Source organism: Streptomyces sp. NPDC002669 (genome assembly GCF_042889165.1).
Taxonomy (GTDB): Bacteria; Actinomycetota; Actinomycetes; order Streptomycetales; family Streptomycetaceae; genus Streptomyces.
Genome location: NZ_JBIAQQ010000007.1, coordinates 170395 through 373954, shown reverse-complemented (window position 1 = coordinate 373954; position 203560 = coordinate 170395). Strand labels below are relative to the sequence as shown.

Genomic DNA, 203560 nt, shown 5'->3' with positions numbered 1-203560 from the left:
TCCGGTCCGACAACCGCTCACCCGACAACTTCACCTGCCCAGGCCTTGGCACAACACATCCAACGACCAACACAGCTCAAAGTCACCGGTATTGGATCTAGACCGTGTCCCGCGCGCGGGCCCCGTCGCGTTCTCCCGGTGGGGCGGTCCAGGCCATCGCCAGGGCGAAGCCGAGGTCGTCGAACCGGGCGCCGGGGAAGACGCTTCCGTACAGTTCGCGAAACTGCTCGCGCGACAGGTAGCGGTCGCTGAGGAGGTGTGCCAGCCATGGACGGCTGTGCCAGAAGCGGAGTTGGAACCACGCGTCGCGAAGCCCCACCCGGCGGATCTCGGCGGGGAAGTTCCACAGCGCGGGCCAGGTGTACGCCTTGCGCGGTGGTGTCGGGTACTGGTCGCACACGTTGTCGATCAGGGCGACGGTGCCCCCGGGCCGCACGAGTCCCTTCACGTGTTCCAGGCCCGCTCGGTAGTCGTCCAGGTGGTGGAACACGGTGTGGCTGTAGACCAGGTCGAAGCCCTCCTCGTCCTCCAGGTCCAGCAGGTCCTTCACCACGTAGCGCACATTGGGCCGGGCCCTTCCGGCCCGGGCGATCTCGATCAGGGGGCGGCTCAGGTCCAGGCCGACGACCTCCTCGAAGCTGTCCGCCAGGGCCTCGACCGCGTGCCCCGAACCGCAGCCCGCGTCCAGGGCGCGCCCGCCTGCCGGGTCGAGCCCGCGCAGCCAGGCGGTGTTCTGTCCCGGGAGCAGGCTCACGAAGCGGTCGTAGTCGAGGGCGAACCGGTCGAAGGACTGTGGATCCGCTGTCTGCGTCATGCCTCTCCTCCTGCACGGCACGGCCTCGGCGGGATTCTCCCCGGGCGAGCCGTCGTCGTACCCGTCCTCACCAGGTGTCGCAGTACTGGAGGTGCAGGCGGGCGGGCACGTTTCCGCGGGTCCGTGCCGTCGTCCACGGGCCGGAGCCGAGCTCGACGCAGTAGTGTCCGGAGCCCGGGTGGCGATGCGTGTGCGCCGGGGCCTGGTCGGTGAGGTCGCGCAGGGCCGCGCCGTGCTCGCGGAAGGCGGTGGGGCTCCCGACGACGAAAAGGGTGTGCGCGGCGATGTCGAACCCGAGGTGGTCGCGGTACGTCCGGTGGTACCACCGCTGGTGATCGATGGCGGCCCCGTCGGGGAAGTCCTGGTCCGGCGTGGCTGTCGTGTGCGCCCTGCCGGTGCCGAGCCGGGCCCGTACCCGCTTCCACGAGGCAATCGGGAACTGCAGGCTGTGGTGGGCCAGGACCAGGCCCAGCGAGACCGGCACCCCGTCGCCGATGGCGTCCCGGGGGGCCGGGTTGGCCCGGATCGGGAGGTACACCAGCGACCGGGCCGAGCGGGCGGCCAGCGACCACATGGCGGTGAGCCGGGTGGCGCCCTCCCGGTCGGCGTACATCGACAGCCAGTGGTGGTCGTCGCGCAGGACCGGCCGTGCCGGGGCCGGGGAGAGCCGGACCACCCGGACCTCGCTGCTGCCCGTCCGGACCCTGTGTATGCGCACCCGTTGTTCCACACGTCTCCCCGGGCCCGTCGCCCCTCGCACTCGGGCCGGTCCCACGGCCCCGCCGGGCTCTCGAAGCGGGCCCGGCGGAACTCGACCCTAGTCCAGTCCGTTGTGCCGTCGGATGGTTTCCGCCTCCGTCCGGTACCCGGCGGCCTCCCCGGTGCGGCCTTCCCCATCGGCCAGTTCGGCGAGCGCGTCGAGAACGCGGACCTGCTCGGAGCCGGACCTCCGGCGGCGTGCGCCGTCGAGTGCCTGCTCGTACAGCGGGCGGGCTTCCTCGGCACGGCCGAGGCGGAGCAGGACGCCACCGAGCGCGAATCCGGTGCGGGCGATCAGCCTGGCGCGGCTCTGTTCGGTGGCCCCGGTGTACGCCTCGGACAGCAGGCGGGCCGCCGCATCCAGGTCGCCGAGTGCCGCATGGGCCTCGCCCATCCGGTAGGTCTGGAGCATGGCTCCGTAGTGGTTGCGGATCGACAGGTGCACCTCGCGGGAGCGGGCGAAGTCGGCCACCGCGGCCGTCCAGTCGCCCCGCACGGAGCTGAGCGTGCCGCGGAACTCCATCGTCGAGGCACGGAGCTTGGAGTCCGTTTCGCCGTGCCCCAGCAGGTCGAGGGTGGCGAACGCGCTGTCGAGTTCGCGCCCGGCGTCGTCCGTCCGCCCCGACTCCCAGAGAGAGCGGGCGAGTTGGCACCGCATGCGAACCAGCCAGGCCGCGTTCCCGGACCGGGCGGCGGAGTTCGCCCCGAGCCGGAAGACCTCGGACACGTCGGCCTGGTGGGGGTGGTCCATCGCGTACGTCCACACGGGCTCGCACAGGGCCACGGCCTCCGCGTCCAGTCCCCGTGCGTGGGCCAGCCGCACACACGCGAACAGCGTGTGCCGTTCCGTGCGCAGCCAGCGCACCGCGTCCTCGGACCGCTCGGTGCGGACCGCTCGGTCCTCGGTCCTCGCCGGGTCCTCCAGGGGGACGTCCGGGGCGCCGGGAACGGGGCCGTAGACGTCCGCGACGGTCAGGCGCGGGCCGGCCGCGAACCTGTCGGCCAGCTGGGCCTGTCGTACGAACCAGCGCAGCACCCGTACCTGCGCCTCGGCCGCCTCGCCCCCGGCCTCGTGCTCGCGGGCCCGGCGCCGGGCGTGCGCGTGCAGCGGTCCCGGCAGCCGCATCCGGCCCTCTTCCTCCGGGCGCACCACCCGCAGTTCCAGTAACCCGGCCGCGGCCAGCTCCTCCAGCGCGTCCTGGCACGTCTCCGGCCCCAGCCCCGACAGCGCGGTGGCGGACTCCCGGGTGAACGTCGTTCCGGGGTGGAGGGGCAGCAGCCGGTAGAGCAGGGCCGCCGACGGGGAAAGATTCCGGTAGGTCGTGTCCCAGATGTCCTCCACCCCGGAAATCCCCTTGCTGTCCAGTTCGGCCCGCAGCTCCTCCAGGAGGCGGGGAAGCGGTCGCAACGGGTGCGCGCGCAGCCAGCGGCCCGCGACGTGCAGGGCGGCGGGCAGACCGTCGCACAGCCGCACCACCGTCCGCGCCGCCTCCGGGTCGGTGGCCAGTCGGCGGTCCCGGACGATCAGTTCGAGCAGTTCCATCGCCGCGGGGTCCTCCAGCGGCGGCAGCACCAGGTCGACGGCGGCACCGTCCGCCAGGTCGTACAGCGGGCCGTGACTCGCCACGATCACCACGCTGTCGCCCGACGACGGAAGCAGGGGGACGACCTCCGAGGCGTACCGCACGTTGTCCACGACGATCAGCAGCCGGCGGTCGAAGGTCTTGTTCCAGTACTGCCTGCACCGCGCCTTGAACTGGCGCGCCAACGCGTCCGGTTCCACGTCGAGGGAATCCAGCAGCTGTGCGAGCGCCTCAGCGGGGTCCAGTTCGCCGCCCATCCGGAAGTCGTCCAGGTCGACCGAGAGCACACCGTCCGGGAAGCGGTCGCTCAGTTTCCGGGCGATCAGATAGGCCAGCTCCGTCTTGCCCAGACCTCCCGGTCCGCTCAGCGACAGCACCAACGGCCTGGACCTGCCCTGCCACTCCTCCACCGCGCGGAAGGCCCGTTCCTTCTCCTCCTCGCGGTTGACGAAGTGCATCGGCTCCGGCGGCAGTTCCACCCTCATTCAGGCTCCGCTCCCCTGTCCGTACCCGGCTCGTGTCCGGAGACTCGCCGCTCCCCGGACCTCGCACTCTAAAGGGTTCCACGCACCCGGCCGACGCTTTCGCCGGGGCGGCGTGCCACCCCTCCCTATCACGCGGGGCGCCCGGTGTGCTCGGGGCGGTCCTGCTCCGGGCCGCCCCGGCAACGAGCGGCAGGACGGTGCACCGCGAGCACGGCACGACGTACTCCTCCGGCGCGGACCACCGTGACGCCGGGGATCCGCGCGGCGGCCCGGTTACCGTGCCGGGGGCGGACGCCTGAGGGGTATTCATCCGGCCATCGGACCGCACAGTTCAGGTCACGGACACCTGTGGTACGTCGAGGGGCAATCCCCGTCGGCGACACTGCCCGCGTCCCATCCAACGGGGGTGCGCAGACGAAGGAAGTACCGATGGATCGCAGATCGTTCATGGCCACGACGGGCAGCGCGTCGCTGGTGGGCGGGGCTCTCGCCGCCGGTGCCGGGCTCGCGGCCCCCGCGGCCGAGGCCGCGCCGCACCGGCCCGACCGGGGCCGGACCGTCCGGTTCAACATCATCAGTGACATCCAGGGCGACCTGGCCGACTTCGGCAGGGCCCTGGACGATCTGCACCGCATCAATCCCGGCAGTGCCGGTCTCGGTATCGCCGGTGACATCACCCCGCGCGGCTACGACTTCGAGTACGCGGCGGTCCGTCAGACCCTGGAGCGCCATCCGCACCCCCGGAACGTGGCGTGGGCCATCGGCAACCACGAGTTCTACGTGCCGAAGTACAGCGACCCCAACACACTGGCGGAGGCCACCTGGCCCAACGGCACGACGGAGGACTCCCTCTTCCGCAGCTTCTACAACTTCGCGGGCCGCAACAAGGTCTACTCGGAGACGTCGTTCGGCGGTGTGCCCGTGCTCAGCCTGGGCACCGAGCGCTACTCCCACTACCACGACGCGAAGCTGTGGGACGAGGTGTGGATCAGCGATGCGCAGTTCGCCTGGCTGGAGGACCGTCTCGCGTACTGGGCCCGTCGGCGCAGGCCCGTCATGGTGCTGACCCACCACCCGCTGCCCAACACGGTGTCGGGCACCCACAACAAGCTCTACCTCAACGACTACCTCCAGCCCGACCGGCTGCTGTCGATCCTCGGCCGGCACAAGGACGTGTTCCTCTTCTCGGGGCACACCCACTGGGACCTCAACCTGTCCGACTGGGTGGTGCGCCGCGTCGTCCCCGGCACCGGCAACCTGGAGGGTTTCACCGTCGTGAACACCTCGGCCGTGCAGGTCGGCTGGATGGACGACGGCAAGGGCGGCGAGGTCTCCCTCGGCGGTGCCTTCAACCAGGGTCTCCAGGTCGAGGTCGGTGCGCACTCCGTCGTCATCAAGGCCCGTGACTTCACCACGGGCACCTGGCTCAAGCAGCTGACGGTACCGCTGCACACCGGTTCCTGACCCGGCGCCGGACAGCCGCCGTCACCGGCGGTCAGCGTTCCTCCCCTCCCCGGTCGGGGCCGGGGAGCAGGACGCACACCACCGGGGCGGCGGTGGCTGTCGGTGTGTCGTTCCACGCGACCCGTGCCGATTCCGTGGCGGCGAGGGCGAGCAGCTCCTCCGGGAGGTAGTGACCGGTCGCGATGCCGACGGCGCCTCCCGGGAGTTCGACACGGACGGTGGTGTGCCAGCGTGCGCCGATGCGGTCGGTGCCGATCCGGACCTCCCGTATCCGTGCCGTCGTACGGGTTCCGTGTTCGACGATCCGCGCGGCGTGTTCCGGGAGCAGACCGGCCGCGGTGCGTGCCCGTGCGTCGCGGACGGCGAGGGTACGGGCGTCGGCGCCGCTGTCGAGCCACACGAGGTGTCCGCGGCCGGGGAAGCGGCGGACGCCGATGAGCGTGCCGTCCCGGGGCCGTCCGTCCCGGACGGAGGGGACGCGGCAGTAGCCGTGCACGAGGGTGTCGGGGGCACCGTCGACGGCGGTTATCTCCGCGATCACCCGTAGGTCGTGCGCGTCCGCGGTGGACACACCGCCCCAGGTGAGGATTTCCGTTCCGACGACGCGGGCGGCCTCCAACGGTGTGTCGGGGCGCGGCCGTTCGGGATCGGGGCGGTTGACGAGCGCGACCGCCCCGAGCGCCAGGACCGCGCAGGCCCCGCCGAACAGGGTGAACGCCCACGAGCCGGGGAACCGGAACAGCAGCACGACCGTCGCGGCGACGGCGAGTACGGCTGCGGGAGCGGTCCACCGCAGCCGCCGGATCAGTACCCGCCGGGCGGCCGTGTGCGCCCGCAGCACGAACGCGTCGGGCCCCTCCGGTGTTTCCGGTGCTTCCGGTGTTTGCCGAGGTCCGGCGGCATGGGGCATATCAGTACCAGGTGGGGCCGAGCACCCACGTTCCCTTCGCGCTGCGGGTGGCCGGCAGGGTGCCGGTGCGGCGGGCCGCGACCAGTTCCCAGGACCGGAGGAAGCCCCGCACCGTCGTGCCGGACCCGACTCCGTCACCGGCTTCCAGGGTGGCCTCGATCTCCGCGTGTCCGGCGCGGAAGCGCCCCGTCGGGCGGATGCCGAAGACGGCGGCCGTGCCCGGCCGCCCGGTTTCCAGCACGGCGCGCGTGGTCGGGTCGATCAGTCCGAGTGTCTGCTTGTGGTCGAGCAGCAGCCGTCGGGTGTCCGCCTCGTCCAGACCGTCCGCGAGCGCGACCTCGCCGTTGACGGGCCGCAGTCCGTCGACGACGCCGACGTGCACGGGGAGGAACGAACCGCGCACCGCCCGGTTCGGCTCCGACAGCTGGACGCCGGTGATCTCGGCGGTCGTGCCGTCGGGCATCCGTACCGTGAGCGAGCAGACGGGGTGGGTGTCCGAGGCCCCGCCGCCCCGGCACTCCAGCAGCACCGCGATCCGGGCGTCCGGGTTCCGGCCGCCCCGTCCGGTGCCCAGCCGGCCCGCGAGGTCGGACAACGGCCCGCTCCACTGCTCGGCGAACCGGCGGATGTGTTCCCGGGGGTCGTACGGGCCCGGCGGGGTGCGGTCGCGCAGCTCCATGACCACCAGCGTCCAGAGGAGAGCCGCTGCTCCGCCCGCGATCACGGCGAGCATGCCGAGGACGATCGTCAGGGCGAGCTCCACCGGGTGTTCCTCCCATCGGGGCGGGCGCGACGACCCTAGCACCGGGTGTCATCCGCCCGGCAGCCCCGAAGGCACGGGGAGCGCCCCGCACCGCGGCGCTCCCCGTACCGGGCCAGCGTCAGGGGGTCGGCGGGGCCGCGTCGACCTCGGCGAACCAGGCGTCGGCGATCAGCCGGTGGCCGAGGGGGGTCGGGTGGACCCCGTCCGGGGCCAGTTCCGCAGCGCCCTCGTCCTCGGCGGCGCGGGGCAGCACGAGATCCGCGCGGACCACCAGGGCGTTGTGGGCGAGCGCGGTGCGCAGGACGGCGTCGGTGCGGGGGGCCAGGTCCTCGAACCAGTCCTCCTGGCCCGGGGCGACGGGGAGCAGGAAGGGGGTGATGACCACCAGCCGTGCGGACAGCCTGCGTTCCGTCTCCGTGAGCAGCCGGTCCAGGCACGCCTCGAACTCGTCGACCGGGCTGAGGAGTTCCTGGTCGTAACGCCGCCAGGTGTCGTTGATGCCGATCTTGACCGTGACCACGGTGGGCCGGTGGTCGATGACGTCGGTGGTCCAGCGGGGTTCGAGGTCATACACCCGGTGACCGCTGATGCCCCGGTTGATGACGGTGGGGCCCGGTCCGGTGCCCGCCCGGTCGCGCAGGGTCCTGGCGATCCCGTGGACGTATCCGTCGCCGAGCGACGCCGGGTCCGTGCGGTCGCGGCCCGAGTCGGTGATGGAGTCACCGATGAACAGGAGTGTGTCCTTCTCCGTGATGCGCATGTCTGTCGTCTACCGTCCTGGCGTCGGGGTGTTGGGGTGGGAAGCGTTCGTCCGTGCCGCGGCCCGGGTCCGGTGGGCCGCCACGCGGCGCAGTGTCGTGGTCTCGCGCGCCAGTACGGCGGGGTCGGCGCCGGGCACGAACTCCAGGAGTGCCTGGGGCCGGGTGCCCCGTCGGTGCAGCAGGTCGAAGACCCCGGTCCACAGGTCCTCGCGCTCGGCCAGCTCCAGGCGGTGGTTGCCCGGCCACCAGGAGAAGACGTGCACCGCGCAGACCCGGTCGACGAGTGCGGCGAGCCCGGCCAGCGCCTCGCCGTCGGGGGCGTCCAGCGGTGGCTGCCAGTAGGTGCGGAGGTTGTCCGCGCCCACCTCGTCCAGCAGCCGGATCGTCGAGGCGACGGTGTCGGTGAGGGTCTTCGAGTGGAACTCCAGGCCGAGTTCCAGTCCGTGGTCCGCGGCGATCCGGGCGGCCTCCCGCAGACCGGACGTGGTCTCCCGCCGTTCCTGGGGGGTGGTCGCGTCCGATCCGGTGCCGCCCGCCCAGACCCGTATCCGGGGTGCGCCGAGGAGGACGGCGGCACGGACGGTCGCCGGGAAGTCGTCCCTCTCGCCGGGGGTGGCGCGGTAGTACGAGCCGTACGAGCAGCAGGTGAGCCCGTACCGTTCGGAGGCGTCGCGGACGGCGCGGACCGTGTCGGGCTCCGTCCAGGGGGCGTGCACGTCCGCTCCCCACTCGACCAGGTCGAGCCCGGCGTCCGCGGCGCGGCGCGCGACCTCGTCGGCGGACAGCTGCCGGAAGGTGACCGAGCACAGTCCCAGCCCGCTCATCGGGCCGCCCGGCCGGGTCGGGACGCGACGCGTCGCACCGGGCTGCTTCTTCTCATGGTCACTGCTTCCCTCTCCGTGCCCGCCCTGCGGCGGTTCTTCCATGGTCGCGCACGGCTCGCCCGCCGGGCCGTGCGACGTCGGGTTCCGGGTGGTCCGGGAAGGGAGATGGCCCGCCCCCGAGCGGGCCGCCTCGCCGGTGTTCCGGTCATCCGTTCCGGGTCGTCCCGGGTCCGCTCACGCCGCGTTCGGTCCCACGTCCGCGGTGGTGAGGGGGTGGCGCAGGGCGGGCTGGGTCGCGTACTCGTCGGCGCCGATGTCCCGGGTGCTGCCGCGCTGGTCGCCGTCGATGTCGTCGGCCACGGTCGTGCCGGTCAGGGTGGCCGCACCGATCGCCGGGCTGCCCGCCGACAGCCGGAACACCCCGTCCGGGCCCGCCACCAGCTTCGGATCGGCCCGGGTGAAGCCGCCGGACGGGATGTTGCCGTTGGCGGCCGCGCCCCACAGCATGTTGGTCTGCCAGGTGAAGTTGGTGGTCGCCCCCATCTCGACGAGGCTGCCGGTGTCGCCGACGAGCAGGTTGTCGGCGATGACGACGTCCCGGGGCTCGTACGTCCGGTTGGTCTCGCCCGAGAGCATCTTGGCGTTGTCGACCAGGGTGTTGTGCACGATGACCGCGCGGTCGCAGGCGTCGTTGCCGCGCCGCTCCTCCTGGGTCTCGCCCGAGTTGTGGTCGCGGGTGGTGCCGCTGCCGACGACCAGGGCCCGCTCGGACAGTCCGGCGAGGTAGTTGTTGACGACCACGTGGTCGTTGCCGTAGAGCCGCACGCCCTCCTCGCCGCCGATCAGGTAATTTCCCTCCACCCGGGAGCGGTTGCCGTGGCGCAGCACGATCCCGCCGCGGCTGTCGCGGATGGTGTTGTACCGGATGGTGTTGTCGGAGGACTTCACCGAGATGGCCTCGGGGTCGCCGTTGGCGCGCTCGAACAGGTTGTACTCCACGACCGCGTTCGCTGCGGACAGTGCCCGTCCGCTGACGCCGAGGCGGACGCACTCGCCGCCGTTGTCCCCGGAGAAGCTGTGGTCGGAGAAGTAGTTCCGGAAGATGTGGGTCCGCTGGGCCATGTCGGTCGAGCCGGGGCCGTCGACGATCAGGAAGATGCCCGTGGTGGTCTTGTTGTGGAAGTGGTTGCGGTCGACCTTCGTGTCGTTCGCCCGCACGACGACCCAGTACGGGTCACCGGTGTCCGCGTGCTGGAAGTCGTTGCGGGTCAGCCGGATCGAGGAGCAGCTCTCCGGGATCTCCAGCGTGGTGCTCTGCCGGAAGGCGAAGCCGCTGATGACGATGTTGCTCGAGTTGGCGAGGACGAAGCCGCGTTCGCCGCGCAGGACCGCGCCGCCGCGGCTCTTGGACACGATGGTGATGGGCGCCGCACTGGTGCCGTTCTTGCCGGAGATGTTGATCGCGCCGCCGGCCGGAACGGTGTAGGTGCCGTCGGCCACGATGATCCGGTCGCCGGGGGCGGCGTCGTTGATCGCTTTCTGGAGATCGGCCAGAGTACTGACGGACCTGTCGGTCGCCGAAGCGTCGACCGACATCGAGGTGCCGAGGGGTACGGCGGCGAGGGCCGCCACCGCGGTTCCCCTGAGGAACGTGCGTCGTTGCATGGTGCCTCCTGATAGCGACAAGGAACATGACCGGGCCGATCCGTACAGCCCCCGCGGCTGGACGTGCCGGACGACCGGGAGCGGGGCGGGCGGCCCGGTCCGGGCCGCCCGCCCTCCGGCGGTTCTCAGCGGGCGTGGGGGCCGACGTCGGCCGGGGTCAGCGGCTTGTTCCTGGGGGCCTTGTCCGAGTACTCGTCGGCGCCCACGTCCCGGAGCCGGCCGCGCGGGTGCCCGTCGATGTCGTGGGTGACCGGCGGCTTCCTGAGGGTGCCGGCGCCGATCGCCGGGCTGCCCGCCGACAGCCGGGCGACGCCGTCCGGGCCCGTCACCAGCTTCGGGTCGACGCGGGTGAAGCCGTCGGCCGGAATGTTGCCGTCGGTGGCCGCGCCCCACAGGATGTTGCCGGACCAGGCGAACCGTACGGTGTTCGCCATCGCGACCAGTTCGCCCGTGTCCGCGACGAACAGGTTGTCGGCGACGGTGACGTCCCTCGGTTCGTGCGGGCGGTGGCTCTCCCCGGAGAGCGTTCCGTTGTTGTTCACAAGGGTGTTGTACGCGATGAGGACCCGGTCCGGCGCGTCATTGCCCCGGCGCGCTTCGGGTGTCTCGCCGGGCAGGTGGTCGCGCTCCGAACCGCTGCCGATCACCAGGGCGCGGCCCGACAGCCCGTTGAGGTGGTTGTTGACGATCACGTGGTCGTTGCCGTAGACCCGCATCCCTTCCGTGCCGCCGAGCAGGTGGTTGCCCTCCACCCGGGTGCGGTTGCCGTGGCGCAGGACGATGCCGCCGAAGCTGTCGCGGATGGTGTTGTACCGGATGGTGTTGTCGGAGGACTTCACCGAGATGGCCTCGGGGTCGCCGTTGGCGCGCTCGAACAGGTTGTACTCCACGACCGCGTGGGCGCTGGACAGGGCGCGGGGGCTGACGCCGAGCCGGATCGGCTCGCCGCCGTTGGACCCGGTGAAGCTGTGGTCGGAGAAGTGATTCCGGTACACGTGGACGCGCTGGGCCATCTCCTCGGTGCCCGCGCCCTCGATGCCGAGGTAGATGCCGAGGGTGCTCTTGTGGTGGAAGTGGTTGTGGTCGACCGTGCTGTCGTCCGCGCGCACCATCACCCAGTGCAGGCCCTCGATGTCGGCGAGCTGGAAGTCGTTGCGGGTGAGCCTGATGTGGGAGCAGGTCTCGGGGATCTCCAGGGTGGTGCTCTGGCGGAAGGAGAAGCCGCTGAGAGTGATGTGGCTGGACCGGTCGAGGACGAAGCTGTGGGGTCCGTCGAGGATGACGCCGCCCGGGGTCCGGGCGGCGACGGTGATGGGCGCGCGCCCGCTGCCCTGCTTGTCCCGGATGGTGAGGGGCCGGTCCGGCGGGACGGTGTACCGGCCGTCGGCCACGACGATCCGGTCACCGGGCCGTGCCCGGTCGATCGCGGCCTGGAGCTCGTCCAGCGAACCGACCGCGGCCGGGGCGGCGCTCGCGCTCGCGGTGAGGAGCCCGCCGGTGGGGACGGCGACCAGCGCTGCCCCTGCCGCGGTACCCATGAGGAACGTGCGGCGTTGCATGATGCCTCCGTGAGTGTGGTGATGGACCGACCGGGACGGGAGCCGGCTCAGTCGTCGGCCCGGTCGTCCGGGGTGTCGAGGAACAGCTCGATGACGGGTACGGGGGTGTCGGGGCGCTGGACGGGGATCTTCAGGGTGAGCGTGCCGGCGGGCTGCCCGCCCATCTCCGTGTTGAGCGCGGGCCGGTCGGGGTCGATCCGGACCCGGATGATCTCCGACGCGTCGTTCAGCAGCTGGGCGTAGCGCACCCGGCCGGCGAGTCCGGGCAGGTGCAGATGGCCCAGCGGCCAGGCGAACAGGTGGACGTAGAGCCGGTTGCCGCGCTGGGTGTACCGGCAGTCGGCGGGTGCGGTGTACGGGGACGGGCCGCAGCCGCGGACGGACCGCTCGTGCAGGTCCATCCACCGGCCGATCCCGTCGAGGACGGCGACGGCGCGCGGGTCGAGGTCGCCGCGGCCGTCGGGTCCCACGTTGAGCAGCAGGTTGCCGCCCTTGGAGACGCCGTCGACGAGCATCCGGATCAGCAGGTCGGCGCTCTTGTGGTCGAGGTTGTCACGGTCGTAGCCCCAGCTCCCGTTGAGGGTCTGGCACGCCTCCCACAGCACGGGCCGGCCGTTCTCGGTCATGGGCCCCGAGGGCTGGTACTGCTCGGGGGTGACGAAGTCGCCGGGCAGGCCGGTCCGGTCGTTGACCAGGATGTGCGGCTGGAGTTCGCGGACCGTCTCCAGGAGCTTTCGGGAGTCCCAGTCGTCGGGGCCCTTGCCTCCCCACCAGATCCGGCCCTCGTAGGAGAAGTCGAAGAACAGGTAGTCGATGCGTCCGAAGGACGTCAGCAGTTCCCGGACCTGACCGTGCAGGTAGCGCTGGTAGTCGCGGATGTCGCGGTCGGCGTGGGCGGCCTTGAACTCCTCGTCGTTGCGCTGCGGGTGGGTGCCGTCCACGGGGAAGGAGGGGTGGTGCCAGTCGATCAGCGAGTAGTAGAAGCCGACCTTGAGTCCTTCGGCGCGGCACGCCTCGACGAACGGGCCGAGGAGGTCGCGGCCGTGGGGTGTGTTGGTGACCTTGTACTCGGTGAGGGCGCTGTCCCACAGGCAGAAGCCGTCGTGGTGCTTGGTGGTCAGGACGACGTAGCGCATGCCCGCCGCCCTGGCGGCCCTGGCCCACCGGACCGGGTCGTAGCGGTCGGGGTCGAAGTGGTCGAAGTAGAGCTGGTACTGCTCGTCGGTCAGTTCCTCCCGGTTCTTGACCCACTCGTGCCGGGCGGCCAGGGAGTACAGGCCCCAGTGGACGAACATGCCGAACCGGTCGGTGGTGAACCAGGTCGTCTCCGGGCTCCCGGCGGGGGCCGGGGCGGCGGTCGCGGGCGGGGCCACCGAGGGGGTGTCGGCGCTCGGGGTCATGGGGGCATCGCTCCTTGTCGTCGATGTCCGCCGGCACTGCCGGCGCGTCGGCCGGTGTGGCCGGGAGGGGGTGTCGTACGGGTGGTTCGGGGCGGGCCGGCCGTCGGTCCTCGATGGCCGGCCCGCTCGGCGAGGGGCGCCGGGCGCTGTCCGGTCAGCCCTTCAGGGCGCCGGAGGACAGGCCGTGGACGAAGGAACGCTGGAAGAACAGGAAGACGATCACGGAGGGGAGCAGGGCCAGCAGGGACGCGGCCATCACCACCCCGGGCGTGACGGCGGGGTCGACCCGCAGGGTTCGCAGCGCCAGCGGGAGCGTGTAGGAGGAGGAGTCGGTGGAGACCAGGAGGGGCAGCAGGTACTGGTCCCAGATCATGGTGAAGCCGAAGACTCCGATGACCCCGAGCGCCGGCTTGCACATCGGCATGATGATCTGCGCGAAGATGCGCAGGTCCCCGGCGCCGTCGATCCGTGCGGCCTCCTCCAGTTCCTTGGGCACGTCCTTCATGAACTCGGTCATCACGAGGATGGAGAATCCCCATGCGCCCAGCGGGACGATCATTCCGGCCAGGGTGCCGATGAGGTTGAAGTGGACCACCGGCAGGTCCGCGAGGATCACGGACAGCGGGAGGGCCAGGATCTCCTCGGGCAGCATGAGCGTGGCCAGGATGGCGACGAGCACCAGTGTCATCCCGGGGAAGATCTTCCTGGCCAGCGCGTAGCCGGCGAGGACGGAGACGGCCACCTGGAGCAGCAGTCCGAAGCCGACCACGAAGAACGAGTTCAGCAGGTACGCGAGCACGCCCTGGTCGAAGGCGATCCTGAAGTTGTCCAGGGTCGCGCCCGAGGGGATGACGCTCAGCTGGGTGGGGTCCTTGACGTGGCCGAAGGCGCTGACCAGCAGGGCCAGCAGGGGGCCCGCGAAGACGATCAGTACCAGCAGGTAGGTGACGGCCTTCAGGATCCGTCCGCCCGGGCTCCTGCTCTCGGTCAGGCCGAGGGCCGTCTCGGTCGGCGCGTTCATTTGCTCTCCCTCCGTCGCAACAGGTGGACGGCGATGGTCAGGATCAGCGTGGCGACGAAGAGCAGGACGGCTCCCGCCGCGCCCACGCCGAGCCGGTTCTGCTCCAGCCCCAGCTTGTAGATCAGGGTCATCACGACTTCGGTGGAGCCGTCGGGTCCGCCGTTGGTGAGGAGGAACACCTCGGTGAAGACGCGCAGTCCGCGGATCGCGGCGAGGATGAACAGGATCGAGAACACCGATCGCAGTCCGGGCACCGTCACGTGCCACACCCGCTGGAACCTGGACGCGCCGTCGACCTTCGCGGCCTCGTACAGGCCGCGGTCCACGCTCGTGAGTCCGGCGAGGAAGATCATCATGTCGTAGGGGGCGCCGCGCCAGATGCCGGTGACCATGATGGAGGCCATCGACGAGTCGGGGTCGTTGATGAACCCCGAGGGGCCGAATCCCACCAGGCCGAGGAGGGAGTTGAGCATGCCGTCCCCGGTCGGGTGGTACATGATCCGCCACAGCTCGGCGACGACCGCGATCGGTACCACCACCGGCAGGAACGCCGCGGAGCGCACGAACCCGAGGCGGCGGCCCTGCCCTTCCATCAGCAGGGCGAGCACGAGGCCGAGGAGCATCGAGCCGGCGGTCTGTCCGGCGGCGAGGACGACGGTGTGCCACGCCGCCTCGCGGAAGCCGTCGGACTGGAGCACCGTGGAGTAGTTCTCGGTGCCGACCCACTTGTTGCCGAGGTAGGGCTGTACTTCCTGGAAGGACATGGTCAGCGCGCTGGCCATGGGGATGAACTTGAAGTACAGGAAGAGCAGCAGTGCGGGGGCCAGGAACAGCCAGGGCGTCCACCACCGGCCGCCCCGGCCGCTGCGCCCGCGGCGGCCGGTGGCGGTCTTGCCGGCCGGGCCGCCCGTGGTCCGGGCGGCGGGGCCGGCCGCCGGGAGGGCGGCCGGATCCGCCTGGTCAAGACTCATGACGCGGCGATTCCCTGTTCCTTGAGGATGTCGGCGAGCTGCTTGTCGAGCTCGCCGAGCTTGGTGTCGACGTCCAGGCCGCAGTCGGCCATCAGGGCGTTGACGGTCTCGGCCGTGGTCTGCCGCACGGGGGTCCAGTTCGGGATGGACGGGGCGTACCGGCCGGAGTTCTGGTACACCTCGGCGTAGGTCGTCCAGCGGGGGTCGGGGCGGACCTCGGAGATTTTCACCGTCTTGTTGACGGGCAGCTGGACGGTGAAGCCGGTCTCGCCCTGCATGCCGGTCTTCTGGCCCTCGGCGGAGATGGCGAAGTCGGCGAAGGCGTCCTGGCCCGCCATGTTCTCGGAGCCGGCCATGAGGTAGACGGAGCCGCCCTCGGCGAGGACGGTGGCGTCCTTCGGGCCCTTGGGCATCGGCACGACCTCGTACTTGTCCTTGCCGAGCGTCTCGTCGAAGCGGGGCAGCAGGTACGGGCCGACGACGAACATCCCGGTCCGGCCCGCCTCGAACGTCTCGTTCGTGGGCGGGGTCTCCATGGTCACGGCGCCGGGCTGGACGACCTTGTCCTTGCAGCCGAGGTCGCGGAACCACTTCACCGCCTCGACCGACTCCTTCGTGGCCATCGCGGGCTTGTACTTGCCGTCCCCGGCACCGGCGATGAAGTCACCGCCCGCGGCCCAGAGGAAGTTGGAGAAGTACCAGGAGGCGTATCCGCGCTTGGTGGACAGGGGCGCGGCGAGGCCGTAGGTGTTCTTCTTGCCGTCGCCGTCGGGGTCCTTCTCGGTGAATGCCTTGGCCATCGCGGCGAAGTCGTCCCAGCTGCCGGGGACCTGGAGCTTCAGCTTCTCCCGCCAGTCCTTGCGGATGAGCAGTGCGGACGCCTGCGCCGAGTACGGCAGACCGTACTGCTTGCCGTCCACGCTCTTGCCGGAGTCCAGCCCCTGGCCGACGACCTGTCCGCTGTTCTTGAGCTTGCCCAGGTCGATCTCCCGCAGCAGGCCCTGGCTATGCATGGCGCCGAGCTGCGTCACGTCGTTCATGACGATGTCGGGGAGCTTCTTCTGAGCGGCCCGCTGCTGCAGCTTGGTCTCGAAGTCGTCGAAGATCGCCGTGACTTGCACCTTGTAGCCGGTGGCCTTCTCGAAGGCGGCGGCGAGCCGGAGCGCCCCCTTCTCCCCCGGTCCGCCCGGGGTCGTCCTGGTCCACAGTTCGAGGGGGGCCTTGGGATCCTGCTTGGCGTCCACTCCCGCAGGCCCTGATGTACAGCTGGTGAGGACCAGTGCCGAAGCGAGAACACCCGCACCGATCCACCGCGATCTCTGCATGACAACTCCTGTTTCGACGCATCACAGCTGGCCTGGAAAGCGCTTGCTCGGGACGCTAACGGGGTCCGAATCCACGGTCAATAGTCCGATGAATACAAAAATTTAGCCGAAGTCCGCAAGACCCCCGGCATGATCCTCCCCCCGCCCCCCACCTCCGGCCCGGCACCCTCATGAAGCGGCCACGCATCCCGAGGTATTGCCTGATGGGGCGGCAGTACGGGGCCTTGAGGAACCAGCCACTCCGTTTTGCGGCGATCATGCACACCCACGACGATCCATGGGGCCCCGAACCGAAGGCGACTAAGCTTCACCTGAGGGGCTTTGCAGTCATCCGATGTATCGTGCTGCAAGCGCGTCGGCCGAGGTACTGAACAAGCCACGCCAATCCTCGACATCCAGTCAGACATTTCCCCACACGCCCGACCGGGGTCGTGGGTCGATTCGCTGACGTTCCGTCAGCGGAAGAGCTGAGGAGCGTACGACATGAACGAGCCGACCACCGGACCGACGGCACTGCTGGTCATGGAGGAGGAGCGCAGGGCCGACGTCTACCCCGACGAGGTGCTGACCGGGATCGGCCGGCTCGCGCGCTGGCAGGGGCCGCCCCTCACCCGGGAGCGGCTCGACGAGGACCCCGGGGTGCTGCGGGAGGTCGAGGTCCTGTTCACCGGCTGGGGCGCGCCCGTCCTCGACGCCGCGTTCCTGTCGCACGCCCCCCGGCTCGAGGCGGTGCTCGTCGCGGCGGGTTCCGTGCGGCACCTGACCACACCGGAGTTCTGGGCCCGCGACATCCCGATCGTCTCGGCGGCGGCCGCCAACGCCATCCCGGTGGCGGAGTTCTCCCTCGCCCAGATCCTCCTGGGGCTGAAGCAGGTCCACCGCATCAGCCGGGAGGTGTCGAACAGCCGGAGCTTCCCCCACAACCCGAAGGTCCCCGGCGGCTACCGGTCGCGCGTGGGGCTGCTGGGGCTCGGGCACATCGGCCGCCTCGTCGCGTCCCACCTCGCCCGCTTCGACGTGGAGGTCCTCGCCACGGACCCCGTCGCCCCGGCGGACACCGCCCGGCGGGCGGGCGTACGGCTCGTCGGCATCGAGGAGCTCTTCGCCACCTGCCAGGTGGTGAGCCTGCACGCCCCGCTCCTGCCCGAGACCCGCGGCATGATCGGGGCGCGGCTGCTGAACTCCATGGCGCACGGCGCGACGCTGATCAACACCGCGCGCGGCGCGCTCGTGGACGAGCCGGCCGCGGCAGAGGTGCTGCGGGCCAGGCCCGACCTCACCGCCGTCCTCGACGTCACGCACCCGGAACCCCCTTCCCCCGACTCACCGCTGTTCGCCCTGCCCAATGTCATCCTGACGCCCCACCTGGGCGGTGCCGTCGGGGCCGAACGCAACCGCCTCGGGCAGCTCGTCCTCGACGAACTGGGCCGTTTCGTACGGGAGGAGCCCCTCCAGCACGCCATCGATCCCGCCCGTGCCGCGTCCCTGGCCTGAGCCGGACGGGAGACCCCGAGGGCGCCGCACCGGAACGATCCGGTGCGGCGCCCTCGGCGTTCCCGGCGCGGGACCGGTCGGTGCGCGTGTCGGGAAAAGGTAGCCGACCACCGTCGGCCGGGGCGGCCTCCGGCCGGTCTCAGTCCGCCGCGGGGTCGAGCTTCCGCAACTCCGCGAGGGCCTCGGTCGCCCTCATGTGCCAGAGGGCCGCGGGGAGCTGCAGTTCGTCGGCGCGCTCGTCCTCCGGCACGCAGACGAGCCGGTTGCCCTCGGCGAACGAGGTCAGCAGCCCACGCAGGCTCTCCTCGCCGTACGGATCGGGATACGGGGGCAGTTCCAGGCTGTCCGCCAGGGTCTTCCGCATCGCCTCGCAGTGACGCAGGAGTTCCTCCTCGGCGCCGCCGAACATCTCCTTCGCCGGGTTCCGGGAGAGCTGGACCTCGTAGCGCCGCAGGATCTCCCGGCCGTCGTCGTACCAGGCCGCCACCCGGGCGCGGGTGGCCGGGTCCGATCGCGGCGACTGGAACGGCGGAGGAAACCGGGGCGAGCCGAAGACCTCGTCCATGGTGTTGGGGGCTCCGCGAGGCCGCCCAGGGGGTCGTAGACGTAGAACGCGGGAAGTATGCAGAGCCCCAGCCAGAAGGCGCGGACGGTCCGCGACCCCCGGCGTATCCCGGGCCGAGGTGCGGGCACCGCCGGGGCCGGGTCGGTCAGGGTCGCCCGGACGCCACCGGGTGCGAGGGGCCCGGCGGGTCCGCCCGGCGGCCGGCCGGTGGGGCGTTTCACCTTCCGCGGCCTCACCGCGCTGCCCGTGGCCACGATCAGGGGAACGGTCGGATAGGTCAGGGAGAGGACCGTCCTCGACGGCACCGCGTCGAGCCGCAGCCAGGAGACCACGCAGTGGATGAGCGTGACGTGCGCCCCGAGGAACAGCATGAACTGCGTCTTCGTGCCGCCGCGGTCCACGGCCGGGGGCCGGACGAGCGACTCGTACCGTTGCGTCCAGGAGGGGTGGGTACGCAATGGCCGTGCCGCCCGGCGCGCAGCGGCCACCATCCACCCGCCCCTGCGGGCCGGCGGGCGCCGGGCCGACCAGACCTCGGGATCGGCACCGCACGCCACGGCGTCGTGGTCGGCGACGAGTTCCCGGTGCCGGAGGATGTCGGCCCGCGCCAGTTGGGTCTGCGCCACCAGTGCGACGCCGAGCACCAGCTCGCCGGGGCCGGGCGCGGCCCCCTCCCAGTAGAGGCGTCCCGGCCCGAGCACCCGGTCCTGGACGATGAGCAGGCCGTGGACGCCGAGGCAGGGGATCAGCACCATGGCCAGGAAGGTCCGCCAGAGCGCCACGGTGAGGTAGGCCAGGTCCACGTCGCGATTGCGGATGTGGGCCAGTTCGTGCAGCACCACGGCCTCGAACCTGCGCGGGTCCGTCGTCCGGCACACCAGCAGTCCCGCGTGCAGGCAGACGGTGTACCGCTGGGCACGGCCGAAGACCACGGCACCGGCGGAGAGCGCCCCGGGGCGGACGACGAAGTCCGGGGCGCGGAAGAGACCGGCCCGGCGCACCAGCAGGGCCAGGTGCGCCGGGAGGGAGTCCGGGACACCGCCGTCGGTCCCCGTCCCGGCCCGGTCCGCCGTGCCCTCCCGGCCGGGCCCGGCCGGGGCGGCCTCCCGGCCCGGCCGGCCCTCCTGCCGGTGGACCCCGTCCGGCATCCGGCGGCGCACCGCCGTCCCGTCGGCGCCGGGCACCTCGGGGAGCCGGCCGCCCCGCCGCTTCCAGCGGGGCAGCCACCAGTACAGCGTCAGGGCGGTCGCGACGACGGCCGCGGTGTACAGCAGCGCGATGTACACCGCGGTCTCGGCCGCGTCGGACCGGCAGCCGACGACGTCCCGGTGGAAGCGGACGGCGAGCCCGACCCACCAGGCCGGTGCGTCCGGGTCGACGCCGCTGCTCCGCACGCATCGCGGGAGGGCGACGGCGGCGTCGACGGTCAGCACCGTCCGGCTGATCAGGGCCGTGCAGGAGGCCAGCAGGACCAGGACCAGCAGCAGGAAGCGCCGCGTCGCCGCGCGTCCGGCCAGATCGCGGGTCTCGACGGAAGCCATCCCGGTACCTCCCCCGTCACTCCGGGTCCGGCCGCTCCCCGGTGCCGTCCCCCTGCGGTCCGGCGGGTTCCTTCCCGGCCGGCCGGGAGACCACCGCGTCGGCCGGCCCCTCGGCCGCGGCGCCGTCGAGCCCGCCGGCCATCGCCCGCTCCTGTACCCGCCCGTGAACGGCCCGGAACCGGCCGGGGTTCAGGGCGGCCGGCTCGTGTTCCGAAGCGGTCTCCGGGCGGCACAGGACCCTGAACGGTCCCGTCCGCGTCCGGGCCGGCGGACCGTCCGCCACGGCACCGGCCCCTTTGGCGGCGAACTCGTCCGGCACCAGCCGCACCACCGGTGTGATCAGGGCGGCGACCCCGGTGGGTCCGAAGCCGAGCGGATCCTCCCGGACCGTCCGGCCGGCGAACACGGCGCCGACCCGCTCGCCGTCGGCGGACTCCAGGGAGTCGAGCAGCACCAGTGGCTGCGGGGCCTTCTCCGTCACCACATCGCGCACGACCGCACGTAGCCTCTCCCCCATGCGGCCAGGCTATCGAGCCACCCTTGTCGTGTACACGCGGTTCACGGGCACTGCTTCGCGACCGGGACCCATCCCCTTCGACCGCGTTCCCGGTCGCCACGGCGGATCCGGGGGTGCTCCGCCGCCGACCGGGCCGGAAGGCCGAATCGATTCGGGCACCGTACCGGCCAAAAGGCAGCAACTCCGACAATTCTTCCCCCTGTCACCGTGACAGCTCGGTCACAGGGATGTCCCGGCTGCGTCCTGACCTGCTGCTGGCCGAAATTCGATGGTTAACCTGATCCGGCTCCGAGGGCATGCCCGCGAAGTCCCATACGCAAAGCGGACGGGACTCCTCGGACGCACCCGGGCGCCCACCGCGCCCGGTGCGCCGGGCATCGACATCGCAGGAAGACGGGGACGAAACCATGATCCGGGACAACGCGTCACGCCGACAGGTGATGAAGCTGGCAGGCAAGGGCCTGGGACTGGCACTGCTCGGCGCGGGTGTGTGGGGCTGCACGCCGGAGGAGGAACCCGGCGGCACCACGCGCGAGCCGGGCGGCGGCAAGGGCGAGGGCTCCTTCACCACCCCGCCGCCGAACACCGCGCCCGAGGCCCTGTGGCAGGGCACGACGACGAACAACTCCCTGTCCGGCAACCACGCCCTGACCGTGGTCGGCGGCATCGTCCTCGTCTCCGGCGACCCCCTGGTGGGCCGCGACCTCGCCACCGGCAAGGAGGTGTGGTCCCGCAAGGGCGTCACCACTCCCGGCGCCAACATGCTCATCGGCGGCGGCACCCTCTACCTGGCCAGCGCCGAGTACGACGGGAACGTCGTCGGCCTGGACCCGGCCACCGGCAAGGAGACCTGGCGCAGCCACCTGGGCACCGAGTACTCCCAGCCCCGTCCGATCGCCGCGGACGACAACCACGTGTACGTCCTCGCGGGCATCCTCGACAAGGACTTCCGGACGCCGGACAACGTGATCGCCGCGATCGACACCACCAGCGGCAAGGTCGTCTGGCGCGAGCAGCGCGACCACGGCACGGAGGAGACCGGCGTCACCGCGAAGGCCGTCGGCCGCCGTCTCGTCTACACCGACTTCCGCGAGAACCTCACCGTCCGCGACACCGCGACCGGACAGCAGACGTGGACGAAGAAGATCGGCCGGTCCAACAACCTCGACTTCGTCGTCCACGACGATCTGGTCGTCATCGCCAACGGCCGCCATCTGCGCGCCTTCGGCCTGGCCGACGGAAAGGAGCGCTGGTCGCTGGCCTCCGAGGAGTTCAGCCGGTTCAACGACCCGGCGCTGCTGGACGGGGTCCTCTACGCCTCCGACACCGTGCACGGCCTGTGGGCGATCGAGCCCGCGACCGGGAAGAAGGTCTGGCACAACAAGGGTTCGCTGGACGTCGCCTACCCGTGGCAGTTCGCCAAGGTGGGCAACACCCTCTACGGGGCGACGGAGTTCGACGACAACGGCGGCATCCACGCCTTCGACGCCGCCGACGGGAAACTGCGCTGGACCTACAACGACGGCTCCAAGGACATCCAGAAGTGGTACCTGGCGTCCGAGGGCAACCGGCTGGCGGCCCTGCACGCGAAGCGGCTGACCGGCCTGCCGGCCGTGTGACCCCCGGCCCGCCCGGGGTTTTTCGTTCGGATCCGGCCCGATCCGAACGAAAGACCCTACGTCCCGAGGAAATCGCGCACCTGCTGGGAGACGCCGTCGTCCCCCAGCAGGTCGTTGTGCCCGACGCAGCCCGCGTCGTGGTTGACCGCGCCGTTCAGCAGGACGCTGCTGTCCGGGTCGATGATCTCGTCGCATCCGGACCACCAGGTGGCGTACCGGACGGCGCCCGGTGTCTCGTCGCCCTCGGCCAGCCGGTCCTGGACGTACGAGCCCGGGGTCATGTCACGGCACGCCTGGTCCAGCAGGGCGCACACCCAGGCCAGGGACGTGCCGTGGTTGGGACCGCCCAGGGAGATCCAGTGGGCGACGGTCCCGGTGCCGCCGCCGTACTTGACGTACCAGCGGGTGACGAGGCTGCCGAAGGAGTGCGCGACGACGTCGACCCGGGCCGCGCCGGTCTGCCGGCGGACCTCCTCGACGTACGCGGCGAAGCGGCCGGCGAGCGTCTCGTTGACGGACCGGTGGGTGTCGTAGCCCCAGGAGAAGAGTTCGGCGTCGGTGTATCCCCCGGCCCTGAGGTCGGCCCGGAACGCGCCCCAGACGCCGGGGTCGGCGTTGTAGCCGTGGACGAGGATCACGGGGGCCCGGGCCTCGGCACGGGGCCCGGCGTGCGCCGAAGCGGCCGGGACCAACAGGGCCACCAGGGCGGCCAGCAGCGGGAGCAGTCTTCTGCGCACAGCGGGCACGGCTTCTCCGTCCGACGGGTCATGCGCGGGCGTCGGGAAGCATGATGGGGCCCTCGCGCCCCGATGAACAGGCCCACGCACGGGGCGGATCCCCGGGGCTCCTCGCCAACGTGCCCTACCTCACGGTAACTTGGGGGCGGAAAAGACGGCGGAGGGGGACGGGCCCGTGACCGACCACGATCTCGGTGGCTTCACCCGGGACACGTTCACCCATGACGGCGCCACCCGCCGGACACTGCGCCGGGGCACGGGACCTGCCGTGATCATCATGGCGGAGATCCCCGGCATCACCCCCAAGGTCCTGGAGTTCGCCGAGCGCGTGGCGGCGTCGGGCTGCACGGCCGTGCTCCCGGTGCTCTTCGGCACCCCCGGTCGCGATGCGGACCCCGCCGCCCACGGCTGGACGGGCACCGCCCGCTACACGGCGTCGTCGATGTGGCGGGTGTGCGTGAGCCGGGAGTTCACGGTCCTGGCCACGGGGCGCAGTTCCCGGGTCGTGCGGTGGCTGCGCGCCCTGGCGGCGGCCGAGCACGAACGCTGCGGCGGCCCCGGTGTCGGTGCCGTCGGCATGTGCGTGACCGGTGGCTTCGCCCTGGCCATGGCCACGGACGAGCGGCTCGTCGCCCCGGTGCTCTCCCAGCCGTCGCTGCCGCTCGCCGTCCTCCCGGGCCGTGCGGGCGCCATCGACATCGGCGCCGGGGAACTCGCCGTCGTCCGGCGGCGGTGCGAACGCGAGGGGCTCCAGGTCCTGGGGCTGCGCTTCCGGGGCGACCGGCTGGTGCCCGGGGACCGGTTCGCGTACCTCCGGCGCGAACTGGGCGACGCCTTCGTCGCCGTCGAACTGGACGACGACACCGCGAACCCGGAGGCCGTCCTGCCGCCGCACTCGGTGCTGACGGAGCATCTCGTCGACGAGCCCGGCCAGCCCACCCGGCAGGCGCTGGACACGGTCCTGGACCTGTTCCGCACCCGGCTGCTCGGGGAGCGGCCCGGCACCACCGGCTGACGAAGCCCGCCCCCGGGCGGTGTTCCGAAGACCCCGCCCGGCCGGGCCCACCCGGCCCACGACTTCCGGCAACGGCCCCGGCGAACGCTCCCGCGGGTTCGGTGTCGCCGTTGTGACATGTCACAACGGCGACACCGGGAAGCCGTGACAGCCCTTCCGGCTCTGACTGATTCTTTCGGACAGCGTGTATCCAGTCGTGTCGAAGAAGGGTTGGAAAAATGAGACGTGCCCGCCTCCTGGCGGCAGCACCGACGGCCTTGTTGCTGACCGCGGGCGCAGTGGCACCGGTCTCCGCCGATTCCCCGGCGCAGGGCCGCCCCGTCCGCTCGGCCCCGGCGGACCCGGGAGCCACGGTGCGGCTGATCACGGGTGACCGGGTGACCGTCAGTGCCGGTCCCGACGGCAAGAAGGTCGCCTCCGTCCAGCCCGGTCCCGGCCGCAGGAACATCGTCTTCCGGACCACGGAGGAGAACGGCGCCCTGTCCGTCCTGCCCTCCGACGCCATCACCCCGATCTTCTCGGGGAAGGTCGACCGGCGGCTCTTCGACGTGACCGGGCTGCTCGCGCAGGGTTACGACGAGGCGCACACCGATGCCCTTCCGCTGATCGTCTCCCGGCCGGGCGGTGCGTCGGTCTCCGCCCTCGACTCCCTGTCCGCGCTGAACGACGACGCGACTCCCGTACGCCGGCTGGACAGCATCAACGCCCGTTCGCTGCACATCGGCAACAAGGACCTCGGCCGTTTCTGGCAGCGACTCGCCCACGACTCGGGCAAGTCGCCCTCCGCCCTGGAGGCCACCGACGCCACCGTGTGGCTGGACGGGCGGGTGAGCCCGACGCTCGACCGCAGCACGGCGCAGATCAACGCCCCCGCCGTGTGGGACGCCGGCTACCAGGGCCAGGGCGTCAAGGTCGCCGTCCTGGACACCGGCGCGGACCTCGGCCACCCGGACCTGGCCGGCCGGGCCACGGCCACGAAGGACTTCTCCGGCAGCGCCGGAACCAACGACGCCTTCGGGCACGGCACCCATGTCGCGGCCACGGTCGGCGGCACCGGAGCGGCCTCCGGCGGCAAGCGCAAGGGCGTGGCGCCCCGGTCCGAGCTGATGATCGGCAAGGTCCTCGGGGACGACGGCTACGGCAGCGAGTCCGGCGTGATCGACGGCATGGAGTGGGCGGCGGCCGGCGGCGCCCGGGTCGTCAACATGAGCCTGGGCTCGGACGATCCCACCGACGGCACCGACCCGATGAGCCTCGCGGTGAACAGGCTGACGGAGAGCAGCGGCGCCCTGTTCGTGGTGGCCGCGGGGAACAACGGCGAGCAGGGCAGACAGACCATCGGCTCGCCCGGAGCGGCCGAGGCGGCGCTCACCGTGGGCGCCGTCGACCGCGACGACTCGCTGGCCCCCTTCTCCAGCCGCGGACCGCGCCTGACCGACCGGGTCGCCAAGCCCGACGTCACCGCGCCCGGCGTCGGCATCGTCGCCGCCCGCGCCGCGGGAACCACCATGGGCGACCCGGTGGACGCCGACTACATCGCGGCCTCCGGAACGTCCATGGCCACTCCCCACGTCGCCGGCGCCGCGGCGCTGCTCGCCCAGCAGCACCCGGACTGGGACGCCACGCGCCTCAAGGACGCGCTGGTGAGCACCGCCCGCACGATGTCCGGCCAGCAGGTGACCGAACAGGGCGGCGGACGCGTCGACCTGGCGGCCGCGGCCTTCGGACCGGTCACCGCGACCGGGACCGTGTCGCTCGGCTCCTTCGTGACGGGTGAGGCCGGCAAGCGGGACCAGAAGACCACTGTCCGGTACACCAACACCTCCGACGCCGAGATCACCCTCGGCCTGACGCTCCGGCTCGCCACCAGCGGCGGGCGCGAGGTCGCCGAGGGCGCGGTGCGGCTCGGCGCCGACTCGGTCCGCGTCGCCCCCGGCGCCACGGCCGAGGTGCCCCTGCACGTCGACCCGTCGGACCTCCAGCGGGGCGACTACTACGGATACGTGAACGCCTCCACCGCCGACGGCAGGACGACCGTCCACACCACGGTGAGCCTCTCGGTCCGCAGCCCCAAGCACCGGATCACCGTGAACGTCATCGACCACAAGGGGAAGCCCGTGGCCGAACTGCCGACGATCTGGGGCGCCGACGGCTTCGAGAGCTACATCAGCACCAGCCCGGCCGTCGCCGAGGTCGAGGAGGGTACCTACCAGTTCAACTACTCCTCGCTGGACAACGCCGAGGACGGCCAGGAACTGCGCGAGATCGTCCTGCCCGAGGTGAAGGTCACCAAGGACATGACCGTCACCCTGGACGCCCGCAAGACCACCCGGGTGGAGATCCGCACGCCCCGCCCCGCCGAACAGCGCGACATCGTCAGCTACCAGACCTACCGTCAGCTGGACGGCCAGGGCCTGATCCAGGGCACGATGTACTTCGACCTGGCCAAGCGGCTCTACGTCAGCCCCACGGCGAAGGTCACCGAGGGCCGTTTCGAGTTCGCCTCCCGCTGGCAGCTCGTCGCCCCGCTGCTGCGGGCGGAAGTCCCCGGGTCACGGATCGCCCTCGCCCCGTACTACATGCACGACTCCCCCTTGTTCGACCCGAAGGGCACCCGGCTGACCGCCGTCGACGCGGGAACCTTCGAGGCCCCCGATCTGCGCCGGGTCCGCGGCAGGCTCGCGGTCGTCAGGAGCGACGTCACCCATGCCGCGGAACTCGCCCGGGCGGCGTCCGAGGCCGGCGCCGCCGGACTCGCGCTCGTCTTCCCCCGGGGCGACTACTCCTGGAGCCGGTGGACCCCGGACGGCAAGCGCCTTCCCCTGCCCACCATCAACCTGCGCGCGGCCGAGGGCGACGCCCTGCTGGAACGCGTCGAGCACCGCAGGACCTCGGTGGCGTTCTCCGGCACCGCCAGGAGTCCGTACCTGTACGACGTGATGCAGGTGTCCGAGGGCCGCGTCCCCGACCGCGTCGTGCACACCGTCTCGGACCGCAACAGCGCCGTCGTCGATTCCACGTACACCGATGTCAGCGGCGTCTCCTGGGCGAGCGAGCAGCGCTTCGGCAGCCGCCCCTACCAGGACTTCTTCTGGAACCAGTACAGCCGGTACGTGCCCACCGGGGCGAAGCGCACCGAGTACGTCAGCGCCGGTGACACCCAGTGGCTGCACGTGGCGAGCAACGGGCTCGCCCGCAACGTCGACGCGCCCCTGCTCCAGGGGATGCGCGACTCCCTGCGGACCTACCGGCCCGGCAGGCAGCCCGCCGACACCTGGTTCGGGGCCGTGGTGCGGCCGTCCGTCCCGATCGGCACCACGACACCGTCCGTGCGCTCCCACGACGTCCTCTCGTTCCGCGTCCCCGAGTTCAACGACTCCGGCACGGGCCACTGGTCGCAGGCCGTGACCGGCGGTTTCGGCACGAGCAGCGGGGAGGACGAGGGCGACACCGTCTCCGTCGGCCTGTTCCGTGACGGCAAGAAGATCGCCGACGCCAAGGACTCCTGGGAGAACTTCGAGGTGGCGCCCGGTAAGGCCGACTACCGGCTGGACGTGTCGGCCTCCCGGGTCTCCCCCGACTGGCGGTTCGGCACGCGTACGCGGACCTCCTGGTCCTTCCGCTCGGACACCACCGCCGAGAAGACGGTGCTCCCGCTGCTCCAGGTCGACTACGACGTACCGGTCGACAGTCACAACACCGTGACCGCGCGGCGCGGTCACACCGTCGGCCTGACCGTCCGCAACCAGGAGGGGCTGCCCGCACCGCGCGGCGTCTCCGTCCGGGTCGCGGTCTCCTACGACGACGGCAGGACCTGGTCGAAGGAGCTCCGGGTCGAGAACCGCGGGCAGAACCGCTTCACGGCCGCCGTCGGCCGGCCGGCCCGGATCCATGGCGACACGTTCGTGACGCTGCGGGTCACGGCGACCGACAGCGCCGGCAACAAGGTCCAGCAGACCGTGGAACGCGCCTACGGGCTCGGCAGGTAGGCGGAAAGGGTCCCGGGGATCCGAGGGGCGGCGGGCACGGAGGTGGTCACATCCTCCGTGCCCGCCGTTTCCCTCTTCCGGTCCGGCCATGTCCGGGGCGTATAGTGCGGTTGCCCACCGGCGGTTGTCCCGGCGAGTCCCTGTCGCCTGCCGTTCCCACCGGGCCGTTCCGTCGCTCGCCGCACGTTCGGCGGGGGCGGAAAGGATCACGATGCTGGAAGCAGTGGGGCTCGCCCCGGCCGAGGAAACCGTGTACCGGCTTCTCGTCACCCTGCTCACCGCCTCGGCGGACGAGATCGCGGAGCAGTCCGGTCTGACGACGGCGGAGGTCGAACGGGTACTGACGGTGCTCACCGCGAAGGGGCTGGTCAGCGCAACGGACCGGGCGCCCCGCAGTTTCGCGGCCACTCCCCCGGACGTCGCCCTGCTGCCGCACCTCCAGAAGCAGTCCGACGCCCTGGACCACGCGCGTCTGGCGGTCACCGATCTGCTGGAGACCTATCGGCGCACCCGGAGGCGCCGGGATCCCGACCAGCTCATCGAAGTGATCACCGGTGCCGAGGCGTTGCGCCAGCACCTGCGCCGGATCCAGGACGACACGCGCCACGAGATGTTGTGGTTCTGCAAGGCCCAGTACGTGGCCATGCCCTCGGGGAGCAACGAGGCCGAGTACGACGCCCTGGCGCGCGGGGTGCGCTACCGCGTCCTGTACGAGCGGGCGTTCTTCGACGACTCGGGCGCCGTCGCCAACGTGGTGCGGGGCATGCGGGCGGGAGAGACGGCCCGTGCGGTCCCGCACCTCCCGCTGCGGCTGGCCATCGCCGACCGGTCCATCGCCATCTGTCCCCTGGTCCCCGGCGGGCCGAGCGGCAGCACCGAGGAGCCCACCACGGCGCTGGTCCGCGGCAGCAGTCTGCTGGAGGCGCTGGTCGCCCTGTTCGAGCGCTACTGGGAGGACGCGGTGCCGCTCCATGTGAGCGAGTCCGGCACGGTCAGCAGCACGGAGGGTTCGTCCGGCAACCACGAACTGTCGGCGACGGACCGCCAGTTGCTCTCGCTCCTCGTGGCGGGCGTCGCGGACAAGGCCATAGCCAGCCAGATGGGGCTCAGCCGGCGCACCGTGCAGCGACGGGTCCAGGCGATGATGGCCCTCGCGGGCGCGACCACCCGGATGCAGCTGGCGTGGCAGGCCGCCCAGCGGAACTGGATGTGCTGAAGGCCGTGCGCACCGGGACGCCCGCCGAGCGGTGTCCCGGTGCGCGCCGGCCGCCGGCTACTCGTCCCCGGTCAGGATCGGCAGCAAGAGGGCCGCGGACCAGCTGAAACCGGGGGCGTTGAGCGGTGCCCCGGTGGTCGGGTCGTAGTTCTCCATGATCGGCCCGTCGCCCGCGAGGCCCGCCGCGTGGGTGACGAGCCGGTCCCGCAGGGCGTCCGCGTCCTTGCCGTAGCCGTAGCGGCGCAGGCCGCCGAGGGCGAAGTACGCCTGGTCGAGCCAGACGGGGCCGCGCCAGTACGCGGTCGGCGAGAAGTAGGGGGAGCTCTTCGCCACGGTCGGGAACGGGACGGTGGTGGCGAACTCCGCCGGGTCGGTCAGTCTGTCGCGCACGGCGCGGGCCTGCGCGCCGGACGCCGTGCCGGTCCACAGCGGGACGGCGCCCTCGATGCCGCGCCCGCGGGCCGTGAGCGGTGCGCCGGTGTCGAGCGCGGTGTCGTGGAACCAGCCGTCCGCGGGGTCGTACATCGTCGTGCGGACGGCGGCGGAGGTGGCGGCGGACCGCCGCTTCCACCGTTCGGCGTCGGCGGTGCGCCCCAACGTGCCCGCGATGCGCGCCAAGTAGCCCTGGTCGGCGGCGAGATAGGCGTTCAGGTCGACGGATTCCTGGGTGAGGGAGTGGCCGAGGAGCGTTCCGTCGGCCGCCCGGTTGGCGACGACTCCGGTGCCGAGGGCGGCGTCGAAACGGGGCGCGTTGTCCATGCCGCTCTCCCAGGCCGCGGCCAGGCGCTGCTGCTCGGGCGAGTCGTTGGCGGCGTCGACGGTGGCACCGTACTCGGCGAGGCCGTCGCGATCGTGGTCCCGGTTGCGGTACCACCAGGACTGGTAGGCGGCGAGCTTCGGGTACATCTCGCGCAGGAACGCCCTGTTTCCCGACTTCTCGTACACCTTCCAGACCGCCCAGGCGGCCAGCGGGGGCTTGGAGTTGCGTTCGTTCCAGTTGCCGCCGCCGCGTGAGGGGTCGTTGTAGAAGATGACGTCGGGGATCATCCCGGCGTCCTGCGGGCGGGTCGTGGAGTCCGGGCGGACCTGCCAGTCGAACATGGCGCGGATCTGCGACTCGGCCAGTGCGGGGGCGAAGCGTGCCGTGCCCACGGCCTGCTTCCAGGTGTCCCAGGCCCAGATGCCACCGGTGAACCACTTGTAGGAGATCGACGGTGTGATGCCGTCGTGCTTGATCTGTCCCGCCGCGCTGCGCCAGTTGGTGACGAGGGTCTCCAGCGACTTGACGGCCGTGCGCCGCCGGTCGGCCGGGACGCCCCGGGTCACCCCGGCGACGTAGCCCCGCCAGCGGGAGTCGGCCGCGGAGACGACGGCGCCGGGGCGGGCCAGCACGGCGCGGACCCTCGCCCGTTCCTTGGTGTGTTCGGCGGCGGTGAAGGTGTAGGACTCGGTCCAGTCGAAGCTGTGCGAGCGGCCCGGTGCGAGGGTCACCGGCCGCACCGCCTCGGTGCGGTACGTGTCGCCGTCCACCGTCGTGCGGACGGCTTCCTTGTGCGTGACGTCGAAGCGTTCCGTGCCGTCGGTGAGGTAGTCCCAGGTCTCGCGGACCTTCGCGAAGCCGACGCCGACGCCCGAGCGGGTGGCGGTCAGCGAGGGTGCGTCGCGCATCGGCCGGTCGGCGGGCCGCAGCAGGCTGCCGGTCCATTCGGCGCCCAGGGTGCGGGGCGCCGGGCCGGTGTTGCGGACCTCGGCCCGCACCAGGGCGCTGCGGTCGGTGGCGAAGCGGAGTTCGAGGGTGAGGCGCAGTCCGCGGCCGAGGTCGTAGGACTGACGGAGCCGGCCCGGGAGCGAGGTGAAGTGCGGTTCGCCCCCTCCGGCCAGGTCCAGGGTGTTGCCGTGTTCGGTGAGGCGGATGCGGCTGAAGGACTTGCTGAGCCACCAGGGGTATTCCTGGGCGATGTAGAGGGGTCCGGAGAAGCCGCCGTAGGCGTCGGTGTCGCCGTTCTCCGGCAGGGCGTAGGCGTGCCAGGCCCCCCGGTCGGCGAAGACGGTGACGGGGTTGTTGTCGTCGCCGTCGCCGGGCTGGGCGGTGGTGGGGGTGCCGTGCAGGTCGAGGACGTCGGCGTACGAGGGGGGCGGCGCCGGGCGGGTGCGGGCGGCGGCCGTCTGCGGCACGGCGAGGGTGCCCGTGGCCAGGAGGAGCGCGGTCAGGGCGCCCAGGTATCTGTGTGCGGTCACTTGTCGTTCTCTCCAGGGGAGTCGGTGGTCAGGCGCAGGACCGCGGCGCCGAGCGGGCCGAGGTCGATGCGGTCGCGGACGGCGGCGCCGGTGAGCAGGTCGGTGCCGCCGGTCGTCCAGGGGCCGGTCAGTGGGGTCCGGGTGTCGTGGTCGTTGTGGTTGAGGACGAAGAGATACGTGCCCTGCGGGCCGGTGCGCACGGTCGCCTCGACGCCCCGGGGGGCGTCGAGCACGGGGCGTGCGCCGGCCGCCCGCAGCGCCTCGTCGAGCACGACCGCGATGCCGGCGTCGAGGTGGGCGCTCACGTACCAGGCGGTGCCGGTGCCGTAGGAGTGGCGGGTGACGGCGGGGCGGCCGGTCAGTTCTCCGGAGGTGTAGGTGTCGACGGCCTCGGTGTCCGGGCCCTCGGGTTCGATCCACTCGCTCCATGCGGTGGCCCCGGCACCGGACGCGAGGCGTACCTCCTCGCCGTCGGGGATCGGCCAGAACTCGTCGACGGACACGCCGAGCACGTCCCGCAGCGGGCCCGGGGCGCCGCCTTCGTGGATGTGGTCGTGGCCGTCGACGACGCCGCTGAAGGGGCCGCACACGAAGTGGCCGCCGCCGCGCACGTAGGCGGCGATGCGGGCGGCGTTCCGGGGCCGCAGCAGGTGGAGGTTGGGGGCGAGGACCGCCCGGTAGCCGTCGAGGTCCGCGTGCGGGGGCACGAAGTCGACGGCGACGGCGCGGGCGTGCAGCGCCTCGTACCAGGGGCGCAGCAGGTCGGGCCAGCGCATGCGGGCGGAGGGGTGGTCGTCGGCCTCCAGGGCCCACCAGGAGTCCCAGTCCAGGACGATCGCCACGTCGGCGCGGGAGGTGGTGCCGGCGATCTCGCCGAGCCGGGCGAGATCGGCGCCGAAGCGCACGGTCTCGCGCCAGCCGCGGGAGGCGGTGCCGCGGTGCGGGAGCAGTGCGCTGTGGTACTTCTCGGCGCCGGCGCGGGAGGCGCGCCACTGGAAGTACATGATGCCGTCGGCGCCGCGGGCCAGGGCCTGGAGGGACCAGAGGCGTTGCAGGCCGGGTTTCTTGGGGACGTTGACCGGTCGCCAGCTGACGGCGGACGGTGCCTGTTCCAGGAGCAGCCAGGGCCGGCCGCCCTTGAGGGAGCGCATCAGGTCGTAGTTGAGGGCGGCGCGGACGTGGGCGCGCGGGTCGGCGGGGTCGGGGTAGGCGTCGTCGGAGACGAGGTCCTCGTGCTCGGCCCACTTCCAGTAGTCGAGTGCCTTGAACATCGACATGAAGTTGGTGGTGGCCGGGGTGTCCGGGCCGGTCTCCCGCAGGACCTCGCGCTCGGCGCGGTGGCATTCGAGCAGGGCGTCGGAGCAGAAGCGCCGCCAGTCCAGGAGCTGGGTCGGGTTGACGGGGCCCGGGGCGGTGCGGGGTGGTTCGATCTCGTCGTACGTGCTGTAGCGCTGTGACCAGAAGGCTGTGCCCCAGGCGTGGTTGAGGCCGTCGATCGTGCCGTACCGGTCGGTGAGCCAGCTGCGGAAGTGGTCGGCGGAGCGGGCACAGAAGCATTCGGTGACGTGGTCGCCGTACTCGTTGTGGATGTGCCACAGGGCGAGGGCCGGGTGGTGTGCGTAGCGTTCGGCGACGGCCCGGGTGAGGCGGAGCGCGGCGGCGCGGTATTCGGGCGAGGAGGGGCAGTAGTGCTGGCGGGAGCCGAATTCGAGGCGTACGCCGTCGGCGGTGACCGGCAGGATGTCGGGGTGGGCGCGGATCAGCCAGGCGGGCGGTGAGGCGGTGGCGGTGGCCAGGTCGACCGCGACGCCGTGTGCGTGCAGCAGGTCCATGAGCCGGTCGAGCCAGCCGAAGTCCCAGGTGTCGGGCCCCGGTTGGATCCTGGCCCAGGAGAAGACGCCGACGGTCACCATGGTGACGCCGGCCTCGCGCATCAGCGCGGCGTCCTCGGCCCAGACCTCCTCGGGCCACTGCTCGGGGTTGTAGTCGCCGCCGTAGAGGATGCCGGGGACGCGGGTCAGCGGGGTCATCCCTTCACCGCCCCGCCGAGGAGTCCGGCGACGAACTGCCGCTGGAAGAGCAGGAAGAGGAGCATCAGCGGGAGGGTGGCCAGGAGCGAGCCGAGCATCAGGCCGGAGTAGTCGACGTGGGTGAGCCCGGTGAGGGTGTTGAGTGCGACGGGCACGGTGTATTTGTCCTCGGAGTTGAGCATGAGCAGCGGCCAGATGAAGCTGTTCCACTGCGCCATGAACGTGAAGATGACCAGGGCGCCGAGCTGGGGACGTACGCACGGCAGCACCACCTGGTAGAAGGTGCGCAGTTCGCCGGAGCCGTCGATGCGGGCCGATTCGAGGAGTTCGTCGGGGAAGTCGACGAAGCCCTGCCGCATCAGCAGGATGCCGAAGGAGTTCACCAGGAAGGGCAGCACCACGGCCTGGTAGGAGTCGATCCAGCCGACGCTCGCCATCATCTGGAAGAGCGGCACGAGCAGGACCTGGAAGGGGATCATCATCGTGGCGAGCACCGCGCCGAGCAGCAGTCCCCGGCCGCGGAAGCGGAACTTGGCCAGGCCGTAGCCGCACATGGCGGCGATCAGCGAGCTGAGCACGGTGTGGACGACGGCGATGCCGGCGCTGTTGAGCAGGACCCGTCCGAAGCCGATGGTTTCCTGGAGCCGGGCGAGGTTTTCGAGCAGTTGTCCGCCGGGCAGGAAGGGCGGCGGCGAGCGGAACAGGTCCGAGGTGGAGTGGGTCGAGGCGATCGCCATCCAGAGGAACGGCACCAGGCTGACGACGGCACCGGCCGCGAGGAACAGCCGGACCAGGACGCGGCCCGCGCGCCGGGCCGGGTGGACGCGCACGGGGGCCTTCGGGAGGGTGGTCACCGGCGGCGCTCCCTTCCGAAGGCGAGGTACTGGAGGGCGGAGACCGCGGCGATGACGAGCACGACGACCCAGGCGATGGCGGCGGCGTAACCGAAGTCGAACTGCTGGAAGCCGACCCGGTAGAGGTAGAGGACCGGGGTGAGGGTGGCGTCGTCGGGGCCGCCCCGGGTGAGGACGTAGTTCTCGTCGAAGAGCTGGAGCGTGCCGATGGTGGAGGTGATCACGCAGAACAGGACGACGGGGCGCAGCTGCGGCAGGATGACGCGGACGTACGTGGACAGGGTGCCGGAGCCGTCGATCGCCGCGGCCTCGTACTGCTCCTTGCCGATGGACTGGAGCCCGGCGAGCAGGATGACGGCGTTGTAGCCGGTCCAGCGCCAGGTCAGGGAGACGATCAGGGAGATCCGGGCCCAGGTGGGGCTGTTGAGCCAGTCGATCTGTCCGATGCCGACGGAGCCGAGGATCTGGTTGACCAGGCCGCCGTCGGTCTTGAGGAGCACCTGGAAGACGACGGCGTACGCGACGAGGGTGGTGACGGCGGGCAGGAAGTGGACGGCGCGCCAGGTGCCGCGGAAGCGCAGCCAGGACTGGTTGAGCAGGACGGCGAGGACGAGCGCGAGGCCGATCATGACGGGGACCTGGATGGCGAGGATGGCCCCGGTGTTGAGCAGGGACTTCAGGAACACGGGGTCGTCGATCATCCGCCGGTACTGGTCGAGTCCGGCCCAGCGGGTGGTTCCGGCCTCCTCGGCGGTGAAGCTCTGCACCAGGCTCGCGCCCAGCGGGTAGGCGAAGAAGAGCGCGAAGAGGACGGCGGCGGGCCCGGCGAAGATCCAGGCGGTGGGTCGTCGCCGTCGGACGCGGCGGGCCGGGGCCCGGGCGGGGGCGACCGGCCGCTCGGGGGCGGTGGTGACGGCCATCGGGCTACTTCGTCCTCTCGCGGCCGGTGGCCGCGGCGATCTGCCGTGCCGCCGATTCCAGGGAGGCGCGCGGGTCCTTGCCGCGGAGCGTCACCCCGGTGACGGCGGAGACCATGATGTCGACGGCCTTGGCGTCGTCCTTGGTGTACTCGACCGGCGGGATGTTGCGGGCGAGCCGGGCGAACACGTCGAGGACCGGCTGCCCGCCGAAGTATTCCTGTCCGGCGCTCAGGTACGGGTCCTCCAGCGCGGGCAGGTAGGCGGGGAAGAGGCCCTCGCGCTTGAGCATGGAGACCTGGTTGGCCCGGTCGGTGAGCACGAACTCGATGAAGGCCCAGGCAAGTTCGGGGTTCTTGCTCTGGGCGGGGACGCAGAGGGTGGAGCCGCCCTCGTTCGAGGTGCGGGGGCCGTCGGCGGTGAAGCCGGGCAGCGGCACCACGCCGAACCTGCCCTTCAGCTCCGGCATCTCCTCGGTGAGGGTGCCGGTCCACCAGGCGGCGGTGGGCGTGGTGGCGGCCTTGCCCTCCTTGGTGCCGGTGACCAGCCCGCTCCAGCCCTTCTCGTAGTCGACCAGGCCCCGGTCGTGCAGGGTCTTCATCAGGGTGAGGGCCTTCACGGCCTCGGGGCTGTCGACCGCGACCCGGCCGCTCTTGAAGTAGGACTGGCCCTGCTGCTGGAGGAGCAGGGGCAGGATCCCGGTGTTGGTGGTGTCCATGATGAGCAGCTTGTGGCCGGTGGCCTTCTTGATGCGGACCCCCGCCTCCACGTAGTCGTCCCAGGTGAGGAGCTTTTGCGGGTCGACCCCGGCGGCGCGGAAGTGGTCCTTGCGGTAGTAGAGCGCGCAGGGGCCGATGTCCCAGGGCAGGGCGAAGACCTCGCGGTCCGGGCCGGTGACGGTGCGCCAGGAGGCACGGTCGAAGTCGCCCCCGTAGCGGCCGCCGAGGCTGCTCAGGTCGTAGAAGCCCTGGGGAAAGTTGCCGGTGTAGCGGGGCAGTTGGGTGCCCCCGATCGTGAGGACGTCGGCGAGTCCGGAGCCGCCGCGCAGGCCCACGGTGATCTTGTCGGCGGCGTTGTCGTAGCCGATGTCGGTGACGGTGACGGTGGCACCGGGGTGGCGTTCCTCGAAGGCGCGGGCGAGGCGTTTCAGGGCGTTGGCCGCCACGTCCCACGACCAGACGGTGATCTTCCCGCTGACCTCGCCCCCTCCCTCCTTCTTCCCTCCACCGATGTCACGGGCGTCCCCGCCGCCCGTGCCCCCCATGGCGCATCCGCTGACCAGTGACGATGCGGCGGTCGCGAGACCCGCTGCCAGAACAACCCGTCGGGTGGGCCGTGTTGACACTCTTGCCTCCTGGAGCCTGAATGCTTAATGCTGTATTCAGAACACTGAATGGCTGAGCTTCCCGTCAAGAGGTGTACACCCAAAGACTTTCGTTGCTGTGGTTCATGACCGGCCCGGCCGGGCCGGCTCACGCGAAAGGCGCGGCATGACGTCACCCCAGGACTTCGTCCACCCCTACATCCCCAACGCGGTTCCTGCCGTGCGGCAGGCGATGCTCGCGGAGATCGGCGCGGCGAGCGTCGAGGACTTCTACGCCGACATCCCGGACGGCATCCGGCTGCACCGCCCCCTCGACCTCCCGGACCCGCTGCGTTCGGAAGCCGAACTCACCCGCCACATGGAGGGGTTGCTCGGCCACAACACCTCCACCCGGCAGGTGCTCAGCTTCCTCGGCTCCGGCTGCTACCAGCACCACGTGCCGGCGGTCGTGGACGAGGTGGTCAACCGCAGCGAGTTCCTCACCGCGTACGCGGGCGAGCCCTACGAGGACCACGGCCGCTTCCAGGCGTTGTGGGAGTACCAGTCGATGATGGCCGAGCTGCTCGACGTCGAGGTCGTCAACGTCCCGGTGTACGACGGCTTCCAGGCCGCGGGAACCGCCCTGCGCATGGCCGGCCGGATCACCGGCCGCCGCCGGGTGCTCGTCGCCACCGCGATCGACGCCGACAAGCTCTCCCGGGTGTGCGACTACGTGCGCCCCGACCACGACGTGGTGGTGGTCCCGGTCGATCCGGACACCGGTTGCGCCGATCTCGCCGCGGTGCGCGGGGAGCTGGCCGCCGGTGACACGGCGGCGGTGTACGCGGACATGCCGTCCGCGCTCGGCATCGTCGACGAGGCGCTGCCCCTCCTCGCCGGACTCGCGCACGACGCGGGGGCGTTGTTCGTGGTGGGCTGCAACCCGATCGCGCTCGGCGCGCTCGCGCCGCCCTCCGCGCACGGCGCCGACATCACCTGCGGCGACATCCAGCCGCTCGGCATCCACCAGAGCTTCGGCGGCGGCAACGCGGGCTTCATCGCCACCCGGGACGAGGAGCGGCTGGTCGCCGAGTACCCCTCGCGGCTGTTCGGCCTGGTGCCGACCGCCGTCGAGGGCGAGTACGGCTTCGGTGACGTCGCCTACGAACGGACCTCGTTCGCGCTGCGCGAGGAGGGCAAGGAGTGGGTCGGCACGGCCGCCGCGCTGCACGGCATCGGCGCCGGGGTCTACCTCGCGCTGATGGGACCGCAGGGCATGCGGGAGATCGGTGACACGATCCTCGCACTCACCGCGTACGCCCGCGGGCGGCTCGCCGAGGTGCCCGGCATCGAGGTCCCGTACGGCGACGCCCTGCACTTCGCCGATTTCACCGTCCGCTACACGGGTGGCAGGACCGCCGCCGAGATCCGTGCCGCACTGGGGGAACGGGGCATCTTCGGCGGGGTGCCGACCGGCGAGCACGAGGCCGCGTACTGCGTCACCGAAGTCCACACCAAGGCCGACATCGACCGGCTCGCCGCGACCCTGGAGGAGATCGTCAAGTGACCGCCCCGCACACGCCCGTGTCCGTCTCCCCCGATCAGGCGCGCATCGCCGGCAAGCCCGGTCTGCGCCGCTTCCGGCAGGCGTCCTGGGACGAGGAACTGATCTTCGAGCTCGGTTCGCCGGGTGAACGCGGCGTCCTCGTACCGGCCCCGGACCCGTCCGTCCCGGCGGCCGAGGTGCCCGCGGCCCTGCGCCGGGCCGAGCCGCCCGCCCTGCCGGAGATGTCCCAGCAGCAGGTCCTGCGGCACTACCTGCGCCTGTCGCAGGAGAACCTGGGCGCCGACCTCAACATCGACGTCGGCCAGGGCACCTGCACCATGAAGTACAGCCCCAAGGTCAACGACCAGTTCGTCCGCGACCCCCGGATCGCGGCGCTGCACCCGCTCCAGGACGAGGACACGGTCCAGGGCGTCCTCGGCATCATCCACGGCCTGGAGCAGCTCCTGAAGGAGATCTCCGGCATGGACCGGGTCTCGCTCCAGCCGGGCGCCGGTTCCGCCGCGATCTACACCAACGTGGCGATGATCCGCGCGTACTTCGCCGCCCGCGGCGAGCTGGAGCAGCGCGACGAGATCATCACGACGATCTTCTCCCACCCGTCGAACGCGGCCTGCGCGAAGACGGCGGGCTTCAAGGTCATCACGCTCCACCCGGACGCGGACGGCTACCCGGACATCGAGGCGCTCAGGGCGGCGGTCGGCCCGCGCACGGCGGCGCTCCTCATCACCAACCCCGAGGACACGGGCATCTACAACCCGCGCATCGAGGAGTTCGTGCGGATCGTGCACGAGGCGGGCGGCCTGTGCTCGTACGACCAGGCCAACGCGAACGGCATCCTCGGCATCACCCGGGCCCGGGACGCGGGTTTCGACCTGTGCCACTTCAACCTGCACAAGACGTTCTCGACGCCGCACGCGTGCGGCGGCCCGGCGGCGGGCGCGTGCGCGGTCACCGCGGAACTCGCCCCGTACCTGCCGCGCCCGACGGTCGAGCTGGACCCGGGGACGGGCAGGTACCGGCTGGACGACGACCGGCCCGAGTCGGTCGGCAAGATGCGGCCGTTCTACGGGGTCGTGCCGAACCTGGTCCGCGCGTACGCCTGGATCATGTCGCTCGGCGCACCGGGGCTGCGGGCCGCCGCGGAGACGGCCGTCCTCAACAACAACTACCTGCTCCACAAGGTGCGGCAGATCCCCGGCGTCTCGGTCCCCTACGCGGCGGGGCGCCCGCGCGTGGAGCAGGTCCGCTACAGCTGGGAGAAGCTCCACCAGGACACCGGCCTGCACTCCGAGGACCTCGGTCTGCGCGCCGCGGACTTCGGTACGCACTACTGGACCAGCCACCACCCGTACGTCGTGCCGGAGCCCATGACGCTGGAGCCGACCGAGTCCTACACCCGTGCCGACCTCGACGAGTACGCGGCGATCCTCGCGGAGGTCGCCCGGGAGGCGTACGAGGACCCCGAGACCGTCCGTACGGCGCCGCACCGTTCGACCATCCACCGGGTCCGCCCGGAGGCCCTGGACGACCCGGCGGTCTGGGCGGTCTCCTGGCGTGCCTACCGCCGCAAGGTGCTCGGCGAGGCCGAGCGGTGAGAAAGGTCGGTCTGGTGGTCAACCCGGTCGCCGGCCTCGGCGGCCGGGTGGGCCTGGGCGGCACCGACGGCCCGGACCGGCTCCGCCTGGCGCGCTCGCTGGGCGCGCTGCCCTCGGCGGGGTTCCGGGCCACCGCCGCCCTGGGCGAACTGGCGGCGCGTTCGGGGCGGGCGGCGGGGGACGGGACCCTCGCACCGGCCGGTTCCGACGGTGCGCGGTCCGGGGCGCCGGACTCCGGACTCCTCGTCGTCACCGCCGCCGGTCCCCTGGGCGCCGATTCCGTGGCCGCCGCGGGGCTCGCGGGGCAGGTCGTGTACGCCGCCGGGGCCGGACGGGACACCTCGGCCGCGGACACGGACGCCGCGGTGCGGGCCGTCGTCGCCGAGGGCGTGGACCTCCTGCTCTTCGCGGGCGGCGACGGCACCGCGCGGGACGTGCTCGGCGCCCTCGGCGGGGCGCCCTGCCCGGTCCTCGGCGTACCGACCGGGGTGAAGATGCACTCGGCCGTCTTCGCCGTCGGCCCGCGCGCCGCCGGCGAGGTCGCGGCGGCGTGGCTCGCCCGCGGGGGCGGCGTCCGGCTGCGGGACGCGGAGGTGATGGACCGGGACGAGGACGCCCTGGGCGAAGGCCGTGTCGCCTCACGGCTGTTCGGCTGGCTGCCGGTCCCCGACGTACCGGTCCGGGTGCAGCAGCGCAAGACGGGCAGCACCGTCACCGCGCCCGACGCGGTCGGCGGCATCGCGGCCGAGGTAGCCGACCGCGTCGGGGACGGGATGCTCGTGCTCGGCCCCGGCACCACCACCCGGGCGGTCGCGGCGGCGCTCGGCGCGGACGTCTCCCTGACCGGGGTCGACGTGCTCCGCCTGCGGCCGGGCCGGCCGCCGTGCGTCGTGGCCCGCGACGCGGGCGAGGCCGCCCTCCTCTCGGCCGGCCCCGCCTGGATCGTCCTCTCCCCCATCGGCGGCCAGGGTTTCCTCCTCGGCCGCGGCAACCAGCAGATCTCGCCGCGCGTCCTGCGCGCGGCGGGCGGTCGTGAGCGCCTGCTCGTGCTGTGCACGGAACGGAAACTGGCCGCGCTCGGCGGCCGTCCGCTCCTCCTCGACACCGGCGACGACGCGCTCGACGCGGAGCTGTCCGGCTACCTCCCCGTCATCACCGGCAGGCGGCGCACCTCGCTGTACCGCCTGACCGGCTGACCCCCGCCTCCCTCCCCCTCTTCCAGAAGGAGCCCAGGATGATCTCCCTTGACGGCAAGCGCGCCATCGTGACCGGTGGCGGAGCCGGGATCGGCCGTGCCACCGCCCAGGTCCTCGCGGAGCTCGGCGCCCGTGTGGTGGTCGCCGACATCGACGCGGACGGCGGCGAACACACCGCGAAGGACACCGGCGGGGTCTTCGTCCGCTGTGACGTGTCACAACGCGAGGACTGCGAGGCCGTGGTGCGCACGGCCGAGGAGCGGTTCGGCGGGGTGGACGTCCTCTTCAACAACGCCGGCATCATCCGCCGCTCCACGGTCTGCGAGATCACCGAGGACGACTGGGACCTGGTGATGGCCGTGAACATCCGCTCGGTGATGCTGATGAGCCGGCTCGTGATCCCCGGGATGGTGGCCCGGGGCGGCGGCTCCATCATCAACACCGGTTCCGGTTGGGGCATCCGCGGCGGCGGCCGGGCCGTCTCGTACTGCGCGTCGAAGGGCGCCGTCGTCAACATGACCCGTGCCATGGCCATCGACCACGGCCCCGACAACATCCGCGTCAACTGCGTCTGCCCCGGTGACACGGCGACCGGGATGCTCGCCGAGGAGGCCCGCCAACTCGGCGAGAGCTCCGAGGCGTTCTACGCCGACGCCGCCGACCGGCCGCTCGGCCGGATCGGGCAGCCCCGCGACATCGCCCGGACCGTGGCGTTCCTCGCCTCCGACGCCTCGGCGTTCCTGAGCGGGGCGATCATCCCGGTCGACGGCGCCGGTACCGCGTGATCTGCCGGTAGCGGATAATCGACCGGACCGAAGGGAGGGCAGCCTCACATGCCAATCGAAAACCGCCCGCTGCGCGAACAGGTCAAGGAGGAACTGATCAAGCGCCTCGGGCGCGGCACGATCGCGACCAACTCACCGATCAACGAGGGGCAGCTCGCCACCGAACTCGGCGTCAGTCGCACACCGCTGCGCGAGGCGCTGATCACGTTGGAGCGCGAGGGCGTCATCACCAGCGAGCGCGGCAAGGGCTTCCGCTTCACGCCGCTCAGCGCGCAGGAGTTCCGCGACCTGTCCGCGATCGTCGCGACGCTGGAGGCACTCGCCCTGGAGTCCAGTGATCCCGGGCACCTGGCGGAGATCGCTCCTCGTCTCCTGGAGGAGGCCCGCGCCTTCTCCGCCCCGCAGGCGCCGCACGACGTCATAGAGCGTTATGACGACGCGTGGCACGACCTGCTCCTGTCCGGCTGCACGAACGACCGCCTGATGAAGCTGATCACCTCCCTGAAGGTGACGATGCACCGCTACGAGCGGGTGGCGCTGGGCGACCAGGACATCCTGGAACGTTCGGCGGTGGAGCACGAGCAGATCGCCGAGTGCCTTCAGCGCGGCGACCTCGACGCGGCCGTCGCGGCGCTCAAGGAGAACTGGAACAGCGGGATGCACCGCATCCTGGAGCATCTGAAGGACTGATCGCCGACGGCGGGCCCGCCTCCGGCGGCACGAACACGGCGACGCGGGCCGGGAGCGCCGGCACCCGGCCCGCCGGGCCCGCGGCTCCGGCGGGCCACGCCGCCGCCCGTCCCGTCCGTGCGGTCCGCTCCGGGCGGCCACGAGCGGGAACGGGACGGGCGTCGGGCGGTTCAGTCGTGGAGGGTGACGCCGGGCAGCGGGTGGCCGGCGGCGTCGAACAACGCGGCTCCGCAGTCGCAGTGTTCACCGGCCAGGGTCTGGCCCGCCGGCAGTTCCCACACCAGCATCTGCGAGCAGCCCGGGCAGTCCAGGGTGACCAGGGTCTCTTCGGGTTCCGAGCCCCAGGCCCGTACCGGAACGTCCTGGTGCGTCAACCCGGTCGGCTCGCGCCCCCCGGTCAGCGCGACCATCACCTCGTAGGTGTCGGTGCCGCTGTCCAATACCACGAGCGTGCAGCCGAGACCCGCCAGCACACCGGCCAGGTGATCGAGCTGACGGACCGGGAGGTCGCCACGGCGCAGGGCCGGATCGGCCTCGGCCGCCCGGTGGACGGCACTCGTGTCCACGTCCGCCGGGTCCGCCCCGAAGGCCCGTACCCGGCCGGCCACGAACGCCGCCAGTTGCCCCGGATGGTCCTCACCGGTCCAGTCCATCACGAACAACACACTGTCGACCCGGACCCCCCGAGCCCGCTCGTCGGGGGTCAGGACCAGTTCTTCCAGCTCCGTCACGGCGCTCACGCTACCAACCACCGGAAACCGTCGCGCCGTCGCCACTGCCGTGCGCCGGGACGGGTCCGGTGGGTGGTGGCAGCCGTCCGACTTGATAGGCAAGTCTCCACTTGCCTATGATTCGGTCATGGCGGAAGATGTCTTCAAGGCCCTGGCCGATCCCACCCGTCGGCTCATCCTCGACGAGCTGACGGAGCGGAACGGCCAGACCCTGTTCGAGATTTGCTCACGACTGGTCACCAAGCACGGCCTGGGGCTGTCCCGTCAGGCGATCAGTCAGCACCTGGCCGTACTCGAATCCGCGGGCCTGGTCCTCTCCCGTCGCCAGGGCCGCTACAAGTTCCACGACCTGAACACCGAACCCCTCAAGCACATCGTGGCCCGGTGGCTCGGGCCCGACACACCGGAGAGCACCCCATGAGGATCCACATTTCCAGCGTCTTCGTCGACGACCAGGACAAGGCCCTGCGCTTCTACACCGACGTGCTGGGCTTCGTGAAGAAGCACGAGGTCCCCCTGGGCGAGGACCGCTGGCTGACCGTGGTCTCGCCGGAGGACCCCGACGGGACCGAACTGCTGCTGGAGCCCGACGGGCACCCCGCCGTGAAGCCGTACAAGACGGCGCTGGCGACGGACGGCATCCCGGCCGCCTCCTTCGCCGTGGACGACGTGCGGGCGGAGTTCGACCGGCTGCGCGGGCTCGGGGTGCGCTTCACCCAGGAACCGCTGAAAATGGGACCGGTCACCACTGCGGTTCTGGACGACACCTGCGGCAACCTGATCCAGATCGTGCACAGCGAATAGGGCTCCCCCGCGTGGAGGTGGCGGGCCCCGTCCATATCCGGCCAGTCTCGCCGCGGGACCGCTCTCGAACTGGCGTCGGGAGCAAGCGCGGGAAGCCGGGGCGCGCCGCCCCGCGGCGGTGCACCCCGGAGCCGGGATCGAACACACGGACCGGCCCGTCTTCACCGCTCCCGCCCGGCAGGCGGCGCGCGGGGCAGAACCGCTGGCCGAACTTCGTCCCGGCGTTCTCGACAGAGAACCTTCGCATCCTTACAGTCGCAAAATGTCACACATAGTGATCATTTGAGTGGGGGAAGGTGCCATGAAAACCCGGATCATGTCCGTCCTGGGTGCCGCTGTACTCGCCGCCGGATTCCTGGGAGTCGGCGCGCCATCGGCCGGCGCCGCGCCCGGAGGCTGTGCCCACGCCTCGTCGACCCACCGCCCGACCATTCAGTACGGCAGCACCGGAGTGGCGGTGAAACAGGCCCAGTGCCTGTCGAACATCTGGGGCGGCGTCCCCAAACTGGGCGTCGACGGAGCCTTCGGCAGCAAGACCCGTGCCAAGATCAAGTGGATCCAGGGGTGTCACGGCCTGACCAAGGACGGCATCGTCGGCGCCAAGACCTGGAACGTCCTCTACAACCCCGCTCTCGACTGCTACGACCCCTACCCGGGATAGGGCCGCGCCGGACGGCCGGGCCCCGCCCGACAGCGGTCCGGGCGGGCCCGGCTTCGCCCCGTCTCCCGCACCCGCATCTGCCGGAGGGCCCTGGGGAAGGGTGCGTCCGGAACACCCGTGCCGAGCACGGCGATCCGGGCGTCGGGCCCTACCCCCGGGGCACGTCCTTGACGAACACGATGCCGTCACTGCCCGCCAGATGGGCGGGGTCGAACGGGGCGTAGCCGAACCAGGGGGAGACGCGGGGCGCGGGCAGCGCGTCGCCGAGGACGGCGGCCAGCCGCGCGGCGTCGACGACACAACGGTCCTCCGGGAGTGCGTACAGGAGCCCTTCGAGGGTGTCCGGCGGCGGCGCGTCCACGCCCCGGTGGCGGATCGTGCCGAGGGCCGTGGCCACGAAGGCGTACTCCTCGCCGAGCCGGGCGCCCGCCAGCGCTCCGGCGCTCCACCACTCCACCGGCCCCTCCCACATCCGCATCGAGCTCTTCTCCCGCTGGAGGTGGGAGTTATGGGCGTGGACGAGCACCGGGCCCCGCTCGGCGAGGGCGAGGAGGTTGTGGGCCATCATCTGATCCCGCAGGCCCACCAGCCGGGTCATGCGGGCCGGTGAGGCGTCGGCCATCCAGTGGTGGTAGCGCAGCAGACCGGTCGCGGTGCGCCCGTACAGCCGCAACCGGTCCCGTTCGTCCCCCGAGGCCGTCCCGCTCAGGTGCGGTGTCTGCGCGTCGAGCAGTGCCACCAGGTCGTCGGCGATCAGCCGCAGCCGGTCGGCGTCGGCCGACCGCCCCACGGACCGGGACGGGTCCATCATCGCGGCGGGATCGGTCCACCGGTCGTCGGGGCCGAGCAGCCGGTCGAGCGTTTGCGCGGTGCAGGGGAGCAGGTTCGCGTCCACCCGGGCCGAGAGGTGGTCGTGCAGTGCGGTGAGGGTCCGCCGGGGGCTCTCGGCGGCGGTGATCTCCAGCGGGCCGTCGAAACCGGCGAAGCGGACCCGGTCGGAGGCGGGCCGGCCGTCGTTGTGGTCGCGCATCCAGCGCACGAGTTCGCGGTTGCCCGCGTGGGCGCCCCAACCGTGACTGAATCCGTGCTCCATGACCTCGTCGAGCGCGCCCGTGCCCGAGGTGACGTAGTCGTCCACGACCAGGCCCCTCACACAGTCGCTCTCGACCGCGATCGTCCGGTAGCCCTCCTGCTCGACGAGTTGCCGGAAGAGCTCGTTGCGCAGGCCGAGCAGGGTGTCCTCGCCGTGGGTGGGCTCTCCCAGGGCGAGCATCCGGGGCCGGTTCGGGAGCAGCCCCATGACGGCGGCGGCCTCGACGGCATGAAGGGTTTCCTCGATGTCGGTTGCCATGCCTTGAACGGTATCGTTGAACCTTCGATTGAAACTTTTGCGCGATGTGGGCGGTTCGATGGGACGAAAGCTTCAAAGTCGTGAACGTCTCCGGCCGATCGACCTGGCCCGCGGGCACGGCCTGTCCACGCAGGCCGTCAGGAACTACGAGGAGGCCGGGATCCTCCCGGCCGCCGACCGCACACCGCACGGTTACCGCACCTACGCCCCGCTGCACGCGCGGGCCCTGCGCACGTTCCTCGCCCTGGTGCCCGGCCACGGCCACCGGACGGCGACGTCGATCATGCGGGCCGTGAACCTGGGCGAGGCCGACGAGGCGTTCCGTCTCATCGACGAGAGCCATGCCCAACTGCTCGACGACCGGCGCACGCTCCGGGCCGTGGAGAACGCCCTGCGCGACCTGACGTCCGCCCCCGGGCCCGGGCCCGGCACGGTGGCGCCCGGGTCCGGCGGCGTGTTCGTCGGGGCGCTGGCGGGGCGGCTCGGGATCCGGCCCGCGACGCTGCGCACATGGGAGCGCGCCGGGCTGCTGCACCCGCGCCGCGATCCGCTGACCGGGTACCGCGTCTACGACGAGGCCGATGTGCGGGATGCCCTGATGGCACATCAACTCAGGCGGGGCGGTTACTTGTTGGAGCAGATCGCCCCACTGATCGCCCGGGTGCGGTCGGCGGGCGGACCGGGGCCCTTGGAGGCCACCCTGCGCGATTGGCACGACCGGGTGGCCGCGCGCGGACGGGCGATGCTGGCCGGGGCCGCCGAGTTGGAGGCGTACCTCCACGAGCGCGACCGGGACCACGGCCGCCCCTCATGAACGGTGAGCCCCGGCTGGAGGTCCTCGCCGCAGTCGTGTCCCGGAACCGCTACGGCGGTACGCCCGGCCGGATCTTCTACCGCGAGGGCGACGGCGTGGTGATCGTCGCCGGGGCCGACGCCCGCACCGGCCGCAACCACGGACCGGCCCTCACGCGGGTGCGGACCGAGGACGGCCGCGAGACGCCCGCCACGGAGTACTTCACCTCCATGGGCGGCTACCTGACCGGCCGCCCCTGACCCGCTCCTCCCGCCGGACCGGCGCGAGGAAGGCACAGCCATGAACCCGAACGTCAGGTCAGGTCCGGCCTGTCCCGGTGGCGATGGGCGGCGACCGCCGAGGCGAACGCCTCGCCGAAGGCGTCGTCACCGGCGGCGGCCGTCACCACGCCCAGGAGTTCGACGGGCTCGCCTCCCGTCGCGGCGGACCGGTCCGTGACGGCGGTGGGCAGGAGGTCGCCCAGAGCTGCCACGCCTCCGCCGTAACCACCGATGGGTTTGCCGTGCCGGTACGCGTTGCGCACGAACCGGCGGACCGGGTCATCGGTGAACCGCGCACCGTCGGGCAGCAGCACGGCGTCGTAGAGCACGGCGGCGACGGTCGGCAGCGCCCGGTCGGCCTCGACCGTGCCGCCCCGGCTGGTGGCGATCCCGCCGTCCTTCGGGGCGATCAGTTCGACAACGGCGCCCCGGGCGGTGAGCGGTTCCCGGACCGCGGCGATCTGCTCCTCCTCGATCCCGTCCGTCGCGAGGACGGCGATCCGTCGCGAGAGGATCGAACCGTCCCCCCGGTTGCTCTCCAGGCTCAGCGCGGGGGACGGGGGCGGGGCCGGCGTGTCCGTGGGGTCGGGCAGGGGCACCCCGATGCCTTCCGCGACGGCCCGGGCGAGATCGGTGGAGACCTGGGCCAACTGCGCGACGGTACGCGCCCGGACGTCCTTCGCCGCCACCTTGCCCAGCTCGAAGCGGAACGCGTCGACGATGTGCTGCCGCTCCCATTCGACCATGCTGCGCCAGAACAGGGCCGCCTGCAGGTAGTGGTTCTCGAAACTGGGGCTGCGGCGGCGGATCTTGCTGCCCTCCACCCGTTCGGTGAGATGACGGTAGGCCCCGGACTCCACGTCGGCGAGTACCGGGCAGCCCGCGCCGAGGGTGTTCGGCGTGTAGCTCGTACCGGAGTGGATCTGCTCCTGGTGGAAGCCGTCGCGCTGGTTGTTGCGCACGTCGACGACCGGGCGGTTGACCGGGATGTGGGCGAAGTTGGGGCCGCCCAGCCGCAGCAGCTGGGTGTCGAGGTAGGAGAAGTTCCTCGCCTGGAGCAGCGGGTCGTTGGTGAAGTCGATGCCGGGGACCACGTTGGCGGTGTGGAAGGCGACCTGTTCCGTCTCGGCGAAGAAGTTGTCGGGGTTGCGGTCCAGGACCATCCGGCCGATGGGCCGGACCCGGACCAGTTCCTCGGGAACGATCTTCGTCGCGTCGAGGAGGTCGAAGTCGAAGGAGTGCTCGTCCTCCTCCGGGATGAGCTGGACGCCCAGTTCCCACTCCGGGTACTGGCCCGCCTCGATGGCGTCCCACAGGTCGCGCCGGTTGAAGTCGGGATCGCGGCCCTGCACTTCCTGGGCCTCGTCCCAGACCAGGGAGTGCACGCCCAGTTTGGGCTTCCAGTGGAACTTCACGAAGGTTCCGCGCCCGTCCGCGGTCACGAAACGGAAGGTGTGGACGCCGAATCCCTGCATCATCCGGTAGCTGCGCGGAATCGCCCGGTCCGACATCAGCCACATGATCGTGTGCAGCGTCTCGGGCTGGAGGGACACGAAGTCCCACAGGGTGTCGTGGGCGGACGCCCCGGTGGGGATCTCGTTGTGCGGCTCGGGCTTCACGGCGTGCACGAAGTCGGGAAACTTGATGCCGTCCTGGATGAAGAAGACGGGGAAGTTGTTCCCCACGAGGTCGTAGTTCCCCTCGGACGTGTAGAACTTCGTCGCGAAGCCCCGCACGTCGCGCACCGTGTCCGCCGAGCCGCGCGGACCCTGCACGGTGGAGAACCGCACGAACACCGGAGTGCGGACGGCCGGGTCCTGGAGGAAGGCCGCCCTGGTGAACTCGGCACAGGACTCGTACGGCTCGAAGAATCCGTACGCCCCGGCCCCCCGGGCGTGGACGACCCGCTCGGGGATGCGCTCGTGGTCGAAGCGCGTGATCTTCTCCCGGAAGTGGAAATCCTCCAGCAGCGTGGGGCCGCGGTCACCGACCGTCAACGAATCGTCCGTATGCTCGATCGCCACGCCCTGATCCGTGGTCAGCGGCCCCTCGGCCGGATCGGCGGCCCGTGCGCGGTCACGCTGGGCCTGTTTCCTGTCCTTCATGGGCTTCTCCTCCTGGGGCGCGCCTGCGGCACCGGCCGAGGGGCCGGTGCGGGCACTGCTCGTCCCCAAGCGGGTAACCGCCTCCGGCCACCGGTAACGCGGTATTTCCCCCCGCTCCCTCCAACAGCCTCGGAATCCGGCCCGGCGCCTGGGCCGAGCGGACGCAGCCCGCCGGGCTCCGGGCCCCGGAGGCAGCCCACGGCGTCCGCCGCCCCGTGGAGGTTTCCGCCACGGGAGGCGGGACGGCCGCGACACTGGTTCGCTGGAGGAGTCGGCCCGTACCGACCGAAGCGGCAGAGCGGCGCCGGACGAGGACCCCCACGTCGGAAAGCCCGGCCGCCGGGGACGCCGGTGGCGGTGTCCGGGACCGTCCGCGGGAGGACGGACGGACTTCCGGCGGGCGCGTTCCCGGGGAGCACCGGTGAGCCGGGCCGACCGTTCCCGGGCGCCGCAGTGAGGAGAGACACCATGCGTGCACTCACCTGGCAGGGACGTCGTGACGTGCGGGTGGAGACCGTCCCGGACCCGCGCATCGAGGAGTCCACCGATGTCGTCGTGCGGATCACCTCGACCGGGATCTGCGGGTCCGATCTGCACCTGTACGAAGTGCTCGGCCCGTACCTGGACCCGGGGGACGTCCTCGGCCACGAACCCATGGGGGTGGTCGAGGAGGTCGGCCGCGACGTCACGGCGTTGCGGGCGGGGGACCGCGTCGTGGTCCCCTTCAACGTCTCCTGCGGGACCTGCTTCATGTGCGACAGCGGTCTGCACTCCCAGTGCGAGACCACCCAGGTCCACGAACAGGGCACGGGAGCCGCGCTGTTCGGCTACACCAAGCTGTACGGGCAGGTGCCCGGCGGACAGGCGGAACTGCTGCGCGTGCCCTTCGGGAACACACTGCCGATCAAGGTGCCCGAAGGACCGCCCGACGACCGGTACGTCTACCTGTCCGACGTGCTGCCGACGGCCTGGCAGGCCGTGCGGTACGCGTCCGTCCCTCCCGGTGGGAGCATCACGGTGCTGGGGCTCGGCCCGATCGGCGACATGGCCACCAGGGTCGCCCGGCATCTGGGCGCAGGTCTGGTGATCGGGGCCGATCTGGTGCCCGAACGGCTCGCCAGGGCCGCCGCGCACGGGGTCCAGGTGTTCGATGTGAACCGGTACGGCAAGGAGCTGCCCGACGCGATCCGGCAGCTCACCCACGGCCGGGGCACCGACGCCGTCATCGACGCGGTCGGCATGGAGGCCCACGGCGCGCCCCTCGCGAGGACCGCGCAGTGGGCCACCGGTCTCCTGCCCGACCTGGTCGCCCGCAGGCTCATGGAGCACATGGGTGTGGACCGTCTCGCCGCCCTGTACACCGCGATCGACGTGGTGCGGCGCGGCGGCACCGTCTCGCTGTCCGGTGTCTACGGCGGCGCGGCGGACCCGTTGCCGATGCTGACCCTGTTCGACAAGCAGATCCAGCTGCGGATGGGACAGGCCAACGTCAGGCGCTGGGTGCCCGAGATCCTGCCGCTGCTCGACGACGCGGACGTGCTGGGCGTGGACGACTTCGCCACCCACCGTCTCCCGCTGTCGGACGGTCCGAAGGCGTACGCGATGTTCCAGGCCAAGGAGAACGGCATGGTCAAGACCCTGCTGCGGCCGTAGCGGCGGCGGTGCGGCCCGCGCCTCCTTCCGGCGGGGGCGTCGCGCGGAGGGCGCCGAGCGCTGCCGCGTACGGCGGTGATCCGCTTCACCACGCGAAGCGACCGGAAGGAGGGAGCCACGGGTGAACCGATTCCACCCGCCCCGGGGCGGCATGCCCCGGCCCCACGCGCTGCGCGACTACGCGCTGATCGCGGACGGTGAGCGCGGCGCCCTCGTCGGTCCCCCGCGGGGACATCCCGTGGCTGTGCGCGCCGCGCTGGGACTCCGAAGCGGTGCTCGCCGCCCTCGTCGGGGGTGGCGGGCACTACACGGTCACCCCGCGCGGGCGCTTCGTGCGGGGCGGCCACTACCGGGACGGCAGCCTCGTCTGGTGCAACCGGTGGACCACCGAACGGGGCGTCGTCGAATGCCACGACGCCCTCGCGCTTCCCGGCGATCCGCACCGGGTCGTCCTGCTGCGCCGGATCATGGCCGTGGACGCGTCGGCCGAGGTCCTGGTGCGCCTGGAGCCGTGCGCGGGTTACGGCACCGAGCCGGCCCGGGGCATCCACCGGGACGGCGAGGGCGTCTGGACCGGGCGGAGCGGCGCCCTGCGGTGGCGGTGGAGCGGGGCAGGAGAGGCGGGGCCCGTGCGCCGGGGGCTGCGGACCACGGGCCTGAGCGCGGAAATCGCCCTGGCTCCCGGAACCTCCCGCGATCTGGTGCTGGAGATCTGCGACCGTCCGCTCGGTGATCCGGTGGTGCCGTCGCGGGCGTGGGAGGCGACGGAGAACGCTTGGGACGAGGCGGTGCCCGACCTGGCGTCGACGCTCGCGCCCGGGGACGCCCGCCACTCCCGCGCCGTGCTGCGCGGTCTGACCGGCGCCACGGGTGGAACGGTCGCCGCCGCCACGACGAGCCTGCCCGAACGTGCCGAGGAGGGCCGCAACTACGACTACCGCTACGTATGGATCCGCGACCAGTGCTACGTGGGACAGGCCGCGACGGCCTGCGGTGAGCACGCGTTGCTGGACGACGCGGTGCGGTTCGTGACCGCCCGCCTGCACGAGGACGGCCCGCGGCTGGCCCCCGCCTACACCATGACGGGCGGCCCCGTCCCGGACCAGCGCACCCTGGGGCTGCCGGGGTATCCGGGCGGGTACGACCGGATCGGCAACCGGGTGAGCCGGCAGTTCCAGCTCGATGCCTTCGGCGAAGCACTGCTTCTCCTGTCCGCCGCCCACCGGCTCGGCCGGCTCGACACCGACGGTCGGCTGGCCGCCCGCCTCGCAGCCGACGCGATCGCCCACCGCCGGAACGAACCCGACGCCGGTATCTGGGAGTTGGGGAACCGTCGGTGAACCCACAGCCGACTGATCTGCGCGGCCGGGCTGCGTTCGTGGGCCGGTCTCGCTCCTGACGGACGGGCCGCTTCCCTGGCCGCGCTCGCCGACCGGATCGTCGCCGACGCCTCGGTGACCTGCCTCCACCCCGCCGGCCGCTGGCAGCGCTCCCCCGGCGACCCGCGGGTCGACGCGGCGCTGCTGCTGCCCCCGCTGCGCGGCGCGCTGCCGGCCGGGGGCCCGAGGACCCGGGCGACGCTGCGCGCGTACGCACGGGAACTGACCGCCGGTCATTACGCCTATCGGTTCCGGCATGACGAACGGCCGCTGGAGGAGGCCGAGGGCGCCTTCCTGCTCTGCGGGTACGTCATGGCACTCGCCGAGCACCAGCAGGGGCACCGGGAGGAGGCCCTGCGGTGGTTCGAGCGCAATCGTGCCGCCTGCGGAGCGGCGGGGCTCTTCTCCGAGGAGTACGACATCCGTCAACGGCAGCTTCGCGGGAACCTCCCCAGGCATTCGTCCACGCCCTGTTCCTGGAGAGCGCCGCCCGGCTCGCGACGCCCCCGTCCTGAACGGCCCGGTGCGGGGAGGGACGGGTGGTGGGGCCGGGCGTTCCTCCCCTGGGGGCTCTCACCCGTTCGGCAGCGAATCCCTCGCGGCCCGGTTTCGTTCATACCGGTGGAGAGCCGGTGGCCCGGGCCCGTCACCCGCCGTCACACCGTCCGGCCGGGTCGGCGCAAGCCCCTCCCCCGTCGGGTCACCGGCGTTTCCGCACCGCCGGCGCCATCACGACGCGTGGTGACGTCCGATCAGCTCACAGACAGGTTTCCGGCCGGTCGCAAGGGGCTACCCAGCAGGCGCGGCGGCGGGCCCGGCCACTGCCGCCACCCGGAACCGCGGAGGCACCATGACACGGCTGGAAGACCCGAGGTGGGCCCTCCCGGAGGAGGACGGATCCGACAACCCCCGGGTGCGCGTGGGCCACCGGATCCGGGAGATCGTGACGACGACCGATCACAAGACGATCGGCAACATGTATCTCGTCACCTCGTTCGCCTTCTTCCTGTTCGCCGGCGCGCTGGCGATGATCATGCGGGCCGAGCTGGCGCGGCCGGGCACGCAGATCCTGAGCCCGGCCCAGTACAACCAGTTGTTCACCGTGCACGGCACGGTCATGATGCTGCTGTTCGCAACGCCCACCTTCGCCGGTTTCGCGAACGCCGTCATGCCGCTGCAGATCGGCTCGCCCGACGTGGCGTTCCCCCGGCTCAACGCGCTGACCTACTGGCTGTTCCTCTTCGGGGGCCTGATCGTGGTCGGCGGGCTCGTCGTCCCCGGCGGCGCCGCCTCCTTCGGCTGGTTCGCCTACGCCCCGCTGAACAGCGCCGTCCGCTCGCCCGGCGCCGGTGGTGACCTGTGGGCGATGGGGCTGGTCCTGAGCGGCGTCAGCACCACTCTGGGCGCCGTGAACTTCACCGCCACGATCGTCTGCCTGCGCGCCCCGGGCATGACGATGTTCCGCATGCCGATCTTCACCTGGAACGTCCTGTTCACCTCGCTTCTGGTGCTGCTGGCGTTCCCGGTACTGACGGCGGCCCTGCTGGCACTCCTGGCGGACCGCAAGTTCGGCGCGCACGTCTACGATCCCGCCAACGGCGGGGCACTGCTCTGGCAGCACCTGTTCTGGTTCTTCGGGCACCCCGAGGTGTACATCGTCGCGTTGCCCTTCTTCGGCGTGGTGACCGAGATCCTCCCGGTGTTCAGCCGGAAGCCCGTCTTCGGCTATGTCGGGATGGTGGGTGCCACCATCGCCATCACCATGCTCTCGGCCACCGTCTGGGCTCATCACATGTTCGCCACGGGGGCCGTCCTGCTGCCCTTCTTCTCGCTCATGTCGTTCCTGATCGCGGTGCCGACCGGTGTGAAGTTCTTCAACTGGATCGGCACGATGTGGAACGGAAGCCTCTCGTTCGAGACCCCGATGCTCTGGGCCCTGGGTTTTCTCGTCACCTTCCTGCTCGGCGGGCTCAGTGGCGTCCTCGTCGCCTCGCCGCCCCTGGACTTCCACCTCACCGACAGCTACTTCGTCGTCGCCCATCTGCACTACGTGCTGTTCGGCACGATCGTCTTCGCCATGTTCGGCGGCTTCTACTTCTGGTGGCCCAAGCTGACCGGGAAGATGCTCGACGAACGGCTCGGCAGGATCCACTTCTGGACCCTGTTCGCCGGTTTCCAGATCACCTTCCTCGTCCAGCACTGGCTCGGCGAGGCGGGAATGCCCCGCAGGTACGCGGACTACCTGGCAGCCGACGGCTTCACCGTGCTCAACACCGTCTCCTCGGTGGGCGCCTTCCTGCTCGGGATCTCCACCCTGCCCTTCCTCCACAACGTCTGGAGGACCGCCAGGTACGCCCCCCGGGTGAAGGTGAACGATCCCTGGGGGTTCGGCCGTTCGCTCGAATGGGCCACTTCCTGTCCCCCGCCCCGGCACAACTTCGAGGCGCTGCCACGGATTCGTTCCGACTCCCCCGCCTTCGATCTGAACCACCCGGAGGCGTCCGGCCCCGAGGGGGCGGGGAGCGGCGCCCCGACCCCGGACACGCTCGGGGGGCGGGACTCATGAAACCGGAGGCCCAGATCTTCGCCGGGGTGGCCCTGTTCTTCCTGGTCACCGATGTCGTCTACGCCTGCTTCGCGAGCGAACCCGCCGGGGTCGCTGCCCTGACCGTCTCCTTCCTCATGTCGGCGCTCATCGCCTTCTTCTGCGGGGCGAACCACCGGAGGAAGGGCGCGAGGCCCGAGGACCGTTCGGATTCGGAGGTCCGGGAACGTTCCGGCCCCGTGGACTTCTTCCCCCCGTACAGCGTCTGCCCGGTGATCGTCGCCGTGGGTGCGGCGCTGATCGGCCTGGGCGTGGTCTACGCGCTCTTCCTGTTCCTCATCGGCCTCGGGATCACTCTCGCCGGGGTGCTCGGCATGACGTTCCAGTTCGCGGGACGGGAGGACGACTGAGTCGGGTCCGGGGTGCTTCGCGGGCCGCCCCCCGGGGCACGCTCCTACCGTTCCTCCGGTCCGCCCACCGGGTCCCTCAGCCGCTCCGAGATCCGGGCGCGCTGTTCCGCGGTCGTCGGCATGTCGACCCGATCGTGGTAGTACCAACGGCTCAGCAGGGAGCGGAGCCGGGCCCGGCGCGGCGCCCCGGCGTCCGGCGCGGCGAGCGGCCGGGGAACGTCCCGCACCAGTGCCCGGTAGCGCCGGGCGGCGTCGAGCGGCCGACGGCGTTCGCCGAGCGCACCGTAGACGTTCTGCTCGACCGCCCCCGTCTCCCGCCCCTCCTCCATGAGTTGGCGCTCGCGCGCCTGCAGGGCGAGGCAGACGCGCTTGGTGACGAGGTGGGCGAGCACCGGCCCGACGACCAGCGCGATCCGGAGGATCCACGTCAGCGCTTCCACCGAGACGCCGAAGACGAGGGCCGTGACGTCGTTGCCGCCCGCCAGCAGCAGCACCGCGTAGAAGACGACGGCCCCCACGCCCAGGCCGGTGCGCGTGGGGCGGTCCCGCGGCCGGTCGCACAGGTGGTGTTCCATGTCGTCGCCCGTGACCCACTTCTCGAAGGCCGGGTAGAGGTAGAGCGCCAGGAAGAACAGGCCGGGCAGCAGCACCGCGGGAACGAGCACGTTCCACATGAGCGTGTGCCCCGCCACCTCGTTCTGCCACGGGGGCATGAGGCGCAGCGCGCCTTCCAGGAACCCGACGTACCAGTCGGGCTGCGAGTCGAGGGATACCTGGTCCGCCCGGTAGGGGCCGTAGCTCCAGACCGGGTTGATCTGGGCGGTGGCGCCGAGCAGGGCCGTGACGCCGGCGACCATCAGGCTCAGCCCCGCCGACTTCGCGGCGAAGTGCGGAACCATCGGCTGCCCCACCACGTTGCGGTTGGTCCTGCCGGGGGCCGACCACTGGGTGTGCTTCAGGTAGACGACCATCACCAGATGGAACAGCACCAGGCCGATGAGGAGGGCGGGGACGAAGAGGACGTGGACGACGTAGAGGCGCGGGAGAATGGCATGACCGGGGAAAGAGCCGCCCCACAGGAAATGGCTCAGGTACGTGCCCACCACGGGAAGGGAGGTCACGATGGTGTTCGCGGTGCGCATGCCCGTTCCGGACAGCAGGTCGTCGGGCAGGGAATAGCCGCAGAAACCCTCCAGGAGGGCGAGGAGGAACAGCGTCACGCCCACCGTCCAGTTGACCTCCCGGGGCCGGCGGAACGCGCCGGTGAAGAACACCCGGAGCATGTGCACGCCCAGGGCCGCGACGAAGAGCAGGGCCGCCCAGTGGTGCATCTGCCGGATCAGCAGTCCGCTCCGCACGTCGAAGCTGATGTGCAGGGTCGAGGCGTACGCCTGGGAGACCGTCAGGCCGCGCAGGGGTCCGTAGGAACCGAGGTAGGGCCCCGATTTCATGCTGGGATCGAAGAACAACGTCAGGAAGCTGCCGGTAAGGACCAGGACGACCAAGCTGTACAGCGCCAGTTCGCCCAGGAGGAACGACCAGTGGTCCGGGAACGCCTTGCGCATCATCCCCCCGGCCGCCTCCGACAGGGGTGTCCGGCGGTCGACCGCGACGTACCCCTCCCGGACGATCCGGCGTGCCCTCTCCTTGAGCACGCGTCTGCGGCGGGGGAACAGAAGCACCGGTCAACTCCTCTTCGGCTCGCGGGTGGCACACCGAGAAGCGCGCCCAAGACACACCGCGCCACTGCGCACTATGGAGGGCCGCCCGGCACGTACCACCGCATTACGCGGATCAGGGGCACGGCGCAGGTGCGAGGAGCGGTGTTCCCGCGGCCGGAGGGCGGGGGCACGGGAACACCGGTGGCACCGTGCGCGCAGGGTGATCCCTCCGGCGGGATGCGGCGGCCGGCTCGTGGCGGGAGCGGAAGTGGGAGTATGGAGAACGTGGGCGTCCCCGGTCGGGGCCGCCCGAGCGAGAGGAGGGCTCGTCCATGTCCGACTCCGATTTCTACCGCCGTGACCGGCCCGAGAACCCCGAGCTTCCCGAGGACCGGCCCCGTGGGGGCGGGCCGGAAGATCCGTCCCGCAGGCACCGGTCCCCATGGATATGGATCATCGTGGTGGTGATCATCGTGCTGGTGGTCGCCATCGTGGTGCCGCTGATCTGAGCCGGGGCGGGGGTCCGCGCCGCGGTTCCCCCGTGGTCGTGCGAGATCGCCCCCGGTGCCGGTCGCCGCTCCCACCGGCGGCCTTCACGGCCCGACGGAGGAGTTCGGGGCGGGGTGCCCCCCCGGTCCTCGATTCAGTCAGCGGCCGAGGGCTTCGCGCAGTTGTTGCTTGTTCATGGACGAACGGCCTTCGATGTGCTTCTTCTTCGCCTCCTCGTACAACTGATCGCGGGTGGGGCCCTGGGAACCGCTGTGGGAGCGTTCCCCGCCGCGTTGGGAGGCGGATTTCGGGTCCCGGGTGGAGGTCCTGCTCGACGTGCGGGACTCGCCCGACCTGGCGCGTTCCTTGTTCACCACACGGGCGGCGAGTTCTTTCGCCCGCTCCTTCGAAGCTCCGCGCTTTTCGGCGCTCTCCTTGACGTGCTCGTACTGACGCTCACGCTTCTTGCTCGATCCGGCCGGCATGGCAGCTCCTGGAATTGATCGCGGCACGGAATCCGGCCGCATCGACGGGAAGGGAAACTCCTTCCCATTGCACGCGGGATGCATGGCTCCCGCCACAGGAAATCGGGCCCGGCACAGGGAAATCGTTGGGCCGATCACGTGGTGGCGGAAGCCCGGTACCGAATCGCGGACACGCCCGGTCCACCCTGCGATCCCCGGCACCGATGCCCCCGTCCACACCGCGCCAATTCCCCAGGAAAGAACTAGTTTTGATAGAGAGAGCGAAATCCCCCATCGGAGGAGTCGTAATGACTCACGGAAGCAGTGAGGACAGGATCAGGAGCAAGGCGAAAGAAGCCGTGGGCAAGTTGACGGGCGACCGGCGCGGGGAGGCCGAGGGCCGGGTCGAGCAGGCCGGGGGCGAGGCGGGGAAGCAGACGAGCGGCGGCCACGACCGCACTCCGCCGCAGGTACCGCCCGCCGGATGACCACGACCGTCTTTCCGTCACACGACCGGAGGCGGTCGGCGGACGGGAGAACCGCCTGACGAGGCCCGTACGGTCCCTGGGGGCGCGGGCCGTTCGCCGCTTCGGGGAACGAGCCCGCTTCGTGCTGTACGGGGGCCGGCAGAAGCTCCGCAAAATGCGCGGCGGACCGCTCGGCGATGTCCACGGCGAGAAAACGGTCCCGTCGCGGTGCGATTCCTGCTCGACACCCACGAGAGGGTGAATCACCCATGACCGAAGGAAACAAACTGTTGCTCGCCGCAGCGGTGGCGGGCGGTTACGTCCTGGGGCGTACCAAGAAAGGTCGCCTCGCCCTCACCGCGGCGTCCTACCTGGCCGGCCGTCGGCTCGGGATCGACCCACGGAGTCTGGTGACCCAGGGCGCGAAAAAGCTCGGGGAAATTCCGCAGGTCGCGGATCTGGGCGACCAGCTGCGTGGGGAGCTGATGACGGCCGGTCGCAACGCCGTCTCCGCCGCTGCCGACCGCCGGCTCTCCGCACTCGCCGATTCCGTACGCGAACGGACCCTCCGGCTGGAGAGCGCCGACGACGAAGAGGGGGACGAAGAGGAAGAAGGGGAGGAATACGCGTCGGAGGAGGACGAGGAATCGGAGGACGAAGGGAAGAAGTCGCGCAGCCGCAGTTCGCGCGGTACCGCGGGGCAGCCCAGGAGCCGCGCTCCGAAGAAGTCCTCCGGTCGCGCCGGAGAAGGGGACGCCAAGAAGACGGGCGAGCGCAAGCGGGGAACGGCAAAGAAAACAGCGCCTTCCGGGAAGCCCCCGGCGAAGGGGAGAGCCGCCGGGAAGTCCGCCCCGCGGAAGAAGGCCGCTTCCACCGGGAAGAAGGCACCGTCCCGCGCCGAGCACCAAAGGTGACCAGTCATGACACAACAGCAGCAGGAGACCTCGGAATCGGGGCTCGACCGGCTCCGCGACGAGCTGACGGAGTACCTGGCGGCTCGGGTCGGAGATCTGGCGGAGCGGGCGAGCGACAAGCTGTTCGACGTGACGGACCAGTTGACCGACGTCGCGAACAACGGTGGACCGCTCTCCCAGGTGGGAGCGGGCCTTCTCAGCGGCGACTCGCCCGTCAAGGCGGCGTTGTCCGGCACGGTGAAGGGCGTCAAGAACAAGCTTCTGGACAAGGTGAAGGGCTCCTCCGGCGGCAGTGGGAGCGGGTCGGGTGACCGGAAGGTCACCAACATGATCGAAGTGATCGACGTGGGTGTTCCCCTGCGCACGGCCTACGACCACTGGACTCAGTACGAAGAGTTCAGCAAATTCACCAAGGGCGTGCGCAGCGTCTCGGCGTCCGACGAGACGACGAGTGACTGGAAGGTCAAGGTGGGTCCCTCGGCCCGGGGCTGGAAGGCGACCGTCCGGGAACAGGTGCCCGATGAACGCATCGTCTGGAATTCCGAGGGGGCCAAGGGCTCGACGCGAGGTGTCGTGAGTTTCCACGAGCTCTCCCCCAGTCTGACCCGCATCGTGCTGGTCGTGGAGTACTACGCGTCCGGGCTGTTCGAGAAGACGGGAAATCTCTGGCGCGCGCAGGGCCGACGGCTGCGGCTGGACCTCAAGCACTTCCAGCGCTACGTCAGCCTCACCGACAAGGAGCCCGAGGGCTGGCGGGGCGAGATCCGGGACGGCGAGGTCGTACGGACCCACGAAGAGGCCGTCGAGGACGAGGAATCCCAGGAAGACGAGGAGGAATCCGGGGAGCCGGACGAGGAGGGCGAAGAGGACGAGGAGGACGAGGAGGACGAGGAGGACGAAGAAGGGCCGGAGGCGGATGAGGAATGGGAGGACGACTCCGAGGAAGAGGAGGAAGAGGAGGAATGAGTCGCCGGTCCGCGCGGTGAGGGGCGGCGGCTGCCGGTTCCGGTCGGCCGCCCCGGGGGGCTCATTCGGGGGGAGGCAGCAGGGGTCCGAGCGGGCCGAGGTCCAGGTTGAGATCGCCCAGCGAGAGGTCGTACCGGGCGCAGAGTTCGTTCATGCGGTCGTGCAGGATCATCAGTGTCATCCCCAGCCGTTCCTCCTGCTCCTCCGTGAGGCCCCCTGCCTCGACCCTGCGCAGGGCCTGTCGTTCCATGAGCTGTCGCAGCAACTCGACGATGGTGAGAACGAGTTTGATGAGGTCGCGTTCCACCGTGTCGGGGTCCGCGATCACCCTGCGGGCCGGTGGCCGGGAGCGGTTCGGGGCGCCCTCCCCCGTGACGGGCAGGGACGTGACGGGCAGGGACCGGAGTGCGCGGTCGGCGGCTTCGGTGATCTCGTCGAGGCGGCTGCGGGGCCGGTGCTCCTCACCGGTCATCGTCGTCTCCTACGGGTGCGGTCGGGTGTTCCACGGTGCGGGGTTCTGCTCGCTGATGGAAACCATCAGGGTGCGCAGGGATATGCGTACGAGGTCGATGTCGGCGATCGACAGCACGATGTCCCCGGTGAGGACGGCGCCTCCGCCGAGCAGCCGGTCCAGCAGGTCGATGAGTGCCACCTGTCGGTCGGGAAGCGGTTCCTCGGGAAGCGGCTGCCGACCGGCAGGGTCCGACGGGCCGTCCACGGACCTCACGGCGCCTTCCCCCCGTCCTCCGGGGTGTCGGGGACCCGGTCCACCGGGGTCTCGGGGTCCCGGTCCTCCGGGGTGTCGGGGGCGACGAACGAGTAGGGGGCCCACGGGCCCGTGATCTCGATGCGCACGCCCGCGAGTCCGTCCGCCGCGCGTGCGACGCCGGCCCGGAATTCCTCGGTGTGCCGCAGCGGGACCAGGTAGGCGTCGTTGGTGACGTTCTCCCCCGTCCGGGGCGCGATGCCGCCCTGCTGCGGGCGGTGTCTGACGCGGCCGACCGCGTAGGGCCGGGCGGCGGACTCGATGCGTTCGGCCGCTTGTCCGGCGTGGCGGTAGGTGGTCTCGCGGGCGGCTCGCTGGGTCCTGCGACGGTTCAGATAGGCCCGCCCGGGGCTCGGTTCCCCGGCAGGCGGCGGGCCGGCGGGGGCCTGGGCGGCGGGTTCGTCGACGAAGACCTTAACGCCCCATTCGGCGCGGGAGGCCAGTTCGTCGAGCCGGGAGCCGAACGCGTCGCGCCGGCCCTCCAGCATGGAGCGCACGCGCTCGTCGTCCAGGTACACCGTCACCAGGCGGAGCGGCAGGACGGTCGTGCGTTCCGCGAGCGCCTCGACCACGCGGTGGTGGGCGCGGGCGGTGGCTTCCAGCCAGTCCAGGTCCTCCAGGTGCGAGCGCAGGGCGTCCTCCCCGAACTCGCTTGCGGGGACCGGGCTCACGGCGGCCGCCGGGCCGTCGCGGCCTTCCGAACGCACCAGGTGGACCGGTGCCCCGGACACGCCGGACAGGCCCGTCAGCACTTCTTCCAGCTCCGGGGCGTCCCGCACGACCGCGTACGCGTAGCTGACGACGGCGGTCATGGCTCGTCCCGTTCGTCGGCCGGGGCGTCCCGTTCGACGTGGGAGGGCGCCTCAGCGGGCTCCGCACGCCCGTCCGTCAGTGCCCCCGTGTCCCGGCGCAGTGCCTCGACCTCGGCGCGCAGGCGCCGGTTCTCCTCGGTGAGCGAGCGGTACCCGTCGTGGGCGCGCGAGGACAACGACGGGTCGTGCTCCCACCAGTCGATGCCCATCTCCTTGGCCTTGTCCACCGAGGCGACCAGCAGGCGCAGTTTGATGGTGAGCAGTTCGATGTCCAGGAGGTTGATGCGGATGTCGCCCGCGATGACGATGCCCTTGTCCAGGACCCGTTCCAGTATGTCGGCGAGGTTGGCCGAGGACTGCTGACTGTAGGGGCCGGCCCGGGACGGCAGGTCTCCCAGCCTCCTGGCAACGGGTTCGCTCACGGTCGCCGCACCTCGATTCCCTGGTTCTCCGGCGCGTCGGCGAACGTGCCGGGCCGTGTTCCCGCCGGACGGTGGGGGCCGCGGTCAGCCGGTGCTCCCTTGGGTACGGGCCCTGATCTCGTCCAGCCGGTCCAGCAGTTCGTCCTCACGCCGGTCGAAGGTCTCCTCATCTATCTCTCCCGACAGGAGCTGTCGTTCGAGCCCGGCGAGTTCGCGCTCGACCGGGCCGGGGTCGTAGTACTCGTTCTCCGCCGCCTCGACGACGCGCTCCATCACCCATACCGCTCCGCGCACGGGCGCCAGCGGAAGGAGGGCGAGTTCGGTGAACAGTCCCATCGCGTCTCCTGGACGAAGCGGGGGGCGGCTAGACGAAGCTGTAGGGGGCCAGTGGGCCGCGCAGCCGCAGCTCGTGGTCGGGGCCGAGTTCCTCCACGAGACCCTGCTCGGCGGCGCGGAAGGGTTTCTCGTCGTCCCGGGCCACCAGGAAGGACACATTGAGGAAGTCGTCGCCCGTCGGCTGCGCCACGTGGTGCTCCCGTGCGAAGCCGCTCAGTGCCTCCACGATCGCGTCGGCCGTCCGGCTCTGTCTGGCCTGCACCTCCTTGGCCACCAACTCCCCCAGCGCGAGAGGAAGTTGAGGGCTTGCGTGGCCGCTCCTGATCTCTTCGTTGAGTCTGCGCGCCTGCTCGGACTCCTGGAGGATCCGGCGCAGCAGTGCGTCCTCGTCCTGGGCGGCCTTCAGGTTGTACTCGACGCATCCCTCCAGGGCCCGGAGGCGTTCGAGGAGCTGCTCGGCACGTTCCTCCAGCACCGCTCGCACCGCGTCGTCGTCCGTCGTGGTGAAGCCGAACTGCAGCGGGAGAACCGTGCCCTCGGCCATCAGGTGCTCCTGGACCGTCTGGTGGGCGGCGAGGTCGCGGCGTTTGGGCCGCAGCCCCTCCGGGGCGTCGCTGACGACGGCGGACAGCTCCGCTCCGTGCACGGTGCGGAGCGTGGTGGGCGGATCCCCCACCCCCACCAGGTCGTTCAGGCGTTGTGGATGCGTCCTGGCGACGATGGCGTAGACGTACACGGCCATGGCTCACTCCTTCCGGCGCCGGGCGGCGGGCCTACGTCGCGGCCGTTCCTGTCGCTCCTCGACTTCCTCGGCCTCCTCCTCGTCCTCCTCGCCCCCGCTTCCCTTGAGGGCGTCGCTCAGGACTTCGGCCGCTCCGCTCAGGGCGCCCTTCGCCTTGCCGTGGGAGCCGCCCTCGGTCACTTCTCCGACCAGGTCGGTCAGCTGGGAGGGTGCCTTGCGCCCCGATTCCAGATCCAGGCGGTTGCACGCCTCCGCGAAGCGCAGGTAGGTGTCCACACTGGCCACGACGACACGGGCGTCGATCTTGAGGATCTCGATGCCCACCAGGGAGACCCGTACGAAGACGTCGATGACGAGGCCGCGGTCGAGGATCAGATCGAGGATGTCGTAGAGATTGCCAGAGCCTCCTCCTCCCGTGGCGACCGGTCCTCCGCCTTGCGGCACCACAGTCATGGGGTGCCTCCCTTCAGTGGCTCGCCCCGGTCCGGGTACGGCCGTCTCGTCCTTCCTTCGCGTGCCGGCGGCGTCCGGTCTTCAGCCGTTGCGGTCCACCTGTGCCCGCGTGTAACGGCGGGTGCGTTCGTACGACACCAGCTCGCCTTCCTCGTCCAGCAGCACCCGGTAGCTCGCCATGATGCTCGTGGTGCTGGGGACGCGTTCCAGTTCCAGGACTTCTATGTCCGCCTGCCAGCCGTCGTCGGTCGGTCTGACCGCCGACACCGATTCCGGGGCCCTGCCCAGCAGGCCCCGCAGCTGTTCGGCCGCTCGTCGCATGGCCTGTGGTGCGGAGACCCCGTGGGCGGTGTGTCCGGCTTCGCCACTTCGGCCTTCGGCGGACCCGCCGCCGCTCCTCCTGCCCGTCTTCCTGCCGGAGGGGCGCCGGGTGCGTCCGGTCTCGTCTTCTTCGGCTGCGGCCATGTTTACTCTCCGAAAGCGGAGACGACATGTTTGCCTTGGAGTGTCCGCGCTGCGACGCGAGGCACTATTTCATGGTATCGGCCTTTTGCCGGAGTCTCGCTCGCAGACGGCCCCGGACTCGGGACCTACCGCACCGGGCGGCGGCCCGCTCACCCGCGGGTGATGTCGATGCACTCGTGGACGGTGGCGCGCAGATCGCCCGTGCGGCACAGCAGCTCGCGCTGGGTCCGGGCGCCCGTCCCCCGGGCCAGGAGGGACCTCAGCGCTCCTTCGACCCGGTCCAGGTCCCCGTGGTCGTCCAGGGCCTCGCGGACGTGCTCCAGCAGGGCGTCCACCACTTCCGGGGCGGGCCGGGGCCGCATGGTGCGGGGGTGGAGCAGAGTGTTCTCCAGCCCCCACCGGCCGGCCTGCCAGGCGGCCATCCGCAACACCCCCGCACCGAACCGGGCCGGGGGTTCACCGGCCCGCCACTGCCGGGCCGCCGTCTCCACCAGGCCGCGGACCAGGGAGGCGAGCAGGGCCGTGTCCGCCGGATCGAGGCAGACGTCGGCCACCCTGATCTCGACCGTGGGGTAGCGGTGCGACAGCCGGGCGTCGAAGTAGACCATCCCCTTGTCCCGCAGCACCCCGGTGTCGAGCAGTTCCCGCACGTGCGCGTGGTAGCGCTCGGCGGTCCCGAACGGCTCCACCGGACCGGCCGACGGCCAGCGGTCCCAGACCCTGCTCCGGTAGCTGCTGTACAAGCTGTCGCGGCCCTGCCAGAAGGGCGAGTTGGCGCTCAGCGCCAGCAGGACGGACAGCCACGGCCGTGCCCGGTCCAGTACGCCGATTCCTTCGTCGTCCGAGGCCACGGACACATGAACATGACATCCACAGGTCAGCTGCTCCTGCGCGGTCAGGCCGAATCTCCGTTCCAGCCACTGGTACCGCTCGTCCCGGCCGATCGACGGACTGACGGGCAGCGGCGAGGTGGCCAGCGCGACCACGGCCGCACCCGAGTCCGCGGCGTGTTCGGCGGCCTCCGCACGGCAGCGGAGGATCTCCTCCGCCAAGTCGTGCATCGAGGTCTGCGGCGTCGTGGCGAATTCCAGCTGCTGGCGGTGGAGCTCGGACTCGAAGACGGAATTTCCCCGGGCCCGGCAGTCCGCCCTGGCCAGCACCGCCGTCGACAGGGCTTGGGGCTCGCCCTTCTCCGCGTCCACGAGAAGGAGTTCTTCCTCGACACCCACGGTCCGCACGACGCCGTACCTCCGCTCGCAGACGCCTTCTCCCAGCATCCACCGGTATCACCCCCGTCGCCTCCCCGGCCGGTGCCCGTCGCGGGCGCCGCCCTCAGGCGGCCACCGGCTCGAAGGGAAGGAATTCGTCGGTGCCGGGCTGCACCACCCCGTAGCTGCTCTCCGGCACCTCGTTCCAGAGTCCGGGCAGGTCCCCCAGGGGCTCCGAAACCACCAGGCGGGTCTCGTCGGACACACCCCCGAGAACCTCCAGGTCGGGGTGGAGCGCTCGCACACTGTCCACCCGGCTGCTGTAGAAGAGCGACCTGGAGGCGTGGCTGCTGGAATAACGGAAGGTCCACAACCGCTCCCCGTCGGCCACCGCCACCGTCATCTGGAGCGGATGCTCCACCCCCGCCCGCCGGCCGACCCGCTCGACGAAGCCCGCCATGCGGGCCACGGCCCCGGGCGCGTCCTGGTCCAGGCCGAACGTGACGGCCAGGTAGAACATCACTTCCGAGTCGGTGGAGCCTTCCAGCTCGGAGAAGAGCGAGGGGTCGACGGCGAGGGCGAGTTCCCTGCGCAGCCTGGGAAAGTCGGTGATCGCGCCGTTGTGCATCCACATCCAGCGGCCGTGCCGGAAGGGATGGCAGTTGGTCTGCTGGACGGCCGTTCCCGTCGAGGCCCGCACATGGGCGAAGAACAGCGGCGAGCGCACATGCGCGGCGATCTCGCGGAGGTTGCGGTTGTTCCAGGCCGGACCGGTGTCGCGGATCACCGCGGGCGTCTCGACGTGGGGCCCGTACCAGCCGATGCCGAATCCGTCGCCGTTGGTCGTCTCGACGCCCATGCGTGCGTGCAGGCTCTGGTCGATGAGGGAGTGCTCCGGCTTGTACAGCAGGTCACCGAGCAGCACGGACTGTCCCGAGTAGGCGAGCCATCGGCACATGAGCGGCCCCTTCCCCCGCGCGGACGAATGGTTCCGGCGCATTGCCGCCCCCCTGTTCACGGTACCGAGAGCTGCCGGGGCCCGCTCGCGCGTCCCCGGGCAGCGGTCGGGAGGGCGGCCGCCCGGGGTGCGGGGGAGGTCTCCGCCCCGGACGCGGCCGCCCGGGGGCTCGTCGAGGGGGAGGGCGCCGGGGGAACGGGACCGCCCACCCCCACCGGCCGCCCCGGCCCCGGGGCGGCCGGGTGTCAGTCGGCCGGAGGTTCGTACAGCGGCAGGAAGTTGATGACCGGTTCCTCGTAGGGGTGGACCCGGCGGACCGCCCGCTGGACGGCGCGGGCCCGGTCCTCGTGGCAGACCGACTCGATCCGGCACTCCGCGCCCCGCTGCACGACGCCGGCCTCGCCGTCGTAGGGCCGCGAGCCGGGCAGCGGCAGCCAGGTGCCGGTGACCTGCCAGGCACTGGCGCACCGGGCGTACTCCCCGACCTGTCCCGCACCGGCCTCGTGGAGGGCGTCGATCACCTGCTCCACATGACTCTCCGGGACTGATATCTCGATCTTCAGACGCACCATGCCGGGACCTTAACAACACCGCCCGGTGGCCCGGTCAGTCGGCGATCCGGTCCGATTCGAGCAGGGTCCCCTCGTAGGCGAGCCACTGGGCGAAGGCGTGCAGTCCACGCGCCGGGTCCGTCGCGGGTGCCCAGCCGGGCGGCCGTGCGATGTCGGCCGGGACGTGCCGGCCGGGGTCGCCGTCCGGTGCCGTGCGCACCGGCACGGGCCGCACGGCCTCGTGCACGGCGCGGGCCAACTCGGCCGTCGTGCACGGCTTCTCGGCCGCGACCACGAGGTCGTGGTTCTCCGGCCGGTCGCGCAGGACCGTCCCGATCGCGTCGGCGAGGTCGTTGACGTACACGGGATGCACCGGGGCGTCCGGGTCGCCCACGACCGTCACGGGCCGGCTGCGCAGCGCGTCCCACACCATGCGGCCGATGAGGGTGTGGCGCGAGCAGCCCGGACCGTAGACCTCTCCCACGCCCAGCGTGTACGGGACGGGGTCGCCGTGCGGACGGATCGTCACCTCGGGCTCGGAGCCGTGGAGCCGGGTCAGGTCGATCACGGCGGCGGAGAGCTCCGGCCGGTCGGCCAGTCGGCGCACGAGGTGTTCGCCGAGGGGGGTCGCCGCCCCGCGCCAGACGGGGCCGTCCGGCCGCCGTGGGCGGTGCGGGCGTGGTGTGCGCTGTTCGGCGGCGGCTTCGCGTCCGGCCCGCAGCGCCCGGTGCGCCACTTCGGCCAGGGGCTCGCGACGGCGCGCGATCAACTCCTCCGTACCGGCGTTGCTGATGCCGCCGGGGCCGATCGTCGCGACGGCCTCCGCGTACGCCTCCGATGCCGCGGGCGGTACGGCGAGTCCGGTGCGGCCCGCCTCGAACCCCATGGCCAGGGCCGTCAGCCAGGTTCCCCGTACGTCCGCCCCGGTCGCGCCGGTGCCGGGCGGGCGCAGCAGCGCGGCGGGGAGCCCGGCGCCCCGGAGGTACTGCTCCGCGTCGAGGTGCAGCCAGCGTTGCGGGCCGGGGCCCGGGACCCGTACCGCGCACTGTGCGACGCCGTGCTTGAAGAACGGCAGCACCGTCAGTCCGGTGAGGGTCCGGCCCTCCTCCCCCGGCCGGTCCCCCGGCAGGAAGCAGACCGAACGGCGCGGGCCGCGGAAGGCGTTGCCGGAGATGGAGCCGCGGTCGTCGTGCTCGACGAGGTTGGGCACGGCGACATGGCGCGGAACACTGTTGTCACTTAAGTAACGGTGCATCAGAATGTCGTCGGGCCAGCCACCGAGGCGTTGCCTGCCGTACGTGACGAAGCCCTCGGCGACCCGGCGCGGCAGGACGATCGCCACGCACGGGAAGTACTCGTTGACGGCGCCGACCCAGCGGGCGCCGGCCATCGCCCCGAACCTCACGGCCGCCCCGTTGCGGGAGTCCCACAGGGCGAACAGGGCCAGTGCCGCGTCGGGAAACTCCTCGATCGCGTGCCGGACCCGTTCGAAGAAGGATTCGGACAACAACATGTCGTCCTGGACCACCAGTTGATGTGTGGCCCCGTCCTCGATCTCCGACCACGCGGCGAGTGCGGTGCGCAGCACCGAGGGGGTGCCCGTGGGGTCGGGGTCCATGACCACCCGCAGCAGCCCGGACGGCGCGTTCAGAGCCATTTCCTCGGCTGCCGCGCGGCGTCTGGGGTGGGTCATGACCACCGCGCTGAGCCGTTGACGCGTCATACGTCCTCCCTCTCTCCACATCCGCCCGGCGGGCCGGACGCAAGCCGGATCCGGACAGTACGGGCCCCTCCGACGGCTCGCAAGAGTGCCGAAATCGCCCTCTGGCAGGCCGGGTACGGCCCATGGATGCTTGCCTGGCACGCCGGTCCCGTGAAGCGCGTGCACCTCTCCCGACACGCCGAAAAGAGGCTTTCATGCCCGGGTTACCCCACTCGACCACTGCCGTCGTGGGCACCGAGGAGACCGTTCGTTCCCGGCTCGACAAGCTCCGCGACGCCCGGGTCGTCGTGACCGGCGGCGGCGGTCTCGTCGGCAGCCGGCTGGTCGCGCTGCTGCGGAGTGCCGGAGCCGTCGTCACCGTCCTGGACCGCATGGACGCCTATCCCGAATCCGGCCACGAGACCTTCGGGGTGGCCCGCAGCGGCGCCCGGCTGGTCGTCGGCGACGTCCGCGACGCCGAGACCGTCGGCGGGCTGCTGCGCGACGCCGACTTCGTGGTCCACGCGGCCGCCTACGCGGACGTCGCCGCCTGCACCCGGCGCCCCGACATCGCCTTCCGCGCCAACGTGGAGGGCACTCAGGTCGTCCTGGAGCAGGCCGCCCGGTTCCCGGTGCGCCGGCTCGTGCTCGTCTCCTCCGCCTCCGTGTACGGCGACGGCGCGTCCGACACCGCGGGGCCGCAGGTCTTCCACGAGGACCAGCCGCTCTTCCCGGTGTCCGTGTACGCCAACTCCAAGCTGTGGGCGGAGCACCAGACGCGGCTGATGCTCGGCGCCTCCAGTGGCACCGAGTACGCGGTGGTGCGCTACTTCTCCGTGTACGGCGAGCCCCAGATCCCCAAACCTGGCAGTCACTCCTGGATGGTGCCGTGGCTCTCGCTCCAGGCGCGCCTCGGGCGGCCCATGCGGCTCAACGGCGGCGGTGACCAGGTCCGCGACCTCGTCCACGTGGACGACGTCGCCGAGGCCACGGCGCTCGCCCTGATCGAGGAGCAGATGGCCGGGCGGACGGTGAACGTCGGCACGGGCCGGCCCACCTCGGTCCGCGAGGTGGCCGACCTGATCGCCCCGTACTTCCCCGGCTCGCGGCGGATCGTCACCCCGCGCCCCGAGGGGGACCCGCTCGGCGGCTACGCCTGTGTCGAGCGCTCCCGCGAACTCCTGCGCTGGCAGGCCGGAATCGAGGTCCGGGAGGGCGTGGAGCGGTACGTGCGGTGGCTGCTGGCGACGCCGGACGCCACGCCACGCTGGCTGACGGAGGAGTACGGGAAACCGGAAGGGGCGTGACACGCTGCGCACCGACGGGCCCCCGGGGCGCACGGACGGCGACGAAGGCGATGAGCGCACGATGAGTCACACCGGTTCCTACATCTGGTCGTTGCGCCGGCAGGTCGGCTCCCGGAAGCTGCTGGTGCCCGGCGCGCAGGTGCTCCTGATCGACGCCGGGGGCCGCGGGCTGTTCCAGCAGCGCGCGGACAACGGGGTCTGGGAGCTGCCGGCCGGTGCCTGCGAGGAGGACGGCGACTTCGCCGACGCCGCCGTCCGCGAGGTCGCCGAGGAGACCGGCCTGCGGGTGGAGCGGGACGACCTGGTGGCGTTCGGGACGCTCTCCGATCCCCGGGTGCACACCCTGACGTACCCGAACGGGGACGTGACGCACTGTTTCGCGCTCTGCTTCGTCGCCCGGCGCTGGTCCGGGGTGCTGTCGCCCGGCGCCGACGAGGTGCGCCGGGCCCTGTTCCGGCCGCTCGACGACCCGCCCCGGCCGCTGCACCCGCCGACGGCCGTGGTGCTGTCCATGTACGAGAGGTTCCTCGCGGAAGGAAGGTTCCAGGCCAGGTGAACGCCATGTACCCGATACGCGCGGTGGTGCCCTGCCGGGCCTGTCTGTCCGGTGAGGACCTGGACTGGCTCGGCGGTGGCCGCTCGGTGAGCCTCGCGCTCGGTCTGATGACGACCGTGGAGGTCCGTCCCGGGGCCGCGTCCGACGACGGGGCCGAGGACGGCTGGCAGCGGGAGGTGTGGGAGTTCCTGCGCGCGCGGCTGGCCGGGCTCGCCCCGCGCCCGCCCGCCGTCACGGTGCGCAGCCGGGCGCCCTCGGCAAGCGGTCTGTCCTCTTCCACGGCCCGGATCGTGGCGCTGTTCCGGGCGTTCGCGGACGCCGCCCTCCCCGACCCCGGCCGAAGGCTCTCCGACGCCACGATCACGCAGTGGGCGTACGAGTTCGAGTTCGCCGTCTTCAACGGCGGCGGCATGGACCACCTCGCGGTCGTCGAGGGCGGTGCGCTGCTCCTCGACGGCCGCGAGCAGGGGCTGCCGGACGTGCGGGACCGGCTGGAGTTCCCCGAGCGGTGGCGGGTGGTCGTCGTGGATTCCGGCACCCGCAAGGACACCGGGCACCACATCCGGGACGTGCGGGCGCAGCTCGCGTCCGGCGATCCCGCGCTGGCCGCCTACCGGTCCGCGGCCGACGAGGCGTCGGGCCGGGTGTGGGAGGCGTTGCGCCGCCGGGACCTGGCGGCGCTCGGGGCCGCGATGTCCGATGCCCATGCCGCCATGCGGGACCACCAGGGGATGTCGACGCCGCTGCTGGAGGAGTTGCGGGCGGTCGCACTGCGCTCCGCCGGCCTGCCGCTGAAGCTCAGCGGGGCCGGCGGGGGCGGGGCGCTGGTCGGCGTCTGCCCGGTGGACGAGGTGGCGGGGACGGTGGAGCGCCTCGCGCGGGCGCTGGAGGTCTCCCATCCGGGTGCCCGGGTCGTGCCCACCGCTGCGGCCCCGGGCGCCCGGCGGGGGCCGGTGCCGGTGGCGGGCGGTCAGATGAAGGGGTCGTAGTCCTGGGTGAGCGGGGGCTCGCCGGTTCCGCGGGCGATGCGTTCCAGCTCCAGGTTGGAGCGGTGGCGGGCGCAGTGGAACCGGCAGTCCCGGCTCGGGTCGACGATGCCCCGGCGGTCCGCGTCCCGCCAGATGTCGGCGAGGTCGTCGGTGACGGCGTCGCCGATCCTCGCGAGCGGGTTGCCCCGGTGGTAGGAGCACACGTACACCCCGGAGGGGGTGATGAGGGTGCGGAGTTCGGCGACCCGGCAGCGGTCGTACTCCTTGGGCTGGACGGGGCCGACGTGGCCGCGCAGCGAGGTGAGGGTGGAGGAGTTGACGAGCTGGAAGTTCTCGCTCTCCAGCCGGGCGGCCTCGGCGAGCTGGCGGTCGACGGATTCCAGCATCTCGCCGGGGACCTGCACGATGTGGTGGTCGTCGTCGAACATGGCCTTGGTCTCGAAGTAGTCGCAGCCGATGTCGTGGGCGAGTTCGGCGGCGCGCAGCACCTCGTGGTGGTTGGTGACGGTCTCCCCGCCGGGTTCCCGGCGTGACATCACGAGGAAGGAGTAGCCGAGCGCCCCGGTCTTCTCGGCGGCGAGCAGCCGCATGTTCTCGATGACCTTGTCGAAGACGCTGCGGCCCTTGCGGTCGGGCCGGAACAGGCCGTACGTGTCGGCGGTGCCGGCGTCGACGGAGACCCGGACCCAGGTGGCGTACCGGGCGAGCTCGGCGAGGTTCTGCCGGATCATCGTGCCGTTGGTGACGACTCCGACGGCCAGGCCCGCCTCGCCGAGGATGCGTAAGACCTTGCGGGTGCCGCGATGGGCGAGGGGTTCCCCGCCGCCTATGAGGACCACCGCCCGTACGGACATGGCGACGAGTTCCTCGGCGAGGGCGGCGAGCCGCTCGGGGGTGAAGCGGCCCTGGTTGAGGAGCTTTCCGCTGATGCATTCGGGGCAGGCCAGGTCGCAGAAGGTGGTCGGGTCGAGGTCCACGACGAGCGGGGCGCTGGAGGGTTCTCCGGCGGCGGCCCGGAGGATCCGGGGCCAGCCGGTGGGCTGGTACAGCTTGGAGACGAGGTCGAGGCGGTCGTGCGTCACGGGGCTCTCCTCTGCGGGATGTACGGGGTGTCGTCGGCGGGTCGTACCGGTCTCGGCCGGGCGTCGCTCAGCCCTTGACCGCTCCGGTGGCCAGGCCCGCGGCGATCTTGCGCTGGACGGCCAGGAAGAAGACGATCACGGGCAGGGCGGTGAGTGTGGCGCCCGCCATCAGTCCGCCGTAGTCGGTGCCGAAACTGGTCTGGAAGGAGACCAGCCAGATGCTGAGGGTCTGTTTCTGAGGGGTGGACAGCAGGACGTAGACGAGGACGTACTCGTTCCACGCCTGCACCATCGCGAAGACGGAGGTGGCGACGAGGCCGGGGGCGAGCAGCGGCAGGACGACGCGGACGAAGGCGCCGAACCGGCCGCAGCCGTCGACCATCGCCGCCTCCTCCAGTTCCACCGGGATCGCGGAGATGAAGCCGCGCAGCATCCACACGGTGAACGGGAGGGTGAAGACGAGGTAGACGAGGATCACGCCGCCGAGGCTGTCGGTGAGGCCGGCATCGTTGAGCAGCAGGTAGACGGGGATGACGAGGGCGGCGAGCGGGATCATCTGGACGGTGAGGACGACGACGACGAACGCCTTGCGGCCGGCGAAGCGGAAGCGGGCCAGGGCGAACGCGGCGAGGGTGCCGACCAGGAGGGAGACCAGGACGGTGCCCAGGCCGATAACGGCGCTGGAGCGGACGTTGGGCCAGAAGGTCTCCGTGCTCATCGCGCGGGCGAAGTTGTCGAGGGTGGGGCTGCTCGGCCAGAACTCGGGCGGCAGGCTGAGGATCTCGGTCGCGGGGCGGAACGCGGTGAGGACCATCCAGTAGACGGGGAAGCCGATGACGGCGGCCACGAGGAGGCCGAGGAGGTCGTACCGGCGCCGGGAGCGCCGCCCGGTCCTCGTCCCGCGCCTCTTTCGTACCGGGCTCATTCGGCCTCCCCCAGTCTCAGCATCTGCCGCAGGTACACGACGGCACCGGCGAGCAGCAGGATGACGGTGACCAGGGCGATCGCGGCTCCGGTGCTGTAGCGGTTGACGGCGAACGACTCGATGAAGGAGTAGACGCCGAGCAGGTAGTACTCGCGTTCCGGCTGGCCGCCGCGCATCAGCCAGATCTGGTTGAAGACGCCGAAGTCCCAGATCGCCATCAGGGTGGTGACCATCACGAAGAGGGGTTTGATCGAGGGGAAGGTGACGTACCGGAAGACCTGGAACGGGCGGGCGCCGTCGATGAGGGCGGACTCCTCCAGTTCCGGCGGGATCTGGGCGAGTGCCGCGTGCAGGCTGACGGCGGCGAACGGCAGCGCGCCCCAGACGACGACCGCGGTGATCACGGCGAAGCCCTGCCAGGGGTCGGTGAACCAGTTGTGGCGGGTGAGGTCGATGCCGGGCAGTGTCGTGAGGAGCCAGTTGACCAGGCCGTAGTCCGCGTCGAAGAGCCAGCGGAAGATGGCCGCCGCGACCATCACCGGCATCGCCCACACGGCGACGAGCACACCGCAGAGGACGGCCCGCACCCAGGGCGAGGTCCGTCGCATCAGCAGGGCGATCAGCAGGCCGAGCAGCATGGTGAGGGTGACGCAGACGGCGGTGAACAGGGCCGTGCGGGCCACCACCGTCCAGAAGAACCCGTCGCCGAGGATCGTCCGGAACTGTGCGAGGCCGACCCAGGGCGGTGAATCGCCGCTGAACAGTTCCTTGCGGGTCATGTCCTGGAAGGCCAGGGTCACCATGTCGACCAGCGGGTAGGCCAGGACCACGACGAGGGCGAGGAGGGCCGGGGCGATCAGCAGGTAGGGCAGATGGGGGCGCGGCCTTCGGCCGGCCGGATCAGCGCTCATTGATCACTGCGTCGATCCTGCGGTCCGCCTCGCGTGCGGCATCCCGCACGGACGCCTTTCCGGTGGCGATGCGTTCCAGCATCTCGGGCAGGACGTTGGACTTCTCCACCGAGGTCCAGCCGGGGGCGAGCGGGGTGACCCAGCCGCGCGTGGCGGCCTGGGCGGCGGGGCCGTTCACGCCTCCGGCGGCGACGTCGGCGAGTTGCACGGTGTTGTTCGGGAGGGTGTTGGCGTCGATCAGCTTCTGCTGCGACTTGCCGTCGGTGAAGATGCGGATCCAGTCGGCGGCCAGTTTCTGGTTCCGCGACTTGGCGGGCACGGCCAGGGTGGAGCCGCCGAGGAACGGCGGGAGCAGCTGTCCGGAGGGGCCGGGGAAGGCGAAGGTGGCGAACTTGCCCTTGAGCGCCGGGTCGCCCCCGGAGCGGGGGTCGGCGGCGGCCTGGGCCTCCCAGGTGTTGCCGTAGAAGACGCCGACCTTGCCCTGTCCGACGACGCCCGGCTGGTCGCCGTTGTCCTTCGCCCGGTCGCCGACGTAGTAGTCGTCCAGGAGCTTCTTCCAGGTGGTGAGTCCGGCGACGGACTTCGGCGAGGAGAGGGCGCCCTGCCATCGGCCGTTCTTCTCCACCGCCATCTCGCCGCCCGCGTCCTTGACGAAGCCCATGGCCGCGGACCAGTAGCGGCCGGGCATGTAGAAGGCCGAGAAGCCGGGGTCCTCTGCGCCGTACTTCTTCTTGAGCCGGTCGAGGGCGGAGATCAGCTCGGGGTAGGTGCGCGGGGCGCGGGCGATGCCGGTTTCCTCGAAGTAGTCGGTGCGGTAGACGCCGACGCGCGCTCCGGCGTAGTACGGCACGCAGTACGTCTCGCCGTCGAGGCGACAGGCGTCGGCGAGGGCGGGCAGCCACTGACCGGAGCGGTCGAAGGTCTTCGGGTCCAGTGGCGCGAAGGCACCGTTGACCAGGTAGTTGGTGGTTTCGCTGTTGCCCATCTCGACCACGTCGGGCACGTTCCGGCCCGCGAGGACGGCGTCGAGCTTCTGGTTCTTCGTCGTCCACTGCTGGTACTGGACCTCGACCTTCACGCCCGGGTGCTGCTTCGCGAACCTGGCGTTGGCGGCGGCGACCATCTCGGGCCAGCTCTCGCGGGCGTCCACGGTCAGCCACACCGTCAGGTCGCCGTCCGCCCGTCCGTCCCCGCCTCCCGAACCGCACCCCGCCACCGCGAGCAGCATCAGGGCTCCCAGAATCCCGGATCGGCGGGGCAGACGCAGTGTCATGGGTTCCTCCGTGCGGGATTCGTCAAGACGTACGGGCTTCGCTGACGGTCTTCTCACTACCCCGCGGATCACAGCTCTCCGCCACGACACGGAGTTTCGGCCGGAAGACGGCGGTGCGCTTCCCACGAAGGGCCCAGCGTTCACCCGTTGCGCTGCGCCGATGCCGCCCGGTGACGGAAGGGACGGGGTCGCACTCGGGCCACATTGACGTGAATGGCACGTTGGGTAGCCGGGTCGCTCTTGACGGTGATGGTGCGGTGCCCGCAGGTTGGGCCCCTGCGGCACTCCACGACCCCGATCGAAGGGCTTGTACGTGACCGAGCAGAGCACCCCCGCGTCCGACACCTCCGCCCCCGCCGGCTCCGAACGCCCCGTGCGGGTCAACGCCTGGAACGGATGGGACCCGCTGAGGCATGTGATCGTCGGCCGCGCGGAGGGCACCGTGGTGCAGGCCCCCGAGCACGCGGTGCGCCGCGACTATCCCGACGACGGCTTCCCGTTGGGGACGTACGGCCCCATGCCCGCGGACATGGTGGCCGAGGCCGAGCAGCAGCTCGACGACTTCTCGGAGATGCTGCGGCGGCGCGGCATCCGCGTGGACCGTCCCACCCCGATCGACTTCACCCGCGAGGTGTCCACCCCGGAGTGGGCGCACGACTCGATGTTCGGCTGCATGCCGCCCCGGGACCTGCTGCTCACGGTCGGCAACGAGGTCCTCGAAGCGACCATGTCGTACCGCAGCCGCTGGTTCGAGTACCTGTGCTACCGGCCGGTGCTGCAGAACCTGTTCGACTCCGACGACCGTATGCGCTGGGAGGCCGCGCCCAAGCCGCGGCTCACGGACGCCTCGTACAAGACCGGTTTCTGGGACACGTACAACGACCTGTCGACCGAGGAGCAGCTGGCCCGGGTCCGTGACTACGACCTGGTGCTCACCGAGGCGGAGCCGCTCTTCGACGCCGCGGACGTGGCGCGGTTCGGCAAGGACCTCTTCGTGCAGCTGTCGTTCGTCACCAACAGGAGCGGCTACGAGTGGCTGCGCCGCCACTTCCCCGACCACCGGGTGCACGCGGTGACCTCGACCAACACGCATCCGCTGCACATCGACGCGACCTGGGTGCCGCTGCGGCCCGGTCTGGTGCTGCACTGCGGGGAGCGGCTCGCGGACGCCGAGCTGATGGAGTTCTTCAAGCTCAACGACTGGGAGATCGTGGAGGCCGTGCAGCCGGCCAGCTGGGACCACCCGCCGAAGCTGTCCTTCTGCAGTCCGTGGCTCGCCGGGAACATGCTGAACCTCGACGAGAACACCCTGTGCGTGGAGGAGAAGGAGGTGCGGCTCGCCGAGCAGTTGTCCTCGTACGGGTTCGAGATCGTGCCGGTGCCGTTCCGGGCGGTCGGGCCGTTCGGCGGCGGGCTGCACTGCGCGACCGTCGACATCGAACGGGACGGCACCCTGGAGGACTACTTCCCGCACCGGTACGGCCGGTTCTAGGGGATCGCGTGGTGGTGACGGACGGGACCCGTGCGGTCGTCCTCGACTTCTACGGGACGCTCGTGCGGATGGTGGAGCCGTTGCCGCCGGACCACCGCGGCATCTTCGCCCGCCGGGGCCTGGCGGCACAGGGCGAGCTCTGGGGCGACCAGTGGTCGGTGGGCCCCGGCGAGGGCGAGGAGCACGCGGCGCATTCGGCCGACGAGACGGCGTACGTGACGTGGGAACGCGACCGGCTGCGGCGCCGGGCGCGGGCCTGCGGTGTGCCGGAGGCCGAGCTCGACGGTCTGGTCGCCGAGCTCGACCGGGCGATGAAGGCGGTCCGGCTGGAGCTCTATCCGGATGTGCTCGGGGTGCTCGCGCAGTTGCGGGAGCGGGGCCTGCTGATCGGGGTGTGCTCCAACTGGTTCTGGAACCTGGAGGATTGCGTCGATGCGGTGGGGATCGGCGGGGCCGTGGACGTGGTGGTGGGCTCGGCCCGGGCCGGGGCCCGCAAGCCTCATCCGCTGATCTACCGCACGCTGGTCGAACGTTGCGCGCTGCCGGCGGACCGGGTGCTGTTCGTCGGGGACATGTGGGTGCCCGACGTGCTCGGTCCGCTGGCGGCGGGGATGCGGGCGGCGCACCTGTGGCGGCCCGACCGGGCGGTGGAGGGGCTCGCGCCGCCCCTGCCGGAGGGGGTGGTGCGGATCACCGGTCTGGGCGAGCTGGTGCGGGCCGCGGGCTGCGGTGGCGGAGCCGGTCGAGGAGGTTGCGGGTGACGCGGACGACGGCCGGGTCCTGTTCGTGTCCGCAGACCACGGGCCAGTCGGTGGTGCCCGCGGTGAAGACGGTGCCGCCGCCGGCGGTGTGGAGGCCCATGGTCGCGGCCCGGGGGCTGCTGATCGTCGATTCGCGCACGGGGCCGTTCCAGTGGCCCCATTTGAAGTGATGGAAATCCTCGTGCACCGGTTCGAGGACGTGAATTCCGAGAATGAGGAATGATTTCGGCGTTCCGTCCTCCCCGGTGGCACGGGCGATTCCGTCCGGGTCGTAGGAGAACGCGGCACCGTCGCATTCGTATCCGATGAGGGGGGTGCCTGCGCCCAGCCGATCCGCCGTTCCCCCGTCCGATCCGTCGCGCAATCCGGTGCCCTCGTAGACCCAGTGGTCGGCGTGCTGCACGGTGTATCCGACGCGGGGGCGGTCACCGGGCCATTCGGTGGCGGGCCACATTCCACCGTTCCGGAAACTCACTCCGGTGAGCGTGTTCTCGGGATTTCCGACTCCGTCGGGCGCGGGTGCCCACCACTGGTCGGTGGCGGGCAGGTGGGGGTATTCGTCGCCGACGTGGTGATCGGTGTCGGAGACGAAAGCGGTGTTCCCGTCCGTCGGGTGCACCCGCCACCAGCAGGTGTTGGCACTGAGAAAGGCGATGTTCCCGCCGTCGGCCACGAACCGCTCCGCGTGGGTGCGCATCGCGGCGCTCCAGTACTCGTCGTGGCCGACGCTGAGGAGCAGGTCGTAGGGGGCGAGCAGGCCGGGGTCCTCGTGCAGGTCGAGGTCGGTGCAGTACTCGACGGGGTAACCGTGGCGTTCCAGCCAGGCGATGAAGGGCGCGTCCCAGTAGGCGAGGTCGATCACACCCCCGGGGCGGTGGAGGCTGACCTTGTGACCTCGGGGTTCGTCGCCGTTCCCGGCCCGGTGGACGGGGTGGTCGTAGAGGCTGACGGCGCGTTCCAAACCGGGCCGGTCGGAGCGGTTGTAGGCGTGCCGGGTGAAGGTGGACTTCTTGTAGAGGATGCGGGAGCGGCTGCCGGGGACGCGGGGGCGCACCACGAAGAACTCCCGGGCGTGCCCCTCGATGTGCTCCGCGTCGAGGAGCGGGGGGTCGGCGGGGCGGTCCGGGCCGCATTCGACGAATTCGACCAGGTGGATTCCCGGCTCCCAGTCCCCCGGTACGGGCAGGGTGAGCGGCGGCCAGTTCCAGTCGTCGGCGGGTGACGCGCGTCCGGGTAATTCGTCGGGATGGCCGGGCGGGGTGTGCAGGCCGCCCGGATACTCCACGGATTCCCCGACGGGTATGAGTTCTTCGCCGAGCCGGTAGAAACGGAGCCGGAACCGGGGGGCGTCGGTGGAGAGATGGAACGTCACTTCCCCGCCGACGGTGACACTTTCACGTCCGAGATATCCCTCAATCATGCCGCTCATGCTAGGCAGCCGCCGCACCGACGACAACGGCACCATCAACCGGCCATTCGATACCCTGTTTTCGGACACGGCGGGTGGGCCGGGACTTTCCGTCACGACTGTTGGGTAGGGCGGAGTCCGGAAAAGGGCACGGCCGTCCGTCGATCGGTGAGGGGCTCGCATGAGCGATGAATTCCGCGGTGAATTCCGTGTACGGGAACTGGTGCTGGGGATCGAGGGGCTCGCGCTGCTGCGCCACGCCGTGGACGGTGACGAGGCGTTCGTCCGGGAGCGGATGGCCGACATCCGCCGCTTCGTCCTCGACGAGGAGAAGCTGCCGGACGGCGGGGCCCTGGTCAGCGAGCTCGACCCGGCGGCGGGCTACGCGTCCTGGTCGACGGTGTACGACTCGCTGCCCAGTTCGTACATCGAGGTGGAGGAGCCGGTCGTCCACGCGATCCTCGACGGTCTCGAACCGGGGGTGGCGCTCGACGCCGCCTGCGGCACCGGTCGGCAGACCCGGGCGCTGGCCGCCCGCGGGCACCGGGTCATCGGCGTCGACCAGTCGCCGCAGATGATCGCGAAGGCCCGCGAGCACACCCCGGGGGCCGAGTTCCGCACGGGGCACCTTGACCGGCTGCCGCTCGACGACGACTCCGTCGACCTCGCCGTCTGTTCGCTGGCCATGACGCATCTTCCGGATCTCGTTCCCGGCGTGGCGGAGCTGGCCCGGGTGGTGCGGCCGGGCGGGCGGATCGTGGTCACGGACCTGCACCCGTTCGTGATCGCGCTCCAGGGCCAGTGCCTCTTCGTGCACGGCGCCGAGGAACTCGCCTTCGTCCGCAACCACGTCCATCTGCCGAGCCGTTATCTGGAGGCGTTCGGCCGGGCGGGGCTGCGGGTGCGCGGCTGCCACGAGCCGTTGTTCAACGGGCGTCTGGCGCCCGGTGGTTACGAGGAGTTCGTCGCGGACGCGGCCCGTGCCGCCTGGGACGGCCTCCCGATCGTCGTCGTCTGGGACGTCGAGGTCCCGTCCGGCGGTGAGACTCCGTGAGCCTGGTCCTGGTACGTCACTCGGAGCGGCCCGAGCTGTGGGACCGCATTCCGGAGCGGTTCGCCGGTGTGGTGCCCGAGTACAACCTGCACGGGGACATCAACGGCGACTACTGGAACCGGCTGTTCGCCGACTTCCCGGAGTTCCAGTTCCTCCTGTACGACGACGAGCACGACGTGATCGCCGGGGCCGGCCGCTCGCTGCCCCGTACCTGGGACGGCACCGCGGCGGACCTCGGTCCGGGGCTGGACGACTCGATCGCGCGGGCCTTCGCGGACCGCGACGCCGGACGCGCCCCGGACGCCCTGTGCGCGCTGGGCATCGAGGTCGCCGAGGACCATCAGGGCCGGGGGCTGTCCAAGGTGCTGCTCGACGGGATGGCGGACACGGCGCGGCGCGCCGGGCTCGCGACGGTTCTGGTGCCGGTGCGTCCCACCTGGAAGGAGCGGTATCCGCTGGTGCCGATCGAGCGGTACGCGGCGTGGACCCGGGACGACGGGGCCCCGTTCGATCCGTGGATCCGGACCCAGGTGGGCGCGGGCGGCACCCTCGCGGCGGCGTCCGCGCGTTCCTCGCGGATCACGGGGACGGTCGCCGAGTGGGAGGACTGGACCGGGCTCGCCCTCCCGGAGGACGGAGAGTACGTCTTCCCCGGCGGTCTCGCGACGCTCCGGGTCGACCGGGCGCGGGACCTGGCCGCGTACTGGGAGCCGGGGGTGTGGATCACGCACCGGGCCCGTTGAGGCCGCCCGGTACGCGCCCCGGGCCCGTCCGGGGCACCCCTCGGTCGAGCCCCTCCCCCGCGTGCACGGCGGTCCACGCGAGCGCGGTCATCGCACGGACCTCGTCCGCACCCGCCTCGGGGCGGCGTTCGGGCGGGAGTCCGGCGGGGCCCGCGGTGGCGACGGCGGAGTTCCGCAGCCGGTCGAGCGCGTCCGCGGGCACGCCGTCCGGCAGCGGGCCCAGCCCGCGGGACGCCCGGGCCGCCTGCCGGCCGAGCAGCAGGCAGTGGGTCCACAGCTCCTGCGCGAACTCGTCGCCGAAGGTGCGGGCCACCTCCGCCGCCAAGTCCTTCGGCAGATGCGCGGCCCGCGCGGCATCGATCGTGTCCCGGGTGAGGCCGGTCGCGGGCAGGGCGTCGCGCCAGCGGTGGTGCCCGCGACCGCCGTCGGCGCCGTGCTCCTGCCCGACGAGCCGGATGTAGCCCTCGCCGTACCGCATGTACGGGATCCAGCCCGGCTCCTCCAGGACGCGGCCCCGGGCCAGCAGGGGGGCGGCGTCGGCGGCGGGGGTGGGGCAGGCGGCGAGGCGGATGCCCTGGGCCGCGTGGCCGTTGATGCTGCTCGTGCCGATGTGCTCGACGATGTTCGGCACGGCGAGCAGGCTCATCCGGCCGCGGCCGCGGAAGAAGACGGAGAGCAGTTCGTCGTCGTGGCGTTCGGTGCTGTCGCGGGCGTACGCGCGGAAGGCGGCGGCGGTGTCGACCGGCAGGCAGACGCCCAGGGACGGCGTGAACTCGTCGGGCACGGCCCGTACCCAGCCGGCGCCGGCGAGGGCGGCGAGCCGGGCGGCGGCGCCGTTGCGGGCGTGCCAGTTGGTGTAGAAGACCAGCGCCTCGTCGGGGAACCGGGTGGCGGCGCGGGCGACGATCTCCAGGAGTTCGGCGGGGGCGTCGACGTCGTCCTGGACGACGAGGTGGTGGCTGGCCCCGGGTGCCGCGGCCGACCAGGCGACCAGGGCGGTGCGCAGCGCGGAGGGCGGCCCCTGCGGGTCGGGGTCGAGCGCGAGGCCGTCGAGCCGCAACCGGGCGGCGAGGTCCTGGGCCTGGGCGAGGCGCACGGGGTGCGTCATGACGGCCGAACTGATGTGAAACGTGGTCACCTTGGTCACACGGGGCTCCTCGGCAGGGGTCGTCGCCGGTCATGGTCGCAGAGCGCCGGAGGCCGGGGTCGGTTGTGCCGGGAGTTTGGCCGGATCAGTGGCGGTGCCGGGTGCCCCGGTGGGGGCGGGCGAGGGGTTCGCCGTCGGTGGGGCAGCGCACGGCCGGGTGGTGGCGGGGCCCGGAGGCGTCGCCGCCGGGCGCGTCCGCGGTGTCGCGGCGGCGGAGGAGCAGGACCGCGACGACGAGCCAGCACAGACCGACGGAGACGTCGGCGTACACGACGGCGGCGAACGGCAGGACGGCGGCAGCGTGCACGGCCGTCATGACGAGGACCGCCAGTCCGGCCCCCGCCACGAGCAGCAGGTATCGCAGGAGTCGCCGCACTGTGGGTACCTCTCGTCCGTCGCACCGCTTCCGAGCAGTGAACGACAGTGCGTCGCACCTTGTGACGACCCATTCCGGTCACGCTGTTTCCGCCACACGAACTTCCGGACGCGTTCCGGGGGTGCCCGGGCCGTGGCCCGGTCCTTCGACCTGAAGTCCGAACTGCCTTTGCGGGCAGCGCTGTTGGCCCTCGGGCCGGACCGACACATGCTGCTGCCTCCACCGGCGCGTGGGCGAACCGGCCCGGTCGAGCGGCACCAGTGTGTTCATGATGGTGCGGGCCGCACTCGCGGCGCTGCTGACCCGGCCGGGCGCCGGCACCGGCATCGCCGCGGGCGTTCCCGTGAGGACCCGTGGTGACGAGGCGCTGGAGGGGCTGGTCGGCTTCTCCACCCACACCCTCGTACGGCGCACGGACGCCGGCGGCAACCCCGCCTCCCGGGAACTCCCGGCAGCGGTGGGGAAGTCAGCCACGTGTTCTGGTCACGCATTCGGTGACCATGGCGCCGAGACTTCCGGTACGGGCCAGCAGCTCGCGCTGGGTCCTCGCACCGGTTCCGCGTTCCAGGACCTTTTCGAGCGCCGTCTCGGCGGACGTGCTGTCGCCCGTGTCCTCCAGAGCCTCCCGGACATGGGTGAGCAGGGCTCCGGCGACATCGGCGGCGGGCTGCGGGCGCATCGTGAGGGGGTGGAGGAGGTCTCCGTCCAGTCCCGATCGGCCGGCCTGCCAGGCCGCCATGCGCAGGAGGCTCACGCCGACGGCACCCGGGGCTTCGCCCGCGCGCCACTCCCGTGCCGCGGTCTCGACCAGACCCCGCGTCAACGTGGCGAGGAGCACGGTGTCGGCCGGATCCAGGCAGACGTCCGCGACCCTGACCTCGACCGTCGGGTACCTGTGCGAAAGCCTGGCGTCGAAGTAGACCATCCCCGGGTCACGCAGGACACGCGTCTCCATCAGAGCGCCGACCTGCTCGTGGTAGTGCTTCGCCGTGCCGAACACCTCGACCGGTCCGGCCGACGGCCAGCGCCCCCACACTCTGCTGCGGTAGCTGTCGTACGTGGTGTCACGGCCCTGCCAGAAAGGGGAGTTGGCGCTCAGCGCGAGAAGGACCGGCAGCCAAGCCCGCACGCGGTCCAGTACGCCGACGCCTTCCTCGTCCGATTCCACGGAGACATGCACGTGGCAGCCGCACGTCAGTTGCTCCTGTGCGGTCTCACCGAACCTGTCGGCCAGCCAACTGTGCCGCTCCCCGTCGCCGAGCGAAGGCTTGACCAGCGTCGGCGCGGTCGCGAGGGCCACGACGGCGGCATCGGCGCGGGCCGCGCTCTCGGCGGCCTCGGAGCGTCTGCGGCGGATCTCCTCCCCGAGGTCCCCCATGTCGCCGTGCGGCTTCGTGGCGAACTCCACCTGCTGGTGCTGGAGCTCCGCCTCGAAGGCCGACTCCCCCTCGGCCCGGCGATCCGCCACGGCCAGCACGGCCGCGGACAGTGCCCGTGGTTCACCACTGCGCGGGTCGACGAGCAGCAGTTCCTCCTCCACACCGACGGTCCGCGCCACCGCTTCCTCCCCGCGACAAGCCTTCATGGGGACTGGTCATGCCCGCGGTCCGCTGCGGCGTCCTGCCGCCGCCACCGCTTCTCGCTCGAAGAACTCGCGGCCCGTCGCGCGGCCGGACGCAGGCGGGCGAGACGGACCAGCCGTCCGAGCTCCGCGAGCTTCTCGGGCGGAAGCGCCGCGGCAAGCTTGGGGAACAGGTCGTGTTCCTCCTCGCGCACGTGGAAGGCGACCGCGAACTTCAGCCTCGCGAGGGTGTCGTTGAAGTCGGGATCGCCCACGCTCAGACCTTCCAGACGCCTGAGCAATTGCTCGCCCTTGGCGTGATCGGCAAGCTCCTTGTCGGCCATGGCCTGACCGTGCGGCAGGCACTCGCGCATCGCCGGATGCAGGTACGTCTCCTCCACGACGGTGTGCCGGACCAGTTCCGCGATCAGCCGGTCCACGAGTTCCCCACGCGTCGGGTGGTCCACCGGTTGCAGCTCGATCTCCCAGAACACCGCCTCCAGTTCACGGTGATCGGCCGCGAGCTCGTGGAGCACGTCGCCTTCGGGCTGCTTCACGGCATCCTCTTTCTCTTCGCCTCCCGGAAGGAGGGGCCAGGACAGACAAGCAGGTCCGGAACACGGAACCCGTACCCCTCGCGCGGGTAAACCCATACGGTCACCTCTCCGGCGCAGTACTCCTGCGGCTCCCCCGGGAAGTCGGAAGCCCGAAGGAGCGCGCCCGCTCCGGCGAGGCCAAGTCGTCCGGCAAGACGACCACCCGCGACCCCGAGTCCTCGTGCGAACGAGGCGGCCGGCGCTCCCGCAGCGGTGCTCATGGCCCCACCGAGGACCAGCTGTACGAGGCAAGAACGTCGAAGGCCGCTCATCCATGAACAAACAGGAACCGTGCCGGGCCCCGGCCCCTGAGACGCCACACCGCACACCTCGCCGTTCGGCCACGGCGGTGCGGGGGCCCTTCGGTGGTGACGTTTCTCCCCGCCGCAGGCGTTACCAGTAGTGTCTGCGCCCTGCCACGGCGTGCCCCGTCCCGTCCAGGAATTCAAGCCGAACCGTCGCACGCGACCGTGAGGGTCTGGGGCGACAGGTTCTTGAGCATGGTGGTGGTCCAGCGCATCTGCCGCAGGGTGCGGGGGTGGCACGCTGCTGCCAGGCGCCCCAGTTCGTCGTCGTGTCCGGCGCGAGCCGCTTGGGTGAGCATCTCCCAGTACAGGGAGTTGCCGGCCGCTACGAGATGCAGTTCCCACAGGTCGTGCAGGAGCAGCAGCCCGGCATACGGATGGTCGGCGGCATCGGCGGCCCCCGTACCGCCCGCGTCGGCGCCGTCCGGGGCCGGCCCGTCGAGGCCGAGACCGTGGCGGACGTCCTCCCCGGCGATGCGCAGGCAGTGTTCGTCGGACCATCGGGCGAGGTCCGTGGCCACGTGGTGGATCTCGTGCTCGGCCCGATGGCGAGCGGCCACCGCCTCGAGTTGTTCCGCGAGCCGCCGTTCACCTCGGTGCAGTGCTCGCATGATCAGGGCGACTCCGTTCACCGCGCTCCTCCGCGTCCCGTATTCGCGCATGGTTCGATGGCCTCGTCGACGAGTGCCGCGGGGCCGCCTTCGGTGGCCGGGACCCGGTGGGGGCGGGCCGGGGCGGAGGCGGTGTTGGTGGGCGCCGCCGCGTGCGTACCCGTGCTCTTCCCGACGAGGGTGAGCGTGGCGGCTGCCACCTTGTACAGGGGTTGCTTGGAGACCGGGTCCCAGTCGGTGACCGTCGTCTCGTTCGCCGCGCGGCCGCGGGCGGGGTCCGTCGGCCGGTGGCCTCCTGGCTCGTCCCAGTAACCGAAGTGGAAGGGCAGGAAGAGCAGCCCGGGGCGGATGTCGGTGACCCGTACCCGTGCCCTCACCGTCCCGCGCGGGCTCGCGACCTCGGCGAGGTCTCCCTCCTCAAGTCCTCGGGCGGCGGCGTCCTGGTGTGAGACCTCCACCCATACGTCGGCGGCGGCGGCGTTCAGTTGGGGGCTGCGCGCGGACTTGGTGCGTGTGTGGAAGTGGTAGAGGGTACGTCCGGTCGTCAGTTGGAGGGGATAACGGTCGGTGGTCGGTTCGTGGGACGGCAGGTATTCGGCGCCCTTGAGCATCGCCCTGCCGTGCGGGTTGGCGGCCCGGTACGCCGGTTCGTCCATGGACCCGCCGGTGACGAGGTCCTTGCCGTAGCTCTGGCAGGTGTCCGGGTGGGCCCCGGGGAAGCCGTCGGAGTAGAGACGGTCCGTTCCGTCCGGAGCGTCCTGCGTGCAGGGCCATTGGACTCCGCTCCGGTCACGCAGCTCGGCATGGGTCAGGCCCGTGTAGTCGCACGGCCGCCCCGCGCTGCAGCGCTTCCACGCCTCGAAGGCCGATTCGGCGTCGGTCCAGCCGATCAGCGGGGCGCCGTCCTTGTCCCGGAAGTCCATGCGCACGGCATAGTCGAGGAAGATGTCGAGGTCCGGTCTCGCTCCGCCGGGTGGTTCGACCGCCTTCTCGGACAGGTGGACGGTGCGGTCGGCGTTGGTGAAGGTGCCGGTCTTCTCGCCCCAGGTGGCGGCGGGCAGGACGACGTCGGCCAGTTGAGCGGTCTCGGTGAGGAAGAGGTCCTGCACGACGACGAAGAGCTCTTCGCCGGAAAGGATTTCGCGGATGCGCGACAGTTCCGGCAGGGACACCGCCGGGTTGGTGCCGCTGATCCACAGCATCCGGATCGAGCCCTGTTCCGCGTACCGGAACATCTGCATGGCGTGGGTCGGCGGCGCGTAGTGCGGGATCGAGTCGGGTGTGACGTTCCACAGCCGGGCCAGTTCGTGCACGTGCTGGTCGTTCTGCCAGTTGCGGAAGCCGGGGAGGTCGCCGTCGGCGCCGCACTCCCGGGTGTTCTGCGCGGTGGGCTGGCCGTTCATCTGGAGGACACCGGCGCCCGGCCGCCCGAGCATGCCGCGGAGCAGGTGCAGGTTGTTCACCTGTACCGCGGCGGCGGTGGCCTGGTGTGACTGGTAGAAGCCCTGCAACACGGTCGACAGGAGACATTCGGCGGAACCGAGCACCTCGGCCGCCTCGCCGATCCGGGCGGCGGGCACGTCGCAGATGTCCGCCGCCCACTTCGGGGTGCACGGCGCGACCGTCGCCGCCAGGTCGTCGAAGCCCACGGTGCGGTGGGCGACGAAGGCTTCGTCGACGCGGCCGGTCCGGATGGTCTCGTGCAGCAGGGCGTTGAGCAGCGCCACGTTCGTCCCGACACGGGGTGCGAGGTGGACCGTGGCCCGGCGGGCGGGCACCGTGGGCCGCGGGTCCACGCATACGAGGCGGGGCGGGCCGTCGCCCTCCAACCGGTCGAGCATCCGCATCCACAGCACCGGCTGGGTCTCCGCGGGATTGTGCCCGAAGAGCGCGATGACGTCCGCGTGGTCGATGTCGTCGTAGCTGCCCGGCTGACCGTCGCAGCCGAACGACTCCTTGAGCGCCTCGGCGGCGGTGGAGGTGCACAGCCGGGTGTTCCCGTCCAGATGGTTCGTCCCGACGCCGGCCCGGGCGAGGACCGCCAGGGTGTAGTACTCCTCCAGGAAGAGCTGGCCCGAGGTGTAGAAGCCGAGTGCCCCCGGGCCCCGCTCGTCGAGAAGTGTGTGCGAGCGCGAGACGACCTCGTTCATCGCCGTGTCCCAGTCGCACTCCGTCAGACGTGCCCCGTGACGGATCAGCGGGGTGGTCAGGCGGTCCGGGGATGCGTTGGCCTGCCAGCCGAACAGGTCCTTGGGGTCCAGCCGTCCGCGGTTGACCCGGTCGTCGGGCCTGCCGCGCACGCCGACCATGCGCCCGTCGCGGACGGCGATGTCCATCGCGTCGCCGTTCGACTGCAGGATGGAGGCCGTCTGCACCCACCGCTCGACCGACGCCGCGTCCGTCCCCCCGCTCAGGCAGGTGTCCACCCGTCGCGGCCAGGCCGCATGACGGGCGTACGGGGTACGGGTACCCCAGGGGTCCGCGATCCGGTCCACCGCGCTCATCGACTTCCTCCTGTACGCGGGTGGCACGCTCCGGCGCGTGCTGGAGCCGGTGCGGGAGCCTCGTCGCATGTCGTCGTACCTGGCTCGGCGTCACGAACCGTCCGGTTCCGGCGCCGTGTACGGCCTCACCTACCGCGTGTGAGCGATTCCCTTCCTCGGATCCCGCCGTCTCACCACGACAGCGCATCGAAATCACCGCACCGCGGCGCGCAATCGGGTGTGCCGGGGAGCCACGGCGAGGGGCGCGAACGCCACGAAGCGGCCGCACCGCCCGCGGAGGAGGGCGGGCACAGGGCCGGGCGGGTCTCCCTGCCCCCGCAAGTCGCTCCTGGGCGGGCGGTTCTCCTGCCGCTTCCGCGGGAACCGTCGTGTTCCGGCCCGAGTGCCGCACTCTTCGTGTCCCTCCATCTCCCCTGCCGTGAACGTTCGCGCCACGGGAGGCGGGATGGACCGGTCCCTGATTGGCTGGATGGAAGGGCTCGCACCGACGCGTCCGACCGCGACCCACAGGCCCCGCTCCTGGGAGGGACACCATGCGTGCACTCCCCTGGCAGGTACGGCGGGACGTGGGGGTGGGCCGCCTCGCCGCCCTGTCCACCGCGATCGGCGGAGGGCGTCTCCGAAGGCGTACGCGATGTTCCGGGAGAAGGAGGACGGGGTGGTGAAGACGCTGCTGCGTCCGTAGGCCGTCCCACGGTCGACACGGCGGGCACAAGCACGTTCCTCGCGACCCTTCGGAAGGGCGGAGACACCATGGGCGCACAGGCGGGTCCGCGTGTGGTGGTGACGGGGGCCACCGGCAATGTGGGGACCAGCGTCGTCGCGGCCCTGGCCGGCGATCCGGGTGTGGCGGAGGTGGTGGGCCTGGACACCCCACCCCTGGCCGGCAGCAGATGGGGGTGAACACGCCCGAGGGAGGACCCCCTCGCGCCCGGAGCGGACCACTGGAGAAAGGAACCGTCATGGAACCCCATCCCTTCTCGCGGTCGCCGGCCCCGGACCGCGGATCCTCCGACGAGGCTGCGGCAGACGTCGCCGGCCTGGAGCGGGCGCTGCGCGCGGATGTGCGGGGCGAGGTCCGTTTCGATCCGGGCAGCCTCGGCGCGTACTCCACGGACGGATCGAACTACCGCCAGGTCCCCATCGGCGTGGTCGTGCCGCGCGACGTCGATGCCGGGGCGGACGCGGTGCGGGTCTGCGCGCGGTTCGGCGCGCCGGTGCTGTCCAGGGGCGGCGGCACGAGCCTGGCCGGCCTGTGCACCAACGCCGCGGTGGTCATCGACTGGACGAAGTACTGCCACAAGTTGGTGTCCGTGGAGCCGGACCGGGCGACGTGCGTGGTCGAGCCCGGCATCGTCCTGGACGAGCTGAACCGCCAACTGTCTTCGTACCGGCTGAAGTTCGGGCCCAAGCCCTCCACGCACAGCCACTGCGCGCTGGGCGGGATGATCGGGAACAACTCCTGCGGGGCATCGGCGCAGGCGTACGGCAAGACGGTGGACAACGTGCGCCGCCTGGAGATCCTCACGTACGACGGAACGCGCTGCTGGGTCGGGCCCACCTCCCGCGAGGAGTACGAGGCCGTGCTGCGCGCCGGGGGCCGGCGCGCCGAGCTCTACGCCGGGCTGCGCCACGTGGTGGACGAGCACCTGGCCGACATCCGCCACGGCTTTCCCCGCATCCCGCGACGGGTGTCCGGCTACAACCTCGACTCGCTGCTGCCGGAGAACGGCTTCGACGTGGCACGCGCACTCGTCGGGAGCGAGGGCACGCTGGCCGTCGTCCTGCGCGCCGAGCTGAACCTGGTGCCCGTTCCCCGGCGCGAGGCGATGGTCGTGCTCGGCTACGACGACATCTGCGCGGCAGCCGACGATGTGCCCCGGGTACTGGCCCACGGCGAACCGGAGCTGCTGGAGGCGCTGGACGGACGCATGGCCCAGCTCATGCGGGAGGAGGGCTCCCACCTGGAGTCGTTGGACACGTTCCCCGAGGGGGACGGCTGGCTTCTCGTCCAGTTCAGCGGCGAGAGCCAGGACGACGTGGACGGCCGGGCCCGGGGGCTCCTCGACGCGCTGGGCCGCGACACCCGGGACTCCCGGGTCTCCTTCTCGGACGACCCCGGACGCGAGCACAGGATGCTCCGGGCCCGGGAGGCGGGCCTGGGGGTGACCGCGCGCCCGCCCGACGACCGGGAGACCTGGGAGGGCTGGGAGGACTCCGCCGTTCCGCCGGAACGGCTCGGTGACTACCTGCGCGACCTGAAGGAACTGTTCGCGGAGTTCGACTACGATCACCCCTCGCTCTACGGGCACTTCGGGCAGGGCTGTGTGCACACGCGCATCCCGTTCGATCTCACGCACGCCGAGGGGATCGCCACGTTCCGCGCGTTCCTGTTCCGCGCTGCCGATCTCGTCGTCTCCTACGGCGGTTCGCTCTCGGGGGAGCACGGCGACGGGCAGGCGCGGGGCGAACTGCTGGAGCGGATGTTCGGCCGCCGGCTGGTCGACGCGTTCGGCGAGGTGAAGCGGCTCTTCGACCCGGCCAACAGAATGAACCCGGGAAAGGTCGTCGCTCCGCACCGCACCGACGAAAACCTGAGACTGGGCTCGGAGTGGCACCCGGCGGACCCCGCCGCCCACTTCGGATTCCCGCAGGACGGAGGGTCCTTCACCACGGCGGTGAAGCGCTGCGTCGGCATCGGGAACTGCCGGACCCACTCCGGCGGGGTGATGTGCCCGTCGTTCCGGGCGACGGGCGAGGAGGAACACTCCACGCGCGGCCGGGCCCGTCTGCTGTTCGAGATGCTGGGCGGGCACGACGACTCCCCCGTGACCGGCGGCTGGCGCTCGCCCGAAGTCCGCGACGCGCTCGATCTCTGTCTCTCCTGCAAGGGGTGCCGGTCCGATTGTCCGGTGGGCGTCGACATGGCCACCTACAAGGCCGAGTTCCTCTCCCACCACTACGCGCACCGGCTGCGCCCGGTCGCCCACTACTCCCTGGGCTGGCTGCCGATGTGGGCACGGCTGACGCGCCTGACACCGCGCGCGGTGAACGCCCTCCTCCACGCCCCGGGCATCGCACGCGCCGGGAAGCGGCTCGCTGGGGTGGCCGGCGAACGGAGCGCGCCGGTGTTCGCCCGGGAGTCCTTCCGGCAGTGGTGGGGCTCCCGGAACGTGCCCGGGCCCGAGCCGGGGGACGAACACGCGGTCGTACTGTGGCCGGACACGTTCAGCGACTCCTTCCACCCGGCCGTCGCGAAGGCCGCGGTGCGGGTCCTGGAGGACGCGGGATTCCGGGTTGCGGTCCCGAACCGGCAGGCGTGCTGCGGCCTCACCTGGCTTTCGACCGGTCAGCTCGGTGTGGCGGAAACGGCGTTGCGCAGGACGGTGGAAGTGCTCCGGCCGTGGGTGGAGGCAGGCTCCCCCGTCGTCGTGCTGGAGCCGTCGTGCGCCGCCGCCCTCCGCGTCGACGCCCCGGAGCTGATGCCGGAGGACCGGGGCGTCCAGCGGCTTTCCCAGCAGGTGCGCACCTTCGCGGAACTCCTCGTCGGCGAGGTGCCCGACAAGGACTGGCGACCGCTGCGGCTCGCCCGGTCCGCCGTCGTACAGACCCACTGCCATCAGCATGCCGTGCTGAAGGACGACGCGGACCGCGAACTCATGCGCCGCGCGGGCATCGAGGCCACCGTCCTGGACGAGGGATGCTGCGGGCTCGCCGGGAACTTCGGCTTCGAGCGGGGGCACCACGGGCTCTCGGTCACCATCGGTGAACTGGGTGTCCTTCCCGCCGTACGCGCCGCGCCTCCCGGTGCACTCGTCCTGGCGGACGGCTTCAGCTGCCGTACGCAGATCGAGGAGGGCGGCACCGGCCGCCGGGCGGTCCATCTGGCGGAGGCCCTGGCCCTCGGACTGGACGGCGGCCTTCCGTCCGACCGGCCGGAGCGGCTCGTCGCGCGCCCCGAGGTGCCCGAGGGGGACGCCGGCCGGGCGACGGCCGTCGTCCTCGCCGGCGTCGCGGCAGTGGGAGCGGGCGCGTACGGCCTGCTCCGGCACTGCCGTTCACGCGCCTGAAAGGCCCCGACGCCACTCACGCGGCACGGCACACCACACGAGAGGAGACCAGGCCCATGAAGGTGTCCGACTACGTTCTTCAGCGTCTGCGCGAGTGGGAGGTGGACCACGTCTTCGCCTACCCGGGCGACGGCATCAACGGCCTCCTCGCCGCCTGGGGGCGCGCGGACAACGACCCGGAATTCGTCCAGGCCCGACACGAGGAGATGGCCGCGTTCGAGGCGGTGGGCTACGCGAAGTTCTCCGGCAGGGTGGGGGTGTGCGCGGCCACGTCCGGTCCCGGCGCGATCCATCTGCTCAACGGGCTGTACGACGCGAAGCTCGACCATGTCCCCGTGGTGGCGCTCGTGGGCCAGACGAACCGCAGCGCGATGGGAGGCTCCTACCAGCAGGAGGTGGACCTGCTCAGCCTGTACAAGGACGTCGCGTCGGAGTTCTGCGAGATGGTGACCGTGCCCGAGCAGCTCCCCAACGTCATCGACCGGGCGTTTCGCACCGCGTACTCCGGACGCACGGTGACGGCGGTGATCCTCCCCGCGGACGTCCAGGAGCTGGACTACACCCCGCCCACCCATGCCTTCAAGATGGTGCCGTCCAGCCTGGGCCTGGCGTCCTCGGTCGCACTGCCCTCCACCGAGGACATCGCACACGCCGCCGACATCCTGAACGCGGGCGAGAAGGTGGCCGTGCTCATCGGACAGGGCGCCCGGCACGCGCGGGCGGAGGTCGAGGAACTCGCCGATGTGCTGGGGGCGGGGGTCGCCAAGGCGCTGCTGGGCAAGGACGTTCTCTCGGACGAACTCCCCTGGGTGACCGGCGCGATCGGGCTTCTGGGCACCCGGCCCTCGTACGAGCTGATGCGGGACTGCGACACGTTGCTGGTGGTGGGGTCGAGCTTCCCGTACACGCAGTTCCTCCCCGAACTGGACCAGGCGCGCGCGGTGCAGATCGACATCGACCCGCGCATGATCGGGCTCAGGTATCCCTTCGAGGTGAATCTGGCCGGTGACTCGAGGGAGACCCTCAGGGCGCTGCTCCCGCTGCTGAAGAGGAAGAAGCACGGCGCCTGGCGCAAGAAGATCGAGAAGGACACCGCCCGCTGGTGGGAGGTGATGGGCCGACGCGCCGCCGTGGCGGCCGACCCGCTCAATCCGGAGTACGTCGTGCACACGCTCGACGCCCTGCTGCCCGACGACGTCATGATCGCCGCCGACTCCGGTTCCGGAGCCAACTGGTACGCGCGCCATCTGCGGATGCGCGGGCGGATGCGCGGCTCGCTCTCGGGGACGCTCGCCACCATGGGCCCCGGGGTTCCCTACGCGATCGGGGCCAAGTTCGCGCATCCCGACCGGCCCGCGCTGGCGCTGGTGGGGGACGGCGCCATGCAGATGAACGGTATGGCGGAGCTGATCACCGTCGCGAAGTACTGGTCTCGCTGGCGCGATCCGCGGCTGATCGTCGCGGTGCTCAACAACCAGGATCTGAACCAGGTGACCTGGGAGATGCGCGCCATGTCGGGAGCCCCGCAGTTCCTTCCCTCCCAGTCCCTGCCCGATGTCCGGTACGGCGACTTCGCGCACCTGATCGGACTGGTCGGCGCGCGGGTGGAGAAACCCGAGGACGTCGAGGACGTCTGGCGCCGGGCGCTCTCCGCCGACCGCCCCTTCGTCATCGACTTCGTCACCGACCCGGCCGTCCCCCCGATTCCGCCGCACACAACTCGGGAGCAGGCCGAGGCCCTCGTCGCCGCCACCGTCAAGGGCGACAGCGACCGCGGCGGCATGATCAAGCAGGGGCTCAAGGCCAAGGTGCAGGAGATGCTGCCCGGCCACCACCGGCGCGGCGAACCCCCGGAGACCGGGTGACCGGGACGAACGCCGCTCCGGCGGACTCCGGGCCACGGGTGTCCGCCGTGGAGACCGCGGCGTACACCGTGCCGACCGACGCCCCGGAGGGGGACGGCACGCTCGCGTGGACGGAGACCACGCTGGTGGTGGTCCGCGCGCGTTCCGACGGTACGACGGGCCTCGGCTACACCTACGGCGCCGCCGCGGCCACGGCCGTCGTCCGGGATCTGCTGGCCGGGGTGGTGACGGGGCTGCGCGCCTGGGATCCGCCCGGGGCCAACGAGGCGATGCGCCGCGCGGTGCGCAACGCGGGGTACCCCGGCCTGGTCGCGGGTGCCGTGTCCGCCGTCGACATCGCCCTGTGGGATCTGAAGGCGCGGCTGCTGGGGCTCCCGCTCGTCGATCTGCTCGGCGCCGTCACGCCCGACGTGCCGGTGTACGGAAGCGGCGGGTTCACCACGTACTCGGCTCGGCAGCAGGACCGTCAACTCTGCGCATGGGTCGAGACCCTGGGAATCCCCCGGGTCAAGATGAAGATCGGGGAGTCGTGGGGGAAGGAGGAACGACGCGATCGGACGCGGATCGCCGCCGCACGCTCCAGCATCGGCGAAGCCGCGGAACTCTACGTGGACGCCAACGGCGCCTACACCCGCAAGCAGGCGATCCGGCTGGCCCCCTTCCTCGGCGACGAGGCGGTGACCTGGTTCGAGGAGCCCGTCTCCTCCGACGACCTGGCGGGCCTGGCCCGGGTCCGGGCAGCCGCCGGGGAGTACGGCTGCACGCCGGCCTACTTCCGCGCGATGGTGGACGCGGGCGCGGTCGACTGTCTCCAGGCGGACGCGACCCGGTGCGGGGGCGTCACCGGATGGCTGCGCGCGGCGGCCCTGGCGGACGCCGCCGGCCTTCAGCTCTCCGCCCACTGCGCCCCGCACGTGCACGCCCACACGGCCGCCGCCATCCCCAACCTGCGCCACGCGGAGTGGTTCCACGACCACGTGCTCGTCGAACAGCGGCTCCTGGACGGCGTACTGTTCCCCGGCGGCGGCACGGTGCGTCCGGGCGACACGGGGCGACCGGGGCTCGGCCTGGATCTGCGCGAGGAGAACGCCGAACGCTACCGCGTCGGTCCGTGATCACGGATCCTCCGCGCACCGGGTGGCCCGCGGCTGCTTCCTGCCTCAGGGTGCTCCATGGCCGGACCGTCATCGCACTCACCCGGCGCCCGGGGCCGGCCACGCGAGCACACCGAGCGCAGTCGTACCGATCAGCAGCCAGGCCACGTAGTCGCCGACGTGTCCCGAGTGCAGGCCCCGCAGCGGCGCGATCCACGGATGCCCCTCGGCCGTCGCCGGACGGCACAGGGCCACGGCGGCGGTCGCGACGGCCAGCAGGGTCGAGATCCCGCCCAGCACCAGTCCCGCCGCGGTCCAGCGCACGGGCTCCGCCGGCCCGCCGGGAACCATGTCGCCCACGGCCCGCGCGACGGCCCCGGCGAACCCGGGTACCAGCCCGGCGGCCAGTGCCCCGAGAAGCAACGCGACCGGGACGGCCTGCATGGTGACCGGCACCCGGCCCAGTGGTCCCCGGGTCTCCGGTTCCTCGTCCGTGCCCGTCGTCTCGTCCGCCCGCACCCCGTGCGGTCTGCGGCCGATTCCCCGGAAGACCCGGGCGGTCACGCGCAGCACGGCGGCCCCCGTGGCGGCGGAGACCGCCACGCAGAGCGCGGTCAGCAAGACGCCGCTCTCCTCCACGGCCGCCTTGCCGAGCCCGGTGCCGAACGGCGGCATTCCGGCGAGAGCCAGGCCACCGACGGCGAACAGGGCCGAAACCAGAGGGAGTTCACGCGCCTTTCCGTACAGGTCGTGCTCGTCGATGCTGCCGTAACGGTCCAGCAGGATTCCGGCGCAGGCGAACAGGGCGGCCTTCGCCCCGGCGTGTCCCACGATGTACAGGGCCACGCCCTCCGCGGCCTTCGGCGAGGTCAGCCCGAGGCCGACGAGGAAGAGTCCGGTGTGGGCGACCGTCGCGTACGCCAGCAACCGCTTCACGTGCCGCTGCTGCCAGCTCATGACGGCACCGACGAGACCGGTGAGGGCACCCAGCACGATGAGGGCCCGGCCCGCGTCGTCCGGAGGGATCCCGCCGGGCCCGCTGAAGACGGTGCCGTACACGCGGGCCACACCGTACACACCGAGTTCGACCATCACCCCGGACAGCAGCATGCAGACGGGGGTGGGGGCGACGGCGTGTGCGTCGGGAAGCCAGAAGTGGAACGGGAACGCCGCGGCCTTGACCAGCAGCCCGGTCAGGACGAGCGCGAACGCGGCGAGGACCAGGGCGTCGGGCCCCTCCCGCACGTCGAGCCGCTGCCCGATGGCACGCATCGAGAGCTCCCCCGTGCGGGCGTACAACAGGGCGATGCCGATGAGGGTCGCGTACGCCCCCAGCGAGTTCAGCACACCGAAGGTGAGCGCGCCCTGCACGGCCTTGGGCTCCTCGACCCGGTGACCCGTCAGCGCGTAGGCCACCACCCCCATCAGCTCGAAGAAGACGAAGGCGTTGAACAGGTCGCCCGCCAGCACGAAACCGCACATGCCCGCCTGGAACAGCAGGATCAACGCCGGGAAGGCACCGGTGTGACGCAGTGTCCGCTCGTCGAAGTACCGCCACGAGTAGATCAGGACCGCCGTTGCGAGCAGCGAGACCAGCGCCACGAGGCCGAGCGCCACGCCGTCGCCGACCAGGACGATGCCCACGGCGGGCCCTCGGTCCGGATCCCAGCCGCCGACCCATTCGTCGTGGACCGGCGACGGGCGGGCCGACATCGTCAACGCGAGCGCCGCGGTCGCGCCGGCGAGCACGCCCGCGAACGCCTCGGCGGGAAGCCGGGGCAGTCGGCGGCCCGCCGCGACCAGCAGGGCGGCGCCGAACAGGGGGACGGCGACGAGCAGGGGCAGCAGCCGGCTCATCCGCGCAGCTCGGACAGTTCGTCCGGGTCGAGTGTCCGGTGGCGTTTGGAGACCTGGACGACCAGGGCGAGCAGGAGAGCGGTGACGGTGGCTCCGACGACCACGTCGGTGAGCGCCAGCGCCTGGACGACGGGATCGACCACCGGGCGGGTTCCGGGCTTCACGTCGGAGAAGACGGGAGCCGTTCCGCCGTCGCGGTAGCCGACCGCCAGGAGCAGGACGTAGGTCGCGGACTGACAGACCGCCAGACAGCCGACGGAGCGTACGAGGTTGCGGCTGGTGGCCAGTCCGTAGCAGCCGACGAGGAAGATCCAGGCGGCGGCGAGATACGGCAGCACACGCGTCACGGGCGGTCCTTCTCGATCTCCAGGGCCTGGTCCAGGAACTGGGCGAGCAGCACGACGACCGCGCAGGCCACCTCCACGCCGATCGCCGCGTTGAGCAGCGGGACGATGCCGCCGGAGGCCAGGGTGTTGAACGTTCCGTAGGGCAGCAGTGTGTTCGCGAGGTAGGCGGCGCCGACGACCGTCCCGGCGGCTCCGATGAGCAGGTAGGCGGCCTCGCCGGCGGCGTCGCCGAATTCGTACAGCGGGACCGGGCGGATCGCTTCCAGCGCGCGGTAGTCGACGGCGATGTAGAGGAGGTGGAGCCCGGTGGCGACGACCACGCCTCCCTGGAATCCGCCGCCGGGGCTGAGCTGCCCGTGCGCGACGACGTAGAGGCCGACGAGCACGGTGACCGGGAGGGCGATCAGCGCGTAGCGCCGCGGGCGGGACGCGACGCGGAGCGGTTCGGGTGCGACGGCCCGTTCGTCACGGGTCTGTCGCAGCAGGACGACGGTCCCGAGAACGGCGGCGAACAGGATGCTCTCCTCGCCGAGCGTGTCGAAGGCCCGCTGATCGAAGTTGACCGAGGACACGACGTTCGCCGTGTGGTGGGACAGCGCGGCTGCGACCGCCCGTTCGCCGTACGGATGGACGTCGCCCCCGAAGCCGGGGAGCCGGAAGCAGGCCGCTCCCAGCAGTGCGGCGATGCCCGCCGCCCCGACCACGACCGTCCGGCGGCGGCCCGTGGTGTTCACCCCGGCTTCCCGTCGTCCGGCCCCGCGGATCCGGCCCCGTCCCCTCCGGTCCGCCGGGCGCGCCGCCGCGACGTGCGCACGGTGAGGAGCAGCAGCAGAGGGGTCAGGGCCGAACCGACGGCGAACTGCGAGAACGCCACGTCGGGCGCCTGGAGCACGAGGAACAGCGCCGCCAGGCACAGCCCGAGCAGGGACAGGACCAGTGCCTGCCGCACGGGGTCGCTCACCAGTGCCGCGGCGGTCGCCGCCACGACTACGAGGCCGAGGGCGACAAGGATCAGCACGTCAGCCATCCTCGACCGCCCCGCTCCCCGCTCTGCGCAGCGCGTCCGTCCCCACCAGGTTCCCCACGACCAGCAGGATCCCGGTGGCAAGGAGCTTGCCGGCCGCGCGCGCCCCGGTCCGGCCGCCGCGCAGAGCGGAAGGACGACCGCGGCGACGAGAGCCGGTGTCCACAGCCGTGCGAACCGGTGCCGCGCCGCTCCGCGCAGCTCGGCCCCGAGCAGACGGGCGTAGACGAGCGTCCCGGCCGGTCCCAGGAGGGCGAGCACCAGGGCCGCATCGCCGTAGGAAGGGCGGGCGAATCCCTGGGCGAGAAGGAGGAGGACCAGGCAGATCAGGAGGGTGGCGAGGTTCTGGGCACCGGCCCCGCGCGCCGGGGAGCCCGTGGTGGCGGCGACCACCGTGAACCCCGTGACGACCAGCAGGACCGATGCGCAGAGCAGCCAGGGGTTCATCGTCGTGCCACGGCCCGTCCGGCCGCCGCTCCGGCGATCGCGGCGAGGAGCGCGGCCGCCGCGCCGACCCACACCTCCAGCGGTTCCACCGAGCTGATCAGGATCAGCCAGAGGCCGAACAGGGCGGCCCACCACAGGACGGTCCGGGCCACGGCCCTTCCGTGCCGCCGCGAGCGGTCCTCACCGGTCCGGCCGTCCGTCCGGTGCGGTCTCACCCGGACCACCCGATTCGCCGCCCGGTGCCGTCACCCGCCGTGGTCCGTCCGGTACGCCTGAGGGCGCCCGCGGCCGCGGCGCCGAGGGCGAGCGCGAGCACCGGTCCGGCCGCGCGGGTGTGCCGGGAGCACCATGCCTGTACGGAGCCCTCGCGGGCCTTGTCGTCGAAGACGCCGTGGGCGCGGTGGTCGCGCGCGTCCTCGCCGTCGCCGTCGAGCGGCTGCCAGAGGTTGTGCGGCCGGTCGGCGGGGACGGGCCGGGCGGTCTGCTGCGCGTCGTACCCGGTGCGCGCGAGATAGCGGTCCAGCAGCCCGGCGGCCGTCTTCTCGCCCAGGATGGTCAGCAGGGTCGAGGCTCCCACGTAGTACTGCTTGCGCCTCGGATGGTCCGCGGCGTGCACGACGGCGCGGGCCGCCACCTCGGGCTGGTAGATGGGCGGGACGGGCTGCGGATGCCGGGGCAGGCGGGACAGGGTCCACGAGAACTGCGGTGTGTTCACCGCGGGCAGCTGGACCACGGTGATGCGCACCCGGCTCTTCTCGTGGAGCAGTTCGGTGCGGATCGACGAGGTGAACCCGTTCACGGCGTGCTTGGCACCGCAGTACGCGGACTGGAGCGGGATGGAGCGGGTCCCCAGCGCGGAGCCCACCTGCACGATGGTCCCCGTCCCGCGGGGCTTCATGCGCGTCAGTGCCTCGCGGGTGCCGTTGACGTATCCGAGGTAGCTGACTTCGGTGACGCGGCGGAACTCCTCCGGAGCGATCTCGGTGAACGGGGCGAAGACCGAGGCGAAAGCGACATTGACCCATACGTCAATCGGGCCGAGGAGGCTTTCGACGTGGTCGGCTGCGGCTCGTAGGGCCGCTTCGTCCGCCACGTCGGCGGGGGCCACGACCGCCTCGGCCCCCATCTCGCGCAGTTCGGCCGCGGCGGCACCCAGCCCGGTGCGGCCGCGCGCGACGAGTCCCACTCCGTCCCCCCTGCGGCCGAACTCGCGGGCGACGGCCCTTCCCACGCCGGCGCTCGCACCGGTGACCAGAACCGTTCGGGGCATTGCGCGGCCTCTCCTGACAACGGGGCGACGGGGACACCGGAGCACGGGGTCCGCACGCGACCGCGCCGCTCCGGCGTGCCGCACCGCTCATGGCACGACACGGGTGGACTACACGCTTCCACGGCGCTGCCCGCGCGGGCAGCGGCGGAACGTACCGCAATGGCCGATCGCGGCACGTCCCGGGTCTCAGGTGGCCCGCTCCAGCCGGGCGAAGACGCTGGTGTCCAGACGCGCGAGGAGATCGGACGGGCTCCGGTACGTCTCGCCCGCACCGGCCTCCGTGAGCGCGGAGCGGCAAATGCCGCCGCTGAGCAGGCCGACGGCGGCCACATCGGCTTTCACCGCGGCGCGCATGTCCCACACCGAGTCCCCGGTGAAGACGGTCTCCTCGGCTGTTCCACCGGCGATGTCCATCGCCCGGCGCACCGGTTCCGGCGCGGGTTTCCCCTCCTTCATGTCGTCGGCGCTCGTGGCCCCGGCGATGGCCTCGTCCGCGTCGAGCGCCCGGCGCAGCGCTTCCAGTTCGTGCGCCGAGGCCGACGTGGCGAGGACCACCGTCCACCCCCGGTCCGCCAGTGCCCGCAGCAGGTCACCCGCTCCGCTCAGCGCGGGCAGTCGCTCGAAACAGGTGGCGTAGAGGGTGCTGTGGGCGTCGGAGAGGTGCGCGTCCTGTTCGCGGTCCCGGTCCTCGCCGAGGAGCCTGGCGAGGAGGTCGTCGGAGCCGAGTCCGATCGCATCGTGCACCTCCGTCATCGCGACGGTGTGCCCGCCCTGCCTCAGTGCTTCCCACCACGCCGTCACGTGGAGGTAGTTGGTGTCGGTGAGTGTGCCGTCGACGTCGAACAGTGCGGATCGTGTCATGGCTGTGCCCCTCGTTGTGGCCTCGGTGCGGTGGCTCGGGCCCCTCCCGGGCGGAGCAGTCAGATCTCGCGCAGTGCGGGCAGCAGTTCCCGCTCGGCCCATCGGAGGAAGGGCAGTTGGTGCGCGCCGCCGATCTGCACGAGAGCGATCTCGGTGAACCCCGCCTCGGTGAAGCGGCCCACGGCCCGGACGAACTCGCCGACGTCGTTCCCGCACGGCACGGCCTTCGCCATGTCCTCGGGACGTACGTACGTGGTGGCCTGCTCGAAGGCCGTGGGGTCCGGGAGTTCGGAGTTGACCTTCCACCCCCCGACCGACCAGCGGAACTGCCGATGCGCCCGCTCGACCGCCGCGTCCCGGTCCTCGTCGTAGCAGACGGGCAGCTGTCCCACGCGCGGCTTTCCCGCGCCGCCCGACCGGCCGAAGGAGTCGAGCAGTTCGCGCTCGGGCTCGGTGGCGATGACGAGGTCGGCCAGCCGGCCGGCGATGTCGCAGGAACGCGGACCCGAGACCGCGACCCCGATCGGCACCCGGGTGGCGGGCAGGTCCCAGAGTCGGGCGCGGTCGACGGAGAAGTGCCGCCCGTGGTGGTCGACGTAGCCGCCGTCGAAAAGTGCCGCGATGATCTCCACCGCTTCTTCGAACATGTCCAGTCGTACGGAGGCCGCGGGCCATCCGCCGCCCACCACGTGCTCGTTGAGGTTCTCCCCGGATCCCAGCCCGAGCCGGAAACGCCCCTCGGAGAGTTGCTGGAGCGTCACGGCCATCTGGGCCACCACCGCCGGGTGGTAACGGCGTATCGGACAGGTCACGTATGTCATCAGCGGGATCGACTCCGTGGCCTGGGCCGCCGCACCCAGCACACTCCACGCCTGAGGCGCATGGCCCTGGGACTCCAGCCAGGGAAAGTAGTGGTCGGAGGTGACGGAGAAGTCGAAGCCGGCCCGCTCGGCCGCCACCACGTGCTCGACGAGGGAACACGGCCCGGCTTGTTCGGTCATCATCGTATATCCGAATTGAGCCATATAAGAACTTTTGCCCGGTTTGTTGGCTTGAAACATCTCCTGCGGCCCCTACGGCTCCGGCCCTCCGGCCGTTCTCTCCACCGCGCCCGCGTAGCTGCGAGGACCTCCGTCGAAAGGGGCGGAGCACCACGCCCAGGAGGGTCCGGCATGGCCCTGGGAAGCGGCAGGGACGAGATCCGGGGCAAGTTCGACCGGCGACCGCCGCCAGGAGGCCGAGGGGCCGGCCGTGGCCCCCGCTGACGGAGTGGGAGCCGGACGGTCGGCGTTTGACCACGGCACGCGCATGGCAAACGCCTGCCATGTGCCTTTCGCGGTCCATCCGGAAACACACCTCCCCCCGCCCTCGGAACGGTTCGGCGGGAAACCCCGGCGCCGGGAGCGGGAACCCTCTTCTGCGGTTCCTCGACGCGCTGGGCCGGCAGGAACGGCTCGACGTGGTGTCGAGACCGGTGCGGCAGGCGGTGCGCGGCCTCCCGCTGGGCCGCGCGCGGGACGTCCTGCACGGGCTGCCGATCGGCCACCCCCTGCACCCCGCCCTGGTCCAGGCTCCGCTCGGCGCCTGGTTGTCGGCCGCGGTGCTGGACTGCGTGCCCGGCAGCCGTCGCGGGGCCCGGGTACTGATCGGCATGGGGCTGCTGACCGCCGCGCCGGCCGCCCTGGCCGGGTGGGTGGACTGGGCGGAGCAGCACCCGCAGCAGAGGCGCACCGGGCTGGTCCACGCCGCGTCCGTCTCCACGGCCGTCGCGCTGTACGCCCGCTCCTGGGCCCACCGGGGGCCCCACGGCCGTCCGCTCAGAGCGAGGGCCCTCGGGTTCGCGGGGCTGGGCGCCGTCGGGTTCGGGGCCCTGCTGGGCGGCCACCTCGCCTATCGGCAGGCGGCCGGCTCCGACAAGGCCGGCGTGCTCGCCTTCGAACTGGACGACGGATGGCACGCGGTGGGCAGGACCGAGTCGTTCCCGGCAGGTGTGGCGGTACGGCGGGAGCTGGGTGAGGCCGCCGTGCTGGTCTTCCGCGACGAGGACGGCCGGATCCACGTCCTGGCGGACCGGTGCAGCCATCTGGCGGGCCCCCTGTCCGAGGGCAGGATCACCGACGGCTGCGTCGAGTGCCCCTGGCACGGCAGCGTCTTCCGCCTGTCGGACGGTGCCAACGTCCGGGGTCCCGCCACCGCCCCGCAGCCGGTCTTCGACACCCGGGTGACCGACGACGGAATGGTGCAGGTGCGGCTGCCGGGGGCGGCCCGGAGCGGTGACTGACCACCCGGTCCGCCGGCCTCGGCCGGCATACGGCGCCGCGGATGCAGGAAGCCCCGGGCGCGAGGAGCATCGTAGGTGGGTGTGAACGTCCCGGGGCGGGAGTGGGATACCGCTCTTCTCTCGGTGCGGGCTTCGCCGGAGGAGCGCTTCCTGGCCGCGCTGCGGCGCGACGTGCCCGTACCCGCATCCCCTTCGGCCCCGTCCTGCTCTCCCGCCTCCCCTGGCTGCGCGAACACCAACTGCTGCACACCGACGACACGAACGAGGAACTGGTGGTCATCCGTGCCCAACACCCCTGACCCACCCCACCGCATCACCCTGACCGAACACGGCCCCCTCCTCGTGGAAGGACCGGTGGAAATCACCACACCGGACGGTTCCGTGCACACCTCCGACCGCTTCACCGTCGCCCTCTGCACCTGCCGCCGCAGCGCCATCTTCCCCTGGTGCGACACCAGCCACCGCACCCACACCCGCACCTGACCACCAGGGCCCTCATGACCGGCTCCGCGCAGGGCGACCTCTCGCCCTGCCCCTGCCGGCCACTGCGCTCCCGAGAGCGCGTGCGCGGATCAGCGCACTCGCCCCCGCGGCTTCAGGGGGGTCGCGGGCAGCTCGGGGGCGGGCAGCGGCGGACCGTCGTACCCGTGAACGGTGCCGAACCGGTCCCCCGTCGCCCAGTCCGCACGAGCCTGCGCGATGTCCTCCTGGGACCGGCCGATGAAGTTCCACCACATGACGATCTCCTCCTCGAAGGGCTCGCCGCCCAGGAGCATGAGACCCGCGTCGGTGTCCGCGCGCAGGGGAAGTTCGGTGCGGCCGCAGCCGAGGTAGAGCATGGAGCCGGGCAGTACCGGCACGCCGTCGACCTCCACCCGGCCGGACATCGAGAGCACCGCGTACTCGAAGTCCGGGTCGATCGGCAGCCGCGCCCCGGCCCCGGCGGTCAGGGCCAGGTCGGCGCCGACGATCGGGGTGTAGACGGTGCCCGGCGAGGCGGCCCCGTCGAGTTCGCCCAGGATCAGTGTGGCGGTGAGGCCGGGGGCGGTGACGGTCGGCAGGTCGGTGTGGTGCTGGAAGTGGGGCTCGACGTGGCGGTGGGCGTCGGGAAGCGCCACCCAGAGCTGGGCCCCGTGCAGAAACCTGGCGTGGGGCCTCGGGCTCTCCTCGGAGTGGCTGATGGCCCGGCCCGAGGTCATCAGACCGAGTTCGCGCGGGCGGATCGTCCGGAGGCTGCCGAGGCTGTCCCGGTGCAGGACCTCGCCCTCGTGCAGCCAGCTGACCGTCTGCAGGCCCATGTGGGGGTGGGGCGGGACCTGCATCCCGGGTTCGTCGGCGATGTCGTCGGGGCCGTAGTGGTCGACGAAGGCCCAGGCCCCGACCATCCGGCGGCCCAGGTTGGGGAGCAGCCTGCGGACCTCGGTGGACTCCCCCAGCCGGACGTGGCGGGGGCTGAGGAGTTCACGTACGGGCTCGGCGACGACGAAGCCCCGTCCTCCGCAGACGGAGAGTGCGGCCTGGCGATCGAGATTGCTCATGGCGCTCAACCTATTCCCGTGCGGGCCCGGGGCCCCGGCTCCCCACGCCGACCACTTGGTGGAATATTCAACAACCAGGGGGTGTTCCGACGACTGCGGGATGACCGAGCGGGCATCCGGACCGGGAACCGGGCAGTCCGGGGCAGGGTGCGGAGCGCCCGCGGTGATCCGGCGACCGTGCGCGAACACGGGCACCAGGGCTGCGGACAGACCGTCGAGCCCATGAGGGAGGAGACCCGATGAACGACACCTACTACGAGTTCGGTACGGCCGCCGAGCGCTGGGACCGTGCCCAGATGTTCTTCGGGGCGAAGGAGTACATGACCGCCGCCCGGATCCTGGAGGGGCTCGTCGCGGAGGTGCCGGAGCAGGTCGCGCCGCGTCTGCTGCTGGCCCGGACGTACTACCACTCGGCGCGGCTCGGCAAGGCCGAGACGGAGCTGCGGGCGGTCCTGGAGCGGGACCCGGTGGAGCACTACGCGCGGCTGATGCTCGGCCGCACGCTCGAACGTCAGGGACGGAGCGCCGAGGCGGCCGGTCACCTGCGGATGGCCGCCGCGTTCACCGGGGACTTCGGCCCGGAGAACTGACCGGGCGACAGGCGGTCACGGGGTCCGATCGGGCAGGAGGCCCCGGCAGGAGCCGCTGCTGGTCGCGCAGGACCCGGAGGTGGTGAAGGAGGGCCGGCCGAGGAGCTGTTCGGACACGAAACCGCTGCTCGCGGCCGTCCTCACCGCCCGGCGCGAAGACCGCGCCGGGCGGACGGCGACTCAGTCGTGCGCCGCAGGACGGACGGTGAGGATCTGTTCGGCGTGACCGACGGGCCCGTCGACGTCGTGGAGGACGCTGCTGGTGCGCCCCTGTCCCGTCGGGCCGAAGGTGACGGTGGTGTCCAGTCCGGTCCAGGGGCCCCGCGGCCTGCGGTGCAGATGGATCGTCAGGTCGAGGTTCGGGAACATCCACTTCTCGGGGTCCTGCTGCACGGCGATGCCGTTCGCGGTGTCCACGAGCGCGACGTACGAGGCCAGGGCGCTGCTCGGTTCGTCCGCCACCAGGGCGAGGGGCGAGGAGATCCAGGCCGCCGTGCGACCCCTGCGGGACGGGGGCAGCCGGCGGACGTCGACGGAGGAGACGTAGCCGCCGTCCCACTTCTCGCCCATCGCCCAGGGGGTGAGCTCCTCCGGCGCGGGGAGCCGCTCGTGGGGGCTGTCGGCCACGGACGAGGTGTCCTGGGAGGCCAGCAGCCAGGCGCGGGCGCGGACGACCGGGCGGTCGCCGATGACCACGGTCGCCTCCAGGAGTTCGATGGTCCGGCCGGGGCGGACGGTCTCCACGGTGATCTCGCACTCGTCGAGGGCGATGCGGCCGAGGATGTCGTAACTGATCCTGGAGAGCGCCAGGTTCCCGGGGCTCTTCGTGAGGTGCTGCTCGATCTCGTGCGCGACGAGCCCCGCGAGCGGGCTGAAGTGCTGTTCGTCGGTGCTCCACGCACCGCTCGCGTGGGCCGTGGGCCGGTAACGGCCCTCGCCCGTCCGCTCGTAGTAGCTCTCGGGTCCGGCGTCACTGGTGCTCACGGAATCCGTCTCCTCGGGCCGAGCGGGGTTCGCGGGGATAGCTGCATCAGTCACGCATCGTAGGAAGCGGCATGGCCATCAGTCATCGTGATCTGCCGCACACCAGGTCGGGCGGGGTGCCGCCCGACCTGGTGTGCGGCCCGCGCCGGACGGCACCGCGGCCGCCGGGCCCCGCGGTGTTCCGACCGCCTCCCGTCGTGTCCCGCCCGGGCGCGTTCAGCCCCGGTACGCCTCCAGCAGGCGCAGCCACACCTCACTGATCGTCGGGTAGGCCGGGACCGCGTGCCACAGCCGGGCGATGGGGACCTCGCCCGCGACCGCGACCGTCGCCGAGTGCAGCAGTTCGCCGATGCCCGGCCCGACGAAGGTGACGCCGAGCAGGACCTCCCGGTCGAGGTCCACGACCATGCGGGCGCGGCCCCGGTAGCCCTCCGCGTACAGGCCCGCCCCCGCCACCGCGGCGAGGTCCTGGTCGACGGCGCGGACCCGGTGGCCGGCCCGTTCGGCCTCGGCGAGGGTGAGGCCGACCGAGGCGGCCTCCGGGTCGGTGAAGACGACCTGGGGGACGGCCGCGTGGTCGGCGGTGGCGGCGTGGGCGCCCCAGGGACCGGTCTCCAGCGGCGGGGCCCCGGTGGCGCGGGCGGCGATCGCGGCGCCCGCGACGCGTGCCTGGTACTTGCCCTGGTGGGTGAGGAGCGCCCGGTGGTTGACGTCGCCGACGGCGTAGAGCCAGGTGGTGCCGTCGACGCGGCAGCTGTCGTCGACGGTGAGCCAGGAGCCGGGCTCCAGGCCCACCGTCTCCAGGCCGAGGTCGTCGGTGCGCGGGGCCCGGCCGGTGGCGAAGAGGATCTCGTCGGCCTCGACGCTCGTGCCGTCGTCGAGTTCCACGAGGACCGGGCCGTCCGGCACCGCGCGCCGCACGGAGGTCGCCGAGACCCCGGTGCGGATGTCGGCGCCCGCCTCCGTCAGGGCGCGGGCGACCAGTTCGCCCGCGAAGGGCTCCATCCTCGGCAGGATTCCGGTGCCGCGGACCAGCATCGTCACCCGGGCGCCGAGGGCCTGCCAGACGGTGGCCATCTCCACCCCGACCACGCCGCCGCCGACGATCACGAGCCGGCCGGGCACCTCCTTGGCGCTCGTCGCCTCCCTGCTGGTCCAGGGGCGGGCCCCGTCGATGCCGGGCAGGTCGGGGACGACGGCCCGGCTGCCGGTGCAGACGGCGACGGCGTGCCGGGCGGTGAGCCGGCGTTCCGTGCCGTCGGGGGCGGTGACGCGGACCGTCCGCTCGCCGGTGAGCCGGCCCAGTCCCCGGTGGAGGTCCGCGCCGATGCCGTCCAGCCAGGCGACCTGTCCGTCGTCCTTCCAGTGCGAGGCGTACGCGTCGCGGTGGGCGAGCACCGCCGCCGTGTCGAGCGGCCCTTGCACGAAGTCGGCGAGGCCCGGGACGCGGCGGGCGTCGGCGCGGGCGACGACGGGGCGCAGCAGCGCCTTGCTGGGCATGCAGGCCCAGTAGGAGCATTCGCCGCCGACGAGTTCCGACTCGACGACCGCCGTGCTCAGGCCGGCGGCACGGGCCCGGTCGGCGACGTTCTCGCCGACCGGACCGGCGCCGATCACCACGACGTCGTACTCGGCGTTCAGGGAGGGATCAGTCATGGGGACAGTCTGCTGGTGGGTGTGGGCGGTGGCCACACGGGCAGGTGGAATAGCGCATGCACGGGCACCGTTGTGCCGGACAGGTCCGAACGGGCACAGGAAGAGGTAGCGGAGTATGAGCACCATCGAGCTCACCAAGGAAAACTTCGACCAGGTCGTCAGTGGGAACGACTTCGTCCTGATCGACTTCTGGGCTTCCTGGTGCGGGCCGTGCCGGCAGTTCGCGCCGGTCTACGACGCGGCCTCGGAGCGCCATGACGACCTGGTCTTCGCCAAGGTCGACACGGAGGCCCAGCCGGAGCTGGCGGCGGCCTTCGAGATCAGCTCCATTCCCACGCTGATGATCGTCCGGGAGAACGTGGCGGTGTTCGCACAGCCCGGAGCGCTGCCCCCGGCGGCGCTGGAGGACGTGATCGGGCAGGCCCGGAAGCTGGACATGGACGAGGTCCGCAAGTCCATCGAGGAGCAGCAGAAGGGGCAGTAGCGGGTTTCGCGCACCCCCTGGGGGGGGGCCGGCCGGTCGGCGGTTCGCGACGGGCCGGACCCCTGCCGTGTCCGCGTCCGAGCTCCCGGCCGTCGGTGCCGGGGCCGGCCGCGTGCCGTGGGCGCCGGGCGTGTCCGGGGCCGACGGTCCGGGCTCCGGGCGGTTCAGGCGTCGGCGCCCGTCTCGGCGTTCTTCTCCCCGACCCGCGCCGAGAGCCCGTAGGCCAGTTCGGCGCCGTCGACGAGCAGGGCCTCGACCGCGTGCGTGGCGGGGTCGATGTCCGCCACGATGCCTTCGCCCGCGTACCGCGGGTAGCCCGACGCGCCCGTCTCGCCGGTGGCCGAGACGGTCGCCGAGCGGATCGGACCGCCCGGCTCGGCCTCGTCGTCGCCCTCCTTGGTGAACCGGGGGACGAGCAGGATCTCGTAGCTCTGCGGATGACTCATGGTCATGACGCTAGGCATGTGGTGCGCGGACCGCATGTCGCGGCACGACCGCGGCCCGCGGACCGGGCGTTCCGGCGGTTCAGCTGGATTCGCGGCGGATCGCCCCGGCGCGCAGCAGGTCGTGGTGCTCGGGGGTCCCGCCGGGCTGTCGCACCAACCGGTCGACGAGGTCCGCCAGCGGCTGTGCCGTGGCCAGTTCCAGACGTACGGTGCTGAGGCGGGGCCGCAGCAGTCTGCCCAGCATCAGGTCGTCGGCGCCGACCACGGCGGCCTCGCCCGGCACGTCGATGCCCGCGTCCTGGAGGGCGCGCATCAGGAGCATCGCGTACTCGTCGTTGTAGGCGAACACGGCATCCAGGCCCAGGGTGTGCCAGCGGGCCGCGAGCAGGGCGGCCGCTTCCTCGTCGTAGCGCAGCGGCAGCGGTTCGATCCGGGCGTCGCCGCCCCGTGCGGCCTGCCGGGCTCCGGCCAGCCGGGGTTCGGAGAACGGGACGAGGCCCGCCTCCTCCGGCATGACCACGCCGATGTTCCGCCGGCCGCGCTCCAGCAGGTGTCCGACCGCGCAGTTGCCGACCCTTCGCTGGTCCATGACCAGTGCGTGGGCGCCGGGCACCGGCTGCGGGCCGAGGGTGATCACGGCTCGGGCCCCGGAGCGGCCGAGCACGGATATGCCCTGCGGGGTGAGGGAGATCGTGCTGGGGGCGATGACGGCGACGGGGCGGAGTTCGGCCCAGGCGCGGGGCACGTCCTCGGGGGCGAGTCCGGTACTGCCGTACTGGACCACGGTGTAGTCGAGGCGGCGCAGCCCGGATTCCAGTTCGTGGAAGAACCGGTGCTGGAGGGGGCCGGCCGGGAAGTTCGCGGTGGGCAGCAGCACCATGCGGGTGTGTCCGGCGCGCAGACTGCGGGCGGCGGCGTGCGGCACGTAACCCAGGTCGGTGGCCGCCTCCCTGACCCGGCGGCGGGTGGATTCGCTGATCCGTACGGTCGCGTTGTTGTTCAGTACGTACGACACGGTGGCCCGGGAGACACCTGCGAGCCGTGCGACGTCGGCGCTGGTGGGAACGGGGCGTGGGGCGGGTTGGTTCGGTAACTGGCTCATGGCGTCGGGCAGTCTTCCAGACCCGGGCCCCGGGCGTACGATCGGCCCGTCGGCGCCGGGCGGGGGCGCCGCGTGCCGGGGGCCGCCGTGCGGCGCGCGACCCGGCCCACCGGCCCCTTTCCCCGTGACGGGCCGCGCAGGTCCTACGGTGTGGGGATGACCATCCAGCACCGTGACGACCGCGTCACCCACCCGGACGACTTCCCCGGCCGCACCGGCCCGGCCGCCACCCGTGAGGCCGACCCGCACGACGTGGGCCCGGTCCGCACCTCGTACGCCCCCGACCGGGACGGCGACCCCGACCCCGGCGAGATCGTCTGGACCTGGGTTCCGTTCGAGGAGGGGGACGGGCGCGGCAAGGACCGTCCGGTCCTGGTGGTGGCCCGTGAGGAGGCGGGCACCCTGCTCGCCGTGCAGCTGTCCAGCAAGCAGCACGACCGGGACCACGAGTGGGTGGCGCTGGGGGCCGGGCCGTGGGACGGTTCGGGCCGTCCGTCGTGGGTCGATCTGGACCGGGTCCTGCGGGTGCACGAGGACGGGATGCGGCGGGAGGCGTGCGCGCTGGACCGGAACAGGTTCGATCTGGTCGCCGGGCGGCTGCGGGAGCGCTACGGCTGGAGCTGATCCGCCGTCGGGACCGGGCCGCCGCCCGGGCCGGTGCGCCGTCGGGGCAGGACTACTGCCCGGTCCGGTCGCCGAACGTCCGGTCGAAGGCGGCCCGGATGGCGGATCCGGGGTTCCGGTCGAGGATGCCGAAGACGATCTGCTCGAAGTGCCCGGCGAACCTGCCGCCGTCCAGGAGCAGCGCCCGGAACGCACCGGCCACCTCCGCCGGGTCGTTGCGGAACACACCGCAGCCCCAGGCGCCCAGCACCAGTCTGCGGTACCCCCGCACCGCCGCCACCTCCAGCACCCGCTCGGCGCGGGAGGCGAGCGCGGCGGGGATGCGGTGGGCCTGCTCGGGGGCGCCGCTGCGGATGACTCCGGCGTTGGGCGCCGGCGAGGTGAGGAACCCGACGGTGTACGGGGTGTCGAGCAGCGTGCCCCGGTCGTCGCGGAACACCGGTACGCCGGGTGAGTGGATCACCCGGTCGGTGTAGAAGGCGCTGCGTTCGGCGCGGTGGTGGGCGTAGTAGTCGGGGGCGCGCAGCAGGGTGGCGTACAGGGCGGAGCCGCGGCACAGGGCCTCCTCCTGGGCCTGTGCGCCGTTGAGGTAGCCGCCGCCGGGGTTGCGGGCGGAGGCGTAGTTCAGGACGGCGACCTTGCCGGGGCCCTCGGTGGTCATCCGGTGGGCCGCCCGCAGGCTGCTCTCGCCGGTGACCTCGACGGCGGGTGTGCGGTCGGAGTCGAGCACCGCGACCGGCACCGGCTCCGGGCCGTACAGCCTGGTTCCCGAGAGTGCGGCGGTCAGGGCGCGCTCGATGCTCACCTCCCGCCCGTCCCCGGTGCGGTAGCGGCCGGCCCGGACGATGGCCTCGGTCTCGCGCGCGATGCCGCGCAGGCGGGCGCTCATCGGTACTCCCCCGTGTGGTGCATACGGGGCATGCTCGTCGCCGCCGCGATGCGGGCGCAACCGGTTTTCCGGCGCGCGGGGGCGCCCTTGTGCGATCCATCCGCAGGGGTTTGGGTGGTACGGAGGCACTCGGAAAGGAGGCCCCGGCATGTCGTCCGACACACCCGGAGAACACGGTCCGCCCGGCCAGTCCCCGCCCCTCGGCGAGGGCGAGGCGGAGGACTTACTGCGGTGCATCTGCTTCAAGACGGGCCCGCCCCGCAGGGTCGGTGTCGAACTCGAATGGCTCATTCACGACCGTGATCGTCCTCGCGTCCCCGTCTCCCCCGACCGTCTCGACGCGGCGGCCGCCGCACTGCGGGCCCTGCCCCTGAACGCGGCGCTCACCTTCGAACCCGGCGGCCAGCTGGAACTCAGTTCGCTCCCCGCCGATTCCCTGATGGCGTGCATCGACGCCACCACCGCCGATCTCACCTCGGTGCGTGACGCCCTGGACCGGGCGGGTCTCGCCCCGGTGGGTCTGGGCGTCGACCCGTGGCACTCCCCGCGCCGGCTGTTGCGCGAGCCCCGTTACGACGCGATGGAGGCCGCTTTCGACCGGTCGGGGCCGGCCGGCCGCGCCATGATGTGCACCAGCGCGTCCGTCCAGATCTGTCTGGACGCCGGCACGGAGGAGCCGGGGCCGCTCGGTCTCGAACGGCGCTGGCGACTCTCCCACCTGCTGGGCGCGGTCCTGGTGGCGGTGTTCGCGAACTCGCCCTACCGGCTCGGCCGCCCGACGCCGTGGCGGTCCGCCCGGCAGTCGCTCTGGGCCGCTCTCGATCCCTGGAGGCCCCTGGCCCCGCCCGGCCTGCTGCCGCCGCGCGACGCCTGGGCCGCGCACGTCCTGGACACGCCGGTGATGTGCATCCGGGACGACACGGGCCCCTGGGCCGTGCCGGACGGGCTGACGTTCCGCGACTGGATCCGCACCGGCGCGCCGAGACCACCGGTGCGCGCCGATCTCGACTACCACATCAGCACGCTCTTCCCGCCGGTTCGCCCGCGCGGGCATCTGGAGCTCCGCATGATCGACGCACAGCACGGTGCGGACGGGTGGCTGGTGCCGCTCGCCGTCACCACCGCTCTGTTCGACGACCCGGAGGCCGCCGAGGCGGTGTACCGCGTCGTGGAACCGCTGGCCGGGGCGGCCGGGGCGCGGCCCGCGCCGTGCAATCCGCTCTGGACGGCCGCCGCCCGCAGCGGTCTGGCCGATCCCGCGCTGCGAGCGGCGGCCACCGCCTGCTTCGGGATCGCGCTGGAGGCGCTGCCCCGGCTGGGGGTCACGAAGGACGTGCTGAAGACGGTGACCGGGTTCCACGACCGGTTCACCGCACGGGGCCGGTGTCCGGCCGACGATCTTCCCGAACTGCTCGCGCCGGGCTCGCCCGGCGGTCCGGGCCACTGTTCCGAGGGACTGCGTTCATGACCGAATCCACCGCACCCACCGGGTCCGCACCGCACGGGACGGACCCCGAACCGCTCCGGGAACGCGCCCTCGCCGCGCTGCTCACCGCACGAAGGCGCACCGCGCTGCTCACCGACAGCGTGGACGACCGCGAACTGGCCGCCCAGCACTCGCCGTTGATGTCCCCGCTGGTCTGGGACCTCGCGCACATCGGCAACCAGGAGGAGTTGTGGCTGCTGCGCGGGGTGGCCGGACGGAGCGCCATGCGCCCGGAGATCGACGGGCTGTACGACGCCTTCGAGCATCCCCGGGCGACGCGTCCGTCGCTGCCGTTGCTGCCCCCCGCCGAGGCCCGTTCGTACGCCGCCGAGGTGCGCGGCCGGGCGCTGGACGTGCTCGACGGGGCCGAACTGGACGACGCCCGGCCGCTGGTGCGGTCCGGTTTCGTCTTCGGCATGATCGCCCAGCACGAACAGCAGCACGACGAAACGATGCTGATCACCCATCAGCTGCGGTCGGGGCCCGCCGTGCTGACCGCTCCGGTCCCGCCCGTGCCCACCGACGCCGCGGGGCTCGCGGCGGAGGTCCTGGTGCCGGGCGGCCCGTTCACCATGGGCACGTCCACCGAGCCGTGGGCGCTGGACAACGAACGGCCCGCGCACGTGCGGGAGGTGCCGGGCTTCTTCATCGACACGGCACCGGTCACCTGCGGCGCGTACCGGGAGTTCATCGAGGACGGCGGCTACACCGAGCGGCGCTGGTGGGCGCCGGAGGGGTGGGCGATGGTCCGTGCGCACGACCTGGCGGCCCCGTTGTTCTGGCGCCGGGACGCCGGGCAGTGGCTGCGCCGCCGTTTCGGCGTCACCGAGGTGGTGCCCCGGGACGAGCCGGTGCTCCATGTCAGCTGGTACGAGGCCGACGCGTTCGCCCGCTGGGCGGGGCGCCGGCTGCCCTCGGAGGCGGAGTGGGAGAAGGCGGCGCGCCACGACCCGGTGTCGGGGCGTTCGCGACGCTACCCCTGGGGGGACGAGGATCCGACCCCCGAGCGGGCGAACCTGGGGCAGCGCCATCTGCGGCCCGCCGCCGCGGGGGCGTACGCCGCGGGCCGGTCGCCGCTCGGGGTGGGGCAGTTGATCGGTGACGTGTGGGAGTGGACGTCGAGCGACTTCCTGCCCCACCCCGGTTTCACGGCGTTCCCGTACCGCGAGTACTCCGAGGTGTTCTTCGGCCCGGCCCACAAGGTGCTGCGCGGCGGTTCGTTCGCCGTGGACCCGGTGGCGTGCCGGGGGACGTTCCGCAACTGGGATCTGCCGGTGCGGCGCCAGATCTTCTCCGGTTTCCGTACCGCGAGGGATGCCTGATGTGTCGTCACATTGCTTATCTGGGACCGTCGGTGGCCCTGGGAGAAGTGCTGACCGAGCCGCCCCACTCGCTCGTGCGCCAGTCCTGGGCGCCGCGCCGGCAGCGGTACGGGACCGTCAACGCGGACGGTTTCGGCGTCGGCTGGTACGCGGAGGGCGATCCGGTGCCGGGCCGCTACCGGCGGCCGGGTCCGGTCTGGGGCGACCGTACGTTCGCCGACCTGGCCAGGGTGGTGCGCAGCACGGCGCTGCTGGCCGCCGTCCGGGACGCCACCGAGGCGGGCGAGGACGGTGAGGCCGCGGCCGCGCCGTTCGCCGCCGGGCGGCTGCTGTTCAGCCACAACGGCGCGGTGCGGGGCTGGCCCCTCTCGGTGGCCCCGCTCGCCGCCGCGCTGCCGCCGGCCGAACTGCTCGCCCTCGCCGCCCGTTGTGACTCGGCCCTGGTCTGGGCCCTGGTGCAGCACCGGCTGGCCGATGGCGACGACCTGCCGCAGGCCGTCGCCGACACGGTGCTCGACGTGGCCGCCGCGGCACCGGAGTCCCGGCTGAACCTTCTGGTCACCGACGGCACCACGATCGTGGCGACGGCCTGGGGCGACACCCTGTCGTACCTCTCCGGGCCCGGCCCGCGCACGGCCGTGGCCTCGGAACCGTACGACGACGATCCGCGCTGGCGCACCGTGGCCGACCGCACGCTGCTGACGGCGACCCGTACCGACGTCCTGCTGACCCCGCTCAAGGAGCCCCTTGCGTGAGTCCTTTCCTGCTGACCCGCACCCTGCCGGTGGACGCGACGGACGCGGCGCTGCGCGCCGATGTCCTGCACGGTCTGTCCCGGCATCCGAAGACCCTGCCGCCCAAGTGGTTCTACGACGCGCGCGGCAGCGAACTGTTCGAGGAGATCACCCGGCTCCCGGAGTACTACCCGACCCGCGCCGAGCGCGAGATCCTGGTCGACCGGTCCGGGGAGATCGCCGCGGCGTCCGGGGCGCGGACCCTGATCGAGTTGGGGTCGGGGTCGTCCGAGAAGACCCGGCACCTGCTGGACGCACTGCCCGGGCTGCACAGTTACGTACCGGTCGACGTGAGCGAGAGCGCGCTGCGCGGCGCCGCCGGGTCGCTGCTCACCGAGCGGCCCGAGCTGTCCGTGCACGCCCTGGTCGCCGATTTCACGGGAGGTCTCGCGCTGCCGGGCACTCCGGGGCCGCGACTGGTCGCGTTCCTGGGCGGCACGATCGGCAATCTGCTTCCCGAGGAGCGTGCGGTGTTCCTGCGGTCGGTGCGGTCGCTGCTCTCCCCCGGTGACGCGCTGCTGCTCGGCACGGACCTGGTGAAGGACGAGGAGGTGCTGGTCGCCGCGTACGACGACGCGGCGGGGGTGACGGCGGAGTTCAACCGGAACGTGCTGCGGGTCGTGAACCGCGAGCTGGGCGCGGACTTCGATCCGGCCGGTTTCGACCATGTGGCGCGCTGGGATCCGGAGCGGGAGTGGATCGAGATGCGGCTGCGGGCCCGGGAGGCGCACAGCGTGAAGATCCCGGAGCTGGATCTGCTGGTGTCCTTCGAGGCGGGTGAGGAGTTGCGCACGGAGGTGTCGGCCAAGTTCCGCCGGGAGGGCGTCCGGGCGGAACTCGCCGCGGCCGGTCTGCGCCTGGACCGGTGGTGGACGGATGCGGGGGGCCGGTTCGCGCTCTCGTCGTCGACGGTGGTCCGGGAGCCCGCCGGGTGATTCCGCGTCCGCCCGGTCAGGGGCCGCCCGCCAGGTCGCGGGCGAGCCTGGCCAGGGCGCGGCGGTCGGCCGGGCCCTCCGTCGGGATCGGCGGCAGGACGCTGATCTCGGCGGTCAGGCCGGCCGCCGTCACCACCCGCCACAGCGAGGCGACGAGCGGATCGTCGCCGACGAACGCGGCCGCGCCGGTGTGTTCCGGCGGGGCCGGTCCCCGGTGGCCGGCCGGGTGGCCGCCCGCCGGGGGCCGGCCGGCGCTCCCGGCCGGTGCGGTGCGATAGGTGATGCGTACCGGGCGGACCGCGGCCCCGGCGTCGATCGCCGCCTGGAAGGCGGCGGGCGAGAACCGGCCGCCCGGTCCGTGCCCGCACCATGTGGTGCCCTCCGGGAAGACGACCACGCGCGACCCGCCGCGCAGGGCCGCCGCGATGTCGCGCACGGTCGTGGGCAGGGCGCGCAGCCGGTCGCGTTCCACGAAGAGCGTGCCGCCGAGGGCGGCGAGCGGGCCGAGCAGTGGCCAGTCGCGTATCTCGCGCTTGGCCAGCATCCGGCCGGGGAACACCGCCGCGACGAGCGGGATGTCCAGCCAGGAGATGTGGTTGGCGACGACGAGCGTGCCCGGTGGGGCGGGTGCCGCGCCGGGCGGCCCCGGTGGGCGGGGCCGCCCGGCGGCCGGTCGTGACGGTTCCGGGGCCGGGGTGTCGGGGGCCTTTTCTCCGGTGGGTTCCGGCGGGCCGGTGATCCGTACGCGTACCCCGAAGGCGCGCACGACGCCGTAGGCCCAGTGCCGGATCAGCCACTGCCGCCGGGCCGGGCCGAGCATCAGCGCGAAGGGGGCTGCGAGCGCCCCGGCCAGGATGACGGCGCCCCCGGTGAGCAGCAGGCCGGCGGCGGCCGGGCGACCGCGGGTGCGGCCGTGGTGGGTGGCGCAGTCGCCCGGGGTGCAGGGCGCGGCGGGCAGCCAGGGGTTCATCGCAGCGGGGCGAGGGCGAGGAAGTGGCGCAGGTAGCGCGGGTCGGTGCGGCGCAGTGACAGCAGCACGTACAGGTCGGCGACGTCGAAGTCGGGGTCGTGGGCGGGCGCCCCGCACACCTGGGCGCCCAGCCGCAGGTAGCCGCGGAGCAGCGGGGGGAGCGTGGCGAGCCCGGTGCGCACGGGTCCCTCCGTCCCGGTGGGCCGCCAGAGGCGGTGGGGGGTGACCCAGTGGTCCTCGGGGGCCAGGTACTTGGTCCGTACGGTCTCCCAGGCCCCGGCCGCCGTCGCACCCCCGTCGGAGAGGGGGATGGAGCAGCAGCCGGCCAGCCAGTTGTGGCCGGTGCGTTCCATGTAGCGGGCGAGCCCGGCCCAGACCAGTGCGATGACGGCGCCGTCGCGGTGGGCCGGGTGGACGCAGGACCGGCCGACCTCGACCAGGTCGTCGCGGATCGGGGCGAGCCGGCCGAGGTCGAACTCGCCCTCGGCGTAGAGGCGTCCGGCGGCCCGGGCCCGGGCGGGCGGCAGCAGACGGTAGGTGGCGACGACCTCTCCGGTGGCTTCCTCGCGCACCAGCAGATGGTCGCAGTGGGCATCGAACTCGTCGCTGTCCAGGCCGGGTTCGGGCCCATCCAGCCTGGCGCCGAGCTCACCGGCGAAGACCAGGTGGCGCAGCCGCTGGGCGGCCCGGACCTCCTCCCGGCCGGTCGCGAGGGACACCCGGTAGCGGGGCGGGTGGGGAGTGGCGGCGGGAGCGGTGGTGGGGGCGACGGGCTGCGCGGGAACGGTGGGGGCGACGGGGAGCGGGGTGACGGGCAGCGCGTTCATGACGGTCTCCGGGAACGGATCGGCAAGGGCGGCCGCCGGGCCGTCGCGCTGCGGCGAAGGCCCGGCACCCCTACTTCTTCCGTGACCGGCTGGATTCGACATGACCGCCATGGAGCGCCGGGATGTGCGAAGTCTGAATCCCGAGGGTGTCCGGAAGCGGTCGTGCCCCGGCGGCCGTGCTGCCGCGCGGCGGCCCGCGCGGTCAGCTGCCCGCGAGCCTGGAGGTGATCTTCTCCGAGGCGGCCCTGGCCTCCTGCTCCGGGTCGCCGCCCTCCAGCACGGCCGTCATGTACGGCTTGATCGGGTTGTCGGCCTCGACGTCCGCCCACTGCGGGGAGTTGGGGGTGGCGCGTCCCCTCGTGGCGCCCCTGGCCATGGCCGCGGTGCCTTCCTGGCCCACGAGGACCCGGGCGAGGTCGGGCTTGTTGGGCACGTAGCTCATGGTCCTGGCGAGCTCTTCCTGCCACTTGCGGCCCGCCAGCGCCTTGACCACCTCGATGCCCGCGGACCGCTGGTCGGCGTTGTCCGGCACGATCAGGTCGGATCCGCCGATGAAGACGGAGCCGGGCTCTTTCGCGGTCTTGCCCGGGATCGGGAAGTAGCCCAGTTTTCCCTTGAGTTCGGGGTTCTTCTTCTCGATCTGGGCGACGGTTCCGGGTACCGAAATGATCTGCGCGACATTGCCCTTGGCGAACACGTCGGCCTGCGGGGGCTTTTCCTCGTCCGCGTTCTTGGGTCCGTCGCCGAGCGCCTGGAGTTCCTTGTAGAAGTTCATCCCCCGCAGCGCTTCGGGGCTGTTCAGGGCACCGGCCCAGTTCCCGCCCCGCTCCTCGGCGAGTTCGCCTCCCTCGTCCCAGATGAATCCGGCGAGGACGTACCAGTTCTGACCGGCGAGGTAGATTCCCTGATTTCCGGCGCGGTCGAGCCGCTCGCTGTCCTCGATCCACTCGTCCCGGGTCTTCGGCGGGTTCTTTATTCCGGCCTGCTCGAAGAGTTCCTTGTTGTAGATCACCACTCGGTTGGCCGCGTACCAGGGGATCCCGTACTGGATTCCGTCGATGCTGCCCGGCTCGGCGAGGCCGGGGAGCCAGTCCTCGCTGCCGAGGTCCCGTACGGACTCCAGGGTGAGGTCGCGCAGACCGCCGCTCTCCGCGTACTGGGCGACCTGGGTGTTCCCGACCTCGATGACGTCCGGGGCGTCCTTGCTCCTGAGGGCCGCGGTGACCTTCGGGCCGATTCCGCTCCAGCTCTGGAACTTGAACTCCAGTTCCACGGAGGGGTGATCCTTCTGGTACTCCTCCGTGAAGCGCTTCAGGAAATCGTCGGAAACACTGTCCTTCATCAGCCAGATCGTGACCTTCTTGCTGCCGGATGCCTCCTCCCCCGAAAGGATTCCGCATCCGCTCAGCGCAAAGGCGGAAACGAGCGCGACGGCTCCGACGAGTACGCGGTTCTTCACCAGGTTCACCTTCTGCGAAACGGCACGACAAAATTCAGGACCCGGTGTGGGGGACTGCGGGCTGTGCTCGCACGGGTGTGGCTGGATTTTGGTATGGACCAATACTTTGGTCAAGGTCCGTTCACGGGACATTACGCTCCCCGACCCCTCGCGCCCCCGGCCCGGGTGGGGCACCGTGGTAGGAACGAAAGGGGACATAGGATGTCGAACAACGTCTATCGGGTCACCGAAATCGTGGGAACCTCACATGAGGGCGTCGACGACGCCATCCGCAGGGGCGTCGCAAGAGCCTCTGAAACGTTGCACAATCTCGACTGGTTCGAGATCACCCAGGTACGCGGCGAGATCAAGGACGGCCGGATCGAGCACTACCAGGTGGGGCTGAAGGTCGGCTTCCGGCTCGACGAGACGGGCTGACCGCACCGTCACTCCCCGTCACCCGTCGCCCGCCCACCGGCGGCGCCGGTTCGGCCCACGCGCCGTCACGCCGTCCCGTGCCCGGCCGGGCACGGGACGGGCCGGTTCCGCCGCCCGGCTCAGGTGCGGCCCTCGCGCTCCTGCGCGTCCCCCATCGCGGGCGACACCGTCGCCCAGCGGGCCCGCACCACGGGGAATCCGGCCCGCTCGGCGGCGTCGCAGACCAGCTCGTCGTCGTCGACCAGCATCCGCACCTCACGCTCCCGGCCCAGTCGCCGGAGCGTTTCCAGTTTGGTCTGCCGGGCGGGCCTGCGGTCGCCGTCGCGGCGCATGTACAGCCGCCCCTCGGGCAAACCGTGCTCCGCCAGCCACGCCACCGTGTCCCGGCGACACCGCTCGGGCCGGCCGGTGAGGTACCTGATCTCGCACTCCTCGGCGCTGCTCAGGGCCAGCCGTACGCCCTCGGCCAGGGGCAGGTCGTCGACGGCCGCGGAGAAGAAGCGGTTCCAGTCGCGCCGGCGGCCTTCCAGGTGGTGCTGCCGGTGGGTGCTGTCCGCGAGCGTGCCGTCCAAGTCGAATACGGCCAGGGGCCGGTGGTCGCCTCTCATGCCCTCAGCACATCAGACGAGCGCGACCACCAGAAGCACCAGGACCACCACCCCGGCCACCACCGCGGCGACCCGCAGCGACCGGCGCCGGGACCAGACCGGGAGCACCTGCGGACCGTCGGGCCCGGGAAAGACGTAGAAGACGTGGTCCGGGTCGTCCGGGAGCTCGACGGCCGCCAGCGGCAGCCAGCCGATCTCGACGCGCCGGGCGACCTCCCGCCGCGCGGGCGCGAGGGCCTCTTCGACGGCCCGTACGTGGGCGGGGTCCAGGCCGTCGGGGAGCGGGGCGCCGGCCGAGGTCAGGGTGGCTCTCTCCCACGCGCCGGCCCGTCCGGTCTGCTGCCGCACGCGCAGCGGCGGCGCCGGGTCCGGGAGCTTCAACGGGCTCCACTCGGGGGCCTGCCGGACCGATCCCGCCGTCCACAGCGTGACCAGGCCCGTCCCCTCGCACGGGGCGTGCTCCGTCGACCGCTCGCCCCCGCAGGCCGGGCAGTCCCTGAAGCCGGTGTCGTCGCACCGCGGGCAGGCGCGGGTGCCCCGCCCCCGGCATTCCGGACAGGCGGTGCGCGGTTTGCCGCACTTCAGACAGGTGGCGCGCCCCCGGGAGTTGCGCTCCCGCGCCGGGCCGGATGCCCCAGGGTCCTTGCGGCGCTCCCCCGTGCCGTCGCACCAGGTACAGGGCTCAACCCCCTCGCAGGCCGGGCACATCGGGCCGGTTTCGCAGGGCAGTTTCCCCTTGGCCCGGCAGCGCGCGCACGGCTTGCGTCCCTTGTCGCAGCCGCAGTCCACCGTCTTCCCCGAACCGCGGAGCACCAGTTCCACCGTCCGCGTCCGGGCCGGGTCCTTCGGCGGTTCGACCGGATGGTCGTGCAGATCGCCCTCGTACGCAGGCAATTCCGATATGTCGTATCTGCCGGGTCTGCTCTCCGACCGGGTGGTGCGGCTCTCCATGGAGCGGACGATGCGCAGGTCGAGCATGGGGAGCCGGGCGATGTCGGCACCGGTCCGGCGCAACTGCGGGCCCCGGCCGGGTCCGCCCAGATGCCGGGCGACCGCTTCGAGGATGTCGTCCTCGGACAGTGAGTCGGCCATGACGGCGCTTCCACCTCCCCGGTAGGCGCGCCCGCGCGCAGAACGCAGCGTACGGGCGGTGCCGTCGGGGGCTCAAGAGGGCCGTACGGTGTACCCCACACCGTTCCGGGAGTCCGCAACACGGCGCGTGCGCGCCCGCGGAGGGACGATCATGTCCTCGCGTTCCGCCGGGGTGGCAAAAAGTTGTACAGGATGCGCGTGGAACGAGAAGCGTTTGTAAAGCTATATTCAGGTTTGTGGCATCCAACGTTAACGGTGTGAAGCGAATACTCCTGCGCTCGGGGAAGAGTCCCTACGACGCCGTCCCTGTCGAGCGCGCCCTCCATGAGGACGTGTTCGCCACCAACTCGGGCAATCTGATCTTCAGCGACGCCGCTCACAAGATCCTGGAGACGCCACGTTCCGAGGTGGTGTCGAACGGCATCGCCACCCGGGTCGCCGACGCCGGCCGGATCAACGAGGAGTACGACGTCTTCGTCGTCCCGCTCGCCAACGCCTTCCGGCCCTCCTTCGAGCGCCAGCTGGAGCGGCTGACCCAGCTCATATCGAAGCTGAAGATACCCGTCGTGGTCCCCGGCGTCGGCGCCCAGACCGGCGTCACCTACTCCGCGGACCGGCTGAAGCCCATGCAGCCCACGGTCTACGCGTTCGTCTCCGCCGTGCTCGAACACAGCGCCTCCATCGGGGTGCGCGGGGAGTTCACCGAGCGGTACCTGCGGGACATGGGTTTCCGGGACGTGGACGTCATCGGCTGCCCCTCGATGTTCCTGCACGGCGCCGCCCTCACCATCCGGGAGGGCGGCGGACCGCTCGGGCCCGGATCGCGCATCGCCGTCAACGGATCGCACGACGCGGTGCGCAAGCACAAGCTCGGGCAGATCATCAACCGCACCCACGCGCACTACCCCCACCTCCGCTTCATCGGCCAGAACATCTCCGAGGCGCGGCAGCTGCACTGGCGCGACATGTCCCACCCGAACGCCGCGCTCACCACCATCCCCACCCACCCCGACCACCCCATGTACGGGGAGGACAAGGTCCGGGTCTACATCGACCCGACCACCTGGATGGAGGATCTGCGGGGCTTCGACTTCTCCTTCGGCTCCCGGATCCACGGCAACATCGCGGCGCTCCTGGCCGGCACGCCGGCCACCGTGCTCTGCGGCGACTCCCGGACGCTGGAGCTGTGCCGCTACTTCGAGATCCCGCACCGGACGCTCTCCGAGGTCCCGGCCCACCTCGACCCCGCCGACCTCCACGCCGAGGCGGACTTCGGGCCACTGATGCGCGGTCACCGGGAGCGGTTCGACCGGTTCACGAACTTCCTCGACAAGAACGGCCTGGAGAACACCTTCACCCACGGCGACGGCGGTGCCGCCTTCGGGGCGAGGATGAGCAAGCTGGCCTTCCCGCCGGGCGTCCGGCCCTGGACCGGTGCGGACGCCGCCGAGACGGCGACACGGATGAACTGGCTCCAGTCCCAGCTGACCGAGCTCGCCGCCGAGAACACCCGGCTCCAGCGGAAGCTCTCGAAGACCTCCCTGCTGCCCGCCCAGCGCTCCACGTACCAGCGCGCCCGCAGCGCCGTGGGACGGCCCCTCAAGCGCGCGCTGCGCCCCTCCCGCTGAGAACCCGGTGACGGGCCGGTCCGGACGGGACCGGCCCCGCGACAGCAGCCTTCCCCCGCCGCGGGTGCCCGGCGCGCCCTCCGCCGCCGGTGCCCGCGTACGACGCCCCGCGGACGAACGGCGAACGACACCCCCTGCCGGGTACGCCCTAGAATCGGAGTGTTTGCCCCGGACCACCGGAGCCGCACCGATCCCCACGGAGAGCCGCGCGCATGTCCACTCCCCACGATCCGTACGTCCGGGTGCGCGGCGCCCGCGAGCACAACCTCCAGGACGTCTCGGTCGACATCCCGCGCGACACCCTGACCGTGTTCACCGGCGTCTCGGGGTCCGGGAAGTCCTCCCTCGCGTTCGGCACGATCTACGCCGAGGCCCAGCGCCGCTACTTCGAGTCCGTCGCCCCGTACGCCCGCCGGCTGATCCACCAGGTCGGCGCGCCCGCGGTCGGGGAGGTCACCGGCCTGCCGCCCGCCGTCTCGCTGGAGCAGCGGCGTTCGGCGCCCGGCGCCCGTTCGTCCGTGGGGACGGTCACGACGCTCTCCAACTCCCTGCGCATGCTGTTCTCACGGGCCGGGGACTATCCGGCCGGTGCCGAACGGCTCGACTCCGACGCCTTCTCGCCGAACACGGCGGCCGGGGCCTGCCCGGAGTGCCACGGCCTCGGCCGGGTCCACCGCACCACCGAGGAACTGCTCGTCCCCGACCCCTCGCTGTCGATCCGGGAGGGGGCGATCGCCGCCTGGCCGGGGGCGTGGCAGGGCAAGAACCTGCGCGACGTGCTGGACGCGCTGGGCCACGACGTCGACCGCCCGTGGCGCGAGCTCGACGCCGGGGAGCGGGAGTGGATCCTGTTCACCGACGAGCAGCCGGTGGTGACGGTGCATCCGGTGCGGGAGGCCGGGCGCATCCAACGCCCGTACCAGGGCACGTACATGAGTGCCCGCCGCTATGTGATGCACACGTTCGCCGACTCCAGGAGCCGCACCCTGCGGGCCAGGGCCGAGCGGTTCCTCACCAGTGCCCGCTGCCCGGTGTGCGAGGGGGGCCGGCTGCGTCCGGAGGCACTGGCCGTCACCTTCGCCGGCCGGACGATCGCGGAGCTGGCCGGGCTGCCGCTCACCTCGCTGGCCGAACTGCTGCGCACGGCGGGCGGCGACGAAGCGGCGCGGGTGCTGACGGCGGATCTGCTCGCCCGGATCGGGACGGTCACCGAGCTGGGTCTCGGCTACCTCAGTCTCGACCGCACGGCCCCGACCCTGTCGTCCGGCGAGCTGCAACGGCTGCGCCTCGCCACACAGTTGCGTTCCGGTCTGTTCGGCGTCGTCTACGTGCTGGACGAGCCCTCGGCCGGTCTGCACCCGGCGGACACCCGGTCGCTGCTCGGGGTGCTCGGCCGACTGAAGGACGCCGGGAACTCGGTCTTCGTCGTGGAGCACCAGATGGACGTGGTGCGCCGGGCGGACTGGCTGGTCGACGTGGGGCCGCTGGCCGGTGAGCACGGGGGCCGGGTGCTGCACAGCGGTCCCCCGGCCGGGCTGGCGAACGTGCCCGAGTCGGCCACCCGGCGTTTTCTGTTCGGCGAGGGGCCCGCCCCGGCTCGGGAGGTGCGCGCGCCCACGGGCTGGCTGCGGCTGAACGGGGTGGAGCGGCACAACGTGCGGGGCGTGGACGCCACGTTCCCGCTGGGGGTGTTCACCGCCGTCACGGGCGTCTCGGGGTCGGGGAAGTCGACCCTGGTCGGCCAGGTCCTGGCCGGGGCCCTCGCCGACCGGCAGGCCGCCGGGGCCGCGGACGTGCCCGTGGAGCACCCCGTGCCCGGGTGCGCGTCGGCGCTGGGGCTGGAGGCGGTGGACCGCCTAGTCCAGGTCGACCAGAAGCCGATCGGCCGCACGCCCCGGTCCAACCTGGCCACGTACACCGGGCTCTTCGACGTCGTGCGGAAACTGTTCGCCGGAACGGACACGGCCCGCGAGCGCGGGTACCGGGCCGGGCGGTTCTCCTTCAACGTGGCGGGCGGGCGGTGCGAGACCTGCCAGGGCGAGGGCTTCGTCTCCGTGGAGCTGCTCTTCCTTCCCAGCACGTACGCGCCCTGCCCGGACTGCCACGGCGCGCGGTACAACCCGCAGACCCTGGAGGTGACCCTGCGCGGGCTCGACATCGCGCAGGTGCTGGACCTCACGGTGGAGTCGGCGGCGGGTTTCTTCGCGGACACCCCGGCCGCCGCTCGCAGCCTGCGGACGCTGCTCGACGTCGGGCTCGGCTATCTGCGGCTCGGCCAGCCCGCGACGGAGCTGTCCGGCGGCGAGGCCCAGCGGATCAAGCTCGCCGCCGAGCTCCAGCGCACCCGCCGGGGCCACACCCTGTATCTGCTGGACGAGCCGACGACCGGGCTGCACCCCGCCGATGTCGAGGTGCTGACGCGGCAGTTGCACGGTCTGGTCGACGCGGGCGACACGGTCGTGGTCGTGGAGCACGACATGGCGGTGGTGGCGGGCGCCGACTGGGTGATCGACCTCGGCCCCGGCGGCGGCGACCGGGGCGGCCGGATCGTGGCCGCGGGAACGCCCGCCGAGGTGGCGCGGGCGGCGGACAGCCGTACGGCCGCCTATCTCGGCGCGCACCTCGGTCCGCCCTGACACCCTCTGCCGCCAACTCGCCTTCCCCCACGACGAGTTGCCGCATCGGGTAAGCAATGGGAAAGGAAACGGCAAAGAACATTGACCACGAGTTGGTCCAGACCAATCATGGGCATGCCTCACGACCGCTGCTCGCCGTGCGGCATGTGACCCCGGCCGGGACTCACAGGAACGGGCCGCGCCCCAGCACCGGGCGCGGCAGAGCCGTGCGATCCGCCCGTTGCCTCACCCCGCTGGGAGCACCCCATGAGACGTCCAAGAGCACTCGGCGCAGTCCTGAGTGCCGTGGCGACGACCGTCGCGTCCGCCGGCCTGATCCTCGGATCGGGCACCGGCGCCCAGGCCGCCGCGACCGCCGCCACTCCCCTGCCGGCCCATGTCTTCGCCCCGTACTTCGAGTCGTGGAACGGCGACAGCCCGGCCGCGCTCTCGCAGGCGTCCGGCGCCAAGTACCTGACCATGGCCTTCCTCCAGACGGAGGCCCGCGGTTCCTGCACCCCCTACTGGAACGGCGATTCGAGCACCCCCGTCGCCCCGTCCGTGTTCGGCGCCGACTTCACCACCATGCGGTCGCGCGGCGGTGACGTGATCCCCTCGTTCGGCGGCTACACGGCCGACAACGGCGGCACCGAGATCGCCGACAGCTGTACGAGCGTCGACTCCATCGCGGCGGCGTACGAGAAGGTCATCACGACCTACGACGTGTCCCGTCTCGACATGGACATCGAGGACAACTCGCTGGAGAACGGCGCCGGGATCGACCGCCGCAACAAGGCCATCAAGAAGGTGCAGGACTGGGCCGCGGCCAACGGCCGTCCGTTGCAGATCTCCTACACCCTGCCCACCACCACGAGCGGCCTCGCCGACAGCGGTCTGGCGGTGCTGGAGAACGCCGTGGCCAACGGCGCGAAGGTCGACGTCGTGAACCTGATGACGTTCGACTACTACGACGGCGCCCCCCACAACATGGCGCAGGACACCAAGACGGCGATCAGCGGCCTCAAGGACCAGCTCGCCGGTCTGTACCCGTCGAGGACCGACGCACAGCTGTGGGGCATGACCGGCATCATCGAGATGCCGGGCATCGACGACTACGGCCCCGCCGAGACGTTCACCACGGCCGACGCCCCGGTGGTCTACGACTGGGCCGTCTCCAAGGGCGTCAGCACCCTGTCGTTCTGGGCGCTCCAGCGCGACAACGGGGGCTGCCCCGGCACCGGCGGCAACGACACCTGTTCCGGCATCGTCCAGGACACCTGGTACTTCAGCCACACCTTCGCACCCTTCACCGGCGGCTCCGGTCCGGTGACGGACGACTACTCGGTGGCCGTCGCGCCCGCCTCGGCCTCGGTCGCGCCGGGCGGTTCCGTCACGGCGGACGTGAGGACCGCGGTGACCTCCGGCAGCGCGAGGACCGTGGCGCTGACGGTGTCCGGGGCGCCCGCCGGTGTCACGGCGACGCTCGCCCCGGCATCGGTCACCGCCGGGGGCACGTCGAAGCTGACGGTGTCCGCCGCGGAGTCGGCCGCGCCGGGAACGTACCGGCTCACGGTGACGGGTGCCTCGGGGACGCTCGCCCACTCGGCGGTCCTCACCCTGACCGTGTCGGGTCCGGGCGGCGGCACCGGGGTCCTGGTCAACGGCGACTTCGAGAGCGGTTCGCCGAGCCCCTGGACCTGTGAGGCGGGCGGCGCGGTCGTCTCCACCCCGGTGCACGGCGGTTCGCACGCGCTGGCCGTGGCGGCCACCGCCTCGCAGACCGGCGAGTGCGCGCAGAGCCTCACCCTGTCCCCCAACACCCGCTACACGCTGAGCGGTTGGGTGCAGGGGAACTACGGGTACCTCGGGGTGCGCGGGGACGCGACCGCGAGCGTCTGGGGTTCGTCGAGCGGGTACGCGAAGCAGTCGGTGACCTTCACCACCGGCTCGACCGGGGCGGTGACCGTCTACCTGCACGGCTGGTACGGGCAGGGCACGGTCCACGCGGACGACCTCACCGTGACGTCCTGATCCGTTCCGGACGCGACGAGGTCCCGGTCCCGGGGGCGGGCGGCCCCCGGGACCGGGACCTCGTGGTCCGCGCCGGTCAGCGGCGCACCTTGCGGGTGGCCCGCAGCCATTCCTTGTTCATGGCCGAGATCGAGGGCAGCGGGATGCCCTTCGGGCAGGCGGTGGCGCACTCCCCGGTGAGGGTGCAGCCGCCGAAGCCCTCGCTGTCCATCTGGCCGACCATGTCGAGGACCCGGGTCTCGCGCTCCGGGGCGCCCTGCGGCAGCACGTTGAGATGGTTGATCTTCGCCGAGGTGAAGAGCATCGCCGAACCGTTGGGGCAGGCGGCGACGCAGGCTCCGCAGCCGATGCACTCGGCGTGCTCGAAGGCGAAGTCGGCGTCCGGCTTGGGCACCGGGGTGGCGTGCGCCTCGGGGGCGGTGCCGGTCGGGGCGGAGATGTAGCCGCCCGCCTGGATGATCCGGTCGAAGGCCGAGCGGTCCACGACCAGGTCCTTGACGACCGGGAAGGCGGAGGCGCGCCACGGTTCGATGTCGATCGTGTCGCCGTCCTCGAAGGAACGCATGTGGAGCTGGCAGGTGGTGGTGCGCTCGGGCCCATGGGCGTCGCCGTTGATGACGAGGCTGCAGGCCCCGCAGATGCCCTCGCGGCAGTCGTGGTCGAAGGCGACCGGGTCGTCGCCGGCGAGGATGAGTTCCTCGTTGAGGGTGTCGAGCATCTCCAGGAACGACATGTCCTGCGAGATACCGTCCACCTCGTAGGTGGACATGGCGCCGGGGGCGTCGGCGTTCTTCTGGCGCCAGACGCGCAGGGTGAGCTTCATGCGTAGCTCCGCTGGGTGGGGTGGACGTACTCGAAGACGAGGTCTTCCTTGTGCAGGACGGGGGCCTCGCCGGTGCCGGAGAACTCCCAGGCGGCGGCGTAGGAGAACTCCTCGTCCCGGCGGGCGGCCTCGCCGTCCGGGGTCTGCGACTCCTCGCGGAAGTGGCCGCCGCAGGACTCGGCGCGGTGCAGTGCGTCGAGGCACATGAGCTCGGCCAGTTCCAGGTAGTCGACGATGCGGTTGGCCTTCTCCAGGGACTGGTTGAACTCCTCGCCGGTGCCGGGGACCTTGATGCGGTGCCAGAACTCCTCGCGGATCTGCGGGATGCGTTCCAGCGCCTTGCGCAGCCCCTCCTCGGTGCGGGCCATTCCGCAGTACTCCCACATGAGTTCGCCGATCTCGCGGTGGAAGGAGTCGGGGGTGCGGTCGCCGTCGATGGAGAGCAGCAGGTTGAGCCGGTCCTCGGTGTCGGCGACGGCCTCCTGCACGGCCGGGTGCGAGGCGTCGACCTCGTCGCGGTGCGGATGGCGGGCCAGGTAGTCGTTGATGGTCGAGGGCAGGACGAAGTAGCCGTCGGCGAGGCCCTGCATCAGCGCGGAGGCGCCGAGCCGGTTGGCGCCGTGGTCGGAGAAGTTGGCCTCGCCGATCGCGAAGAGGCCGGGGATCGTGGTCTGGAGGTCGTAGTCGACCCAGAGGCCGCCCATCGTGTAGTGCACGGCGGGGTAGATCCGCATCGGGGTCTCGTAGGGGTTCTCCGCGGTGATCCGCGCGTACATGTCGAAGAGGTTGCCGTACCGCTCCTCGACCTTGTCCCGGCCCATGCGCTCGATGGCCTCGGCGAAGTCCAGGTAGACGCCCTGGCCGCCGGGGCCGACGCCGCGGCCCTCGTCGCAGACGTTCTTGGCGGCGCGGGAGGCGATGTCGCGGGGCACGAGGTTGCCGAAGGAGGGGTAGAGGCGCTCCAGGTAGTAGTCGCGCTCGTCCTCGGGGATCTCGTTCGCGGGGCGGGTGTCGCCCTTGGCCTTCGGCACCCAGATCCGGCCGTCGTTGCGCAGCGACTCGCTCATCAGCGTCAGCTTGGACTGGTGGTCGCCGGTGCGCGGGATGCAGGTGGGGTGGATCTGGGTGAAGCAGGGGTTGGCGAAGTACGCGCCGCGGCGGTGGGCCCGCCAGACGGCGGTGGCGTTGGAGTTCATGGCGTTCGTCGACAGGTAGAAGACGTTGCCGTAGCCGCCGCTGGCCAGGACGACCGCGTCGGCGAAGTGGGTGTCGATCCTCCCGGTGACCAGGTCGCGGGCGACGATGCCGCGGGCCTTTCCGTCGACGACGATCAGGTCGAGCATCTCGGTGCGGGCGTGCAGTTCGACGTTGCCCGCGGCGATCTGCCTGGACAGCGCCTGGTAGGCGCCGAGGAGCAGCTGCTGTCCGGTCTGGCCGCGGGCGTAGAAGGTGCGGGAGACCTGGACGCCGCCGAAGGACCGGTTGTCGAGGAGGCCACCGTACTCGCGGGCGAAGGGGACCCCCTGGGCGACGCACTGGTCGATGATCTCGACGGAGATCTGGGCGAGCCGGTGGACGTTGGACTCGCGGGCGCGGAAGTCGCCGCCCTTGACCGTGTCGTAGAAGAGGCGGTGGATGGAGTCGCCGTCGTTGCGGTAGTTCTTCGCGGCGTTGATGCCGCCCTGGGCGGCGACGGAGTGGGCGCGGCGGGGCGAGTCCTGGAAGCAGAACTGGACGACGTGGTAGCCCTGTTCGGCCAGGGTCGCGCCGGCCGATCCGCCGGCCAGGCCGGTGCCGACGACGATGACGGTGTGCTTGCGACGGTTGGCCGGGTTGACCAGCTTGGCCTGGAAACGGCGGGTGTCCCAGCGTTCGGCGACGGGGCCGGCGGGGGCCTTGGCGTCGACGACGGGCGCGCCCGTCTCGTAGTGCGTGTAGTCGGTCATGTCAGCTCACGACTCCGGTCATGACGGCGACGGGTACGGAGATGAAGCCCAGCGTCAGTACCAGCGCGAGGACGTTGGCCAGGGCCTTGAGGGCCCGGTCGCGGGCCGCGTTGCCCGCGCCGAGGGTCTGGGCGGCGCTCCAGAAGCCGTGCCGGACGTGGAACCCGAGGGCGAGCACGGCGGCGATGTAGACCGTGTTGCCGTACCAGGTGGAGAAGGTGTCGACGACGTTCTGGTACGGGTGTCCGGGCTGGAAGCCGCCGGGGTGCGCGGTGCCCGTCGTCAGGTCGAGGATGTGCCAGACGATGAACAGGCCGAGGATGATCCCGCCCCAGCGCATGGTGCGGGTGGCGTAGCCGGCGCGCGGCCTGCGGTGCACGTACTTGGCGGGGCGCGCCCTGATGTCGCGGCGGCTCAGCTGGTACGCGGAGACGGCGTGCAGCACCACGGCGGCGACGAGCACCAGACGGACGATCCACAGGGCCCACTCGTAGTGCAGGAAGGGCTCGCCCAGGGTCCGCAGCCAGTGCGCGTAGTGGTTGAACTCGTCGGCCCCGAAGAAGATCTTCAGGTTGCCGAGCATGTGGACGACCAGGTACATGAGCATGACCAGGCCGCTCACTGCCATGACCGTCTTCTTGCCGACGGACGAGTCCCAGATCGTGCGCGTCATGGACGGCCGTCGGTCCGTCCGGGTTGCCAATGCCATGAACACGACGCTAGGGCCGAAGGGCCCCATCAGTCCAAGACATGGACTGGCTCATCTTCATAGGCCGGGGCTATCGTGGTCGGTCGAGGTGAGCGCATGCAGTTCCAGCAGTTGACGTACTTCGTCGCCGTGGCCGAGACCCGGCACTTCACCCGTGCCGCCGAGGCGGTGCACGTCTCGCAGCCCTCGCTCTCCCAGCAGATCAGGGCGCTGGAGAACGAGCTGGGGGCGGAGCTGTTCAGCCGGGCCCGGGGCAACATCGCGCTCACCGACGCGGGCGAGGCGCTGCTGCCGCTGGCCCGCCGGATCCTCGCGGACGCCGACACCGCCCGCCACGAGGTGCAGGAGCTGGCGCAGCTGCGCCGGGGCCGGGTGCGCCTGGGGGCCACGCCCAGCCTCTGCACGGGCCTGCTCCCCGACGTGCTGCGCGCCTTCCACGACCGCCATCCGGGCATCCGGCTGCTGCTGGAGGAGGGCGGTTCGCTCGACCTCGTGCGGGGGCTGGCGCGCGGCGCGCTCGACCTCGCCCTGGTGGTCCTGCCGCTGCCCGCCGCCTCCCCCGCGCTCACCACGGTCGAGCTGCTCCAGGAGGACCTGGTCGTGGTGTCGTCCGCCCGGAAGCCGCGGCCCGGCCGGGGCGGGAGCGTGCGGATCGCCGACCTCCAGGGGGAGCCCCTGGTGATGTTCCGGCACGGCTACGACCTGCGGGAGCTGACGGTCGCCGCCTGCCGGGCGGAGGGCTTCGAGCCGTCGTTCACGGTGGAGGGCGGCGAGATGGACGCGGTGCTCGGTTTCGTCCGGGCCGGGCTCGGCATCGCGGTGGTGCCCAGCATGGTCGCCGGGCGGTTCGGCCACGAGCTGCGGACCACGCCGCTGGCCCGTCCCGGTCTGCGGCGCACCATCGCGCTGGCGCACCGCAGCGACGTGGCTCCGCCGCGTGCGGCGCGCGAACTCCAGCGGGTGCTGCTCGCCACCCGGAAGGACTGACCCGGACCGGCCCCGGCCCCGGGCTCCCCGCGGCCGGGACGACCGGCCGCGGGGAGCCCGGGGGTCTCACACCGCGTCGGCCAGCAGCAGCGAGTGGATCCGGTCGGGGGCGCCCGGCCGGGCGTAGTACCAGCCCTGGGCCGTGTCGCATCCCAGCTTGCGCAGCTGCTCGGCCTGCGCCCCGGTCTCCACCCCCTCCACCGTGACGGCGAGGTCCAGGCTGTGCGCCAGCGAGACGATCCCCTCGACGATCTTCAGGTCGACCGGGTCCGCCGGGTGCTGCTGCATGCCCATCGTGAAGGAACGGTCCAGCTTGAGCACGCTCACCGGGAGCCTGCGCAGGTTCGCCAGGTTCGAGTAGCCGGTGCCGAAGTCGTCGAGCGCTATGTCGACGCCCATCTCGGCCAGTTGCCGCAGCGGCTTGAGCAGGTCGTCGTCCGCGCCGATGAGCGCGGACTCGGTGACCTCCAGGCACAGCGCCCCGGGGTCGAGCCCCGACCGCTCCAGCACGTCGACGGTCTCGGCGACCAGCCGCGGGTGGTGCAGCTGGGTCGGCGAGAGGTTGACGTTGATGCGCAGCGGTCCGCCGTCGGCGTGCCGCTCCTGCCAGAAGTTGGCCTGCCGGACGGACTCCTCCAGCACCCAGCGGCCCAGCGGCACGATCAGGCCGGTGTGCTCGGCGAGCGGGATGAACCGGTCCGGGCCGAGCACCCCGTGCTGCGGGTGGCACCAGCGCACCAGCGCCTCCGCGCCGTGCACCGTGCCGTCGCCCAGGTGCACGAGCGGCTGGTACTCGATGAAGAACTCGCCGCGCTCCAGTGCGGCGGGCAGCGCGGTGGTCAGTCCGTGCCGCGTGATGGCACGGGCGTCCGCCTCCGCGTCGGCGAACTCGAACCGGTTGCCGCCCGCCCCCTTGGCCCGGTACATCGTGATGTCGGCGCTGCGCAGCACCTCGGCGGCGCCGCGTTCGCCCGCCGGGCCCTCCACGACACCGATGGAACCGCGCACGGTCAGCTCGCGGCCTTCGAGCCGGATGGGGGTGCCGAGCGCGTTGAGGATGCGGCAGGCCAGTTCGGCGACCTCCTTCTCGGTCTCGGGACCGGTGGTCAGGGCCACGAACTCGTCGCCGCCGAGCCGGGCGACCATCTCGCCGGGCGCGGTCGCGCAGCTCTGCAGCCGGTCGGCCACCTCGACCAGCAGCCGGTCGCCGGACGCGTGTCCGAGGCTGTCGTTGATCGCCTTGAAGCCGTCCAGGTCGAGGTAGCACAGGCCGAAACGGCTGCCCTCGTCGGCGCAGAGCGCCTTCTCCAGCCGTTCGAAGAACAGCGTCCGGTTGGGCAGACCGGTGAGCGCGTCGTGAGTGGCCTCGTACCGCAGCCGCAGGTTCAGCAGCCTGCGTTCCGTGGTGTCCTCCATCAGCGCCAGCTGGTACTGCGGATTGCCCTCGGCGTCGCGCAGCAGCGACACCGTCAGGTTGGTCCACAGCACGGTGCCGTCGTTGCGGTAGTACGGCTTCTCGACCCGGTAGTGCTCGCGTTCGCCGCGCACCAGCTCGTCGTAGTACTTCCAGACGTGCGGCGAGTCCTCGGGGTGGACCCATTCGTTGACCTTGTGGCTGCGCACGTGGTTGTCGAGGCCGCCGAACATCCGGGTGAGGGTGTCGTTGACCTCCAGCACGTTGCCGTCCAGGTCGGCGATGCCGATGCCGATGGCCGCGTCCTTGAAGACGGCCCGGAACCGCGCCTCCGTCGCGTGCAGCGCCTGTTCGGCTTCGGAGCGGGCGGCGAGCGCCGAGCGCGCGATGGCCTCCTGCTCGGCGAGGGTGCGCTGGCGCAGCGCCTCGGTGAAGCCGCCGGCCAGGGCGTGCTGCATCCGCGCGCAGCGGGCCCTGAGGTCCTCGGGGGCCGGCGCCGTCGAGCCGTTGCCGCCGCAGTACAGCACCAGGTAGGAGTCGATGACGCCGAGCGTGCTGCTGAGCGCGTCGGGGTCCGTGCAGTGCGCGGCGACGAGGGCGGCGCCCACCTCGCCCGCGGGGGCCGCGTCGAAGGGCCGCTCGTGCAGGATGTCGCTGAGCCCGCGGGCCAGCGGCAGCAGGTGCTGCTCGAACTCCGCGCGGGTCAGGGAGGTGGCCGTCGAGGGGAAGATGGCCCGGCTCCAGATGGTGGCGAATCTTCGGAGCCGGCCCTCGGGTCCGTCGGGCTCCGCGTCCGGCGCTCCGGACGCCTGGGCTGGGATGCTCACGCCTTGCGTCCCACTCCCGCGAAGCCCGAGAAGGCGTACGGATCCTCTTGCTCCGCCACCACCGGGGTCTCCGGCCGCCAGTGCGGCATCGACACGAGTCCGGGCTCCACCATCTCGTACCCCTCGAAGAAGCGCATGACCTCGTCGCGCGACCGCATGACGAGGGGGTTGCGGATGTTCTCGTAGACCCCGACCATGCCACCCGCCTCCTCCCGGGTGAGCGGGACCCCCTCGTACGAGGCGTGGGTGATGACGACGAGGCTGCCGGGGGCGAGTGCCTCGCGCAGCTCGGCGACCGCGGCCTGCGGCTCGTCGGCGTCCTTGAGGAAGTGGAGCACGGCGACGAGCAGCAGGGCCACCGGGCGGTCCAGGTCGAGCAGTCCGGAGACCTCCGGGCTCTTCACGATCTCCTGGGGGTTGCGCAGGTCGGCGGCGGCGATCACCGCCCGGTCGTTGCCCTCCAGCACGGCCTTGCTGTGTGCGACCGCGACGGGGTCGTGGTCGACGTAGGCCACGCGGGCCCCGGGGTCGGCGGCCTGGGCGATTTCGTGGACATTGCCGAAGGTCGGTATTCCGGAGCCGATGTCCAGAAACTGACTGATGCCCTCGCCGACCGCGTAATGCACGGCTCTGCGCATGAAGGCGCGATTCGCCTGCATGATCTTGGGGAGTCCCGGCATGAACTCCATGGCCTTGCGCGCCGCTTCCCGGTCCACCTCGAAATTGTGCGATCCGCCCAGATAGAAGTCGTACATGCGGGACACGCTCGGCACCGTGATGTCTATGCCTTGCGGTGCCCAGGCGGGACGCTCCATCGATGTCTCCAACAAGTCGCTACGGCGATCCGGCCATGTTCATGGTCAGTGTTGACCAGAGGCTACTGATCGTCCGCCAAGAGAGCGAGTGGAAACGGAAATTAGCCGTCCGTTATTGGTCACACACCAGTGGCATGTGCAACCGATCAGTCGCTACGTGTGACATTCGGCGCCGAACGGCCCTTCCGGGAAGGCTTTGCCCATCACGGGAGGAGCCCGCCGCGCGGGCACCGGAGAGCACCCCGTAACATGTGTCCGCGGCGCCACCGCCATTGCCGTCCCGGTTTCCCGTCACCGCCACCGGTTTCACTTCACCGGAAAAGGTACGGACCACTTGACGGACATCGGTCCGCACGACGGTTCACCGGGGCCGTCGCGGGTGACGAATCCTTTGCCGGCGGTGCCGTGACGGCATTTCCCTCCCTCGGGGCAACATCCTTTCCGTACGGGCGATTTGGCCGACGGCCAGGGAGTGCGCGCGAAATCGCCGCCCTTCCGGGACCGGCACCGGACACCGGAGCGGTTCCGCCTGCGGGAGCCGCCGCCCGGGTCCCCGCACCGGCCGCCTTCGGCCGGGCCTCCGGGCCGGGCGCCTTCACTCGATCGCCTTAGCAATCCACCCCGGTCCGGGACCGGCCGCCCGCCCTGCCGGAACGCCTGGTTCCATACCCGGTCCACCACACCGGAATGCCTGGCTCCACCGCCCGTTCGCACGCCGTCCGCAGGGCCGGCGAAGGCGGCGCGAACGGAACGCCCCTCGGCCGCTCACGTCAACTTCCGTACGCGCCAATCCAGTTGACCCGCCCCCTGCCGCCGGCCCGCCGCCGGGACCGGACACCGCCTCTCACGTCGCACGACGTGCCCCGAAGCCTTCCCGACGGGCGCAAACACGAGCCGTCCGATGTCCCCACCATCAGGCGAACCCAACGCTTTCCCGGCGTGTCCCGCGACCGGCCGGATCATGCTCGCCGTCGTGTACGGATCACTCATAGGACGGCTCACCGCCGCCGTCGCACTGCTGTGGCTGCTGAGCACCCCGTTACCGGCTGCGGCGGACAGCTGCGCGTACGCCTACATCGGTGAGGACGGCGGGAGTTCGTCGGCCGTCGTGTCCGGCACCGGCCCCTGCCGCCCGGGTCCGGTGACCGAGCCGCCCCCACCACCGACGCCGCGCCCGCCACCGCCCGCCACCGAACCCCCGCCTCCGCCCCCTCCTCCCCCGCCCACTCCGCGGCCCGCCCCACCCGCACCGTCCGCAACACCACGACCGGAACCGGAGCCAGTGACCCCGCCCCCCGTCCTCCCGCCCGCGCCCTCCTCCTCACCCTCGTCCCCGCCCTCCGCACGCCCCGCGCCCGCCTCGCCCCGCCCCGTGGCGCTGCCCACCTACCGCAAGCCACCGCGCAAGGTCCCCCGGCACGGCGCCTCCCTGGTCACCCTCACCCTGCTGATCACGGCGCCCGCGGTGTTCGCCGTCGCCGTCCTGCGTCCCCGCTCCCGCTGACCTCCGGAGAAGTCTCATGTCGGAATGGCTTGTTCTCACCCTCGCCATGGCCGCGGCAAGTGCCGTCGTCCTGACCATCGCCGTGCTCAACAACCGTCGGGTCGGGGAGGACGACGACCCGTCCGAGACTCCCGACGTCATCGAGTACATGACGATGATGATCGGCGTGGTCTACGCGATCGTGCTGGGCCTGGCCATCGCGGGCGTCTGGGAGGGCCGCGGCGCCGCCCAGGAGTACGTGCGCCAGGAGGCCCAGGCGCTGCACGAGGTGAAGGCCCGCTCCGCCGTCTACCCGGCCGAGGTGCGCACCCGCATCCGCGCCGACGTCGACGCCTACGTGCGCCATGTCGTGCACGACGAGTGGCAGTCGATGAGCGAGCACGGCACGCTCACCGCCGAGGGCACCCGGCTCCTCGACCGGGTGCGCTCCGACGTCACCCAGTACCGGCCGGCGAACGACCACGAGGGACAGGCGTACCAGCCACTGGTCGACGAGGTCGCCGCGGCCGACGACTCGCGCAGCGCACGCGGGCAGAGCGCGGGGGCGACCATGCCGGGCGTGGTCTGGTTCGGCCTGGTCATCGGGGCTTTGGTAACCGTTGGAATGATCTTCACGTTGCAGATCCGCAGGAGTTTCCGCGAACTGCTCCTGGCCGGTTTCTTCAGCGTTCTGATCGCCTTTCTGCTCTTCCTGATCTGGGATTTCGACACCCCCTTCGGGCGGGGTCTCTCGGCCACCGCCGCGCCGTTCCTCGATCTGTTCCCGGAAGCCGCGGGCGGACGGTGACACGGGGGTGCGCCGCTCGGGCGAAACCGGTGCCCCGGGCGGCGTACCCCGATCGCGAGCGGAATGCACGACTCCTAGCGTTTGGCGGGTCGAGGCGCATTTCTGACACTTCGTGGAAAACCGTTCCGCAAGTGCTCCTCGGGGACCCGGAGGATTCATCCATGCGTTCCATACGTGTCGCACCCGTCGCCCTGCTCGGCGCCGCTCTCGTCCTGACCGCTCCGGCCGCAATCGCGTCCGCGGCGTCGTCGGGAGGCGCGTCCTCCGCGACCGGATACACCGTCACCCCGTCGGTGATCGCGCCGGGAGGCCAGGTCACCCTGGCGGCCCGGGGGTGCTCTGCAACCGCAACGGCCGGATCGGGTGTTTTCGACACCGTCACCATTCCCGGAGGTGGTTCCGCGGCGGCCACGGTCGACTGGGACGCGAAGCCCGGTTCCTCCCACGAGGTGACGTTCATCTGCAGCGCGCCGCCCGGCTCCACGGCGAAGGTCCGTCTCACGGTCGCCGCGGCCTCCCGCGCGCCGACGGCCGGTTCCGCGGCCACCCCGGCCGGTGTGCGGGGCGGCCTCGGCGGCGGCGGTCCGAGCACCGCGGAGCTCGTCGCCGGAACGGTGCTGGCGGTGGCCGCGGCCACCGGCGCCGTCCACATGGCGCGCCGGCACGGGGAGAACCGCCCGCGCTGACGGCAGGGCATTGCGCCCGTCGCCCCGGGTCCTGGTGCACAGGACCCGGGGCGACGGGCGTGACGGGGCCGGAACCGGAACGCGTTCAGCGACGCTGCGGCACCGTGATCCGGTAGCCCTCGTCGAGCAGTTCGGGAAGGTACCGGCGCAGCGCCGCCACGCTCTGCGAACGGTCGCCCCCCGCGTCGTGCGAGAGCACGACGACGCCGGGCGCCGCCCCCTCCCGGACCCGGCGGACGATGGTGCCGGTGCCGGGCTCGGTCCAGTCCAGCGTGTCCACGGTCCACGCCATGGGCTCCATCCCCAGGGCGGCACCGATCTCGAAGGAGTTGCGGTTCCACGCCCCGTACGGCGCCCGGTACCAGAGCGGCGCGGTGCCGGTGAGCCGTTCGATCACCTCGCTGGTGGGGCCGAGTTCGTCCCGGACGCCCGCCCGGGAGAGTCCGGTGACCAGGGGGTGGGTCCAGGAGTGGTTGCCGATGGTGTGGCCGTCCCCGGCGATGGCCCGCACCAGGTCCTGGTTGTCGTGGGCCATTTCCCCGCAGACGAAGAACATCGCGCGGACGTCGTACTCGCGCAGCGTGTCGAGGATGTGCGGGGTGTGCCGGGGGTCCGGGCCGTCGTCGAAGGTCAGGACCATGGCGCGCCCGATCTCGGGCAGTTCCTCGAAGGGCCGGGTGCGGACCGGGGGCGCCGCGGGCCGGAACCGGGGCGGGGCACCCGCGGTCATGGGCCGGAGCCGGTACGAGGCGGGCCGGGTCCGGACGGCCGGCGGAGGGCCGGCCGCACCGGCCCGGGCCGGTGCGGGGTCCCGGAGCGGTGTCCCGGCCGGGTCCGCGGCGATCACGCGCACGGCGGCGGCCGTGCCGAGTCCGACGGCCAGGCGCAGCAGCGCCCTGCGCCCCGGAAAACTCTGATCATTTTTCATGACCAACTGCTCGCACGGCGGGCGGGCGTGTCCCGGCCGACGACACCGGGGACGGAGGTTTTTGCACCCAATGGAGGGATCTGCGATGGAGCAAGCGGCAGCTTCGGACCGGGCCGGGCCGCCGCCCGGTCCGAGGACGGCCCGAGGCAGCGGATAGCCTCACTGCCGTGACAGAACCGCAGCCTCACGAGTTCGAACGTGGCACAGACGGACCGAAAGTGATCGTCGCCGGCCTCGACGGATCCGATTCCTCCATGCGCGCCGCGGCCTACGCGGCAGGTCTGGCCCGCCGCCAGGGGGCCATGCTCGCCCTCGTCTACGTCCAGCCCGTGCTGCCCGCCGGGGCGGCACTCGGCGCGCCGATCGCCGATACCACGGGCGAGGTCGCGGAGGGGCTGGTGCACGAGATCCGGGAGGCGGCCCGGCGGCTGAAGGACGTGTGGAACGTGCGCTGGGAGTTCCACACCTTCCGCGGCGACCCCTACAACGGGCTCGTGACCGCGGCGGACGAGTTGAAGGCGGACGCCGTCGTGGTGGGCGCGTCGGAGTCGGCCGGGCACCGGTTCGTCGGCTCGGTGGCGGTCCGGCTGGTGAAAGCGGGGCGTTGGCCCGTCACGGTAGTCCCCTGACCTCTGCGGAATCCTTCCTTCCGCCAAACGGCACGCCTTCTTCCGCAGCGGCTCCGGCTGAGTCATCATGAGCGCCCGTCAGAGACGGCCGTCAGTGAAGAGGTGACTCATGGCAAGGCTCCGAGTGGGCGAGGGCGTACTGCGCCGCAAGCCGATCGAGCAGATCGACGAGCGGGGGCCCGCGGGGGAGGCCACCGCTCAGCTCACCAGAACGCTCGGACTGTGGCAGCTCACCGCGATCGGTGTGGGCGGCATCATCGGGGCGGGCATCTTCACCCTCGCCGGCACGGTGGCCAACGGCACCGCCGGCCCCGCCGTCCTGCTCTCGTTCCTCATCGCGGGTGTGGCGAGCGCGGCCGCCGCGTTCAGCTACGCGGAGTTCGCGGGGCTGATCCCGAAGGCCGGGTCCGCGTACACCTACGGATACGCGGTGCTCGGCGAGCTGGTGGGCTGGTTCATCGGCTGGGACCTGCTGCTGGAGTACACCGCGATCGTGGCGGTGGTCGCGATCGGCATCTCCGGCTACTTCAGCTTCCTGCTCGGGGAGCTGGGGCTGGACGTGCCGAAGTGGATGCTGGGCGCGCCCGGCACCGGCGACGGCCACAAGGTGGACCTGTTCGCCGCGCTGCTCTGTCTGCTGGTCGCGTACCTGCTGACCCTCGGCATCAAGAACGCGGCCCGGTTCGAGACGGTCGTGGTGGTCCTGAAGGTCCTGGTCGTCCTGCTGGTCATCGGCGTGGGCGTCTTCCACATCAACACCGCCAACTACCACCCCTTCTTCCCGTTCGGGGTGAGCGGCGCCTTCACGGGCGCGGCCACGGTGTTCTTCGCGGTCTTCGGGTACGACGCCATGTCGACGGCCGCCGAGGAGTCCAAGGACGCCCAGCGCCACATGCCGAAGGCGATCCTGTACTCCCTCGCCATCTCCATGGTCCTCTACGTGGCGGCGTGCCTGGTGCTGACGGGGATGCAGAGCTACGAGGACATCGACCCGGAGTCCGGCTTCTCCACGGCCTTCAAGGCGGTGGGCCTCAGCGGGATCGCCGACGTGATCGCGGTGGGTGCCATCATCGGCATCCTGACCGTCATGTTCACCTTCATGCTCGGTGTGACCCGGGTGTGGTTCTCGATGAGCCGTGACGGGCTGCTGCCGAAGTGGTTCGCCAAGACCCACCCCACCCGGCACGTCCCGACCCGGGTGACCTGGATCGTCGGTGTGGCCTCGGCGGCGATCGCCGGATTCCTGCCGATCGGCGAGGCCGCCGAGCTGACCAACATCGGCATCCTGCTGGCGTTCGTGGTGGTGTGCGTCGCCGTGATCGTGCTGCGCTACAAGCAGCCCGATCTGCCGCGTACGTTCCGCACCCCCGGGATGCCGTTCGTCCCGGCCCTCGGGGTGGTGTTCTCGATCTGGCTGATCACCTTCCTCCAGTGGCAGACCTGGGTGCGGTTCGCGGTGTGGTTCCTGGTCGGCCTGGTCGTCTACTTCGGCTACTCCTACCGGAAGTCGGAGATGGCGGGAACGACCGGGACGGGCACGGGGACGAAGAAGTCCTGAGCGCGGCCCCGGCCCCCGTGGCGGCGTCCGCCGGCGGCACGGGACCACGGGCGGCCGGGGCGCGCCGCCCGTGGTCCGGGGCCGTCACCCGTACACACATCGCACCGCCCGACCGTTCACCGCACCATTCGCCGCACTGTGCGACCGCTCGTCGCACGGCAAGGCCCATCGCCTGTTCCTCGGCGCCCCGATGCGTTCGGATACGCCCGTCGGCAGCGAAGCGGCAGGGCCTCGGCGGGAAGGGCGTTCACGATGACCACCACGACGGATGAGCAGGCCCTCGCGGGCCTCCAGCGGGAGCACGGTGCCGCACTCTTCCGCTTCCTGCTGGGGCTGACCTTCGGCGACCGGCAGCGGGCCGAGGACCTGCTCCAGGAGACTCTGGTGCGCGCCTGGCAGCATCCGGAGGCGTTCGACGCCCCGTACGAGTCGATGCGGCCCTGGCTCTTCACCGTGGCGCGGCGCCTCGCGATCGACGCGCGCCGGTCCCGGCAGGCCCGCCCGGCCGAGGTCGGCGACGTCGTGCTGGAGACGGCCGCGGACGGGGAGGACACCGCCGAGGCCACGGTCTCGGCCCTCGACGTGCGCGAGGCGGTGCGCGCCCTGAACCCGGACCACCGCGAGGTCCTCGTCCAGATGTACTTCCGCGGGCTCACGGTGAACGAGACGGCCCAGGTGCTCGGCATTCCGCCGGGCACGGTCAAGTCCCGGTCCTACTACGCGCTGCGCCGGCTCGCCCGCAGCCTGCCGGGCTACTCCAGCAGCTCCTCCTCGCCGAGCAGGGCGAGCAGCGAGACGGCCTCCGCGACCTGCACGTAGTCGGCGGCACAGTCGTCGCAGGTCTGCAGGTGGCGGCAGACCTCACGGGTCTCGCCGGCCGTGAGCGCGTCGAGAACGTAGGCACCGAGCAACTGCCGCACGTGCGGGTCCTTCCCGGGATCGGCGCTCATCGCATCCTCGTGTCGTGTGCGGACCCGGCCGTGACGGATCCTGCCCTTCTGGCCACGCGGGGCGCGCTCCCCCGGTTCAATGCTGCGTGGAGCCCGGTAGCGAGAACGGAAAGAGGCGAGACGGGATGCGCCCGGAACGTCAGGACGGAACTAATGGGGGCGGGCTGCTGATCCCGATGGCCTGGATGTACGCCGAGTACGTCGCCGACGGGATACTGCGGACCGGTGATCTGATGGAGCCGTCCACCCTGGAGTACCGCGCGGGGCGGGACGCCCTCGCGCTCACCGTCTTCCTCTGCGACGACGTGGTGGTGGCCGACTGCCTGCCCGCGGCCCGGCTGGACGAGCTGCGGCTGCTGACGGCGTACGGGACCGCCTGGCGCGGCTGGGTCTGCGAACGGCTCGACACGCTCGGCGGGGAGGCCGGGGCGGAGGGCGGGAGCCCCGATCTGGCACTGGCCCGCGCGGCCTGGCGGTGGCTGGAGGAGACCGAGCTGCTCGCGGCCGATCTGGACGCGATCGGTCCGCGGCCCCGGGGGTCGCTGGGCGACGGGCCGGACGCGGAGGAGGCCGCCCAGGTGTGGACACCGGCCTGGCAGCTGGGGCTGCCGCTGGGACATCTGGCGATCCAGTTGCACTGAGCCCTCCGTCCGCCGGTCAGGAACCGTGCACGCCGGCGCGGTACTTCGGCAGCCGCACCGTGATCTTCATCCCGGCGCCGACGCCCGTCTCGATGACGAGCCCGTAGTCGTCCCCGTAGACCTGGCGCAGCCGCTCGTCGACGTTGAGCAGTCCGATGCCGGTGGAGGGGCCGCCCTCGCCGCGCAGGATCTGGCGCAGCCGCCGCGGGTCCATGCCGGCGCCGTCGTCCTCGATGACGACCTCGGCCTCGGAGCCGGCGTCGAAGGCGCTGATGGTGATGCGGGTCGGGGTCTCCTCCGTCCGGCCGGTGCCGAGCGGGCGGGACGGGGCGGCCGATCCTTCGAGGCCGTGCTTGACGGCATTCTCGACCAGCGGCTGGAGGCAGAGGAAGGGCAGGGCGACGGGCAGCACCTCGGGGGCGATCTGGAGGGTGACCGCGAGCCGTTCGCCGAAGCGGGCCCGTACCAGCGCCAGGTACTGGTCGATGGAGTGGAGTTCGTCGGCGAGGGTGGTGAAGTCGCCGTGACTGCGGAACGAGTAGCGGGTGAAGTCGGCGAACTCCAGCAGGAGTTCGCGGGCCCGTTCCGGGTCGGTGCGGACGAACGAGGCGATGGCGGCCAGGGAGTTGAAGATGAAGTGCGGGGAGATCTGGGCCCGCAGCGCCCTGATCTCGGCCTCGATGAGCTGGGTGCGGGAGCGGTCCAGTTCGGCCAGTTCCAGCTGTACGCAGACCCAGCGGGCCACCTCCCCGGCGGCCCTGGCCAGTACCGCGGACTCGCGCGGGGCGTAGGCGACGAGGGTGCCGAGCACCCGGTGGTCGACGGTGAGCGGTACGGCCACGGCCCAGCGCAGCGGGCAGTCCAGGTCGTCGCAGTCGCTGGGGAAGGCGGTGTCCCGGCCGCTGTCGAGAAGGCCGCGCACCTGTTCCATGACGTGCCGGCCGTGGTGCTCGCCCGCGCCGTCCCAGACCAGCACCCGGTCGCGGTCGGTGAGGCAGAGCGCGTCGGTGCCCAGCAGCGAGCGCAGCCCGCGGGCGGACTTGCGGGCGCTCTCCTCGGTGAGTCCGGCGCGCAGCGGCGGCGCGGCGAGCGAGGCGGTGTGCAGGGTCTCGAAGGTGGCGTGCTCGACGGGGGTCCCGACGTCGCTGGTGCGGACGGGCCGGGCGGTGCGGCGGCCGAGCAGGAAGGCCGCCCCGAGCAGCAGGAGCACGAGCAGGACGAGTACCGCGTGTCCGGCTCCGGTCATCGGTGCCTCCCGGAGGTCAGTGTTTCCGGCAGGTGGAAGCGGGTCATGGCGGCGTTGGTGCCGGGCGGGATGCGGCCGGGCGTGGCGAGGGAGACCAGGACCATCGCGAGGAAGCCGACCGGCACCGACCAGACGGCGGGCCAGGCGAGCAGGGCGTGGGCCCAGCCCGGCGGACGCACCGCGCCGCTGACGGTGATGGTGACGGCCAGGAACGCGGAGCCGCCGCCGAGCAGCAGTCCGGCCATCGCGCCGGGCGGGGTGAGCCGCCGCCACCAGATGCCGAGGATCAGCAGCGGGCAGAAGGAGGACGCCGAGACGGCGAACGCCATCGCCACCGAGTCGGCCACCGGCACCCGGCTGACCAGCAGCGAACCGGCCAGCGGGACGCACATGGCGAGCACGGTGGCGAGCCGGAAGTGCCGGACCCCGCGCGAGGGCAGCACGTCCTGCGTGATGACCCCGGCGACGGCCATCGTGAGACCGGACGCGGTCGACAGGAACGCGGCGAAGGCGCCGCCCGCGACCAGCGCGCCGAGCAGGTCCCCGCCGAGGCCGCCGATGACCCGGCCGGGCAGCAGCAGCACGGCCGCGTCCGCGTCCCCGCCCCGGATCAGCTCGGGGGCGTACAGCCTGCCCAGCGCGCCGTAGACCGGGGGCAGCAGGTAGAACACCCCGATGAGGGCGAGGACGACGACCGTCGTGCGGCGGGCGTCGCGGCCGTTGGGGCTGGTGTAGAAGCGGACGACGACGTGCGGCAGGCCCATGGTGCCCAGGAACGTCGCGATGATCAGCCCGTACGTGGCGTACATCGGGTGCTCGCCGCGGAAGACGGAGAGCTGTTCGTCGAAGGTGGCGCGGGGCCGCCCGTCGCCCTGCCAGGCGAGCACCAGGAAGATCGCGGGGACGAGGAGGGCGGTCAGCTTCAGCCAGTACTGGAAGACCTGTACGAAGGTGATGGACCGCATGCCGCCCGCGGCGACGGCGAGGACGACGACCGCCGCCACGAGCACGTCGCCCAGCCAGCCGGGCGCCCCGGTGAGGATCTTCAGCGTCAGCCCGGCGCCCTGGAGCTGCGGTACCAGGTAGAGCCAGCCCGCCGCGACCACGAAGACGCTCACCAGTCTGCGCACCTGCCGCGACTCCAGCCGCCCCTCGGCGAAGTCGGGCAGGGTGTACGCCCCCGAGCGGCGCAGCGGCGCGGCGACGAAGACCAGCAGCACCAGGTAGCCGGCGGTGTAGCCGACCGGGTACCAGAGCATGTCCGGGCCGTGCACGAGGACCAGTCCCGCGATGCCGAGGAAGGAGGCGGCGGAGAGGTACTCGCCGCTGATGGCGGCGGCGTTGAGGCGGGGGCGCACGGTGCGCGAGGCGACGTAGAAGTCGGAGGTGGTCCGGGAGATCCGGAGTCCGAAGCCGCCGACGAGGACGGTGGCGAGGACGACGGCGGCGACAGCCGCCACCGCGTACGTACGGCTCACTGCGCGGAGCGGCCTTCCACGAGCCGGGCGAAGTCGTGTTCGTTGCGCTCGGCCCGGCGCACGTACCACCGGGCGATCAGGACGAGCGGCGGGTAGGCGGCGAATCCGAGGACGGCCCAGACGAGCGCGGAACTGTGCAGGGCCTCGAAGACCAGCGGCAGCGTCCCGACGACCACGGCGAGGACGCCGAACGCGGTGAGTCCGGCGCGCAGCTGGCTGCGCACCAGTGAACGGACGTACGCGCCGCCGAGCGCGGTCTGCTCGTCGATCTCCGACTGGGTGCGGTAGCGCGGCAGCGGGCGCACCCGTCGGGGCTCCCCCGTCACCACTTCGCGCCGGGGTGTTGGCTCTGCGGACATGGGCCCGGAGTGTACGCAGCCCCGGTCCTTCGTGGGAAGGGGAACGATTCCCGGTAGGGCCTGGTCAGCGGCCGGTGCGACGCATCAGCAGATCGCGCAGCGCACGGGTGTGGCGGCGGCTGACGGCGAGCTCCGCGGCGCCGATGCGCACGCTCATGCTGCCCGCGTCCAGCCGGAGTTCGTCGATTCGGCTCAGCGCGACGAGGTGGCGGCGGTGGATGCGGACGAAGCCGCGCGAGCGCCAGCGCTCCTCCAGCGTGGTGAGGGGGACGCGGACCAGGTGGCTGCCGGTCGCGGTGTGCAGCCGGGCGTAGTCGCCCTGGGCCTCGGCGTAGGCGATGTCGTCGATCGGGATGAACCGGATCACTCCACCGAGTTCCACCGGTATCTGGTCGCCCGCGGTGTCGAGGACGGGTGCGGAACGGTCGCCGACCTGTTCGGCCGCCCGGCGCACCGCCTCGGCCAGGCGTTCGCGGCGCACGGGCTTGAGGACGTAGTCGACGGCCTTCAGGTCGAACGCCTGGACGGCGAATCCCTCGTGCGCGGTGACGAAGACGATGAGGGGCGGTGCCGCGAAGCCGGCCAGCAGCTGGGCGACGTCGAGGCCGGTGAGGCCCGCCATGTGGATGTCCAGGAACACCACGTCGATGGCCGCCGGGTCGTCCGGGCCCGCCTCGACGGCACCGCCGATGCGGCGCAGCGCCTCGGTGGCCCCGGTGGCCCCCTCCGCGCTGCGGACGCGGGGATCGGCGCGCAGCAGGTAGAGGAGTTCTTCCAGGGCTGGTTCTTCGTCGTCGACGGCCAGTACGCGCAGCATGGGCCGGAGTGTAGACCGACCACCGGAGGGACCGCTGAACACTCGTTCAGAGGCCGTAGACGCGTTCGGCCGTGGTGGCGAGGACCCGGGTGCGTTCGTCCTCGCCGAGGTCGCCGAGCAGGGTGCGGGCCGTGTCGACGACCTCCTGGTACGTCGCCGCGAGCCGGCACACCGGCCAGTCCGAGCCGAACATCAGCCGGTCGGGGCCGAAGGCGTCGAGGACGGTGTCGGCGTAGGGGCGCAGGTCGCGCACGGTCCAGGAACGCACATCGGCCTCGGTGACCAGGCCGGAGAGTTTGCACACGGTGTTGGGGCGGGCGGCCAGGGCCCGCAGGTCGTCGGCCCAGGGGTGCAGCGCGCCGGTGGCGACGGGCGGTTTGCCCGCGTGGTCGAGCACGAAGGTCAGCTCGGGCAGCAGGGCCGCGGCCCGGGCGGCCGCGGGCAGTTGGGGGGCCCGGACGACGAGGTCGTAGACGAGTCCGGCGTCGGCGACGGCGCGCAGTCCGCGCCGTACGTCGGGGCGCAGCAGCCAGTCGGGGTCGGGTTCGCCCTGGACCTGGTGGCGGATGCCGACGAGCCGGTCGCCGCCGGGGAGTTCGCGCAGCGCGGCCAGGGTGTCGGCGACGTCCGGGGCCGTGAGGTCGCACCAGCCGACGACGCCCGCGACGAGGTCGCTGCCGTGGGCGAGGGCCAGGAACTCGGGCGTCTCCCCGGGGACGGTGACCGTCTGGACGAGGACGGTGGCCCGCACCCCGGCGGCGCGCGCCTCGGGCTCCAGGTCGGCGAGGGTGAAGTCGCGCCGGAGCGGGGCGAGTTCGTCGCCGGTGATCCAGTCCTGGTCGCGCACCGACAGGTCCCACACGTGGTGGTGGGCGTCGACGATCCCTTCCCGGCCGGTCATGGTCACAGCTCCCAGGCCACGGGGAGGCCGGCCTGCGCGCCGTCCGAGGAGTAGTCGTGCGCGACGTCGAGCAGCTGGTCCATCCGGGCCTGCCAGGCGATGTTGACGGGGAGCTTCTCCAGCCGGGCGAGGAGGGCGGCGTAGTCCTCGCAGTCGATGACGTGGAAGAGGTCGGTGCCGCTGCGCCAGATCGTCCAGGAGGTGGCGCCCGCCGCGCGGATCGCCTCGGTCAGCTCCGCGGGGACCTCGCGGTGCGCGGCCTCGTACTCCTCGATGCGATCGGCGCGGACCTTGGTGTGCAGGGCGATTCTCATGTCAGTGTCCGTTCTCGGTCAGCAGACCCTCGGCGCGCAGTTCGTCCCAGAGTTCGGCCGGGATCTCGCGGCGGAGCAGGGCGGCGGCGTCGCGCACCTCCTCCGGGGAGCGGGTGCCGACGAGCACCGTGGCGACGGCCGGGTGGGCGAGCGGGTAGTGGAGGGCGGCGGCCCGCAGCGGGACGCCGTGGTTCTCGGTGACGGCCCCGATGCGCAGCGCCCGGTCCAGCAGGGCCTGGGGCGCGGCCGCGTAGTCGTACGTGGCGCCGGGGCGCGGGTCGGCGAGCAGCCCGGAGTTGAAGACCCCGCCGACGACCACGCCGCGGCCCCGGGCGGCCGCCTCGGGCAGCAGTCCGGTCAGGGCGGACTGGTCGAGGAGGGTGTGGCGGCCGGCGCAGAGCACCACGTCGACGTCGGTGTCGCGCAGGAACCGGGTCAGCATCTCCGTCTGGTTCATCCCGGCGCCGATGGCACCGACGAGACCCTGCGCGCGCAACCTCTCCAGCTCCGGGTACGCCTCGCGGAAGGCGGGTTCGGCGTGGTCGTCGGGGTCGTGCAGGTACACGATGTCGATGCGGTCGAGGCCGAGCCGTTCCAGGCTGTCCTCGATGCTGCGGCGCACGCCGTCGGCGCTGAAGTCCCAGCGGCGGCGGTGGGTGGCGGGGACGGCGAAGCCCTCGGAGAGGCCGTCGTCCGCGGTCTTCGCGACGGCGTCCGGGGGCAGCGGGTCGAGCACCCGTCCCACCTTCGTGGACAGCACGAACGCGTCGCGGGGCCGGTCGCGCAGGGCCTCGCCCAGCCGCCGTTCGGAGAGGCCGAGTCCGTAGTGCGGGGCGGTGTCGAAGTAGCGGACGCCCTCGTCCCAGGCGGCGTCGACGGCGGCGGCGGCCCGTTCGGGGTCGACCGCGGTGAAGAGATTGCCGATGGCAGCCGCCCCGAAGGACAGCTCGGTGACCTCGACCGCGCTGTTCCCCAGCCTGTTGCGCCGCATCTCTCCGCCGCCCTCCCCGATGATCGCTTCGTGCACACAGCGAATATTCATCGGATCACTTGGCCGCGTCAACACCTCCGATGCCACGAATCATGGCTCTTTCACGGAAATCTGTCCGATCTATAATCGGCACGACTCGTGAGAGCCGGGGCCCGCGGGGCCCCTCGTCCACGCGGACCCCTCGGCCGGCGCGGACTCCGCAGTGCGTGCGGCCCGTGGTTCACGCGGGGGAAGGCGGGTGCGCTCACTCCCGCGGCAGCAGCGCGAGCAGTTCGGCCACCTCGTCGACGGCACAGTGCGCCAGCCGCTCCAGATCGGGCAGCGCCTTGCCGTCCGCCACCAGCCCGACCCGCACCCGGCCGCCGTACGTGGACAACGCGACGGCGAGGGACTGGCCGCGGGCCAGCGGCGCCATCGGGTAGACGGCGCGCAGCGGGCAGCCGCCGAGCGAGAGTTCCGAGCGCGGCAGGGGCACGCTGGTGACCAGGACGTCGAAGAGCATCCTGGCCGCGTTCCCGGCGAGGGGAGCCCCGAAGCGGTGGGCCAGCAGGGGCAGCTGGTCGGCGAGCACGGCGACCGCGCCGGCGCCCTTGAGGGGGCCCGCGGCCTTGTTGCGGTCCATGGCCGTGCGGACGGCGTGGAGCCGCCTCCACGGATCGGGCTCACCGACCGGGAGCCCGAGCAGATAGCCGGAGAGCCTGTTCCCGGTCGCGGCGGCCTGCCCCGGCCTGCGGCGGGAGACCGGCACCAGGGCGCGCGGGTCCTCCTCGGGCAGTGGCTCGCCGCGCTCGCGCATCCACCGGCGGAGCGCCCCGGCGACGACCGCGAGCAGGACGTCGTTGACCGTGCCGCCGGCGACGCGGCGGACGCGCCGGACGGCGTCGAGGTCCAGGTCCGCGGTGGCCAGCCGCCGGGTTCCGCTGGAGCTCGCGGTGAGCGCGGGCGCCCCGCGCGGGTCGAGGCGGCTGGCCCGCACCATGGAGGCGCCCACCCCGAACGCCCGCCCGAGATCCTCGATCCGGCCCAGCGCGAGCCCGGCGACCTGGCGCGGACCCGGCATCCAGGAGCGGGGCGGGACGGCGCGCGCCCGGCGGACGGGCGCGCCGCCGTGCGGACGACCGGTGACGGAGGCGATCTCGTCGAAGATCCCGGCGCCGATGGCGACCGCGCGCATCCCGTCGGCCAGCGCGTGGTGCAGTTTGACCAGGACCGCGAAGGGGCCGCCGCCGGAGCCTCCGATCACGTACATCTGCCAGGGCGGCAGGCCCCGTTCGAGCGGGCGCTCCATCAGCTCGCCGGCGAGCCGGGTGGCGGCCGCCATGAAGGCGCCGCCCTCGTCGCCGGACTCCGCCCCGCTCAGCCGTACCCGTTCGACGTGGCGGCACACGTCGAAGTCCTTGTCCACGAACCAGGCGGCGCCGCCGACGGGCAGCAGCACGTCCCGCACCCGCATCCGCAGCCGGGGAATGGCGGCGGCGCGGGCGCCCAGCAGCTCCAGCACGTCGTCCGCACCGGCGCCGCGCCCCGGGCCGGGCGCCGGGGAGAAGACGGCGAGCGCGCCGAGGTGCATCGGGTGGGCATCGGATTCGAGGTGCCAGAAGGCCAGATCGAGGGGTGCCAGCAGCTCAGTTCCCACAGGTCCTCATGTCATCGAAGACAAATACTGACAAAGTCGCAGTCAATCGCTCGCACATGGTCACGGTCAAGCACAGACATGTCACTTTCCGTTACCGTCGAGTAAAGGTCGGCCCTCCGCCGACGGCGGTCGGCTCCCACCCGGCCGGACGGCCCGGCGCCGCTCCCCGCGTCACTCCTGCACCGGCATGACGAATTCGCACCAGACGCACTTGCCGCTCCCCCGCGACTCCACGCCCCACAGGTCCGCCAGCCGGTCGACCAGCATCAGCCCCCGCCCGGACACCCCGGCCTCCCCCGCGTCCCGGCGCCTGGGCAGCGCGCTGGACCGGTCCTCGACGTCGACCCGCAGACGCCGCTCGGGCCCGGTGAGCACCCGGATCGTGACGATCGCCCCGCCGTCGGTGTGCATCAGCGCGTTGGTGATCAGCTCGTCGGCGGCCAGTTCCACCTCGTCGGCCCGCGCCTTGGCGCCCCAGGCCCGCACCGCGGCCCGGATCATGTGCCGCGCCGAGCTCAGCGCCTCCGGGTCGCTCTGCGCGACGTGCTGCTGGAGCCGGCCGCCCGGCTGGGGCGCGTGGGCGACCTTGCGGCGCAGCAGCAGCACCGCCACGTCGTCCTCGCCCCGCCGCTCGTCGACCTCCTCGCAGAGCCGGTCGGCCAGCTTCTGGAGGTCCTGCGGACCGTTGCGCACCATGGCGGTCAGCAGCTGCATGCCCTCGTCGAGGTCGGCGCCCGGCAGTTCCACGAGGCCGTCGGTGAACATCACCAGGGTCTGCCCGGGGTCCAGCTCCACCGTGCTCACGGGGTACTCCAGCCGTCCGAACTCGGCGGAGAGCCCCAGCGGCAGCCCGCCCTCCACGGGCAGCCGGCGGCAGGAGCCGTCGCTCTCGCGCACCAGCGGGTCGACGTGGCCGGCCCGGACCAGCTGCACCACCCCGGTCGTCAGGTCGGCCTCGGCGTAGGTGCAGGTGGCGAAGCGGTCCGTGTCCAGCTCGTGGAGGAAGACGGAGGCGCGGGCCATCACCGTGGCGGGGCTGTGGCCCTCGGCCGCGTAGGCGCGCAGCACGATGCGCAGCTGTCCCATGACGGCCGCGGCGTGGGTGTCGTGGCCCTGTACGTCCCCGATGACGACCCCGACCCGGCCGCCGGGCAGCGGAATGACGTCGTACCAGTCGCCCCCGATGTCCCGGCCCAGCCGGGCCGAGCGGTACCGGACGGCGACCTGCGCGCCCGGCACGTCCGGGATGCGGCGCGGCAGCATGGCCTGCTGGAGACCCTCGGCGAGATCGTGCTCCTGCTCGTAGAGCATGGCCCGTTGCAGGCTCTGCGCGATGGAGCTGCCGAGCGCGACCAGCAGGTTGCGCTCGTCGCCGGTGAAACCGTCCTTGTCGCTGTAGAGCAGGCCGAGCGCGCCGATGGGCCGGGCCTGGGCGATCAGCGGCAGATAGGCGGCGGAGGTGATGCCGAGGTGGCTGATGTGGGGCCACAGGATCGGGTACGAGGTGGCGAAGTCGGTGGCGGACTCGATGAAGCGCGGCGAGAGCGTGCGCACGACCTCGCTCATCGGGTACTGCTCGTCCGTCCGGGTGTAACGGGTGCCGGGCACGAACGAGTCCTCCGGCCCGTCGGCCACCAGATGGATGCGCCCGGCCTCGATCAGCCCCATGACCAGGCTGGTCGCCCCGAGGTGCGCCAGGCCCTGGGAGTTCTTCAGCACGTCGATGACGTCCCGGACGGTGCGGGCGTGGGCCAGCGCGGCCGTGGTGCCGTCCACCAGGCTGGTGCGGCGCCGGCGCTCCAGGTCCAGTTCGCGGCGGGCCGTGGAGTCGGCCAGTTCCTGCGTCGCGTCGCGGACGATGCCGATGATGCGCCGGGGGCGGCCGGTCCCGTCGCGCCGGATGAAGCCCTGGGTGTGGGTCCAGCGCAGACTGCCGTCGCGCCTGCGCAGCCTGAAGTACGCGCCGTAGTTGGTCTGCCCGCTCTTGAGGGCCTGCGAGACCATGGCGTCGAGCCGGACGCCCTCGTCCGTCGGCACCCGGAGCCCGAGGGTCTCCGGCCGGTCGTCGTATTCCTCGGCCCGCAGGTCGAACACGTCGAGGGCGGGCCGGTCCATGTGCATCAGGCCACTGTCGAGGTCCCAGTCGAAGCTGCCCATACGGTTCAGGGCGAGGCTGAGATCCGGGTGGGCGGGCCAGTCGTCCGGGAGTGACAGGGCACCCGCTACCCGATCATCCATGTGGGTCACTCTGCCATCATTTGTCCGATTCTTCGAGTGAACTGCGCGCAGGAGACCCCGTTCGACGGCTTCAAAACCGCTTCGCTCCGCACCCGAGTGACCGACGTCACGAGACCGAATGTCTCGCAGAACGAACCGCCCCGGGGTGACGGACGGGTAACGGATACGGTGTGCGTGAAGCGCGGTAAGCCCAGCCTTACCTTTACCCCACGCCTCACCGTCCGCATCAGCCCGTTCTAAGGACCAGCACCTCCATGACCCGCCCCGTCCGCGTCGCCATAGTCGGAGCCGGCCCCGCCGGCATCTACGCAGCGGACGCGCTGCTGAAATCCGAGGCCGCCCAGGACCCGGGTGTTTCGATCGACCTGTTCGAGCGGATGCCCGCCCCCTTCGGCCTGATCCGCTACGGAGTGGCCCCGGACCACCCCCGGATCAAGGGCATCGTCCAGGCGCTCCATCAGGTCCTCGACAAGCCGCAGCTGCGGCTCTTCGGCAATGTCGACTACCCCGACGACATCGGCCTGGACGACCTGCGCTCGTTCTACGACGCGGTGATCTTCTCCACCGGCGCCGACGCGGACCGCGCGCTCGACATCCCGGGCAACGAGCTGGAGGGGTCCCACGGCGCCGCCGACTTCGTCTCCTGGTACGACGGCCACCCCGACGTGGCGCGCACCTGGCCCCTGGAGGCCGAGAAGGTCGCCGTGCTGGGCGTGGGCAACGTGGCCCTGGACGTGGCGCGCATCCTCGCCAAGACGGCGGACGAGCTGCTGCCCACCGAGATCCCCGCCAACGTCTACGAGGGCCTCAAGGCCAACAAGGCCCTGGAGGTGCACGTCTTCGGGCGCCGCGGCCCGGCGCAGGCCAAGTTCAGCCCGATGGAGCTGCGGGAGCTGGACCACTCGCCGAACATCGAGGTCATCGTCAACCCCGAGGACATCGACTACGACGCGGGCTCGATCGAGACCCGGCGGGGCAACAAGCAGGCCAACATGGTCGCCTCCACGCTGGAGAACTGGGCCATCCGCGACGTCGGCGACCGGCCGCACAAGCTGTTCCTGCACTTCTTCGAGTCCCCGGTGGAGATCCTCGGCGAGGACGGCCGGGTCGTGGGCCTGCGCACCGAGCGGACCGAGCTGGACGGCACCGGCAACGTCAAGGGCACCGGCACCTTCACCGACTGGGACGTGCAGAGCGTCTACCGCGCGGTCGGCTACTACTCGCGGGAGCTGCCGAAGCTCCCGTTCGACGTGGTCTCCGGCACCGTCCCGCACGCCGCGGGGCGGGTCCTGGACGGCGGGGAGCACATGGCCTCGGTGTACGTCACGGGCTGGATCAAGCGCGGCCCGGTCGGCCTCATCGGCCACACCAAGGGTGACGCCAACGAGACGGTGGCCTGCCTGCTGGAGGACCGGGCCGAGGGCCGGCTGCCCGCCCCCGTCCGGCCCGAGCCGGAGGCCGTCACCGCCTTCCTGGAGGAGCGCGGCGTCCGCTACACCACCCGTGAGGGCTGGCACCGCCTGGACGCGCACGAGCAGGCCCTGGGCGCGGAGCAGGGCCGCGAGCGGATCAAGGTCGTGGAGCGCGAGGCCATGCTGGACGCCTCCGAGCCCCGCGACTGACCCCACGACGCCTCGGTGACGCACGTCCGCCCGCCCCACCGGCGGGCGGACACGTGCGTACGGGAGGCCCGTCGGCGGACGGACGGGCGGCCCCGCCCCCCTCGGCGAAACCGCCCGCCCACGCCCCTCCGCCCCCGGAGCACCGTCCCGGGGGCGGCTCCGTCGGCTCAGCGCCCCTGGAGCGACCTGACGTTGTCCCCGAAGGTCCAGCCCTTCGAGCCGTCCCAGTTGAGCGACCAGGTCATCAGCCCCTTGAGGGCGCCGCCGTAGTGGCTCCAGGCCTGCGAGACCTGACCCGTCGTCATGTGACCGCCGCCCGCGCCCGGCTGGGCCGGCAGCCCCGGCACCTGCTTGTCGTAGGGGACCTTGATCGTGGTGCCCTGGATGACGAGCCCCTTGTTCAGACAGTCCGTCTGCTTCGTGAAGCCCTCGACCGTGCCGGCGGAGTACGAGTCGCCGGAGCAGCCGTACATGCTGCCGTTGTAGTACTGCATGTTCAACCACCACAGGCGGCCGTTGTCCGCGTACTTCTTCACGATGGGCAGGTACGCGCCCCAGATCGAGCCGTACACGACGCTCCCGCCGGTGACGTAGGCGGTCTCCGGTGCCATCGTCAGGCCGAAGTTCGACGGCATCCGTTCGAGCACGCCGTCGATGATCCGGATCAGGTTGGCCTGCGAGGCCGACAGCTGGTTGATGTTGCCGCTGCCGGTCAGGCCGGTCTCGATGTCGATGTCGATGCCGTCGAAGTTGTACTTCTTGAGGATCGGCACGATCGTCTCGACGAACCGGTCGGCGACGGCGGTGGAGTTGAGGTCGATCCCGGCGGTCGCGCCGCCGATCGACATCAGGGTGGTGAGCCCGGACTCCTTCGCCCGGCACATCTCGGCCGGGGTCGGGACCTTCACGGTGGCGTCCATCCCGTCCTCCCACAGGACGGTGCCGTCCGAAAGGATGACCGGGAAGGCCGCGTTGATCACGTTGTAGCCGTGCTGCGTGATCCGGCTGTCGGTGACGGGGATCCAACCGAGCGGTGGGTGCACGCCGTTCGACGCGCCGTCCCAGTTCTCCCAGTACCCCTGGAGGACCTTGCCCGCGGGCTTCGACTTGACGGCACAGGTGTCGTCCTGCGCCGCGCTCGGGGTCGCGCCCACCAACAGCTGTACGACACATGCCGCCGCGAGGCCGACCCCCAGCAGGCGCGATGTCCGTCCCAACATACCCAGTTCCCTTCCTGTCGCCGCCGGACGGCACCGGGGCGGCACCCCCGGGAACGCTCCGGCACGGGCGCGCCGGGCACATGGAAGTCATGCCCCTGACAACGCTGTACGGATTCCTGCACCTCACGGTGGGCCACACGCTAAAGAGGTCCAGACCTCCCGTCAATAGGTCTGGACCAAAGAGGGCGCCCCCGGGCCCGCCCCGAACCACTTCCGGGGGGCCAGTTGTCGCCGCACAAAGGCTTAGCTTAGGCTTGCCTAACCCTTTGCGATCTGCATCGGACGTGCTCCGCGCGTTCCGGCTGCGACCGCCATGTCGACGACCCCGCTCGCCGACGCGGGGCCCGTTGCTCCATCCGCCAAACCTGAGGAACCTCCATGTCCCGGTTCACCCGCGCGCGTCGCCGGACGTTCGCCGCAACTGCCGCCGCCGCGGCCCTCGTTCTCGCCCTCGGTGGCTGCTCGTCGAGCGACGGGGACAAGAAGGAGTCCGGCGCGTCCAGGAAGAGCGACGGGGCCTTCCCCGTCTCCATCAGGAGCGCCCTCGGCACGGCCGAGATCAAGGAGCAGCCCGAACGGGTCGTCACCCTCGGCCAGGGCTCGGCCGAGACCGCCATCGCGCTCGGCCACACCCCGGTGGGCATCGAGAAGTACGAGTGGGGAAGCGACAAGACGGGTTACCTGCCCTGGATCCACGAGGCGGTGAAGAAGTCCGGCGACAAGCTGCCGACCCAGTTCACGGGCGGCGAGGACATCGACTTCGAGGCGATCACCGAGCTGGAGCCGGACGTCATCCTCGCGCCGTGGTCCGGGATCACGCAGAAGGACTACGACATCCTCAAGGACATCGCCCCCACCGTCGCCTACCCGGACCTGCCGTGGAGCACGGACTGGGACCAGCAGATCGAGATCATCGCCAAGGCGCTGGGGCAGCCCGCCGAGGCGAAGACCCTCACCTCGAAGATCAAGAAGCAGCTGGCCGACGCGGCGGCGACCCGGCCGAACTACAAGAAGCACACGTTCTCGTACATCTACAACACCGGCCCCGGCACCCTCGGGGTGTTCAAGCCCGATGAGCAGCGCGTCAAGATGGTCTCCTCGCTCGGCCTCACGGTCGACCCGGTGGTGAACACCTTCAAGGAGACCAAGGGCACCGACTCCGCGCTCATCGGCCTGGAGAACGCGGAGAAGCTGAAGGACAGCGACCTGGTCTTCACCTTCTACACGGACGACAAGTCCCGCAAGGAGGTCGAGGCGCAGCCGCTGTACGCGGCGATCCCCGCCGTCAGGAGCGGCGCCGTGGTGGCGAGCAACGACAACCCCTTCGTCACCGCCTCCTCGATCATCAACCCGCTCACCGTGCCGTGGGTGATCGACCGTTACCTGCCGCTGATCGACAAGGCCGTCGAGGCCGCCGACAAGGGCTGAGGCCGAACCCCGCAGCCATGGCCACCACCACGCACGCACCGCCGAGCGGTGCCGGTACCTCACGGACCGGCACCGCTCGGCGGGTGTTCTCCGTCCTGCTCGCGCTCGCCCTCCTCGCGCTCGCCGTGCTCGCGAGCGTCATGTTCGGCAGCCGCACCACCTCGTTCGGCGACGTGCTGGACGTCCTGTCCGGCACCGCGGACCCGAATGTCACCACCATCGTCGAGAGCCGCTACCCGCGGACCGCGCTCGGCGTGCTGGCCGGTCTCTGCCTCGCCGTCGCGGGCACCCTCATGCAGGGGGTGTCCCGCAATCCACTGGCCGACCCCGGCCTCCTCGGGATCAACGCGGGCGCGTCCGCGAGCATCGTCGCCGCGACGGCGTTCCTGGGGGCGTCGGGCAGCACGGAGACCATGTGGTGGGCGCTGCCCGGCGCGTTGCTCGCGGGGCTGCTCGTCCACGCGATCGGCTCCGCGGGGTCGGGCGGCGGGCTCGTCCGGCTCGTGCTCGCCGGCGCGGTGCTCTCCGCCGTGCTCACCGCGTTCATCCAGGCGGTGACGCTGAGCCGGCCGCAGGTCTTCGACAGCTACCGGTACTGGGTCGTCGGGGCGCTCGGCGGACGGGACTTCGACGTCCTGTGGTCGGTGCTGCCGTTCGCGGTGGCCGGTCTGGTGACCGCCGCCGTGCTGGGGCCCGGCCTCAACGCGCTCGCGCTCGGCGACTCGACGGCGGCCTCCCTGGGGGCGAGTCCGGCGCTGGTGCGGGCGGGCGGGCTGCTCGCGGCCACGCTGCTGAGCGCGGCGGCGACGGCGGCGGTCGGCCCGATCGCCTTCGTCGGCCTGGCCGTGCCGCACGTGGTGCGGGCCGTGGTCGGCGTCGACTTCCGCATGCAGATCCTTTTCTCGGCGCTGGTGGGTCCGGCGCTGCTGCTCCTCGCGGACGTCGTGGGCCGGGTGGTCATGCGCCCGCAGGAGCTGATGGTCGGTGTCGTGACCGCGTTCATCGGGGCACCCGCACTGCTCGTCGCCGTACGCAGGATGAGGGGCACCGCATGACGTCGCATCGGACCGCGATCCGCACCGCATCGCCCAGGAAGGTGCTGAGGATCGGCGGGAGGGTGGCCCTGCCGGTCCGGCGGGTGTCGGTGCTGACCGGCCTCGTCCTGCTGGCGCTGCTCGTGGCGGGCGCCGTCGCCACGCTGTCGCTCGGGCGGCTCGGCATTCCGCTCGCCGATCTGCCCGGGGCGGTGACCGGCGGGGCCGAGGGCAAGGACGCGTTCGTCCTGGAGCGGCTGCGCGGCCCCCGGCTGACGGTGGCCGTGGGCACCGGTGCGGCGCTCGGGCTCTCCGGCGCCCTGTTCCAGTCCGTCACCCGCAATCCGCTCGGCAGCCCCGATGTGATCGGGCTGGCGTCCGGCGCCGGCGCGGGGGCCGCGATCGCCGCGCTGCTGTTCCCGGACACCGTTCCGGTGGCGCTCGGCGCGCTGCTCGGCGCCCTCCTCGCCATGGCTCTGGTCTACGTGTCGACCGGGACCGGGTTCCGCAACCCGGCCCGGCTCGTCATCGCGGGCATCGGGGTCGCCGCGATCGGCACCGCGGTCACCCAGTACGTCGTCTACGCCATGGAGCGCGACCGGGCCGCCGTCCTCACCGCCTACGTCAACGGCAGCCTGTCGGCGCGGTCGTGGGAGGACGCCACCACGATCTGGCTGGTACTGCTGGTCGTGGCGCCGCTGGCCGCGCTGCTCTGGCGGCGGCTGGACATCGGGGAGATGGGCGACGACATCGCGGACGCGCTCGGGGCCGAGCCCCGCCGCACGAAGACCGCCGCCGTCGTGCTGGCGATCGTGCTCTCGGCGGCCGCCGTCAGCGTCGCCGGCCCCATCGCGTTCATCGCGCTGACGGCCCCGCAGGTCGCCAGGCGGCTCACCCGGGTCTCCGGCCCGCACCTGGCACTGTCGGCCCTGACCGGCGCGCTGCTGCTGGTGCTCGCGGACCTGTGCGCCCAGCAGGTGACGCTCTTCGACAACCTGCCCGTCGGCATCTACACGATGGCGATCGGCGGCGGCTACCTCGGCTATCTGCTGGTACGGGAGTGGCGCCGGGGGGCCCTGTGAGGTCCGGCGCCGGACGCTACGCGCCGTCCGGGCGGACGAGGCAGTCGTACGGCGCCACGGACACTCCTTCGACGACGCACCGCGGGTCGTCCTCCCCCGCCGTCGGGTCCACCTCGCGCGCCTCCAGCACGCGCATGGACCAGACGGAGAACCCGGCGTGGAAGTCGTGGCCGATGTCGCACGGGGTGCTGGTGAGCCCCCTGGCGTGCAGTTCGGCCACGACGTCGTCGATCAGCCGGTGGGTCAGCCCGATCCCCTCGTAGCTCGCCTCGGCCTCGCCCCCTCCCCGCTGTGTCCGACCTCGACGAGCTCGACGGTGTCGTCGGCGGCGTAGGTGATCACCAGTGGCGGCGTGGTGGCGTAGACGAAGGGGGTGCGGTCGAGGGGACCACGCGGCGGGCCGATGCGCTCCTCGACCCGGCTCCGGTGGTCCCCGATCATGACGGGGCCCGCACCGCGCCCGGGAATGATCTCCATGGAGGCATCCTGCCATCGGTGCCGGATCCGCCCTCCCCCGCCCTCCGCGCGCTCCGTTCCCCCCTTCCCCGACCCCCTTCTTGAACGCGTTCAAGAAAGCTCGTAGAGTCGGCGCCGAACAGAGTTGAACACGTTCAAGTCAGGGGGCGGCCATGTCGGCGCTGGTCAATTCGATCGTGATGCTGGGCATGCTGGTGGTGGTTCCCGCGGGGCTGCGGCTGATCGCCGCGCCCGAGCTGGACGGGATGCGGCGGCTGTGGCCGCTCTTCGCCGCCCCCGGCGCCGTCGCCCTGTGGCTGCCGCGCGGCACGGCCGCCACCGCACTGGCGGTCTGTTACGCGCTCGGGACCGTGCTCCTCGCCCTGCACGCCCCGCCCCGGCTGCTCCGCGCCCTCCGGGCGGCCGGGCCCGCTGCCGTGACACCCGCCGAGATCGCCCTGCTCACCGCGTTGGTCACCCCGTCGATCGCCGCCACCGCACTGGTCGCCGAACGCTCGGGGCACCCGCTCCTCGGCTTCGGGCTCGACATCCTCGCGCTGACCGTGCCGCACTTCCACTTCGCCGGATTCGCCGCCGCGCTGATCGCGGGGCTCGTCTGCGAAATCGCCGACAGCCCCGGGGGCGGGTTCGCCGCGCTGAGCGTTCCGCTGGGCACCCTGCTCGTCCTGATCGGCTACTTCATCGGGGACTGGGCCGAGCTGGCCGGGGCGGTCGTCCTGACCGCGGGAATGTGGGCCGTCGCCCTCCTCACCTGGCGGTCGGTCCGCACCGGACAACGGGACCGGACCACCCGGATACTGCTCGCCGTCCCGTCCGCCGTGCTCGCCGTCACCATGGTCCTCGCCCTGAGCTGGGCGCTCGGCGAGGCCACCGGACTACCCCACCCCACCCTGACCTGGATGGCCGCCACCCACGGCCTCGGCAACGCCCTGGGCTTCGCCCTCTGCTCGCTGCTCGCCTGGCAGCGGCTCCGCACCGACCACGAAAGCAGGACCGCATGAGCACCCTCACCTACCCCGAGGTCGGCGCCACCCGTTTCGGCCCGCTGCCCCACAAGTACCACCACCTGCACCACCGGACCCGGGTCGGGCGCGGCCGGGCCGACTTCGAGGCGGCGGGCGCGGCGGTCACCGAATGGCGCATGCATCGTACCGGCGGGGCCCGGGTCCGCGCGTCGGCGGACCGCGCCGAGGCCGGGGTCCGCGTCCGGGTGTCGCTGGGCGTCGGCCCGCTCCGGTTCACCGCCCCCTGCCAGGTCGTCTGGGCCGCGTACGAGCAGGACCGCATCGGGTTCGCCTACGGGACCGAGGTCCGGCACCCGGAACGCGGCGAGGAGTCCTTCGTGGTGGAGCTGGCGGACGACGGGACGGTGTGGTTCACCGTCCTGGCGTTCAGCCGCCCGGCCGTCTGGTACACCCGGCTCGCGGGCCCGGTCGTCCCGGTGCTCCAGCGGAGCTACGCCCGGTGGCTGGGCACCGTGCTCCGCCGCGTCGTGGCCGAGGGGCGCGGCGGGCGGAACTGAGGGGCCGGGGCGGAACTCCGGACCGATACTGGAAGTGATGGAGTGGTTCACCGCGGACGGGTACTGGCTCAGCCGGCTGGTCTTCCAGCGGGCCCTCGCCGGTGTGTACCTGTTCGCCTTCCTCACCGCGGCGCTCCAGTTCCGGGCCCTGATCGGGGAACGCGGCATGCTGCCGGTGCCCGACTTCCTGCGCCGCACGGACTGGCGCGAGGGTCCCGGGCTCTTCCGGCTCCACTACTCCGACCGCTTCTTCGCCCTCGTCGCCTGGACCGGCTGCGCACTCGCCGTCGCCCTGCTCGCGGGGGTGGACTCGTGCGTACCGCTCTGGGCGGCGATGCTGCTGTGGGCGCTGCCCTGGTTCCTCTACCTCTCGATCGTCCAGGTCGGTCAGACCTGGTACGGCTTCGGCTGGGAATCGCTGCTGCTGGAGACCGGCTTCCTCGCCGTCTTCCTAGGCAACGGGCCCACGTCCCCGCCGGTGCTGGTGCTGTGGTTGCTGCGCTGGGTGCTGTTCCGGGTGGAGTTCGGCGCCGGGCTGATCAAGATCCGGGGCGACGAGTGCTGGCGCGGGCTGACGTGTCTGTACTTCCATCACGAGACCCAGCCGATGCCGGGGCCGCTGAGCTGGTTCTTCCACCGGCTGCCGAAGCCCCTCCACCGGGCCGAGGTGGCGGCCAACCACGTCACCCAGCTCCTGGTGCCGGTGCTCCTGTTCACCCCGCAGCCGGTGGCGGGCGCCGCCGCCGGGCTGATGATCGTCACCCAGCTGTGGCTGGTGCTCTCGGGGAACTTCGCCTGGCTGAACTGGCTGACCATCACCCTCGCCCTGTCCGCCGTCGACTGGTCCCCGTTCGTCCGGATGCCCGCGCAGGCCGCGCCGCCGCTCTGGTACGAGGTCGTCGTCATCGCGGTCACCGCGCTGGTCGTCCTCCTCAGCTACCGCCCGGCGCGCAACCTCGTCTCCCGCCGCCAGGTGATGAACCGCTCGTTCGACCCACTGCACCTGGTCAACACCTACGGTGCCTTCGGCAGCATCAGCCGGGTCCGGCTGGAGGTGGTGGTCGAGGGCACGGACGAGCGGGAACTCCACGACGGGACCCGCTGGCAGGAGTACGGCTTCCGCGGCAAGCCGGGCGATCCGCGCCGGATGCCCCGCCAGTTCGCCCCGTACCATCTGCGGCTCGACTGGCTGATGTGGTTCGCGGCGCTCTCCCCCGCGTACGCCCGGCCCTGGTTCGGCCCGTTCGTGGAACGGCTGCTGGAGAACGACCGGGACACGCTGCGGCTGCTGCGCCACAACCCCTTCCCCGACGCCCCGCCCGTCCATGTCCGCGCCCGGGTGTACCGCTACCGGTACACCACCTGGCGCGAGCTGCGGGCCACCGGGCGCTGGTGGCACCGGACCCATGTGCGGGAGTTCATGCCCCCGGTCTCGCTCGGCCCCGCCCGGACCGGCCCGGCCCGGCGGTCCTGAGCCGCGGGCACGCCGCCCGGCGGGCCGGGGACGCCCGGAACGGCCGGGCTCCGGTCCGCGTGCTGCGGACCGGAGCCCGGCCGTTCGGACGGAGGTCCGTGGATCGGTCTCAGTCGATGCCGGGCAGGATGTGCGGCTCGGCGAGGTCGTCCTCGTAGCCGGCCAGCCGGATCGGCGCGGACCTGGCCCAGACCTCGATGTTCCGGAGCTTCTCGGGCGTGCGGGCCCGGTCCCCGTGCCGTTCGGCGGATCGTTTCTCGTGCTTCGTCAGTTCCGGTGTCGTCACCGCGCACTCCTTCGTGTCGCGTAGCCCCGGGGGCCGCCGACGTCCGGCCTCATCACCGGGAGATCGGCCACTCGTGGGGGCAGGGGCAAGAACAGTTCGGTCGCGGTGGCGCCGGGTACGGGGGCGGGACGGCGACTTGGTTGACAAGCCTGTCCCAGGACAGTCGAGGAGAGTTTGTGGACTCCTCGATTACGTCCGTTCACATCAGAGTAACCAAATGAGCGCCGCCATGCTCGATGGAATGTGTGCTACTGGTCACTTTCGGCCACCTCGTACAAGAAAGACCCGGCCAGGAATGTCTCCCGGCCGGGTCCGCGGCGGCTCGCGCGTCACCGCGCCGCCGGACGGGCTACCACTTGCCCGGCGCGTAGTCCTTGAGGAAGCAGCCGTACAGGTCCTCGCCCGCCTCGCCGCGCACGATCGGGTCGTAGACGCGGGCCGCGCCGTCGACCAGGTCGAGCGGGGCGTGGAAGCCCTCCTCCGCGAGACGGATCTTGTCGGGGTGCGGGCGCTCGTCGGTGATCCAGCCGGTGTCGACGGCCGTCATCAGGATGCGGTCCTTCTCGAACATCTCCTGGGCGCTGGTGCGGGTGAGCATGTTCAGCGCGGCCTTGGCCATGTTGGTGTGCGGGTGGCCCGCTCCCTTGTAGCCGCGGCCGAACACGCCCTCCATCGCGGAGACGTTGACCACGTAGGCGCGCTCGGCCGCGGTCGCCGCCATCGCCGGGCGCAACCTGCTGATCAGGATGAACGGGGCGGTGGAGTTGCAGAGCTGGACCTCCAGCAGCTCGATCGGCCCCACCTCGTCGACGGTCTGGACCCAGCTGTTGGTGTGGTGCAGGTCGGGGACGAGACCGCCCGCGTCGATCGCCGTTCCGGCGGCGATCCGCTCCAGCGAGGCGGAGCCGGTGACCAGGGCGAGTTCGGTGACGTCCTGCGCGCTCAGGCCCTCCTTGCGGGCGGCCGGGAGCGCGGTGACCCGGTCGACGGTGCCGCTGCCGAAGGTGCCGATGACCTCCGACGCGGGCAGCTCGCCCGCCGGGAGCGGCGCGGACTCGGCGTTGACCAGCTCGCTGTACGCGTTGGCGGAGCGGCGCACGGTCTGCGCCGCGTTGTTGATCAGGATGTCCAGCGGGCCCTCGGCCGCCACCGAGTCGGCGAGCGCGACGACCTGGGCGGGGTCGCGCAGGTCGATGCCGACGACCTTCAGCCGGTGGATCCACTCCCCGCTGTCCGGCATCGCCTTGAAGCGGCGGATCGCGTCGTTGGGGAAGCGGGTGGTGATGGTGGTGTGCGCGCCGTCGCGCAGCAGCCGCAGCGCGATGTACATGCCGATCTTCGCCCGGCCGCCGGTCAGCAGCGCGCGCCGGCCCGTGAGGTCGGTCCGGGCGTCGCGGCGCGCCCGGTTCTCCTGCGCGCACGGCTGGCACAGCTGGTGGTAGAACGCGTCCACCTCGGTGTACCGGGTCTTGCAGATGTAGCAGGAGCGGGGGCGCTGGAGCACCCCGGCGATCTCGCCGCGGGTGGACGAGGACGGCAGGACGCCCTGGGTCTCGTCGTCGATCCGCTCGGCCGAGCCGGTCGCGGTGGCCTCGGTGACCGCCTTGTCGTGGGCGGTCTTGGCGGCGCGGCGCTCCTGGCGGCGGCGCTGCTTCACGGTCCGGTAGATCCCGGCGGTGGCACGGCGCACGGCGACGGCGTCGGGGTGGTCGATCTCGATCGTGTCGAGCTCGTCGAGCACGCTCAGGCAGACGGCCAGCCGCTCCGGGTCGATGCCGGGACCGAACTCCTCAGTTCCGGGAGCGAGCTCCGGGCTGTCCTCTGTCACCGTCATCGCCGTTCCTCTGTCATCCGTCTCTCGTGGCGCCGACCGCCGTACCTGACCTGCTCTGCCGGGCCGAACGCCCCGGTCAAGTCTGCCATGCACCCGGCGCTGCTCCGTTCGCGTGACATCGTGCGGAGCCCCGCCGGACCGGCCCGGCGCGCGACGTGCGGGAAGGGGCGCGACCGACCGGTCCGGCCATGGCCGAAAACTGGTGGGTTCTCCTCGGAGTGGGACCGTTCCCCGCGGGTAGGCGGACGTCGAGAAGCTGTCACCGGACTTTCCCGCTCGCCCTGGCTGGAGCACATGAACGAACAGGTCACCTCGCGCCCGGCCGGCCGCCCCGCCCCGGACCGGTATCCGGAGGTGCTGCACAGCGCCGAGGTGTTCACCGGCGAGCCCGGCTGCATCGCGCGGGCCCGGGCGCTGGCCGACCGTTTCCTGGTCCGGCTGGCCGCCGAGTGGCTCGCGGTGTTCGGCGAACGCACCCGCGGCGACCTGATGCTGGCGGTGAGCGAGCTGGTCACCAACGCGGACCGCTACAGCCAGGGCCCCTATCTGCTGGAGCTGGAGGGCACCGCGGAACGCGTCAGCGTCACGGTGTACGACAGCAGCGCCGCCCTGCCGCTGTTCTGCGCCCCCGACCCGGCGCGCCCCGGCGGGCACGGCATGGAGATCGTCGTGGCGCTGTGCGACCGGCTGACCGCCGAGCGCGTGCCGGTGGGCAAGCGCATCCGGGCCGAGTTCCAGCTGAGCAGTTGAGCTGTGGGGCGGGCGGGACGCCGCCCGCCCCACGACCACGCCCGCCCCGGCGCCGGCGGTACGGGCGGCGCGTCCGCGCTCGTGGGCGCCCGGACGGAAAGCCCCCGGCACCGGTGGTGCGTCAGTTCCTCTCCAGGGCGCAGTCCCCGCACAGTCCGCCGCCCGGAACCCGGTAGTACAGGCAGCAGCTCCGCCTGCGGAACGCCGGGTCGTGCGGGGCCCCGGTGTCCCGCAGGTCCGGGTGGTCGAAGAGTTCGGCGGTCAGCGCGCGGGCCCGGGCGCCGACGTCGGGGCGCCGGTGCGTGCGGGCCCAGGTGACCAGTTGGCGCAGCGAGCCGGCCAGTGCCGACCCCGCGTTGCCCCACAGCAGCCGGTCGGACAGCGGGCCGTCCCGGTGGATCGCCTCGGCGAGGGGCACGAGGTGGCCGTACTGGACCTCCTCCCTGATGTGACGGGCGGTGCCGGGAAGCGACCCGGTGTCCTCCAGCCACAGGTCGTCGGGGGCCGTCCGTTCCGGGGCCCAGCGCAGGAGGCCGGGCGTGAGCGCGGGGAAACCGCCGGTCAGCGCGGCGGACCCGAGCGCGACCGACCAGAGGCGCGAGGCCAGTCCCAGGTGTGCGATCGAGGCGGCGACCCGGCGCTCGGACGTGCGCAGCCGGGCGGCGACGGTGTCGATGCGGGCGGTGAGCGGGGCGGACTCCCCCGCGTACAGCTCCGCCAGCGGGCGGGGCGCGCCGTCGGGCGGCGCCCCGGTCCGCAGTGCGAAGAATCCGCCCACCGAGGCCGCCGCGGACCCGTCCACCATCCCCCTGCTCCCTCCCGGCGGCGCCCGTCCGCCGGCTCGGCGCGCGGGGCCCGGACGCCCGCGCCGCGGCGTTCACCGTAATGGTGCGAGGTCCTCCGGAGGGAGGGCTACCCTCGGGAGGAGGACACCGGGACCACACCCGTACTACTTGGGCAGTACGCCGAATCGCAGCCTCAAGGACGACGACGCGGCCGTCCCGAAGGGACATCGTGGTGCACATGAGTTCCCTCGCGCTGTCCGTGCTTCTGTCACTGGTCTCCGCGGTCGCGTACGCGGCCGGGGCGATCGTCCAGGAACGCGTGGCCGCGGACGGGGACAGAGGCTCGCTCGCACCGCTGCGCAACCGCGTCTGGTGGGCCGCCGTGACGCTGAACGGGGTGGGCGCGGTGCTGCACGTCGTGGCGCTGGCCTACGGCCCGCTCAGCCTCGTCCAGCCGCTCGGGGCGCTCACCATCGTCTTCGCCCTGCCGATGGCGGCGCTCTTCGTGCGCCGCCGGGCGGGGGCCACCGCGTGGCGCGGCGCGATCATGACGACGGTCGGGCTGGCCGGTCTGCTCGCGCTCACCGGGAACGCCGAGTCGCGCGCTCTGAACGGCCCGGACCAGTTGCTGCTCGCCGGGCTGACGCTCGGCACGATCGGGACGCTCCTGCTGGCCTCCAGGGGCGTGCGCCGGCCGGTGGTCCGCAGTGTGGTCCTGGCGGGTGCGGCGGGGGTCGCGTTCGGCATCGCCTCCGTGTTCACCAAGACGGTGGCGGTCGGGCTGGCCTCCGGCGCGGTGGGTGCCGGGCTGCCGGCCCTGGTGGCGATCGGCGGTTTCGCCGCCTCCGGCCTGCTGCTCTCCCAGTCCGCGTACCGGGGCGCCGGGCTGACCGCGCCGCTGGCCACGGTGACCGTGGTGAACCCGGTGGTGGCCGCGGTCGTCGGCCTCACGCTCTTCGGGGAGGGGTTCCGGCACGGCACGGCCGGGGCCGTGCTCGCCCAGGCATGCGCGGTGCTCGCCGCGGGAGGCCTGATCCTGCTCACGACGGAACGCCTGGGCGCGGAACGGCGGGCCTCGGGGGCGGCGGACGGCGAGCTCCCGGACGCCGCGGCGAGCGATGGGCTTTTGGACATCGTGACGGCCGAGCGGGAGCCGCGGGGTGCGGAGGTGGTACCCGGCGAGGAGGCGGTGAAGCCCGGGCCCGCGGGACCCGTCCCGGCGCCGTCCGCGGTCGAGCCCGTCCCGGCGACGGTGCCCGAGCGGCGCCGGCTGCCGTTGCTGATGCCGCTGATGTGTCTGGAGCAGGTGGAGTTCACGGACGCGCGGCCCCGTTCCGACGCCGCGCTCCGGGGACGCCCGTCCGACGGTCCCGCCGCGCCGGACGACGCGGCCGGGACCCACGGGGCCGTTCAGACCCTGGCGCCGCCCGCCCTGAGGTAGGCCAGCGGGTCGATGTCCGAGCCGTAGCCGGGGCCGGTGCGGATCTCGAAGTGCAGGTGCGGGCCGGTGCTGTTCCCGGTGGAGCCGGAGCGCGCGATGCGCTGGCCCGCTGTGACGTGCCGTCCCTCGCGCACGTGCAGCGCCGACAGGTGCGCGTACTGGCTGTACTTGCCGTCGCTGTGCCGGATGACGACCTGGTAGCCGTAAGCCCCTCCCCAGCCCGCCGAGACGACCGTGCCGGAGGCCACCGCCTTCACCGACGTACCGGTGGGTACGGGGAAGTCGACCCCGGTGTGGTAGCCGCTGGACCAGGAACCGGCCTGGTGGTACGGGGTTCCGATGCCGGCCGAGACGGGGGCGACGAGGCCGGTGTGCTTCTCCGGCCGCTCCTTGGGCCGATGGCTCTCGGTCTTCTTCGGGTGCGGCTTCGGCTTCGCGCTCTGCTGCGGCTTCGGCTTCGTGCTCTGGTGCGGCTTCGCGCTCTGCTGCGGTTTCGGCTTCGCCTCCTGGTGCTGCCGGGGGGCCGCCGGCCGGGTCTTCGGCTTCGCCTCCTGGTGCTGCTGCGAGGCGACCGGCCGGGTCCCCGTCCCGGTCCCGGTGGTCCGGTCGTGGGACTTGGCCGCCTGACGCTCGGGGGCCGCCGCGCGGTGCTCGGGCTCCGCCGTGCCCGCCTTCGGCGGCTTCGTCGGGGCCGGGGGCCGCGCCTTCGGCTTCGCCTCGGGGGTCCGGGCCGTGCTCCGCGACCGGGCGGCCGGGTCGACGTTCAGCCGCTGTCCGGGAAAGATGAGGTCCGGGTCGTCCCCCACGATCTCGCGGTTGGCCTCGTAGAGGCGCTGCCAGCCGCCCCGGACGTGCTCGGACGCCGCGATCGCGGAGAGCGAGTCGCCCCGGGCCACGGTGTACGACTCGCGCTTGCCGGGCACGTTGGTCGGCGAGGCGGCCGCGGCCGCCCGCTCCGCCCGCGCCTTCCGGTCGGCGGCCTGCTTCTTCTGCTGCTGCTTCTCCGACGCCCGTACGTGATCGGTGCGTTGCGACTGCGGGGCGATGTCGGCGGTGTCGCCGCTCCGGGTCAGTCCCGCCTTCGTCGAGCAGCCCGGCCAGGCGCCGGGGCCCTGTCCTTCGAGCACCTTCTCGGCGATGGCCATCTGCTGGTCCTTGGTGGCCAGGTCGGCGCGCGGGGCGTAGAGCGTGCCGCCGTAGGCCGCCCAGGTCGAGCGGGTGAACTGCAGTCCGCCGAAGTAGCCGTTGCCGCTGTTGATGTGCCAGTTGCCGGTGGACTCGCAGGCGGCGACCTTCTCCCAGACGTCCGGGGAGGTGGCGCCCGCCGGAGTCGCCGCCAGGAGCGGGAGCGCGAGGCCCGCACCGCCCGCGGTGACCGTGAGCGAGGCACGGTTGATCCGGCTGGGCTGATACTTGCGGTGCCGTCCGTTCGCGGCCATGACTTGGCTCCCCACAGGCAATAGGACACGTCGCAAGCGCCCAACTTATGTGCAGTCAAAGGGAGATGACAAGAGAGCACCCGTATTCACCCGTCACATCCATCCCGTCCCCCGCCGGGGCGAGCGGGACACCCGGGCCCCGGGCCCGCACGATCCCCTGCCCCGGCGGGGCCTGACGTGCCGTCGGTTACGGCCGGTCAGTCCCGGGAGAGTTCGGCCTCGGCCGCCGCCAGCGCGGCGAACTCCTCCTCCGGGGCGTTCGCGACGAGCCGGTGCCGGCTGTACAGGGCGAAGTAGGCCAGCGCCACCCCGTACACCCCGAGGGCGATGAACGCCGCGTTCCGGTCCACCAGGAAGGTCGCCACCAGCGCCGAGCAGGCCAGCACGAAGGCCACGGACGAGGTGAGCGCGCCGCCGGGCGTGCGGTAGGGCCGTTCGAGATCCGGCTCGCGGCGGCGCAGCACGATGTGGGAGAGCGCCATCAGCGCGTAGCTGATGGTGGCGCCGAAGACGGCGACGTTCAGCATCCGGCCGCCGTTGCCGACCCAGGCGGCCAGGGTGAAGCCGATCGCGCCGGGGATCAGCAGGCCGAGGTAGGGGGACTTGCGGCGGTTGGTCAGCGAGAGGAAACGCGGCAGGTAACCGGCGCGGGACAGCGCGAACAGCTGTCGGGAGCCGGCGAAGATCAGTGAGAAGAACGAGGCCACCAGACCGGCGAGGCCCGCGTAGTTGACGAACCGGCTCAGGCCGGTGGGGCCGCCGTCGCCCTCCAGCGCGACCACGAGGGGGTTGCCGGCCTCCTGGATGGCCTTCGCGCCCTGCGCCCCGGTGGCGGAGAGGAAGGTGAGCACCGCCAGCCCCACCAGTACGGTCAGCGAGATGGCCAGCGCCTTCGGCATCGACCTGACCGGGTCCTTGGCCTCCTCGGCGGCGAGCGGCACGCCCTCGACGCCGAGGAAGAACCACATGCCGAAGGGGAAGGCGGCCCAGATGCCGAGCAGTCCGAAGGGCAGCCAGGACGAGGAGCCGAACGCACCGGTGTCCACCGGGATGTCGTCGAGGCGGCTCGCGTCGAACTCGGTGAACGCGCCGATGGCGAAGACCAGCAGGGCGGCCACGGCGATGGCGGTCACGATCAGGCTGAACCTCAGCGCCTCGCCGACGCCCCACAGGTGGATGCCGATGAAGACGGCGAAGCACGCGAGGTAGACGGGCCAGCCGGAGGTGAGTCCGAACAGGCCGAGCGATTCGACGTAGTCGCCGATGAACAGCGAGATGGCGGCCGGGGCGAGGATGTACTCGATGAGGATCGCCGTGCCGGTGAGGAAGCCGCCCCAGGTCCCCAGGGCGCGCCGCGCGAAGCCGTAACCGCCGCCCGCGGTGGGCAGGATGGCGGAGAGTTCGGCCAGTGCGAAGACCAGGCACGCGTACATCAGGCCCATCAGCACGGTGGCCGCGGCCAGTCCGCCGAAACCGCCCTTGGAGAGACCGATGTTCCAGCCGGAGTAGTCGCCGGACACGACGTAGGCGACGCCGAGCCCGGTCAGCAGGAGCCAGCCCGCGCTGCCCCGGCGCAGTGTGCGGCGGTGCAGGTACTCGTCCGCGCCGGACGACCCGCCGCCGGGGCCGCCCGGCGGACTGGTGGTGGTACCGGTTCCCTGGGTCATGAGGCGCTCCAGTCGTGTGTCGGCGGCGCTGCGCCGGGGTGTGGGGGCGAAGAGCGAGCTTTCGACAAAGGTTCGGTGGCACACCTTTGTGGAACGCCGGGGGAAACACAAGGGGCGTACGCAAAAGAGTGGTTACGGATGCACGCCGCACCACCCCCGGGCGGCCCCGTCCCGGGAGGGAGCGCCGACCGGCACGACGTCCCGACGGCGCCATCCGCGACGGCAGCGGCACCTCGGCGCCGATATCGCGCACGGAACCCACCGCCTTCGCGCGAACACCCTTCCCGGGCAACGGCGGAATCATCCCTTCGGCCTCACCCCTCGACCGGCGACGGGCTCCACCGGCCCCCTCCTCGCCACCACCCACCGGCCCTCTTCCCAAGCAATGGTCAACTGCCATACCTTATGGATCTCGGTGCACCCAAGGAGGAATCCCGTGGCAGACCGCACACCCCCGCTCGCCGTCGAGGAGCTGCGCTCGCTCGTCGCGAACGGGTCGATCGACACCGTCGTGCTGGCGTTCCCCGACATGCAGGGGCGGCTCCAGGGGAAGCGGTTCGCCGCCGGGTTCTTCCTCGACGAGGTCCTGGAGCACGGCACCGAGGGCTGCAACTACCTGCTGGCCGTGGACACCGACATGAACACCGTCGACGGCTACGCGATGTCCTCCTGGGAGCACGGCTACGGCGACTTCGCCATGGTCCCGGACCTCGCCTCGCTGCGGCTCGTCCCCTGGCACGAGGGCACCGCCCTGCTGCTGGCCGACCTCGCCTGGCACGACGGCAGCCCGGTCGTCGCCGCGCCGCGCCAGGTCCTGCGCCGCCAGCTGGACCGGCTGGCCGCACTCGGCTACCGGGCCCAGGTGGGCACGGAGTTGGAGTTCATCGTCTTCAAGGACAGCTACGAGGAGGCATGGGACCGCGACTACCGCGGACTGACCCCGGCCAACCAGTACAACATCGACTACTCCATCCTGGGCTCCGGCCGCGTCGAACCGCTGCTGCGCCGCATCCGCAACGAGATGCAGGCCGCCGGGCTGACCGTCGAGTCGGCCAAGGGCGAGTGCAACCTCGGTCAGCACGAGATCGTCTTCCGCTACGACGAGGCGCTGATCACCTGCGACCAGCACGCCGTCTACAAGACGGGCGCCAAGGAGATCGCCGCGCAGGAGGGCGTCTCGCTCACCTTCATGGCCAAGTACGACGAGCGCGAGGGCAATTCCTGTCACATCCACCTCTCGCTCACCGACGGCGACGGCGACAACGCGATGGCGGGCGACGGCCCGGACGGCATGTCGCCGCTGATGCGGCACTTCCTGGCCGGGCAGCTCGCCGCGCTGCGTGATTTCTCGCTGCTGTACGCGCCGAACATCAACTCCTACAAGCGGTTCCAGCCCGGGTCGTTCGCGCCGACCGCCGTCGCCTGGGGGCACGACAACCGCACCTGCTCGCTACGGGTGGTCGGCCACGGCCGCTCCCGCCGTTTCGAGAACCGGCTGCCCGGCGGCGACGTCAACCCGTACCTCGCCACCGCCGGACTGGTCGCCGCGGGGCTGTACGGGGTGGAGCACGAGCTGCCGCTGCCGGAGGTGTGCACCGGCAACGCCTACACCGCCGAGTACCAACAGGTGCCGACCACCCTGCGCGAGGCCGCCGACCTGTGGGAGGCCAGTCCCATCGCCAAGGAGTCCTTCGGCGAGGAGGTCGTCGCGCACTACCTGAACATGGCGCGTGTCGAACTCGCCGCGTACGACGCCGCCGTGACCGACTGGGAGCTGCGCCGCTCCTTCGAGCGCCTGTGACCTCCGCCCCGTCCCCCGTTCCTGTTCCCGATGATCGAGGCCCGTACGTGTCCCCTCAGTCCGAACCCCGCAACCTGGACGTCCTGAACCCGGCCACGGCCGAGGTCGTCGCGACCGTCCCGGCCGCCACCCCCGCCGACGTCGACGCGGCCGTCGTCCGCGCCGCCACCGCCCAGCGCACCTGGGCCGCCGCCGCACCCGCCGACCGCGCCCGGCTGCTGCGCCGTTTCGCCACCGTGGTCGACGAACACATCGAGGAACTGGCCCTGCTGGAGGTCCACGAGGCCGGCCACACCATCGGCAACGCCCGCTGGGAGGCCGGCAATGTCCGCGACCTCCTCGACTACTGCGCGGGAGGCGCCGAACGCCTGACGGGCCGACAGATCCCGGTTGCGGGCGGCATCGACTTCACCCTGCTGGAACCCCTCGGCGTCATCGGTGTCATCGCACCCTGGAACTTCCCGATGCCGATCGCCGCCTGGGGCACGGCCCCGGCGCTCGCCGCCGGCAACGCCGTCCTGCTCAAGCCCGCCGAGACCACACCGCTGACCGCGCTGCGCCTGGCGGAACTGGCCCTGGCGGCCGGGCTGCCCGACGGGCTCTTCCAGGTGCTCCCCGGCGAGGGCGCGGTGGCCGGGAACGCCCTGGTGGAGCACCCCGGCGTGGCCAAGATCGTCTTCACCGGCTCCACCCGGACCGGCAAGCACATCATGGCCCGCTGCGCCGGCCGCGTGAAGCCCCTCACCCTGGAGCTCGGCGGCAAGAGCCCGAACGTGGTCTTCGCCGACGCCGATCTGGCCGCCGCGGCGGCGGCCGCCCCGATGTCCTTCCTGGACAACGCGGGCCAGGACTGCTGCGCCCGGACCCGCATCCTCGTCGAGCGCTCCGTCCACGACCGCTTCCTCGATCTGCTGGCACCGGCCGTCGCCGCCGTGGTGGTCGGCGACCCGTCCGACGAGAAGACCGGGATGGGGCCGCTGATCTCCGCCGCCCAGCGGGACCGGGTGCGCGGCTTCGTGGACGGCCTCGGCGGGGAGGGCCCGCCGGACGGCGTACGGACGATCCTCGGCCGGGCCCCGGAGGGGCCGGGGTTCTGGTACCCGCCGACCGTGCTCGCCGGGGTGTCGCCGGACGCGCCGGTGGCCGTCGAGGAGGTGTTCGGCCCGGTCGCCGTGGTCCTGCCCTTCGACGACGAGGCGGACGCCGTGCGCCTGGCGAACGCGACGGAGTACGGGCTCGCCGGCTCGGTCTGGACCCGTGACGTGGGCCGCGCCCTGCGCGTGGCCCAGGGCCTTCGGGCGGGGAACCTCTCGGTCAACTCGCACTCCAGCGTCCGCTATTCGACCCCCTTCGGCGGTTACAAGCAGTCCGGGCTGGGCCGTGAACTCGGTCCCGACGCCCTCGCCGCCTTCACCGAAACCAAGAACGTCTTCATCAGCACGGAGGCCTGAAGCACCATGACCGACACCACCGCCGTCTGCCGCCGCCTGGTCGGCCGCACCGCCGTCGTCACCGGAGCCGGCAGCGGCATCGGGCTCGCCACCGCACGGCGGCTGGCCGACGAGGGCGCCCACGTCGTCTGCGCGGACGTGGACGAGAAGAGCGGCAAGGCCGTCGCCGAGGAGGTCGCCGGCCTCTTCGTCCGTACCGACGTCACGGACGCCGAGCAGGTCGAGGCGTTGTTCAAGGCCGCGTTCGACACCTACGGCTCGGTCGACATCGCCTTCAACAACGCGGGGATCTCGCCGCCCGACGACGACTCGATCCTGGAGACCGGCCTCGACGCCTGGCGGCGGGTGCAGGAGGTCAACCTCACCTCCGTCTACCTGTGCTGCAAGGCGGCGATCCCCTACATGCGCCGCCAGGGCAAGGGCTCCATCATCAACACCGCCTCGTTCGTGGCCCGGATGGGCGCCGCCACCTCGCAGATCTCCTACACCGCGTCCAAGGGCGGCGTCCTGGCCATGTCCCGCGAACTCGGGGTGCAGTTCGCCCGTGAGGGCATCCGGGTCAACGCCCTGTGCCCCGGGCCGGTCAACACCCCGCTGCTCCAGGAGCTGTTCGCCAAGGATCCGGAGCGGGCGGCGCGCAGGCTGGTGCACATCCCGGTCGGCCGGTTCGCCGAACCCGACGAGATGGCCGCCGCCGTGGCCTTCCTGGCCAGCGACGACTCCTCCTTCGTCAACGCCACCGACTTCCTGGTCGACGGCGGGCTCTCCGGCGCGTACGTCACGCCGCTCTAGGCACGACCGCAGGCCCCTCGCCCTGCACACCGCGGGGCACCGCTCCGGCCCGGCCGCGTACGCCCGTACGGGGCCGGGCCGTCCGTCGTCCCGCAGAGAGGTCCGTCGAGCCGCTACACGTGCGCGAGCAGGCGATCCAGCGGGCGCGGCACCCGGGCGAGGTCCAGGGCGTCGACGAGCGAGCGGGCGTACTGGCTCTTCCGGCCGCTGATGGTTCCCATGAAGCGCCGCAGCTGCCGCTCGACGCTCCGCTCCCGCTGGGCGGGCTGCTTCTGGAAGATGCGGAAGGCCCGCAGGTCGCCCTGGGCCTCGACGACCTGTTGCACGGCGTCGGCGCCGAGGGCGCGGATCAGCTCCTCCTCCAGGTCGGCGACGCACACGTGGAAACCGAGCGGCTCCATGTCGGCGCGGGTGAGGCCGTGGCCGAGACCCGCCCGCTCCAGTGCGCGCGAGAAGTGGCCCTCCTCGCCGGCGTCGCACAGTCCCGCCACCGTGATGCCGAGCCCCTGGGGGCCCAGCAGATTCAGGAACCGGCCGATGTTGGTGGCGCCCCCGAGCGGGATGACGGCGATGCCCTCCGCGTCGAGGGCCCGGCCGCGGCGCGCGGCCAGCGCATCGAGCGCCGCCTGGTCGCTGACCCCTTCCACGAGCACGGCCGTGCGCAGGGCGGGGCCGGTGGCCAGTTCGCGTGCGGCCGCGGCGGCGGCAGGCGCCCCGGCGCCGTCGGCCGCCCACTCCACGGCCGCTGCCCGAAACCGCCTCGTCGTATCCATCCGCCCAGTCTCTCAGCCATGGCCGGGGGGTCCGCAACGGACTTTTCCCGCACGGGACTTCACCGGGTGCGCCGTCGGCGCGGAGGGACGCGCGACGTTCCGGTACGGCTGCGGGCGCCCGGCCCGGTCGGGGCCGGCGCGATCAGAAGTCGTAGGGCCTGGCCGTGTTCCAGTTCGTGATGTCGGCGCTGGACCAGGTGAATCGCGACGGCGCGCCCTCGCCGTCGCGGGCGCCCTGCTCGACGGCCGGGCCCATGTGCCCGGTACCGTCGCGCAGGGCGATCGAGAGGGCTGCCGCCGTACGGGGCCCCGGGCCGTCGGCGAAGAGTGCCGCGGCGGAGTAGACCCTGCCGCCGGGCCGGACCGTGATCCGGGCGCTGCCGCCCGGGGCGTCCTTCGTCGAGTGGGGCAGGACGTCCGGGTCGTCCCCGAGCACGACCGCCGGGGACGAGGTGACCCAGCAGGGCTCGGAGCCGGCGTTCCGCGCGGTGATCAGCAGGTGCTCGCCCGGCTGGTCCGGGAAGCGGTGCAGCACGGAGTACGCCATCTCGTCGCCCGTGCACGGAACGGCACCGGCGGAGGTGACGGTGCCGCCCCCGGTGGAGCCGGAGCGCGAGACGGAGGCGAAGCCGTTCTTGGCGTCGTCCGTGCCCGACACCTGCCGCGCGGTCCCGGTCCCCGCCGAACCGCCCACCGTGGTGGTGCCCATGCGTGTGTTCGCGGCCCCGTCGACGGCGCTGCCCGAACCGCCGCAGGCGGTCAGGGACAGGGCGAGTGCGGTGGTGCCGACGGCCAGCGTGAGGGTACTGATCCGGGAAGTGCGCATGTCGAGATTCCCCTGTGCGGTGAGGTGGGTTTCGCGGAGTGGTCCCCGCCGCGGTCACCAGCCCGTACAGCCCTGCCGACGCATCACTCGCACCCGGCCGGCGTCTCGCCGAGGTGGCGGCCGACGGCACAGAGCCTACGTCCCGCGCCCCGTTCTTCCCGGTCTCACGCGCCGGGAGCGGCCCGGTCGAGCAATACCGACCGCAGCCGCTCGGCGAACGCCTCGGGGTGCTCGCTCGATCCGGTGTGGCCGCCGGGGAACTCCACGAGCCCGCCGCCCACCCGGTCCGCCAGCCGGGGCCCCGGGACCGCCGTGAGCAGGGTGCCGGACTCCTCCCCGATCCCGACGACCAGCTTCCGTCCCCCGCGTGCCAGCGCTTCCAGGTCCAGGGCGTGACCGCTGAACGAGCACAGTACGTGTTCCAGGAACACCGGAAGGTTGGCACGCATCCGCTGCACGGCCTCGGCCTCCCGCACCGTCTGCTCGCCCCTCTCCGTCCTCGCCGTCTCCGTCTCCGTCCTCGCCGCCGTCGCTGTTTCCGCCGCCGTCTCCCGTACGGGCGGCGCGTCCGGGGCCGTGAGCCCCTCCGTCATGGTGGCCAGCGCCGCGGCCACCCCTCCGGCACGGAAGGAGTCCCGCACTGAGGCGAAGAGCCGTCGTCCCCGCTCCGGATCGGGCAGCAGCTCCACCAGGGGCGGCTCGTGCGCCACCACCCGGTGCAGCCGCTCGGGGTGCCGGGCCAGCAGGTCCAGGGCCACGATCGCCCCCGAGCTGGCTCCGAAGACCGACACCGGTCCGCCGTCCGGCGCGAGCAGTTCGATCAGCCGGTACGCGTCCTCGCTCTGCACCGCCACCCGCTGCTCGCCCGTCCCGCCGTCGATGAGGCTGCGCGAGTACCCGCGCGGGTCGAGGGTCGCGACGGTCCACCCGTCGGCGAGCCGCGCCGCCATCCGGTCGTAGATCCCCGCGTCGGCACTGCCTCCCGGCAGCAACAGCAGCAACGGGCCCTCGCCGCGCACCTCGTGGTACAGCGTCGCGCCGGGCACCTCCAGGTGTCCGGAACGGTCCGGTGCCATGTGATCAGCCATCTTCGTTCTCCCCCTCGCCCGTGGCCGACGGCCAGTGCTCCAGCAGAAAATGCAGGGCCTCGACGGTCCGTTCCCAGGACGTCTGCACATCGCGGGGCGCACCGAAGCCCCCGCTCGCCTCCAGCGCGCAGTAGCCGTGGAAGGTGCTGCGCAACAGCCGTACGGCGTCCGTGAGATCGGGCTCGGCCAGGCCGTAGGCCCGCAGCATGGCGCCCGTGGTCTCGATGGTGCGGCGATACGCGGACGTCCGGGCCGCGACGGCGGGATCGACCCGCAGCTGCGTCGCCTCGTACCGGCCCGGCCGCTCCAGCGCGAAGGCCCGGTAGGCATCGGCGAACCCGACCAGGGCGTCCTTCCCGGCCCGGCCCACCACAGCGGCGGCGATCCGGTCGATGAACTCCTCGGAGGCCAGCACCGCGACCCGGAACCGCAGGTCCTGGAGGTTCTTGACGTGCGAGTACAGGCTGGCGTCCTTGACGCCGAAGCCCCGGGCCAGGGCGGAGATCGTGACCTTGTCGAAGCCGATGTCGTCGGCCAGGTCGGCCGCCGCCTCCACCACGCGCTCGGTCGTGAGTCCCGCGCGAACCATCCGCCACCTCCACCGCAATCAATCCTAGGAGCCCTAGGCACTTTTCTAACATACCAAGGTGACATCCCGCAGTCGACGGCGAACAGGCCGTTCCCCCGCCCCGAACCCATACTGAAGATTCCGGCCGGATCGAGGATCCGGGCACTTCCGAGACGGATTGCGGAGCACACGGATGAGCGGCACGGCACAGATCGGCGTCACGGGACTCGCGGTCATGGGCCGCAACCTCGCGCGCAACTTCGCCCGCAACGGCCTCACGGTCGCGGTGCACAACCGGACGGCCGCGCGGACGGACGCCCTGGTGGAGGAGTTCGGCGGCGAGGGATCCTTCGTCCCCGCGCACACCCCGCAGGAGTTCGTCGCGGCACTCGAACGGCCGCGCCGGCTCGTGATCATGGTGAAGGCGGGTGACCCGACCGATGCCGTGATCCAGGAGTTCGCCCCGCTCCTCGAAGAGGGCGACGTCATCATCGACGGCGGCAACGCGCACTTCCAGGACACCCGGCGCCGGGAGAAGGAACTGCGCGGGCTCGGCATCCACTTCGTCGGCGTCGGCATCTCGGGCGGCGAGGAGGGCGCGCTGAACGGGCCGAGCATCATGCCGGGCGGTTCGGCCGAGTCGTACGAGTCGCTGGGACCGCTGCTGGAGCGGATCGCCGCCCGGGCGAAGGACGGCACCCCGTGCACCACCCACATCGGTCCCGACGGGGCCGGGCACTTCGTGAAGATGGTCCACAACGGCATCGAGTACGCGGACATGCAGCTGATCGCGGAGGCGTACGACCTGCTGCGCACCGTGGCGGGCTACTCCCCCGCGAAGATCGCCGAGACGTTCCGGGGCTGGAACACCGGCCGCCTCGACTCGTATCTGATCGAGATCACCGCGGAGGTCCTCGCCCACACCGACGCGGCCACCGGGAAGCCCTTCGTCGACATCGTGCAGGACCGGGCCGAGCAGAAGGGCACGGGCCGCTGGACGGTGCAGATCGCCCTGGACCTGGGAGTGCCCGTCTCCGGAATCGCGGAGGCCGTCTTCGCCCGCTCCCTGTCCGGGCACGCGGATCTGCGCGAGGCCGCCCGGGACCTGCCCGGCCCATCGGCCTCCCCGCTCGGCGCGGCCGAGGCCGCGGTCTTCGCCGACCGGGTGGAGCAGGCGCTGTACGCGTCCAAGATCGTCTCGTACACGCAGGGGTTCCACCAGATCCGGGCGGGCAGCGAGGCGTACGACTGGGACATCGACCTCGGGGCGGTGGCGGCGATCTGGCGGGCCGGGTGCATCATCAGGGCCGCGTTCCTCGACCGGATCCGGGCCGCCTACGACGTCCGCCCCGACCTGCCGGGCCTGCTGTCGGACGAGAAGTTCGCCGCGGAGATCGGCGCGGCGCAGGACGACTGGCGCGCGGTGGTCGCCGAGGCGGTACGGCAGGGCGTGCCGACGCCGGGATTCGCGGCAGCGCTCTCGTACTACGACGGACTGCGCGCCGACCGGCTGCCCGCGGCGCTCACCCAGGGGCAGCGCGACTTCTTCGGCGCGCACACCTACCGCCGTACCGACCGCGAGGGCTCCTTCCACACGCTCTGGGGCGGCGACCGGTCGGAGATCGCCGCGGGGTGACCCGGACGGCGCGGGGCGGGGTGATCCGGGCGGGGCAGTGCGGTCGGCGCGGAACGATGTGCTCGGTGCGGTCCGCGCGGATCGGCACCGGAACTCCCGTCGGCGCGGCCCGGGCGTCCGCCCGCCTCCGGGGTCGCCCGGCCGGAGTGCCCCGGGGTGCGGCGGCGGTCCACCCGTGCGTAAGTAGCAGCGAGACCCTTCCCCGGCTCCGGCCCACCGCCCCACCGCCCGCCGCCCCGGCCCGCCGTCGCCCGCCCCAGGGAGCCCCCGCATGTCCGACGCCACCCCGGAACCCGCCTCGGAGCCGCCCGAGGCCCAGCCCGTCGTCTCGCCGCTGACCTGCGCCGCTCTGATCCTGGTCGCCACGATCGAGCCCGGCGGGGAGGACGCGGTGCGCGAGGTGCTGCCCGACCTGGCGGCCTTCGGCCGCTCCATCGGATTCCGGTTCCCCGACACCGGGCTGGCCTGTGTGACCGGCTTCGGCTCCGACGCCTGGGACCGGTTGTTCTCCGGCCCCCGGCCGGCCCTGCTGCACCCGTTCCAAGAACTGCGCGGCGCCCGGCACCACGCGCCCGCCACCCCGGGGGACCTGCTGTTCCACATCCGGGGCGAGCGGATGGACGTGTGCTACCAGTGGGCGGCCCAGCTGTTCGACCGGCTCGGCGGGGCGGTGAAGGTGGTCGACGAGACCCAGGGGTTCCGCTACTTCGACCACCGGGACCTGCTCGGATTCGTCGACGGGACGGAGAACCCGGTGGGCGCGGACGCCCGGTCGGCGGCGCTGGTCGGTGCCGAGGACCCGGCGTTCACCGGCGGCAGCTACGTCGTCGTGCAGAAGTACGTCCACGACCTCAAGGCATGGAACTCGCTGAGCACCGAGGCCCAGGAGCGGGTCATCGGCCGCACGAAGGCCGACGACATCGAGTTCCCCGACGACCTCAAGCCCGCCGACTCGCACGTCGCCCTCAACACGATCACCGACCCGGACGGCACGGAACGCGACATCCTGCGGGCCAACATGCCGTTCGGCAGCTTCGAGGGGGGCACGTTCGGCACGTACTTCATCGGCTACGCCGCCGACCCGGGCGTGACCGAGCACATGCTCCGCAACATGTTCCTCGGGGACCCGCCCGGTACCCACGACCGCATCCTGGACTTCTCGACCGCGGTCACCGGCACCCTCTTCCACGCCCCCCGCGCCGACTTCCTCGACGCCCCGCCCCCGCCGCCCTCGGCGGCCGGGACCGAGGCCCTGCCGGAGCCGGTGCCCGTACCGGTGGCGGCGGAGGCTCCCGGCCCGGCCCGCCCGTGCGACGGTTCGCTGCGCATCGGCAGCCTGCAAGAAAGTGACCGGTGATGAACAACCTGCATCGTGAACTCGCCCCCGTCACGGAAGCCGCCTGGGCGCAGATCGAGGAGGAGGCCCGGCGCACCTTCAGCCGCCATCTGGCGGGCCGCCGCGTCGTCGACGTGACCGGCCCGGAAGGTCCCGGGCTGGCCGCCGTCGGCGACGGCCATCTGCGCGACATCGATCCGCCCGCGCCGGACGTGATCGCGCGGGCCCGCACCTCGGCACCGGTCATCGAATGGCGGGTGCCGTTCACGGTGACCCGGTCGGCCGTGGACGATGTCGAGCGCGGTTCGGACGACAGCGACTGGCAGCCCGTCAAGGACGCCGCCCGCACCTGTGCGTTCGCCGAGGACACGGCGATCATCGACGGCTACGCCTCGGCCGGGATCATCGGGCTGCGGGACGGCTCCTCGCACACCCCGCTCCCCCTGCCCGCCGACGCCCGCGACTACCCGACCACCGTCAGCCAGGCGCTCACCCGGCTACGGCTGGCCGGGGTCGACGGCCCGTACCGGCTGCTGCTCGGCGCCGACGCCTTCACCGAGGCCACCGAGACCTCCGACCACGGGTACCCGGTGGCCACCCATCTGGCCCGGCTGCTCGACGACCAGATCCTGTGGGCCCCCGCCGTCACGGGCGGAGTGCTGCTGTCCACCCGTGGCGGCGACTTCGAGCTGTGCCTCGGCCAGGACCTCTCCATCGGCTACCAGGACCACGACGCGACCGGTATCAGGCTCTACTTCCACCAGTCGTTCACCTTCCGGATGCTGACCCCCGAGGCCGTGGTGCCGATCGTCGCCTGAGCGGCCGGGCCCGTCCGGGCCCGGCCGGCCTATTGGGGCGACGGCTGGGGTTCGGGCTCCGGGGTGGGCGGGATCGGGTCCGGCGCCGGGCCCGGTGGCACCGGGCCGGGCGGCGGGGGCGGCGGCTCCGGCAGCGGGGACGGCGGGCCGGGCATCGGCCCGGGGGTGGGTGCCGGAGGCACCGGGTCGGGATACGGGTTGGTCATCGGAAGCCTCCGAACGGTTCAGGACGGATCTTGCTTCCACCGTCTCCCGGACCCGCCGCCCGCGCCCGGTGGGGCCGTACGTACGGGTTCCGAATGCCCCGCCGCACCCCCGCCACGAGGGACGCGCCCGAACGGATCCCGCCGCCGGACCGGCCCGGGTCAGCGCGCGGCGGGAACCGCGTGCGGGCTCCGCTCGGTGGCGGTGCCGGGCACGGGCTCCGACGCGTCGGAGCCGAGCTGGACGATCCGGTTGTCGGCGTCGACGTGCACGACCCGCGGAACCAGGCTGCGGGCCTCGGCGTCGTCGACCTGGGCGTAACTGATCAGAATGACCAGGTCGCCCGGGTGGACGAGGTGTGCGGCTGCCCCATTGACACCGATGACACCGGAGCCGCGTTCGCCCTCGATGACGTACGTCTCCAGGCGGGCACCGTTGTCGATGTCGACGATGTGTACCAGCTCGCCCGGCAACAGGTCCGCCGCTTCCATCAACTCGGCATCGATGGTGACCGATCCGACGTAATGCAGGTCGGCCTGGGTCACGGTGGCCCGGTGGATCTTGGACTTGAACAGAGTACGCAGCACTTTGGACTCCTGTGTGACGGCTCCCTGCCTGCTTTGTGCAGGTCAAGGGCGGCCTCGACTGTACACCGGGACACGCCGGTCGAGGATTGTGAGGAACATCGCTCGTCATTGGTGACAGGGCTCCTGCCTGGGCTTCGACGCCGACCGGGCTGTTGTGGCGCCACCGAACGGGCGCCCGTTCGGACAGCCTCTCAGGATGTTTCGGGAACTGATGCCGACCAGATGCCGACTTACCTGACTAACTGATCGTTTCAGAATGAGGTTCGGAGGGGTCGCAAGCAGATGATGCTGCAGGCGAGTTGGAGCAGTCCGAGGTGGAGGTCGGCGCGTATCTCGTAGCGGGTCCGGAGCCGTGGGCGGTGCCCTTTGCGGGCGATCTTGGGTGTGATGCCGCGGGCCCGGAGGAGGCGGCGGTACTTGTCGTAGTCGTAGCCGCGGTCGGCGAACAGCCGGCGCGGCCGGTGCCTCGGCCGCCCGCGGACCCCGCGGATGGGGGTATCGCGTCCAGCGGCGGCATCAGCCGAGTGACGTCGTGGCGGTTTCTGCTGGTCAGTGAGACGGCGAGCGGGGTGCCGTGCCGGTCGGTGATCAGGTGGTGCTTGCTGCCGGGCCGGGCGCGGCCGACCGGCGAAGGTCCGGTGTGAGCCCCCCTTTGAGGGCCCGGACATGAGAGCCGTCGACCGCCACGTCGGTCATGTCCAGCAGGCCCGCGGCCCGCAGCACCTCGTGCAGCTGCGGCCGGACGCCGGCCTCGGTCCAGTCCCGCAGCCGACGCCCGGCCGTCACCCCCCTGCAGCCGATCTGTTCCGCCGGAACGTCCCGCCGGCTCACGCTCCTGCACAGCACGTAAACGATGCCCCGCAACGCAGCCCGGTCATCCGCCGGCAACCGCCCGGGACACCGATGCCGCCGCGGCGGACGAGCAGGCAACAGCGGAGCCACACGTTCCCACAGGTCATCGGGCACAAGATCAGCAGACACCCAACAAATCCTGCCGACACAACACCCAACTGCCAACATCCACAACGAACTTCACTCTGAAGCGATCAGTAAGCCTCCCCCACCGACGGCCGGGACGGAGCGGACGAAAAACCACGACCAAGGCGGGCGCTCTTGTCGACCGAGGCGCCCTACCAGGAGGGTCTGACAATCGAGGGGCACCCAGGGTCAGATTTCGCCGTGTTACCGATGCTTTCGGAGCCGCTTGCCATCCGCCCCGCTTCCTACCCCTGCAGTGTCGACGGCGGACCGCCGGACCAAAGCCCTCGCCGTAACTATGCGCACCCATGGCTGGATTACGTTCACCCAGTCATCGGGAAACCGTCCCCAGCCTCAGCCTTGTCGGTGTCACAAGGCACCAAGGGGAGGGATACCGACGTGGACGCTCTCACGACGGCTGTGCACACGCTTCTGGAGGATCCGGACGCATCTGTGGACGTGGAGGTCGCGACGCCGGAGGAAGCGGCGCGCGCCGTCCGGCTCTTCGATCAGGGGCTGCGCAGCGGGCGTGGGGTTCACCGCAGGATGGCCGAGGGCGCGTTGCAGGGCGCCGAGACGCTCTCGACCGACCGGCTCCAGGTCCTCTCCGAGTTCGTCCAGAACTCCGACGACGCGGGAGCCGGACAGCTGCGCGTCCTGTTGCGGTCCGACGACATGCTGATCGCCCACGACGGGGCCGGGCTGCGGCTGGCCGATGTGCTCCCGCTCGGCATGCCCTGGCTCACCGGCAAGGCGGCCGACGCCGCTGCCACGGGCCGGTTCGGCATCGGACTGTCCACGCTCAGGGTCCTCTCGACGGTGTGGGAGGTCCACTGTCACCCCTTCCACGTGCGCTTCTCCGGGACCGAACTCGAGCCCGCGCCGCCGCCCGAACTCCCCGCCGGGATCTCCGGACCCGAGTGGACCGTCTTCCGTATCCCCCTGGCCCCCGGGAAGCTGACGTCGGCCCAGCTCCTCGCATGGTTCGACGAGTGGAACGACGCTTCCCTGCTCTTCCTGCGCCATCTCCGCGCTCTGGAGGTGACGGCCGGCGGGCACAGCGCCGGACTGACCCTGGCCTGGGCTGACGTGGCGCGGCATCGGCTGGTGGTCCAGGGCGTGGAGCGCGAGGTGGAGGTGCGGCACGCCCGGACGACCGACGGAGCGGTGTGGCGTGTGTACACCGCGCAGGTGGAGGCGCGGCCGGAATGGGAACGGAGCCACAAGGCACTGGACGCGATCGTGCCCGTGGGCATCGCGCTCCCCCTGGAGGGCGAGGTGACCGGCAGCGTCCATGCCGGCCTGCCCGTCGCCCCGTTGGACGTGGCGGCCCGCGTGCACACCCAGTTCGACCCCGTCGCCAGCCGCGAAGGGTTTGCCGACAGCCGCCTCAACGCACAGCTCGTCCCCGTGATCGCCGACCTGTGGGAAGCCGCCGTACGCGACGTCCTGGAGAGGGTGGATCCCACGGCGTGGCACCTCGTTCCGCTTCCCTGCCCTTCGGGCTCCGCGCCGACGAACCTGCTCCAGGACCGGATCCGCACCGAGCTGCTCAACCGCGCCCGGCAGTCACTCGCTGCCAAGCTGGCCCTGCCGGTCTCGCAAGATGGTCCCTCGGTCCCGCTGTCCGATTTCGCGGTCGAGGAGGCCGCACTGTCGGGGGTCCTCGACGACACCGACATCGCACGGCTGGGTGAAGCCCGGTACGCCTTGCCTGCTGGTGTCCGCGACAGCGGCGGCCACTGGCGGAAAGTCCTCGCGGACTGGCGTACGACGGGCGCCGCGGACATGCGCGCGGAGGTCCGGGTCATGGACGCCCTCACCTTGTTCTCCGACTACGAGTGGTCTGACGTCGCGCGGCTCGTACGGCTTGCCGCGGTCGCCCTCGAAACGGGTTACGAGCATGCGCTGGCCGGCCGGACGTGCCTGGTCACCGCCGATGGGCGTCGGCTTCGGCCGCAACCCGCGGAGAGCGCGTTCGCCGACGCGTCCGGCGGGGCCACCGGCCCCTTGGATGTGCTGGGCGTCGTTCTGGACCTGCATCCCGCCTATGCGGAGGACAACGTCTGGGCGAAGACCGTCACTGCGTGGCTGCGTCGGCGGGACTGCCTGGTGCGCCGCGACGACACGGCAGCCGTGCTGAAGATTGTCTCCCGGCTCGGAAAAGCCGGTGGACGACTTGCCGACGGCGACGAGGCGACGGAGGCCGCCCGACTCATCGCCTTGCAGCAGGCGCTCGGCGAAATGCCCAAGAAGCAACGCGACCCGCTCGGTCCGGGCATCGGACGGGCCATCCTCCTCAATGGCTTCGCCCATGACAAGGACGGGATCGAACAGGCCCACCGTGTGAAGCCCGGCGCCGCCTACCTGCCCCAGGCATTGGAGAGCGCTGACGGAGACCGGTTCGAGGTCGCGGCACGCAAGACTCCCGGTCTCGTCTGGGTACGCCGCTCCTACGCGCGATCACTGCTCCCCGCCGCCCGGGCAGGCGGTCTGAGCGGGACGGCTTTCCTCCGGCTGCTGGGCGTGGCGGGCGCTCCACGGCTCACTCCGGTGCGCGAGCGGTACCACCCGTGGGACACCAAGACGTACCCGGGAGATTCCCGGCTCGGCCTCGCGCGGAACTGCAGGTGGTCCGTGCCGGGCCGGTGGTCGCAGATGCTGGTCAAGGGAGCCGACCACACCCTGGACGACCTGACCAGCAGCGACCTTGCCGCCGTGGTCAAGAACATCGCGGCCGAGCAGAACGTGGACGAGCGGCGCCGCCGCACAGCCGCCCTGCTACGCACCCTCACCGCACTGTTGACCACTTCGGACCAGGCCGTCGTCCCCATGGCCCGAGGCCACTACAAGTGGAACGTCAAGGGTGAAACGGCGGCCATCTGGGTGTGGCAGCTCCGGGAGACCGCCTGGCTGGAAGACAGCCACGGCCGACTCAAGCCGCCGGCCGACCTCACCCTGCGTACACCGGATACGGTAGCCCTGTACGGGCCGGAGGATCCCGGATACCTGCACCCGGCGATCCACCAGGCCCTGGCTACCCGCACGGAGGTCCTCACCGCACTCGGTGTCTCCGGCAATCCCGACGTCCCGCGCCTGATGGAACGGCTGCGGGAACTCCGCGACCGCGCCGACGACAACACCCATACTGATGGCGACGTGCCGGACAGCCTGAGGGCTGAGGCGCTGCTGGTCTACCAGTCCCTGGCCCGGCGTCTGACGCACCGTTCGGCAGATGCACCCCAGACCGCGGTCGAGAAGCAGATCCGCAACGCGTTCTCGTACGAGGACCTCGTCCTGACCGACCAGGGCTGGATGAAGCCCGGCTCGTGCTTCCGGGGACCTGCCATCCTGCGCGGGTTCCGTCCCTTCGCCCTGACCGGGATGGACGTCGACCCGCTATGGCAGGCGCTGGGCATCCCCGAACCCGGGCTCGATGACCTCGTCGACGTGCTGAAGGAGATGTCCGGGACCGGTGCCGCCCCCGACGTCGAGGACGAAAGAGTCATGCTCGATGCTCTGCGCCGCCTGCGGGACATGATCTCCTCCGACGACAAGCCGATGCCGCCCGGACTTCAGAGCAGGCTGCGCAATCTGCCGCTGTGGACCACGGCCGGCTGGGTCAAGGGCAAGGGCCGATCGGTGTTCGCCGTGGCCGACGCAGGGGTCGAGCGAGCCCTGACGGGCCGTCTGCCGCTGTGGAAGCCGGGAGGGAACGTACAACAGTTCACGGCACTGTTCGGACGGCTGCGCGTCACGCCCCTGGACGTCGCGGGCGCCCAGGTCACGTACGAGACCGGAGACGTGAACGCGGCCGAGGGCGCGCTCCTCGACCAGCCGGTCGACGCGAGCCTCACCGAGGACTTCCGGCGGGGAGTCGCCGCGCTCCAGGACCTTCTGGTGCGCGACGAACCCGAAACGGCCGAGGCGTTCACCGGCTGGGCCTGGCTCGCCGGCCTGGACGTGCGACTTCTCCCCGGCCTGCGGATCCGTATCGATCCGGGACCCGCCCACGAGCCCCTCACCCTCCCCGTCGACGCGCAGATCGACCGCGACCGCAACACGCTGTTCCTGGACTCGCACGCGGCACTGCCCACCAAGTCGGGAGCGGGAGCGGCGATCGCCGCACACTTCGCGGAAGCACGCTCGCGCGTGGGCCACACCTGGCGGGACGTCTGGGAAGAACGCCTGGTGCGGGCGGAGGCCGGGACGGCACTCACATCGGCAGCGCAGCGCGACCGCGAGGAACGGCAACGGCTCGCCGAAGAACTACGCCGACGTGCGCAGCCGGCCCCCGTGGCTCCCACCGCGCCGATGCCGAATGTAAAGACCACCCCTCAACGGGGCGCAAGCCCTGCTGTCCCCACCGGCCCGACCGGCTTCATCCCGCCGCCGCGCACCGGTTCGGCGCCCGCGCCCGGAAGCCTCGGGCCTGGCAACCAGTCCGGCCCGCAGCACGCGCCGGTCGCTCGCCCCCTGGTGGACGTGGTCGTGTTCGACGTGCTGCCCGGCAAGGTCACCCGCACGGGAGTGCCGTCCACACCGGGCAGTAGCCGTGCCCGGACACGAGGGGCGGGGAAACCCGCGCACCGCCGAGACGGCACCCCGCTCCCCCGGCCCAGGCCCGGCGGCGCCCCGCCCAGCAGCAAGGCTTCGCCCCTCGGCTACGAAGACCACGACAAGGAGGAGCTCGTCATCCAGGCGCTCCGCCGGATCCTGCAGGAGCGCGGTGTCGAGCTGGAGGACCAGCGGGGCGCGTCAGGCGTGGGCGCCGACGCATATGACTCGACCGGACGCTACTACGAGATCAAGGCCCACGGACGTGCCGTCCCAGGTGAGCTGTCCCTTACGCGTTCGGAGTTCGTACGGGCCTGGACCGAGCGTGAAAACTACACGCTCGTAATCGCTTCGCATTTGGAGAAGGGTGCCGGCAGGCCGACCCTCCGCCTGGTGAACGACCCCGTGCACCGCTTCGAAGTCGAGCCGCCAACGGACGTCCGTCTCAAAGGCGTACGGGACCTGTCAGTGGAATCGACCATGTACGAGTGGCCCGACGAGGACTGACACCGCTGGTTCGTCAGGGGGCAGGGTCAGCGTGCGGCCCAGCTGCCAACTGCACTGTTCTCGGGGAGGGCGACGGCCGTGACCGTCCTGCCCGAGGAGTCGACGAGCGCGATCGCGTCCCGCTTGGAGACCGCGCGGATAGGCGCGGTTGGGGATACCGGCAACAGAACGGGCACAGGTCCCGGTGATCATGGAGTTGTCTACGCTCTGTGATCATATGGAGGGCCTGTGCCCGCGCTGCCATCATGGCTGACCGAACCGCTCTGGGACCAATTCGCTGCGCTGCTGCCCGAGAGGCCGTAGTACCACCCGGACCATCCACTCGGCTGCCACCGTCGACGCATCAGCGACCGGATCGTCTTCGACAAGATGCTGCAACTGCTGCGCTTCGGCTGTTCTTACGAGGCGATCGCCGACACAACATGCTCGGCCACCACGATCCGAAGCCGCCGCGACGAGTGGATACGACTCGGCGTCTTCGCCCAGCTCAAGCAGATCGCGCTCGACTCCTACGACCGGATCGTTGGTCTCGTCCTCAACCAGATCGCGGTCGACGGCTCCATCACCAAGGCCCCCCGGAGGCGGCGAAGCCGCCGGACGTTCACCGGTCGACCGCGGCAAACAGGGCCTCAAACGCTCGGGCGTGACGGACGGGTACGGCATTCCACTGGGGCGTGTCCTGGCCGGTGCCAACCGCCACGACTCCCCGTTGCTCGCACCGACCCTGGACCGCCTGGACGACCTCGGACCGTTACCCGACGACATCACCGTGCACCTGGACGCCGGCTACGACTCGGACAAGACCCGCGCACTGCTCAGCGAACGCGGCCTGCACGGACGCATCGCGCGCAAGGGCGCGAAGGCGCCCATCCAGGCCAGTCAGCGTTGGCATGTCGAACGCACCCACGCGTGGCGGAACGCCTTCCACCGGCTCGCCCGCTGCTACGAGCGGCGCACCACCGTCATCGACGCATTCTTCGACCTCGTCGACACGATCATCACCGTGCGTAGTCTGATCCGGCAGGCATGGACGACCCACCGCTGGGACGAACGCCCGAACCACCGACCATGACCGCATCCCTATCCGCACGGCCTCCTACAGGGGCCGCGAGTCCGTTGTCAGTGCACGGTGTTACTTTCTGTGACATGACCGATCACGCGCTATGGCTGCTGCGGCAGGACCGCCGCCTGGCCGAACTGGCCGCCTTCCCCTTCGACTTCGACCTGGAGCGCGCCGCCCACGGCCATGTCGAGGAGGTCCGCCTCGCCTCGGGTGGGCCGCTGGAGACGGTAGCCGGGGACGATACCGGCGGTACGTACTTCGTGTGCGCGGACGGCTCGGTGCTCTACGCCGACCCGGAGGGCGCCGCGGGGATCATCGGCTCCAGTGTCGACGAGGCCCTTGAGCTCGTGATCGGCCTGCCCGGCTGGCGCGGCTACACACGTCTGTCGTCGGACGACAGCGAGGAGAAGATCCTGGCGTGCGTCGCGGAGACCGAGGACGAGATCCGTGAGCACTACGGAATCGACGACGAACGTGCCGAGCTCCGGGCGGCGCTGGGCTTCCCAAATCGCTCCCCGGTCGAGCTGGTGGGCAGGCTGCGTGCCGCGCTGCTGCGCACCGAGCCGGAGTTCGTACTGCTCAATGCGGATGAGGGGTGTGCGTACGACCGGATAGGCCCGGCCGGTCCCCCGCTGTGGGAGCCGGTGCTCGCGGCGGGCCGCGCCGATCTCGCCCGGTTGCGGGAGGGCGACTGCACGGCATGGCGTGAAGTCGCCGAGGACCCGGTGCGGCGCCGGATCACCCTGCGGGCCGCGCAGTTCGACCGCGCCGAGGGCGATCTGGAGCTGCTGCGGCATCTGCTGCGGCACGAGACGCGGTCGTCGATGACGGACGAACTGCGGCTCGCGGCCGTGCTGGTGGGGCTGGCCGGGGACACCGGAGATCTGCCGCTGCTGCTTGAGGTCCGGAAGACTGACTTCGACACGGCGTGCGGCTTGAGCGAAATACCGGAACCGGGTGCAAGCGCGGACGAGTTGCAACAGTGGGCGCGGGAGCTCGACGAGTCGATGTTCGGGACGGACCCGTCGGACGAGCCGGTCTCCACATGGACCGACCTGGCGCGGGACCAGGGGATGACGGACCTCGCGCGGGTGACGCTGATCCGCGAACTCGACAGCATCTTCATGGACCAGAGCAGACTCCGCCGCCCCGAGGTGCCCCGCAGCCTGGCCACGGATCCGCTGGACTGGCTCGCCCGGGACTTCGAGGAACTCGGCGACCCTCCCCAGGCGCTGCGCGCCCAGCGCCTGTACGCCGCCCTTCAGGAGACGGCATGGGACCGGGCCTCGGCCGGGTACACCCTGGCCCGCCTCGAGCGGGAGGCGGGCCGGTTGCCGCAGGCGGCGGACAGCCTGGCCGCCGTGCGCGACGCCCTGGCCACCCCGGGCGACGACTCACTGCTCCACTGGCAGCGGGTCAACCTCGGCCGCTTCATCGCCGAGGAGCACTACCGGCTCACCCTCGCCCTGGCCGACGCGGGCCGCCCCGAGGAGACCCGTGCCCTCCTCGCGGCCGCCGACGCCGTATTCGGCGAGCTCTCGGGGAACGCCGCGAACGGCGTCCGCGAGCTCGCCGAGCGGACCGCTGCGAGAGTGCGGGAGGTCAACTGAGGACGGGCACGGTGGGCGGGCGGTCCGCCAGGAAGCCGTGTGCGCGGCAGACCAGGTAGTCGGCCTGTTCCGGCAGCAGGATCACGCCACCCTGCTGTGCACCGCTGAGCGTGGCGTTCCACCGCCCGTCCTCCAAATACCCGGCCTTGAGCATCTACCGGATCAGCCGCAGAAATCATCCATCGTGGATTCTCTCCTCCAGACTTGCGAGCAGCACCTCGTGATCCAGGCTGCCGAAGCAGTCTCCCCGCCCGCTGCTACGAGCGGCGCACCACCGTCATCAAGGCATCCTTCGACCTCGCCGACGTGATCATCACCGTGCGTAGTCTGATCCGGCAGGCATCGACGACTCACCGCTGGGACGAACGCCCGAACCACCGACCATGACCGCATCCCTATCCGCGCAGCCTCTTGAACTCCTCCGTGTGCCGCTTCGTGTACTTGCTTCCCACCTGGCGCCGCTTCCTCCGGAACCTCAAGGTCCCAGCCTCCAGGTGTCCACGATCAAGGGGAAGGTTCACAAGGTGTGGTGAAGGACGACGGCGGACTTGACAGTGTCGGTGATCCGGTGGGTGCTGCGGCAGGGCTTTCGCAGCAGTTGCCGGCCCTTGCGGAGCCATGGTTTGTTCGCTGGTGCAGCGGATCTTGGTGGGGGTGCTGTTGTGCCGATGCCGCCGCTTGATCCGGCCCTGCCTGGAACGGCGCCCGGGCCGGGTGGGCCGACACCCTGGTGGTCCCGGTCCGCCCGGCACTTCGGGCCGGCCGCGGCGAGTACGCCGACGATGCCGTGCTCACGCGCGGCCGTCAGGCCGTGTGTTGAGCCGGGCAGTGCGGGCAGGGCCCACAGCAGCCGCCCGAACCGATCGATCAGAACCTGAACGACCACCCCGTGGTGCCGCTTCTTGCCGGAGGAACAGGGCCGGTCGGCGGCGATCCGGTCGATCGACAGCACGGTGCCGTCGCAGTCCCTCCCCGGGGCGGGTCACGATCCGCGCCCGGATCCGTGCCATCGACGACGTCATGGGCGCGGACCGCGTACCGGTCCCCGAGGGTTCAGACCTCGATGGACACGTACTCCTTGCCCTTGTCGTTCTCGATCACGACCTTCTGCACATCATCCATGGGGACGGCCGCCGAACCGTCGAGGTTGGCGCCCTTCTTCTCATCGGCGACGAGCCAGCTGCCCGCGATCTCGCGGCTGCCGTCCTTCGCCACGACCACCACACGGCAGCGCTCGCCCGCCGGGATGCCCGTGACCGAGGCGTTGAGGCGGATCCATTCGACGGCTGGGGTCACCCGTAGCCTCATCTCGCTGCCGGTCGAAACGCTGCGGCCCTCAAGAACCTTCATGCCGCCCGGCTGCGCCGGTGGCACGGTCGCGGTGACCACGGGGGCCGGAGGGGTGGCCTCCGGAGCGCGTTCACCGATGTTCTGGCCGATCAGGACGCCACTGCCGAGGACGGCTGCTGCCGCGACCGCAGCGACCGCACCCAGGACCGCTCTTCGCCGCAGCGTCTGCCGGGCACGTTCGTTGCGAGCCTGCCTCAGCGTGCGCTGCAGCAGCAGGTCACCGCCCTCCGGCGGCCCGTCGAGGAACGCCTCCGGGGGTATTTCGCCGAGTGCGAACTCCATGTCCCGCAGCTCGTCCAGTTCGTCGCGGCACTTCTGGCACGACGCCATGTGTTCGTCGACGGTTCGCACCTCCTGATCATCGAGCGCGCCGAGGGCGTAGGCGCCGAGCAGCTCGCTGTCGTGTTCCTTGGTACTCACACCGCCACCTCCTTCAACGCCACGAGCTTCACTGCTTTCGGTCTTTCCGTGTACGCGTCCCGCAGGGCCTTCAACGCATAGTGCGAACGGGATTTGACCGTCCCGGGTGGTATCCCGAGGGTCTTCGCCGCTTCGGCGACGCTCCTGCCCTGGAAGTAGATTTCCATGAGCACGTCCCGGTGGTCCGGCGAGAGCCGGTCGAGCGCCTCCATGACGACCATCGAGTCGACCACGGCGTCCGCGTGGTCCTGCTCGACGGGCTGTGTGGTCACCGACTCGGCAACCTCCGTGGGACGCGCGGCCTTGGCCCGGTACCGGTCCGTGATGATGTTGCGTGCCACGGTGAGCAGCCAACCACGTACCGAACCCTTGCCGTTGACCAGGGCGTCCGGGTGTTTCCAGGCGCGGATCAGGGTTTCCTGGACTACGTCCTCAGCAGCGCTTCGGTCGCCGGTCAGACGCTGTGCGTATGCGAGCAGGGCTCTGCCGTGTTCCTCGTAGAGGGACCGGATCAGTGACTCGTCCCCGGTGTCCTGTCTCCGGCTGCGGGACCACAATGCCGCCATCCATTTTCTCCGTCCTCTCCTGGGCCGACGCGCTGAACACGGATGGCGGGCCGGACCGGTTCAACCCCAGGGCGATGTGAGCCGAATCACGGAGAGGCGAGGGGTCGAACGGGCCCCGGTCACCCCGCTCCGCACTGCCGGTCCTCGTTGATGCAGCGCACCATTTCCTTCATCCGGTCCATGGGCATCACGTTCACGAACATCGCGTGGTCGGTGATCGGATCACGCAGTTGCTCCGGGAACGAGTCGACGGCGAACGGCGTACCCTCCGGGAGGTCGTAGGTGAGGGTGACGCGCAGCTGCGGTACGGGGAACGTGGCCCGCGGACAGGTGCCGTCGGCAGTGGGGAACTGTGCATGCGCCCGGTGGTCGGGGCTGTCGGTGGCGAGGCCGTTCCAACAACTCGGGAAGTCCAGGGTGCGGGTCGGCCCGCTGCCCTGCGGGCAGAGCGCGTAGTTCCGGGTGAACCGGTCCGGGTAGCCGGAGCAGCCCCACTGGGCGCGGACGTTCCCGCTGTCCGTGGTGGCGGCTACCGGGTCGCCCGTGATCAGTCGCATGAAGCGGGGCATGCCGACGACCGAGCTGACGGGATTGCCGCGGAACTCCACCCGCACCGAGGAGGCGGTGACGATCTCGCCGGTGTTGCCGTGGGCACCCCTGCCGGCCTCGTGGGTGTCGTGGCCCGTGCGGTCGAGGCGGCGCAGCACCGGCCAGTAGTAGGTGGACCGGTCGCCGCCCGCGCAGGTGGTCTCGGCAGCGGCCAGGCTCCGGTCGGTGGACAGGGCGTTGGTGGAGAGGTTGCCGACGTAGTCGTGGGTGTGGTGGGCCCCGTTCACGACGCCCGGGGAGATCACGACGTTGTCCATGTTGTAGTGGCCCTGTTCGTTGCGGCCGCACTCGACGGTGTAGGAGCCGGTGGAGGCGTCGGGTCCGGCAGCGGATGCCCGGGTCGGCGGGACGGTCCCGATGTTCACGTACTTGTCGTCGGCGGGTGCGCCGGGCACCGTGGCGGCCGTGTCGCCGCCGAACGTCATGACGCCCAGGAACACGATCAGCCCGAGCATCACGGGCAGAACCCCCCAGAACAGACGGGAGTTGGAGAAGGGTTGCTTGATCCGCACGGAAGCAGGGTGACACCGGGGGCCGGGTCAATCAAGGCTGCCCGCACGCCGCCCGCGAAACCTCCGCCAACCGCCTTGCCGTTGAACGTCAGTGGAACAACTGCCCTCGTACGGCCCCCTCGGGGAACTCTCGGGTGGGCACGTTCGAGTAGAAGCCGGTCGGGCTCCCCTTGAGGCGGGCGATCAGCTCGGTGTCGGGGACGCTGACGCTTCCCGAGATCGCGAAGATGTTCTTCGGTACGGGAGAGACGAACAGCGGGAGCCGTACGTCGCCGTCCTCGCCGAGCACCCCCTCGTGGATGTTTCCGGCCAGCGGCGCCCCGATGTTCACCCAGGCCATGGAGTAGTCGACACGGTCCGGCCTCGGGTGCAGGAACGTGGTGCTGTGCCCGTCCGGGTCGCCCGCCTTGCCGGTGTCGCCCGTCGGGGTCTCCTGCCCGCCGTCCGCGAGCGCGCGCAACTTGCCGCCTCTGATGATGCTGAGCGGGTTCACCGGCTTCTCCAGAAGCCGGAGCCGGCCACGCACCGCGCCGCCGGGGAACTCCTCGGAGTGCAGGTCGATGTAGAAGTCCCCGGGGTCGGTGCGCAGCCGTCGGGCGAGCGCGGCGGAGGACATCGTGGTCTGTCCGGCGGCGGAGTTCACCGAGGCGGGCATGGCCGCGCCGAACAGCTCGGCCCTCACCCCGCCGTCGCTGCCGGCTCGGCCCTGGTGGAGGTGGCCGCGTGTTGGCCTGCCGATGCCGTTCCAGGTGAGGGCGAAGGTGACCCGGCCGCCCTTGACCTTGACGAGCGCGACGGCCTTGCCGTCCTTGTCGCCCACGGCGGGCCCGCTCTTCTTCTGCGCTCCCTGGTCGCCGGTGAGCTGGGCGATCAGGGAGACGGCCGGTGCCCGCGCCGCTTCGGCGGCGGCCGTCGAGATCCGATCACCGGGACCGTCCTCGGCCGACGCCGGGGCCGTACCGGTGAAACCGGTGAGACCGGCAACGAGCACGGCGACGCCCGCCGCGACAGTGAGCCTGCGCATGTCATTCGTCCTTCCGGGAGTTGGGCTTCCGGAGCCCTTCGCGTCGACCAACGGACGGGTGGCCCGAACGGTTCAACGCCGTTCCCGATCAGGGGCGTCGGCGGACCGGGCGGCGCGTGCTGAACCCGTACGGCGGGCGGTACGTGTGGACCGCGGGGAAATCGCCCCACCGCTTTTCACGACGTACGAGAGGTCATCACCATGCACGCACGCAAGGCACTGCTCGCGATCCCGCTGGTTCTGGGGCTCGTCGCCTGCGGTACTGGGAGCGACGGCGGCACCGGTGGCACCGGTGACGGCAAGAAGCCCGTCGAAGCCGCGCCCGGCACCGAGGTCACCGTGGCGGACGTCGGGCTCGGCTCCATCCTGGTCGACGGCCAGGGCCGCACCCTGTACGCCTTCACCAAGGACAAGGAGGCCACCAGCAACTGCGACGCGGAGTGCATCGCCGTATGGCCCGCGCTGACCAGCCCCTCCCCCGCCGCCGCGGGCAGGGGCGTCGAGAAGTCGCTGCTGCGCGAGGCGAGGCAGCCGGGGGGCGCCGTGCAGGTCACGTACGGGGACTGGCCGCTGTACTACTACGTCGGCGACATGGCGCCCGGTGACGTCAACGGGCAGGGCCTGGACGGCGAGTGGTTCGCCGTGTCGCCCGACGGGAAGCTCGTCCGCAAGTCCGTGTGAGCATCTCCGCGGCCCGGTCCCGTACCGCACCGCCTTCCGTACTCCCTTGCTCCGGCGGGCCGTTGAACCGTCTCGCGTCCACGGTCGTGTGGAGCGGGACGGGACGTGCCCGCCGAACGACGCGTACGAGGGAGGAGCCTTGGCCGAGATCGAGATGCCGGGAGACGAGGTGCAACGTCTCGGTGAACTGCTGGGCCGGGTGGTGGAGCTCATCGACACCCGGCCGTCGGGCTACAACCCCGCGGACGTCGGCCCGCCCCTGGTGCGCCCCGGCACCGACTTCGACGAAGCCTGGAAGGACGGGCGCGTGCAGGTCAAGCGGAACACCAAGGACCTCAAGGACGGCTGCGACGCCATCGTGAAGGCCTTCGCCGAATTCGACACCAAGATGGGCTCTTCGCTGAAGGAGAGCGGCAGCCCGAGCAGTGGCGGCGACGCAACACCCGCCGGGGGCGGTGCCCGGCCGTCCTAGGACGGCGGCCTCGTCGCTTCCCCTGCCCGCCTGGCTCGACCCGGGCGCCCGGCCCGAGCGCCCGGCCCGAAACGAACTGAGGAGAACGGTCCCATGACCACTGGTTCGCACGCCTTCGGGATCGCCGTCCCGGAGAACTGGACGGAGTACGACCTGCACGGCGACACGCTCGCCGAGCGCCGCGCCGAGATGCTGCGGCACGCTCCGCAGAAGGAGACCCGGGACGCCATCAACCACACGTTCCGCAGCGCACGACGCATCATGGAGGGCGCCCGCATGCGCGGCGCCGTATACGCGGCGGGCACCACCGCCATGTACGAGGACGGCCTGCTGATGGCCGGGCTCATGGTGTTCAGTGTGAAGCCGCCGCCAGGTGAGGACTTCTCCGCGAAGGGCATCACCGAGCAGTTCTCGGCCACCGGGGGCCGCCACCGCGAGGGCACCGGCCGAACCCTCACGACGGTGACGCTGCCGGGTGTCGGTCCGGTCGGCCGGATGTCCGGCATCGAGGAGACGGAGATCTCCGACGGCATCTCGTACAAGATGGTGGTGACGCACACGTTCGTGCCGGTTCCCGGTGGTGAGCGGATCCTGATCATCACCTGTTTCAGTCCGAACATCCCGCTCGCCGAGCCGCTGTGCGACCTCTTCGACGCCATCACCTCGACGTTCGCCTTCGAAGGAGAGGGTCGAGTGGCCGCCGGCGCGGCGGCCACCTGAGCGACGTCGGCCTCGCAGAGGGCCCGGCCGTTCCTGGGAGGAACGGCCGGGCCCTCTTCATGTGCGTGTGCCGAAGGCTGTGCGTGCCGAAGGCTGTGTGCCGAAGCCCGGATGGCCTCCGCTCCCCCGGTGACCGGAGGGGAGCGGAGGCCATCCGGCCTTGCGCCATGGTGCGGTGGTGAGCCGTGCTGCCGGTCAGTCCACCGTCGTCGCGGGCACCCGGACCGTGGTGAAGCGGCCGTCGCCGAGCTGCAGGTGGGCGCGGCCGGGTTCGCTGTCCTGGCCCATCAGGCCGCGTGGCAGGCGGGCGCCGACGAGTTCGCCGTCGCCCATCAGGCGGGGCGCGAGCAGGGCGCCGCAGCGGTTGCGGCGGACGGCGGCCTGCCAGCCGCCGATGCCGCCGAGCAGCGCCTCGTTGTTGCCGGCCACGATCAGGCCCCAGCCGTCCCCGGCACTGCCGCGGGCGAGCGCGACGAAGTCGGTGTCGAGCTCGGAGTTGATCATCATCTCGGCGTCGTCGACGAGGATGGCTCCGGCCGGGCTGTCCACCTTGCCGAGGGCGGCGCGGAAGTCGGCGACCGCGACGTCGGCGTCGGTGAAGACCTCCACGACGCCGGGGTGTCCGGCGAGGCCCCGCAGCGGCGAATTACGGGGGGCGATCACCACGATCTTCGTGCCGGCCCCGGTCAGCGACTTCGCCATGGTGAGCAGCACCGTGCTGCGGCCGGACCTCGGCGGGCCGGCGACCACGAAGGACGGTACCTGGGACAGGTCGGTGCCGATGGCGGCGAGTTCGTCGCCGCCGACGCCGATCATCGCCCACAGCGGGGAGGTGTTCCGCGGCCTGCGGGCGAGGGCCTCCGCGAAGTCCAGCTCGTCGGGGAGCACGTCCACGCGGAACGGCCTGCGCCCGGCGGGTATGCCGGCGTCGCGTTCCGTGACCCGTTCGGCGAGTGCGTCCAGTGCCCGGGCCTGGCCCGCGCCGGTGGCGTCGGTACCGCCGGGGCCGGGGATCAACGCGACCTGGGCGCTGTTGGTGTCCTTGGCGAGGACGCCCCGGCCGGCCGGGAGGTCCTCGGGGACGTTGCGGGCGTTGAGGCCCGCCATGGAGTAGTCGGCGCGGTCGTTGAGGCGCAGGACCAGTTTGTCCTCGGTGGAGGCGGAGAACCGGCTCTGGCCGAGGATGCGGTCGCCGGACAGGATCAGGTGCACGCCGACGCTCGCGCCCTCGCGCATCAGGAGGGTCATGGCGTCCATCAGGCTGCCCTGGTCGTAGCCGGCGAAGTCCCGCTCGAATGCCTCGAACCGGTCGACGAGCAGCAGGATGTGCGGGGGCCGCTCCGTCCCGGGCAGGGTGCGGCGCAGCTCGGTGAGGTCGGCGACGCCCCGCCTGCCGAGGAGTTCACGGCGCCGTCCGACCTCGGCGACCAGGCGGTTCAGGAGGCGGGCCACCCGTTCGACCTGGCCCCGGTCCACCACGGCACCGCAGTGCGGCAGTGCGCTGAGGGCCTGGAGGGCTCCGTTGCCGCAGTCGAGGCCGTACAGGTGGATGTCGGCGCAGCTGTGGGTGCCGGTGAGAGCGGCGGCGAGGGTGCGCAGTGTCTGGGACCGGCCGCTGCGCGGTGACCCGAATATGTGCAGGTGCCCCATCTCATCGGGGTCGAAAGCGAGTTGACGTCGCGTCTGTTCGGTGGGGACGTCGATGAGGCCGTACGCCACTGCGGTGAGCCTGCCGTCCGCGGTCGCTTCGGGGGGCGTGGACAGGTCGGTGAGGGTGAGGGTGTCGGGCAGCGGGGGCAGCCAGGGGCGGCGGGCGGGCGGTACGGAGAGCCGGGTGGCCGCGTCGCGTACCGCGTCGACCAGTACCGACAGGTCGGTGACCGGCTGGAAGGTGCTCTCCTGGGCGTCCGGCCTCGGCATCGGAGCGCCGAGGGCCTCCCAGTGGAGCTCGGTGAGCACCGGCACCGGACGGTCCTTGTCCGCGGCCGACGCGTCGAGGCGTCGGCCGCCGATCCGGCCGGTCTGGAACGGGAGCAGTGCCGCGTGGCCGAGCCTGGCATGGGCGCGGCCGGGGGTGCGGGGCGAGAGCTGCCCGGAGTCGGGGGCGTCGATGATGTCGCGGCTCTCGCCGGTGTCGGTGGTGCGCAGCGCGATCCGCAGGTTGGTGTTGGCGCGGATGTCGGCGGTGACCGCGCCGGAGGGCCGCTGGGTGGCGAGGATCAGGTGGATGCCGAGGGAGCGGCCCCGCTGGGCGATGTTGACGAGTCCGGAGACGAAGTCGGGGAGTTCGCGCACCATCGACGCGAACTCGTCGATGACGAGGACGAGCCGGGCCATGGGGACGAGTTCGGGGCGGCGGGTGCGCTTTTCGGTGTAGTCGTCGATGTCCTTGGCCCCGGCCTCGGCGAGGATGTGCTCGCGTCGCTTGAGTTCGGCGCCGAGGGAGACCAGGGCCCGCCCCACGAGGTGGGTGTCCAGGTCGGTGACCATGCCGACGGTGTGCGGCAGGTCCTCGCACTCGGCGAAGGCGCTGCCGCCCTTGTAGTCGACGAGGACGAAGTTCAGCTCGTCGGGCCGGTTGGCGACGGCGAGGCTCGCCACCAGGGACTGGAGCAGTTCGGACTTGCCGGATCCGGTGGTGCCCGCGATCAGGGCGTGCGGCCCGTCGGCGGCCAGGTCGACGGCGAACGGGCCGTCCACGCCCTCGCCGATGACGGCGCGGGTGCTGCGGGCGGCGATCACCCAGCGTGCGGCGACGGCGTCGGGGGTGGGCGGTTCGAGGCCGAGTACGTCCAGGAGCCGGGCGGAGGCGGGCAACAGGTTCTCGTCGGCGTCGTCGCCCACGTCGCGGATCGGCGCGAGCGCGCGGGCCACGCCCACGCACCAGGAGCGGGTCGGCGCGTCCATGCGGACCTCGTCGACGGGGTCGGCGTTGTCCTGCTCGACGCGCAGCCACTTCGGTCCGGCCGCGGCCACGGCGCCGCACTCCTCGGGCAGGAGCCGGGGCTCGTCGTCCACGCACAGCGCGTACACGCCGACGGCCGGCCCGTCGCGGAGGATCTGGATGACGCCGGGCAGGGAGCGGAGTCTGCGGGCGCCGTCGAGGACGACCAGGACGTCGGGTTCGCCCATGGCTCCTCCGCGCGGTGCCCGGTCGCCGGCCTGCTGCCGGGCGGCGATCACGGTGGTGAGTTCCGCGATGCGTCGGCCCACGGTCTCGGCGTTCGCGCCGATCAGGGAGATGGTGTCCTCGCCGAGCGGCGCGCAGTGCGGAAGCCAGTGCACCCAGGACCAGCGGTCTGCGCCGCCCGTGCCGGACAGTACGCAGATCCGCAGGTCGGAGGGGCTGTGCAGGACGGCGGCCTGGGCGATCAGCCAGCGCACCAGCGGCTCGGCACTGTCGCCTCCGGCGACGCCCATGACGCCGGAGGTGCGCAGCGCGACGGTCACGGGCACGGCGTGCGTGGTGCGGTCGACCCGGCGGCGGTGTTCCGGCTCGGCGGGGTCCTGGAGCTCCACGTAGGCGGGGCGATCGGCGACGCCGAGCCGCATCAGCAGGAAGTCGTCGTCGCGCCAGCGGCGCTCCCACAGCCGCTGGCGCGGGCCGGTGGCGATCAGGAGGGCCGATGCCGGGTCCGGGGCGGCCAGGCGGCGGGCGTGCTGTTCGGCGAGCACCGCCTCGTCCACGTCCTGTTCCAGGGCGGACTTCTTCTCCTCGTACTCCTTCAGCTGGTCCTCGTGGTTCTCCTTGCCCCGGCGCTTGTTGGAGAACTGGGAGATGAGGGCGACGACCGGGGAGAGGACACCGAAGATCAGGAACCTGGGGTTGTTGAAGATGACGAACGAGACGGTGGCCATCATCAGCGGCGCGAAGATCAGCACGAGCTGGAGCTTGTTGCGGGTGGGTTTGCCGGGCGGTACGGGGAGTTGGAAGCGGTTGTTGACGGGCGGGGGCAGCAGCCGGGGCGGCCGGTTGTAGTCGAGCCCCGCGCCGTCGCCGGAGGGCTGGAGGGCGGCGTCGGGCGCGGAGGGAGCGGCCAGTTCGAGCAGGACCGGGCCGACGGTGAGGACGCCTCCGAGCGGCCAGTCCGTCCAGTCCCGCGCCTCGATGCCGTCCCGTGTGACACCGTCCTGTTCGACGGAGCGTACGGTCGCGGTGCCGTCGGCATGTACCTTCAGGCGCGCCGCGGTCTTCGCCAGCCCTTCGGCGCGGAGCTGGATGCGGCAGGACGCGGCGGAGCCGATCTCGTAGTCGCCGGGCGACAGCCGGAACACCATGCCGGCGTCGGCGCCGCCGATGCCGCGCAGTTCCACGACGCCGTCCGGTTCCGGGCCCGTCTCGGGTGCGGGGGCGTCCAGGGACAGCAGGCTGCCGGAGCGCAGGGCGGCGGCGCCCATCGGCCGGTCGGCGGGGAGCGGGGTGGCCCCGTGGTAAAGGACGGGTGGTGTGTCCGGGGTGCCGCCGCGCAGCCGCCGGTGCAGTTGCTCGGCGAGTTCGCCCGCGGGGGCCTCGGGGTCGGCCTCGATCATGATGTCCGCGGTCTGACCCTGCTCCGGGTCGACGGCGGTGACGGTCAGACGCATCGTCAGTGCTCCTTGGGCACGGGGGTCACCAGGGGTGCGGGACATCGGCCGGGCCGGACCTGGGAGGGGGCCGACCCGGCCGATGTCCGGGCGGGGTCACTTGCGGAGGCTCGAACCCATCTCGGAGTCGAACTGGGTCATGCCCTCGCCGTACTTCTTGATGTACTCGGAGATGCCGGTGAGGCCCTCGGTGACCTTGCCGTAGTTGTCCGTGTACTCCTGCACGAAGGGCTGGAAGTCGTTCCTCGCCGACGGCGTGTTGTAGCCGTCGGCGGTGAGCGCGTCCAGGTCGGTCTTGATCTTGTTGAGCTGGGCGACCGCGATCTCGTACTCGTTCATGGTCTGCGTGGCGCAGGCGTTGGTCTTCTCGTCGTTGACGATGTAATCGGCCATCGGAATGTCTCCTGTTTCCGAGTCGGTGGTGCGGAAGGTTGTTTCATGGGCCGTGCGTGGACCCGTGCCCCACACACGAGGGGTGCGGTCATTCGGTTCAGACCTTGATGGGGACTTCTTCCGGCGGATTCGCCAGGTCGGTGTCCTGGTTGGAGTTGACGGCGCCGATGGTTTTCGTGGGAATCGAGGCCAGGGGCACTTCGGGGCCCTTGGTCTTGAACCCGTGATCGTTCTCGACCTTCTTTCCGGCCAGCGAATTGCCCACGCCGTAGCCGAGTTTGATGCCCGCGTTCTCCGCGGTGGTCTGCGCGTCGGCGCCCTTGGCGCCCACCTCGTAGCCGAAGTTGACGATCTGGCCGACGGCGCCCTTGAGGATGCTGGTGAGGGCCTCGTAGCCGTAATCGTGGAGTTCGGTGACGGAGGTGGGGCCGCCCGCGTAGGCGTGGTAGTCGTGGATCGGGGTGTGCTGCTCGTTGAAGGAGCCGTTGGCGTCGACCTCGGTGAGGGTCTTGCCGTTGGCGTCCTTCACCTGCACGGAGCCGTTGTTGTTGACCTTGACGTCGAACGTGGCCGGGTTGCCGTTGTTGTCGGTCGTGGTGACGGTGCCCTCCACGCCGTCCTTGGTGACGGTGAACGTGGTGTTCTCACCTCCCGCGGTGTTGCTGAACGTGGTGGTGCCGTCCGGGTTCTGCGTGATGGTGACGTTGCCCGCCTGGTCGGTGGTGGTGGCGGCACCGTTGGCGAAGGTGGTGGTGGCGCCGCCGCCGGCGGGTGTGACGACGGGCGCCGCGCCCGGCCCCCCGGCCACGGTGGTGTTGTTGCTGAAGGTGACCTGCGGGGGTCCGGCGGGCCCTTCCTGCCCCGCTCCGGGTTGCGCCTGAGCCACACCGGGCCCGGTGAGGGTGCCGTCCGGT

General features: G+C 71.9%; 180 protein-coding genes and 8 pseudogenes (1 of these 188 cut by a window edge). 80 read left to right on the top strand and 108 right to left on the bottom strand.

The window, feature by feature from the left end:
* Positions 1 to 97: 97 nt before the first annotated feature.
* From ACFYW1_RS14345 to ACFYW1_RS14335, 3 genes are all read right to left on the bottom strand, one after another.
* Positions 98 to 814, bottom strand: coding sequence for a class I SAM-dependent methyltransferase (locus tag ACFYW1_RS14345; protein WP_388991408.1), 717 nt, complete (start codon positions 812 to 814; stop codon positions 98 to 100).
* Between the two features lie 67 nt (positions 815 to 881).
* Positions 882 to 1532 carry a hypothetical protein gene (locus tag ACFYW1_RS14340; protein WP_388991406.1) on the bottom strand — a complete coding sequence of 217 codons (651 nt, stop codon included), beginning with the start codon at positions 1530 to 1532 and terminating at the stop codon, positions 882 to 884.
* Positions 1533 to 1631: 99 nt separating this feature from the next.
* Positions 1632 to 3641 (bottom strand): NB-ARC domain-containing protein, encoded by a 2010-nt coding sequence (locus ACFYW1_RS14335; RefSeq protein ID WP_388991404.1) that lies wholly within the window; start codon positions 3639 to 3641, stop codon positions 1632 to 1634.
* Between the two features lie 429 nt (positions 3642 to 4070).
* Between ACFYW1_RS14335 and ACFYW1_RS14330 the strand changes: the two genes are divergently transcribed.
* Positions 4071 to 5105, top strand: a complete 1035-nt coding sequence (locus ACFYW1_RS14330) for a metallophosphoesterase family protein (protein WP_388991402.1) — start codon at positions 4071 to 4073, stop codon at positions 5103 to 5105.
* A 31-nt stretch (positions 5106 to 5136) separates the two neighbouring features.
* Here the strand turns inward: ACFYW1_RS14330 and ACFYW1_RS14325 are convergent, their stop codons facing one another.
* The 10 genes from ACFYW1_RS14325 to ACFYW1_RS14280 all read right to left on the bottom strand — a co-directional run bounded on the left by ACFYW1_RS14325 (position 5137) and on the right by ACFYW1_RS14280 (position 16304).
* Positions 5137 to 5946 carry a hypothetical protein gene (locus ACFYW1_RS14325; RefSeq protein WP_388991400.1) on the bottom strand — a complete coding sequence of 270 codons (810 nt, stop codon included), beginning with the start codon at positions 5944 to 5946 and terminating at the stop codon, positions 5137 to 5139.
* A 70-nt stretch (positions 5947 to 6016) separates the two neighbouring features.
* A complete protein-coding gene (locus tag ACFYW1_RS14320; protein ID WP_388991398.1) occupies positions 6017 to 6778 on the bottom strand; it encodes a hypothetical protein in 762 nt (253 codons plus the stop codon).
* A 118-nt stretch (positions 6779 to 6896) separates the two neighbouring features.
* The gene (locus tag ACFYW1_RS14315; protein WP_388991396.1) at positions 6897 to 7538 is read right to left on the bottom strand and encodes an SGNH/GDSL hydrolase family protein; all 642 of its coding nucleotides are present in this window, start codon (positions 7536 to 7538) and stop codon (positions 6897 to 6899) included.
* Positions 7539 to 7547: 9 nt separating this feature from the next.
* A complete protein-coding gene (locus ACFYW1_RS14310) occupies positions 7548 to 8363 on the bottom strand; it encodes a sugar phosphate isomerase/epimerase family protein (RefSeq protein WP_388991394.1) in 816 nt (271 codons plus the stop codon).
* Between the two features lie 234 nt (positions 8364 to 8597).
* Positions 8598 to 10028: a chondroitinase-B domain-containing protein gene (locus tag ACFYW1_RS14305; protein ID WP_388991392.1), complete on the bottom strand. Its 1431-nt coding sequence runs from the start codon at positions 10026 to 10028 to the stop codon at positions 8598 to 8600.
* Between the two features lie 125 nt (positions 10029 to 10153).
* A complete protein-coding gene (locus tag ACFYW1_RS14300; protein WP_388991390.1) occupies positions 10154 to 11587 on the bottom strand; it encodes a polysaccharide lyase 6 family protein in 1434 nt (477 codons plus the stop codon).
* A 47-nt stretch (positions 11588 to 11634) separates the two neighbouring features.
* The gene (locus ACFYW1_RS14295) at positions 11635 to 12987 is read right to left on the bottom strand and encodes an alpha-L-fucosidase (RefSeq protein ID WP_388991388.1); all 1353 of its coding nucleotides are present in this window, start codon (positions 12985 to 12987) and stop codon (positions 11635 to 11637) included.
* Positions 12988 to 13141: 154 nt separating this feature from the next.
* Positions 13142 to 14008 (bottom strand): carbohydrate ABC transporter permease, encoded by an 867-nt coding sequence (locus tag ACFYW1_RS14290; protein WP_148838511.1) that lies wholly within the window; start codon positions 14006 to 14008, stop codon positions 13142 to 13144.
* Positions 14005 to 14979 carry a carbohydrate ABC transporter permease gene (locus tag ACFYW1_RS14285; RefSeq protein WP_388991385.1) on the bottom strand — a complete coding sequence of 325 codons (975 nt, stop codon included), beginning with the start codon at positions 14977 to 14979 and terminating at the stop codon, positions 14005 to 14007. The genes ACFYW1_RS14290 and ACFYW1_RS14285 overlap by 4 nt, the downstream gene beginning before the upstream one ends.
* Entirely contained in the window at positions 14976 to 16304 is a 1329-nt protein-coding gene (locus tag ACFYW1_RS14280; RefSeq protein ID WP_388991383.1) for an extracellular solute-binding protein, read from the bottom strand. Before ACFYW1_RS14280 ends, ACFYW1_RS14285 begins: the two co-directional genes overlap by 4 nt.
* 483 nt (positions 16305 to 16787) lie before the next feature.
* Between ACFYW1_RS14280 and ACFYW1_RS14275 the strand changes: the two genes are divergently transcribed.
* Entirely contained in the window at positions 16788 to 17798 is a 1011-nt protein-coding gene (locus ACFYW1_RS14275; RefSeq protein ID WP_388991381.1) for a hydroxyacid dehydrogenase, read from the top strand.
* A gap of 139 nt (positions 17799 to 17937) precedes the next feature.
* On the opposite strand, the gene ACFYW1_RS14270 is transcribed toward ACFYW1_RS14275, so the two are convergent.
* The 3 genes from ACFYW1_RS14270 to ACFYW1_RS14260 are packed head-to-tail and all read right to left on the bottom strand — an operon-like array spanning position 17938 to position 20421.
* Entirely contained in the window at positions 17938 to 18162 is a 225-nt protein-coding gene (locus tag ACFYW1_RS14270; RefSeq protein WP_388991379.1) for a hypothetical protein, read from the bottom strand.
* Positions 18081 to 19904: a M48 family metalloprotease gene (locus tag ACFYW1_RS14265; RefSeq protein WP_388991377.1), complete on the bottom strand. Its 1824-nt coding sequence runs from the start codon at positions 19902 to 19904 to the stop codon at positions 18081 to 18083. Before ACFYW1_RS14265 ends, ACFYW1_RS14270 begins: the two co-directional genes overlap by 82 nt.
* Positions 19905 to 19920: 16 nt before the next feature.
* Entirely contained in the window at positions 19921 to 20421 is a 501-nt protein-coding gene (locus ACFYW1_RS14260) for a hypothetical protein (RefSeq protein WP_388991374.1), read from the bottom strand.
* 407 nt (positions 20422 to 20828) lie between these two features.
* Between ACFYW1_RS14260 and ACFYW1_RS14255 the strand changes: the two genes are divergently transcribed.
* The gene (locus ACFYW1_RS14255) at positions 20829 to 22040 is read left to right on the top strand and encodes a PQQ-binding-like beta-propeller repeat protein (RefSeq protein WP_388991372.1); all 1212 of its coding nucleotides are present in this window, start codon (positions 20829 to 20831) and stop codon (positions 22038 to 22040) included.
* A 56-nt stretch (positions 22041 to 22096) separates the two neighbouring features.
* Here the strand turns inward: ACFYW1_RS14255 and ACFYW1_RS14250 are convergent, their stop codons facing one another.
* Positions 22097 to 22786 (bottom strand): esterase/lipase family protein, encoded by a 690-nt coding sequence (locus ACFYW1_RS14250; RefSeq protein WP_388991370.1) that lies wholly within the window; start codon positions 22784 to 22786, stop codon positions 22097 to 22099.
* Between the two features lie 166 nt (positions 22787 to 22952).
* Between ACFYW1_RS14250 and ACFYW1_RS14245 the strand changes: the two genes are divergently transcribed.
* The 3 genes from ACFYW1_RS14245 (at position 22953) to ACFYW1_RS14235 (ending at position 28997) form a co-directional block, all read left to right on the top strand.
* Positions 22953 to 23792: a dienelactone hydrolase family protein gene (locus ACFYW1_RS14245; RefSeq protein ID WP_388991368.1), complete on the top strand. Its 840-nt coding sequence runs from the start codon at positions 22953 to 22955 to the stop codon at positions 23790 to 23792.
* 218 nt (positions 23793 to 24010) lie between these two features.
* The gene (locus ACFYW1_RS14240) at positions 24011 to 27781 is read left to right on the top strand and encodes a S8 family peptidase (RefSeq protein ID WP_388991366.1); all 3771 of its coding nucleotides are present in this window, start codon (positions 24011 to 24013) and stop codon (positions 27779 to 27781) included.
* Between the two features lie 211 nt (positions 27782 to 27992).
* A complete protein-coding gene (locus ACFYW1_RS14235) occupies positions 27993 to 28997 on the top strand; it encodes a helix-turn-helix domain-containing protein (RefSeq protein WP_388991364.1) in 1005 nt (334 codons plus the stop codon).
* A 57-nt stretch (positions 28998 to 29054) separates the two neighbouring features.
* Here the strand turns inward: ACFYW1_RS14235 and ACFYW1_RS14230 are convergent, their stop codons facing one another.
* From ACFYW1_RS14230 to ACFYW1_RS14210, 5 genes are read right to left on the bottom strand one after another with little or no spacing between them, the layout of a single operon-like run.
* On the bottom strand, positions 29055 to 31235 hold the full coding sequence (locus ACFYW1_RS14230) for a trehalase family glycosidase (RefSeq protein ID WP_388991362.1): 2181 nt from the start codon (positions 31233 to 31235) through the stop codon (positions 29055 to 29057).
* Positions 31232 to 33265, bottom strand: coding sequence for a beta-galactosidase (locus tag ACFYW1_RS14225; protein ID WP_388991360.1), 2034 nt, complete (start codon positions 33263 to 33265; stop codon positions 31232 to 31234). Before ACFYW1_RS14225 ends, ACFYW1_RS14230 begins: the two co-directional genes overlap by 4 nt.
* The gene (locus ACFYW1_RS14220; RefSeq protein ID WP_388991358.1) at positions 33262 to 34119 is read right to left on the bottom strand and encodes a carbohydrate ABC transporter permease; all 858 of its coding nucleotides are present in this window, start codon (positions 34117 to 34119) and stop codon (positions 33262 to 33264) included. The genes ACFYW1_RS14225 and ACFYW1_RS14220 overlap by 4 nt, the downstream gene beginning before the upstream one ends.
* Positions 34116 to 35039 carry a carbohydrate ABC transporter permease gene (locus ACFYW1_RS14215; protein ID WP_388991356.1) on the bottom strand — a complete coding sequence of 308 codons (924 nt, stop codon included), beginning with the start codon at positions 35037 to 35039 and terminating at the stop codon, positions 34116 to 34118. The genes ACFYW1_RS14220 and ACFYW1_RS14215 overlap by 4 nt, the downstream gene beginning before the upstream one ends.
* Before the next feature lie 4 nt (positions 35040 to 35043).
* Positions 35044 to 36300: an ABC transporter substrate-binding protein gene (locus ACFYW1_RS14210; protein WP_388991354.1), complete on the bottom strand. Its 1257-nt coding sequence runs from the start codon at positions 36298 to 36300 to the stop codon at positions 35044 to 35046.
* A gap of 226 nt (positions 36301 to 36526) precedes the next feature.
* On the opposite strand from ACFYW1_RS14210, the gene gcvPA reads away from it, so the two are divergent.
* The 5 genes from gcvPA to ACFYW1_RS14185 are packed head-to-tail and all read left to right on the top strand — an operon-like array spanning position 36527 to position 42172.
* A complete protein-coding gene (gene gcvPA / locus ACFYW1_RS14205; RefSeq protein WP_388991352.1) occupies positions 36527 to 37906 on the top strand; it encodes an aminomethyl-transferring glycine dehydrogenase subunit GcvPA in 1380 nt (459 codons plus the stop codon).
* Entirely contained in the window at positions 37903 to 39501 is a 1599-nt protein-coding gene (gene gcvPB / locus ACFYW1_RS14200; protein ID WP_388991350.1) for an aminomethyl-transferring glycine dehydrogenase subunit GcvPB, read from the top strand. The genes gcvPA and gcvPB overlap by 4 nt, the downstream gene beginning before the upstream one ends.
* Positions 39498 to 40697, top strand: coding sequence for an ATP-NAD kinase family protein (locus ACFYW1_RS14195; RefSeq protein ID WP_388991348.1), 1200 nt, complete (start codon positions 39498 to 39500; stop codon positions 40695 to 40697). The genes gcvPB and ACFYW1_RS14195 overlap by 4 nt, the downstream gene beginning before the upstream one ends.
* A gap of 38 nt (positions 40698 to 40735) precedes the next feature.
* Entirely contained in the window at positions 40736 to 41482 is a 747-nt protein-coding gene (locus ACFYW1_RS14190) for an SDR family NAD(P)-dependent oxidoreductase (protein ID WP_388991346.1), read from the top strand.
* Between the two features lie 48 nt (positions 41483 to 41530).
* Positions 41531 to 42172 carry a GntR family transcriptional regulator gene (locus ACFYW1_RS14185; RefSeq protein ID WP_388991344.1) on the top strand — a complete coding sequence of 214 codons (642 nt, stop codon included), beginning with the start codon at positions 41531 to 41533 and terminating at the stop codon, positions 42170 to 42172.
* A gap of 170 nt (positions 42173 to 42342) precedes the next feature.
* On the opposite strand, the gene ACFYW1_RS14180 is transcribed toward ACFYW1_RS14185, so the two are convergent.
* Complete coding sequence (locus ACFYW1_RS14180) at positions 42343 to 42903, bottom strand: hypothetical protein (RefSeq protein ID WP_388991342.1); 561 nt, start codon at positions 42901 to 42903, stop codon at positions 42343 to 42345.
* Positions 42904 to 43030: 127 nt separating this feature from the next.
* On the opposite strand from ACFYW1_RS14180, the gene ACFYW1_RS14175 reads away from it, so the two are divergent.
* The 3 genes from ACFYW1_RS14175 (at position 43031) to ACFYW1_RS14165 (ending at position 44368) form a co-directional block, all read left to right on the top strand.
* Positions 43031 to 43324: an ArsR/SmtB family transcription factor gene (locus tag ACFYW1_RS14175; protein ID WP_388991340.1), complete on the top strand. Its 294-nt coding sequence runs from the start codon at positions 43031 to 43033 to the stop codon at positions 43322 to 43324.
* Positions 43321 to 43707, top strand: a complete 387-nt coding sequence (locus ACFYW1_RS14170; RefSeq protein ID WP_388991338.1) for a VOC family protein — start codon at positions 43321 to 43323, stop codon at positions 43705 to 43707. The genes ACFYW1_RS14175 and ACFYW1_RS14170 overlap by 4 nt, the downstream gene beginning before the upstream one ends.
* Positions 43708 to 44008: 301 nt before the next feature.
* Positions 44009 to 44368: a peptidoglycan-binding protein gene (locus ACFYW1_RS14165; protein WP_388991336.1), complete on the top strand. Its 360-nt coding sequence runs from the start codon at positions 44009 to 44011 to the stop codon at positions 44366 to 44368.
* Between the two features lie 148 nt (positions 44369 to 44516).
* Here ACFYW1_RS14165 and ACFYW1_RS14160 read toward each other — a convergent pair whose 3' ends face one another.
* Positions 44517 to 45719: an erythromycin esterase family protein gene (locus ACFYW1_RS14160; RefSeq protein WP_388991334.1), complete on the bottom strand. Its 1203-nt coding sequence runs from the start codon at positions 45717 to 45719 to the stop codon at positions 44517 to 44519.
* A 58-nt stretch (positions 45720 to 45777) separates the two neighbouring features.
* On the opposite strand from ACFYW1_RS14160, the gene ACFYW1_RS14155 reads away from it, so the two are divergent.
* Together ACFYW1_RS14155 and ACFYW1_RS14150 are read left to right on the top strand one after the other, a co-directional pair.
* On the top strand, positions 45778 to 46533 hold the full coding sequence (locus ACFYW1_RS14155; protein WP_388991332.1) for a TioE family transcriptional regulator: 756 nt from the start codon (positions 45778 to 45780) through the stop codon (positions 46531 to 46533).
* An 11-nt stretch (positions 46534 to 46544) separates the two neighbouring features.
* Positions 46545 to 46772 (top strand): annotated as a pseudogene (locus ACFYW1_RS14150) (methionyl-tRNA formyltransferase); the annotation flags it as partial.
* A gap of 53 nt (positions 46773 to 46825) precedes the next feature.
* Here the strand turns inward: ACFYW1_RS14150 and ACFYW1_RS14145 are convergent.
* Positions 46826 to 48898, bottom strand: a complete 2073-nt coding sequence (locus ACFYW1_RS14145) for a catalase (RefSeq protein WP_388991330.1) — start codon at positions 48896 to 48898, stop codon at positions 46826 to 46828.
* A 468-nt stretch (positions 48899 to 49366) separates the two neighbouring features.
* Between ACFYW1_RS14145 and ACFYW1_RS14140 the strand changes: the two genes are divergently transcribed.
* The 4 genes and pseudogenes from ACFYW1_RS14140 (at position 49367) to ACFYW1_RS14125 (ending at position 54885) form a co-directional block, all read left to right on the top strand.
* Complete coding sequence (locus tag ACFYW1_RS14140) at positions 49367 to 50551, top strand: alcohol dehydrogenase catalytic domain-containing protein (RefSeq protein ID WP_388991328.1); 1185 nt, start codon at positions 49367 to 49369, stop codon at positions 50549 to 50551.
* A gap of 197 nt (positions 50552 to 50748) precedes the next feature.
* A pseudogene (locus tag ACFYW1_RS14135) lies at positions 50749 to 52320 on the top strand (glycoside hydrolase family 15 protein); the annotation flags it as partial.
* A gap of 460 nt (positions 52321 to 52780) precedes the next feature.
* On the top strand, positions 52781 to 54496 hold the full coding sequence (gene ctaD, locus ACFYW1_RS14130) for a cytochrome c oxidase subunit I (protein WP_388991326.1): 1716 nt from the start codon (positions 52781 to 52783) through the stop codon (positions 54494 to 54496).
* Entirely contained in the window at positions 54493 to 54885 is a 393-nt protein-coding gene (locus tag ACFYW1_RS14125) for a cytochrome c oxidase subunit 4 (RefSeq protein ID WP_388991324.1), read from the top strand. The genes ctaD and ACFYW1_RS14125 overlap by 4 nt, the downstream gene beginning before the upstream one ends.
* A gap of 44 nt (positions 54886 to 54929) precedes the next feature.
* Here ACFYW1_RS14125 and ACFYW1_RS14120 read toward each other — a convergent pair whose 3' ends face one another.
* A complete protein-coding gene (locus ACFYW1_RS14120; RefSeq protein WP_388991431.1) occupies positions 54930 to 56453 on the bottom strand; it encodes a cytochrome bc complex cytochrome b subunit in 1524 nt (507 codons plus the stop codon).
* Positions 56454 to 56878: 425 nt separating this feature from the next.
* Here ACFYW1_RS14120 and ACFYW1_RS14115 point away from each other — a divergent pair, with 425 nt between their 5' ends.
* Complete coding sequence (locus ACFYW1_RS14115) at positions 56879 to 57055, top strand: hypothetical protein (protein ID WP_388991322.1); 177 nt, start codon at positions 56879 to 56881, stop codon at positions 57053 to 57055.
* Positions 57056 to 57193: 138 nt separating this feature from the next.
* Here ACFYW1_RS14115 and ACFYW1_RS14110 read toward each other — a convergent pair whose 3' ends face one another.
* Complete coding sequence (locus ACFYW1_RS14110; RefSeq protein ID WP_388991320.1) at positions 57194 to 57520, bottom strand: plasmid stabilization protein; 327 nt, start codon at positions 57518 to 57520, stop codon at positions 57194 to 57196.
* 287 nt (positions 57521 to 57807) lie between these two features.
* Here ACFYW1_RS14110 and ACFYW1_RS14105 point away from each other — a divergent pair, with 287 nt between their 5' ends.
* The 3 genes from ACFYW1_RS14105 (at position 57808) to ACFYW1_RS14095 (ending at position 59846) form a co-directional block, all read left to right on the top strand.
* Entirely contained in the window at positions 57808 to 57987 is a 180-nt protein-coding gene (locus ACFYW1_RS14105) for a CsbD family protein (RefSeq protein WP_388991318.1), read from the top strand.
* A gap of 248 nt (positions 57988 to 58235) precedes the next feature.
* Positions 58236 to 58880, top strand: coding sequence for a histone protein (locus tag ACFYW1_RS14100; protein ID WP_388991316.1), 645 nt, complete (start codon positions 58236 to 58238; stop codon positions 58878 to 58880).
* A gap of 6 nt (positions 58881 to 58886) precedes the next feature.
* Positions 58887 to 59846 (top strand): SRPBCC family protein, encoded by a 960-nt coding sequence (locus tag ACFYW1_RS14095; protein WP_388991314.1) that lies wholly within the window; start codon positions 58887 to 58889, stop codon positions 59844 to 59846.
* A gap of 61 nt (positions 59847 to 59907) precedes the next feature.
* On the opposite strand, the gene ACFYW1_RS14090 is transcribed toward ACFYW1_RS14095, so the two are convergent.
* From ACFYW1_RS14090 to ACFYW1_RS14035, 12 genes are all read right to left on the bottom strand, one after another.
* Positions 59908 to 60318 (bottom strand): gas vesicle protein K, encoded by a 411-nt coding sequence (locus ACFYW1_RS14090; RefSeq protein ID WP_388991312.1) that lies wholly within the window; start codon positions 60316 to 60318, stop codon positions 59908 to 59910.
* A 9-nt stretch (positions 60319 to 60327) separates the two neighbouring features.
* On the bottom strand, positions 60328 to 60564 hold the full coding sequence (locus ACFYW1_RS14085) for a gas vesicle protein (RefSeq protein ID WP_388991429.1): 237 nt from the start codon (positions 60562 to 60564) through the stop codon (positions 60328 to 60330).
* A 5-nt stretch (positions 60565 to 60569) separates the two neighbouring features.
* The gene (locus ACFYW1_RS14080; RefSeq protein ID WP_388991309.1) at positions 60570 to 61424 is read right to left on the bottom strand and encodes a GvpL/GvpF family gas vesicle protein; all 855 of its coding nucleotides are present in this window, start codon (positions 61422 to 61424) and stop codon (positions 60570 to 60572) included.
* On the bottom strand, positions 61421 to 61846 hold the full coding sequence (gene gvpJ, locus ACFYW1_RS14075; protein WP_388991307.1) for a gas vesicle protein GvpJ: 426 nt from the start codon (positions 61844 to 61846) through the stop codon (positions 61421 to 61423). The genes ACFYW1_RS14080 and gvpJ overlap by 4 nt, the downstream gene beginning before the upstream one ends.
* An 84-nt stretch (positions 61847 to 61930) precedes the next feature.
* Positions 61931 to 62182: a gas vesicle protein GvpG gene (locus ACFYW1_RS14070; protein WP_388991305.1), complete on the bottom strand. Its 252-nt coding sequence runs from the start codon at positions 62180 to 62182 to the stop codon at positions 61931 to 61933.
* Between the two features lie 28 nt (positions 62183 to 62210).
* Positions 62211 to 62924 carry a GvpL/GvpF family gas vesicle protein gene (locus ACFYW1_RS14065; protein WP_388991303.1) on the bottom strand — a complete coding sequence of 238 codons (714 nt, stop codon included), beginning with the start codon at positions 62922 to 62924 and terminating at the stop codon, positions 62211 to 62213.
* A 3-nt stretch (positions 62925 to 62927) separates the two neighbouring features.
* Positions 62928 to 63377, bottom strand: coding sequence for a gas vesicle structural protein GvpA (locus ACFYW1_RS14060; protein WP_388991301.1), 450 nt, complete (start codon positions 63375 to 63377; stop codon positions 62928 to 62930).
* Between the two features lie 81 nt (positions 63378 to 63458).
* Positions 63459 to 63842 (bottom strand): gas vesicle protein, encoded by a 384-nt coding sequence (locus ACFYW1_RS14055; protein WP_388991299.1) that lies wholly within the window; start codon positions 63840 to 63842, stop codon positions 63459 to 63461.
* Positions 63843 to 63991: 149 nt separating this feature from the next.
* Positions 63992 to 65119 carry a glutamate--cysteine ligase gene (locus tag ACFYW1_RS14050; RefSeq protein ID WP_388991297.1) on the bottom strand — a complete coding sequence of 376 codons (1128 nt, stop codon included), beginning with the start codon at positions 65117 to 65119 and terminating at the stop codon, positions 63992 to 63994.
* A 55-nt stretch (positions 65120 to 65174) separates the two neighbouring features.
* Positions 65175 to 66008, bottom strand: coding sequence for a class II glutamine amidotransferase (locus tag ACFYW1_RS14045; protein WP_388991295.1), 834 nt, complete (start codon positions 66006 to 66008; stop codon positions 65175 to 65177).
* Positions 66009 to 66253: 245 nt separating this feature from the next.
* On the bottom strand, positions 66254 to 66580 hold the full coding sequence (locus ACFYW1_RS14040; RefSeq protein WP_388991293.1) for a hypothetical protein: 327 nt from the start codon (positions 66578 to 66580) through the stop codon (positions 66254 to 66256).
* Between the two features lie 34 nt (positions 66581 to 66614).
* On the bottom strand, positions 66615 to 68282 hold the full coding sequence (locus ACFYW1_RS14035; protein ID WP_388991291.1) for a hypothetical protein: 1668 nt from the start codon (positions 68280 to 68282) through the stop codon (positions 66615 to 66617).
* 194 nt (positions 68283 to 68476) lie between these two features.
* Here ACFYW1_RS14035 and ACFYW1_RS14030 point away from each other — a divergent pair, with 194 nt between their 5' ends.
* From ACFYW1_RS14030 to ACFYW1_RS14020, 3 genes are all read left to right on the top strand, one after another.
* Complete coding sequence (locus ACFYW1_RS14030) at positions 68477 to 69568, top strand: NAD-dependent epimerase/dehydratase family protein (RefSeq protein WP_388991289.1); 1092 nt, start codon at positions 68477 to 68479, stop codon at positions 69566 to 69568.
* A gap of 61 nt (positions 69569 to 69629) precedes the next feature.
* A complete protein-coding gene (locus ACFYW1_RS14025; protein WP_388991287.1) occupies positions 69630 to 70124 on the top strand; it encodes an NUDIX domain-containing protein in 495 nt (164 codons plus the stop codon).
* 5 nt (positions 70125 to 70129) lie between these two features.
* Positions 70130 to 71113 (top strand): mevalonate kinase, encoded by a 984-nt coding sequence (locus tag ACFYW1_RS14020; protein WP_388991285.1) that lies wholly within the window; start codon positions 70130 to 70132, stop codon positions 71111 to 71113.
* Here ACFYW1_RS14020 and ACFYW1_RS14015 read toward each other — a convergent pair.
* The 4 genes from ACFYW1_RS14015 to ACFYW1_RS14000 all read right to left on the bottom strand — a co-directional run bounded on the left by ACFYW1_RS14015 (position 71095) and on the right by ACFYW1_RS14000 (position 75304).
* Positions 71095 to 72195: a radical SAM/SPASM domain-containing protein gene (locus ACFYW1_RS14015; protein ID WP_388991283.1), complete on the bottom strand. Its 1101-nt coding sequence runs from the start codon at positions 72193 to 72195 to the stop codon at positions 71095 to 71097. The genes ACFYW1_RS14020 and ACFYW1_RS14015 overlap by 19 nt on opposite strands.
* A 67-nt stretch (positions 72196 to 72262) precedes the next feature.
* Positions 72263 to 73120 carry a carbohydrate ABC transporter permease gene (locus ACFYW1_RS14010; RefSeq protein ID WP_388991281.1) on the bottom strand — a complete coding sequence of 286 codons (858 nt, stop codon included), beginning with the start codon at positions 73118 to 73120 and terminating at the stop codon, positions 72263 to 72265.
* Complete coding sequence (locus ACFYW1_RS14005; RefSeq protein WP_388991279.1) at positions 73117 to 74031, bottom strand: carbohydrate ABC transporter permease; 915 nt, start codon at positions 74029 to 74031, stop codon at positions 73117 to 73119. Before ACFYW1_RS14005 ends, ACFYW1_RS14010 begins: the two co-directional genes overlap by 4 nt.
* A complete protein-coding gene (locus ACFYW1_RS14000; protein WP_388991276.1) occupies positions 74021 to 75304 on the bottom strand; it encodes an extracellular solute-binding protein in 1284 nt (427 codons plus the stop codon). The genes ACFYW1_RS14005 and ACFYW1_RS14000 overlap by 11 nt, the downstream gene beginning before the upstream one ends.
* Before the next feature lie 313 nt (positions 75305 to 75617).
* Between ACFYW1_RS14000 and ACFYW1_RS13995 the strand changes: the two genes are divergently transcribed.
* Together ACFYW1_RS13995 and ACFYW1_RS13990 are read left to right on the top strand one after the other, a co-directional pair.
* Entirely contained in the window at positions 75618 to 76796 is a 1179-nt protein-coding gene (locus tag ACFYW1_RS13995) for a serine/threonine protein kinase (protein WP_388991274.1), read from the top strand.
* An 8-nt stretch (positions 76797 to 76804) separates the two neighbouring features.
* Positions 76805 to 77557, top strand: a complete 753-nt coding sequence (locus ACFYW1_RS13990) for an HAD family hydrolase (RefSeq protein ID WP_388991272.1) — start codon at positions 76805 to 76807, stop codon at positions 77555 to 77557.
* Here ACFYW1_RS13990 and ACFYW1_RS13985 read toward each other — a convergent pair.
* Positions 77487 to 78977 (bottom strand): N,N-dimethylformamidase beta subunit family domain-containing protein, encoded by a 1491-nt coding sequence (locus ACFYW1_RS13985; RefSeq protein WP_388991270.1) that lies wholly within the window; start codon positions 78975 to 78977, stop codon positions 77487 to 77489. The two genes, ACFYW1_RS13990 and ACFYW1_RS13985, sit on opposite strands and share 71 nt — an antisense overlap.
* 169 nt (positions 78978 to 79146) lie before the next feature.
* On the opposite strand from ACFYW1_RS13985, the gene ACFYW1_RS13980 reads away from it, so the two are divergent.
* A complete protein-coding gene (locus tag ACFYW1_RS13980; protein WP_388991268.1) occupies positions 79147 to 80019 on the top strand; it encodes a class I SAM-dependent methyltransferase in 873 nt (290 codons plus the stop codon).
* Positions 80016 to 80762 carry a GNAT family N-acetyltransferase gene (locus ACFYW1_RS13975; protein ID WP_388991266.1) on the top strand — a complete coding sequence of 249 codons (747 nt, stop codon included), beginning with the start codon at positions 80016 to 80018 and terminating at the stop codon, positions 80760 to 80762. The genes ACFYW1_RS13980 and ACFYW1_RS13975 overlap by 4 nt, the downstream gene beginning before the upstream one ends.
* Here the strand turns inward: ACFYW1_RS13975 and ACFYW1_RS13970 are convergent.
* The 4 genes from ACFYW1_RS13970 to ACFYW1_RS13955 form a co-directional block, all read right to left on the bottom strand.
* On the bottom strand, positions 80743 to 81909 hold the full coding sequence (locus ACFYW1_RS13970; protein WP_388991264.1) for a hypothetical protein: 1167 nt from the start codon (positions 81907 to 81909) through the stop codon (positions 80743 to 80745). The genes ACFYW1_RS13975 and ACFYW1_RS13970 overlap by 20 nt on opposite strands.
* An 85-nt stretch (positions 81910 to 81994) precedes the next feature.
* On the bottom strand, positions 81995 to 82285 hold the full coding sequence (locus ACFYW1_RS13965; protein ID WP_388991262.1) for a hypothetical protein: 291 nt from the start codon (positions 82283 to 82285) through the stop codon (positions 81995 to 81997).
* A gap of 466 nt (positions 82286 to 82751) precedes the next feature.
* On the bottom strand, positions 82752 to 83870 hold the full coding sequence (locus ACFYW1_RS13960) for a glutamate--cysteine ligase (protein ID WP_388991260.1): 1119 nt from the start codon (positions 83868 to 83870) through the stop codon (positions 82752 to 82754).
* Entirely contained in the window at positions 83867 to 84403 is a 537-nt protein-coding gene (locus ACFYW1_RS13955; protein WP_388991258.1) for a hemerythrin domain-containing protein, read from the bottom strand. Before ACFYW1_RS13955 ends, ACFYW1_RS13960 begins: the two co-directional genes overlap by 4 nt.
* 152 nt (positions 84404 to 84555) lie before the next feature.
* Between ACFYW1_RS13955 and ACFYW1_RS13950 the strand changes: the two are divergent.
* Positions 84556 to 84731 (top strand): annotated as a pseudogene (locus ACFYW1_RS13950) (plasmid stabilization protein); the annotation flags it as partial.
* A 156-nt stretch (positions 84732 to 84887) separates the two neighbouring features.
* On the opposite strand, the gene ACFYW1_RS13945 reads toward ACFYW1_RS13950, so the two are convergent.
* Both ACFYW1_RS13945 and ACFYW1_RS13940 read right to left on the bottom strand, forming a co-directional pair.
* Positions 84888 to 85379, bottom strand: a complete 492-nt coding sequence (locus tag ACFYW1_RS13945) for a hypothetical protein (RefSeq protein ID WP_388991256.1) — start codon at positions 85377 to 85379, stop codon at positions 84888 to 84890.
* On the bottom strand, positions 85376 to 87862 hold the full coding sequence (locus ACFYW1_RS13940) for a molybdopterin oxidoreductase family protein (protein WP_388991254.1): 2487 nt from the start codon (positions 87860 to 87862) through the stop codon (positions 85376 to 85378). The genes ACFYW1_RS13945 and ACFYW1_RS13940 overlap by 4 nt, the downstream gene beginning before the upstream one ends.
* Positions 87863 to 88615: 753 nt before the next feature.
* Here ACFYW1_RS13940 and ACFYW1_RS13935 point away from each other — a divergent pair.
* The 4 genes and pseudogenes from ACFYW1_RS13935 to ACFYW1_RS13920 all read left to right on the top strand — a co-directional run.
* Positions 88616 to 88729, top strand: a pseudogene (locus ACFYW1_RS13935) (NAD-dependent epimerase); the annotation flags it as partial.
* A gap of 95 nt (positions 88730 to 88824) precedes the next feature.
* The gene (locus tag ACFYW1_RS13930; RefSeq protein WP_388991252.1) at positions 88825 to 91932 is read left to right on the top strand and encodes an FAD-binding and (Fe-S)-binding domain-containing protein; all 3108 of its coding nucleotides are present in this window, start codon (positions 88825 to 88827) and stop codon (positions 91930 to 91932) included.
* A gap of 56 nt (positions 91933 to 91988) precedes the next feature.
* A complete protein-coding gene (locus tag ACFYW1_RS13925; RefSeq protein WP_388991250.1) occupies positions 91989 to 93797 on the top strand; it encodes a thiamine pyrophosphate-requiring protein in 1809 nt (602 codons plus the stop codon).
* Complete coding sequence (locus ACFYW1_RS13920; protein ID WP_388991248.1) at positions 93794 to 94912, top strand: enolase C-terminal domain-like protein; 1119 nt, start codon at positions 93794 to 93796, stop codon at positions 94910 to 94912. Before ACFYW1_RS13925 ends, ACFYW1_RS13920 begins: the two co-directional genes overlap by 4 nt.
* 78 nt (positions 94913 to 94990) lie before the next feature.
* Here the strand turns inward: ACFYW1_RS13920 and ACFYW1_RS13915 are convergent, their stop codons facing one another.
* The 8 genes from ACFYW1_RS13915 to ACFYW1_RS13880 form a co-directional block, all read right to left on the bottom strand.
* On the bottom strand, positions 94991 to 96748 hold the full coding sequence (locus ACFYW1_RS13915; protein WP_388991246.1) for a complex I subunit 5 family protein: 1758 nt from the start codon (positions 96746 to 96748) through the stop codon (positions 94991 to 94993).
* A complete protein-coding gene (locus ACFYW1_RS13910) occupies positions 96745 to 97095 on the bottom strand; it encodes a sodium:proton antiporter (RefSeq protein WP_388991244.1) in 351 nt (116 codons plus the stop codon). The genes ACFYW1_RS13915 and ACFYW1_RS13910 overlap by 4 nt, the downstream gene beginning before the upstream one ends.
* Positions 97092 to 97829 (bottom strand): MnhB domain-containing protein, encoded by a 738-nt coding sequence (locus ACFYW1_RS13905; protein WP_388991242.1) that lies wholly within the window; start codon positions 97827 to 97829, stop codon positions 97092 to 97094. Before ACFYW1_RS13905 ends, ACFYW1_RS13910 begins: the two co-directional genes overlap by 4 nt.
* Positions 97826 to 98566 carry a monovalent cation/H+ antiporter complex subunit F gene (locus tag ACFYW1_RS13900; RefSeq protein ID WP_388991240.1) on the bottom strand — a complete coding sequence of 247 codons (741 nt, stop codon included), beginning with the start codon at positions 98564 to 98566 and terminating at the stop codon, positions 97826 to 97828. The genes ACFYW1_RS13905 and ACFYW1_RS13900 overlap by 4 nt, the downstream gene beginning before the upstream one ends.
* Positions 98563 to 98718, bottom strand: coding sequence for a hypothetical protein (locus ACFYW1_RS13895; RefSeq protein WP_388991237.1), 156 nt, complete (start codon positions 98716 to 98718; stop codon positions 98563 to 98565). Before ACFYW1_RS13895 ends, ACFYW1_RS13900 begins: the two co-directional genes overlap by 4 nt.
* Before the next feature lie 59 nt (positions 98719 to 98777).
* Positions 98778 to 99836 carry an SDR family oxidoreductase gene (locus tag ACFYW1_RS13890; protein ID WP_388991235.1) on the bottom strand — a complete coding sequence of 353 codons (1059 nt, stop codon included), beginning with the start codon at positions 99834 to 99836 and terminating at the stop codon, positions 98778 to 98780.
* A gap of 186 nt (positions 99837 to 100022) precedes the next feature.
* Positions 100023 to 100697, bottom strand: a complete 675-nt coding sequence (locus ACFYW1_RS13885; protein WP_388991233.1) for an HAD family hydrolase — start codon at positions 100695 to 100697, stop codon at positions 100023 to 100025.
* Positions 100698 to 100756: 59 nt separating this feature from the next.
* Positions 100757 to 101722 carry an LLM class F420-dependent oxidoreductase gene (locus ACFYW1_RS13880; protein ID WP_388991230.1) on the bottom strand — a complete coding sequence of 322 codons (966 nt, stop codon included), beginning with the start codon at positions 101720 to 101722 and terminating at the stop codon, positions 100757 to 100759.
* Positions 101723 to 102156: 434 nt separating this feature from the next.
* Between ACFYW1_RS13880 and ACFYW1_RS13875 the strand changes: the two genes are divergently transcribed.
* From ACFYW1_RS13875 to ACFYW1_RS13865, 3 genes are all read left to right on the top strand, one after another.
* A complete protein-coding gene (locus ACFYW1_RS13875) occupies positions 102157 to 102978 on the top strand; it encodes a Rieske 2Fe-2S domain-containing protein (protein WP_388991228.1) in 822 nt (273 codons plus the stop codon).
* A 101-nt stretch (positions 102979 to 103079) separates the two neighbouring features.
* Positions 103080 to 103277, top strand: a complete 198-nt coding sequence (locus tag ACFYW1_RS13870; protein ID WP_388991226.1) for a hypothetical protein — start codon at positions 103080 to 103082, stop codon at positions 103275 to 103277.
* Positions 103261 to 103461, top strand: coding sequence for a CDGSH iron-sulfur domain-containing protein (locus ACFYW1_RS13865; RefSeq protein ID WP_388991224.1), 201 nt, complete (start codon positions 103261 to 103263; stop codon positions 103459 to 103461). Before ACFYW1_RS13870 ends, ACFYW1_RS13865 begins: the two co-directional genes overlap by 17 nt.
* A gap of 89 nt (positions 103462 to 103550) precedes the next feature.
* On the opposite strand, the gene ACFYW1_RS13860 is transcribed toward ACFYW1_RS13865, so the two are convergent.
* Positions 103551 to 104516, bottom strand: coding sequence for a pirin family protein (locus ACFYW1_RS13860; protein WP_388991222.1), 966 nt, complete (start codon positions 104514 to 104516; stop codon positions 103551 to 103553).
* A gap of 239 nt (positions 104517 to 104755) precedes the next feature.
* On the opposite strand from ACFYW1_RS13860, the gene ACFYW1_RS13855 reads away from it, so the two are divergent.
* Entirely contained in the window at positions 104756 to 105106 is a 351-nt protein-coding gene (locus ACFYW1_RS13855) for a tetratricopeptide repeat protein (protein ID WP_388991220.1), read from the top strand.
* A 180-nt stretch (positions 105107 to 105286) separates the two neighbouring features.
* Here the strand turns inward: ACFYW1_RS13855 and ACFYW1_RS13850 are convergent, their stop codons facing one another.
* Positions 105287 to 106090 carry a thioesterase family protein gene (locus tag ACFYW1_RS13850; RefSeq protein ID WP_388991218.1) on the bottom strand — a complete coding sequence of 268 codons (804 nt, stop codon included), beginning with the start codon at positions 106088 to 106090 and terminating at the stop codon, positions 105287 to 105289.
* A gap of 216 nt (positions 106091 to 106306) precedes the next feature.
* On the bottom strand, positions 106307 to 107746 hold the full coding sequence (locus tag ACFYW1_RS13845) for a dihydrolipoyl dehydrogenase family protein (RefSeq protein WP_388991216.1): 1440 nt from the start codon (positions 107744 to 107746) through the stop codon (positions 106307 to 106309).
* A 115-nt stretch (positions 107747 to 107861) separates the two neighbouring features.
* Between ACFYW1_RS13845 and trxA the strand changes: the two genes are divergently transcribed.
* Positions 107862 to 108230: a thioredoxin gene (gene trxA, locus ACFYW1_RS13840; RefSeq protein WP_351827203.1), complete on the top strand. Its 369-nt coding sequence runs from the start codon at positions 107862 to 107864 to the stop codon at positions 108228 to 108230.
* 164 nt (positions 108231 to 108394) lie between these two features.
* On the opposite strand, the gene ACFYW1_RS13835 is transcribed toward trxA, so the two are convergent.
* A complete protein-coding gene (locus tag ACFYW1_RS13835; protein WP_388991213.1) occupies positions 108395 to 108676 on the bottom strand; it encodes a hypothetical protein in 282 nt (93 codons plus the stop codon).
* A 79-nt stretch (positions 108677 to 108755) separates the two neighbouring features.
* A complete protein-coding gene (locus ACFYW1_RS13830) occupies positions 108756 to 109778 on the bottom strand; it encodes a LacI family DNA-binding transcriptional regulator (protein WP_388991211.1) in 1023 nt (340 codons plus the stop codon).
* A gap of 156 nt (positions 109779 to 109934) precedes the next feature.
* Here ACFYW1_RS13830 and ACFYW1_RS13825 point away from each other — a divergent pair, with 156 nt between their 5' ends.
* Positions 109935 to 110402, top strand: coding sequence for a type II toxin-antitoxin system PemK/MazF family toxin (locus tag ACFYW1_RS13825; protein ID WP_388991209.1), 468 nt, complete (start codon positions 109935 to 109937; stop codon positions 110400 to 110402).
* Positions 110403 to 110454: 52 nt separating this feature from the next.
* On the opposite strand, the gene ACFYW1_RS13820 is transcribed toward ACFYW1_RS13825, so the two are convergent.
* Positions 110455 to 111291 carry a TIGR02452 family protein gene (locus ACFYW1_RS13820; RefSeq protein WP_388991207.1) on the bottom strand — a complete coding sequence of 279 codons (837 nt, stop codon included), beginning with the start codon at positions 111289 to 111291 and terminating at the stop codon, positions 110455 to 110457.
* A gap of 148 nt (positions 111292 to 111439) precedes the next feature.
* Between ACFYW1_RS13820 and egtA the strand changes: the two genes are divergently transcribed.
* The 4 genes from egtA to egtD are packed head-to-tail and all read left to right on the top strand — an operon-like array spanning position 111440 to position 115828.
* Complete coding sequence (egtA, locus tag ACFYW1_RS13815) at positions 111440 to 112759, top strand: ergothioneine biosynthesis glutamate--cysteine ligase EgtA (protein WP_388991205.1); 1320 nt, start codon at positions 111440 to 111442, stop codon at positions 112757 to 112759.
* Positions 112756 to 114099: an ergothioneine biosynthesis protein EgtB gene (gene egtB / locus ACFYW1_RS13810; RefSeq protein WP_388991203.1), complete on the top strand. Its 1344-nt coding sequence runs from the start codon at positions 112756 to 112758 to the stop codon at positions 114097 to 114099. Before egtA ends, egtB begins: the two co-directional genes overlap by 4 nt.
* A complete protein-coding gene (gene egtC / locus ACFYW1_RS13805) occupies positions 114099 to 114854 on the top strand; it encodes an ergothioneine biosynthesis protein EgtC (protein WP_388991201.1) in 756 nt (251 codons plus the stop codon). The genes egtB and egtC overlap by 1 nt, the downstream gene beginning before the upstream one ends.
* Positions 114851 to 115828 (top strand): L-histidine N(alpha)-methyltransferase, encoded by a 978-nt coding sequence (gene egtD / locus ACFYW1_RS13800; protein WP_388991199.1) that lies wholly within the window; start codon positions 114851 to 114853, stop codon positions 115826 to 115828. Before egtC ends, egtD begins: the two co-directional genes overlap by 4 nt.
* A gap of 16 nt (positions 115829 to 115844) precedes the next feature.
* Here egtD and ACFYW1_RS13795 read toward each other — a convergent pair whose 3' ends face one another.
* The 3 genes from ACFYW1_RS13795 to ACFYW1_RS13785 form a co-directional block, all read right to left on the bottom strand.
* Positions 115845 to 116798 (bottom strand): lysophospholipid acyltransferase family protein, encoded by a 954-nt coding sequence (locus ACFYW1_RS13795; RefSeq protein WP_388991197.1) that lies wholly within the window; start codon positions 116796 to 116798, stop codon positions 115845 to 115847.
* Positions 116795 to 117625 carry a GNAT family N-acetyltransferase gene (locus ACFYW1_RS13790; RefSeq protein ID WP_388991195.1) on the bottom strand — a complete coding sequence of 277 codons (831 nt, stop codon included), beginning with the start codon at positions 117623 to 117625 and terminating at the stop codon, positions 116795 to 116797. Before ACFYW1_RS13790 ends, ACFYW1_RS13795 begins: the two co-directional genes overlap by 4 nt.
* 202 nt (positions 117626 to 117827) lie before the next feature.
* Positions 117828 to 119084, bottom strand: a complete 1257-nt coding sequence (locus ACFYW1_RS13785) for an extracellular solute-binding protein (protein ID WP_388991193.1) — start codon at positions 119082 to 119084, stop codon at positions 117828 to 117830.
* Between the two features lie 201 nt (positions 119085 to 119285).
* On the opposite strand from ACFYW1_RS13785, the gene ACFYW1_RS13780 reads away from it, so the two are divergent.
* Positions 119286 to 119501 (top strand): dodecin, encoded by a 216-nt coding sequence (locus ACFYW1_RS13780; RefSeq protein WP_388991191.1) that lies wholly within the window; start codon positions 119286 to 119288, stop codon positions 119499 to 119501.
* Between the two features lie 119 nt (positions 119502 to 119620).
* On the opposite strand, the gene ACFYW1_RS13775 is transcribed toward ACFYW1_RS13780, so the two are convergent.
* A complete protein-coding gene (locus ACFYW1_RS13775) occupies positions 119621 to 120109 on the bottom strand; it encodes a hypothetical protein (RefSeq protein WP_388991189.1) in 489 nt (162 codons plus the stop codon).
* A 12-nt stretch (positions 120110 to 120121) separates the two neighbouring features.
* Positions 120122 to 121201 carry a hypothetical protein gene (locus ACFYW1_RS13770; protein ID WP_388991187.1) on the bottom strand — a complete coding sequence of 360 codons (1080 nt, stop codon included), beginning with the start codon at positions 121199 to 121201 and terminating at the stop codon, positions 120122 to 120124.
* A 236-nt stretch (positions 121202 to 121437) separates the two neighbouring features.
* On the opposite strand from ACFYW1_RS13770, the gene ACFYW1_RS13765 reads away from it, so the two are divergent.
* The 3 genes from ACFYW1_RS13765 to ACFYW1_RS13755 all read left to right on the top strand — a co-directional run bounded on the left by ACFYW1_RS13765 (position 121438) and on the right by ACFYW1_RS13755 (position 127475).
* Positions 121438 to 122829, top strand: coding sequence for a polysaccharide pyruvyl transferase family protein (locus tag ACFYW1_RS13765; protein ID WP_388991185.1), 1392 nt, complete (start codon positions 121438 to 121440; stop codon positions 122827 to 122829).
* A 212-nt stretch (positions 122830 to 123041) separates the two neighbouring features.
* Positions 123042 to 125465 (top strand): excinuclease ABC subunit UvrA, encoded by a 2424-nt coding sequence (gene uvrA, locus ACFYW1_RS13760; RefSeq protein ID WP_388991183.1) that lies wholly within the window; start codon positions 123042 to 123044, stop codon positions 125463 to 125465.
* 246 nt (positions 125466 to 125711) lie between these two features.
* Positions 125712 to 127475, top strand: coding sequence for a glycosyl hydrolase family 18 protein (locus ACFYW1_RS13755; RefSeq protein WP_388991181.1), 1764 nt, complete (start codon positions 125712 to 125714; stop codon positions 127473 to 127475).
* Positions 127476 to 127551: 76 nt separating this feature from the next.
* Here the strand turns inward: ACFYW1_RS13755 and ACFYW1_RS13750 are convergent, their stop codons facing one another.
* Genes ACFYW1_RS13750 through ACFYW1_RS13740 form a run of 3 tightly spaced genes read right to left on the bottom strand, consistent with a single transcriptional unit; the run spans position 127552 to position 130953 of the window.
* Entirely contained in the window at positions 127552 to 128298 is a 747-nt protein-coding gene (locus tag ACFYW1_RS13750; RefSeq protein ID WP_072488934.1) for a succinate dehydrogenase/fumarate reductase iron-sulfur subunit, read from the bottom strand.
* On the bottom strand, positions 128295 to 130244 hold the full coding sequence (locus ACFYW1_RS13745) for a fumarate reductase/succinate dehydrogenase flavoprotein subunit (RefSeq protein WP_388991178.1): 1950 nt from the start codon (positions 130242 to 130244) through the stop codon (positions 128295 to 128297). Before ACFYW1_RS13745 ends, ACFYW1_RS13750 begins: the two co-directional genes overlap by 4 nt.
* Before the next feature lies 1 nt (position 130245).
* Entirely contained in the window at positions 130246 to 130953 is a 708-nt protein-coding gene (locus ACFYW1_RS13740; RefSeq protein ID WP_388991176.1) for a succinate dehydrogenase, read from the bottom strand.
* Between the two features lie 96 nt (positions 130954 to 131049).
* Between ACFYW1_RS13740 and ACFYW1_RS13735 the strand changes: the two genes are divergently transcribed.
* The gene (locus tag ACFYW1_RS13735) at positions 131050 to 131940 is read left to right on the top strand and encodes a LysR family transcriptional regulator (protein WP_388991174.1); all 891 of its coding nucleotides are present in this window, start codon (positions 131050 to 131052) and stop codon (positions 131938 to 131940) included.
* Between the two features lie 66 nt (positions 131941 to 132006).
* Here ACFYW1_RS13735 and ACFYW1_RS13730 read toward each other — a convergent pair whose 3' ends face one another.
* On the bottom strand, positions 132007 to 134181 hold the full coding sequence (locus ACFYW1_RS13730; RefSeq protein ID WP_388991171.1) for a putative bifunctional diguanylate cyclase/phosphodiesterase: 2175 nt from the start codon (positions 134179 to 134181) through the stop codon (positions 132007 to 132009).
* Complete coding sequence (locus ACFYW1_RS13725) at positions 134178 to 134996, bottom strand: SAM-dependent methyltransferase (RefSeq protein WP_388991169.1); 819 nt, start codon at positions 134994 to 134996, stop codon at positions 134178 to 134180. Before ACFYW1_RS13725 ends, ACFYW1_RS13730 begins: the two co-directional genes overlap by 4 nt.
* Positions 134997 to 136278: 1282 nt before the next feature.
* On the opposite strand from ACFYW1_RS13725, the gene ACFYW1_RS13720 reads away from it, so the two are divergent.
* The 3 genes from ACFYW1_RS13720 (at position 136279) to ACFYW1_RS13710 (ending at position 137973) form a co-directional block, all read left to right on the top strand.
* Positions 136279 to 136500 (top strand): hypothetical protein, encoded by a 222-nt coding sequence (locus ACFYW1_RS13720; protein WP_388991167.1) that lies wholly within the window; start codon positions 136279 to 136281, stop codon positions 136498 to 136500.
* Between the two features lie 16 nt (positions 136501 to 136516).
* Positions 136517 to 137287, top strand: a complete 771-nt coding sequence (locus ACFYW1_RS13715; protein WP_388991165.1) for a DUF4239 domain-containing protein — start codon at positions 136517 to 136519, stop codon at positions 137285 to 137287.
* A 161-nt stretch (positions 137288 to 137448) separates the two neighbouring features.
* A complete protein-coding gene (locus ACFYW1_RS13710; RefSeq protein WP_388991163.1) occupies positions 137449 to 137973 on the top strand; it encodes a hypothetical protein in 525 nt (174 codons plus the stop codon).
* Between the two features lie 85 nt (positions 137974 to 138058).
* Here ACFYW1_RS13710 and ACFYW1_RS13705 read toward each other — a convergent pair whose 3' ends face one another.
* On the bottom strand, positions 138059 to 138901 hold the full coding sequence (locus tag ACFYW1_RS13705; RefSeq protein ID WP_388991161.1) for a polysaccharide deacetylase family protein: 843 nt from the start codon (positions 138899 to 138901) through the stop codon (positions 138059 to 138061).
* Positions 138902 to 139068: 167 nt separating this feature from the next.
* Between ACFYW1_RS13705 and ACFYW1_RS13700 the strand changes: the two genes are divergently transcribed.
* The 3 genes from ACFYW1_RS13700 to ACFYW1_RS13690 all read left to right on the top strand — a co-directional run bounded on the left by ACFYW1_RS13700 (position 139069) and on the right by ACFYW1_RS13690 (position 141907).
* On the top strand, positions 139069 to 139530 hold the full coding sequence (locus tag ACFYW1_RS13700; protein WP_388991159.1) for a universal stress protein: 462 nt from the start codon (positions 139069 to 139071) through the stop codon (positions 139528 to 139530).
* A 109-nt stretch (positions 139531 to 139639) separates the two neighbouring features.
* The gene (locus ACFYW1_RS13695; protein WP_388991157.1) at positions 139640 to 141088 is read left to right on the top strand and encodes an amino acid permease; all 1449 of its coding nucleotides are present in this window, start codon (positions 139640 to 139642) and stop codon (positions 141086 to 141088) included.
* A gap of 252 nt (positions 141089 to 141340) precedes the next feature.
* Positions 141341 to 141907: a sigma-70 family RNA polymerase sigma factor gene (locus ACFYW1_RS13690; RefSeq protein ID WP_388991155.1), complete on the top strand. Its 567-nt coding sequence runs from the start codon at positions 141341 to 141343 to the stop codon at positions 141905 to 141907.
* Here ACFYW1_RS13690 and ACFYW1_RS13685 read toward each other — a convergent pair.
* Entirely contained in the window at positions 141841 to 142038 is a 198-nt protein-coding gene (locus ACFYW1_RS13685) for an anti-sigma factor family protein (RefSeq protein ID WP_388991153.1), read from the bottom strand. The two genes, ACFYW1_RS13690 and ACFYW1_RS13685, sit on opposite strands and share 67 nt — an antisense overlap.
* Positions 142039 to 142163: 125 nt before the next feature.
* Here ACFYW1_RS13685 and ACFYW1_RS13680 point away from each other — a divergent pair, with 125 nt between their 5' ends.
* Complete coding sequence (locus ACFYW1_RS13680) at positions 142164 to 142679, top strand: hypothetical protein (RefSeq protein ID WP_388991151.1); 516 nt, start codon at positions 142164 to 142166, stop codon at positions 142677 to 142679.
* A 16-nt stretch (positions 142680 to 142695) separates the two neighbouring features.
* On the opposite strand, the gene ACFYW1_RS13675 is transcribed toward ACFYW1_RS13680, so the two are convergent.
* From ACFYW1_RS13675 to ACFYW1_RS13635, 9 genes are all read right to left on the bottom strand, one after another.
* Complete coding sequence (locus ACFYW1_RS13675) at positions 142696 to 143925, bottom strand: sensor histidine kinase (protein WP_388991149.1); 1230 nt, start codon at positions 143923 to 143925, stop codon at positions 142696 to 142698.
* Positions 143922 to 145403 carry a cation acetate symporter gene (locus ACFYW1_RS13670; RefSeq protein ID WP_388991147.1) on the bottom strand — a complete coding sequence of 494 codons (1482 nt, stop codon included), beginning with the start codon at positions 145401 to 145403 and terminating at the stop codon, positions 143922 to 143924. Before ACFYW1_RS13670 ends, ACFYW1_RS13675 begins: the two co-directional genes overlap by 4 nt.
* On the bottom strand, positions 145400 to 145762 hold the full coding sequence (locus ACFYW1_RS13665) for a hypothetical protein (RefSeq protein WP_283855262.1): 363 nt from the start codon (positions 145760 to 145762) through the stop codon (positions 145400 to 145402). The genes ACFYW1_RS13670 and ACFYW1_RS13665 overlap by 4 nt, the downstream gene beginning before the upstream one ends.
* A 64-nt stretch (positions 145763 to 145826) precedes the next feature.
* The gene (locus tag ACFYW1_RS13660) at positions 145827 to 146579 is read right to left on the bottom strand and encodes a LytTR family DNA-binding domain-containing protein (protein WP_148837510.1); all 753 of its coding nucleotides are present in this window, start codon (positions 146577 to 146579) and stop codon (positions 145827 to 145829) included.
* A 46-nt stretch (positions 146580 to 146625) separates the two neighbouring features.
* The gene (locus ACFYW1_RS13655; protein WP_388991144.1) at positions 146626 to 147480 is read right to left on the bottom strand and encodes an amidohydrolase family protein; all 855 of its coding nucleotides are present in this window, start codon (positions 147478 to 147480) and stop codon (positions 146626 to 146628) included.
* 2 nt (positions 147481 to 147482) lie between these two features.
* Positions 147483 to 147794, bottom strand: coding sequence for an L-rhamnose mutarotase (locus tag ACFYW1_RS13650; protein ID WP_388991142.1), 312 nt, complete (start codon positions 147792 to 147794; stop codon positions 147483 to 147485).
* A 1-nt stretch (position 147795) separates the two neighbouring features.
* Positions 147796 to 148785 carry an aldo/keto reductase gene (locus ACFYW1_RS13645; protein ID WP_388991427.1) on the bottom strand — a complete coding sequence of 330 codons (990 nt, stop codon included), beginning with the start codon at positions 148783 to 148785 and terminating at the stop codon, positions 147796 to 147798.
* Positions 148786 to 149029: 244 nt separating this feature from the next.
* Positions 149030 to 150421, bottom strand: coding sequence for a wax ester/triacylglycerol synthase family O-acyltransferase (locus tag ACFYW1_RS13640; protein WP_388991140.1), 1392 nt, complete (start codon positions 150419 to 150421; stop codon positions 149030 to 149032).
* Between the two features lie 171 nt (positions 150422 to 150592).
* On the bottom strand, positions 150593 to 152659 hold the full coding sequence (locus ACFYW1_RS13635; RefSeq protein ID WP_388991138.1) for a SpoIIE family protein phosphatase: 2067 nt from the start codon (positions 152657 to 152659) through the stop codon (positions 150593 to 150595).
* A 254-nt stretch (positions 152660 to 152913) separates the two neighbouring features.
* Here ACFYW1_RS13635 and ACFYW1_RS13630 point away from each other — a divergent pair, with 254 nt between their 5' ends.
* The gene (locus ACFYW1_RS13630; RefSeq protein WP_388991136.1) at positions 152914 to 154281 is read left to right on the top strand and encodes an FAD-dependent oxidoreductase; all 1368 of its coding nucleotides are present in this window, start codon (positions 152914 to 152916) and stop codon (positions 154279 to 154281) included.
* Positions 154282 to 154448: 167 nt separating this feature from the next.
* Here ACFYW1_RS13630 and ACFYW1_RS13625 read toward each other — a convergent pair whose 3' ends face one another.
* Positions 154449 to 155501, bottom strand: a complete 1053-nt coding sequence (locus tag ACFYW1_RS13625) for a chitinase (RefSeq protein WP_388991134.1) — start codon at positions 155499 to 155501, stop codon at positions 154449 to 154451.
* A gap of 378 nt (positions 155502 to 155879) precedes the next feature.
* Between ACFYW1_RS13625 and ACFYW1_RS13620 the strand changes: the two genes are divergently transcribed.
* From ACFYW1_RS13620 to ACFYW1_RS13610, 3 genes are read left to right on the top strand one after another with little or no spacing between them, the layout of a single operon-like run.
* On the top strand, positions 155880 to 156929 hold the full coding sequence (locus ACFYW1_RS13620) for an iron-siderophore ABC transporter substrate-binding protein (RefSeq protein WP_388991132.1): 1050 nt from the start codon (positions 155880 to 155882) through the stop codon (positions 156927 to 156929).
* Between the two features lie 17 nt (positions 156930 to 156946).
* Positions 156947 to 157984, top strand: a complete 1038-nt coding sequence (locus ACFYW1_RS13615) for a FecCD family ABC transporter permease (RefSeq protein WP_388991130.1) — start codon at positions 156947 to 156949, stop codon at positions 157982 to 157984.
* The gene (locus ACFYW1_RS13610) at positions 157981 to 159045 is read left to right on the top strand and encodes a FecCD family ABC transporter permease (RefSeq protein WP_388991128.1); all 1065 of its coding nucleotides are present in this window, start codon (positions 157981 to 157983) and stop codon (positions 159043 to 159045) included. Before ACFYW1_RS13615 ends, ACFYW1_RS13610 begins: the two co-directional genes overlap by 4 nt.
* 16 nt (positions 159046 to 159061) lie before the next feature.
* On the opposite strand, the gene ACFYW1_RS13605 is transcribed toward ACFYW1_RS13610, so the two are convergent.
* Together ACFYW1_RS13605 and ACFYW1_RS13600 are read right to left on the bottom strand one after the other, a co-directional pair.
* Entirely contained in the window at positions 159062 to 159265 is a 204-nt protein-coding gene (locus tag ACFYW1_RS13605; RefSeq protein WP_388991126.1) for a hypothetical protein, read from the bottom strand.
* A gap of 23 nt (positions 159266 to 159288) precedes the next feature.
* On the bottom strand, positions 159289 to 159522 hold the full coding sequence (locus tag ACFYW1_RS13600) for a hypothetical protein (protein ID WP_388991124.1): 234 nt from the start codon (positions 159520 to 159522) through the stop codon (positions 159289 to 159291).
* A gap of 152 nt (positions 159523 to 159674) precedes the next feature.
* Between ACFYW1_RS13600 and ACFYW1_RS13595 the strand changes: the two genes are divergently transcribed.
* The 3 genes from ACFYW1_RS13595 to ACFYW1_RS13585 are packed head-to-tail and all read left to right on the top strand — an operon-like array spanning position 159675 to position 162518.
* Complete coding sequence (locus tag ACFYW1_RS13595; RefSeq protein WP_388991122.1) at positions 159675 to 160523, top strand: YndJ family protein; 849 nt, start codon at positions 159675 to 159677, stop codon at positions 160521 to 160523.
* Positions 160520 to 161044, top strand: a complete 525-nt coding sequence (locus ACFYW1_RS13590; protein WP_388991120.1) for a DUF1990 family protein — start codon at positions 160520 to 160522, stop codon at positions 161042 to 161044. The genes ACFYW1_RS13595 and ACFYW1_RS13590 overlap by 4 nt, the downstream gene beginning before the upstream one ends.
* A 37-nt stretch (positions 161045 to 161081) precedes the next feature.
* Positions 161082 to 162518: a lipase maturation factor family protein gene (locus ACFYW1_RS13585; RefSeq protein WP_388991118.1), complete on the top strand. Its 1437-nt coding sequence runs from the start codon at positions 161082 to 161084 to the stop codon at positions 162516 to 162518.
* Positions 162519 to 162627: 109 nt separating this feature from the next.
* Here ACFYW1_RS13585 and ACFYW1_RS13580 read toward each other — a convergent pair whose 3' ends face one another.
* Positions 162628 to 162804: a hypothetical protein gene (locus ACFYW1_RS13580; RefSeq protein ID WP_388991116.1), complete on the bottom strand. Its 177-nt coding sequence runs from the start codon at positions 162802 to 162804 to the stop codon at positions 162628 to 162630.
* Positions 162805 to 163153: 349 nt separating this feature from the next.
* Positions 163154 to 164638 carry an SDR family NAD(P)-dependent oxidoreductase gene (locus ACFYW1_RS13575; protein WP_388991114.1) on the bottom strand — a complete coding sequence of 495 codons (1485 nt, stop codon included), beginning with the start codon at positions 164636 to 164638 and terminating at the stop codon, positions 163154 to 163156.
* Between the two features lie 294 nt (positions 164639 to 164932).
* Here ACFYW1_RS13575 and ACFYW1_RS13570 point away from each other — a divergent pair, with 294 nt between their 5' ends.
* The gene (locus tag ACFYW1_RS13570; RefSeq protein WP_388991112.1) at positions 164933 to 165388 is read left to right on the top strand and encodes an ATP-binding protein; all 456 of its coding nucleotides are present in this window, start codon (positions 164933 to 164935) and stop codon (positions 165386 to 165388) included.
* Between the two features lie 121 nt (positions 165389 to 165509).
* Here the strand turns inward: ACFYW1_RS13570 and ACFYW1_RS13565 are convergent, their stop codons facing one another.
* On the bottom strand, positions 165510 to 166193 hold the full coding sequence (locus ACFYW1_RS13565) for a (2Fe-2S)-binding protein (RefSeq protein WP_388991110.1): 684 nt from the start codon (positions 166191 to 166193) through the stop codon (positions 165510 to 165512).
* 218 nt (positions 166194 to 166411) lie between these two features.
* On the opposite strand from ACFYW1_RS13565, the gene ACFYW1_RS13560 reads away from it, so the two are divergent.
* Positions 166412 to 167614, top strand: a complete 1203-nt coding sequence (locus tag ACFYW1_RS13560) for a DMT family transporter (protein ID WP_388991108.1) — start codon at positions 166412 to 166414, stop codon at positions 167612 to 167614.
* On the opposite strand, the gene ACFYW1_RS13555 is transcribed toward ACFYW1_RS13560, so the two are convergent.
* Both ACFYW1_RS13555 and eat read right to left on the bottom strand, forming a co-directional pair.
* On the bottom strand, positions 167584 to 169053 hold the full coding sequence (locus ACFYW1_RS13555; RefSeq protein WP_388991106.1) for a peptidoglycan DD-metalloendopeptidase family protein: 1470 nt from the start codon (positions 169051 to 169053) through the stop codon (positions 167584 to 167586). The two genes, ACFYW1_RS13560 and ACFYW1_RS13555, sit on opposite strands and share 31 nt — an antisense overlap.
* Positions 169054 to 169250: 197 nt before the next feature.
* Positions 169251 to 170720 (bottom strand): ethanolamine permease, encoded by a 1470-nt coding sequence (eat, locus tag ACFYW1_RS13550; RefSeq protein WP_388991104.1) that lies wholly within the window; start codon positions 170718 to 170720, stop codon positions 169251 to 169253.
* A 436-nt stretch (positions 170721 to 171156) separates the two neighbouring features.
* Here eat and ACFYW1_RS13545 point away from each other — a divergent pair, with 436 nt between their 5' ends.
* Genes ACFYW1_RS13545 through ACFYW1_RS13535 form a run of 3 tightly spaced genes read left to right on the top strand, consistent with a single transcriptional unit; the run spans position 171157 to position 174764 of the window.
* Positions 171157 to 172521 (top strand): glutamine synthetase family protein, encoded by a 1365-nt coding sequence (locus tag ACFYW1_RS13545; RefSeq protein WP_388991102.1) that lies wholly within the window; start codon positions 171157 to 171159, stop codon positions 172519 to 172521.
* Positions 172522 to 172568: 47 nt separating this feature from the next.
* Positions 172569 to 173972 carry an aldehyde dehydrogenase family protein gene (locus ACFYW1_RS13540; RefSeq protein ID WP_388991100.1) on the top strand — a complete coding sequence of 468 codons (1404 nt, stop codon included), beginning with the start codon at positions 172569 to 172571 and terminating at the stop codon, positions 173970 to 173972.
* Between the two features lie 6 nt (positions 173973 to 173978).
* On the top strand, positions 173979 to 174764 hold the full coding sequence (locus tag ACFYW1_RS13535; protein ID WP_148833593.1) for a 3-oxoacyl-ACP reductase: 786 nt from the start codon (positions 173979 to 173981) through the stop codon (positions 174762 to 174764).
* Between the two features lie 113 nt (positions 174765 to 174877).
* Here ACFYW1_RS13535 and ACFYW1_RS13530 read toward each other — a convergent pair whose 3' ends face one another.
* From ACFYW1_RS13530 to ACFYW1_RS13515, 4 genes are all read right to left on the bottom strand, one after another.
* Positions 174878 to 175537 carry a TOPRIM nucleotidyl transferase/hydrolase domain-containing protein gene (locus ACFYW1_RS13530; RefSeq protein ID WP_388991098.1) on the bottom strand — a complete coding sequence of 220 codons (660 nt, stop codon included), beginning with the start codon at positions 175535 to 175537 and terminating at the stop codon, positions 174878 to 174880.
* Between the two features lie 142 nt (positions 175538 to 175679).
* On the bottom strand, positions 175680 to 176363 hold the full coding sequence (locus ACFYW1_RS13525) for a DUF4232 domain-containing protein (protein WP_388991096.1): 684 nt from the start codon (positions 176361 to 176363) through the stop codon (positions 175680 to 175682).
* Positions 176364 to 176527: 164 nt separating this feature from the next.
* On the bottom strand, positions 176528 to 177451 hold the full coding sequence (locus tag ACFYW1_RS13520; RefSeq protein ID WP_388991094.1) for an alpha/beta fold hydrolase: 924 nt from the start codon (positions 177449 to 177451) through the stop codon (positions 176528 to 176530).
* Complete coding sequence (locus tag ACFYW1_RS13515) at positions 177444 to 178040, bottom strand: TetR/AcrR family transcriptional regulator (RefSeq protein ID WP_388991092.1); 597 nt, start codon at positions 178038 to 178040, stop codon at positions 177444 to 177446. The genes ACFYW1_RS13520 and ACFYW1_RS13515 overlap by 8 nt, the downstream gene beginning before the upstream one ends.
* Positions 178041 to 178212: 172 nt before the next feature.
* Here ACFYW1_RS13515 and gndA point away from each other — a divergent pair, with 172 nt between their 5' ends.
* The 3 genes from gndA to ACFYW1_RS13500 all read left to right on the top strand — a co-directional run bounded on the left by gndA (position 178213) and on the right by ACFYW1_RS13500 (position 181809).
* On the top strand, positions 178213 to 179655 hold the full coding sequence (gene gndA / locus ACFYW1_RS13510; RefSeq protein WP_388991090.1) for an NADP-dependent phosphogluconate dehydrogenase: 1443 nt from the start codon (positions 178213 to 178215) through the stop codon (positions 179653 to 179655).
* A 271-nt stretch (positions 179656 to 179926) separates the two neighbouring features.
* The gene (locus tag ACFYW1_RS13505) at positions 179927 to 181012 is read left to right on the top strand and encodes a Dyp-type peroxidase (RefSeq protein ID WP_388991088.1); all 1086 of its coding nucleotides are present in this window, start codon (positions 179927 to 179929) and stop codon (positions 181010 to 181012) included.
* Complete coding sequence (locus ACFYW1_RS13500; RefSeq protein WP_388991086.1) at positions 181012 to 181809, top strand: family 1 encapsulin nanocompartment shell protein; 798 nt, start codon at positions 181012 to 181014, stop codon at positions 181807 to 181809. The genes ACFYW1_RS13505 and ACFYW1_RS13500 overlap by 1 nt, the downstream gene beginning before the upstream one ends.
* 365 nt (positions 181810 to 182174) lie before the next feature.
* Here the strand turns inward: ACFYW1_RS13500 and panD are convergent, their stop codons facing one another.
* Complete coding sequence (gene panD / locus ACFYW1_RS13495) at positions 182175 to 182600, bottom strand: aspartate 1-decarboxylase (protein ID WP_388991084.1); 426 nt, start codon at positions 182598 to 182600, stop codon at positions 182175 to 182177.
* 251 nt (positions 182601 to 182851) lie between these two features.
* A pseudogene (locus ACFYW1_RS13490) lies at positions 182852 to 183620 on the bottom strand (IS5 family transposase).
* Positions 183621 to 183977: 357 nt separating this feature from the next.
* Here ACFYW1_RS13490 and ACFYW1_RS13485 point away from each other — a divergent pair.
* From ACFYW1_RS13485 to ACFYW1_RS13475, 3 genes and pseudogenes are all read left to right on the top strand, one after another.
* Positions 183978 to 188642 carry a sacsin N-terminal ATP-binding-like domain-containing protein gene (locus tag ACFYW1_RS13485; RefSeq protein WP_388991082.1) on the top strand — a complete coding sequence of 1555 codons (4665 nt, stop codon included), beginning with the start codon at positions 183978 to 183980 and terminating at the stop codon, positions 188640 to 188642.
* 228 nt (positions 188643 to 188870) lie between these two features.
* Positions 188871 to 189714 (top strand): annotated as a pseudogene (locus ACFYW1_RS13480) (IS5 family transposase).
* A gap of 74 nt (positions 189715 to 189788) precedes the next feature.
* Entirely contained in the window at positions 189789 to 191315 is a 1527-nt protein-coding gene (locus ACFYW1_RS13475; RefSeq protein ID WP_388991080.1) for a hypothetical protein, read from the top strand.
* 82 nt (positions 191316 to 191397) lie between these two features.
* Here the strand turns inward: ACFYW1_RS13475 and ACFYW1_RS13470 are convergent.
* Positions 191398 to 191559: pseudogene (locus ACFYW1_RS13470) on the bottom strand (RNA-directed DNA polymerase); the annotation flags it as partial.
* Between the two features lie 5 nt (positions 191560 to 191564).
* Between ACFYW1_RS13470 and ACFYW1_RS13465 the strand changes: the two are divergent.
* Positions 191565 to 191702 (top strand): annotated as a pseudogene (locus ACFYW1_RS13465) (IS5/IS1182 family transposase); the annotation flags it as partial.
* A 130-nt stretch (positions 191703 to 191832) separates the two neighbouring features.
* On the opposite strand, the gene ACFYW1_RS13460 reads toward ACFYW1_RS13465, so the two are convergent.
* The 5 genes from ACFYW1_RS13460 to ACFYW1_RS13440 all read right to left on the bottom strand — a co-directional run bounded on the left by ACFYW1_RS13460 (position 191833) and on the right by ACFYW1_RS13440 (position 195796).
* Positions 191833 to 192267 carry a hypothetical protein gene (locus tag ACFYW1_RS13460; protein WP_388991078.1) on the bottom strand — a complete coding sequence of 145 codons (435 nt, stop codon included), beginning with the start codon at positions 192265 to 192267 and terminating at the stop codon, positions 191833 to 191835.
* A gap of 101 nt (positions 192268 to 192368) precedes the next feature.
* On the bottom strand, positions 192369 to 193085 hold the full coding sequence (locus tag ACFYW1_RS13455; RefSeq protein ID WP_388991076.1) for a zf-HC2 domain-containing protein: 717 nt from the start codon (positions 193083 to 193085) through the stop codon (positions 192369 to 192371).
* The gene (locus ACFYW1_RS13450; RefSeq protein WP_388991074.1) at positions 193082 to 193651 is read right to left on the bottom strand and encodes a sigma-70 family RNA polymerase sigma factor; all 570 of its coding nucleotides are present in this window, start codon (positions 193649 to 193651) and stop codon (positions 193082 to 193084) included. The genes ACFYW1_RS13455 and ACFYW1_RS13450 overlap by 4 nt, the downstream gene beginning before the upstream one ends.
* Positions 193652 to 193770: 119 nt before the next feature.
* Entirely contained in the window at positions 193771 to 194772 is a 1002-nt protein-coding gene (locus ACFYW1_RS13445) for a DUF1996 domain-containing protein (protein WP_388991072.1), read from the bottom strand.
* A gap of 88 nt (positions 194773 to 194860) precedes the next feature.
* A complete protein-coding gene (locus ACFYW1_RS13440) occupies positions 194861 to 195796 on the bottom strand; it encodes a CHRD domain-containing protein (RefSeq protein WP_388991070.1) in 936 nt (311 codons plus the stop codon).
* A 201-nt stretch (positions 195797 to 195997) separates the two neighbouring features.
* On the opposite strand from ACFYW1_RS13440, the gene ACFYW1_RS13435 reads away from it, so the two are divergent.
* From ACFYW1_RS13435 to ACFYW1_RS13425, 3 genes are all read left to right on the top strand, one after another.
* A complete protein-coding gene (locus ACFYW1_RS13435) occupies positions 195998 to 196477 on the top strand; it encodes a hypothetical protein (protein WP_388991068.1) in 480 nt (159 codons plus the stop codon).
* Positions 196478 to 196616: 139 nt separating this feature from the next.
* Positions 196617 to 196949, top strand: coding sequence for a hypothetical protein (locus tag ACFYW1_RS13430; RefSeq protein ID WP_388991066.1), 333 nt, complete (start codon positions 196617 to 196619; stop codon positions 196947 to 196949).
* Positions 196950 to 197042: 93 nt separating this feature from the next.
* Positions 197043 to 197669, top strand: a complete 627-nt coding sequence (locus ACFYW1_RS13425) for a hypothetical protein (RefSeq protein ID WP_388991064.1) — start codon at positions 197043 to 197045, stop codon at positions 197667 to 197669.
* 195 nt (positions 197670 to 197864) lie between these two features.
* Here ACFYW1_RS13425 and ACFYW1_RS13420 read toward each other — a convergent pair whose 3' ends face one another.
* The 3 genes from ACFYW1_RS13420 to ACFYW1_RS13410 form a co-directional block, all read right to left on the bottom strand.
* Complete coding sequence (locus tag ACFYW1_RS13420; RefSeq protein ID WP_388991062.1) at positions 197865 to 202253, bottom strand: FtsK/SpoIIIE domain-containing protein; 4389 nt, start codon at positions 202251 to 202253, stop codon at positions 197865 to 197867.
* Between the two features lie 96 nt (positions 202254 to 202349).
* Positions 202350 to 202646: a hypothetical protein gene (locus tag ACFYW1_RS13415; protein ID WP_388991060.1), complete on the bottom strand. Its 297-nt coding sequence runs from the start codon at positions 202644 to 202646 to the stop codon at positions 202350 to 202352.
* A 97-nt stretch (positions 202647 to 202743) separates the two neighbouring features.
* On the bottom strand, positions 202744 to 203560 hold the 3' end of the coding sequence (locus ACFYW1_RS13410; protein ID WP_388991058.1) for a hypothetical protein. Its footprint extends 5261 nt past the window's final position; the window shows 817 of its 6078 coding nt (coding positions 5262-6078); its start codon lies off the right edge, out of view; it ends in the stop codon at positions 202744 to 202746.

Coding starts and splice junctions, on each gene's coding strand:
- ACFYW1_RS14345 (WP_388991408.1), bottom strand. CDS start 814: ATGACGCAGACAGCGGATCCACAGTCCTTCGACCGGTTCGCCCTCGAC.
- ACFYW1_RS14335 (WP_388991404.1), bottom strand. CDS start 3,641: ATGAGGGTGGAACTGCCGCCGGAGCCGATGCACTTCGTCAACCGCGAG.
- ACFYW1_RS14330 (WP_388991402.1), top strand. CDS start 4,071: ATGGATCGCAGATCGTTCATGGCCACGACGGGCAGCGCGTCGCTGGTG.
- ACFYW1_RS14315 (WP_388991396.1), bottom strand. CDS start 7,538: ATGCGCATCACGGAGAAGGACACACTCCTGTTCATCGGTGACTCCATC.
- ACFYW1_RS14310 (WP_388991394.1), bottom strand. CDS start 8,363: ATGAGCGGGCTGGGACTGTGCTCGGTCACCTTCCGGCAGCTGTCCGCC.
- ACFYW1_RS14305 (WP_388991392.1), bottom strand. CDS start 10,028: ATGCAACGACGCACGTTCCTCAGGGGAACCGCGGTGGCGGCCCTCGCC.
- ACFYW1_RS14300 (WP_388991390.1), bottom strand. CDS start 11,587: ATGCAACGCCGCACGTTCCTCATGGGTACCGCGGCAGGGGCAGCGCTG.
- ACFYW1_RS14295 (WP_388991388.1), bottom strand. CDS start 12,987: ATGACCCCGAGCGCCGACACCCCCTCGGTGGCCCCGCCCGCGACCGCC.
- ACFYW1_RS14290 (WP_148838511.1), bottom strand. CDS start 14,008: ATGAACGCGCCGACCGAGACGGCCCTCGGCCTGACCGAGAGCAGGAGC.
- ACFYW1_RS14285 (WP_388991385.1), bottom strand. CDS start 14,979: ATGAGTCTTGACCAGGCGGATCCGGCCGCCCTCCCGGCGGCCGGCCCC.
- ACFYW1_RS14280 (WP_388991383.1), bottom strand. CDS start 16,304: ATGCAGAGATCGCGGTGGATCGGTGCGGGTGTTCTCGCTTCGGCACTG.
- ACFYW1_RS14275 (WP_388991381.1), top strand. CDS start 16,788: ATGAACGAGCCGACCACCGGACCGACGGCACTGCTGGTCATGGAGGAG.
- ACFYW1_RS14270 (WP_388991379.1), bottom strand. CDS start 18,162: ATGCGGAAGACCCTGGCGGACAGCCTGGAACTGCCCCCGTATCCCGAT.
- ACFYW1_RS14265 (WP_388991377.1), bottom strand. CDS start 19,904: ATGGCTTCCGTCGAGACCCGCGATCTGGCCGGACGCGCGGCGACGCGG.
- ACFYW1_RS14260 (WP_388991374.1), bottom strand. CDS start 20,421: ATGGGGGAGAGGCTACGTGCGGTCGTGCGCGATGTGGTGACGGAGAAG.
- ACFYW1_RS14255 (WP_388991372.1), top strand. CDS start 20,829: ATGATCCGGGACAACGCGTCACGCCGACAGGTGATGAAGCTGGCAGGC.
- ACFYW1_RS14240 (WP_388991366.1), top strand. CDS start 24,011: ATGAGACGTGCCCGCCTCCTGGCGGCAGCACCGACGGCCTTGTTGCTG.
- ACFYW1_RS14235 (WP_388991364.1), top strand. CDS start 27,993: ATGCTGGAAGCAGTGGGGCTCGCCCCGGCCGAGGAAACCGTGTACCGG.
- ACFYW1_RS14225 (WP_388991360.1), bottom strand. CDS start 33,265: ATGACCCCGCTGACCCGCGTCCCCGGCATCCTCTACGGCGGCGACTAC.
- ACFYW1_RS14215 (WP_388991356.1), bottom strand. CDS start 35,039: ATGGCCGTCACCACCGCCCCCGAGCGGCCGGTCGCCCCCGCCCGGGCC.
- ACFYW1_RS14210 (WP_388991354.1), bottom strand. CDS start 36,300: ATGGGGGGCACGGGCGGCGGGGACGCCCGTGACATCGGTGGAGGGAAG.
- gcvPA (WP_388991352.1), top strand. CDS start 36,527: ATGACGTCACCCCAGGACTTCGTCCACCCCTACATCCCCAACGCGGTT.
- ACFYW1_RS14190 (WP_388991346.1), top strand. CDS start 40,736: ATGATCTCCCTTGACGGCAAGCGCGCCATCGTGACCGGTGGCGGAGCC.
- ACFYW1_RS14185 (WP_388991344.1), top strand. CDS start 41,531: ATGCCAATCGAAAACCGCCCGCTGCGCGAACAGGTCAAGGAGGAACTG.
- ACFYW1_RS14175 (WP_388991340.1), top strand. CDS start 43,031: ATGGCGGAAGATGTCTTCAAGGCCCTGGCCGATCCCACCCGTCGGCTC.
- ACFYW1_RS14170 (WP_388991338.1), top strand. CDS start 43,321: ATGAGGATCCACATTTCCAGCGTCTTCGTCGACGACCAGGACAAGGCC.
- ACFYW1_RS14165 (WP_388991336.1), top strand. CDS start 44,009: ATGAAAACCCGGATCATGTCCGTCCTGGGTGCCGCTGTACTCGCCGCC.
- ACFYW1_RS14160 (WP_388991334.1), bottom strand. CDS start 45,719: ATGGCAACCGACATCGAGGAAACCCTTCATGCCGTCGAGGCCGCCGCC.
- ACFYW1_RS14155 (WP_388991332.1), top strand. CDS start 45,778: ATGGGACGAAAGCTTCAAAGTCGTGAACGTCTCCGGCCGATCGACCTG.
- ACFYW1_RS14145 (WP_388991330.1), bottom strand. CDS start 48,898: ATGAAGGACAGGAAACAGGCCCAGCGTGACCGCGCACGGGCCGCCGAT.
- ACFYW1_RS14140 (WP_388991328.1), top strand. CDS start 49,367: ATGCGTGCACTCACCTGGCAGGGACGTCGTGACGTGCGGGTGGAGACC.
- ctaD (WP_388991326.1), top strand. CDS start 52,781: ATGACACGGCTGGAAGACCCGAGGTGGGCCCTCCCGGAGGAGGACGGA.
- ACFYW1_RS14125 (WP_388991324.1), top strand. CDS start 54,493: ATGAAACCGGAGGCCCAGATCTTCGCCGGGGTGGCCCTGTTCTTCCTG.
- ACFYW1_RS14120 (WP_388991431.1), bottom strand. CDS start 56,453: ATGATGCGCAAGGCGTTCCCGGACCACTGGTCGTTCCTCCTGGGCGAA.
- ACFYW1_RS14115 (WP_388991322.1), top strand. CDS start 56,879: ATGTCCGACTCCGATTTCTACCGCCGTGACCGGCCCGAGAACCCCGAG.
- ACFYW1_RS14110 (WP_388991320.1), bottom strand. CDS start 57,520: ATGCCGGCCGGATCGAGCAAGAAGCGTGAGCGTCAGTACGAGCACGTC.
- ACFYW1_RS14105 (WP_388991318.1), top strand. CDS start 57,808: ATGACTCACGGAAGCAGTGAGGACAGGATCAGGAGCAAGGCGAAAGAA.
- ACFYW1_RS14100 (WP_388991316.1), top strand. CDS start 58,236: ATGACCGAAGGAAACAAACTGTTGCTCGCCGCAGCGGTGGCGGGCGGT.
- ACFYW1_RS14095 (WP_388991314.1), top strand. CDS start 58,887: ATGACACAACAGCAGCAGGAGACCTCGGAATCGGGGCTCGACCGGCTC.
- ACFYW1_RS14090 (WP_388991312.1), bottom strand. CDS start 60,318: ATGACCGGTGAGGAGCACCGGCCCCGCAGCCGCCTCGACGAGATCACC.
- ACFYW1_RS14080 (WP_388991309.1), bottom strand. CDS start 61,424: ATGACCGCCGTCGTCAGCTACGCGTACGCGGTCGTGCGGGACGCCCCG.
- ACFYW1_RS14070 (WP_388991305.1), bottom strand. CDS start 62,182: ATGGGACTGTTCACCGAACTCGCCCTCCTTCCGCTGGCGCCCGTGCGC.
- ACFYW1_RS14065 (WP_388991303.1), bottom strand. CDS start 62,924: ATGGCCGTGTACGTCTACGCCATCGTCGCCAGGACGCATCCACAACGC.
- ACFYW1_RS14060 (WP_388991301.1), bottom strand. CDS start 63,377: ATGACTGTGGTGCCGCAAGGCGGAGGACCGGTCGCCACGGGAGGAGGA.
- ACFYW1_RS14055 (WP_388991299.1), bottom strand. CDS start 63,842: ATGGCCGCAGCCGAAGAAGACGAGACCGGACGCACCCGGCGCCCCTCC.
- ACFYW1_RS14050 (WP_388991297.1), bottom strand. CDS start 65,119: ATGCTGGGAGAAGGCGTCTGCGAGCGGAGGTACGGCGTCGTGCGGACC.
- ACFYW1_RS14045 (WP_388991295.1), bottom strand. CDS start 66,008: ATGTGCCGATGGCTCGCCTACTCGGGACAGTCCGTGCTGCTCGGTGAC.
- ACFYW1_RS14040 (WP_388991293.1), bottom strand. CDS start 66,580: ATGGTGCGTCTGAAGATCGAGATATCAGTCCCGGAGAGTCATGTGGAG.
- ACFYW1_RS14035 (WP_388991291.1), bottom strand. CDS start 68,282: ATGACGCGTCAACGGCTCAGCGCGGTGGTCATGACCCACCCCAGACGC.
- ACFYW1_RS14030 (WP_388991289.1), top strand. CDS start 68,477: ATGCCCGGGTTACCCCACTCGACCACTGCCGTCGTGGGCACCGAGGAG.
- ACFYW1_RS14025 (WP_388991287.1), top strand. CDS start 69,630: ATGAGTCACACCGGTTCCTACATCTGGTCGTTGCGCCGGCAGGTCGGC.
- ACFYW1_RS14020 (WP_388991285.1), top strand. CDS start 70,130: ATGTACCCGATACGCGCGGTGGTGCCCTGCCGGGCCTGTCTGTCCGGT.
- ACFYW1_RS14010 (WP_388991281.1), bottom strand. CDS start 73,120: ATGAGCCCGGTACGAAAGAGGCGCGGGACGAGGACCGGGCGGCGCTCC.
- ACFYW1_RS14005 (WP_388991279.1), bottom strand. CDS start 74,031: ATGAGCGCTGATCCGGCCGGCCGAAGGCCGCGCCCCCATCTGCCCTAC.
- ACFYW1_RS14000 (WP_388991276.1), bottom strand. CDS start 75,304: ATGACACTGCGTCTGCCCCGCCGATCCGGGATTCTGGGAGCCCTGATG.
- ACFYW1_RS13985 (WP_388991270.1), bottom strand. CDS start 78,977: ATGATTGAGGGATATCTCGGACGTGAAAGTGTCACCGTCGGCGGGGAA.
- ACFYW1_RS13980 (WP_388991268.1), top strand. CDS start 79,147: ATGAGCGATGAATTCCGCGGTGAATTCCGTGTACGGGAACTGGTGCTG.
- ACFYW1_RS13960 (WP_388991260.1), bottom strand. CDS start 83,870: ATGAAGGCTTGTCGCGGGGAGGAAGCGGTGGCGCGGACCGTCGGTGTG.
- ACFYW1_RS13940 (WP_388991254.1), bottom strand. CDS start 87,862: ATGAGCGCGGTGGACCGGATCGCGGACCCCTGGGGTACCCGTACCCCG.
- ACFYW1_RS13930 (WP_388991252.1), top strand. CDS start 88,825: ATGGAACCCCATCCCTTCTCGCGGTCGCCGGCCCCGGACCGCGGATCC.
- ACFYW1_RS13925 (WP_388991250.1), top strand. CDS start 91,989: ATGAAGGTGTCCGACTACGTTCTTCAGCGTCTGCGCGAGTGGGAGGTG.
- ACFYW1_RS13915 (WP_388991246.1), bottom strand. CDS start 96,748: ATGAGCCGGCTGCTGCCCCTGCTCGTCGCCGTCCCCCTGTTCGGCGCC.
- ACFYW1_RS13900 (WP_388991240.1), bottom strand. CDS start 98,566: ATGAACCCCTGGCTGCTCTGCGCATCGGTCCTGCTGGTCGTCACGGGG.
- ACFYW1_RS13890 (WP_388991235.1), bottom strand. CDS start 99,836: ATGCCCCGAACGGTTCTGGTCACCGGTGCGAGCGCCGGCGTGGGAAGG.
- ACFYW1_RS13885 (WP_388991233.1), bottom strand. CDS start 100,697: ATGACACGATCCGCACTGTTCGACGTCGACGGCACACTCACCGACACC.
- ACFYW1_RS13880 (WP_388991230.1), bottom strand. CDS start 101,722: ATGGCTCAATTCGGATATACGATGATGACCGAACAAGCCGGGCCGTGT.
- ACFYW1_RS13860 (WP_388991222.1), bottom strand. CDS start 104,516: ATGAGCAATCTCGATCGCCAGGCCGCACTCTCCGTCTGCGGAGGACGG.
- ACFYW1_RS13855 (WP_388991220.1), top strand. CDS start 104,756: ATGAACGACACCTACTACGAGTTCGGTACGGCCGCCGAGCGCTGGGAC.
- ACFYW1_RS13845 (WP_388991216.1), bottom strand. CDS start 107,746: ATGACTGATCCCTCCCTGAACGCCGAGTACGACGTCGTGGTGATCGGC.
- trxA (WP_351827203.1), top strand. CDS start 107,862: ATGAGCACCATCGAGCTCACCAAGGAAAACTTCGACCAGGTCGTCAGT.
- ACFYW1_RS13835 (WP_388991213.1), bottom strand. CDS start 108,676: ATGAGTCATCCGCAGAGCTACGAGATCCTGCTCGTCCCCCGGTTCACC.
- ACFYW1_RS13830 (WP_388991211.1), bottom strand. CDS start 109,778: ATGAGCCAGTTACCGAACCAACCCGCCCCACGCCCCGTTCCCACCAGC.
- ACFYW1_RS13825 (WP_388991209.1), top strand. CDS start 109,935: ATGACCATCCAGCACCGTGACGACCGCGTCACCCACCCGGACGACTTC.
- ACFYW1_RS13820 (WP_388991207.1), bottom strand. CDS start 111,291: ATGAGCGCCCGCCTGCGCGGCATCGCGCGCGAGACCGAGGCCATCGTC.
- egtA (WP_388991205.1), top strand. CDS start 111,440: ATGTCGTCCGACACACCCGGAGAACACGGTCCGCCCGGCCAGTCCCCG.
- egtB (WP_388991203.1), top strand. CDS start 112,756: ATGACCGAATCCACCGCACCCACCGGGTCCGCACCGCACGGGACGGAC.
- egtC (WP_388991201.1), top strand. CDS start 114,099: ATGTGTCGTCACATTGCTTATCTGGGACCGTCGGTGGCCCTGGGAGAA.
- ACFYW1_RS13795 (WP_388991197.1), bottom strand. CDS start 116,798: ATGAACCCCTGGCTGCCCGCCGCGCCCTGCACCCCGGGCGACTGCGCC.
- ACFYW1_RS13790 (WP_388991195.1), bottom strand. CDS start 117,625: ATGAACGCGCTGCCCGTCACCCCGCTCCCCGTCGCCCCCACCGTTCCC.
- ACFYW1_RS13780 (WP_388991191.1), top strand. CDS start 119,286: ATGTCGAACAACGTCTATCGGGTCACCGAAATCGTGGGAACCTCACAT.
- ACFYW1_RS13775 (WP_388991189.1), bottom strand. CDS start 120,109: ATGAGAGGCGACCACCGGCCCCTGGCCGTATTCGACTTGGACGGCACG.
- ACFYW1_RS13770 (WP_388991187.1), bottom strand. CDS start 121,201: ATGGCCGACTCACTGTCCGAGGACGACATCCTCGAAGCGGTCGCCCGG.
- uvrA (WP_388991183.1), top strand. CDS start 123,042: ATGTCCACTCCCCACGATCCGTACGTCCGGGTGCGCGGCGCCCGCGAG.
- ACFYW1_RS13755 (WP_388991181.1), top strand. CDS start 125,712: ATGAGACGTCCAAGAGCACTCGGCGCAGTCCTGAGTGCCGTGGCGACG.
- ACFYW1_RS13750 (WP_072488934.1), bottom strand. CDS start 128,298: ATGAAGCTCACCCTGCGCGTCTGGCGCCAGAAGAACGCCGACGCCCCC.
- ACFYW1_RS13745 (WP_388991178.1), bottom strand. CDS start 130,244: ATGACCGACTACACGCACTACGAGACGGGCGCGCCCGTCGTCGACGCC.
- ACFYW1_RS13740 (WP_388991176.1), bottom strand. CDS start 130,953: ATGGCATTGGCAACCCGGACGGACCGACGGCCGTCCATGACGCGCACG.
- ACFYW1_RS13735 (WP_388991174.1), top strand. CDS start 131,050: ATGCAGTTCCAGCAGTTGACGTACTTCGTCGCCGTGGCCGAGACCCGG.
- ACFYW1_RS13725 (WP_388991169.1), bottom strand. CDS start 134,996: ATGGAGCGTCCCGCCTGGGCACCGCAAGGCATAGACATCACGGTGCCG.
- ACFYW1_RS13715 (WP_388991165.1), top strand. CDS start 136,517: ATGTCGGAATGGCTTGTTCTCACCCTCGCCATGGCCGCGGCAAGTGCC.
- ACFYW1_RS13710 (WP_388991163.1), top strand. CDS start 137,449: ATGCGTTCCATACGTGTCGCACCCGTCGCCCTGCTCGGCGCCGCTCTC.
- ACFYW1_RS13705 (WP_388991161.1), bottom strand. CDS start 138,901: ATGAAAAATGATCAGAGTTTTCCGGGGCGCAGGGCGCTGCTGCGCCTG.
- ACFYW1_RS13695 (WP_388991157.1), top strand. CDS start 139,640: ATGGCAAGGCTCCGAGTGGGCGAGGGCGTACTGCGCCGCAAGCCGATC.
- ACFYW1_RS13690 (WP_388991155.1), top strand. CDS start 141,341: ATGACCACCACGACGGATGAGCAGGCCCTCGCGGGCCTCCAGCGGGAG.
- ACFYW1_RS13685 (WP_388991153.1), bottom strand. CDS start 142,038: ATGAGCGCCGATCCCGGGAAGGACCCGCACGTGCGGCAGTTGCTCGGT.
- ACFYW1_RS13680 (WP_388991151.1), top strand. CDS start 142,164: ATGCGCCCGGAACGTCAGGACGGAACTAATGGGGGCGGGCTGCTGATC.
- ACFYW1_RS13675 (WP_388991149.1), bottom strand. CDS start 143,925: ATGACCGGAGCCGGACACGCGGTACTCGTCCTGCTCGTGCTCCTGCTG.
- ACFYW1_RS13665 (WP_283855262.1), bottom strand. CDS start 145,762: ATGTCCGCAGAGCCAACACCCCGGCGCGAAGTGGTGACGGGGGAGCCC.
- ACFYW1_RS13660 (WP_148837510.1), bottom strand. CDS start 146,579: ATGCTGCGCGTACTGGCCGTCGACGACGAAGAACCAGCCCTGGAAGAA.
- ACFYW1_RS13655 (WP_388991144.1), bottom strand. CDS start 147,480: ATGACCGGCCGGGAAGGGATCGTCGACGCCCACCACCACGTGTGGGAC.
- ACFYW1_RS13650 (WP_388991142.1), bottom strand. CDS start 147,794: ATGAGAATCGCCCTGCACACCAAGGTCCGCGCCGATCGCATCGAGGAG.
- ACFYW1_RS13645 (WP_388991427.1), bottom strand. CDS start 148,785: ATGCGGCGCAACAGGCTGGGGAACAGCGCGGTCGAGGTCACCGAGCTG.
- ACFYW1_RS13635 (WP_388991138.1), bottom strand. CDS start 152,659: ATGGATGATCGGGTAGCGGGTGCCCTGTCACTCCCGGACGACTGGCCC.
- ACFYW1_RS13630 (WP_388991136.1), top strand. CDS start 152,914: ATGACCCGCCCCGTCCGCGTCGCCATAGTCGGAGCCGGCCCCGCCGGC.
- ACFYW1_RS13625 (WP_388991134.1), bottom strand. CDS start 155,501: ATGTTGGGACGGACATCGCGCCTGCTGGGGGTCGGCCTCGCGGCGGCA.
- ACFYW1_RS13620 (WP_388991132.1), top strand. CDS start 155,880: ATGTCCCGGTTCACCCGCGCGCGTCGCCGGACGTTCGCCGCAACTGCC.
- ACFYW1_RS13615 (WP_388991130.1), top strand. CDS start 156,947: ATGGCCACCACCACGCACGCACCGCCGAGCGGTGCCGGTACCTCACGG.
- ACFYW1_RS13610 (WP_388991128.1), top strand. CDS start 157,981: ATGACGTCGCATCGGACCGCGATCCGCACCGCATCGCCCAGGAAGGTG.
- ACFYW1_RS13600 (WP_388991124.1), bottom strand. CDS start 159,522: ATGGAGATCATTCCCGGGCGCGGTGCGGGCCCCGTCATGATCGGGGAC.
- ACFYW1_RS13595 (WP_388991122.1), top strand. CDS start 159,675: ATGTCGGCGCTGGTCAATTCGATCGTGATGCTGGGCATGCTGGTGGTG.
- ACFYW1_RS13590 (WP_388991120.1), top strand. CDS start 160,520: ATGAGCACCCTCACCTACCCCGAGGTCGGCGCCACCCGTTTCGGCCCG.
- ACFYW1_RS13585 (WP_388991118.1), top strand. CDS start 161,082: ATGGAGTGGTTCACCGCGGACGGGTACTGGCTCAGCCGGCTGGTCTTC.
- ACFYW1_RS13575 (WP_388991114.1), bottom strand. CDS start 164,638: ATGACGGTGACAGAGGACAGCCCGGAGCTCGCTCCCGGAACTGAGGAG.
- ACFYW1_RS13570 (WP_388991112.1), top strand. CDS start 164,933: ATGAACGAACAGGTCACCTCGCGCCCGGCCGGCCGCCCCGCCCCGGAC.
- ACFYW1_RS13565 (WP_388991110.1), bottom strand. CDS start 166,193: ATGGTGGACGGGTCCGCGGCGGCCTCGGTGGGCGGATTCTTCGCACTG.
- ACFYW1_RS13560 (WP_388991108.1), top strand. CDS start 166,412: ATGAGTTCCCTCGCGCTGTCCGTGCTTCTGTCACTGGTCTCCGCGGTC.
- ACFYW1_RS13555 (WP_388991106.1), bottom strand. CDS start 169,053: ATGGCCGCGAACGGACGGCACCGCAAGTATCAGCCCAGCCGGATCAAC.
- eat (WP_388991104.1), bottom strand. CDS start 170,720: ATGACCCAGGGAACCGGTACCACCACCAGTCCGCCGGGCGGCCCCGGC.
- ACFYW1_RS13535 (WP_148833593.1), top strand. CDS start 173,979: ATGACCGACACCACCGCCGTCTGCCGCCGCCTGGTCGGCCGCACCGCC.
- ACFYW1_RS13530 (WP_388991098.1), bottom strand. CDS start 175,537: ATGGATACGACGAGGCGGTTTCGGGCAGCGGCCGTGGAGTGGGCGGCC.
- ACFYW1_RS13525 (WP_388991096.1), bottom strand. CDS start 176,363: ATGCGCACTTCCCGGATCAGTACCCTCACGCTGGCCGTCGGCACCACC.
- ACFYW1_RS13520 (WP_388991094.1), bottom strand. CDS start 177,451: ATGGCTGATCACATGGCACCGGACCGTTCCGGACACCTGGAGGTGCCC.
- ACFYW1_RS13515 (WP_388991092.1), bottom strand. CDS start 178,040: ATGGTTCGCGCGGGACTCACGACCGAGCGCGTGGTGGAGGCGGCGGCC.
- gndA (WP_388991090.1), top strand. CDS start 178,213: ATGAGCGGCACGGCACAGATCGGCGTCACGGGACTCGCGGTCATGGGC.
- ACFYW1_RS13505 (WP_388991088.1), top strand. CDS start 179,927: ATGTCCGACGCCACCCCGGAACCCGCCTCGGAGCCGCCCGAGGCCCAG.
- ACFYW1_RS13500 (WP_388991086.1), top strand. CDS start 181,012: ATGAACAACCTGCATCGTGAACTCGCCCCCGTCACGGAAGCCGCCTGG.
- ACFYW1_RS13475 (WP_388991080.1), top strand. CDS start 189,789: ATGACCGATCACGCGCTATGGCTGCTGCGGCAGGACCGCCGCCTGGCC.
- ACFYW1_RS13450 (WP_388991074.1), bottom strand. CDS start 193,651: ATGGCGGCATTGTGGTCCCGCAGCCGGAGACAGGACACCGGGGACGAG.
- ACFYW1_RS13440 (WP_388991070.1), bottom strand. CDS start 195,796: ATGCGCAGGCTCACTGTCGCGGCGGGCGTCGCCGTGCTCGTTGCCGGT.
- ACFYW1_RS13435 (WP_388991068.1), top strand. CDS start 195,998: ATGCACGCACGCAAGGCACTGCTCGCGATCCCGCTGGTTCTGGGGCTC.
- ACFYW1_RS13425 (WP_388991064.1), top strand. CDS start 197,043: ATGACCACTGGTTCGCACGCCTTCGGGATCGCCGTCCCGGAGAACTGG.
- ACFYW1_RS13420 (WP_388991062.1), bottom strand. CDS start 202,253: ATGCGTCTGACCGTCACCGCCGTCGACCCGGAGCAGGGTCAGACCGCG.
- ACFYW1_RS13415 (WP_388991060.1), bottom strand. CDS start 202,646: ATGGCCGATTACATCGTCAACGACGAGAAGACCAACGCCTGCGCCACG.